Annotated in this window: 209 protein-coding genes, 1 tRNA gene, 3 pseudogenes and 2 riboswitches (2 of these 215 cut by a window edge); of the genes and pseudogenes, 128 read left to right on the forward strand and 85 right to left on the reverse strand. The window is 65.1% G+C overall.

Translation table 11 applies throughout. The features are described from left to right. Positions 1-1,016: the final stretch of a cation-translocating P-type ATPase gene (locus J2T21_RS01280; RefSeq protein WP_307577656.1), read on the forward strand. 1,741 nt of this gene lie to the left of the window's left edge; 1,016 of the gene's 2,757 nt are visible here — the last part of the coding sequence; the start codon falls outside the window, past its left edge; the stop codon is at positions 1,014-1,016. Between the two features lie 370 nt (positions 1,017-1,386). Continuing rightward, entirely contained in the window at positions 1,387-1,902 is a 516-nt protein-coding gene (locus J2T21_RS01285) for a universal stress protein (protein WP_113763401.1), read from the forward strand. A gap of 193 nt (positions 1,903-2,095) precedes the next feature. On the opposite strand, the gene J2T21_RS20785 is transcribed toward J2T21_RS01285, so the two are convergent. The 6 genes from J2T21_RS20785 to J2T21_RS01310 all read right to left on the reverse strand — a co-directional run bounded on the left by J2T21_RS20785 (position 2,096) and on the right by J2T21_RS01310 (position 6,219). Further along, entirely contained in the window at positions 2,096-2,701 is a 606-nt protein-coding gene (locus J2T21_RS20785; RefSeq protein ID WP_373457868.1) for an HAD-IC family P-type ATPase, read from the reverse strand. 36 nt (positions 2,702-2,737) lie between these two features. Then, positions 2,738-3,175: an HAD family hydrolase gene (locus J2T21_RS20790; RefSeq protein ID WP_373457869.1), complete on the reverse strand. Its 438-nt coding sequence runs from the start codon at positions 3,173-3,175 to the stop codon at positions 2,738-2,740. 41 nt (positions 3,176-3,216) lie between these two features. Continuing rightward, positions 3,217-3,606, reverse strand: coding sequence for a P-type ATPase (locus tag J2T21_RS01295; protein WP_307577658.1), 390 nt, complete (start codon positions 3,604-3,606; stop codon positions 3,217-3,219). Between the two features lie 406 nt (positions 3,607-4,012). After that, positions 4,013-4,489 (reverse strand): universal stress protein, encoded by a 477-nt coding sequence (locus J2T21_RS01300; protein ID WP_307577660.1) that lies wholly within the window; start codon positions 4,487-4,489, stop codon positions 4,013-4,015. A 6-nt stretch (positions 4,490-4,495) separates the two neighbouring features. Further along, positions 4,496-5,137 carry an NADPH-dependent F420 reductase gene (locus tag J2T21_RS01305; protein ID WP_307577662.1) on the reverse strand — a complete coding sequence of 214 codons (642 nt, stop codon included), beginning with the start codon at positions 5,135-5,137 and terminating at the stop codon, positions 4,496-4,498. 11 nt (positions 5,138-5,148) lie between these two features. Further along, complete coding sequence (locus tag J2T21_RS01310) at positions 5,149-6,219, reverse strand: zinc-dependent alcohol dehydrogenase family protein (protein WP_307577664.1); 1,071 nt, start codon at positions 6,217-6,219, stop codon at positions 5,149-5,151. Positions 6,220-6,815: 596 nt separating this feature from the next. Here J2T21_RS01310 and J2T21_RS01315 point away from each other — a divergent pair. Next, positions 6,816-8,498 (forward strand): GAF domain-containing sensor histidine kinase, encoded by a 1,683-nt coding sequence (locus J2T21_RS01315; RefSeq protein ID WP_307577666.1) that lies wholly within the window; start codon positions 6,816-6,818, stop codon positions 8,496-8,498. 46 nt (positions 8,499-8,544) lie between these two features. On the opposite strand, the gene J2T21_RS01320 is transcribed toward J2T21_RS01315, so the two are convergent. Continuing rightward, on the reverse strand, positions 8,545-10,191 hold the full coding sequence (locus J2T21_RS01320) for an ABC1 kinase family protein (protein ID WP_307577668.1): 1,647 nt from the start codon (positions 10,189-10,191) through the stop codon (positions 8,545-8,547). A gap of 337 nt (positions 10,192-10,528) precedes the next feature. On the opposite strand from J2T21_RS01320, the gene ligD reads away from it, so the two are divergent. Further along, positions 10,529-11,398, forward strand: coding sequence for a non-homologous end-joining DNA ligase (gene ligD / locus J2T21_RS01325; RefSeq protein WP_307577670.1), 870 nt, complete (start codon positions 10,529-10,531; stop codon positions 11,396-11,398). Between the two features lie 109 nt (positions 11,399-11,507). Here the strand turns inward: ligD and J2T21_RS20795 are convergent. Continuing rightward, positions 11,508-13,944 (reverse strand): annotated as a pseudogene (locus tag J2T21_RS20795) (phosphoketolase family protein). 311 nt (positions 13,945-14,255) lie between these two features. Here J2T21_RS20795 and J2T21_RS01340 point away from each other — a divergent pair. Then, the gene (locus J2T21_RS01340) at positions 14,256-14,717 is read left to right on the forward strand and encodes a universal stress protein (RefSeq protein WP_286166822.1); all 462 of its coding nucleotides are present in this window, start codon (positions 14,256-14,258) and stop codon (positions 14,715-14,717) included. Positions 14,718-14,749: 32 nt separating this feature from the next. Then, positions 14,750-17,428 (forward strand): magnesium-translocating P-type ATPase, encoded by a 2,679-nt coding sequence (mgtA, locus tag J2T21_RS01345; protein WP_307577674.1) that lies wholly within the window; start codon positions 14,750-14,752, stop codon positions 17,426-17,428. Here the strand turns inward: mgtA and J2T21_RS01350 are convergent. The 5 genes from J2T21_RS01350 to J2T21_RS01370 form a co-directional block, all read right to left on the reverse strand. Next, positions 17,425-18,573: an acetate/propionate family kinase gene (locus J2T21_RS01350; RefSeq protein WP_307577676.1), complete on the reverse strand. Its 1,149-nt coding sequence runs from the start codon at positions 18,571-18,573 to the stop codon at positions 17,425-17,427. The genes mgtA and J2T21_RS01350 overlap by 4 nt on opposite strands. Before the next feature lie 1,003 nt (positions 18,574-19,576). Further along, a complete protein-coding gene (phnE, locus tag J2T21_RS01355; RefSeq protein ID WP_113763355.1) occupies positions 19,577-20,395 on the reverse strand; it encodes a phosphonate ABC transporter, permease protein PhnE in 819 nt (272 codons plus the stop codon). After that, on the reverse strand, positions 20,392-21,201 hold the full coding sequence (locus J2T21_RS01360; protein ID WP_307577678.1) for a phosphonate ABC transporter ATP-binding protein: 810 nt from the start codon (positions 21,199-21,201) through the stop codon (positions 20,392-20,394). The genes phnE and J2T21_RS01360 overlap by 4 nt, the downstream gene beginning before the upstream one ends. Further along, the gene (locus tag J2T21_RS01365; RefSeq protein WP_307577680.1) at positions 21,201-22,115 is read right to left on the reverse strand and encodes a phosphate/phosphite/phosphonate ABC transporter substrate-binding protein; all 915 of its coding nucleotides are present in this window, start codon (positions 22,113-22,115) and stop codon (positions 21,201-21,203) included. Before J2T21_RS01365 ends, J2T21_RS01360 begins: the two co-directional genes overlap by 1 nt. A gap of 14 nt (positions 22,116-22,129) precedes the next feature. Beyond that, positions 22,130-23,329 (reverse strand): TIGR03364 family FAD-dependent oxidoreductase, encoded by a 1,200-nt coding sequence (locus J2T21_RS01370; RefSeq protein ID WP_307577682.1) that lies wholly within the window; start codon positions 23,327-23,329, stop codon positions 22,130-22,132. A gap of 172 nt (positions 23,330-23,501) precedes the next feature. Here J2T21_RS01370 and J2T21_RS01375 point away from each other — a divergent pair, with 172 nt between their 5' ends. From J2T21_RS01375 to J2T21_RS01385, 3 genes are all read left to right on the forward strand, one after another. Beyond that, entirely contained in the window at positions 23,502-24,260 is a 759-nt protein-coding gene (locus J2T21_RS01375) for a GntR family transcriptional regulator (RefSeq protein ID WP_307577684.1), read from the forward strand. Positions 24,261-24,291: 31 nt separating this feature from the next. Further along, a complete protein-coding gene (locus tag J2T21_RS01380; protein ID WP_307577687.1) occupies positions 24,292-24,981 on the forward strand; it encodes a phosphonatase-like hydrolase in 690 nt (229 codons plus the stop codon). A gap of 320 nt (positions 24,982-25,301) precedes the next feature. Continuing rightward, positions 25,302-26,021, forward strand: a complete 720-nt coding sequence (locus J2T21_RS01385) for a transglycosylase family protein (RefSeq protein ID WP_307577689.1) — start codon at positions 25,302-25,304, stop codon at positions 26,019-26,021. A 121-nt stretch (positions 26,022-26,142) separates the two neighbouring features. Here J2T21_RS01385 and J2T21_RS01390 read toward each other — a convergent pair whose 3' ends face one another. The 7 genes from J2T21_RS01390 to kynA form a co-directional block, all read right to left on the reverse strand. Beyond that, a complete protein-coding gene (locus J2T21_RS01390) occupies positions 26,143-27,492 on the reverse strand; it encodes a permease prefix domain 1-containing protein (RefSeq protein WP_307578317.1) in 1,350 nt (449 codons plus the stop codon). Beyond that, on the reverse strand, positions 27,492-27,857 hold the full coding sequence (locus J2T21_RS01395) for a PadR family transcriptional regulator (protein ID WP_307577691.1): 366 nt from the start codon (positions 27,855-27,857) through the stop codon (positions 27,492-27,494). Before J2T21_RS01395 ends, J2T21_RS01390 begins: the two co-directional genes overlap by 1 nt. 156 nt (positions 27,858-28,013) lie before the next feature. Then, positions 28,014-29,423 carry a SidA/IucD/PvdA family monooxygenase gene (locus J2T21_RS01400; RefSeq protein WP_307577693.1) on the reverse strand — a complete coding sequence of 470 codons (1,410 nt, stop codon included), beginning with the start codon at positions 29,421-29,423 and terminating at the stop codon, positions 28,014-28,016. Between the two features lie 736 nt (positions 29,424-30,159). After that, positions 30,160-30,633, reverse strand: coding sequence for an SRPBCC family protein (locus J2T21_RS01405; protein WP_307577695.1), 474 nt, complete (start codon positions 30,631-30,633; stop codon positions 30,160-30,162). Between the two features lie 18 nt (positions 30,634-30,651). Next, positions 30,652-30,987, reverse strand: a complete 336-nt coding sequence (locus J2T21_RS01410) for an ArsR/SmtB family transcription factor (protein WP_113763346.1) — start codon at positions 30,985-30,987, stop codon at positions 30,652-30,654. Positions 30,988-31,178: 191 nt separating this feature from the next. Further along, positions 31,179-32,003, reverse strand: a complete 825-nt coding sequence (locus J2T21_RS01415; RefSeq protein WP_307577698.1) for a PaaX family transcriptional regulator — start codon at positions 32,001-32,003, stop codon at positions 31,179-31,181. A 9-nt stretch (positions 32,004-32,012) separates the two neighbouring features. Next, positions 32,013-32,882 (reverse strand): tryptophan 2,3-dioxygenase, encoded by an 870-nt coding sequence (gene kynA / locus J2T21_RS01420; RefSeq protein WP_307577700.1) that lies wholly within the window; start codon positions 32,880-32,882, stop codon positions 32,013-32,015. A 245-nt stretch (positions 32,883-33,127) separates the two neighbouring features. On the opposite strand from kynA, the gene J2T21_RS01425 reads away from it, so the two are divergent. Together J2T21_RS01425 and J2T21_RS01430 are read left to right on the forward strand one after the other, a co-directional pair. Beyond that, positions 33,128-33,727: a sunset domain-containing protein gene (locus tag J2T21_RS01425; RefSeq protein WP_307577702.1), complete on the forward strand. Its 600-nt coding sequence runs from the start codon at positions 33,128-33,130 to the stop codon at positions 33,725-33,727. Between the two features lie 110 nt (positions 33,728-33,837). Continuing rightward, the gene (locus J2T21_RS01430; RefSeq protein WP_307577704.1) at positions 33,838-34,839 is read left to right on the forward strand and encodes an HNH endonuclease family protein; all 1,002 of its coding nucleotides are present in this window, start codon (positions 33,838-33,840) and stop codon (positions 34,837-34,839) included. Positions 34,840-35,279: 440 nt separating this feature from the next. On the opposite strand, the gene J2T21_RS01435 is transcribed toward J2T21_RS01430, so the two are convergent. The 4 genes from J2T21_RS01435 to J2T21_RS01450 form a co-directional block, all read right to left on the reverse strand. Next, the gene (locus J2T21_RS01435; protein WP_307577706.1) at positions 35,280-36,239 is read right to left on the reverse strand and encodes an RNase H family protein; all 960 of its coding nucleotides are present in this window, start codon (positions 36,237-36,239) and stop codon (positions 35,280-35,282) included. 209 nt (positions 36,240-36,448) lie between these two features. Continuing rightward, positions 36,449-37,603, reverse strand: coding sequence for an FAD-dependent oxidoreductase (locus J2T21_RS01440; RefSeq protein ID WP_307577708.1), 1,155 nt, complete (start codon positions 37,601-37,603; stop codon positions 36,449-36,451). Then, positions 37,600-38,310 carry a methyltransferase domain-containing protein gene (locus tag J2T21_RS01445; protein WP_307577710.1) on the reverse strand — a complete coding sequence of 237 codons (711 nt, stop codon included), beginning with the start codon at positions 38,308-38,310 and terminating at the stop codon, positions 37,600-37,602. The genes J2T21_RS01440 and J2T21_RS01445 overlap by 4 nt, the downstream gene beginning before the upstream one ends. A gap of 9 nt (positions 38,311-38,319) precedes the next feature. Next, positions 38,320-39,459, reverse strand: coding sequence for a type III polyketide synthase (locus J2T21_RS01450; protein WP_307577711.1), 1,140 nt, complete (start codon positions 39,457-39,459; stop codon positions 38,320-38,322). A gap of 569 nt (positions 39,460-40,028) precedes the next feature. Here J2T21_RS01450 and J2T21_RS01455 point away from each other — a divergent pair. The 13 genes from J2T21_RS01455 (at position 40,029) to J2T21_RS01515 (ending at position 48,206) form a co-directional block, all read left to right on the forward strand. Further along, a complete protein-coding gene (locus J2T21_RS01455) occupies positions 40,029-40,718 on the forward strand; it encodes a fasciclin domain-containing protein (RefSeq protein WP_307577713.1) in 690 nt (229 codons plus the stop codon). Between the two features lie 186 nt (positions 40,719-40,904). Continuing rightward, positions 40,905-41,486, forward strand: coding sequence for an ECF RNA polymerase sigma factor SigK (sigK, locus tag J2T21_RS01460; RefSeq protein WP_307577715.1), 582 nt, complete (start codon positions 40,905-40,907; stop codon positions 41,484-41,486). Beyond that, positions 41,486-42,316, forward strand: coding sequence for an anti-sigma factor (locus J2T21_RS01465; RefSeq protein ID WP_307577717.1), 831 nt, complete (start codon positions 41,486-41,488; stop codon positions 42,314-42,316). The genes sigK and J2T21_RS01465 overlap by 1 nt, the downstream gene beginning before the upstream one ends. Positions 42,317-42,440: 124 nt before the next feature. Continuing rightward, the gene (locus J2T21_RS01470) at positions 42,441-44,000 is read left to right on the forward strand and encodes a molybdopterin-dependent oxidoreductase (protein WP_307577719.1); all 1,560 of its coding nucleotides are present in this window, start codon (positions 42,441-42,443) and stop codon (positions 43,998-44,000) included. Further along, positions 44,001-44,264, forward strand: coding sequence for a GntR family transcriptional regulator (locus J2T21_RS01475; RefSeq protein ID WP_307577720.1), 264 nt, complete (start codon positions 44,001-44,003; stop codon positions 44,262-44,264). It begins immediately after the preceding gene. Then, complete coding sequence (locus J2T21_RS01480) at positions 44,261-44,566, forward strand: hypothetical protein (protein WP_307577721.1); 306 nt, start codon at positions 44,261-44,263, stop codon at positions 44,564-44,566. Before J2T21_RS01475 ends, J2T21_RS01480 begins: the two co-directional genes overlap by 4 nt. Continuing rightward, positions 44,563-44,790, forward strand: a complete 228-nt coding sequence (locus tag J2T21_RS01485) for a hypothetical protein (RefSeq protein WP_307577723.1) — start codon at positions 44,563-44,565, stop codon at positions 44,788-44,790. The genes J2T21_RS01480 and J2T21_RS01485 overlap by 4 nt, the downstream gene beginning before the upstream one ends. A gap of 337 nt (positions 44,791-45,127) precedes the next feature. Next, complete coding sequence (locus J2T21_RS01490) at positions 45,128-45,400, forward strand: hypothetical protein (RefSeq protein WP_307577725.1); 273 nt, start codon at positions 45,128-45,130, stop codon at positions 45,398-45,400. A 371-nt stretch (positions 45,401-45,771) separates the two neighbouring features. Next, positions 45,772-45,936, forward strand: coding sequence for a hypothetical protein (locus J2T21_RS01495; protein ID WP_307577727.1), 165 nt, complete (start codon positions 45,772-45,774; stop codon positions 45,934-45,936). Positions 45,937-46,022: 86 nt separating this feature from the next. After that, on the forward strand, positions 46,023-46,310 hold the full coding sequence (locus J2T21_RS01500; protein ID WP_307577729.1) for a hypothetical protein: 288 nt from the start codon (positions 46,023-46,025) through the stop codon (positions 46,308-46,310). A 181-nt stretch (positions 46,311-46,491) separates the two neighbouring features. Then, the gene (locus J2T21_RS01505) at positions 46,492-47,157 is read left to right on the forward strand and encodes a Pr6Pr family membrane protein (RefSeq protein ID WP_307577731.1); all 666 of its coding nucleotides are present in this window, start codon (positions 46,492-46,494) and stop codon (positions 47,155-47,157) included. Between the two features lie 87 nt (positions 47,158-47,244). Beyond that, positions 47,245-47,463 (forward strand): hypothetical protein, encoded by a 219-nt coding sequence (locus tag J2T21_RS01510; protein ID WP_307577733.1) that lies wholly within the window; start codon positions 47,245-47,247, stop codon positions 47,461-47,463. 62 nt (positions 47,464-47,525) lie between these two features. Continuing rightward, positions 47,526-48,206, forward strand: coding sequence for a CE1759 family FMN reductase (locus tag J2T21_RS01515; protein ID WP_307577735.1), 681 nt, complete (start codon positions 47,526-47,528; stop codon positions 48,204-48,206). A 16-nt stretch (positions 48,207-48,222) separates the two neighbouring features. On the opposite strand, the gene J2T21_RS01520 is transcribed toward J2T21_RS01515, so the two are convergent. Then, entirely contained in the window at positions 48,223-49,428 is a 1,206-nt protein-coding gene (locus tag J2T21_RS01520; RefSeq protein ID WP_307577738.1) for a MalY/PatB family protein, read from the reverse strand. Positions 49,429-49,605: 177 nt separating this feature from the next. Here J2T21_RS01520 and J2T21_RS01525 point away from each other — a divergent pair, with 177 nt between their 5' ends. The 6 genes from J2T21_RS01525 (at position 49,606) to J2T21_RS01550 (ending at position 55,266) form a co-directional block, all read left to right on the forward strand. Then, on the forward strand, positions 49,606-50,097 hold the full coding sequence (locus J2T21_RS01525; RefSeq protein WP_307577740.1) for a DUF6328 family protein: 492 nt from the start codon (positions 49,606-49,608) through the stop codon (positions 50,095-50,097). 203 nt (positions 50,098-50,300) lie between these two features. Next, positions 50,301-51,041, forward strand: coding sequence for a copper homeostasis protein CutC (locus J2T21_RS01530; protein ID WP_307577743.1), 741 nt, complete (start codon positions 50,301-50,303; stop codon positions 51,039-51,041). A 169-nt stretch (positions 51,042-51,210) separates the two neighbouring features. Then, entirely contained in the window at positions 51,211-51,996 is a 786-nt protein-coding gene (gene hpaH / locus J2T21_RS01535) for a 2-oxo-hept-4-ene-1,7-dioate hydratase (RefSeq protein WP_217388537.1), read from the forward strand. Next, positions 51,981-52,796 carry an aldolase/citrate lyase family protein gene (locus J2T21_RS01540; protein WP_307577745.1) on the forward strand — a complete coding sequence of 272 codons (816 nt, stop codon included), beginning with the start codon at positions 51,981-51,983 and terminating at the stop codon, positions 52,794-52,796. Before hpaH ends, J2T21_RS01540 begins: the two co-directional genes overlap by 16 nt. A gap of 328 nt (positions 52,797-53,124) precedes the next feature. Further along, positions 53,125-53,871 (forward strand): sulfite exporter TauE/SafE family protein, encoded by a 747-nt coding sequence (locus J2T21_RS01545; protein WP_307577747.1) that lies wholly within the window; start codon positions 53,125-53,127, stop codon positions 53,869-53,871. 66 nt (positions 53,872-53,937) lie between these two features. Further along, complete coding sequence (locus J2T21_RS01550) at positions 53,938-55,266, forward strand: cell division protein PerM (RefSeq protein WP_307577748.1); 1,329 nt, start codon at positions 53,938-53,940, stop codon at positions 55,264-55,266. A 9-nt stretch (positions 55,267-55,275) separates the two neighbouring features. Here the strand turns inward: J2T21_RS01550 and J2T21_RS01555 are convergent, their stop codons facing one another. Continuing rightward, positions 55,276-55,818, reverse strand: coding sequence for a DinB family protein (locus tag J2T21_RS01555; RefSeq protein WP_307577750.1), 543 nt, complete (start codon positions 55,816-55,818; stop codon positions 55,276-55,278). Then, entirely contained in the window at positions 55,815-56,222 is a 408-nt protein-coding gene (locus tag J2T21_RS01560) for a hypothetical protein (RefSeq protein WP_307577752.1), read from the reverse strand. Before J2T21_RS01560 ends, J2T21_RS01555 begins: the two co-directional genes overlap by 4 nt. Positions 56,223-56,377: 155 nt before the next feature. Between J2T21_RS01560 and J2T21_RS01565 the strand changes: the two genes are divergently transcribed. The 5 genes from J2T21_RS01565 (at position 56,378) to purN (ending at position 62,101) form a co-directional block, all read left to right on the forward strand. Beyond that, positions 56,378-57,904 (forward strand): ABC transporter substrate-binding protein, encoded by a 1,527-nt coding sequence (locus J2T21_RS01565; protein ID WP_307577754.1) that lies wholly within the window; start codon positions 56,378-56,380, stop codon positions 57,902-57,904. 10 nt (positions 57,905-57,914) lie between these two features. Next, positions 57,915-58,874 carry an ABC transporter permease gene (locus tag J2T21_RS01570; protein WP_307577756.1) on the forward strand — a complete coding sequence of 320 codons (960 nt, stop codon included), beginning with the start codon at positions 57,915-57,917 and terminating at the stop codon, positions 58,872-58,874. Further along, positions 58,871-59,698: an ABC transporter permease gene (locus J2T21_RS01575; RefSeq protein ID WP_307577758.1), complete on the forward strand. Its 828-nt coding sequence runs from the start codon at positions 58,871-58,873 to the stop codon at positions 59,696-59,698. The genes J2T21_RS01570 and J2T21_RS01575 overlap by 4 nt, the downstream gene beginning before the upstream one ends. Then, complete coding sequence (locus tag J2T21_RS01580; protein ID WP_307577760.1) at positions 59,695-61,434, forward strand: dipeptide ABC transporter ATP-binding protein; 1,740 nt, start codon at positions 59,695-59,697, stop codon at positions 61,432-61,434. Before J2T21_RS01575 ends, J2T21_RS01580 begins: the two co-directional genes overlap by 4 nt. A gap of 100 nt (positions 61,435-61,534) precedes the next feature. Next, positions 61,535-62,101: a phosphoribosylglycinamide formyltransferase gene (purN, locus tag J2T21_RS01585; protein WP_307577762.1), complete on the forward strand. Its 567-nt coding sequence runs from the start codon at positions 61,535-61,537 to the stop codon at positions 62,099-62,101. Between the two features lie 90 nt (positions 62,102-62,191). Here the strand turns inward: purN and J2T21_RS01590 are convergent, their stop codons facing one another. The 3 genes from J2T21_RS01590 to J2T21_RS01600 form a co-directional block, all read right to left on the reverse strand. After that, entirely contained in the window at positions 62,192-62,935 is a 744-nt protein-coding gene (locus J2T21_RS01590; RefSeq protein ID WP_307577764.1) for a hypothetical protein, read from the reverse strand. After that, complete coding sequence (locus J2T21_RS01595) at positions 62,928-63,611, reverse strand: helix-turn-helix domain-containing protein (RefSeq protein WP_307577766.1); 684 nt, start codon at positions 63,609-63,611, stop codon at positions 62,928-62,930. Before J2T21_RS01595 ends, J2T21_RS01590 begins: the two co-directional genes overlap by 8 nt. A 130-nt stretch (positions 63,612-63,741) precedes the next feature. Continuing rightward, positions 63,742-64,260, reverse strand: a complete 519-nt coding sequence (locus J2T21_RS01600; protein ID WP_307577768.1) for a putative immunity protein — start codon at positions 64,258-64,260, stop codon at positions 63,742-63,744. Between the two features lie 329 nt (positions 64,261-64,589). Between J2T21_RS01600 and J2T21_RS01605 the strand changes: the two genes are divergently transcribed. Next, positions 64,590-66,056: an FAD-dependent monooxygenase gene (locus J2T21_RS01605; protein ID WP_307577769.1), complete on the forward strand. Its 1,467-nt coding sequence runs from the start codon at positions 64,590-64,592 to the stop codon at positions 66,054-66,056. A gap of 310 nt (positions 66,057-66,366) precedes the next feature. Here J2T21_RS01605 and J2T21_RS01610 read toward each other — a convergent pair whose 3' ends face one another. Next, positions 66,367-69,399 (reverse strand): alpha-mannosidase, encoded by a 3,033-nt coding sequence (locus tag J2T21_RS01610; protein ID WP_307577771.1) that lies wholly within the window; start codon positions 69,397-69,399, stop codon positions 66,367-66,369. A 541-nt stretch (positions 69,400-69,940) separates the two neighbouring features. Between J2T21_RS01610 and J2T21_RS01615 the strand changes: the two genes are divergently transcribed. Continuing rightward, the gene (locus J2T21_RS01615) at positions 69,941-70,858 is read left to right on the forward strand and encodes an N-acetylglucosamine kinase (RefSeq protein ID WP_307577773.1); all 918 of its coding nucleotides are present in this window, start codon (positions 69,941-69,943) and stop codon (positions 70,856-70,858) included. Between the two features lie 28 nt (positions 70,859-70,886). On the opposite strand, the gene J2T21_RS01620 is transcribed toward J2T21_RS01615, so the two are convergent. After that, positions 70,887-72,236: an MFS transporter gene (locus J2T21_RS01620; RefSeq protein ID WP_307577775.1), complete on the reverse strand. Its 1,350-nt coding sequence runs from the start codon at positions 72,234-72,236 to the stop codon at positions 70,887-70,889. Between the two features lie 266 nt (positions 72,237-72,502). On the opposite strand from J2T21_RS01620, the gene J2T21_RS01625 reads away from it, so the two are divergent. After that, positions 72,503-73,249: a DUF4303 domain-containing protein gene (locus J2T21_RS01625; protein WP_307577777.1), complete on the forward strand. Its 747-nt coding sequence runs from the start codon at positions 72,503-72,505 to the stop codon at positions 73,247-73,249. On the opposite strand, the gene J2T21_RS01630 is transcribed toward J2T21_RS01625, so the two are convergent. Then, on the reverse strand, positions 73,246-73,914 hold the full coding sequence (locus J2T21_RS01630; RefSeq protein WP_307577779.1) for a zf-HC2 domain-containing protein: 669 nt from the start codon (positions 73,912-73,914) through the stop codon (positions 73,246-73,248). The genes J2T21_RS01625 and J2T21_RS01630 overlap by 4 nt on opposite strands. Then, positions 73,911-74,414 carry a sigma-70 family RNA polymerase sigma factor gene (locus J2T21_RS01635; protein WP_307577781.1) on the reverse strand — a complete coding sequence of 168 codons (504 nt, stop codon included), beginning with the start codon at positions 74,412-74,414 and terminating at the stop codon, positions 73,911-73,913. The genes J2T21_RS01630 and J2T21_RS01635 overlap by 4 nt, the downstream gene beginning before the upstream one ends. Before the next feature lie 245 nt (positions 74,415-74,659). On the opposite strand from J2T21_RS01635, the gene J2T21_RS01640 reads away from it, so the two are divergent. The 3 genes from J2T21_RS01640 (at position 74,660) to J2T21_RS01650 (ending at position 78,131) form a co-directional block, all read left to right on the forward strand. Then, positions 74,660-75,208 (forward strand): COG4315 family predicted lipoprotein, encoded by a 549-nt coding sequence (locus J2T21_RS01640; protein WP_307577783.1) that lies wholly within the window; start codon positions 74,660-74,662, stop codon positions 75,206-75,208. A 90-nt stretch (positions 75,209-75,298) separates the two neighbouring features. Further along, complete coding sequence (gene purH, locus J2T21_RS01645) at positions 75,299-76,966, forward strand: bifunctional phosphoribosylaminoimidazolecarboxamide formyltransferase/IMP cyclohydrolase (RefSeq protein WP_307577786.1); 1,668 nt, start codon at positions 75,299-75,301, stop codon at positions 76,964-76,966. Positions 76,967-77,243: 277 nt separating this feature from the next. Further along, complete coding sequence (locus J2T21_RS01650; protein ID WP_307577788.1) at positions 77,244-78,131, forward strand: hypothetical protein; 888 nt, start codon at positions 77,244-77,246, stop codon at positions 78,129-78,131. Positions 78,132-78,284: 153 nt separating this feature from the next. Here J2T21_RS01650 and J2T21_RS01655 read toward each other — a convergent pair whose 3' ends face one another. After that, positions 78,285-79,745, reverse strand: coding sequence for an MDR family MFS transporter (locus J2T21_RS01655; protein ID WP_307577790.1), 1,461 nt, complete (start codon positions 79,743-79,745; stop codon positions 78,285-78,287). A gap of 155 nt (positions 79,746-79,900) precedes the next feature. Between J2T21_RS01655 and J2T21_RS01660 the strand changes: the two genes are divergently transcribed. Then, a complete protein-coding gene (locus tag J2T21_RS01660; RefSeq protein ID WP_307577792.1) occupies positions 79,901-80,485 on the forward strand; it encodes a TetR/AcrR family transcriptional regulator in 585 nt (194 codons plus the stop codon). A gap of 221 nt (positions 80,486-80,706) precedes the next feature. Continuing rightward, the gene (locus J2T21_RS01665; protein ID WP_307577794.1) at positions 80,707-82,929 is read left to right on the forward strand and encodes an NADP-dependent isocitrate dehydrogenase; all 2,223 of its coding nucleotides are present in this window, start codon (positions 80,707-80,709) and stop codon (positions 82,927-82,929) included. A 702-nt stretch (positions 82,930-83,631) separates the two neighbouring features. Here the strand turns inward: J2T21_RS01665 and J2T21_RS01670 are convergent. Further along, entirely contained in the window at positions 83,632-84,273 is a 642-nt protein-coding gene (locus tag J2T21_RS01670) for a hypothetical protein (RefSeq protein WP_307577796.1), read from the reverse strand. A gap of 518 nt (positions 84,274-84,791) precedes the next feature. Further along, positions 84,792-85,763 (reverse strand): magnesium transporter CorA family protein, encoded by a 972-nt coding sequence (locus tag J2T21_RS01675; RefSeq protein WP_307577798.1) that lies wholly within the window; start codon positions 85,761-85,763, stop codon positions 84,792-84,794. 664 nt (positions 85,764-86,427) lie between these two features. Between J2T21_RS01675 and J2T21_RS01680 the strand changes: the two genes are divergently transcribed. Beyond that, positions 86,428-87,183: a DUF4386 family protein gene (locus J2T21_RS01680; protein WP_307577800.1), complete on the forward strand. Its 756-nt coding sequence runs from the start codon at positions 86,428-86,430 to the stop codon at positions 87,181-87,183. 184 nt (positions 87,184-87,367) lie between these two features. Here the strand turns inward: J2T21_RS01680 and J2T21_RS01685 are convergent, their stop codons facing one another. Further along, positions 87,368-88,267, reverse strand: coding sequence for a hypothetical protein (locus J2T21_RS01685; protein WP_307577802.1), 900 nt, complete (start codon positions 88,265-88,267; stop codon positions 87,368-87,370). A gap of 670 nt (positions 88,268-88,937) precedes the next feature. Here J2T21_RS01685 and J2T21_RS01690 point away from each other — a divergent pair. Next, positions 88,938-91,781, forward strand: coding sequence for a cation-translocating P-type ATPase (locus tag J2T21_RS01690; protein ID WP_307577804.1), 2,844 nt, complete (start codon positions 88,938-88,940; stop codon positions 91,779-91,781). On the opposite strand, the gene J2T21_RS01695 is transcribed toward J2T21_RS01690, so the two are convergent. Next, positions 91,727-91,933, reverse strand: a complete 207-nt coding sequence (locus tag J2T21_RS01695; protein ID WP_307578350.1) for a hypothetical protein — start codon at positions 91,931-91,933, stop codon at positions 91,727-91,729. The genes J2T21_RS01690 and J2T21_RS01695 overlap by 55 nt on opposite strands. Positions 91,934-91,948: 15 nt before the next feature. Here J2T21_RS01695 and J2T21_RS01700 point away from each other — a divergent pair. The 4 genes and pseudogenes from J2T21_RS01700 to J2T21_RS20800 all read left to right on the forward strand — a co-directional run. Then, positions 91,949-92,281, forward strand: a pseudogene (locus tag J2T21_RS01700) (Y-family DNA polymerase); the annotation flags it as partial. Between the two features lie 77 nt (positions 92,282-92,358). Continuing rightward, complete coding sequence (locus J2T21_RS01705) at positions 92,359-92,925, forward strand: transposase (protein ID WP_307578319.1); 567 nt, start codon at positions 92,359-92,361, stop codon at positions 92,923-92,925. Positions 92,926-93,216: 291 nt separating this feature from the next. Next, positions 93,217-93,669 (forward strand): universal stress protein, encoded by a 453-nt coding sequence (locus J2T21_RS01710; protein WP_307577806.1) that lies wholly within the window; start codon positions 93,217-93,219, stop codon positions 93,667-93,669. Between the two features lie 618 nt (positions 93,670-94,287). Further along, the gene (locus tag J2T21_RS20800; protein WP_373457870.1) at positions 94,288-94,653 is read left to right on the forward strand and encodes a DUF3040 domain-containing protein; all 366 of its coding nucleotides are present in this window, start codon (positions 94,288-94,290) and stop codon (positions 94,651-94,653) included. 204 nt (positions 94,654-94,857) lie between these two features. Here the strand turns inward: J2T21_RS20800 and J2T21_RS01715 are convergent, their stop codons facing one another. Next, positions 94,858-96,519 carry a GAF domain-containing sensor histidine kinase gene (locus J2T21_RS01715; protein ID WP_307577807.1) on the reverse strand — a complete coding sequence of 554 codons (1,662 nt, stop codon included), beginning with the start codon at positions 96,517-96,519 and terminating at the stop codon, positions 94,858-94,860. Between the two features lie 350 nt (positions 96,520-96,869). On the opposite strand from J2T21_RS01715, the gene J2T21_RS01720 reads away from it, so the two are divergent. The 4 genes from J2T21_RS01720 to J2T21_RS01735 all read left to right on the forward strand — a co-directional run bounded on the left by J2T21_RS01720 (position 96,870) and on the right by J2T21_RS01735 (position 99,344). Then, positions 96,870-97,337 carry an Hsp20/alpha crystallin family protein gene (locus tag J2T21_RS01720; RefSeq protein ID WP_307577808.1) on the forward strand — a complete coding sequence of 156 codons (468 nt, stop codon included), beginning with the start codon at positions 96,870-96,872 and terminating at the stop codon, positions 97,335-97,337. 57 nt (positions 97,338-97,394) lie between these two features. Next, a complete protein-coding gene (locus J2T21_RS01725) occupies positions 97,395-98,063 on the forward strand; it encodes a BON domain-containing protein (RefSeq protein ID WP_307577810.1) in 669 nt (222 codons plus the stop codon). 413 nt (positions 98,064-98,476) lie between these two features. Next, complete coding sequence (locus J2T21_RS01730; protein WP_307578320.1) at positions 98,477-99,073, forward strand: carboxylate-amine ligase; 597 nt, start codon at positions 98,477-98,479, stop codon at positions 99,071-99,073. Then, the gene (locus tag J2T21_RS01735) at positions 99,057-99,344 is read left to right on the forward strand and encodes a hypothetical protein (RefSeq protein WP_307577812.1); all 288 of its coding nucleotides are present in this window, start codon (positions 99,057-99,059) and stop codon (positions 99,342-99,344) included. Before J2T21_RS01730 ends, J2T21_RS01735 begins: the two co-directional genes overlap by 17 nt. A 196-nt stretch (positions 99,345-99,540) precedes the next feature. Here J2T21_RS01735 and J2T21_RS01740 read toward each other — a convergent pair whose 3' ends face one another. The 4 genes from J2T21_RS01740 to J2T21_RS01755 all read right to left on the reverse strand — a co-directional run bounded on the left by J2T21_RS01740 (position 99,541) and on the right by J2T21_RS01755 (position 102,852). After that, a complete protein-coding gene (locus J2T21_RS01740) occupies positions 99,541-99,807 on the reverse strand; it encodes an SHOCT domain-containing protein (RefSeq protein ID WP_307577815.1) in 267 nt (88 codons plus the stop codon). 535 nt (positions 99,808-100,342) lie between these two features. After that, positions 100,343-101,086 (reverse strand): glucose 1-dehydrogenase, encoded by a 744-nt coding sequence (locus tag J2T21_RS01745; RefSeq protein WP_307577817.1) that lies wholly within the window; start codon positions 101,084-101,086, stop codon positions 100,343-100,345. A gap of 273 nt (positions 101,087-101,359) precedes the next feature. Next, the gene (locus J2T21_RS01750) at positions 101,360-101,764 is read right to left on the reverse strand and encodes a hypothetical protein (protein WP_307577819.1); all 405 of its coding nucleotides are present in this window, start codon (positions 101,762-101,764) and stop codon (positions 101,360-101,362) included. A gap of 629 nt (positions 101,765-102,393) precedes the next feature. Next, positions 102,394-102,852 (reverse strand): GyrI-like domain-containing protein, encoded by a 459-nt coding sequence (locus J2T21_RS01755; RefSeq protein ID WP_307577820.1) that lies wholly within the window; start codon positions 102,850-102,852, stop codon positions 102,394-102,396. Positions 102,853-102,938: 86 nt separating this feature from the next. Between J2T21_RS01755 and J2T21_RS01760 the strand changes: the two genes are divergently transcribed. Then, positions 102,939-103,769, forward strand: a complete 831-nt coding sequence (locus tag J2T21_RS01760; protein ID WP_307577821.1) for a hypothetical protein — start codon at positions 102,939-102,941, stop codon at positions 103,767-103,769. Between the two features lie 394 nt (positions 103,770-104,163). On the opposite strand, the gene J2T21_RS20805 is transcribed toward J2T21_RS01760, so the two are convergent. The 3 genes and pseudogenes from J2T21_RS20805 to J2T21_RS01770 all read right to left on the reverse strand — a co-directional run bounded on the left by J2T21_RS20805 (position 104,164) and on the right by J2T21_RS01770 (position 105,099). Continuing rightward, positions 104,164-104,310, reverse strand: coding sequence for a hypothetical protein (locus tag J2T21_RS20805; RefSeq protein WP_373457880.1), 147 nt, complete (start codon positions 104,308-104,310; stop codon positions 104,164-104,166). A gap of 47 nt (positions 104,311-104,357) precedes the next feature. Further along, positions 104,358-104,587, reverse strand: a pseudogene (locus J2T21_RS20810) (PDDEXK nuclease domain-containing protein); the annotation flags it as partial. A 128-nt stretch (positions 104,588-104,715) separates the two neighbouring features. Then, the gene (locus J2T21_RS01770) at positions 104,716-105,099 is read right to left on the reverse strand and encodes a DUF5655 domain-containing protein (RefSeq protein ID WP_307577822.1); all 384 of its coding nucleotides are present in this window, start codon (positions 105,097-105,099) and stop codon (positions 104,716-104,718) included. 414 nt (positions 105,100-105,513) lie between these two features. Here J2T21_RS01770 and J2T21_RS01775 point away from each other — a divergent pair, with 414 nt between their 5' ends. Next, positions 105,514-105,939 carry a universal stress protein gene (locus tag J2T21_RS01775; RefSeq protein ID WP_307577824.1) on the forward strand — a complete coding sequence of 142 codons (426 nt, stop codon included), beginning with the start codon at positions 105,514-105,516 and terminating at the stop codon, positions 105,937-105,939. 292 nt (positions 105,940-106,231) lie between these two features. Continuing rightward, complete coding sequence (locus J2T21_RS01780) at positions 106,232-106,621, forward strand: universal stress protein (protein ID WP_307577826.1); 390 nt, start codon at positions 106,232-106,234, stop codon at positions 106,619-106,621. Positions 106,622-106,882: 261 nt separating this feature from the next. Here the strand turns inward: J2T21_RS01780 and J2T21_RS01785 are convergent, their stop codons facing one another. Continuing rightward, on the reverse strand, positions 106,883-108,415 hold the full coding sequence (locus J2T21_RS01785) for a deoxyguanosinetriphosphate triphosphohydrolase family protein (protein ID WP_307577829.1): 1,533 nt from the start codon (positions 108,413-108,415) through the stop codon (positions 106,883-106,885). 334 nt (positions 108,416-108,749) lie between these two features. On the opposite strand from J2T21_RS01785, the gene J2T21_RS01790 reads away from it, so the two are divergent. Both J2T21_RS01790 and J2T21_RS01795 read left to right on the forward strand, forming a co-directional pair. Continuing rightward, a complete protein-coding gene (locus J2T21_RS01790) occupies positions 108,750-109,190 on the forward strand; it encodes a hypothetical protein (RefSeq protein WP_307577831.1) in 441 nt (146 codons plus the stop codon). Positions 109,191-109,408: 218 nt separating this feature from the next. Further along, positions 109,409-109,630, forward strand: coding sequence for a hypothetical protein (locus J2T21_RS01795; protein ID WP_307577833.1), 222 nt, complete (start codon positions 109,409-109,411; stop codon positions 109,628-109,630). A gap of 337 nt (positions 109,631-109,967) precedes the next feature. Here J2T21_RS01795 and ilvD read toward each other — a convergent pair whose 3' ends face one another. Further along, a complete protein-coding gene (gene ilvD / locus J2T21_RS01800; protein WP_307577835.1) occupies positions 109,968-111,836 on the reverse strand; it encodes a dihydroxy-acid dehydratase in 1,869 nt (622 codons plus the stop codon). Positions 111,837-111,913: 77 nt separating this feature from the next. Here ilvD and J2T21_RS01805 point away from each other — a divergent pair, with 77 nt between their 5' ends. The 7 genes from J2T21_RS01805 to J2T21_RS01835 all read left to right on the forward strand — a co-directional run bounded on the left by J2T21_RS01805 (position 111,914) and on the right by J2T21_RS01835 (position 121,604). After that, entirely contained in the window at positions 111,914-112,750 is an 837-nt protein-coding gene (locus J2T21_RS01805; RefSeq protein ID WP_307577837.1) for a helix-turn-helix transcriptional regulator, read from the forward strand. A 433-nt stretch (positions 112,751-113,183) separates the two neighbouring features. Continuing rightward, a riboswitch (SAM riboswitch) is annotated at positions 113,184-113,301 on the forward strand. A 106-nt stretch (positions 113,302-113,407) separates the two neighbouring features. Further along, a complete protein-coding gene (locus tag J2T21_RS01810; RefSeq protein ID WP_307577839.1) occupies positions 113,408-114,334 on the forward strand; it encodes a methylenetetrahydrofolate reductase in 927 nt (308 codons plus the stop codon). 53 nt (positions 114,335-114,387) lie between these two features. After that, positions 114,388-116,745, forward strand: a complete 2,358-nt coding sequence (gene metE / locus J2T21_RS01815; RefSeq protein ID WP_307577842.1) for a 5-methyltetrahydropteroyltriglutamate--homocysteine S-methyltransferase — start codon at positions 114,388-114,390, stop codon at positions 116,743-116,745. A gap of 104 nt (positions 116,746-116,849) precedes the next feature. Continuing rightward, positions 116,850-118,190 carry an O-acetylhomoserine aminocarboxypropyltransferase/cysteine synthase family protein gene (locus tag J2T21_RS01820; RefSeq protein WP_307577844.1) on the forward strand — a complete coding sequence of 447 codons (1,341 nt, stop codon included), beginning with the start codon at positions 116,850-116,852 and terminating at the stop codon, positions 118,188-118,190. Between the two features lie 18 nt (positions 118,191-118,208). Continuing rightward, a complete protein-coding gene (locus tag J2T21_RS01825) occupies positions 118,209-119,417 on the forward strand; it encodes a cystathionine gamma-synthase (protein ID WP_307577846.1) in 1,209 nt (402 codons plus the stop codon). A gap of 206 nt (positions 119,418-119,623) precedes the next feature. Next, entirely contained in the window at positions 119,624-120,631 is a 1,008-nt protein-coding gene (locus J2T21_RS01830; RefSeq protein WP_071215951.1) for a bile acid:sodium symporter family protein, read from the forward strand. A 289-nt stretch (positions 120,632-120,920) separates the two neighbouring features. Further along, positions 120,921-121,604, forward strand: coding sequence for a hypothetical protein (locus J2T21_RS01835; protein ID WP_307577848.1), 684 nt, complete (start codon positions 120,921-120,923; stop codon positions 121,602-121,604). Positions 121,605-121,926: 322 nt separating this feature from the next. Here the strand turns inward: J2T21_RS01835 and J2T21_RS01840 are convergent, their stop codons facing one another. Further along, positions 121,927-122,226, reverse strand: coding sequence for a hypothetical protein (locus J2T21_RS01840; protein ID WP_071215949.1), 300 nt, complete (start codon positions 122,224-122,226; stop codon positions 121,927-121,929). Positions 122,227-122,665: 439 nt separating this feature from the next. Here J2T21_RS01840 and J2T21_RS01845 point away from each other — a divergent pair, with 439 nt between their 5' ends. Next, a complete protein-coding gene (locus J2T21_RS01845) occupies positions 122,666-124,195 on the forward strand; it encodes an FAD-dependent oxidoreductase (RefSeq protein ID WP_307577850.1) in 1,530 nt (509 codons plus the stop codon). Between the two features lie 30 nt (positions 124,196-124,225). On the opposite strand, the gene J2T21_RS01850 is transcribed toward J2T21_RS01845, so the two are convergent. The 3 genes from J2T21_RS01850 to J2T21_RS01860 all read right to left on the reverse strand — a co-directional run bounded on the left by J2T21_RS01850 (position 124,226) and on the right by J2T21_RS01860 (position 126,549). After that, positions 124,226-124,822 (reverse strand): hypothetical protein, encoded by a 597-nt coding sequence (locus J2T21_RS01850; RefSeq protein ID WP_307577852.1) that lies wholly within the window; start codon positions 124,820-124,822, stop codon positions 124,226-124,228. Between the two features lie 100 nt (positions 124,823-124,922). Then, the gene (locus tag J2T21_RS01855) at positions 124,923-125,981 is read right to left on the reverse strand and encodes a Gfo/Idh/MocA family protein (protein ID WP_307577854.1); all 1,059 of its coding nucleotides are present in this window, start codon (positions 125,979-125,981) and stop codon (positions 124,923-124,925) included. 43 nt (positions 125,982-126,024) lie between these two features. Beyond that, positions 126,025-126,549 (reverse strand): gamma carbonic anhydrase family protein, encoded by a 525-nt coding sequence (locus J2T21_RS01860; RefSeq protein WP_113764163.1) that lies wholly within the window; start codon positions 126,547-126,549, stop codon positions 126,025-126,027. A 316-nt stretch (positions 126,550-126,865) separates the two neighbouring features. Here J2T21_RS01860 and J2T21_RS01865 point away from each other — a divergent pair, with 316 nt between their 5' ends. The 3 genes from J2T21_RS01865 (at position 126,866) to J2T21_RS01875 (ending at position 130,235) form a co-directional block, all read left to right on the forward strand. After that, entirely contained in the window at positions 126,866-127,417 is a 552-nt protein-coding gene (locus J2T21_RS01865) for a hypothetical protein (protein WP_307577856.1), read from the forward strand. Positions 127,418-127,640: 223 nt separating this feature from the next. Then, positions 127,641-128,105, forward strand: coding sequence for an OsmC family protein (locus J2T21_RS01870; RefSeq protein WP_307577858.1), 465 nt, complete (start codon positions 127,641-127,643; stop codon positions 128,103-128,105). A 267-nt stretch (positions 128,106-128,372) separates the two neighbouring features. Then, entirely contained in the window at positions 128,373-130,235 is a 1,863-nt protein-coding gene (locus tag J2T21_RS01875; protein WP_307578321.1) for a heavy metal translocating P-type ATPase, read from the forward strand. A gap of 80 nt (positions 130,236-130,315) precedes the next feature. Here J2T21_RS01875 and purU read toward each other — a convergent pair whose 3' ends face one another. Both purU and J2T21_RS01885 read right to left on the reverse strand, forming a co-directional pair. Then, positions 130,316-131,164 (reverse strand): formyltetrahydrofolate deformylase, encoded by an 849-nt coding sequence (gene purU / locus J2T21_RS01880; protein WP_307577860.1) that lies wholly within the window; start codon positions 131,162-131,164, stop codon positions 130,316-130,318. Between the two features lie 61 nt (positions 131,165-131,225). Next, a complete protein-coding gene (locus tag J2T21_RS01885; RefSeq protein ID WP_307577862.1) occupies positions 131,226-132,311 on the reverse strand; it encodes an NAD(P)-binding domain-containing protein in 1,086 nt (361 codons plus the stop codon). A gap of 113 nt (positions 132,312-132,424) precedes the next feature. Further along, a riboswitch (ZMP/ZTP riboswitch) is annotated at positions 132,425-132,512 on the forward strand. A 62-nt stretch (positions 132,513-132,574) separates the two neighbouring features. Between J2T21_RS01885 and glyA the strand changes: the two genes are divergently transcribed. From glyA to J2T21_RS01940, 11 genes are all read left to right on the forward strand, one after another. Next, entirely contained in the window at positions 132,575-133,861 is a 1,287-nt protein-coding gene (gene glyA / locus J2T21_RS01890) for a serine hydroxymethyltransferase (RefSeq protein WP_307577864.1), read from the forward strand. Positions 133,862-133,943: 82 nt separating this feature from the next. Next, on the forward strand, positions 133,944-134,825 hold the full coding sequence (locus J2T21_RS01895) for a bifunctional methylenetetrahydrofolate dehydrogenase/methenyltetrahydrofolate cyclohydrolase (protein ID WP_307577866.1): 882 nt from the start codon (positions 133,944-133,946) through the stop codon (positions 134,823-134,825). A gap of 236 nt (positions 134,826-135,061) precedes the next feature. After that, positions 135,062-137,227: an Ig-like domain-containing protein gene (locus J2T21_RS01900; RefSeq protein ID WP_307577868.1), complete on the forward strand. Its 2,166-nt coding sequence runs from the start codon at positions 135,062-135,064 to the stop codon at positions 137,225-137,227. A gap of 76 nt (positions 137,228-137,303) precedes the next feature. Further along, positions 137,304-137,912: a hypothetical protein gene (locus J2T21_RS01905; protein ID WP_307577870.1), complete on the forward strand. Its 609-nt coding sequence runs from the start codon at positions 137,304-137,306 to the stop codon at positions 137,910-137,912. 313 nt (positions 137,913-138,225) lie between these two features. Further along, positions 138,226-139,353, forward strand: coding sequence for a sensor histidine kinase (locus J2T21_RS01910; protein WP_307577872.1), 1,128 nt, complete (start codon positions 138,226-138,228; stop codon positions 139,351-139,353). 37 nt (positions 139,354-139,390) lie between these two features. Next, positions 139,391-140,092 (forward strand): response regulator, encoded by a 702-nt coding sequence (locus J2T21_RS01915; protein ID WP_307577874.1) that lies wholly within the window; start codon positions 139,391-139,393, stop codon positions 140,090-140,092. A 157-nt stretch (positions 140,093-140,249) separates the two neighbouring features. Beyond that, entirely contained in the window at positions 140,250-140,522 is a 273-nt protein-coding gene (locus J2T21_RS01920; protein WP_307577875.1) for an SHOCT domain-containing protein, read from the forward strand. A 355-nt stretch (positions 140,523-140,877) separates the two neighbouring features. Further along, the gene (locus J2T21_RS01925) at positions 140,878-141,984 is read left to right on the forward strand and encodes a fatty acid desaturase family protein (protein WP_373457871.1); all 1,107 of its coding nucleotides are present in this window, start codon (positions 140,878-140,880) and stop codon (positions 141,982-141,984) included. Between the two features lie 468 nt (positions 141,985-142,452). Further along, the gene (locus tag J2T21_RS01930) at positions 142,453-143,487 is read left to right on the forward strand and encodes an iron ABC transporter substrate-binding protein (RefSeq protein ID WP_307577879.1); all 1,035 of its coding nucleotides are present in this window, start codon (positions 142,453-142,455) and stop codon (positions 143,485-143,487) included. A 50-nt stretch (positions 143,488-143,537) separates the two neighbouring features. Beyond that, complete coding sequence (locus tag J2T21_RS01935) at positions 143,538-145,085, forward strand: ABC transporter permease (RefSeq protein WP_307578323.1); 1,548 nt, start codon at positions 143,538-143,540, stop codon at positions 145,083-145,085. Between the two features lie 38 nt (positions 145,086-145,123). After that, positions 145,124-146,194, forward strand: coding sequence for an ABC transporter ATP-binding protein (locus tag J2T21_RS01940; protein WP_307578325.1), 1,071 nt, complete (start codon positions 145,124-145,126; stop codon positions 146,192-146,194). A 41-nt stretch (positions 146,195-146,235) separates the two neighbouring features. On the opposite strand, the gene J2T21_RS01945 is transcribed toward J2T21_RS01940, so the two are convergent. The 8 genes from J2T21_RS01945 to J2T21_RS01980 all read right to left on the reverse strand — a co-directional run bounded on the left by J2T21_RS01945 (position 146,236) and on the right by J2T21_RS01980 (position 153,487). Beyond that, a complete protein-coding gene (locus J2T21_RS01945; RefSeq protein WP_307577881.1) occupies positions 146,236-147,129 on the reverse strand; it encodes a type II secretion system F family protein in 894 nt (297 codons plus the stop codon). Positions 147,130-147,139: 10 nt separating this feature from the next. Beyond that, complete coding sequence (locus J2T21_RS01950; protein ID WP_307577883.1) at positions 147,140-148,087, reverse strand: type II secretion system F family protein; 948 nt, start codon at positions 148,085-148,087, stop codon at positions 147,140-147,142. Between the two features lie 2 nt (positions 148,088-148,089). Beyond that, positions 148,090-149,667 carry a CpaF family protein gene (locus J2T21_RS01955; protein ID WP_307577885.1) on the reverse strand — a complete coding sequence of 526 codons (1,578 nt, stop codon included), beginning with the start codon at positions 149,665-149,667 and terminating at the stop codon, positions 148,090-148,092. Beyond that, the gene (locus J2T21_RS01960; RefSeq protein ID WP_307577887.1) at positions 149,664-150,860 is read right to left on the reverse strand and encodes an AAA family ATPase; all 1,197 of its coding nucleotides are present in this window, start codon (positions 150,858-150,860) and stop codon (positions 149,664-149,666) included. Before J2T21_RS01960 ends, J2T21_RS01955 begins: the two co-directional genes overlap by 4 nt. Further along, positions 150,857-151,477, reverse strand: a complete 621-nt coding sequence (gene cpaB, locus J2T21_RS01965; protein ID WP_307577889.1) for a Flp pilus assembly protein CpaB — start codon at positions 151,475-151,477, stop codon at positions 150,857-150,859. Before cpaB ends, J2T21_RS01960 begins: the two co-directional genes overlap by 4 nt. Positions 151,478-151,667: 190 nt before the next feature. Further along, positions 151,668-152,711: a pilus assembly protein TadG-related protein gene (locus tag J2T21_RS01970; RefSeq protein WP_307577891.1), complete on the reverse strand. Its 1,044-nt coding sequence runs from the start codon at positions 152,709-152,711 to the stop codon at positions 151,668-151,670. After that, positions 152,699-153,091 carry a TadE/TadG family type IV pilus assembly protein gene (locus J2T21_RS01975; RefSeq protein ID WP_307577892.1) on the reverse strand — a complete coding sequence of 131 codons (393 nt, stop codon included), beginning with the start codon at positions 153,089-153,091 and terminating at the stop codon, positions 152,699-152,701. The genes J2T21_RS01970 and J2T21_RS01975 overlap by 13 nt, the downstream gene beginning before the upstream one ends. A 186-nt stretch (positions 153,092-153,277) precedes the next feature. Continuing rightward, the gene (locus J2T21_RS01980; protein ID WP_307577894.1) at positions 153,278-153,487 is read right to left on the reverse strand and encodes a Flp family type IVb pilin; all 210 of its coding nucleotides are present in this window, start codon (positions 153,485-153,487) and stop codon (positions 153,278-153,280) included. A gap of 461 nt (positions 153,488-153,948) precedes the next feature. Between J2T21_RS01980 and J2T21_RS01985 the strand changes: the two genes are divergently transcribed. The 4 genes from J2T21_RS01985 (at position 153,949) to J2T21_RS02000 (ending at position 158,004) form a co-directional block, all read left to right on the forward strand. Then, positions 153,949-154,383 carry a VOC family protein gene (locus J2T21_RS01985; RefSeq protein WP_307577896.1) on the forward strand — a complete coding sequence of 145 codons (435 nt, stop codon included), beginning with the start codon at positions 153,949-153,951 and terminating at the stop codon, positions 154,381-154,383. 677 nt (positions 154,384-155,060) lie between these two features. Further along, entirely contained in the window at positions 155,061-155,507 is a 447-nt protein-coding gene (locus J2T21_RS01990; protein ID WP_307577897.1) for an ABC transporter permease, read from the forward strand. Positions 155,508-155,654: 147 nt separating this feature from the next. Continuing rightward, entirely contained in the window at positions 155,655-156,986 is a 1,332-nt protein-coding gene (locus J2T21_RS01995; RefSeq protein ID WP_307577899.1) for an NYN domain-containing protein, read from the forward strand. Positions 156,987-157,161: 175 nt separating this feature from the next. Beyond that, on the forward strand, positions 157,162-158,004 hold the full coding sequence (locus J2T21_RS02000) for an EVE domain-containing protein (RefSeq protein WP_307577901.1): 843 nt from the start codon (positions 157,162-157,164) through the stop codon (positions 158,002-158,004). A 161-nt stretch (positions 158,005-158,165) separates the two neighbouring features. Here the strand turns inward: J2T21_RS02000 and J2T21_RS02005 are convergent, their stop codons facing one another. Further along, positions 158,166-158,642: a hypothetical protein gene (locus tag J2T21_RS02005; protein ID WP_307577903.1), complete on the reverse strand. Its 477-nt coding sequence runs from the start codon at positions 158,640-158,642 to the stop codon at positions 158,166-158,168. Between J2T21_RS02005 and J2T21_RS02010 the strand changes: the two genes are divergently transcribed. Together J2T21_RS02010 and J2T21_RS02015 are read left to right on the forward strand one after the other, a co-directional pair. Continuing rightward, the gene (locus tag J2T21_RS02010) at positions 158,629-158,991 is read left to right on the forward strand and encodes a hypothetical protein (RefSeq protein ID WP_307577905.1); all 363 of its coding nucleotides are present in this window, start codon (positions 158,629-158,631) and stop codon (positions 158,989-158,991) included. The genes J2T21_RS02005 and J2T21_RS02010 overlap by 14 nt on opposite strands. Positions 158,992-158,996: 5 nt before the next feature. Beyond that, positions 158,997-160,013 carry a hypothetical protein gene (locus tag J2T21_RS02015; RefSeq protein ID WP_307577907.1) on the forward strand — a complete coding sequence of 339 codons (1,017 nt, stop codon included), beginning with the start codon at positions 158,997-158,999 and terminating at the stop codon, positions 160,011-160,013. A 53-nt stretch (positions 160,014-160,066) separates the two neighbouring features. Here the strand turns inward: J2T21_RS02015 and J2T21_RS02020 are convergent, their stop codons facing one another. Then, positions 160,067-164,569, reverse strand: coding sequence for a DUF4082 domain-containing protein (locus J2T21_RS02020; protein WP_307577909.1), 4,503 nt, complete (start codon positions 164,567-164,569; stop codon positions 160,067-160,069). Positions 164,570-164,854: 285 nt separating this feature from the next. Between J2T21_RS02020 and J2T21_RS02025 the strand changes: the two genes are divergently transcribed. From J2T21_RS02025 to J2T21_RS02045, 5 genes are all read left to right on the forward strand, one after another. Continuing rightward, positions 164,855-165,379, forward strand: coding sequence for a hypothetical protein (locus tag J2T21_RS02025; RefSeq protein ID WP_307577911.1), 525 nt, complete (start codon positions 164,855-164,857; stop codon positions 165,377-165,379). An 83-nt stretch (positions 165,380-165,462) separates the two neighbouring features. Continuing rightward, positions 165,463-166,308, forward strand: coding sequence for an exodeoxyribonuclease III (locus J2T21_RS02030; protein ID WP_307577913.1), 846 nt, complete (start codon positions 165,463-165,465; stop codon positions 166,306-166,308). Positions 166,309-166,324: 16 nt separating this feature from the next. After that, positions 166,325-167,362, forward strand: coding sequence for a tryptophan--tRNA ligase (trpS, locus tag J2T21_RS02035; RefSeq protein ID WP_307577915.1), 1,038 nt, complete (start codon positions 166,325-166,327; stop codon positions 167,360-167,362). 2 nt (positions 167,363-167,364) lie between these two features. Continuing rightward, complete coding sequence (locus J2T21_RS02040) at positions 167,365-167,922, forward strand: 2'-5' RNA ligase family protein (protein WP_307577917.1); 558 nt, start codon at positions 167,365-167,367, stop codon at positions 167,920-167,922. After that, complete coding sequence (locus J2T21_RS02045; protein ID WP_307577919.1) at positions 167,903-169,057, forward strand: YihY/virulence factor BrkB family protein; 1,155 nt, start codon at positions 167,903-167,905, stop codon at positions 169,055-169,057. The genes J2T21_RS02040 and J2T21_RS02045 overlap by 20 nt, the downstream gene beginning before the upstream one ends. Before the next feature lie 242 nt (positions 169,058-169,299). Here J2T21_RS02045 and J2T21_RS02050 read toward each other — a convergent pair whose 3' ends face one another. Genes J2T21_RS02050 through sdhC form a run of 4 tightly spaced genes read right to left on the reverse strand, consistent with a single transcriptional unit; the run spans position 169,300 to position 172,768 of the window. Continuing rightward, entirely contained in the window at positions 169,300-170,082 is a 783-nt protein-coding gene (locus J2T21_RS02050; protein WP_307577921.1) for a succinate dehydrogenase iron-sulfur subunit, read from the reverse strand. Continuing rightward, positions 170,082-171,869, reverse strand: coding sequence for a succinate dehydrogenase flavoprotein subunit (sdhA, locus tag J2T21_RS02055; protein ID WP_307577924.1), 1,788 nt, complete (start codon positions 171,867-171,869; stop codon positions 170,082-170,084). Before sdhA ends, J2T21_RS02050 begins: the two co-directional genes overlap by 1 nt. Positions 171,870-171,922: 53 nt before the next feature. Beyond that, on the reverse strand, positions 171,923-172,369 hold the full coding sequence (locus J2T21_RS02060; protein WP_307577926.1) for a succinate dehydrogenase hydrophobic membrane anchor subunit: 447 nt from the start codon (positions 172,367-172,369) through the stop codon (positions 171,923-171,925). Between the two features lie 3 nt (positions 172,370-172,372). Next, positions 172,373-172,768 carry a succinate dehydrogenase, cytochrome b556 subunit gene (gene sdhC, locus J2T21_RS02065; protein ID WP_083411388.1) on the reverse strand — a complete coding sequence of 132 codons (396 nt, stop codon included), beginning with the start codon at positions 172,766-172,768 and terminating at the stop codon, positions 172,373-172,375. Positions 172,769-173,019: 251 nt separating this feature from the next. Between sdhC and J2T21_RS02070 the strand changes: the two genes are divergently transcribed. The 20 genes from J2T21_RS02070 to J2T21_RS02165 all read left to right on the forward strand — a co-directional run bounded on the left by J2T21_RS02070 (position 173,020) and on the right by J2T21_RS02165 (position 194,929). Then, positions 173,020-174,132 carry a mannose-1-phosphate guanylyltransferase gene (locus J2T21_RS02070; RefSeq protein WP_307577931.1) on the forward strand — a complete coding sequence of 371 codons (1,113 nt, stop codon included), beginning with the start codon at positions 173,020-173,022 and terminating at the stop codon, positions 174,130-174,132. 283 nt (positions 174,133-174,415) lie between these two features. Next, positions 174,416-175,621 (forward strand): amidohydrolase, encoded by a 1,206-nt coding sequence (locus tag J2T21_RS02075; protein ID WP_307577932.1) that lies wholly within the window; start codon positions 174,416-174,418, stop codon positions 175,619-175,621. A gap of 273 nt (positions 175,622-175,894) precedes the next feature. After that, positions 175,895-176,989: a BMP family lipoprotein gene (locus tag J2T21_RS02080; RefSeq protein WP_307577934.1), complete on the forward strand. Its 1,095-nt coding sequence runs from the start codon at positions 175,895-175,897 to the stop codon at positions 176,987-176,989. 201 nt (positions 176,990-177,190) lie between these two features. After that, positions 177,191-178,747, forward strand: coding sequence for an ABC transporter ATP-binding protein (locus J2T21_RS02085; protein WP_307577936.1), 1,557 nt, complete (start codon positions 177,191-177,193; stop codon positions 178,745-178,747). Between the two features lie 50 nt (positions 178,748-178,797). Beyond that, positions 178,798-180,006: an ABC transporter permease gene (locus tag J2T21_RS02090; RefSeq protein ID WP_307578327.1), complete on the forward strand. Its 1,209-nt coding sequence runs from the start codon at positions 178,798-178,800 to the stop codon at positions 180,004-180,006. Then, on the forward strand, positions 180,003-181,286 hold the full coding sequence (locus J2T21_RS02095; protein ID WP_307577938.1) for an ABC transporter permease: 1,284 nt from the start codon (positions 180,003-180,005) through the stop codon (positions 181,284-181,286). Before J2T21_RS02090 ends, J2T21_RS02095 begins: the two co-directional genes overlap by 4 nt. 14 nt (positions 181,287-181,300) lie before the next feature. Next, the gene (locus tag J2T21_RS02100) at positions 181,301-181,717 is read left to right on the forward strand and encodes a cytidine deaminase (RefSeq protein WP_307577941.1); all 417 of its coding nucleotides are present in this window, start codon (positions 181,301-181,303) and stop codon (positions 181,715-181,717) included. Between the two features lie 65 nt (positions 181,718-181,782). Further along, positions 181,783-183,096: a thymidine phosphorylase gene (locus tag J2T21_RS02105; protein ID WP_307577942.1), complete on the forward strand. Its 1,314-nt coding sequence runs from the start codon at positions 181,783-181,785 to the stop codon at positions 183,094-183,096. A 226-nt stretch (positions 183,097-183,322) separates the two neighbouring features. Further along, positions 183,323-184,045, forward strand: a complete 723-nt coding sequence (locus J2T21_RS02110; RefSeq protein WP_307577944.1) for a DedA family protein — start codon at positions 183,323-183,325, stop codon at positions 184,043-184,045. A gap of 98 nt (positions 184,046-184,143) precedes the next feature. Continuing rightward, entirely contained in the window at positions 184,144-185,337 is a 1,194-nt protein-coding gene (locus tag J2T21_RS02115) for an adenosine deaminase (protein WP_307578329.1), read from the forward strand. A gap of 297 nt (positions 185,338-185,634) precedes the next feature. Beyond that, entirely contained in the window at positions 185,635-185,997 is a 363-nt protein-coding gene (locus tag J2T21_RS02120) for a hypothetical protein (protein ID WP_307577947.1), read from the forward strand. Further along, a complete protein-coding gene (locus tag J2T21_RS02125) occupies positions 185,990-186,829 on the forward strand; it encodes a hypothetical protein (protein ID WP_307577949.1) in 840 nt (279 codons plus the stop codon). The genes J2T21_RS02120 and J2T21_RS02125 overlap by 8 nt, the downstream gene beginning before the upstream one ends. Then, on the forward strand, positions 186,822-187,538 hold the full coding sequence (locus tag J2T21_RS02130; protein WP_307577951.1) for a MazG nucleotide pyrophosphohydrolase domain-containing protein: 717 nt from the start codon (positions 186,822-186,824) through the stop codon (positions 187,536-187,538). Before J2T21_RS02125 ends, J2T21_RS02130 begins: the two co-directional genes overlap by 8 nt. A 98-nt stretch (positions 187,539-187,636) precedes the next feature. Then, the gene (eno, locus tag J2T21_RS02135) at positions 187,637-188,917 is read left to right on the forward strand and encodes a phosphopyruvate hydratase (RefSeq protein WP_307577953.1); all 1,281 of its coding nucleotides are present in this window, start codon (positions 187,637-187,639) and stop codon (positions 188,915-188,917) included. Between the two features lie 143 nt (positions 188,918-189,060). After that, complete coding sequence (locus J2T21_RS02140) at positions 189,061-189,927, forward strand: septum formation initiator family protein (protein WP_307577955.1); 867 nt, start codon at positions 189,061-189,063, stop codon at positions 189,925-189,927. 58 nt (positions 189,928-189,985) lie between these two features. Beyond that, the gene (locus J2T21_RS02145; RefSeq protein WP_307578331.1) at positions 189,986-190,717 is read left to right on the forward strand and encodes a DUF501 domain-containing protein; all 732 of its coding nucleotides are present in this window, start codon (positions 189,986-189,988) and stop codon (positions 190,715-190,717) included. Then, positions 190,714-191,670 carry a Ppx/GppA phosphatase family protein gene (locus J2T21_RS02150; RefSeq protein ID WP_307577957.1) on the forward strand — a complete coding sequence of 319 codons (957 nt, stop codon included), beginning with the start codon at positions 190,714-190,716 and terminating at the stop codon, positions 191,668-191,670. Before J2T21_RS02145 ends, J2T21_RS02150 begins: the two co-directional genes overlap by 4 nt. 54 nt (positions 191,671-191,724) lie before the next feature. Beyond that, positions 191,725-193,218, forward strand: a complete 1,494-nt coding sequence (locus J2T21_RS02155) for a S8 family serine peptidase (RefSeq protein ID WP_307577959.1) — start codon at positions 191,725-191,727, stop codon at positions 193,216-193,218. An 88-nt stretch (positions 193,219-193,306) separates the two neighbouring features. Continuing rightward, complete coding sequence (locus tag J2T21_RS02160; RefSeq protein WP_307577961.1) at positions 193,307-194,680, forward strand: NAD(P)/FAD-dependent oxidoreductase; 1,374 nt, start codon at positions 193,307-193,309, stop codon at positions 194,678-194,680. 164 nt (positions 194,681-194,844) lie between these two features. After that, positions 194,845-194,929, forward strand: a tRNA-Leu gene (locus tag J2T21_RS02165). Positions 194,930-195,176: 247 nt separating this feature from the next. Here the strand turns inward: J2T21_RS02165 and J2T21_RS02170 are convergent. Continuing rightward, positions 195,177-195,545 carry a hypothetical protein gene (locus J2T21_RS02170; protein ID WP_307577963.1) on the reverse strand — a complete coding sequence of 123 codons (369 nt, stop codon included), beginning with the start codon at positions 195,543-195,545 and terminating at the stop codon, positions 195,177-195,179. A 262-nt stretch (positions 195,546-195,807) separates the two neighbouring features. Between J2T21_RS02170 and J2T21_RS02175 the strand changes: the two genes are divergently transcribed. From J2T21_RS02175 to ilvA, 3 genes are all read left to right on the forward strand, one after another. Beyond that, a complete protein-coding gene (locus J2T21_RS02175) occupies positions 195,808-196,620 on the forward strand; it encodes a Bax inhibitor-1/YccA family protein (RefSeq protein ID WP_307577965.1) in 813 nt (270 codons plus the stop codon). A 204-nt stretch (positions 196,621-196,824) separates the two neighbouring features. Continuing rightward, positions 196,825-198,141 (forward strand): AI-2E family transporter, encoded by a 1,317-nt coding sequence (locus J2T21_RS02180; RefSeq protein ID WP_307577968.1) that lies wholly within the window; start codon positions 196,825-196,827, stop codon positions 198,139-198,141. 102 nt (positions 198,142-198,243) lie between these two features. Continuing rightward, positions 198,244-199,494, forward strand: a complete 1,251-nt coding sequence (ilvA, locus tag J2T21_RS02185; RefSeq protein ID WP_307577970.1) for a threonine ammonia-lyase — start codon at positions 198,244-198,246, stop codon at positions 199,492-199,494. Between the two features lie 215 nt (positions 199,495-199,709). Here ilvA and greA read toward each other — a convergent pair whose 3' ends face one another. After that, positions 199,710-200,204 carry a transcription elongation factor GreA gene (greA, locus tag J2T21_RS02190; protein WP_307577972.1) on the reverse strand — a complete coding sequence of 165 codons (495 nt, stop codon included), beginning with the start codon at positions 200,202-200,204 and terminating at the stop codon, positions 199,710-199,712. Between the two features lie 273 nt (positions 200,205-200,477). After that, positions 200,478-200,879 (reverse strand): DUF4307 domain-containing protein, encoded by a 402-nt coding sequence (locus J2T21_RS02195; RefSeq protein ID WP_307577974.1) that lies wholly within the window; start codon positions 200,877-200,879, stop codon positions 200,478-200,480. Positions 200,880-201,012: 133 nt separating this feature from the next. On the opposite strand from J2T21_RS02195, the gene mca reads away from it, so the two are divergent. From mca to J2T21_RS02210, 3 genes are all read left to right on the forward strand, one after another. Continuing rightward, complete coding sequence (gene mca, locus J2T21_RS02200) at positions 201,013-201,906, forward strand: mycothiol conjugate amidase Mca (RefSeq protein WP_307578333.1); 894 nt, start codon at positions 201,013-201,015, stop codon at positions 201,904-201,906. 51 nt (positions 201,907-201,957) lie between these two features. Beyond that, positions 201,958-202,230, forward strand: a complete 273-nt coding sequence (locus tag J2T21_RS02205) for a hypothetical protein (protein WP_071215442.1) — start codon at positions 201,958-201,960, stop codon at positions 202,228-202,230. Between the two features lie 239 nt (positions 202,231-202,469). Further along, positions 202,470-204,695, forward strand: coding sequence for a thioredoxin domain-containing protein (locus J2T21_RS02210; protein ID WP_307577978.1), 2,226 nt, complete (start codon positions 202,470-202,472; stop codon positions 204,693-204,695). Here J2T21_RS02210 and trhA read toward each other — a convergent pair. Next, positions 204,692-205,372 (reverse strand): PAQR family membrane homeostasis protein TrhA, encoded by a 681-nt coding sequence (gene trhA, locus J2T21_RS02215; protein ID WP_307577980.1) that lies wholly within the window; start codon positions 205,370-205,372, stop codon positions 204,692-204,694. The two genes, J2T21_RS02210 and trhA, sit on opposite strands and share 4 nt — an antisense overlap. A gap of 217 nt (positions 205,373-205,589) precedes the next feature. On the opposite strand from trhA, the gene J2T21_RS02220 reads away from it, so the two are divergent. Both J2T21_RS02220 and J2T21_RS02225 read left to right on the forward strand, forming a co-directional pair. Next, a complete protein-coding gene (locus tag J2T21_RS02220; RefSeq protein WP_307577983.1) occupies positions 205,590-206,351 on the forward strand; it encodes an isoprenyl transferase in 762 nt (253 codons plus the stop codon). Between the two features lie 187 nt (positions 206,352-206,538). Next, entirely contained in the window at positions 206,539-207,906 is a 1,368-nt protein-coding gene (locus tag J2T21_RS02225; protein ID WP_373457872.1) for a PhoH family protein, read from the forward strand. Positions 207,907-207,938: 32 nt separating this feature from the next. Here J2T21_RS02225 and J2T21_RS02230 read toward each other — a convergent pair whose 3' ends face one another. Continuing rightward, positions 207,939-208,814 carry a hypothetical protein gene (locus J2T21_RS02230; protein WP_307577985.1) on the reverse strand — a complete coding sequence of 292 codons (876 nt, stop codon included), beginning with the start codon at positions 208,812-208,814 and terminating at the stop codon, positions 207,939-207,941. A gap of 96 nt (positions 208,815-208,910) precedes the next feature. Between J2T21_RS02230 and J2T21_RS02235 the strand changes: the two genes are divergently transcribed. Together J2T21_RS02235 and J2T21_RS02240 are read left to right on the forward strand one after the other, a co-directional pair. Continuing rightward, entirely contained in the window at positions 208,911-209,429 is a 519-nt protein-coding gene (locus J2T21_RS02235; protein ID WP_307577987.1) for a prepilin peptidase, read from the forward strand. A 47-nt stretch (positions 209,430-209,476) separates the two neighbouring features. Further along, the gene (locus tag J2T21_RS02240; protein WP_307577989.1) at positions 209,477-209,962 is read left to right on the forward strand and encodes an NUDIX hydrolase; all 486 of its coding nucleotides are present in this window, start codon (positions 209,477-209,479) and stop codon (positions 209,960-209,962) included. A gap of 113 nt (positions 209,963-210,075) precedes the next feature. Here the strand turns inward: J2T21_RS02240 and J2T21_RS02245 are convergent, their stop codons facing one another. The 5 genes from J2T21_RS02245 to J2T21_RS02265 form a co-directional block, all read right to left on the reverse strand. Beyond that, positions 210,076-211,758, reverse strand: coding sequence for an MDR family MFS transporter (locus tag J2T21_RS02245; RefSeq protein WP_307577991.1), 1,683 nt, complete (start codon positions 211,756-211,758; stop codon positions 210,076-210,078). A gap of 56 nt (positions 211,759-211,814) precedes the next feature. Further along, positions 211,815-212,492: a TetR/AcrR family transcriptional regulator gene (locus tag J2T21_RS02250; RefSeq protein ID WP_307577993.1), complete on the reverse strand. Its 678-nt coding sequence runs from the start codon at positions 212,490-212,492 to the stop codon at positions 211,815-211,817. 174 nt (positions 212,493-212,666) lie between these two features. Then, on the reverse strand, positions 212,667-214,079 hold the full coding sequence (locus J2T21_RS02255) for a class II fumarate hydratase (RefSeq protein ID WP_307577995.1): 1,413 nt from the start codon (positions 214,077-214,079) through the stop codon (positions 212,667-212,669). A 158-nt stretch (positions 214,080-214,237) separates the two neighbouring features. Beyond that, a complete protein-coding gene (locus J2T21_RS02260) occupies positions 214,238-214,882 on the reverse strand; it encodes a carbonic anhydrase (protein WP_307577996.1) in 645 nt (214 codons plus the stop codon). A 171-nt stretch (positions 214,883-215,053) separates the two neighbouring features. Next, on the reverse strand, positions 215,054-215,740 hold the full coding sequence (locus tag J2T21_RS02265; protein WP_307577998.1) for a DUF4245 domain-containing protein: 687 nt from the start codon (positions 215,738-215,740) through the stop codon (positions 215,054-215,056). A gap of 173 nt (positions 215,741-215,913) precedes the next feature. Between J2T21_RS02265 and glpX the strand changes: the two genes are divergently transcribed. Continuing rightward, positions 215,914-216,936: a class II fructose-bisphosphatase gene (glpX, locus tag J2T21_RS02270; protein ID WP_307578000.1), complete on the forward strand. Its 1,023-nt coding sequence runs from the start codon at positions 215,914-215,916 to the stop codon at positions 216,934-216,936. Between the two features lie 89 nt (positions 216,937-217,025). On the opposite strand, the gene manA is transcribed toward glpX, so the two are convergent. Genes manA through J2T21_RS02290 form a run of 4 tightly spaced genes read right to left on the reverse strand, consistent with a single transcriptional unit; the run spans position 217,026 to position 221,669 of the window. Further along, a complete protein-coding gene (gene manA, locus J2T21_RS02275; RefSeq protein ID WP_307578002.1) occupies positions 217,026-218,273 on the reverse strand; it encodes a mannose-6-phosphate isomerase, class I in 1,248 nt (415 codons plus the stop codon). 30 nt (positions 218,274-218,303) lie between these two features. Next, positions 218,304-219,932, reverse strand: a complete 1,629-nt coding sequence (locus J2T21_RS02280) for an LCP family protein (protein WP_307578004.1) — start codon at positions 219,930-219,932, stop codon at positions 218,304-218,306. 7 nt (positions 219,933-219,939) lie between these two features. Beyond that, positions 219,940-220,440, reverse strand: a complete 501-nt coding sequence (gene purE, locus J2T21_RS02285) for a 5-(carboxyamino)imidazole ribonucleotide mutase (protein WP_307578337.1) — start codon at positions 220,438-220,440, stop codon at positions 219,940-219,942. A gap of 29 nt (positions 220,441-220,469) precedes the next feature. Then, positions 220,470-221,669 carry a 5-(carboxyamino)imidazole ribonucleotide synthase gene (locus J2T21_RS02290; protein ID WP_307578006.1) on the reverse strand — a complete coding sequence of 400 codons (1,200 nt, stop codon included), beginning with the start codon at positions 221,667-221,669 and terminating at the stop codon, positions 220,470-220,472. Positions 221,670-221,870: 201 nt separating this feature from the next. Between J2T21_RS02290 and J2T21_RS02295 the strand changes: the two genes are divergently transcribed. Beyond that, positions 221,871-222,437, forward strand: a complete 567-nt coding sequence (locus tag J2T21_RS02295) for a GtrA family protein (protein WP_307578008.1) — start codon at positions 221,871-221,873, stop codon at positions 222,435-222,437. 162 nt (positions 222,438-222,599) lie between these two features. Here the strand turns inward: J2T21_RS02295 and J2T21_RS02300 are convergent, their stop codons facing one another. After that, positions 222,600-223,334 carry a TIGR03089 family protein gene (locus tag J2T21_RS02300; protein WP_307578010.1) on the reverse strand — a complete coding sequence of 245 codons (735 nt, stop codon included), beginning with the start codon at positions 223,332-223,334 and terminating at the stop codon, positions 222,600-222,602. Between the two features lie 288 nt (positions 223,335-223,622). Between J2T21_RS02300 and J2T21_RS02305 the strand changes: the two genes are divergently transcribed. Genes J2T21_RS02305 through J2T21_RS02315 form a run of 3 tightly spaced genes read left to right on the forward strand, consistent with a single transcriptional unit; the run spans position 223,623 to position 229,461 of the window. Further along, the gene (locus J2T21_RS02305) at positions 223,623-224,153 is read left to right on the forward strand and encodes a WhiB family transcriptional regulator (protein ID WP_307578012.1); all 531 of its coding nucleotides are present in this window, start codon (positions 223,623-223,625) and stop codon (positions 224,151-224,153) included. 29 nt (positions 224,154-224,182) lie between these two features. Next, positions 224,183-227,581, forward strand: a complete 3,399-nt coding sequence (locus J2T21_RS02310; RefSeq protein ID WP_373457873.1) for a glycosyltransferase — start codon at positions 224,183-224,185, stop codon at positions 227,579-227,581. Next, complete coding sequence (locus J2T21_RS02315) at positions 227,578-229,461, forward strand: DUF5719 family protein (RefSeq protein ID WP_307578016.1); 1,884 nt, start codon at positions 227,578-227,580, stop codon at positions 229,459-229,461. The genes J2T21_RS02310 and J2T21_RS02315 overlap by 4 nt, the downstream gene beginning before the upstream one ends. Positions 229,462-229,468: 7 nt before the next feature. Here J2T21_RS02315 and J2T21_RS02320 read toward each other — a convergent pair whose 3' ends face one another. Continuing rightward, positions 229,469-229,984, reverse strand: a complete 516-nt coding sequence (locus tag J2T21_RS02320; protein WP_307578019.1) for a metallopeptidase family protein — start codon at positions 229,982-229,984, stop codon at positions 229,469-229,471. A 99-nt stretch (positions 229,985-230,083) separates the two neighbouring features. Between J2T21_RS02320 and J2T21_RS02325 the strand changes: the two genes are divergently transcribed. Both J2T21_RS02325 and J2T21_RS02330 read left to right on the forward strand, forming a co-directional pair. Continuing rightward, positions 230,084-230,482: a DUF3499 domain-containing protein gene (locus J2T21_RS02325; protein ID WP_307578021.1), complete on the forward strand. Its 399-nt coding sequence runs from the start codon at positions 230,084-230,086 to the stop codon at positions 230,480-230,482. A gap of 10 nt (positions 230,483-230,492) precedes the next feature. Continuing rightward, positions 230,493-230,686, forward strand: partial view of a Trm112 family protein gene (locus tag J2T21_RS02330; RefSeq protein ID WP_307578024.1) — the 5' portion only. 4 nt of this gene lie beyond the right edge of the window; only the first 194 of its 198 coding nucleotides appear in the window; the start codon lies at positions 230,493-230,495; the stop codon falls past the right edge of the window.

Raw genomic sequence — 230,686 nt, forward strand, 5'->3', positions numbered from 1 at the left:
TCAGCGGCGCCGAGTTGGACGAATTGAGTGAGGCCGAGCTGGACCAGCTGCTGGAAACCGGTGGCGAACTGGTCTTCGCCCGAAGCTCGCCCGAGGCGAAACTTCGAATCACCGACGCGCTCCAGGACCTCGGCCATGTGGTTGCCATGACCGGGGACGGTGTGAATGACGCGCCGGCGCTGCGCCGGGCCGACATCGGTGTTGCCATGGGATGCTCCGGGACCGATGTTGCCCGCGAGGCAGCGACGATGGTGCTCACGGACGATGATTTCGCCTCCATCGTCAGCGCCGTCGAAGCCGGACGCCGGGTGTATGACAACGTGCGCAAGTTCATCGTGTACATTTTCGCCCACGCCACCCCGGAAGTGATCCCATTTCTCATCTATGCCACCTCCGGCGGGAGCATTCCGCTGCCCCTGACCGTTATGCAGATCCTCGCCATCGACCTCTTCACCGAAACGTTGCCGGTCTTGGCGCTCGGGCGAGAAGCTCCCGAACCGGGCCTGATGCAACGCTCGCCCCGGCCGAGGACGGAAAAGGTCATTACCGGGCCCATGCTGGTACGGGCCTGGGCGGTACTGGGGGGAACATCGGCCATCCTGGTCACGGCGGGATTCCTGGTGACGCTCCGCGCCGGTGGATGGACGTTCGGCGCAGACGTTGGTAGCGGCCAAATGCATACCCTCTGGCAGCAGGCCACGACCATGACCTTTCTGGGAATTGTTGCCTGCCAGGTTGGCACGGCCATGGCGGCACGCACTCAGACCGTCTCCCTCTTCAAGATCGGGTTCTCCGGCAACCGCCTGCTGCTGGCAGGAATCTTCTTTGAGTTGGCTTTCAGCGCCGCGGTGGTGGTCATTGCCCCCTTGCGCCTGGTGTTCGGCACGGTGATGCCGGAATGGTGGCAACTTCTGATGTTGCTTCCTTTCCCGCTCCTGGTCTGGGGCAGCGATGAACTATTCAAGTCCGTGCGTCGACGCGTCGACGCAACACACACCTCACGACAAGCCGAGTGATTGCAGGGGCAAGATCCCCGCGGAAGGCCCTGCGCGGGAAGGCCCCTAATCCACGGGGTCCGGCCCTGCAAGTTCGACATCGGTGTGATCCCGATGATCAGGTCAATCCGGTTGGCGGGGGACGGCGCGGCGCATCTTCGCTGCCATTTGGGCCCTTGACCGGAAACACGGCGGGATCTGGTGGCCGGTGGTCTCGCCGAGACGCCCGGATGCCCGAGGACCTTGTGCCCCATGCACCGCCATGGCAGGATGTCCAGCATTGGAACCGGGCAATCGCCGGATCGCATGGCTTCTCCCGCGGTCTGCGGTGCCCCGGCAGTCGCCCTTGTGGCGAAGACCGGCCAAAGACAATCGAGGAATGGTGGTTTCGATGGACGAGACAACGGCAGGTGGAAACTTGCCCATCTTGGTTGGTGTGGATGGTTCGCCCGAATCGGTATTGGCCCTGCGCTGGGCGAAGAAGCTGGCGGGCCGGTTGGGAGTGGGCATCAAGGCCGTATCGGTGTGGCATCTCGACATGTTCTTCGGCCCTTTTTCCATCTCCGCACACGATGGCGAGACAATCATGCGGGAGGTCCTGAAAGATGCCCTGGCGGAAGCCTTCGGCGATGATCCACCCGAAGGTCTCGTTGAGGAATGCCGCACGGGCCGTCCCTCGGAGATCCTGCTGGAGGAGAGCGAATCCGCGCAAATGCTCATAGTCGGTTCACGGGGCCATGGAGGGTTCGCCGGCCTCCTGCTCGGATCGGTCAGCTCGTCGTGTGCGGCGCATGCATCATGTCCGGTGCTTGTGGTTCGCCCGGCGGCGAAGGCCCTTGAATCCCCGGGAGAAGACAACACTGATGCAGCGAAGAGATCGAGCGGCGAACCGGCGGACGGATCCTGAGCCGTCGGTCGGGCCCTTGGAGGAGCAGCAGTCGTCCGGGAGACGGACCCGAGCGAAGCGTTGCCTTGCGCCGGCCAGGGGCTTGCCCCGCTCGAACGCATGCTGGCGGATTCCCTGCGTGCAGCGGATCCTGCACCGGATCTCGGGCAATGCTTCGGACCCCGGATCATGCCCTTGCTCCGTCCGGGAACAACTAACTTGATTCCGGCATGTTCAGCGCGGTGGCCGCTCGAGGGGCTGCCGGTTGGCCGCCGATGGCTCGTTCATTGAACGTCAAGGCCCTGAGCGCGTTGGGACTGGTTGCCCGATCGACCGATTCCCGGCTCAGGGCGCCGACCACGGCGGGGACCTGACCCACCGCGGCAAGCACCATCAACACCAAGCTCAGACCGATGCCGATCCAGATGCTTTGCACCGCGATGCGGACCGTGTCCCTGCCGATGCGGACGGCATCGGCCACCTTGGACAGGTCATCGACCATGATCACCACATCGGCGGACTCGCTGGCGGCAGCGGATCCCCGGGCGCCCATGGCCACGCCCACGTCGGCCACCGCCAGGACGGGCGCGTCGTTGATGCCGTCTCCGACCATCATGACCGGCCGGGGTTCCAAGGACCGAACCACGGTGACCTTCTGCTCCGGACGGCAGCCGGCGAGGACTTCGGGCATGCCCGCCAATGCCGCGATGTGTTTTGCCGTTGCCTGGGCATCGCCCGTCACCATCAGGGTCCGGCGGACGTCCAGGCCGGACAGCCTGGCCAGCATCGGCACGACGTTTCCCCGCAGCGGGTCGCTCATGATCGGTGCCCCGGCATAGACGTTGTCGCACCCGACTTACACGGCAAGCTCGCCGCTTGCCAGCGGTTCTTCGCCAATGGCGCCGGCGCTCGTCTCGACAAGTTCCCGCTTTCCCACGAGTACCCGGTGCCCGCGAACGCTGGCGGCAACGCCGTCGGTGGCGTGTTCGACCGCGTCGTCGGGGGCGGATATCTCCAGGGCGTGGTTTCGGGCTGATTCGACCACCGAGGCCGCGAGGACGTGGGAGGAGTGGAGCTCCGCCGCTGCCGCCAACGCAAGCAGCTCCGACTCGCCCGCGCGCGTGCCCGCTCCGCCCGCCAACCTGACCTCCACGAGCGTGGGCCGGCCATGCGTCAACGTCCCGGTCTTGTCAAAGACGGCCGTCCGGATCCTTGCCAGCTGTTCGTGGGTTCCCCCGTGCTTGACGATGATCCCGTTCCTGGCCGCCCTGCTCATGCCGCCGAGTGATGCCACGGGGGCCGCGATAGGCAACGGGCAAGGGGTGGCAACGACCATCACCTCGGCAAAGCGCAGCGCCTCGCCGCTGGACAACCAGGCGGCACCCCCCCAATCGCCAGGGCAAGCAGCGTAAAGGGAATGGCATGGCGGTCTGCGAGGCGCACGACGGGGGCACGGCTTTCGGCAGAGTCCCGGACCAAGGCGATGATCCGGCTGTACTGGGAATCGGCCGCAGCAGCGATCGCCCTCATTCGCACGGCTGCGGCACCATTGACCGAACCGCTCAGGACCTCATCGCCCTTGGCCGCTTCGACCGGGAGGCTTTCACCGGCGATCGCAGACTCGTCGGAGGACCCTCCCGCGGAGAGCAGCCTCCCGTCGACCGGCACCACTTCTGCCGGGCGGATGAGCAGCACGTCCCCGGGCCTGGCCTCCGTGACGGACACGTCTTCGAGGAGCCCCCTTCTTCCCCGTGGGCGGTTTGTGGTACGCGGCTCAACAGCGCACCCGGTTCCGCCTTTGCCCTGCCTGAGGCATGGGTTTCCGGCTCCGACCCGCTGTAAAGCATCAACACGACGATCAAGGCCGCGAGGTATTCACCCACGGCGATGGTGCTGGCGATGGCCGTGACGGCAAGAAAGTCCACGCCCCAGCGGCCGTGGGACATCTCGCGGATCATTTCCGCACCCCGTTGTACGGCGGCGGCCGCGGCAAAGACGCCGGCCAGCAATTGCGCGTTGCCTCCGTGGCCGAACAGCAGGAGCAGGAGCACGAGGCACCCCCACCAGAAGGGTGGCCGTGATCATGAGGTGTTGGCGAATGGACCGCATCGGACCGTTCCGTGTTTGCCGGTTATGACCGGTTGAATCCGTCCTGATCCGGGTCATTGACGACGACCACCGGACAATGGGCATAGGCGGTGCATGCGGAAGCCACGGATCCGATCGGCAAGCCGTTGAATCCTCCGCGGCCGCGCCGGCCCACTACGAGCATTCGCGCATTGGCGATCTCCTCGATCAGGACCGCTGCCGGATGCCCGTACCTGATTCTGACGGTCAGTCCGGGTGGTCGGTTCGGGCCAAACGCGCGCTTGATGGTGTCATTCACCAGATGCGATGCTTCCCTTTCGACCAGATCCGGGTCTGGGAACCGGCCACCGGGAAACTGCGAGGCAAAGAGGAAATCCTGGCGGCTCCAGCAACTAATGACCTGCAGGTTCAGTTTCAAGGCCGCCGCAACCGCTGCTGCGGTCTGCAAGACCAACCTGGAGCATCCGGAGCCGTCGATTCCTACGACGATGCGGTCCGGCCTTTCCGACGGTGCTTTCATGTCTTCCTAAGGAAGGAGCTTCAGGGACGTATCCCAATTGAAGTTGTCCTGGTCGGGGCTGACCTGCAGGCCCATGACCAGCAACATCATGGCCTCCAGCTCGCGGGCCCGGCGCAACGGCCCGACGTCAATCGGGCGCAGCCCCGAGGCCGCCACGACGGCGCTGACCTCGACCTTGGCCTGCTCGGAGTCGCCCGCGATGAAGACATCCAGCAGCAACCCGGCCACGGACCCCGCCTCCAGGGGCTTGGCCAGGCAGGTGTTGAACGCCTTGACAACATGGGCTTCCGGGCTGGCATGCACGGCGATCTCTTCGGCCGCGGACGTTCCGCTCGGGACCAGCAGCTTGTCAAAGGTTGCCAGGTCCACGGGATTGCTGATGTCTACGACGACTTTTCCGGCCAGGGCGTCGCCATAGACGAGCATGGCGTCCTTTCCTTCGTTGTAGGGCACTGCGAGGAACACGATACCTCCGTCGATGGGCGCGCCCTCGGCGCCGCCCCGGGCGCCGGCGCCGAGGAACTCCACCAGATCCCTGGTCTTTTCGCCGTTGCGGCCAAGGATTTGCACGGAGCGCCTGGCTTGGAGCATTCGGACGGCGATGGACCGGGCCATGTGCCCGTTGCCGATGATGGTGACCTGTTCCATGATTCTGCCTTTCAGGATTGTGAGTTGACGCGATTGATGATGACTTTCAGCGCCTTGGTCTCGGCAGCCCGGGAGAAGGTGTCGTAGGCGCCAATGATCTGATCGAACGTGAACGTGTGGGTGGCGAACTTTGCGGCCGGGATCTTGTGCTGCGCCACGAGCTTCAGCAGCATCGGGGTGGTATTGGTGTTGACCAGTCCCATGGTGATGCTGATGTTCTGGATCCACAGCTCCTGCAAGGCCAGTTCAACGCTGGTGCCGTGGACCCCGACATTGGCAATTCGGCCGCCCGGACGGACAAGCCCCGCCGCCATGGTGAAGGTTTCCGGCAGCCCAACGGCCTCGACGGACACATCCACCCCTGCGCCATCGGTGAGGGCCATGACCTGCTTGCGCCAATCCACAGCGGTGGAGTCAACGGTATCCGTCGCCCCGAATTCCCGGGCCTGCTCGAGTCTGTTGGCATCCCGGTCGATGGCCACGACGGTCCCGGCTCCGCAGAGCCCGGCGGTGGCGATGGCGGCAAGCCCAACCGGTCCGGCGCCGACGACTGCGACCACATCCCCGGGCTTGACCCCGCCGGCGAGGATCCCGATTTCGAAGCCCGTGGGCAAGATGTCCGAGAGCATGACTCCCTCGACATTGCTGACGCTTTCGGGCAGCTTGTACAGCGAGTTGTCTGCGTAGGGCACCCGGACGAATTCGGCTTGGGTGCCATCGATGAGGTGGCCAAAAACCCAGCCGATGCCGGATTGTCCCTCCTGGCCGAGGCAATGGGAGTACAGCCCGATACGGCAATTGGGGCAGTGTCCGCACGACTTGATGCAGGAGATCAGGACCCGGTCGCCCGCGGTCAGGTCGTGAACGCCCGGCCCCGTCTCCATCACGGTTCCAACGCCTTCGTGACCCAAGATCCGTCCGGGCAGGGCAGCCGGAACGTCACCCTTGAGAATGTGGAGGTCGGTTCCGCAGATCGTTGTGGTATCCACCCTGACGATTGCGTCGCCGGCATGGAGGATTTGCGGGTCTGGAGCATCCGACCAGGACTTGTCACCCGGACCATGGTAGATCAATGCCTTCATGATGGATCCTTGGGAGCTAGGGATAGGCGGCAGGGAAGACCGCCCTGGTACCGGTGAAATTGACGCTACGTGGGGCCGGTCACGCGGGCAAGGGTCTTAGGGCCCGTACCGTTTCCAAATACGCGCAAGCTGGATCGGGATCGGCGAATGCCATCGACCGTTTGGTTCAGGGATCCGATGCAGGTTGTTCGCAAAAGGAATTCCAAGTTCGATCCAGGCATGGTGTAGCCGTGCCCAGCGAAGTGAGGTCGCTGGTGTGGGAAATGGCCCCCAGGGGGTTGGAAAGCGATTGTGGCTGCCTTCAACCAACGTTCCTGTTGTTCGCGCACCGTCCCCTGACCCGAGGCAGCCCGGGACGCTCCGTGCTGTCACGCAAGAATCCGATTCGAATCCATGCAGGGTTGGGCATGATCGGCCAGTGGGTCTTCGCTGCTTCACAGCGTGGGGAGCCAAGGGCGCCGCCGGGGTCGGTGGATGACCTTGTGGCAACTCGCGCAGGCATGGTGGCTACGCCCCTTGGGGCGTATCGTGGGCCAAGGGGTCGGCAAACGGATCATGTCACGGTTTCAGTAGCCAACATTCGATGGAGGCGACCAATGGAAGAATCGGTTTCGCGTGCCCAGCATCCGGACGCGAGACTCCAGGGACTGCTCTCGGCAGTGCTGTCCATTGCGGAAGAACTGAGCCTCGAAGCAGTGCTTCGGCGGGTGGTTCAGTCCGCTTGCCAGCTGTTGGACGCCCAGTACGGCGCGCTTGGAGTCCTTGGAGACGGTAAGGAATTGAGCCACTTCATTACCGAAGGCATCGACGCGGAACTGGGGCGCCTCATCGGGCCGTTGCCCACCGGTCATGGCGTTCTCGGGCTCTTGATCCGTGATCCACGGCCAATCAGGCTCCCCGATCTGCATGAGCACCCCGCATCATACGGGTTTCCGAAGCACCATCCACCAATGCGTACGTTTCTGGGCGTCCCAATCCGGATCCATGACGAGGTGTTCGGGAACCTGTACCTGACCGAAAAGAGGGATGGAAAACTTTTTACGGCTGAAGACGAGGAGCTGGCAGTGGCCCTTGCCGGTGCAGCCGGGTTTGCCATCGAGAACGCGAAACTATTTGATGAAGCCCAATTGCGAACCCGATGGCTGGAAGCCGGTAGAAAAGTTGCCGTCCACATGATGGGCGCGGCAACGAAGAACATCGGGTCGGGCCCGGAGTTCGTGGCGCAAGCGGCCCTTGAAGCTTCGGAATCGGCCATGGTCCTGATCTGCAGCCCATCGGACAACGGAGAAGAATTTGAGGTAGTCGCAAAATCGGCGGGGTTGTTGCCCGGGGTGAGTCGGCTCCCGCTGAAACTGGATCCGGGGGCTGTTCGAAGTGTTCTGGCTTCGGGCCAGCCCGTGGCCTTTGAAAAAGCATCTGGCTTGCTTGGACCGGACTTCTCCTCGGCAGATGGTCCTGCCCTCTTGGCTCGTCTTGGTACCAAGAGCGCTGCCCAGGGATTGTTGGTGCTCCTCCGGGGGAACGGCGGTGCGTTGTTCTCGACGGTGGTTATCGAAATGGTCGCCGTTTTTTGTGCTCAGTCGGCGTTGTCACTGGAATTGGCCAAGGCCCACCAGCTCCGTGAACAGCTGATCTTGTATACGGACAGAGACCGAATCGCCCAAGATCTTCACGACGTCGTCATCCAACGCCTGTTTGCCGCAGGACTGAACGTACAGAGTCTGGGTCGTTTCGTCATCGACCCACAGGGACTTTCGCGCATCCGGACAATCACCGATGAACTGGACGCAACGATCAAAGAACTGCGGGAAACCATTTATTCGCTGAGGGTCTCCACTGGTGAGAGGGAACTGCTGAGCAGCCGAATCCTGAATGCCGTGCGGGAAGTCTCCAAGTCCCTTTCGTTTACGCCGAGCATCGTGTTGTCCGGGCCCCTTGACTCACAGGTCTCGCCGAATGTTGCGCAGAACCTCCTCGCGGTGGTCACCGAGGGCGTCAGCAATGCCGTCAGGCATTCTCAGGGGGACGAAATCGTCGTCGCCGTGGCCATAAACGAAGCCAGATTGAACGTCACGGTGAGCGATAACGGCCGCGGAATTGGCAATCCGGCCGGACGGAGCGGATTGGAAAACCTCGAAACCCGGGCCCTGAAGCTTAACGGCGTATTTCAGGTGGAAGGCGATGCAGTCCAGGGCACGCGATTGTTTTGGTCTGTTCCATTGTCCCGCGATGGCACTGCTCGGGTTCGAGTGACCTTTCCCGAAGATTACATCGTGTAGCGGGCAGAAGGCCATCCCAATCTTGATTGAGAGGCGCAGCGCATCACTACGGCCCGGGGCGTCGCGCCTTCGGTCTGGAGGTCCACGCCAGGTAACCGCCCATGGCCCCCATGGCGCCGAGACCGCCGGCAAGCAACCAGTTTTGCCACGAATTCAATCGATCACGGTCAGCAGTTGTTAGATCCCCGATTCCGCGGATGAACGCTGCGAGAATCATGCCTGCCACGAGCCGATTTCCGATGCGTTCCGCCCGGGCAAGCAACGGCAGGAGGTCGTCGGAACGGAGTCGCACCTCGGGGCCGTCGTCGAGGTTTCGAAGCACGCGCTCCAGGAGTTCGGGCAGGTCGGCGCCGAGGTCCGCAGCATCCAATCCCCACTGCTTGAGCATGCCAGGTAGTCTGCGCGGATTGAGCCGTTCGAGGGCCAGCCTGCCCGCATAGGGCTTGAGCACCTCACCGAGATTGAACTCGGGATTGAGCCGAACGCCCATGCCTTCGGTCATCAGGATCATCTTTGCCAGCATCGCCATTTCGCTGGGCAATTGAAGCCGGTGGGTGCGCAGGATGGCGAGGAGCTCGGTGACGAGGGACGAGAGCTGGACTTCGCCAAGAAGCTTGCCCTGATATTGCCGCATGAAGTGTCCGATGTCCTGCACGAGTCGTTCCCGGTTTGTGGTGTTCGTGTTGATCGAGAGCTGAATCAGGCAGCGGGAAATCCGGTCGGCGTCGTTCCTGCTGAACGCAAGGAGTAGCTTGCCGAGTTGGTCTCGGAGACGCTCGCTCAGCTCGCCAACCATTCCAAAATCGATCAACCCAATACACCCGGTGGATTCAACGAACAGATTTCCGGGGTGTGGGTCTGCGTGGAAGAACCCATCATCGAAGATCATTTGCGCGATTGCTCGTGTGGCCTGCTCGGCCAATTGGTCCCGTGCGGCCACGGGCATGGCGCGGATCTTTGCATCATCGATCTTCAGTCCGTGGATCCTTTCGATCGTCAGGACCCGGGACGTCGTGGTTTCCCAGAAGACCTTTGGAATGTGGATACTTGCGTCTCCGGCAAAGTTGTTGGCAAATCTTTCTGCGTTCTGGCCTTCCTTGAGGTAGTCCAACTCGGCCCGAAGCGTTGCCGCAAAGGCAGCCGCTATCGACTCCACGTTGTAGTCCGCCACGGCGCTCCAATTGCGGCTTGCCTGGTGGGCCAGGTTTTGCAGGATCTCCAGGTCTTCCTGCACCTGTGAGACAACGCCGGGCCGCCGAACCTTGACGACCACAGCGGTGCCGTTGTGCAGGGTCGCGGCATGGGCTTGGCCGATGGACGCGCTGGCCAAGGGAGCATCACTGAAGTCGGCAAACACTTCCTCGGGAGATGCGCCCAATTCCTGTGTGATCAAGGAACGAATGATGTTTGACGGAACGGGAAGTGTACCGTCTTGGAGCCTGGAAAGCGCCGCAAGGTAGTTTGGCGGAAGTAGATCCGGCCGCGTGGAAAGCACTTGCCCAAGTTTGATGAAGGCGGGCCCCAGCTCTTCCAAGGCCAGAACCAGGCGATCCGGATTACTCAACGGTCCGGACGCGCGTGGTATCGAACGCAACTGCAGCCGTTCCAGTCCTAGAACGTTCACCAACGATTCGAAACCATGCCTGACGAGGATTTCCGCAACTTCAGCATAGCGTTCAAAGTGCGAGGTCACGGTTCACTCCTGGGCTTGGATGCTTCGGCCGGACGGAGGAAGCAACCGAGGACGGGAACCCCAGAACAGACCAGTAACATGATCGACAGCGTAGCCCTGATGGTGGCCCAGGGCATAGGGCGGCGGCGGGGCCGGACAAGCTATTCGGCTCGTGATAGCTCTGGACATCTGTCGATCCCGGCATCAGAATCGAGAGTCAATGATCGCAGAGGAAAGGTGATCCTCGAATGAACGACGGTGCCGGGCTCGAGACCGTGGTTGGCCAGGGACCCGGATGCGGACGGCCTCCAAGCCAAGCTGTCGGTAACCCGAACCGTTGTGGAACCCGGGGCTCACCATGAGCGCGCAGGAATTGCATGTGGACGGTGGAGCTGTCCGTTTCACGCACCCCGGGAAGGTTCTCTATCCGGAAACCGGTACCACCAAGCTGGATGTGGCCATGTACTACATGCAAGTAGCCCCGGTAATGATCCCATGGGCCAGGGACCGGCCCGCAACCCGTAAACGATGGATTGACGGAGTGGGAACCGGCACAGATCCCGGCAAGAGCTTCTTCCAGAAGAATCTTGATGCCTCCACGCCCGAGTGGGTACTGCGCCAAAGAATGCAGCACAAGGATCATGTGAATATCTATCCGATGGTCAACGATGCCCGGACATTGGTTTGGCTTGCCCAGACTGCGACCCTCGAGATCCACGCGCCGCAATGGCGATTTTCCCCGGATGGCACTCCGCAGCACCCCGACCGCATGGTGCTGGATCTGGACCCGGGAGAAGGTGCAGGCTTGCCCGAGTGCGCCGCCGTGGCCCTCCTTGTCAAGGAATCGCTTGCCCAAATGGGCGTCGTCTCCCTCCCTGTCACCAGCGGACGCAAGGGCTTGCACGTGTATGCCGAGCTTGACGGAAAGAGGACGTCGGACGAGGTCGCACGCCTGGCACATGAACTGGCCATGTCCTTGGAAAGTGAATATCCGGAGATGGTGGTCAGCCGCATGGACAAGGAATTGCGTCGGGGAAAGGTGCTGGTCGACTGGAGCCAAAACTGGCCGGGAAAGACGACGGTTGTTCCATACTCCTTGCGAGGCTCGGCGCTCCCGACCGTGGCTGCACCGCGGCGTTGGGAGGAGATCGACGCGGTGGATCTGGCCCAGCTGGACTATCGTGAGGTGCTGGCACGGATCGAAGCAGGAATCGTGCCGGGACTATGAGCCGGCCGCAGATGCTTCCCGCCCGGGGGCGAACCCTTCGGCGGTAGCGGGAATCTGTCTTGAACGCCGCAGGACCAGGACAGTGATGGTCCTTTACCTGCGAGGGGTTTCAGCCCCGAGGCGGGGACCAGACCCAGTCGCGGATTTCGGGCATGTCTTCCAAATGCCGGCGAATGTAGGCTTCGTGTTTCACGAGCATGGCCCGGCAGTGCTCCACCAATTCGAGGGCGCCATCGAACTGGCCGTCGACCCGGTTCAACGCCTCGAGGGCAAGGTGGTAGCGGCTCATGCGGTTGAGGACCACCATGTCGAACGGCGTCGTCGTAGTTCCTTGTTCGTTGTAGCCGCGGACGTGGAAACGGCCCGGATTCGAGCGTCCGTGCAGCAGTTGGTGTATGGCTCGGGCGTACCCATGCCATGCCACGACAACATCGCGCTCAGCGGTGAACAGGCCTTCGAAACCGGCGTCGGTGAGCCCATGGGGATGGACGGCATGGGGCGGAAGCACGAACACATCCATCACATTGACCACCCGGACCCGCAGCCCGGGTACATAGCGCTGCAACAACCATGCCGCGGCGAGCGTCTCCTCGGTAGGGACATCGCCGGCGCAGGCAAGGACGATGTCCGGCTCGGCCTGCGGCAACTGCCCGTCGGCAGCCGTGACGGATGATTCGGTGCCGGTCCTTGTGCTCCGGCCGCTGATCGTGTTTCCGGGCGAATCCTCGTTGCCCGCCCACCGCCAGATCGAGGCACCGGCTGCGGCGTGTCGGCGGGCCTCCTCCAGATCGAGGTATTGGGGGTGGGGTTGCTTGTCCACGACGACCAGGTTCAGGTGGCCATTGCTGCGTAGGACGTGTTCGGCCGTGGCCAACAAGGTGTTGGAGTCCGGGGGAAGATAGACCCGGACCACCGAGCCGGACAGGGACAGCACGGTGTCGATCAGGCCCGGTCCCTGGTGGCTGAAGCCATTGTGGTCGTTGCGCCAACACGTCGATGTGAGCAGGATGTTCAGGCTGGGCACGGGGTGCCGCCAGGGTAGTTCACGGGCGTGCTGGAGCCATTTGGCGTGTTGGACGGTCATGGAGGCGCTCACCATGGCAAACGCTTCATAGGTGGCAAAGAATCCATACCGTCCGGTGAGGACGTAGCCTTCGAGCCAGCCCTGACAGAGGTGCTCCGAAAGGACCTCCATGACGCGGCCGTTCCGGGACAAATGGTCATCGCCGTCCAACGACGGAGTCATCAGGCACCTGTCGGTGACCTCGAAGACGGCACCAAGTCGATTGCTGTTGGTTTCATCCGGGCTGAACAGCCTGAACCGGGGATCCTGGGCCGTATCGGCATAGATGTCGCGAAACATCTCACCCAACGGCCTGGTGGTTTCGTGTTTGGTGGAACCCGGAGCACCCACCTTGAGGGCATAGTCTTCCAGCGGCCGCAGCGGCAGCGGGGCCGACGAACCGCCGTTGGCCCAGTGATTGGCGCCCATGCGCAAGTGCCCCTGGGGGGGCGAGTGCCGCAAGTTCCGGAACCAGCCGTCCGTCCTCATCAAAGAGCGTTTCCGGTTTGTAGGAGCGCAACCAGGATTCCAGCTGAGCCAAGTGGGCGGGATTCTCCCGGACCGAGCCCAACGGAACCTGGTGGGCACGGAACGTGCCCTCGATCGGGACTCCATCCACGAAGGCCGGGCCCGACCAGCCCTTTGGGGTGCGCATGACGATGGCAGGCCACGGGGCAGGCCCTGTGTTTCCATGACTGCGGGCCCGCTCCTGGATCTGGATGATCCGGGTGTGGGAGTCGGCGAGGGCCCGGGCAAGGCTCGTATGTACAAGGGCAGGGTCGTCACCGGTGACCATGACCGGTTCCCAGCCGTGAGCGCGCAACAGCGCCATGACCTGGCTGTCGGAACGCCGGCCCAGGATCGTGGGACCGGAAATCTTGTGACCGTTGAGGTGCAGAATCGGCAGGACGGCCCCATCCCGGTCAGGGTTCAGGAACGAAGGAGCCTTCCATGCTCCTTCCAATGGGCCCGTTTCGGCTTCCCCGTCGCCGACCACGCAGGCGACTATGAGGTCGGGGTTGTCCATTGCGGCACCGGTTGCATGTGCCAGCGAGTAGCCCAACTCCCCGCCTTCGTGGATGGAACCGGGTGTGGCCGGCCCTACATGGCTGGGGATGCCGCCCGGAGTGGAAAACTGACGGACCAGCCGTTGCAGCCCCGGAAGATCCCGGCCGACCTCGGGGTAGATCTCGGAATAGGTTCCTTCCAGATACAGGTTGGCTACCACTGCGGGTCCGCCGTGTCCGGGACCGGTCATGAACAGGACCTGGGCGCCGGTCATGCGGATGAGCCGATTGAGATTCACATAGATCATGGACAATCCGGGACTCGTTCCCCAATGCCCCAGCAGTCGCGGCTTGATGTGTCCAGCGGCCAATGGAACGCGCAGCAACGCATTGTCCTGGAGGTAGATCTGGGCAACGGTCAGGTAATTTGCCGCATTCCAGTACCGGTTCAGGAGGTCGAGCTCTCCTGCATCCATGGCCGGGACCGGAGCCTGCACTGCCGGGGGATCGACGGGATTGAACCGATTCTTCAAGGACTGCTCCAAGTGGCCGTTGCCTGATCCGGATTCACCCGACCGGTGCTTCGAATCGAGTGGCGGATGCTGCGGTGCTTCCACTGTTGCACGGATCCGGTAGGACGGTTAGGGACGTTGTACCCTGTTCGGCAGCGTCGCACAGGGCCAATGATTGATATCCGGGGACGGAGGGTCTCGGCGGTGGCCCCTGGCTCATGACATGTCGTTTGCCCCGTGCCGCGTTGACGACGAACGGTAGAACGATGGAAGACATGGCCAGCATTGATCGTGCACACATCCTGGTGGGAGTAGATGGATCTGCCGGTTCCGTGGAAGCCCTCAAATGGGCAGCCAAGCTGGCTCCTTCCCTCGGGGCGGTAGTCGTTGCCGTCAACGTGTGGCATTTTGAAAACGCCTGGGGTGCCTATGCATCCCCGACCTGGAATCCGGAGACAGACGCGCAACAGGTGATGGACGATTCCCTGGCCGAGGCCTTCGGAAACAATATGCCTGAGGGCCTGTTTGCGCAGTGCTGCCAGGGCATGCCCGCGCGCATCCTGATTGAGCGAAGCGCTTCAGCCTGCATGCTGGTCGTCGGTTCGCGCGGTCATGGAGGATTCGCCGGCTTGTTGCTCGGATCCGTCAGCTCGGCGTGTGCGGAGCATGCAAAGTGTCCGGTGCTCGTGGTCCATTCACCGTCGCAACCACCAACGGAAGAATCGATCGGAACATGAAGCCGGCGGGGGTCCAAGTAGCCGGACTGGGAATGGCGGCGAGCCCGGCACTTTCGATCCAAGACGCCGCCCGCCGGCCAACGGAACGTGTCCTGCTTGACCTGGACACGACCAAGGTGGGGCTGGGCGAGCCGGAAGCGGCACGACGGCTAGCCGTGGTGGGCCCCAACGCATTGCGAACCCATAAGGCACAGCCTGGGGCTGTGCTGTGGAGGCAACTGCGTAGTCCGATCCTCAGGCTCCTATTGGCCACTGCCGGTTTATCCGTCTTTCTGGGGGACATCACCAACTCGGTGGTTATTGCCGTGATCTTGGCGGTCAGTATCGGATTGGGTTTCAGCAGCGAATTCCGGGCTGAACGAGCAGCGGAGGCACTTCACAAACGCGTGACCCACACCGTTGTGGCCCTGCGGGATGGCAAGGAGCGCCAACTCGACGTTGTGAGGTTGGTTCCCGGCGATGTCGTCCGGCTATTCTTGGGCGCTATCGTGCCTGCCGATATCAGGCTCTTGGTTTGTGACGAGATGTCGTGCGACGAAAGCATCCTCACGGGGGAATCACTGCCGGTTCGAAAGGATCCTGCCCCCGTTGGCGGTGAGGTTTCCGTTGGGGACATGAGTTCGTGCGCCTTCATGGGAACCGTCATCCAATTCGGCAGTTGCACCGGCGTGGTTGTGGCCACGGGCGGCCGCGCCGAGTTTGGCCAAATCGCCTTGGGTTTGGGGGAAGGACAGCCGCAAACCGAATTCCAGCAAGGCCTCAAGCGTTTCTCGTACCTTCTTCTGCAGGTGGCGGTCGTCCTGACTACGCTCATCTTCATCGCGAACCTGCTACTTGGCCGTCCGTTCATCGAGTCATTGCTGTTCTCCCTGGCGATTGCGGTGGGCATAACGCCCCAGCTGTTGCCCGCAGTGGTAAGCACCTGCCTAGCCACCGGGACCAGGATGTTGGCCAGACGGAATGTCCTGGTCAAACGTCTGGTCTGCATCGAAGACCTGGGAGACATGGACGTGCTGGTCACCGACAAGACCGGGACCCTGACCGAGGGTCGCATCGGCTTCTCGAAGGCACTGCCGGTGCTTCCGGACCTCTCCGTTGCGGAACTGTTCCTCCTGGGACTGGTCTCCACGGAAATGGACTTTTCCGGTGCAGTGGTCTCCACGGAAGGACACAATCCCTTGGACACCGCGTTATGGAATGCTCCGGCAGCCCGTGAATTTGTGCCGGGCAGCTGGAAGCGGGTGGACATTGTTCCCTTTGACCACCAACGCAGGATGTCCAGTGTTCTGGTGTCGGACCCGGCCGGGAACCAACGCATCATCAGCAAGGGTGCCCCGGAAGATCTCATGCGCTTGTGTGTCGACGTCCCTCCCGATGCGCATTCCCGACTTGATGAACTATACGATCAGGGCGCGAGAGTGGTCGCTGTGGCTACCCGTGCCACCGTCAACCTGCCCGGACTTGGAATCGCCGACGAACGGGGATTGCGCCTGGCCGGATTCCTTACCTTCCAGGACAACCCGAAGCCGAATGCCAAGGAGTCGCTCGTGGAGCTGGCAGCGTTGGGCATCACGGTGAAGATCGCCACGGGGGACAACGCCAGGGTGGCCGAGAAGGTGTGTCGGGAGCTGGGCCTGGTATTGGGCGGAACCCTGACCGGAATCCAGATGGACGCGATGACGGATGAGCATTTGATCGTTGCTGCCCGGGACGCAAACATCTTTGCCAGGGTTTCCCCCGAACAGAAGGCAAGACTTATCAGGCTTCTGCGGCAAGACGGAAGCGCCGTCGGATTCCTGGGGGACGGCGTCAACGACGCCCTCGGACTTCACAAGGCAGACGTAGGAATCTCTGTTGACAGCGCTACGGACGTTGCGAAGGACGCGGCCGACATTGTCCTGATGGACAAGGACCTGGGCGTTCTGGCCGAAGGAGTCCGAGACGGACGGAGGATCTTTGCCAACACCATGAAATATGTGTTGATGGGAACCTCAAGCAATTTCGGGAACATGTTCAGTGCGGCTACAGCCTCCGTTGTCTTGAGTTTCCTGCCCATGCTGCCGGGGCAAATCCTGCTCAACAACCTGCTCTATGACACCGGACAGCTTGCCATCCCCGGGGACAACGTGGACAAGGAACAGATGTTCGCACCCTCGCATTGGGACATCTCCCTTATTCGGCGCTTCATGCTCCTGTTCGGACCGATCAGTTCGCTCTTTGATTTTGCGACCTTCAGCCTGATGATCTTCGCAGTCCATGCGGCTCAAGGCGAGTTTCGGGCCGGTTGGTTCATTGAATCCATCGCGACGCAAACTCTGATCATTTTTGCGATCAGGACCCGCCGTGTGCCGTTCCTTCGCAGCCGACCCTCGATGGGACTGCTTGGGTCCGCCTTGGGAGTGGTCGCGCTGGGCATTTTTATCCCCTTGTCACCGGTGGCTGGCCTGCTGGGTTTTGATCCGTTGCCTGCCCCGTTCTTCCTGTCGCTGCTTGGGCTGACGGTGGTGTACCTCGTCTTGGTCGAAATTGCCAAGAGCTGGTTCTTTTCAAGATCGGAGCGCAGGGCACCGACAAGCCGCAAACGCGAAGGGCCCCACCATGTGCATCGGCGCGCTTCTCGGTTCAGCGTTGCCGGGCCCCTGGGGCCGGGAGGTGCGCGTGTGGCCAGCAAGCAAGTTGTCCGGTCCAGCGCGGACCACCGGGCGACCTAGGGAATCGGCAACAGCGAGGCAGCGGCTGCTGCAATGACGGATGCTTCATCGGTGGGAACAACGAGAACCGGGAACGAAGAACATGCGGAGCTAATCAACCGCGTCCCCGTGGCACCTCCCTCGTTGGCGGAGCCGTCCGGCACGATTCCCAGCGGGGCCAGCTTGCCAAGAACCAACGAACGAAAAGGGGCCGAATTTTCCCCGATGCCACCGGTAAAGACCAGCACCTTGGCTCCGCCGACAGCCACATGGTAGCCGCCAATGTATTTCGCGAGTCGGTAGGCGGCGATCTCCATGGCGAGGACGGCCCTGGCCTGGCCGGCTTGGGCCGCTTCCTCGACCGATCGCATGTCACTGGTGCCGCAAAGGGCCCGCAGGCCGGACTTCCGGTTGAGAAGTTCCTCGATCGCATCGGCGTCGAGTCCCCGGCGTTGCAGGAACAAGATCACCGAGGGATCGAGGTCCCCGCACCGGGTTCCCATGACCAGGCCGTCCACGGGAGTGAAGCCCATGGACGTATCGATGCTCCGTCCTCCGCGAATGGCGGTTACGGAGGCGCCATTGCCCAAATGGGCGACGATGCCGTCGAGTGCTTCGGAAGGGATCCCGAGGAAGCTGGACGCTTGGTCGGTTACAAAGGCAAGGGAGATACCGTGAAAGCCATAGCGTCGGATCCCGTGGTCGAGGTAGAGGTCGTCCGGGATGGCAAAGCGCCAGGCAGATTCGGGCAGGGTCCGGTGGAACGCAGTGTCGAAGACGGCAACCTGAGGGATTCCGGGCCAGATGGTGGCAGCAGCACGGATTCCGGCAACGTCCTGGGGTATGTGCAACGGCGCCAAATGAGTCAGCTGTTCCAGTGCACCGATGACCTCGTCGGTAAGCACGGTGGGTTCCGTGAAGAGTTCGCCTCCATGGACCACCCGATGTCCGATCACATCGATTTTCTGCCCAGACAAGACCCGAATCACCTGCTGGTTGACTTGGCTGAGGGTCTGCCCATACTCGCTCGGAGCTTCGACCCCGGCAAGCCTCTCGACCTGGCCGGCGACCAGCACCGTGGACCGGTTCGCGGTGCTCGGTTCTTGTAACCGGTGCAGCTGGAACTTGATTGACGATGAGCCGGAATTCAGCACCAATATGAGCACGTTGTTGTCCTCCTATGACGAGGTCTCGCGACCCCAGGTGGTAATCGCAGGAGGGTCGTCTTACCCTTATCCAGATTTTCATTTTCGGCGATACCTCGATCATGGCACCGATCGGAATCGGCCGCCAGCATGGAGCCGGACACGATTCCCAAGACGAAGGCAGCGCGAACCGCGCTGCCTTCCAGAAACCCAGGGCGATGTTGCTGCCGAGCTCGTTCGGAAGCGTATACGCGTTGTTCCTGTTGTCGGGATAGAGGAAACCCAGGCCGGGCTTTCCAGGATTCTGCATGCCAAAGGACCGGATGGTGGGGATCCTGTGGCCCAACGATGACAATGTGCTGGCTCAACCGACGGTGTGCCGCCGCAATCGATGGAGCCCAGGTGCAAGCTGAAGTGGTTGATCCTGTTACCGGTGCCAAAGGTTGGAGGATCCGGTCCGCACCCTGGGGTGGTGCCCGCGCGTCCTGATTCACGCAGTGGCATACGCGTGGAAGGTATGTCGTTCGATGGTTCCAAGGGTTTTTGGCGCTGCGGAATCATCGTGTGCAGGCCTAGGCGTGGGCTCACTGGTGTGCCTTCTCGGCAGGGTTGCCCAGCTTCGGCAAGCGCCACCAATCTGCGTCGGAGGACAATGGAGGCTAAACACCGGAGGGGTCACGACGAAGCTTCTTGCCACGTGCAAGGTGGTGTCGGCACCGAAATTTCAGCGGCGGGCCCGTTCACGGCAATTCCCGGCACCAGAGCAAGCCTCGGCAGCACCGGGGCACCCAAATCCGTTCTTCGTCGGAAGTCCCGGTGGGTTCAGCAGCCCCGCCCGCCATGGCATAACGGGCCAGCCACGCGCGGCAACCAGTGCATGGCGCGTATACCGTTCGGGAGCAAGGTTCGCTTGGTGCCTGCCATGCCCCTGTGGACGGCGGAGCCTGCTTCATATGGCCCGTTGGCCTTGGACAAGCTTGCGCTCCTCCACTCCTCCACGCAGCCCGAGGCCCGGAAAGTCCTGCTAGACCTCGAGCTTGCGCCTGATGAACGAGGAGAGCTGGTCGACCAGGATGATCAGCACCAGCACCACGATGATCTGCGTGGCCATCGCATCGAAGCGGAAGGACTTGATGGACTGGTTGATCAGCAGCCCGATGCCGCCGGCACCGACGAGTCCCAGCACCAGCGAGGAGCGCACGTTCACGTCGAAGCGGTAGAGCAGCAACCCGACGAATTGGCCCAGCACCATGGGCAGGGCCGCGTGGGTGACCTGCTGCAGGCGCGAGGCACCGGCGGTGGACAGTGCCTGTTGCGGACCGTTGTCGGTCTCCTCCATGGACTCGGCCCAGAGCTTGCCCATGACCCCGGTGTTGTGGCAGATCAATGCGAGCACCCCGGCGAAGGGGCCAAGGCCCACCGCGGTGACGAAGATCAGCGCGAACACGATGTCGGGGACCGCGCGGAAGAAGGACAGGATCGCGCGGGAGAGCTGGTACACGGCCCGGTGCGGGGTGGTGGTGCGTGAAGCGAACACCGCCAGCAGCAGGGCACTGGGAATCGAGAGCGTGGTGCCCAACAGGCCGATCCACAGCGTCACCGTGGTGGCCTTCAAGGCCGGGGCCAGCACCCCTTCCCAGTCCAGGTCCGGCGGGAAGGCGTCGGCCAGGAAGGAGGCCATGCCCTCGGCGCCGGTGACCAGTGCCGCCACCTCGAAGTCGGTGCCGCGCAGCGCGAAGACGTGCAGCACGACGAACACCGCGATGGCGGTGAGGATCGAGGTGATCCGCCACCCGGCGTTGGGGAGCTTGGGAACCGAGAGCCGTGCGACCGGTGCGCTCATGCCGCTGCCCGGTGCGGGGTGTAGAGGCGGGCCTGCATGGACGCATCCAGCCCGGAGATGTCCCCGGAGTATTCGATGCGGCCGTCTATCAGGCCGATAACGGTGTCGGCGTGGCGCAGGGCCAAATCCGGCTGATGCAGCACCGCGGCCACGGCCAGGTTTTCCTCGTGGGCCAGTTCGGCCAGCAGTGCCATGACTTCCTCGGCGGCGCGCGGGTCAAGGGCGGCGACCGGCTCGTCGGCCAGCACCACGGAAGCGCGCTGGCACAGGGCGCGGGCGACCGCCACACGCTGGGCCTGCCCGCCCGAAAGCCGGCCGGCCTTCTCATGGGCACGGTCGGCCATGCCGACGCGGGCCAGGGCAGCCATGGCCTCCTCCTTCAGCTCGCGGGGGAAGAACATCGGGCTGATGGAGGCCGGGCCGCCGAGCCTGCCCAGGGCGCCGGCGCATACGTTGTCCAGTGCGGTGCGGCGCGGGACCAGGTGGATCTTCTGGAAGACCATGGCCACCGCGGACCTGGCCTTGGCCAGTTCGGTTCCGCGCAGCGCGGACAGCTCGGTTCCGGCCAACTTGATGGAGCCGTCCTCGGGGGTCTCCAGGCCCATGATGCACTTGAGCGTGGTCGACTTGCCCGAGCCGTTGGCGCCCAGGAAGGCGACAACGGAGCCGCGGGACAGGGTGAAATCGACCCCGTCCAGCACGGTGCGTCCGCCAAAGGACTTGGTGAGGTTTTCCACCTCAAGGATGGGTTCGCCGGGCACTGCGGCTTGGGCCAGCCGGGGGATTGGAAGGTGCAGGGTGGTCATTAGATGTCCTTCTCGGTCAGGCCCATGGTTTCGGCCAGGTCGAAGAGCGGGTTGTAGGTTTCCCTGGTGACCTCGATCAGGGGCCCGGCCGGGGTGACGTCCAGGAACTTGCCCACGGCCTCGATGTCGGCCGGGGCCAGGTTCAGCAGCGCGTCCTTCACCGCGGCCTTGAAGGCCGGGTCGGCGTCCGCCGAGACCGTGATCGGGTCGTTGGGGATGGCTTCGCTTTCCCAGACCTGGCGGAATCCGGCGGGGTCGAAGTCGCCCGATTCGGTGGCGCTGGCCAGGGTCTGCGAGTTGATCTGGGCCGCGTCCACGGTGCCCTTGGCCAGGGCCAGCAGGGCCTCGGGGTGCCCGCCGGCGTAGTTCATGTTCAGTTCGTCCTCGGCGATTCCGGCCTTTTTCAGGCCGAAGCGCGGAAGCACGTCCCCGCTGGTGGAACCGACCGAGCCCAGGGCCAGGTCCTTGCCTCGCAAGTCCTCGATGGACCGGATGTCCGAGTCCTCCGGTACCCAGATGCCGGCGGTGTAGGAGGAGAGCAAGCCATCGGAGGTGCCGAAGGACGCCAGCGGCTCGGCGTTGGCCTTGGTGGAGGCGAAGACGTAGCCCATGGGACCGAACTGGCCGATGTCCAGCTTGCCGTTGCGCATCGAGAGCACTTCGGCGGCGTAGTCCTCCACGACCTGGACTTCGACCATGCAGTCCAGTTCCTTGCCCAGTGCGGAGGCCAGGACCTGGTAGGCGGGTTCGAGCTTGGTGGGGTCTTCGAACGGTTCTATGCCGAATTTCAGTTCCCCGGTGGGGCAGAAGGCGTTGGAATCGGCGTTGGCCGGGGCCTCGGTGGAGGAGCAACCCGCCAGCGTGAAGGCAGCGAGCGCTGCCAGGGACAGGGCGAGGGTGCGAGTGGTTTTCATGGAAAGCCTGGTCCTTAGCGGGTGGTGGTGGAGGCGGTGGGCCGGGAGACGGGACGGGAGTTGAGGTTTGCCTCGGCCAGGCCGAAGGAGAGCGTCATGCCGATGCCGCTGGTCACCGAGACCAGGGTGATGGCCTCGGTGATGTCGCGCACCAGGAGCGGGGAGACCTCGGAGGAGGCATAGATGCCCTGCCAGCGTTCGGAAGTGTCGAAGGACCGGACATCGAGCACCTTCGCCGCGGCCTGCAGGAGCGTCTGGGTCGTGGATTCGTTCAGGAACGGGTCCTGGGCCAGGCCGTAGGAGTGCGAGTCCCCGAGCAGCAAGGTGCCGTCGGGACGCTGTGTGAACATCACGTTGGCGCCGATCTCCAGCAGGTCCGGGCGTGCGGCGGCGACCTGTGCGCGCAGTGCGCTCGCCGAGGGCAGCTGCGTGAAGGCGTCGTAGCGCAGCATGGAGGTCGCGGTGAGCACTGCCGGGATGATGGTGGTGCTTTCCGGGGCGGGGGCCGCGGCCATCTGCAGGGCGCAGCGGGTGATCCGGTGCTCGGCGGCGATCTGCGGGAACAGGTAATCCACGTCGTGGCCGACGCAGATGAATACCCGGTCCGCCTCGAAGGCGCCGCGGCCGGTGTCCACCCGGGCCCTGCGCGAGGTGCCGCTGCCGAAGCCCAGGGCGGCGGTGTTGAAGTGCACCGCTGCGTCGTCCTGGGCGTCGAGCCATCCGGCCAGGGTGGCGACGGTGGTGCGCGGGTCGACACGCAGGTCATCGGCCAGGAAGGCGCCGCCGCGGATGCCGTCGGTGTTTTCGCGGCCGAGCCTGGCCCGCACGGCATCCGGGTCCAGGACGGTGACCTGGCCCTCGGGGCGCGAGGCGGAGAATTCGCGCAGCAGTTGCAGCTCGGTCTCCGTCGCGGCGACCACCAGGGCGCCGGACTCGATGGCCCAGAACCCTGCCTTGTCGGCGAAGTCGAGCCAGTGCTTCCGGCCGGCCTGGGCCAGTTCGTAGAGCTCGCCGTGCTGGGCAGTGATGCAGGCATGGCCGAAGTTGCGCACCGAGGCGCCCACCGCACGGTGGTCGCGTTCGATGACGGTGACGCTCAGGCCCGCTTGCAGGGCCAGCGCGGCGTGGGCCAGGCCAATGATGCCTGCCCCGACGACCAGGACGTCGGTGCTTGCCACCGGTTCTGCGGTGGCCTCGGAATTCGTTTTGATCATGTTCACGGCATTGATGGTTGCCGCTCGGGGCACCCGGGATCAAGCCAGAACGGCACTTGTCCAAACAAGTTCACCAACGGTTCATTTGGTCGATAATCCCTTCATGACCTGTTCATTTACAGTTCACCCAGGCCCCCGGATTGCCGCGGATTCCACTTGTATGCTCAAGTACGTGCCGTCAATATCCGATGAACCCATCCACCAGCGACTCAGCGACCTCTTCCGCGAGAAGATCTCTTCCGGCGACTGGAAAGAGGGCAAGCCGTTGCCCAGCGAAGCGGAGCTTTGCACCCAGCACGGCGTTTCCCGTGGAACCGTCCGCCAGGCGTTGGCAAGCCTGCGCAGCGAGGGGATGGTCACCGGCGGCCGGGGAAAGCCCCCGGTGGTCGCCCGTCCGGTCCCGTCCCAGTCGTTTGCCACCTTCATGTCCTTTTCGGAGTGGGCCCATTCGCTGGGCCGGGAACCGGGCCAACGGACCCTGGAGATCGCCCGGCGCCCCGCCGACGAGGACCTGGCGGGAAAGATGGGGCTCCGGCCCGGGGAGCCGGTCATCCAGGTGCTGCGGCTGCGGTCCCTTGACGGGAATCCGACCATGGTCGAACGCAGCAACTTCATCGTGGAGGTCGGCAACGCACTTTTTGGCTTCGACACCGACAGCGGCTCGATCTTCGGATACCTGACGAGCCGGGGCGTGGACCTGACCCGGGGCAGGCACGTGATTGATGCGGTCGGCGCGGACGCGACCGACGCCGAGCTGTTGGGCGTGGAGCCGGGCTCGGCACTGCTGCGCGAGCACCGGCTGACCTATGCGGCCGACGGACGCATCCTTGAATGCTCTGATGACCGGTACCTGCCGCACCTTGCGAACTTCGTCATCGAAAACACCAGGACAGCCAGGGCCGCGTTGGTGCGTGTCCCGCTGGTCGCCTGAAACCTGAACCAACAACATAAGGATGAAAACCATGATTGAACTTGTCGTTTTGGACATGGCCGGCACCACCGTGAACGAGCACGGGATCGTCTACCGCGCCCTAGAGGACGCGGTCACGGCCACGGGGGCCACCGTGGATGCGGCCGATCTGCAGACCTGGATGGGGGCGGACAAGACCGAGGCCATTGCCGCACTGATGGAACTCGGCGGAGTGAAGGCGGACGCCGACGTCGTTGCCGCGCAGTTCGACCACTTCCGGGCCCTGCTGGCCGAGCGTTACGCGGCGAGCCCGCCGGTGGCCCTGCCGGGCGTCGAGGACGCGCTGCGCGCACTCAAGGCCCGCGGAATCAAGGTAGGCCTGACCACCGGTTTTTCGCGCGATGTTGCCGCACCGATCCTGGAGACGCTGGGCTGGGGGATCGGCGAAGGCCAGCTGCTCGATGCCGTGGTCACCAGCGACGAGGTGGCCGCCGGCCGGCCGGCGCCGTACATGATCCACCGGGTCATGGAGGCCACCGGGGTGCATGATGTACGTGCGGTCGTGGCCGGCGGGGACACCGTGGTCGACCTCCTGGCGGCACACCATGCAGGCGTGCAGGGCCTGGGCGTGCTCACCGGGGCGCTGGGCCGCGAGGAACTCGAGCAGTATCCGCACAGCTGGGTGTTGGAGGGCGCCAAGAACCTTCCCAGCGTTCTCGGGTCTGCACTAGTCAGCCGCTAATAATATCGTTTTGGTAACAGCGCCTCGGAGGCCAGCGCGGCTCCCGGGGCGCTTTTTGGCGTGTGATTAACTTTTTTCCATGTTTTGACTAGGTGTTATGCATGTCGATGGGGCTCCCGGCTTGACTCGGCCCCGGGGTGGTGTCGTACGGTCTTTGAGTAACGTTTCTATAACAGCAGGTTACGGAACGCGTCACAACTACCGCCGAGTATCCCTCGTTGTCCATGACGGCGGTAGCCACTCGAACGTCGATTGCGACGCCGGACAACGCCGCCATGATGGTCCTGGACGACTTAAGCGGAGGATGGCACTGGAGAAACATGATCCAGCAGAACACCAAAACCAAAAACATTCGCCGTGGCGCAGCAACCATCGCCGCAATCGCCTTGGCCGGGGGAGCCATGGCAATGTCGGTGGCACCGGCCTCGGCAGCAAGCACCGGCACCTGGGACGCACTGGCCCAGTGCGAGTCCGGCGGCAACTGGTCCATCAACACCGGCAATGGCTTCAAGGGCGGACTGCAGTTCACCGACTCCACCTGGAAGGCATTTGGCGGCAGTGGCAGCGCCGCCAACGCCTCCAAGGCCGAGCAGATCCGTGTTGCCGAGAACGTCAAGGCAGGCCAGGGCTGGGGTGCATGGCCCGCATGCTCCGCCAAGCTGGGGCTCTCCGGGGGCAAGGGGTCTGTCGCCAAGACCTACAAGTCCACCCCGAAGCAGGACACCGTGAAGAAGTCCGCCAAGGCTTCGACCTACAAGTCGACCTCGGCCAAGACCTACAAGACCAAGTCGGTTCCGGCCAAGAGCTACGCCTCTTCCGGCAAGCGCGCCGCAGCCCCGGTGGCCAAGGCCCCGGTCATCAGCGTCAACGTCAAGGACTCGGGCAAGAACTACACCGTCAAGACCGGGGACACCCTGTTCAAGATCGCCCAGGCCCAGGGCCTGAGCAGCTGGCAGGGCCTGTACTCGCTGAACCAGGACGTCGTTCCCAGCGCCGACCTCATTCTTGTTGGCCAGTCGCTGGACTTGCCAACCAAGTAAACCGGTCCCTCGTACGAGCGGACGAACGGCCAGGAGGGCTGTTCCCTAGCCAAACCCCCAAGTGGCTAGGGAGCAGTCCTTTTGCGTGTCCGCTCCCCGACGCCGGGGCCGCGGGAGCGGCTCAGGCGAACGCGAAGACCGGCGGGAAAACGAACACCACCAGGGCCGCCCACAGGCCATAGACGGGCAGGTACCTGGTCTGCCAGTGTTCAAGCACCGCGAACCGGCACCGGCCGCGCAGGAACCCGGCCGAAAGCCGGGCCGCCCACAGCAGGTGGACAAGCAGCAGCAGGTTCAGCCCCAGCGCGGCGATCTTGTTGGGGCTGGATCCGAACTCGGCGATCCTCGCCAGCATGGCGGTGAGCATCACCGCGTCCACGGCCAGCGCCGCCACCAGCAGGACCAGCTGCAGGACATCGAAGATGCCCGCCGGAGCCAGCGGCTCGCGCGCCGACAGTGCGTAGAGCAGCAGGCACAGTACCAGCACCAGCACCGCATTCATGAGGATCAGCAGGCCTCGGTCCACATCGATGAGCCCGCCCGCGGTGGTGAGCACGACCAGCATGGCCAGCAGCATGGCGATGGTCAGCGGCGTGAAGATGCGCGTGAGCACCGGGGCGATGTTCTCGATGACATCCTGTTTGGCCTCCACCAGCCAAGCGGCGACCACCAGCGCGCCGGGCACGGCGAAGGGCAGGATCCAGGCCTCCATGGCCGGTTCCAGGTCCAGGCCCACCAGTTGCAGCACCGCGGCGGTGAGCCCGATGAGCACACCTCCGCCCAGGCCCAGCAGCGTGAAGTAGATGGCCAACTCGCCGGTGAACCTCACGAAGTCCATGCGCCGCCCGTCGCTTCGCCAGCGCCCGCCGACGTACGCGACCCCGGCCAACAGCCACAGGAGCACCGGGGCATGCAATGCCGCCAACATCCCGGTGGAACCCTCCGGGGCGAACGGGTAGGCGTTCAGCACCACGGCCAGCGCGGCGAAGGGAACAACCAGCGCGAGCAGAAGCCGGCCGGAGAGCTGCCGCTTCCACGCGAAGTAGGCGGCCAGGAACGGGAAGACCAGCAGGCCCGCGTTGCGCAACAGCACCTCATCCCCACCCAGCCAGGAAAGCCCGGCCTTCAGCGCCAGACCCGCACCCACTGCCAGTGACAGCACGACGGCAAGCTCGCGCCATGGCGGAACGCCTGCGGCCGCGGGGTGCTCGGGGAGCAGCACAAGCTGCTTCCACAGCCTTTCGGAGTGTTCCCGGGCGAACTCGCGTGAAACCGCGTCCAGGTTGCCCATGCGCTTGATGGCCACCAGGAAGGACTCGTCCTCGTCCAGCCCGCCGGCCCGCCGTTCGGCGATTTGCTCGCGCAGATGGTCCTCGAGCTCGTCGAGGTCCGCGGGCGAGATGGCCCGGCGCCGGGCGACGTAGCCGCGCCAGTAATCGATCTGGGCTTCGAGCCCCTCTTGGGGTTCCATCACGCCCACCCCGTTTCCATTGCCGGCGGGAGCTGCGCGTTGTGCCACACCTGCCGCAGCGCCTTGGCCACCACGCTCCACTGTTCCCGCCGCTCGGCCAGGGCCTCGCGTCCGGACAGAGTGATGGCGTAGTGCTTGCGCCGGCGCCCGGTCTCGGGGGAGTGGCCCCACCTCGCCTCGAGGTGGCCGAGCCGCTCGAGGCGGTGCAGCAAGGGGTAGAGCATCCCGTCGGTCCATTGCATGTCTCCGCCGGAAAGCTCGCCGACCTTCTTGATGATGGCATAGCCGTGCAGCTCGCCCTCTGAGAGGATCCCCAGCACGAGCGGGGTCGCCGATGCGGCGACCAGGTCCTTGTCGATGCGCACACTTCCTCCTATACATAGATCTTCTATGTATTGAACGCCCGGGTGTCCCTGAAAGCAAGCGAAGGCGGTTTCGGCTCAACGACAAAGGTCCCGTTGCCCCACCTTGCGGGGGGCAACGGGACCTTCGCGAGGCTGCCCGGAGATGGCGCCGGTTGCCTACTTGCCCCTGGCCAGGATGGCGTTGGCATCCACGGTCGCCATGGCATTGGTGTCCATGTTCTGCGACGGGCCGTTGAGGAAACGCTCCAGCGAGTCGTCCATGGCGTTGATCCAGCGCGTGTGGTGGATCTCGGCCATGGTTCCGGTGATCACCGAACGGTGGGCCTTGTCGCGGTAGCCCAGGATGTCCTCGGACTTGTGGCGCATCCAGTCCTTGAACAGGGTGCTGACGGCATCAAGGTCGAATTCCGGGTAATCGGTCGCGTTGATCAATTCGCGGACGTAGTCGGTCTGGAAATCGGCCTCGGCGTCGTGGTCGGCCAGGGCGGCCTGCATATCGAGCCAGGACTCGATGTCAGCGGCGCGTTCCTCGGCCGAGGGCATGGCGATCTTGCCGGTCATGACGTCGCGGGCAAACCATGCCTGCGCATCGAACATGTTGAAGGTGTAGTACTGGTCCTGTGCGCCCAGGTAGAACAGGTTGGTGTTCTGCTGCCACACCACGCCCTTGTAGAGGTTTCCCGGGTACAGGACGTTGGGGGAGTTCACCGCCAGGTCCGAGGGCAGGAACGGGTACTTGTGCAGGTAGCCGGTGCACATGATGACAGCATCGAACTCGCCGCTGGTACCGTCTGCGAAGTGCGCAGTGGTGCCCTCGAAGCGGGTGACCAGCGGACGCTCGACGGTGGTTGAAGGCCAGTCGAATCCCATGGGTCCGCTGCGGTAGCTCAGGGTGATCGAGGCGGCGCCCATCTTGTGCGCCTGCATGCCGATGTCCTCCGCGGAGTAAGAGGACCCGATCATCAGCAGTCGCTTGCCGCCGAAGCGCTCGGCCCCGCGGAAGTCGTGGGCGTGCAGCACCTCGCCGGGGAAGGTGTTGATCCGGTCGAACTCCGGGATGTTGGGGGTGGAGAAGTGCCCGGTGGAGACGACCAGCTTGTCGAAGACATGGGTCTTGGATTCCCCGGTCTTCACGTCTTGGCTGAAGAGCGTGAACTCCTCGGTTGCCTCGTCGTAGTTGACCCAGCGAACGGCGGTGTTGAACTGGATGTACTTGCGCACGTCGGACTTTTCGACGCGGCCTGCAATGTAGTCGAAGAGGACCTCGCGCGGCGGGAACGAGGAAATCGGCCGGCCGAAGTGCTCATCGAAGGTGTAGTCGGAGAACTCCAGGCATTCCTTGGGGCCGTTGGACCACAGGTGCCGGTACATCGACGAGTGGGCCGATTCCCCCGAGCCGTCGATGCCGGTGTGCCAGCTGTAGTTCCACTGGCCGCCCCAGTCGGACTGCTTTTCGAAGCAAACGATTTCGGGCATGTCCGCACCCTTGGCGCGCGCGGCCTCAAATGCCCGCAGCTGTGCCATTCCGCTGGGTCCTGCACCAATGATTCCGACTCGCAAGCTCATGCTTTTCTCCTCATTCCAGGGCCGATTCAATTACCCGTGGCAAAGGGCAATTCGGGACCGCGCCAATGAAAGGCGACAATGGAAGTTCGACCCTTAATAGAGGCAAAGCTCTCCTCCGAATACGAGGCCCGGCGCTTCGTGCGCCGCAAGGTCAAATGCTCCCGGGCCTCGATCCCCGCAGGGGGGAGAGGCACCGCAATAACAGAAAAGGACCGGCAGATAGCGGTCATTGCGGTTCCGAATGAACCAGCGTTCGGCCCGATGTGGGTGGACTGGTTCTCTCTCCATAACAGCAGTAGCGGGCCAATTAGTCAAATCTTGTGCCCTAATTCAAGGCCGGGAACCCAGCCAAAAACAAGAGTTTCAAATACTTATATGTTGGCATATTGCCCGGGATCCGGGGCCGGGGCAGCAGCTGGAAAGGCATTCCCGGGCGTCCGCATGCAAAGGTAACAATTTAGACATTGACATGGGTAAATTGACAGATACTGAAATGTTAAATCGTTCTGCCGGAATAGGTTGCCGCAGGCGTTGTGGCGGATTTCGGACCAGGACCAAGCGCGTATGCTGACCCGGAGCGCAGCTTGGGGCAGCTTCCTTCTGCACCGGATGTTGCCGCCGGTATCGCTCCGGCCGACGGATTCCCCTTCACTGTCCACTTTGGGTTTGGCAGGGTCTTGTTTGGTGGCGTCCCGGGGATGCCGCGGCAGGGCGGCCACCCCGGGACACGTGGTGGTCAGCGGGCGGAGAGCAGGGCCTCCAGCCGTTGGTAGCCCTGCGACATGCCCTCTTCCATTCCCGAGGCGGCCATGCCGTCCCGAGCCTCTTGGGTCGGGTAGACGGAGTGGCCCACCAGCCGGCAGCGGTTGCCCTCCAATGCTTCGAAGCGCATGTAATCCATGGCAACGACGTCGGGGTATCCGTCGAACTCGAAGGTCTGGATGGCGAACTCGTTCTCGCGCACGGTGTGGAACACCCCGCTGAAGCCGTAGGTTCCTGATTCATCGGAATGGGCGTACTTATAGGAGCCTCCGGTGCGGAAGTCGTAGTGCTCGACTTCCATCTTCATGTTGTTCGGCCCAAGCCATTGGGCGACGAGGGCCGGATCGCGATGCGCCTCGAACACGGCGTCAACGGGGAAATCGAACTCCCGGGTGAAATCAATGAAGGGCGCGCCTTCGGGGACGGTGAGGTTCAATGGGTTGCTCATGATGAGACTTTCCTGGAATTATCCGCGGCGTGCGGAATGCTTTTGGAGCACGGCATCCAAGCGGTCGTATTTTGCCTCGGCAAGTATCCTGTACTTGTCGATCCAGCCGGTCAGTTCCGTGAGAAGTGCAGGATTCAAGTGGACCGGGCGGCGTTGCGCCTCGCGTGTGCGGGTCACCAAGTGCGCCTGTTCCAGGACCTGAATGTGCTTCGAGATGCCTTGGATGGACATCTTGAACGGTTCGGCGAGTTCGTTGACGGTGGCCGGTCCGGCCGAGAGCCGGACGATGATTTGCCTCCGTGTCGGGTCAGCGAGGGCGAGGAACGCCCTGTTGAGGTCTTGCTCGTCAAACATCGCGTATTCAACTCATTTCTTTATCAACCTTTCGGTTGATTACAAGATTGCTCCGATGCCCTTCCGTAGTCAAGGGGTGGACCAGGGAAATCTGGGAAATTTCCCGATCCGGCACAATTCAAGACCCAGCCTGTGCGGGTGTTGCCATGGGGAATCTCCCGGGCAGCACCCGCGACCAGGCGCGGCTCCATTTATGCGACAGAGCGCATGAACTCGCGTGCAGCGGCGGCATGGCGCCCCTGGATTCCAAGGAACAGCTCTGCGCTTCGGTGTCCGGGCCAATTGCCGGGCAGGTAGTCCTCGGGCAAGCCGGGGTCCAGATAGGGGATGGTACGCCAGGAGTCGATGGCGCGAACGTAGGCCGCGAAGCTGTCGCCGGCGCTCGGGAAACCGGTCTCGGCCATCGCCCCGTTCTGTTCGAGGAACATCTGGTGCAGAGCGGCCAACGCATCCAGGTCCCACCATGCTGCGGCCAGGGCCCGCGGCGTGCCGGTGAACTCCAGGGTGTTGGAGACAATGATGGTCGCGTGGTCCTCCAGGCCGAGCACGCGCAGGATCTCCCACACCTCGGCGCGCAGGTAGTCCGGGAAGATCCACAGCCCCGGGGCCACCAACCCGCCACCGATACCCTGCAGGTACTTGCGCAGTTGGTGGCGGCGTTCGCGTTCGGACTCCGGAATGGAGTAGGAGGCCAGGCACCACGAGTCGTCCGCGCCCATGGAACGCGGCTCGAAGATGCGCCGATCCCCGCGGGCCAGGATGCGTTCGCCGGTGGCCGTGAGCTCGAGCCCCGAAACCCCGTCGCGTTCCCGTTGCTCCAGTATCCCCTTCTTCTTCAGGCGTGAGATCGCCGTCCGGGTCACCTGCGCCTTGGTGCCCAGGGCGTCCATCAGCGCGATCAGGTGCGCCGAGGAGATCCAGCCGCCCAATTCGCGCAGGTACAGACCCACGATGGTGCGCACCAGGGAAGTGGTGCTGCCCGGGCGGGCATCGAGGTCATCGAGTTCGGAAAGCACGTGTCTGGGCTACTTGCCGATCTCGGTGCGCACGGCGTACAGCTCCGGGAAGAACGTGAGATCCAGGGCGCGCTTGAGGAAATCGACGCCGGAGGATCCGCCCGTGCCCTTCTTGAAGCCGATGGTGCGCTGCACGACGCGCATGTGGCGGAAGCGCCAGGCCTGGAAGTTGTCCTCCAGGTCGACGAGGTCCTCGCAGGCCTGGTAGAGGCTCCACGTGGTGTCGTCGGATTCGTAGATGTCCTTGTAGATGGGCACCAGGGCCTCGTGGAACACCCATGGCTTGGTGACGTCGCGGCCCAGGATTTCCTCGGGAATCGCATATCCGGAGCGGGCCAGTGCATGCAGGAAGGCGTCGTAGACGGTCGGTTCGTGCAGGACCTGGGTGAGCAGCTGGTGCGCCTCCGGATCGGATTCGAAGACCTTGAGCATGCCCTCGTGCTTGTTGCCCAGGATGAACTCGACGGCCCGGTACTGGAAGGACTGGAAGCCGGAGGACGATCCGAGGAAGCCGCGGAACTGTGCATACTCGCGCGGGGTCAGTGTGGCCAGCACCGCCCACTGCTCGGTGAGGGTCTTTTGGATGTGCTTGACGCGGGCCAGGCATTTAAGGGACTTGCCGATTTCGTCGTTGTCCATCAGCCGGCGCGACTCCATGAGCTCATGCAGCATCAGCTTGAGCCAGAGTTCGCTCGTCTGGTGCTGGATGATGAACAGCATTTCGTCGTGGTGCTCGGGAACGCTGACCGGGTGCTGGGCCGAGAGCAGGCGCTCGAGGTCCAAGTAGCTTCCATAGGACATGGCGTTGTGGAAGTCGGTGCGGACGGTGTCTTCGATTTCGCGTGCACCCTCGGGTGTCTGTGCGTGTGGGCAGGCCATGGGAACAGCGTATCAGTATCTCAACGTGCGTCAAGAAAATGAAATGAGCCTGAGTTGGATCCCCGGGGCAAGCGGTGGACGGATGCCTGGTCGCGGCGGGTCAGGACGCTTGCGATGTCTGTTCGGGGCTGTCGCCGGTCTGCCTCATGTCGAGCGCCTATTCCGGGCGTTGCCATGGTTTGATTGAAGTTTGCATCGAGATCATGGGCCGCAGAGAAAACGCGCCCGAAAACATGGGGGGATTCATGAAGACTTTCACTCGCACGCTCACTGCCCTTGCCGCGGCGGTGTCGATCGCGTTTTCCGGGGCCGCCGTGTCAACGGCCGCACCCGTGGCGCCCGTGCAGGGGGTCAGCGTCGTTGCTGCCAAGAAGGCGCCGGCCGTTGCGATCGGGAAGATTCCCACCAAGACCGTCAAGGGATCCGCGAAGGCCACCATCAAGCCGTTGGCCAAGGCGGCCAAGGGCGTGAAAATCACCTCCAAGGTGCTGACCGTCAAGCAGGGGAAGAAGACCGTTGCCAAGAACAAGGCTTCGGTCAAGCTGAAGACCGGCACCTACAAGGTGACGACAAAGGTCAACTACAAGGTCGGCAAGAAGAAGGGGACCATCTCCAAGACGCAAACCCTGACCGTCAAGAAGGCCGCGGCGAAGAAGTCGTGGGCCGCACCCAAGGGCAAGAGCTGCCCGGCAGGGTTCCCGGTCAAGGGCAACAAGACCGGCAGCAACAAGGAATGGAAGTACCACGTTGAAGGCGGCCAGTTCTATGGCCGCACGACCCCGGAGCAGTGCTTCAAGAACACCTCCGACGCACGCAAGGCCGGATACCGCGTCTCCAAGCGCTAAAGCCGTTCCGGCAATTGAATGACGCCGTGGCCCGCAGTCAAACCGTGGGCCACGGGTGTTTACATGTACCTTTGGCGTTGTGCCTCGTTGAGTCATGTTGAAAGAGCGATTTGAAACACCTGATTTCCTTTATTCTCACCGTGTTGATCCTGACCGGATCCCTGGTCGTGGACCCCGCCGTCATGGACGGAGCTGCACCGCCGGAGGCCCGTGTTCCGGCCGCCGCGAGCGGTACCTCGGCATCCATCAGCGTTCCCGCCGCGAAGGCCAAGGCCAAGGCGCCCGCGGGGGTCGCAAAGGTCCTCCCAGGCGCCAGGCTTGATGGCCCTGCCGCGGTGACCGTCCTGAATACCTTGCCGATCAAGGGCAAGGCGCCGACTACCGGGTATGACCGGAACAAGAAGTTCGGGAACGGCTGGAAAGACTTCAACCGAAACAAGTGCGACGAGCGTCAAGACACCCTCAAGCGGGACATGTCGAAGGTGAAGTACAAGGACGCCAGAAAATGCCAGCTGGCCTCGGGCGTCCTGGCCGACTCCTACACCGGAACCTCGATCAAGTGGAAGGTGAACAGCGGATCCGTTGACATCGACCACGTGGTTGCGCTGAAGAACGTCTGGATCTCCGGGGGCCAGAAGCTTTCCCAGGACCAGCGGCTGGCGGTCGCCAACGACCCGTTGAACCTGATGGCTTCGCAGGCCTCCGCAAACAGGTCCAAGGGCGATGCCAATGCCGCCGAATGGTTGCCGACCCACAAGCCTTTCCGCTGCCAGTACGTGGCCACCCAGGTCAGCGTGAAGAAAAAGTATGCCCTTTCGGTGACCGCTGCCGAGAAGGCCTCCATGAAGCGCGTTCTCAACTCCTGCCCGAAGCAAAAAGCCGCAAAGGTGGCACCAATCAAGGTGGTTGCGGCCAAGGCTCCGCCCGCCGCACCGAAGAACACCGCGGCACCGACCAAGAAGCAGCCAACCAGCGTGGCCGCGCCCAAACAGGTGTCGCCCGGCGCCTACTGCGCGAAGGCCGACAAGGGTGCCAGGGGCATCGGCAAGACGAACGGCAAGAGGTACACGTGCAAGACCAGCAGCTCCGACACCCGGTTGCGTTGGCGTTAGCCCCCGCACCCAATCGCCGTTCTGTTCCGGTACGAACGTGAAATTGCCGCCCATGCATTTGCAGGGGCGGCAATTTCGCTTCATCTCGCGGTTGGCCCGGGACTACCTGGCCGGGAAAAGCCGCCCGAGCCAACCGCCCTTCTTTTCCTTGGGCACATTCGGGTCGCAGCTGCATCGTTCGGTGCGCGGCACGTGCTTCATGACCTGCTGGACGTGTTGTCCACAGCCGGCCCAGGTGCTCTTTGAGCATTTGCGGCAGGTGACTGCTCGACACATATTCGTTCTCCAGGGGGAAGTCCAAGGCGAAGACCGATTGGATGACGCCCAAACCAACTATCTCATATACCCCCAGGGGTATCAAAATGGATGGCGTGGGCACCATCGCAAGCGCCCCGCACCCGCCAATCCGAAGCAGCCGGGGACCACGGATCGAACGCGGGCTATTGGACTTGGAAGTGGCGGCCGGTGCGCAAGGGGAGCACCTTGCCCAGGTCCACGCCCTCCGCGGCGATTTGCAGCATCAAGCGCTGGCGTTCGCCGGTGGTGATGTCCGCCGCATGGCAACGCCTGGCCACCAGCGCCAACCTGTCGGCCAGCTCGTTCATGGGATCGCCCGAGTGTGCCTTGACCCAGCTGTACCGCACCTCGGACCGGGACAGCAGCTCGTGGATCTTGTGGACGATGGACCGGGCCGCCTGCGACCTGCTGCGTGCGTGGCTGGCCGGATTGTTGAGCAGGTCGATGGCCATGAGGGAATCGGATCGGATGTGGAACCGAACCCGTCCGGTGAACAGATCCTCGCGGTACCTGCTAGCATCCAGCAGGGCGTAGTGGATCGAGTTCAATTCGCCTTGCAGTATTTCCTTGCCGGTGGCCGCATAGGCATTGATCGTTGGCGAAGAGCCCCTGCCGTAGTCAAGGATCCAGCCATGGCCCATCAACGGGCTGTGCCAACTGCGCGAGGCGTCGGTGGTGATCGTCAGTACGGAATGGTAGTCGTCGATGCTTTCACGCAGCAGTGCGGTGGCGGCGCGGGCTCCAACCAGCGGACGGAATTGCTCGGAGACCTCGAAACCCATCCGTGCCAGCGCCTCGGGCAACCGCAGGTGCCCCTCGAGCAGCACATTGTCGCAAAAGACGGACTCCGCCGCGTTGCAACGGACCGCACGAATGGCCTTGTCGATATGCGCCATGAGCACGCCGAGATTTTGCCCGGATTCGTGGACGGGAAGCACCCCGTTCCTTTGGCCAACCACCTCGACGGCCCGGGTCCGCACGACGGCCCAGAAGAGGTTCTGGTTGTGGGGCACCACCTCGACGGTGACCCCGGAGCGTTCGGTGACCGCTTGGACAGCAGGGATGAACCGCATGGCAGGAGGCATGGGGCGTGGTGTCTGCATGGTCTCCTCCTCGGTTCGGCGCTCGGGCATTTCCGCATCCGGAAACCCCCATCTCCCAAAGCTACCCAAAATATTCCGTCGTGTGGATAGAAAGCACTTCCCGGAGCACGGGAGTTGTCGGCATCGCTTGGCCGTCTCCTGGCCGGGGCCGCACCGCCGAAACAGTTGCCTTCCCTGTCATCCCTTCAACCGAAGTGCGGGAGCGCTGGCTACCGGCCGCCTTCGCCGCGGGTCATCGTGAAGGTGGAGGCGACCGCGCCGGAAAACCTGTCCGAGGCAAACAGCGCCCGGGCCAGGGCATCGCGCACACCCGTTGCCGGGCGCCACATCGGCCTGCCCAGCGCCATGTTCACCCGTGCCTGCACCGCCGCGCGGCGGGCCGCGGACAACCGGAGCCGGGAAAAGGCATCCAATTCCTCCCGGAGGCCGGCCCCGGATATCCGTCCACCCAATGCGGCATCCAGGATCCCCGTCAGCCCGGCGGCATCAAGCAGGCCAAGGGTCATGCCCTGCCCGCCGATGGGGCTGACCTCGTGGGCGGCGTCCCCGATGAGCAGCACGTCCCCGGGATTCATGGAGCGGACCGCCAGGTTCGCGGTCGTGAACCGGCTGAGCATGGAGTTCCGCCCGGCATCCACCGTGTGCCCGGTCCGCCGGACGATGAGCTCGGGCAGCGACGCGGTCTCCGATTCCCGGATCCAGCACACCCAGCGCCGCTTGTTCCCGGGCAGCGGAAAGGACTCGGTGATCCCGTGCTCGTGCAGGAACAACGCGGCGATGGACCCGAATTCCGTGCTTTCGGGGAAATCTCCCATCAGGTAGGTGTCCGGCAGCCGGTGGCCGGCAAACGGCGCCCCGGCACCCCGGCGCACGTCCGAGCGCGTGCCGTCGGCCCCGACGAGGAAGCGGCACCGCACGGTGCCCGGGTTCCCGCCGGTGTCCCGCGTGTGCGCGAGCAGGTGACCGGGGTGCGCATCCACGGAAGCGAACGCGGTTCCGGTGGCCAGCGCCCCGGCGTCCAGCGAGTGAAGCCGTGCCCGCAGCAGCGCGACGGTGTCGTTTTGCGGCAGCGAGAGCACAAAGCGGTGCTCCGCCCGAATCGAACCGAAGGACAATTCGGCCACGATCCGGCCCCGCGAGATGCCCACCCCGTGCCCGATCCGCATCCCGCGTGCCGCCGCCTCGGCACCGACGCCCAGCCGGTCAAGCACCGCCAGGCCCGGGGGGTGGATGCCGATGGCCCGGGAATGCTCGCCGATGGCGGTCCGGGATTCGAGCACTTTCACCCGGTGTCCGGATTCCAGCAGCAGGATCGCCAGGGCCAGCCCGCTGGGCCCGCCGCCGACGATGGCCACATCGATCATGGGGCCATCCGTGCCTCGGCGCGCCAGATTGCCAGGTTCCGGTATTGGCCCTGGGTGTGCGCGTGCCAACCGGGCGGCAGCACGCGGGCCAGTTCACCCGGCGTGTAGCTTCGCCGGATGGAGGTCAGCCCGTCGCGCCGGATGAAGGAGGAACCGGCCAGCGGCAACGTGGCCAACCCGAACAGGAGCAGTGCGCTGCGTCGGCGCCGGATGTCGCTGTGGATCGACAGGCCGCGGGCGAGGTGCTGGCTGTCGGCCAGGACACCGGCCAGCTGCGGGGGATCGAGGTGGTGCAGGACGTGGTTGGAAACCACCACGTCGAAGCGAGCGCCCTCGGCCACCAGCACCGAGCTTGTGGTGCGCCGGAATTCGATCCCCGGTTCCCCGGGCCCGGCGGACGCGGCGGCCCGGGTGGAAAAATCGTGGGCGCGGGCATCGGGATCGATGCCCAGGACCCTGACCTCGTAGCCGTCGGCCCGCGCCCAGCGCAGCAACGCCAGCGCAAGGTCCCCGCCGCCGCACCCGATGTCCAGGATGGTGCCGGTTCCCCGGCGCGGCAGCTGCGGGCGGACCAGGCGCACATAGACGCCGCGCCACCCGGAAACGACGAGGTTCACCAGCCGGAACTGGGCGTAGGTGCGTTCGAGCAGGGCGGGATCGGCGTCGGGGCGCTCCATTTCCTCGGTGGCCGAGATGTCCCTTTGCATGTGGTCGGCTTAGCCCCGCTGCCCGGTGTCAAGGGTCATCAACGCGGTCTCGACCGTGAGCCCGGGGCCGAAGGCCATGGAGCAGACGCGCTGCCCGGATGCCGAGTCCCTGGAGAGGTTCTCGTCCATGATGTCCTTGAGCACGAACATCACCGTGGCGCTGGACATGTTCCCGTAGTCGTTCAACACCCGGCGGGCCGGCATCAGCTGCTCGTCGCTCAGTTCGAGGCGCTTTTGCACGCGGTCGAGGATCGCCCGGCCACCGGGGTGGATGCCCCAGTGCTCGATGTCCGCATAGTCGGGGCCCAGCGACCCGTCGAGGGCCAGCAATGGTTCCAGGGCGCCGATGATGTGGTCGTCGATGATGTGCGGGACGTAGGTCCCCAGGACCATCTCGAAGCCCTCGTCGCCGATGTTCCAGGCCATGGCCTCCTCGCCCACCGGGGTCAGGACAGTCTCGAAGTGGTCCAGCCGCAGGCCCGTCCCTGCATGCGGACGGGCCGTGACGATGGCCGCGGCGGCCCCGTCCGCAAAGAGTGCCGAGCCCATGATGGTGTCCGGGTCGTTGGAACTGCGCACATGGATCGAGCACAGCTCGGCGCAGACCACCAGCACCACGGAGTCCGGGTCCGCCTCGCAAAAGCTCTTGGCCGCACGCAGGGCCGGGAACGCGGCGTAGCAGCCCATGAATCCCAGGTGGTAGCGCTGCGTGGACGGGCGCAGGCCGAGCGCCCTGACCAGTTGGTAGTCGGGCCCGGGATTGTAGAAGCCGGTGCAGGAAACCGTGATCACGTGGGTGACATCGCCCGGTCCGAGGTCGGGGCAGGCATCGAGGGCCCTTTGCGCCGACTCGATGTAGAGTCCCGGGGCGGTGGCCACGAAGACCTCGTTGCGTTCCTTGGTGCTGGGGCTCAGCAGGAGCCCGGAATCCGCGTCGAAGAACAGCGGGTTCTCGGCCACCGTCTCGGTCGTGAACTCGGTGACGGCGGTGTGCCGGGTGGAGATCTGGGCCGAATCAAACGACGTGCTGATCAGGCGCTGGCCCAACCGGGTCAGCCCTGGTTGGGCGCCAAAGACATCCCTGGCCTTGTCTTGGTACAGGATCGTGGGCGGAACGGCTGTTTGGATGGTTCTGAGCATCACCGGCATAGTGTTGAGCCTATGGCCGGACGCGGGTGCGGGTAAAGGGCGGGGCCCGGCAGCCGCCTGTGAGTCGGAAGGCCGATGCCCCGGAACCCGGGCACTTTCAAAAAGTGCTGGATTCCGCGCGGGCTCAGGAGTATCGTGATTTTTGGGAGACCAGCATCGGTCATAAGCGATCCCCGCCCCAGGGTGAGAGGTAATTGATGCCAGACAAATCACCACATAGACACGAACACAAAAAGCCTGCAGGCAAGTCGATCAAGGCGCGGCGCGCGGAGAAGCGCTCGAAGAACGCACCGGAGTCAGACACCGAGCAGGTAACCCACATCAAGAAACACTGAGCAACTTGATGATTGGAGATATCTTCAAGGGAAGCGGAGAAGAACAGACATCTTCTCCGCTTCTTCCATGTCCGCCGACAAGCGGGATCGCGTCCCCTGCGCCGGCGAAAAACTTTCTTGGCATGATTCCAATCCGTTTGCCGCGCGGCACCGAATGCTCCATGACAGCCCGAACCAACAGTGGTCGGGACGGCGCGGAGGCCCAGGAGGCCGACGCCAAGCAAGGAGCATGACATGAAGCGCATGAACAGCAGGTTTTCCGCAGCACTTGGACTGATCGCGATTGCCACCGTGGGACTGACCGCTTGCTCGGCAGGCACCGGGACCAGCGAGTCGATGGCACCGTCCTCCGCGGCGGCACCCTCCAGCGCATCGGCTGCCCCGAGCGGCTCGTCCATGTCCAGCGAAGCGGCCATGGACCCGGCAGCCAACCTCGTGGGTGCCGGCTGCTCCACCTACGCGAAGGCCGTGCCCAGCGGCGAGGGGTCGGTTGCCGGCATGGCGAAGGATCCCGTGGCCGTTGCAGCCTCGAACAACCCTCTGCTCAAGACCCTCACCGCGGCGGTGTCCGGCAAGCTCAACCCGAAGGTCGACCTGGTCGACACCCTCAACGGCGGCGAGTTCACCGTCTTCGCCCCCGTTGACGAGGCGTTTGCCGCCATCCCGGACAAGGACCTCAAGGCAGTGGTCGCCGACGCGGACACCCTGAGCACCATCCTGACCTACCACGTGGTTCCGGGCCAGATCGCCCCGAGCGACATCGCCGGCAGTCACACCACCGTCGAAGGACAGGACCTCAAGGTCACCGGCAGCGGCGACAAGCTCATGGTCAACGGCGCATCGGTGATCTGCGGAGGCGTCCAGACCGCCAACGCCACCGTCTACCTGGTGGACACCGTGCTGATGCCCCCGGCCAAGAAGTAGCCACCGCACCCCGCACAAGGGCATGGCAACAGACCCTGGGGGCTGCCGATGGATGCGTCCATCGGCAGCCCCCAGCGGTCGTCCTGATTCGACGGGGAGATTCGGCGCGACGGAAAGAAGAATTCTTTCCCGCCGCACCAGAAGGGATGAGGGATCGGAAATGGCATGCATGAGACGCTTTATCGCATGAGCTCACATCTACCCGGGGGAACGGACCAAACCGCCGTGCCCTCCACCGAAGACCTGATGCTCCGGATCGCGACAGGCAACGAGAACGCCTTCGAGGAACTCTACGACCGCCACGCACCCCAGGTCTTCGGCCTGGTTCGCCGGATCCTGAAGGACCAGGCGCAAAGCGAGGAAGTGGCCCAAGAGGTGTTTGTCGAAGCCTGGCAGCAGGCGGCGCGCTATGACGCGGCCCGCGGCAAGGCGATCACCTGGCTGCTGACCCTGGCGCACCGCCGGGCGGTTGACAGGGTTCGGGCCAGCCAAGCCAGCAAGGACCGTGACCTGCGCGAAGGCATCAAGGACTTCCAGGCGAGCTACGATGACGTTGAGGAAACGGCGATCGCGCACGATGAAGGCCGCCGCGTGGTCCGTGCCCTGGAGCAGCTCAGCGAGAATCAGCGCGATGCCATCCACCTGGCATATTTTGGCGGATACACCCACCTTGAGGTGGCCGAGCTGCTCAAGATCCCGGTGGGAACCGCGAAAACACGAATACGCGACGGAATGAACAAACTTCGAGACCTGATGGGAGTGGCGTGATGGACAAGCAGAAGAACGAGCTGACCGGCAGCTTCGCCCTGAACGCCCTGGGCGACGCGGAACGCGAGGAACTGCTCCGGGACGCCGAAGCCTCCCAGGACGTCCGCCAGGAAGTGGAGGCAATGCAGGAAACCGCCGCGCTTCTGGGGCTTTCCGCCGCACCCGTGGCACCGCCGGCCCGGGTCAAGGCGAACATCATGTCCGCCATCCGCAACACCCCGCAGCTGCCGCCCGCTGCCGCCACGCACCAGGCGCAGGACGCGGCCGCCCAGGCCGCAACGGACCACGCCCCGGAATCCGCGACGGAAACCGGCCCGGATCCACTCGTGCGGATCTCGCCACCCGCCCCGGCGAGGGGCAGCCGGCGGATGTTTGCCCTGGCGGCCGGCGTGCTGCTGGTTGCCGCAGGCGCCTTGGGCGGAGTGGTGGCAAACCAGAACGCCCAGCAACAAAAACTCGAGGACCAACTGGCCGCGCTGAACACGAAGCAGGCCGAGCTGACCCGCATCCTGAGTGCCGCGGATGTCAGGTCCAAGACCCAGGAACTTGACAACGGGGCCAGGGTCACCCTGGCCTACTCGGCCACCGAGGGCATGATGGCGGTGACCACCGCCGGTTTGCCCGCGCTGCCCAGCGACAAGGGGTATGAACTTTGGCTGATCTCCGGCACGGGAGCCGTCTCCGCGGGAATGGTCGACGGTGCCAAGGCCGACGGCATGGTGATGGTTTCCGGCTCGATGCAGGGCGTGACGCACTTCGGGATCACGGTGGAACCGGCATCCGGCTCGCCGGCACCGACGACCGATCCGATCCTGGTCCAGGCCCTCTGACCTGCCGCCGGAAAATGATGGGTTGTTTCCAATCCGCCGGTGGTAGCGTTCCGAATACGTAGTGGTTGGCTGTTCCTCTCGAACGCAGGGGACAAAGCATCACAACGTATGGGTGGGTGAAATCATGACCAAGTTTCCAGCGACAAGGCCGCGGGGCACGGGGGCCTACGGGCTCGCGGGCTTCACCTCGGCCGCGGTGCTTTTTTCCGTGGCCCAATTGGTGTCGGCCTTCTTCGCCACCGCGTCGGCGCCCCTGGTGGCCATGGGCTCGACGTTCATCGACCTGACCCCGCCATGGCTCAAGGACTTCGCCATTTCCGTCTTCGGCACCAACGACAAGTTGGCGTTGTTCGTCTCCATCGGCGTTGTCGTGGCGGTCGCCTCGGTCCTCCTGGGGATCCTGGCCAAACGCAGTTTCGCCGCGGCCGCCGCCTGCATCGTGCTGCTCGCCGTGGCCATTGGAGGTGCGGTCCTGTCCCGGCCCGCCACCGGACTTGTCGACCTGACCCCCATCATCCTGGGCGCGGTTGCGGGCCTGGCCTGTCTGCGCTGGCTGACCACGCTTGCCGCCAAGGACCGGGCGCCGGCTTCCGGGGCGGTTCCGGTCGCGGGCTCCTCGCGCCGGAACTTCCTGCTGGGCACCGCGCTGTCCCTGGTTGGCGCGGCCGTGGCCGCCGGGGTCGGGCAATCCCTGGCCACCGCAAGGAACATTGCGGATTCGGCCCGGTCCGCCCTCGGGCTGCCCGCGGCCAAGGTTCCGGCCAAGGCCCCGCCGGCCGACGCACAGGTCGAGGTCGCGGGCATGCCGCAATTCATCACGCCGAACAAGGATTTCTACCGGATCGACACCGCACTTTCGGTGCCGCGGATCAACCCGGCCGACTGGTCGCTGCGGGTGCACGGGATGGTGGAGAAGGAATTCACCATGGGCTTCGAGGAACTGCTGGCCCAGGACCTGGTGGAAAGCTACCTGACGCTGACCTGCGTTTCGAACCCCGTCGGCGGCCAGCTCGTGGGCAACGCCAAGTGGCTGGGTTACCCGTTGCGCAGGCTGCTGGAGCGGGCGGTGCCCCGGGACGGCGCGGACATGGTGCTGTCGACCTCGATTGACGGCTTCAGCGCCTCGACACCGCTGGAGGTGCTCACCGACGACCGCATGGCACTGCTGGCGGTGGGGATGAACGGGGAACCGCTGCCGCTGGAGCACGGGTTCCCGGTCCGCATGGTGGTTCCAGGCCTCTATGGATACGTCTCGGCCACCAAGTGGGTCGTGGACCTGGAGGTCACCCGATTCGCGGACAAGGTCGCCTACTGGACCACGCGTGGATGGTCCGACCACGGTCCCATCAAGCTCTCCTCGCGGGTCGATGTGCCGCGGTCCTTCGCCCGCGTCCCGGCCGGAAAGGTTGCCATGGGCGGAACCGCCTGGGCGCAGACCCGCGGCATTTCCAAGGTCCAAGTGCAAATCGACGACGGAGACTGGACCGATGCGGAACTGGGCGCCGAGGCCTCCGTGGACACCTGGCGCCAGTGGCGCTATGTGTGGGACGGCGGATCCTCGGGAAACCATGTGGTCAGCGTCCGGGCCTTTGACGGGCAGGGTGAAATGCAAACCAGCGAGCAGGCAAACCCGGCACCCAATGGATCCAGCGGATGGCAGCGCGTCCAGTTTTCGGTTGGCTAAGTGGCCGGCCTCGGCAAATCCGGTACCGGTGGCGACCGAACCTGCCCTGCTGCGTACCAGCGCCAGCTCTCCTCCGTCTTCGCGTCGCCGGGAGACGAGGGTCGTGCCAAGCGCGTCGAGGACCGCATGGTTTCGGGTATCGCCGCAGGCAGACTGCTCGATGGGGACCGGCTGCCCAGCGAGTCCGAGCTGGCTGCCTCCCTCGGGGTGGCCACCATGACAGCACGCGAAGCGCTGGTCTTCCTGCGCGCCCGGGGCTGGTGAAGGCCACCCGAGGACGTGAGATCGGCACTTTCATCACGCTGCCCCGGGGCGACCGGACCAGCATCCTGCAAGACCGGCTGGCGGCCATGAGCCGGGTTGAGTTGCGGGACCTGGCGATCCACTACGCGGCCATCGCCTCCACGGGGGCCGAGCTTGCGGCGAATGCCGCCGACGAACACGACGTGGTGATCCGGCGTCAGGTGCTGGAAGGCAGGATGGAGGGCCATGGCGCACGCGGAACAGTGGTGGGTGGCTTCCTGCTTCAGCTGGCCGCCGAGCCAGTCGGCGCGGCTCACGCGTGATCACAGTCAGGCTACCCACGGACTTTGGTTCGTTGTTGGCCCTGGCGCACGCGGACCCGGAGTTTGACGCCCGGATGATCCAGCTTTGCGGTGACATTCTTGATGCGATTTCCACCAGGGATCCGGCCAGGGCGGGAAAGCTGGTCGGTGACTTTGTCAGGGAGGGGGTCGTCTGGCTCATTGCCGACCAGTCCCAGTCCGGGATCCCGGCCATGAAGCCATAGAAGACCAAGCCCGGACGCCCCGTCCGGAGGGCCTCATGAGCCAAGACAAGACCACCGGCACAGGTGCCGATGTTCCCTACTTCTTCGAATCCCTGCTTCCCGACTTGCACGAGTGGGCCGGCAGGATGGGCAAGGTCCTTGAATCCCACGACGCGGCCCCCCTCTCCGCGACAACTCGATGCGGCGATCCATCCTCTGGTCGACGAGTTCCTGGATCGTAGGGAGCTGCCGCTGGTTGGTGCCGGGTTCGTTGCCGCCCGGGACGTATTGGCCGGTACGCCGTGGCACATGGCCTGGTGGCAGGGGCCGGCCAGGGAGCGCCTGCTCATGCCCACCATTGAATCGGCCGGCGAGACGTATTCGCGACGCGAATGGTTCAGCGTCCCCATGGAACCGGGTCAAGGAAATCGACCCGAGGGCCACGCTGGTCAACGGCAGCGGCCGCATCGCCTTGGCCGATCCGCAACTGGCCGCCGGAGCGCTGCTGGTCCGCGGTTGGCAGGGATCCGACGCTGCCAACCTGTCGGTTGCCGACAAGGACCTTGGTTTTGACAAGGTTGCCGTCGGCCGCTGCGGGAGGTTGCCGCTGGCTATTGCCGTACCGGCCTGATCCAGGCCCCAGGCAACCATAAACCTAGCTAGCACAGCCATATCGGCGTAGTCTCGGATGTAGGTCGTTGTAGCGAACGCGCGCTCAAGCGGCCACCCAAAGGAACGCGGGAACTTCATATGGATGACGCAAAGAACTCGGTGCCAACGGCCATTCGGCCGTAGCCAGGCCCGGGGTGTGCGCAATGTGGACCCCCGTTTGAGTTCGGGGTTTTACGGCTTCCTTCTTTGGCGGAGCGCCTTGGCCCCGCAGGATCCCCGGCCCATTGCCTTGATTCCACGGACGGGCCCAACTGTCGGCACCCACCCGGGATGGCCCGGAAACCACCACCGAAAATCATTGCCCATGCTTTGGCGACTAAGGAGCGCATGATGAGCAAAGAAACCAAGGTCCAGCCAGTCCCTGACGTCCTGCCCGGCGACTCCACGGAAGCCCGGCCCAGGAGGCTGTCGCCGGATGAACTGCCGGACGGCTCGGGCAATGACGCACCCAAGCACCCGGAACTTGGCGACGAAAACCGATTCGACGCGGGATAGCCCCGCATCACAACCGAGGCCTCGCGCCCGATAGTCGCGAGTGACAGCAACATCCTGCCTGGAAAACATGAAGGGAGTGAAAAGTCATGACTCAAGATGCACACATTCCGGCACCACGTGAGGAACCCGAGGCAACGCCGAGGATTCCGAAGACGCACCCTGCCCGCGGATTTATCGTAGGAGGGTCACTCACCGCACTGCTCTTCCTGCTGTTCATCATCACCGGCGGCGCCACGATGGGCGATGCGGTCAGCCCGCTGTGGATCGGATTCATCATTGGCATCCTGGTCGCGCTCCTCGGAGTCTTCCGCCTCGTGGGCGGCACCGAGGCCTTCGGCCTGGGCGACACGGAGCACAAACACCCGACGGCATGACGTCGTTCGGGCACACCACCGCGAAAGGCCACCGTTCGGCACTCACCGGTCCGAACGGTGGCCTTTCCCCTGCCCGGCGTGGGGAAAGTACTTGTGAAAGCCAAAGTGTCTTGGCCAAGGTGTAGCGCCGTGGCGGTTTAGGCTGGGCAGCACAGTACCTAGAAAGGGACCTGCACCTGATATGAGACGCGTCTTGGCCTACCTGCTGCGAATTGGCGGAAGCATCGCCATCAGCGCCGCAGTGGTTGTGCAATTGCAACGAAGCATCACCAATGAGGGTTCGGGCCAGGGGGAAGTCGGCTTTGTCATCCAGAACTTCTTCTCGTTCTTCACCATTGAATCCAACGTCCTGGCGGCGATCGTCCTGTTCGTGGGCATCTTCACCTTGTCCGGACGACCCGAGCCCCGCGGCTGGAGCATGTTCCGGGCGGCCGTGACCGCATACATGGCAACCACCGGGGTGGTCTACAACCTGCTCTTGCGCGGCATCGAGCTTCCCCAGGGCGCCACCGTTCCCTGGTCCAATGAAATCCTCCACGTCGTGGGGCCCGCCATCGTGGTGCTCGATTGGCTCATCGCCCCCGGGCGCCGGCGGCTGCACGCCAAGGCGCTCTGGGGGATCGTCGCCTTCCCCGTCCTGTGGGCCGGGTACACCTTGGCGCGTGGCGTGATGGTTCCCGACCCGCGCACGGACAAGCCGTGGTACCCCTATCCGTTCCTGGACCCGAACACGAGCCCCAACGGGTACTACTCCGTCGGCTTCTACGTGGTGCTGATCGCCATGGTCATCGGCGTTGTCGGCTCGGGCGTCTTGTGGGTCAGCAGGGTCCGGCGCCGCACCGCGTAGCCGTGCCGTCGCACCCCGGTATACCCTTGGGGGTATGTATCTCGGGCTTTCCGGGGACTTCAGGCGGCAATGGCGGGACGTGGCGGAATGCGGGATCGGGTGATCTGGCTGGTGGTTGGCGTGGTCCTTGCCGCCATGGCGGCATCGCTGTGGACCGATGCGTGGGTTGCCGCCCTGGGCGCCGGGTCCGCGGCAGCCTATTGCCTGCTGGCGGCCATCCGCGGACGCTGCTTCGGCGACGCGTGCGCGCTGTCGACCATCGATGTGCTACCGGTGGAAAAGGTCCAAGAAACCGCCCGGGAATGAATTGGGGGCCGTCGTGGTTTTACATGCAAACACATGTACTCCATGAAAGGGAGCCACACACCGTGAGCCAAAACATCGTAGTCATCTCCGGCGGCCTGGGCACGCCATCGACCTCCGGCCTGCTGGGCCGCCAGCTCGGCGAATCCGCCGTCAAGGAACTTGCCGCCATGGGCGTCCAGGCGGACCTGACGGTGCTGGAGCTGCGTGACTACGCCGCGGACATCACCAACAACCTGCTCACCGGCTACGCCCCGCCGCGCCTGGCCGAGGCCATCGAGGCGGTCCGCACCGCCGGCGGATTGATCGCGGTATCCCCGGTCTTCACCGCCTCGGTCTCCGGGCTCTTCAAGTCGTTCATCGACGTCCTCGACCCCGCCTCGCTCGACGACAAGCCCATGATCCTGGCCGCCACCGGCGGAAGCGCGCGGCACAACCTGGTCGTCGACTACGCGATGCGCCCGATCTTCGCCTACCTGCGCGCACGGATCATGCCCACCTCCATCTTCGCCTCGCCCGAGGACTGGGGAGCGGACCAGGGCCATGGAGCTCTGGCCGAGCGCGAGCGCCGGGCGGGGGCCGAGCTGGCCCAGGCCATTGCCGGACCCAACGGGGCAGCCGCACACACCCAGGACCTGGGCGACACCCGCTCAATCGCCCCGCGCGTGAGCGAGACCGCGAACCCGCGGGACAACATGACCTCGCTGCCCTTCGAGCAGTTGCTGGCCAACATCCAGGCGGGCTAAGGAGCCGGCACCCGGGTCACTGGGCGAACTCCGGGTCGGTTGCGTCCTTGTTGTCGCAGCCGTCGACCGCGGCCCCCATGCGGTGGATCATCCCGCCCAGGACCGGGTGCGGGGTGGCGAAGTTCAGCCGGACGAACCCGCGGCCACCGCTGCCGCAGGCGCTTCCGTTGATCAACGCGACCTGCGCCTCCTTGAGGAAGAACTGGGCCGGGCCGGGCTCCAGCACCAGTCGGGAGACGTCCAGCCACGCCAGGTAGGTGCCCTGCGGGGGAGCGTAGCGAACCTGCGGCAGGTGCTCGGTGATGATCTCGCCAAGCAGCATCCTGGACTCGTCCAGGTAGCCGATCACCGAATCGAGCCAGCCGGTGCCCGTGCGGTAGGCGGCGGTGGTGGCCGCCAGCCCCACGTTTGCCGCCCCGTGCTCGGGGACTTCGCCCACCCGCGCCCACACCATGCGGTCCACGTCGTTGGTCAGCACCAGTTGCGCGCACTTGAGCCCCGGCAGGTTGAACGCCTTGGTGGCGGCGACCGCCGTGATCGAATGCGCCGCGGCGGCATCCGACACCGTGGCATAGGGAATGTGCGTGGCGCCGTCGAACACCAGCGGCGCATGGACCTCGTCGGCAAACACCCGTGAACCGGTGGCCTCGACCAGCGTGGCGATCCCCAGCAGTTCCTCGCGCGTGTAGACCTTGCCGAGGGGATTGTGCGGATTGACCAACACCAGCAGCGCGCCTCCGGCCAGGGCGCGCTCCAGGGCGCTCCAGTCGATCTCCCAGCCGGAGGGCGTGGGAACCATGGCCACCTGGATCGAATCCCGCCCGAAGCGCGAGGCCGTGGAAATGAACGGCATGTAGGCCGGGGTGAGCAGCACCAGCGGGGCATCCGGGCGGTACCTGGGGGAAAAGTGCATGACCGCCGCATCCAGGGCCGAGGCCACGGAGTTCAGCGGCCGCACCTGCTCGGGGTCCACCTTCCACTCAAACCGGTTGTCCAGCCAGGCCGCGGTGGCCTCCTGCATGTCGTGGATCAGGCGGGTCGGCGCGTAGCCGATCAGGCCGTTGGCCAGGGTTTCCTGGGCCGCCGCGATGACGCCCGGAGCGGTCCCGAAATCCATTTCCGCCACCCAGGCGCCCAGCGACCCGCGGTACTCGGACCACTTCAGCGATCCGGTCTGGCGCAGTTGGTCAACGGTCAGCAGGTCGAATGGGTGGGCGCTCATCTAGCCAGCTTAGACGCGTTCGCCGGCGAATGCGCCTGCCGTTTTTCTTTTCTTCTGCCCCCGGGGCGGCTTCTTCGGTAGGTTGGGAAGCCAAGAGGGCAAAAGGCGAATCCGGCAAGACCTCCCGGATCCGTTTCGTGCCCCGGTCCATGGGTTGGTTGCCCGGGAGGGAGCGCAATGAACGGGCGCAATGAAAGTGTCGAGGAGCGTCTGGACCGGAACTGGAACGAGCTGATGCAGGAGCTGCGGGTCATGCAGACCGGTGCCCAGATCCTTGCCGCGTTCCTGGTGGTGCTGCCGTTCCAGACCGGGTTCGCCTCGCTGGGACATCCGGAACGGACCTTCTACCTGGTTCTTTTGGTGTTCTCCGCACTGCTCATCGTCCTGCTGGTCACCCCGGTGGCGGTGCACCGGCATTTCTTCGGCCAGCGCGTCAAGGTCACCACGGTGCGCATGGGCCACCTGATTTCCAAGATCGTGATCATCGGGGTGGGAGTCCTCGTGGCCGGTTGCGTGTGGTTCGTGGTGCAGGTCCTCTACGGCTGGGCGGCCGGGGCGCTGGTGGGCGGGCTGGTGATGCTGGCGGTGGTATTCCTGCTGGTCGTCCTGCCGCGGATCATCAAGCCCAAGTCCTCGGTCCCGGTCCTGCCGGCCGACGGGCAGGTGTAGCGCGGCGACCCGATAGCCTTGCAAATGTGGGTCGGGGGCGGACTCCTCCGGGCCCCGGGTAGCCGGTTTGGTCCCCTGGCCCATGCCCACCGCCCGGAACCGGGCACAAATACGAGAATCGAGCGACAGTGCCCGCAAGCATCGAAAACCGCGCCGGGGACTTGCCCCGCCCAGTGGACGGCAGGGTATCCGAATCCGGCCGCATGGCAGTTCACGCCAAACTTGAGATCGCGGTCCAGGACGCCGCCGGAGCCAGGATCGCCCTGGGGAACGGCGCTGACCGGGTCGAGCTGTGCACCGCGCTGGGCATGGGCGGGCTCACGCCCACCCTGGGCACCATCGAGGCTGTAGTCGCCGTCGGGATCGGCGTGCATGTGCTGATCCGCCCGCGCGGCGGCGGCTACAACTACACCCCGGACGAGGTCGAGCTGATGGCCCGCGACATCACCCACGCAGCCCAGGCCGGGGCTGCCGGGATCGTGATCGGCGCACTGGCCGAGGGCGACGCCGCGCTGGACCTCGAGGTGCTCGCCACCCTGGTGGCCGCGGCGCACCTGGTGAACCAAGACATCGAAATCACCGTGCACCGCTGCGTGGATGTGCTGCTGGAAAACGGCCTGCCGATTGCCGACCTCGTGGCGCAGCTGCGCACCGTGGGCGCGCACCGGATCCTGACCTCGGGAGGGGCCCCGGCCTCGGGCGCCGGCGCCGAGATGTTGCGCCGGTTGCGCACCGAGGCGGCGGGCAACCCACAGATCCAGGCCGGCGGCGGCGTGCGGATCGAGGACATCCCCGCCCTGGCTTCGCTGGATGGCATCCACCTCTCGGCGCGCACCCAAACCACCCGGGGCGCCTCGGGTCCCGGCGGCGGGGAATCGGCGTTCGACGTGACCAACGCGGACCTGGTCTCCGCGGCCGCCGCTGCCCTGGCCGCATGCCGCTAACCGTCCGGAAACCCGGGGAGGCACCGCGCTGCGCAGACACAAAGATAGCCCGAATGTGACGCCGGTGACGTATTGGCTAACATGTTCAGGGTGCGACCCCGTGCCCGCAAGCCATGGCCGGGGAGCCACGTGACGTGCATCCAGAACTTCAGAAGGGGCCCAGGCCAGCATGCTCAACGATGAGACCATCACCCGGATAGCCGATGAACTCGTGCAGGCGGGCCACGACCGCGTGCCGGTCAAGCGCCTGACCGCCCGCTTCCCCGAAATGACGGTGGAGGACTCCTACCGGGTCCAGAACCTCTGGCGCCAGCGCTCCGAGGCCAACGGCCGCGTCCTGGCCGGACGCAAGATCGGGCTGACCTCCCGCGCCATGCAAATGGCCACCGGCATCACCGAACCGGACTACGGCATCATCTTCGATGACATGGTGCTCGACTCGGGCTGCACCATCGAGTGGGACAAGTACACCCACCCGCGCGTGGAAATGGAACTCGCGTTCAAGCTCAACAAGGACGTCGAAGGCCCCAACGCCAACATCTTCGACGTCCTCAACGCCACCGAATACGTCATCCCGGCCCTGGAGATCCTGGACTCGCGCATCGAGATGGAGGGCCGCACCATCGTGGACACCATCTCCGACAACGCGGCCATGGGCGCCATGGTCATCGGCGGCAACCCGATGAAGCCGCAGGACATCGACCTGCGCTGGGTCTCGGGCATCCTGTTCAAGAACCAGGTCGTCGAGGAAACGGGCGTCGCAGCCGGCGTGCTGAACCACCCGGCCGCAGGCGTCTACTGGCTGGCCAACAAGATCGCCGCCCACGGCGACAAGCTCAACGCCGGGGAAATCATCCTGGCCGGCTCCTTCACCCGCCCCATGTGGGTGGACAAGGGCGACACCGTCTTTGCCGACTACGGACGAATGGGGACCGTGACATGCCATTTCTCATAGAACCGGACCCGTCCTTCAAGGATGCACTGGAACATGCAGATCACGCCCTGTCGGGGATCTGGGTGTGCTCGGGATCCCCGCTGGTCGCGGAGATCTGCGCCGGCGCCGGATTCGACTGGATCTTCATCGACGCCGAGCACTCGCCCAACGGGCTCGAGTCGATCCTGGGCCAGCTGCAGTCGGTGCGCGGATACCCGGTCATCCCGGTGGTCCGCCCCCCGGTCAACGACACCGTGGTCATCAAGCAGTACCTTGACCTGGGCGTGCAGTCGCTGATCATCCCCATGGTCAACAACGCCGAGCAGGCCCGCGCCGCGGTCGCCGCCTGCCACTACCCGCCGACGGGCGTGCGCGGCGTCGGGTCGGCGCTGGCCCGCTCGGCCCGCTGGAACCGCATCCCCGATTACCTGACGCGCGCCGGGGACACCCTGACGCTGATGGTGCAGATCGAATCGGCCGAGGCCGTGGCGAACGTCAAGGAGATCGTGGAAACCGAGGGCGTGGACGGCATCTTCATCGGTCCCTCCGACCTGGCCGCCTCGATGGGCGTGATCGGGCAGCAGGACCACCCGGACGTGGTCGCCGCGGTGGAGACCGCCATCGCCGCGGGCAAGGCCGCCGGAAAATACGTCGGCGTCAACGCCTTCGCGGAAGCGCCCGCCAAGCGCTACATCGAGCTCGGTGCCCACTACGTGGGTGTCGGGGCAGATGTTGCGCTGTTGGCCCGCGGCACCGAGGCACTGGCCGCCAAGTTCCGGCCCGGTGCCGGCAGCCAGGCCGGGACACCGGCCAGCTACTGACCGAACAGGGCCGGGGCCCGGAGCGCAAGACGAGCGGTCCTGCGGGAGGTCCTTTCCTCTTGCGGGGCCGCTTGCAACCTGTCCCCTCACGGATGCCCGGAAGGCTTCCGGCCTCCGGTGCAAAACCGGCAACATTTTAGTTCCGCAAAACCAACATTTAAATCCAGGGTCGATCCAAGCCCGGGATTGCGGGGTTTTGGGCAGTTCGTAGAAATCAAAAGAATTTGGATCGGTCGATTCGGGATTTCGGATTGGGCGACGCCGGCCGGTCCGCCGGCGACTGGCCGGCCGACACAAACGCGCGGCCACAAGAGATAGGCTCGATCGAATGGAACTTCCCCTCATCTTGCTTGTGCTTGGCATGGTTGTGCTCGGTGCCATCGCGCAGCGCGTGGCGGGGCTCGGTTTCGCGATGCTCATCTCCCCGTTCCTGGTCCTCGCCCTGGGCGCCCACCAGGGGGTGTTCCTGGTGAACATCTGCGGAGTGGTCTCCTCGGCGATCATCGTCCCCCGGGTCTGGAAGGACATCGACTGGTCGATGTTCCGCTGGCTGTGCTCCTTCAGCGTCGTCGGCTCGGTGGCCGGCGCGCTGCTGGCCGGGGGCCTGCCCCAGGCCCCGCTGTCGATCGTGGTCGGCGCCACGGTGCTCGCCGCACTGCTGCTCTCCCTGATCCTGGTGCGCGCAAACGTGACCGTCACCGGGCAGGTCCCCAAGGCCGGTGCCGGGTTCCTCTCCGGGCTCACCAACTCCCTGGCCGGGGTTGGGGGACCGGCGGTGAGCGCCTACGCGGTGCTCGCCCGCTGGCCCCAGCGCCCCTTCGCCGCGACCCTGCAGCCCTTCTTCGTGGTGACCGGGGCGGTCACCGTGGCCATGAAATTCATCACCACCCCCGACCAGTTGCCACCGCTGCCCGGATGGGCCTGGATCGCGGTTGCCGTATTCATCGGGGGCGGGGTGCTCATCGGCGAGCAGGTCCAACGCGTGGTCACCGACCGGCACGCGCGGTTCTTCGTGCTGTGTTTTGCCTTCTTCGGTGCTGTAACGGCATTGGCCAGCGGATTGCGCGCCCTGTAACGCCGGGGTGCGCGCAAACGCGTCAATCAGGGCCGCAGACACGCATCGATGGCACGATTGGAAGCAATGAGTGAGAAGAAAAAGCAGCCGCCCGCCGCGGCGGCATTGAACGCGGCACGCCAACGGCTGAGCACCGGCTGGCCCATGCCGTTGTTCCTGCAGGGGGCCTTCGAGTTCCTGCAGGCCGCCCTGTTCTCGGCCTTCCTCGTGGTCATCCCGTGGTTCGCCGTGTGGTTCAGCGGAGGCTTCGCGGACCGCAGCATCGAATCGGTGTTGAAGATGGGCGGGCAGATCTGGCTGCTGATCCACGCCGTCCCGCTGCACCTGCTGCAGGTGGGCACCGGCGCCGACCCCTCCCAGGGCTCCGGGCTGCTGGATTTCACCCCGCTGGGACTTACGCTGATCCCGTTCTTCCTGTGCTGGCGCGCCGGGCGGCGCATCGCGCGGGCCTCCTACACCGACTCGTTGTGGCAGGGCATCCTCGGGGCGCTGGGCGTCTACCTGCTCTGCGGGCTGTTCACCGGGTTCCTGGTGAACAACGAGGAAGCCTCGGTTTCGCTGCTCGCCGCCACCCTCATCCCCGCCATCCCGGCCGGCGCCGGGGTGGTTATCGGAGCCCGCCGCGAGGCCGGATCCTGGGGCCGGCTGATCGGCTTCGACGCCGCGGCCTGGATCTCCAAGACCTCCCAGCACTCGCGCTGGGCCGGGTCCTACGTGTGGGCGGTGCTGTGCGGCGGCACCCTGGCCTACATGCTCACCTTTGCGCTGTCCTCGCTGCTGCTGGCCATCAACCTGGGCGTGCACTGGGTCGATGTCTCCAACGTCTACCAGCAGCTGCGCCCCGGGCCCATCGGCTCGGCCGTGCTGACCCTGGGCCAGCTGGGCATCATGCCCAACCTGGCACTGTGGACCCTGGCCTGGATCACCGGCGGCGGCTTCACCCTGGGGGTGGGCAGCACACTGTCCACGCTGGAAACCACCGTCGGGCCGCTGCCGGCGGTCCCGGTGCTCGCGGCCCTTCCCTCCGGGGACCTGGCCTACGCCTGGGCGTTCATGGGCCTGCCGGTGCTGGCCGGGATGCTGGCCGGCTGGTACTTCCTGCGGGTGGGGGAGAACCACCTGGATGACTGGGTCTCCAAGCGCATCCACTCCCGCTGGGCCTCCCTGGGCCTGTCAACCGTGGCCCTGGGCGTGTTCGTCGGAGCCTTCGCCGGGGCGCTGTCCCTGGTGGGCTCCTGGCTGGCCGGCGGCTCGCTGGGCATCGGGCGGTTCACCGAGGTGGGGCCGGATGTCCTGATGACCGCGCTGCTGCTGGCCGCCGAGGTCGCCCTGGGCACCGCCATCGGATACCTCATCTCCCCACTGCTCGAGCACGACCCGGTGCTTGACGGCTAGGGTTCGGTCCTATCCCCGGCTGCGGGCCACGCCCAGGTCGTGGTGCAGGTGGTGGGCCGCGTCGTGCCAGGCGTACTGGGCCAGCGTGGAGGTGGTGAACACCGCGCCGTTGGACCGGGTTCCCATCCGCGGCATCTGCGCATCGGTCAGCGCCTCCAGAGCCCCGGCGAAGGCCAGTGAGGCCTCCTCGAGCATCCGGGCGACCTCGAGTGCGGGGATCGAGGCGTAGTCGTTGTCGACGGCCGCCGCGTCCTGGTCCCAGTTCGCGAACGACGGGGCGTCCTTCTCGACGATCAGTGCCAGGCGCTCGGTCATCACCTGGTACATCTGGGCCACATGCGCACAGTATTCGTGCGCGCTCCACACCATCGGCGAGGGACGGGTGCCCGCGCCGGGGGAGCCCAGGACCTCGGCAAATCGTCCGGAAGCCTCGCGCACCAAGGCGGCGACCTGCGCGGTGCTCAGCGCCCGCACGTCGATCCCGCACTCGTCGCAGGTTTCGTTCAGCACCAGGGTCCAGTCCTTGGTGTCGGGCATGATGTTTTCGCTCATTTCAAGATCCTCAATCCACTGGGTTCCAGTTGTTTGACGTATTCCCGGGTGCATGCCGCCTGGGAGCGCAGCGTCAAGGCGTCGCGTTGGCATTGCTGGTATTGCAGGGACGGCCCGTAGAAGGCCAGCTGCCCGGCCAGCGGCAGGGCGAAGAGCCCGCAGGCCAGCGTGGCGACCGGGGCGGCCAACCGCAGCATGCCGGCGGCGGGGTTCCGCCACGCCAGCACGCAGGTGATGGCCCCGACGACGGTTCCGGCCACCGCGAAGGGCAGGCCGGCCAGCCGCCACGGCAGCGGCAGGTACCAGAAGCCCAGGGCACAGGCCATGGCCGCAATGGTGCCCGCGACCCAGCCCAGGAGCGGGCGTGCGGGATCGGATGCCCCGGTGGTGGTGTTGCTGCCCATATCTTCCACAGTAGACCCGGTGGCCGCGATCGTTACAGGGGCGGGTTAGCGCCGGGGCCCTGTGCGTACGATAATGGTTTGTCAGCGGTGCTTTCGCACCAGGGGCGGCGCCCGGCGCCGGCCCACCCCAGGCACTTCGAAGGAATGATGGTTCGATGCAGGCAATCTTGACGGCCCGACGCGGCAGGCGGGGCGCACGGCTCGCCGCCGTGCTTGCTGCGCTGCTGATGCTGGCGGCCTGCAGCGCAGGATCCACCGGCGGGGCACCGGCGGACAAGGACAAGCTCGTGGTCGCGCTGACCGGAGAGCCCGTGAACCTGGACTTCACCACCACGGCCGGGGCAGCGATCCCGCAGGCCATGATGGCCAACGTCTACGAGGGCCTGGTGACCCTGGACCAGACCGGCGCGATCCGCCCGCTGCTGGCCACGCAGTGGGAAACCAGCAACATGAACAAGTCCTACACCTTCACCCTGGTCGAGGGGGCCACGTTCTCCAACGGGGCCGCCTTCGACGCCGAAGACGTCAAGTTCTCCATCGAACGGGTCAAGTCCGCCGCGTGGCTCAACGGGCTCAAGTCCAAGATGGACGATGTCGAGGAGGTGGTGGTCAACTCGCCGACCTCGGTCACGGTGAACCTTGCCCGTCCCTCGCAGGCCTGGCTGTACTCGATGACCACACTGGTCGGGGCCATGTTCGACCCTTCGGGCGTGGACGACTTGGCCAACAACCCGGTGGGCACCGGGCCCTACAAGCTTGCCTCCTGGGCGCGCGGGGAATCGATCAACCTGGAGGCCCGCCCCGACTACTGGGGTGCGGCCCCGGGCATCAAGGACGTGTCCCTGCGCTACTTCGCCGACGCCATCGCGACCACCAATGCGCTGTCCTCCGGGGACGTGGATGTCATCTACAACATGCAGGCACCCGAGCTGCTTTCCTCCTTCGAGTCCAACCCCGCCTACCAGGTCATCGAGGGCACCTCCAACGGCGAGGTCATCCTCTCGATGAACAACAAGGCCAAGCCCTTCAACGACAAGCGGGTGCGCCAGGCGGTGCTCTACGCCATCGACCGCAAGACCGTGCGCGACACCGCCTGGAACGGGTTGGGCACCCTGGTCGGCGGGCCGGTGCCGCCCACCGATCCGTACTACGAGGACCTCAACGACCGCTACCCCTTCGACCCGGCCAAGGCCCGGGCCCTGCTGAAGGAAGCCGGCGCCCAGGACCTGAAGATCACCTTCACGGTGCCCACCCGCCCGTACGCCACCGCGGTCTCGGAGATCGTCCAGTCGCAGCTGCGCGACGTGGGCATCGACGCGAAGATCCAGAGTGCGGAGTTCCCGGCCGTGTGGCTGGATACGGTGTTCACGCGCCACGACTACCAGATGTCGGTGATCCTGGCCGTGGAGGCCCGCGACCTGCTGACCATGTTCAACAACCCCAACTACTACATCGGCTACGACAACTCCAAGATCAAGGACGAGGCCGCCGCCGCGGACGCGAGCGATGAGGCGACCTACGTGGAGGGCATGAAGAACGTGGTGCGAACCATCGTGGAGGACGCCCCGGTGGACACGCTGTTCATCTTCCCGAACATCTCGGTGGCCAAGGCGGGGATCAGCGGACTGGGGGCCAACTCGGTCACCGAGGCGCTGAACCTCGCGCCCATCGCCTGGTCCTAGGGCGGCGCACATGCTGGTGCGCATTGCGGGGAACCTCGCACGCTTCGTGCTGTCCCTGTTGGCGGCCACCCTGGCGGTCTTCGCGTTGATGCGCGTGCTGCCCGGGGACCCGGCGGCCATCGCCGCCGGGGAAAACGCGACCCCCGAGGTGGTTGCGGGCCTGGCCAGGCAATTCGGCACCGACCGGCCGCTTCCGGTGCAGTACTGGGACTGGTTCTCCGGGCTCTGGCGCGGGGACTTCGGGGTGTCCTACGTGACCCGGACAGACATCTCGCCGCTGGTGGCGGACAAGGTGCAGGTCTCGCTGATCCTGGTGACCCTGGCCATGGCGCTCGCGCTGGCGCTCGCGATCCCGGCCGGGACCATTGCCGCGGTGCGGCACAACAGGCCCTCCGGCGCGGTGATCTCCGCGGCCAGCCAGCTGGGCATCGCGATCCCCGGCTTCCTGCTGGGCATCGTGCTGGTTTCCTTCTTCGCGCTGCGCCTGGGCTGGCTGCCGGCCAACGGCTGGGTGGCCCCGGGGGTCGACTTCGCCGGGTTCGCCTCCCGGCTGGTGCTGCCGGTCATCGCGCTGGCCGGGGTGCAGTCCGCGATCCTGGTGCGCTACGTGCGCTCCGCGGTGCTGGAGGTCATGCACGAGGACTACCTGCGCACCGCCCGGGCCAAGGGCCTGTCCCCGCTGGGGGCGCTGGTGCGGCACGGGCTGCGCAACGCCGCGATCCCGGTGCTGACGGTGACCTCCGTGCAGTTTTCCGCCCTGATCATCGGGGCCGTGGTCATCGAGCGGGTCTTCGTGATCCCGGGCCTGGGCTCGATGCTGCTTTCCGCTGTGGCAAACCGGGACCTGCTCACCGTCCAGTCGGTGGTGATGGTGCTGGTGGCCCTCACCCTCGTGGTGAATCTGCTGGTTGACGTGCTGTACACCATCGTCGACCCGCGCATCCGCGCCGCCGCCCAGGGAGAACGATGAGAAACGCCCGCCGCACCCCCGCCCTGCTCGCCGGGGCCGCGATCGTGGCCCTGATCGCGGCCGCGGCCCTGCTCTCCTTCGTCTTTACGCCCTTTGACCCGTTGCAGGTCAATGCGCCGGCGCGGCTGCAGGGCCCGAGCCTGCAGCACTGGCTGGGCACCGACAACCTGGGCCGCGACCTGCTCTCCCGCATCCTGGTCGGGGCGCGGATCACGCTGCTGGTCGGGGTGGTCTCGGTGGGCATCGCGGTGCTCATCGGCACCCCGGTCGGCATCTGGGCCGGGATGAAACGCGGAGCGGTGGAGGAGCTCACCATGCGCGGCGCCGACATCCTGCTGGCCTTCCCCGCGCTGCTGCTGGCCATCATGTTCGCCGCGATCTACGGCGCCTCCACGGTCTCGGCGATGGCGGCGATCGGGCTGGCCTCGGTGCCGGGCTTCGCCCGGGTGGCCCGCGCCGGGACGCTGCAGGTCATGAACGCCGAATACGTGCTCGCCGCCCGGGCCGCGGCCCAGCGCCCGGTGCGCATCGCCGCCCGCCACGTGCTTCCCAACATCACCGGGATGCTGCTGATCCAGTGCTCGGTGACCTTCGCGCTGGCCGTGCTGGCCGAGGCCGCGCTGTCCTTCCTTGGACTGGGCACGCCCCCGCCGGTGCCCTCCTGGGGGCGGATGCTGCAGGAATCCCAGCAATACTGGGGCACCTTCCCGGCCATGGCGATCTGGCCCGGGCTGGCAATCGCGCTGGCCGTGATGGGCTTCAACCTGCTCGGGGACGGGCTGCGCGACTGGCTGGACCCCAAGCTGGGCAGGGGCAAGGCATGAGCGAGGGCCATGAATTCCACGGCGAGCCGCTGCTGCGCGTCGAAAACCTGGGCATCGCCGCCGGGTCCACGCCGCTGGTCTCCGAGCTGTCCTTCTCCATGGCCGCCGGCGAGCGCATCGGGCTGATCGGCGAATCCGGGTCCGGCAAGTCCCTGACCGCCACGGCCCTGCTGGGCCTGCTCCCCGAGGAGCTGGCGCTGACCGGCAGCGCGCACCTGCGCGGCTTCGCACCGGAGTTGTTCACCGCCGGGGACAAGGCCATGCGGGGGCTGCGCGGGGACGAGATCTCGATGGTCTTCCAGGAGCCGCTCTCGGCTCTGAACCCGCTGATGAAGGTCGGTGCGCAGGTCGCCGAGGTGATGCTGGTGCACCGCACCGTGCCCACCCGGGCCGCGGCCCAACGGCGTGCGGTCGAGCTGCTGGCCTCGGTGAAGATCCCCGATCCGGCCCAGGCTGCCGGGGCCTACCCGCACCAGCTCTCGGGCGGGCAGCGCCAGCGCGTGATGATCGCGATGGCCCTGGCCAACGACCCGCAGCTGCTGCTGGCCGACGAGCCGACCACGGCCCTGGACGTCACGGTGCAGTCCCAGGTCCTGGAGCTGATTTCCGCCCAGGTGCGTGAGCGCGGCACCGGGCTGCTGTTCATCACCCACGACCTGGCCGTGGTCGCCAACATGTGCACCCGGGTGCTGGTGCTGAACAAGGGCAGGCTGGTGGAGTCCGGGGACATCGACACGATCTTCACGGCACCGGCCCACCCGTACACCCGGGCGTTGCTGGCCGCCAGCGACATCTCGGCCACCGATGCGCGCGGCCGGCTGTTCACGGTGGACACCGCCGCCGGCTACGTGCCCCCGGCGCTGCGCACCGAGGTTGCCAAGGAGCCCGCCGCCGGTGCGCCGGAGCGTTCCGTGCGGCCGGCCGGGGACGGGCTGATCACCGCCACGAACCTGGGCCGGACCTACCACCGCGCCCGCATCAGGGCCTTTGGCCCGCGGCCCGTGGTCAAGGCCCTGGACGGGGTCGGCTTCAGCATTGCCGCCGGGGAACGGGTGGGCATCGTGGGGGAGTCCGGCTCGGGCAAGACCACGCTGCTGCGGATCCTGGCCGGGCTGGATGCCCCGAGCACCGGCAGCGCCGTGGTGGCCGGGACCGAGGTCGCCGGGGCCAGCGAGGCGGACCTGGCGCCGCTGCGCCGCCAGCTGCAGATCGTCTTCCAGGACCCGATGGGTTCGCTGGACCCGCGGATGAAGGTCGCCGACATCATTGCCGAGCCGCTGCTGGTGCCCGGCCACAAGCTGGATGCCCGCGGGCGCGAGGCCGCGGTGCACAGGATGCTGGGGCTCGTGGGCCTGGAGCCGGAGTCCGCGTCCCGCTACCCGCACCAGTTCTCCGGCGGGCAGCGCCAGCGCATCTCCATCGCCCGGGCCCTGGTGAACCGCCCCAGCATCCTGGTGGCCGACGAGCCGGTCTCCGCGCTGGATGTCTCGGTGCGCGCCCAGGTGCTGAACCTGATCGCGGATTTGGTGGACGAGTACGCGCTGACGCTGCTGATGGTCTCCCACGACCTGTCGGTGGTGCGCCACCTGTGCGACCGGGTCATCGTGATGAAGGACGGGCGGATCGTGGAAACCGGGGACACCGAGCAGATCTACAACAACCCCGCCCACCCCTACACCGCGCAGCTGGTGGCCAGCTCGTTGGAGCTGGCCGAGGAACTGGCGCCGAACCCGTAGGGTGCAGGGCCTGGAAGTTGGAGCCCCGGAATTCGCCACCCGTGGCCGGCGGGAAGCGCCGTGTGCAGCTACCCCCATGCAGCCCACTAAACTTGAGCCCATGCGCATCGTAGTTCTTGTCTCCGGCACCGGGTCCAACCTCCAGTCCGTCATCGACGCCGTCGCCGACGGGTCGCTGAAAAACGTGGAGCTCGCAGCCGTGGGCGCCGACAAGCACGGCACCTACGGGGTGGAACGCTCCGCGGCCGCAGGCATCGAGACCTTCGTGGTGAACTTCAAGGACTATGCCGAGCGCGCGGACTGGAACCACGCGCTGACCGAAAAATGCCTGTCCTACGAGCCGGACTACGTGGTCTCATCCGGCTTCATGCGCATCGTCGGGGAGGAATTCATCAACGCCTTCGACGGCACCTACATCAACACGCACCCGGCCCTGCTGCCGTCCTTCCCCGGCGCCCACGGCGTCCGCGACGCGATGGCCTATGGGGTCAAGGTCACCGGCTGCACCGTGCACATCGCCGACGCCGGCGTGGACACCGGCCCGATCCTGCGCCAGGAAGCGGTGGTGATCGAGGACGACGACACCGAGGAAACCCTGCACGAGCGAATCAAGGTCGTCGAGCGCCGCCTGCTCATCGCCACGCTGGCCGATTTGGCCGGGAAATAACACCCGCCTTTTCGAAGCAGGAGGCCTGCCCGGAGTGGTTCCGGGCGGGCCTCCTGCTTTTGTGTGGGTCAGCCTGCAGGTCTAGCGGCCTCATTCGTGTTTGAGCAGCTCGCGCAGGGCATGCACGGCATCGGCAAGTTCATCTTGGCCTACGCCGAGGCGGTGGGGATGCTGCGAGCCGAGGTCCTTGATGAGGCGCCTAATGCGCCAGGGCCCCCTGCCAAAGAGCGCTTGTCCACGGTTCGTGTCGGAGAGCAGCACCGCCAGGGAAATGGCATCCTGTAGGTGTCTTTGTGAATCCCTGGAGTCTGCTCGGTAGGCATCGGATTTGAGCATCAGCGCACCAACGATATCCGGGGCCGAGACGATGGACGATCCTTGCTCATGAATTAGTTCGAATTCAATGGTTCTGCGCAGGGCATTGGTGCCGCCAGGAGCTTGAATGACGCCCGGAGCCTTGAATCGTTGGAGGATTGAAGGAGCCAAATGGTCCGCCACCAAGAAATCGACTTGGTCGTTGCCTCGCCTGTAGCGATGTGCAGCCTGCCTGTGGTCGATGGGCATCTCCAGTCGATAGCCGAGGCGCTTCAATCCATCGGCAAACACGGACATGCTGTCGCCCGGGAGCTCAACGTGAACCATGGCATCAACGTCACTTGTTGACCTGGTTGGCAACTTGCCAGCGGCAATCACGTGCAACTGGACCATCAAGCCGCCGACCAACGACCAATGCCGGCTTGGGACGGCATCAGCCAGTTCGAAAACATTTGGCCAGGGCGAAGGCCAGATGTCCCCAGGCACATGGACACTTTGGCGAGGTCGTTGCTCAGGCATTGGCGATCATCCGCTGCAATGCATCCCGCCCTGCCCCGCGTTCGCGGATGTCGTCGGAGTCCATCAAATCCAGTGCAATGACAGCATCGGAACCCACTGCACCCGAAATCAGTTCGTGGTCGTCTACAAACCTGACGAGCACTCCGCCAACTTCGTCGAGCGCCATCGGAATTCGATCAAGCAGTGACTCGATGGAACCGACCCAATACCCTTCCAAGCGGTCCTCTTCGAATGCTCCGGCCAAGCCGAACCTGTCAGCAATGGTGTCCTGGGCGATCGAGCTTACGCCGGTTGGCAGCAGCTTCCCGGCAAGACTGGACCGAACTCGCGAGCCCCCGCGGAACCGCCTCAGCTGGCTGTGGTTTCGTGCCAAACGGTGCAACTCGGCAGCTTCCAGCGAGCGCAACTGCCTGGTGAGCCTGGACCGACGGGGCTGGTCGATGAGTTCCGTCTGCTGGTTGTGCAGTATTTCCAACGCTGCCCATGCGGTTCTCGGAGACCAAATACGTCCCGGTGACCGTGAACAGCGTTGGAGCCTGTGGATGGATGCCGGCTCGAAAAGTAGCGCCCCAGCCAATTTTGTCGCCTGGAGCCGACCGCTATCCACCAGGCGTCGCACGGCGGCCGGGGTGACGCCAAGCTCCTCGGATGCCATGACGGTCGTGTAGAGATCCATGATTCAATCATATCTGAAACGACACTATTGATACATAGCTGGTGAGTCCGCCTGTCTGGGGAAATTGATGAAGGTACTGCAAAACGGCTCCAGAGGCGCCCAGTCTCGACTCTGAGGTCCACCCGCCGGGTCAATCGGTGAAGGCGTTCCAGCAAATGGCATTGCGGTGCTTCTGGTCCTCGAGAACCAGTTCACGGACCGCTGTAGGCAGTTGGGAGCGCTGCCACTCGCGTTCCGCAGCACGGGCCGCAGCGGCGTCCCGGGATTCCGCAGCGGCACCGGCCGCCCGAATGGCGTAGGCGGCGGCTCCCAGGTCGTGGGCTGCCACGTGGGCGACGGCGACGGCCTGCCCGGCCGCCAGGGCAGCGAATTTCACCGGGTCGGGCCTTGAGCGTCCGGCGGAATTGGCCACGAAAGCCTCTCGGTGCGCCTCGCGCATCGGCACCTCGCCACGGATCCAGGCCCGGCCGACCTCGATGGCGTGCCGGGGTCGGGTGTCGCCAGGTTGCCTGTCTTCGAAGAGCGGCAGCACGTGCTCGGCGCAGTCCAGCGCCCAGGCGGCAAGCAGCCGGTGGTTTTCATCGCTCAGTGTGCCCCCGCGACGGATGGTGACCAGCCGGGGATCGCGCTCCTTGGGAAGGATCGGCATGCTGCCAATATACGCTTCACGAAGTTCCAGGGCACGGGGTCCGGGGCGAAGCTTGCAGTTTTTCCGGGAGGTGGCACGGCGAGGGGAAGCAGCCCGTCTTTGTTCAACGCAAGCGAGGGAGCCGCTGCGGAGTGGGGGTACGGACTGCCAATGGGAGGGCCAGCCGCGCGGCCTGGCGGATCGCCCTGGGATCACCGAGGAAGCCGCCGTGGGCGACGTCGTGCATTTTCAGGATATCGCCTTCCATGGGGCTTGCCGCAAGCCCCGCGGCGTGCCATACACTGCTCGAAAGTGCCCTCTTTGGCGGGGCACCATCGGGAGGGAATAACATGGCGGATGTCCTCATCGTGGGCAGCGGTCCGGCCGGAATGATGCTGGCCGGGGAATTGGCCTTGGCGGGCATCGACGTGGAGATCATGGAGCGGCGGCAGACGGGGGCATTGGCCGAATCCCGTGCCGGAGGATTCCACTGCCGCACCATTGAGATCCTCGACCAGCGCGGGATCGCCGATCGCTTCCTGGCGGCGGGAACAACGGTGCAGACCGCCCGCTTCGGCAGCACTGTGCTGGACATCAGCGACTTTCCCACGCGGCACCCCTATGGGCTTGGACTGTGGCAGAGCCAGATACAGCCAATCCTCGAAGACTGGGTCAACCAGCTCGGCGTGCCCGTGCACCATGGGCGGGAGGTCATCGGCTTCGACCAGGACGACACCGGGGTGAGTGTCCGGACCTCCGGGGGTGCCACAGCCCGAACGACATATCTGGTGGGGGCCGACGGCGGACGCAGCCTGGTCCGCAAGGCGGCCGGCATCGAATTCCCCGGATGGGAGGCGACCCGCAGCAACCTGATCGCCGAAGTGGAGGTGTCCGGGAAACCACCCTCTGGCATGCACCAGGATGAGTCGGGCGTCCACGGCTTCAGCCTGCTCGAGGACGGGCGCACCTATCGGGTCATCACCACGGAACCGCAACTCGGTTCACGCAACGATCCAACGTTGGATGATCTGGTCGATTCCCTGGTCGCGGCATACGGGACGGACTTCGGGGTGCACAGCCCAACCTCGATCTCCAGGTTCACCGACGCCACCAGGCAGGCGGCAACATACCGCAAGGAACGGGTGCTGCTCGTCGGGGACGCCGCGCACGTGCACTATCCCGCCGGCGGCCAGGGGATCGGCCTGGGCATGCAGGACGCCGTCAACCTCGGCTGGAAGCTCGCGATGGTCCTCAAGGGCTTTTCGCCCGAGTCCCTGCTGGACAGCTACCACGCGGAGCGCCATCCCGTGGGGCTCCGCGCTCTCAAGCACTCCATGGCGCAAACGGCCCTGCAGTGCATTGACGCACGTACCGCGGCGCTCGCCGAGACCGTCAGCGAGCTGATGCACATGGACCAACCACGCCAGCACCTCGCCGCGCTGATCCACGGCCTGGACATCGCCTACGACCTCGGCCAAGGGCACCCGTTGCTCGGACGCCGCATGCCCGATCTTGACCTTGACACGGCCACCGGACCGCTAAGGGTCTACGACCTGCTTCATGATGCCAAGCCGGTGCTGCTCAAACTGGCCGGGTCCCATCGCCTCGAGACCGCGCCGCGGGCAGACCGGGTGCAGCATGTCGAAGCCCGGCTCAACGGTCCTTTGAAGCTTCCGCTCCTGGGTGAGGTGGCGGCCCCCACAGCGGTGTTGGTCCGCCCGGACGGCTACGTCGCCTGGGTGGGTGAAGGCTCCGACCAAGGGCTTGCTGACGCGCTCACGCTCTGGTTTGGACCGGGGACGCCCGCCGGAACGTGATCGTTCCCGGGGTATGCACCGTTACTCCTGCGATGTCCGAACGCGTGGTGACGACGATCCCGGGCCCGGCGGCGGAAGCCTGGCGGGGACGGCCTCCGCCGGTGCGGAAAGAGGGCGTTTTTTGTTGCCGTGACCGTGGATCATCGTCGGTTCCGGGCGCGTTCCTTGTGCATGACCATTTCCGTTTCAGCGGGGAGGAAGCCGAGCTTCGCGTTGATGGAACGCATCCACTTGTTCACGTAGTCACTGCTGGTCCTGACCCCACCGGCCATCGCCCTTCGGGACCTGAGCCAAAACGATGAATCCAATGCTAGCGACTGAGGCTGAAGCGCAAGGTTCGCACCTCGAAGGCCGTCAAGGAAATTTTTACCGTCCCGTTGGTGTGTTCGGCAATACCGCCGTCACCTTCGATGTCATCCTCCAACAGCGTGATGGCCGAGGCGCTTGCCACCGGGTGGTGGATGTTCACGGTGCCCGTGGCACGGCGGCCCAGCGACTCGTAGACGCGCACGACCAGGTCGCCGGACTTGTCGCCGGCCAGCTTTACGCTCGAGAGCACGATGCCCGCACCCTCGACGGTGACCAGCGGGTCGAACCCGTGGGCGCCGGTGAGGGTGCGCTCCGCGGAGTTCAGCAGGGCGCCGGCCTCGGTGGCCGAGGCGATGTCGGCGCCGATGACCAGGCCGTAGCGGTGCGTCTGGAGGCCCTGGTCGGTCTCCGGATCCGGGAAACGCGGGGCACGCAGCAGCGACAGGCGCACGTTGGTCATCACGCCGCTGTCGGTCGAATCGCGGGTGACATCGAAACCGTAGATGGAATCGTTGACCAACGCGGCGCCGAAGCCCGGCTCCTCGGCCAGCACGAAGCGGTGCATCGAGGTTTCGAACTTCGCCGCCTCCCAGCTGGTGTTCACGTGGGTGACCCGCTTGTGGTGGCCGAACTGGGTCTCGGCTATCACGTGCTCGGCACGGATATCCAGCGGGAAGGAGACCTTCAGGAATTTCTCGGTCTCGTGCCAGTCGGTGACCTGCTCGATCTGCAGCACCCGTGAGCCAGGGGAAAGCGTCAGTTCCTGGCGCACGGTGGAGGCGGAGAAACTGCGTTCGAGGACCACCCGGGCGGTGCCATCCGCATCGGTGGACAGGGTGATCGAATCGAGTTCGCGCAGGTCGGTGACCTGGTTGCGGTAGTACCTGTCAACGTCCCAGGCATCCCACTTGTTCGGGAAGTCCTGGTGCAGTTGCAGCAGGTTGGCCTCGGTGCCCACAGCGATGGTTTCGCGGCCCGTGGCGTTCTCGATCGCCGAGGTGACCAAGCCCCTGCGGGAAATCACGATGGTGACCAAGCCATTGGAGAGCACGAAGCCCTCCTCCGACTCGGTGGCGCTCACGGTGTCGCCGGCCGGGGCCAGCTCGGCCGCCGGCACGCCGGCGCCGGTGCGGATTCCCGAGCGGGGGAACGGGGCCGCATTCAGCGCGATCGGGGTCTCGCCCGCGCCGACCAGTGCGCCCTGCGCGGCGGCGATGATGGCCTCGGCAGCCCGGGAGATGCGGGCGTATTCGACAACGACCTCGCGGTGCACCCAGGCGATCGAGGTGCCCGGCAGGATGTCGTGGAACTGGTGCAGCAGCACCTGCTTCCACAGCGCGTCGATTTCCTCGTGCGGGTACTCGAAGCCGGAGTACACGGCGGCGGTTGCGGCCCAGAGTTCGGCCTCCACCAGCAGTTGCTCGGTGCGGCGGTTGCCCTGCTTGGTCCGGTGCTGGGAAGTCAACGTGGCGCGGTGCAGCTCCAGGTAGAGCTCGCCCACCCACACCGGCGGGTTTGCCAGCTCGGTCTTGGCGCGCCTGAAGAACTCGTCGGGGTGTTCCCACTTCACCTTGGCGCTGCCCTCGAGGTCGGCCAGGCGGCGTGCCTTGCCGGTCATCTCGCGGGTGGTGCCGCCGCCCCCGTCTCCCCAGCCCACCGGGGCAATGGAGCCGGTGGCGTGGCGGGATTCGCGGAACTGGCGCGAGGCGCGGGCCACCTCTTCGCCGGAGAGCTGCGAGTTGTAGGTGTCCATGGACGGGAAGTGGCTGAACACCCGCGAGCCGTCGATGCCCTCCCAGTTGAAGGTGTGGTGCGGGAAGGTGTTCTGCTGGTTCCAGGAGATCTTCTGGGTGAAGAACCATTCGAAGCCGGCCCGTTTCATCAGCTGCGGCAGCGCGGGGGAGTACCCGAAGGAGTCCGGCAGCCAGACCCCGGCGCAGGTGATCCCGAATTCCTCGCGGAAGAAGCGCTGGCCGTAGTAAAACTGGCGGACCATGGATTCGCCCGAGGGCATCACGGTGTCGGACTCGACCCACATGCCGCCCAGCGGCAGGAAGCGTCCGGAGGCCACGGCCTTCTTGACCCGGACGTAGACCTCGGGGCGGTGCTCCTTGAGCCAGGCGTATTGCTGGGCGCTGGACATGCCGTAGAGGAAGTCCTCGTCGTCATCGAGCATTTCCACCATGGAGGCGGAGGTCCGGGCGACCTTTCGGATGGTCTCGCGCACCGGCCACAGCCAGGCCGAGTCGATGTGGGAATGGCCCACGGCGGAGATTCGGTGCGCGGATTCGTCGGCGCGCGTGGCCAGCACCCCGGCCAGTTCGGCGCGGGCCGCGGGCGCGGTTTCGGTGATCCGCTGCAGGTCCAGCACGTCAAGGGCGTTGTCCATGGCCTGCAGGATGCGCATGCGGCGCGGGCCCGCGGGCAGCTCGGCCTGCAGCTCGAGCAGCACCTCCAGGTCCAGGGAGAGCTCGTGGACCTCGGGTTCGAAGATCGCCAGGTCCATGCGTGCGGTGGTGTAAAGCCTGCGCGAGGACGAGGTCTGGATATCGCCTTCCCGGGTCGGGAGGAACGGGTGGTAATCCAGCAGCACCGGGTTGGCGGCGGCCTCGATGAAGTAGTCCACCTTCTCGTCGCCCGCGGCGGTGTCGGCAACGGGGATCCACTGGTTGCGCGGGTTGATGGCCTTTACGGTGCTGCCGTCGGCCCGGTGGACCAGGCCTTCGCATTGGAAGCCGGTCATGTTCTTGTCAAAGCCCAAATCAACCAGGGCCTCGACGCGCTTGCCGGCCCATGCGGCCGGGACGGTGCCGCGCAGGTGGAACCAGGTCGTTCCCCACGCCGCGCCCCAGGCGGTGCCGACCGAATAATCGGTGTAGTCCAGGCCCATGGCTTCGGCCGGCGCGATGGGCTCGCCGGGAAGTTCGTGCCATTGAACCTCCAGCGGGAGGGCAACGGGGTGGATGGCAGGGCGGATGCGTTCCCCAAGGACCCGGGCAACACGTCCGAGGGTCAGGGGGATGTCGTCATGCATGAAGAATGCCTTTCGCGGGGCCGCGGCCCGAAGGATGGTGTCCAAGGGGCCGGGCGGGGGTGCTCTGCAAGGATTTCGTCGTTGACCTGTCTTGTCAGCGTATCCGAGAAGACCTCCACCGTCCCGGAAGGTCCGGTCCAGGCCAACGGGAGGCCGTGCCGAACCTGCCTCCGTCCGGGGCGAGAACCCGGGAGACGACTCCGCGGGGGTTCGGGTGCCGGACCGCCACGTGGGCGTGTCCCGGAGGGATACACCGGTTCCCGGGCAGTGATGTCCAGCAATGGGACGGCAGCCGCCCACCGTGGCGGACGGGCAAGAACAGGCAATGGCGGATACGATGCCATCATGATTCAGGGCTTGCACCCGCACGCGACGCTCATTGCCGCAAGGCCCGCCGAACCGACCGTGGCTGGCGGGGAGCCGCGGACATGCCGCCGTTCAGCCTCTCCGTGAACGGCCGGGGCACCAGGCAGCCGGGGGAAAATGGGCAGAAATCATCACCAAGGCGAGGCATTGGCATCGCCCACGAGAAGGAACATTCATGAGTAGCACCCGGCAGAAACCACTGGCCCTGGTGGGCCTGGACATCGGCGGCACCAAGACGCACGCCATGGCCTGGAACGGTGGAACCCGGCTCGCCGAGGCCAAGAGCGGAAGCGCCAACGTGCAGAACGTCAGCGTGGAGACCGCCAGGGCCAACATCGCCGAAGTGTTCGCCGCGCTCGGGGCCGGGCATATCGACCGGGTCGTTGCAGGAGCCGGCGGCATCGACACCGAGGCGGACGCCGGGTTCCTGCGTTCCATGATCGCCGTCCACGCCCCGGATGCCGAGATCCTCGTGGTCCACGACACCCGGCTGGTCCTGGCCGCGGGCCACGCCTCCACCGGCATGGCTGTCATCCTGGGCACCGGTTCGGCGGCCTGGGGAGTCAACGCCGAAGGCAAGGAAGGCAGGGCCGGTGGCTGGGGCTACCTGCTGGGGGACGAGGCCAGCGGTTACTGGATGGGCCGCGAGGCGGTGCGCCACACGCTGCGCGAGTTCAACCGTGGACTGGCCCCGGGCGAGCTGGGCCGGCGCGTGCTCGCGGCCAACAAGGTTTCCTCCCCGGACGAGCTGATTGCGCTCTTCCACGGCGACACCGACCGCCGCTACTGGGCCCAGCAGTCCCCGCTGGTCTTCGAGGCCCTCGCGGCCGGGGACCCGGATAGTGCGGTGATAGTTGAGGATGCGGTCAAGCACGTTTGCCGGATGCTCGGGGATCTCTCGGACCTGCTGGATACCCGCGGACCCGTCATCATCGGCGGCGGCCTGGGCACGCACCAGCCCGTCTACCAGGAGATGCTGCGCCAGGCCCTGGGAGACTTGGGACTTGTCGGGATCCGCTTCCTGGATCTTGACCCGGTGGAAGGGACCAAGTTCATTTCCGACCACACTCCCTTGCCCGCAAAAACCGTCTAGGCTCCGCCGATCCGGACCTTGGCAAGACCTATTGCAGGGCGCGGCCCTTGGTCTCGGGAGCGAAGAACGCCATCAGGATGACGGCGCCCAGCACCAGGGCCCCGGCCACCAGGAACAGGTTGCCCAGGCCCACCACGGGCCACAACGCGGCAAAGGCCAACGGCCCGAACCCGGCACCCAGCCGGCTGAACGAGGACGCCCAGCCAAAGCCGGATCCGCGCAGCTCGGTCGGGTACAGCTCGGAGACGTAGGTGTAGAGCACCGGCACGGCGATCTGCACGACCACGCCGAAGACCAGCAGCCAGACCAACGCGAGGGTGGGCGCGTTGATGGTCACCGCGACCATCACCAAGATGATCGCGGACAGCGGGCCGGTGATGCCCAGCAGCCACTTGCGCCCGACCCGCTCGACCAGCAGCGCCGCGATGCCCACGCCGATCAACCCCATCAGCGCCATCACCGAGGTCATGAAGAACGCCGTGGACTGGACCATGCCGGTGTCGGCCAGGATGGACGGCATCCACGTCAAGGCCAGGTAGTAGACCAGCAGGATGGTCAGGAACAGCGACCAGGAGACCATGGTGATCTGCGGGCTGAAGCGCCAGATCTTCACCAGCTGCTCCAGCCAGGACCCCGCGGACAGGCGCGGGACGGACTGGGGCTCGGGCAGCGTGTAGGGCGCCGCGGTGGCTCCGGTGCGCGCCACCAGGTCGTCGATGACCTTGGCCGCGGCATCGCGCTGGCCCTTGCGGACCAGGTAGAGCGGGGACTCCGGGACGCTGCGCCGCACCCAGAACACCAGCAGCGCCGGCAGCACCATGACCACCAGGATCAGCCGCCAGTTTCCCGTGGTCGCCTGGACCCAGCCGGAAACGAAGAATGACAGCGCGGCACCGATGGGCCACCAGCCATCCATCGCGGTGAGCACCCGGCCGCGTTGCCTGGCCGGGGTGAACTCGCCGACCAGTGCGTAGTCCACCGGGATGCACCCGCCCAGGCCCACCCCGGCGATGAAGCGGCAGGCCACAAACCAGCCGAAGCCCGGGGCCAGGGCCCCGGCGACGGTGAAGATGGAGAAGATCAGCAGTGTCCAGGTGAAGGCCTTCTTGCGCCCGATCTTGTCGGCAATGGTTCCCCAGAGGAACGCGCCGAGGGCCATGCCCACCAGGTTGCCGGTGCCCAGCAGGGCGGCGGTGGTCCGGTCCAGGCCCCACTCGGCGGCGACCAGCGGGATCAGGGCGCCATTGAGCGTGACATCCCAGGCGTCGAACATGAAACCCAGCCCGCCAATGATGAAGATCCTTCCCTGCACACCCCACTTCCACGGAAGGTTCTGGACGACCGATTCGCCGGTGGGGAGCTTCAGGAAATTGTTCATCAGGAATTGGCCTTCGGAAAGGTGCGGACCGACGCAGGACGGGGTACAGCCAGGACAACATGGAGGCAAAGCGGCAGGGCGGAGGAAGTCCTTCGGCGCCTGCCGGGAACAACGCTACGCGGTGGAATGGAAAACCACAGAATAGGCCTTGACTTTTTGTGGCTTTGTGTTGCGCCGATCGGCATCATTCCGGCCCCGGCGCATCCGCCGAAGCCCCGGGTGCCGGGGCTGTTCCGGTGCGGGGCAACCCGGGGTAGGCTCTGGTTATGGGAGTAGATTGGACCGCTCTCGAAGAGGCGATACGGGTGTCGGCTCTTCGCCAGGCGGAAGAAATAATTGACCGTCACCCGGACGAAGTGTTCTATGCCGTTGCCCTTGACGGGGTAAGCGCGGACGAAACCGACCACATCGATTTGCCCGTGCTGGCCCTGAACTCCGAACAAGCCCTGACCCGTTCCCTCGCCGGCGACGACGAGGAAAACGACGAAGAGGACTTCGACGACGAGGACGGGGAAGAAGACTTCGAGGAACGCGCCGACGCCGACGACGACGGGTCCGACAGGGACCTGCATCGCGACGACAACAACAGCAACTCGGACGATGACGACGAAGACGAGGGCGAAGCCACCGACGAGGACGATGATGAAGACATCGACGCGGTCCTGAAGGCATTCGATGAGCTGGCCTCCGGCGCCGAGCAGGGCTACTACTCATCCAAGTGGAACCCCGCCGATTGGCAGTGGAGCCCCATTGAGCTCTTCGACGAGTCGGCCACCGAGCTGTGGAGCCAGGCGCTGACCAACGTCGCCAAGGACCACGGGTGGGAAAAGACCAACCGCCTGTACTACGAGATGCTCATCCGTGTCACCGAGTCGGTGCGCAACTCCCTGGCCAAGGGCCGCAACAAGGACATGGTCGTCTACCTCTCGGATGACGACCACGGCGATGCCCTGCTGCGCAGGTGCCTCACCGAGGCACAGCTGGCCAAGCATTTCCCGGAACTGGCGCTTTAGCCCGGCAGCTGCGCAGGCCCGTCGGGAACATTGAGCTGCGCGAGGATCCTTGAATCCACGTCGCGCAGCTGGATCACCGAGATGTGCCCCAGCTGCGTGGGTACGGCCCCGCTCAGGCGGGCCGTACCTGTCTTGGTCGCGTTCCAGGATCCTGCCCGGTCGACCTGGCCCGAACCATCGATGACCCACAGCGACAGGGTCCCGTCGGTGGGCAGATCGGTGCCGCTGAACTGCACCTCGGTGCCCCACGCCTTGGCATTCAATCCCACGTCCACGCGCGGCCCGGCGGCCGAAACGACCTGGTAGCTGGCATCGGGTGCCGGGGCAGGGTTCAACACCGGTGCCAGGAATACTCCGCCGGCCACGGACGCGGCAACCGCGAGGACCGCCGCGGACCCCCATGCGGCCCGGCGCGTCCGGCGCCTGGCCCGCAGCCGGTCCAGCAGCTGAATCCCGGGCTCGGCCGCCGGCGCCGCCGGCTCGGCCTCAAGCATTGCCCGGGCGGCCTGTGGGTCCAAGGCACCCAGGCGCGTCGTCACCGGGGCATAGGAGGCAAGCTCCCAGCGGCACTGGGCGCACGATTCGAGGTGTGCCTCGAAGTTCCGGGCCGCCTCGGGGTCCAGCCCGCCCAGCACATAGGCACCCAGATCCAGGTGATCGTTCACTGTTCCACCCCCATCTCCGCCAGGATCCCGCGCAGGGACCGCATCGCATAGTACGCCCGTGATTTCACCGTTCCCTGGGGGATCCCCAGGCTGGTGGCCGTTTGCGCCACCGTGGAACCCAGGTAGTGCAGGTGGACCACCACCTGCCGGTGCTCAAGGGTCAAACGCATCAGGGCCTCTTCCATGAGGATCTTGTCCAGCACCGCTTCCATGCCCGCGAAAGCCCCGGCGGCCTCCGGGTCCTGCTCGCCGAGTCCGGTGGCCGAAATCCGTGCCGCGGCGCGGCGGTGCCGGTCGATGATCACGTTGCGGGCCGTGGCAAACAGGTAACTGCGCAGCGAACCGGTCAACTCCGGCGCCGCCTTCCACACCTTGAGCACGGTTTCCTGCACCACGTCGTCGGCCTCGTCGCGGTCGGAGGCCACGCGCAGCACGAAGCGGCGCAGGGCATCTCCGTGGTCGCGGTAGATATCCGACACCACTTGCGCATCTAGCGGCACATGGGCTCCATTGGGTCTTCTCGGGAACATGGGTTCACCCATTCAGACGCATCGGGACGGCAAAAGGTTCAAACACCCTCCAAGTATGCGCAATAAAACCTGCAACACCATGAACCACCTTGCGCTTTCGTGCGTCTTAGCCGGTGAGAGGTCTTCCGGAGGCACAGGTTTGGTGCCCCGGGGGGATCCCTGGCCCCGAAGATCACCGGGGCCCAAGTCCCGCCCCAAGTGTTAGGAATTGCATCATGATCCGGAACAACCACCCGAAATTCGCTTCCACCGCCGCGGTGCTCCTGGGTGCTGCCCTGCTGCTGGCCGGCTGCGGCAACAGCACCACCCCGGCGCAAGATCCCGCCGCAACCTCCGCGGCCAGCTCCTCCGCCGGGGGAGACGGGTACGGGGCTCTGGCACCCGGCGCCACCGCCTCGAGCCCGGCCGCGGCAACCACGGACCTGAAGACCGCATCCACCTCCCTCGGAAACATCGTTGTCGACTCCAAGGGCATGACGCTGTACTACTTCACCAAGGACGCCAAGGACACCACCACCAGTGCCTGCACCGGCGAGTGCCTGGCCGCATGGCCGATCGCCACCACCACCAACGCCACCCCCACGGTGGAAGGGGTGACCGGCAAGGTCGGGACAATCACGAGCCCGGACGGCGCCAAGCAGCTCACGCTCAACGGGATGCCGCTGTATTACTACGCCGCGGACTCCAAGCCCGGGGATGTCAAGGGACAAGGCGTCAAGGGCGTCTGGTACGTGGCATCGCCTGCGGGGGAAATGGTCAAATAGTTCACGCAGCACACGGAAGAAGGCCGCTCCCAACGGTGCGGGATAAGATGGGCAGTGCACCCCCTCAATTCCGCACCCTGGGAGACTTTTGTGAGCCAGACCGTCCTTGATCTCGTCCCGATTCGCCGGGCCCTGATTTCCGTCTATGACAAGAGCGGACTGGAGGAACTGGCCGCGGGCCTGCACGCAGCCGGCGTCGCCCTGGTCTCCACCGGTTCCACCGCCAAGCGCATCGCCGCCGCGGGCATCCCGGTCTCCGAGGTCGAGGAAGTCACCGGTTCCCCGGAAATGCTTGACGGCCGCGTCAAGACCCTGCACCCGCGCGTGCACGGCGGCATCCTGGCCGACCGTCGCGTCCCGGCCCACATGCAGACCCTGACCGACATGCAGATCGAGGCCTTCGACCTCGTCGTGGTGAACCTCTACCCGTTCGTCGAGACCGTGCGCTCCGGCGCCGGGAACGACGCCGTGGTTGAGCAGATCGACATCGGCGGACCGGCCATGGTCCGCTCGGCGGCCAAGAACCACGCTGCGGTGTCCATCGTGGTGGATCCGGCCTCCTACGGCGAGGTCATCGCCGCGGCTGCCTCCGGCGGCTTCGACCTGAAGTCCCGCCAGCGCCTGGCGGCCAAGGCCTTCGCGCACACCGCGGCCTACGACACGGCTGTCGCTTCCTGGACCGCGGCCCAGTTCCTGGACGAGGACGGCGACGGCGTCATCGACTGGCCCGCGTACACCGGCCTGGCCCTGGAACGCTCCGAGGTGCTGCGCTACGGCGAAAACCCGCACCAGCAGGCTGCCCTCTACGTGGACAAGGCCGCCCCGGCCGGTATTGCCCAGGCAGACCAGCTGCACGGCAAGGCCATGAGCTACAACAACTACGTCGACGCCGACGCCGCGCTGCGCGCAGCCTTCGACTTCGACGCCCCGGCCGTCGCCGTGATCAAGCACGCCAACCCGTGCGGCGTCGCCGTGGCCTCCCCGGATGCCGTGGACCCGATCGCCGACGCACACGCCAAGGCACACGCCACGGACCCGCTCTCGGCCTTCGGCGGCGTCATCGCAGCCAACCGCACCGTGACCGTGGCCATGGCCAACGCCGTCAAGGACATCTTCACCGAGGTCGTCATCGCCCCGGCCTTCGAGGCCGAAGCCGTGGCCATCCTCGCGGCCAAGAAGAACATCCGCCTGCTGGCCCTGCCCGAGGGCTACGGCCGCTACCCGAGCGAAATCCGCCAGGTCTCCGGCGGCGTGCTGGTCCAGATGAGCGACAAGGTCGACGCCGACGGCGACAACCCGGCGAACTGGACCCTGGCCGCCGGTGCGGCCGCCGACGAGAAGACCCTCGCGGACCTGGCCTTCGCCTGGACCGCGGTGCGTGCCGCGAAGTCCAACGCCATCCTGCTGGCCAACAACGGCGCGGCCGTGGGCATCGGCATGGGCCAGGTCAACCGCGTGGATTCCTGCAAGCTCGCGGTCGAGCGCGCCAACACCCTGGGCGTCACGGTCGAATCGACCGTGGATGCCGCGGGCGGGGCCTCCGGTGCCGAAGGCACCTCGGCGGAGCGCGCCCGCGGCGCGGTTGCCGCCTCGGATGCGTTCTTCCCGTTTGCCGACGGACTGCAGATCCTGCTGGACGCCGGTGTGCGCGCCGTGGTCCAGCCCGGCGGCTCGGTCCGCGACGAGGAAGTCATTGCCGCTGCCAACGCAGCCGGCGTCACCATGTACTTCACCGGTGCACGCCACTTCTTCCACTAGGAAAAGCTCCACTGGCCAGCCAGTGAAAAGGCTGCCTCCGGCATTCCCCGCAAGGGGAAGGCCGGAGGCAGCCTTTCGTTAACGGATCCCATCGATATGCAAACCAATGTACCGAATTCCAGACGATCAGGCAGTTCCTTTGATGGAACGCCCGTAGGATTACGGGGCCCGCAATTCGGACAACTTGGCGCAGTTATAACGGCATGATGAAAATCAGTAAGAGATTCTTCTCAATGACTTCGAATAGGATCGTGCTTAGATCAGAAGGGACTACATCGTGGGATTCTTGAAAAGAATTTTTGGTGGCAGAACTGACCAAACGCCCTCACCTCATGTTCCACCGGGGTATAGCCAGGCAAACGATATTTCGCAGTCTCCAACTGGGGTTGAACTCTCGGTCTCGATGGGGGAGCAGACGCTGGTTCAGCTGACGGGGACCACAACTTTCGCGAAAGAGGCCGTCACAGACCTCGCCTTACGGCATGGGATCGAGGGCGACGGATACTTCGAAGGTACGGGTACCCTTCAACGCGAGCCTGAGAACAAAGCTGATCCGCTTGCGGTAGCTGTCCTTGTCGAAGGTGAACGGATCGGGTACCTGCCCGGTTACCTTGCTCGAGGGCAAGCCATTTCTGTCGACGGAGCACGCGCCGTCCCAGTGCAGATTTTCTTCGAGATGCTCCCAAAGGGGCCGCGCGCAGAGGCATGGGCATGGTTGGGCAATGGAACTGCACAATGGCAATGGTCCGAGTTAGATAGACCACCGATGTCGTCTGGTGCCAAGGCGGCCGCACGCCACCGCGAAACCCACGACATCGTAAACGAGGCTCTCGCTGAAGGAGGTGCGCGAGCGACATCCTTCAAAGCAGGCATGGTCAAAGGAGTCCACTATCTTCAATTGGTCGAGCCCATCAAGCAACTAAAGCGCGAAGGCAGACTAGAAGAAGCGCTCGCGCTTTGCAGCGCCGCAATCGAAGGCGCAGAACGAGGGCGGGAGGGGAGAGAGCCAGCGCCCTGGTATACCGAACAGGCGGCCATCATCCACCGCAAACTAGGGCAACACGACGAAGAAATCGCAGTCCTCCGTCGTTGGCTAAAAATCTGCCCGTCAAATCGCAGGGAAGGTAGCCGAATCAAAGCGCGGCTAGACAAGCTGCTGCCCTAATCGTGCAGCGTTAATCGGCGAGGGTATCTCCAGTTCCGGCAGGCCTGCTATTTGCGTGAATTCCTGTCCGCTACGCCGTTCACGGCAATCGGGCGTGACCCGGAACAAAAGTGCCTCTCTAAAACAGTCTTCTCACCCGAATCCGTGATCAGGTCAGGGCCGCTTGTCGACCGTGACGAAGAACGAGATTGCCAGGCCGACGGTGGCCAGGACGGCACCGACGATGAAGGCGACGTGGGCGCCGGAGAACAGTGCGTGGGCCAGGTCGGACCCCGCTTCAAGCCGTGCCGTGGAGAGCAGCGACATCACGGTTATGAAGACGGTGGTGCCGATGGCGCCGCCGAGCTGCTGGCCGGTGTTGAAGATGGCCGAGCCGTGGCCGTACAGCCGGGGCTCGAGGCTGGCCATGGCCGAGGACATCAGTCCGGTCATCAGCAGCGCCAGCCCGATGGAGAAGATGACGTGGTTGACCATGAACACCCACAGGGCGGTGTCCGAATCCACTGTCACGTAGAGCCACTGGCCAAGTGCCAGCAAAGCCGCACCCGGAATCACGACCGGGCGGGGCCCGAAGCGGTCGTAGATGCGCCCGAAGATCGGTGCGACAACGGCCTGGGCCAGGCCGCCGGGCAGCAGCATCATGCCGATGGCCAGCGTGCTGATGCCCGCGCCGGATTCGAGGATGATCGGCAGCATCACGATGGTGCCCAGCAGCGTGCCGAAGGCGATCATGATCAGCAGCACGGAGAAGGCGAAGCTGCGGGACTTGAACGGGGTCAGGTTCAGCAGTTCCCTGCCGTCGCGGGTGAGGTGGACCTGGCGCTTGATGAACAGTGCCAGGGACAGCAGGCCGAAGACGAAGCAGGCGATGACCAACACGGGGTTCTCGGCGGCATGCTCAAGGGTGGAGATGCCGTAGACCAGCAGGCCGAAGGCGAAGGCGGAGAGCACGACGGAGAAGACATCGACCGGGAGCTTGCGGGCCGTCGACGGGAGCTTGATGAAAACGATGCCCAGCACCAGGATGACCACGGCCAGCGGGGCCATCAGGATGAAGATGTAGTGCCAGCTGAAGGAGTTGACGATGGCGCCGGAAACGGTGGGGCCCACGGCCGGGCCCACGGAGATCACGATCGAGTTCAGCCCCATGACGGCCCCGCGCTTGTGCACGGGGACCAGCTGCAAAGTGGTGGTCATCAGCAGCGGCAGCACGATGGCGGTGCCGACGGCCTGGATGATGCGGGCCACCAGCAGCACCGCGAAGGTCGGGGCAACGATGGCGATGGCCGTGCCGACGACGAAGCTGGACAGCGCGAAGATGAACAGGGCTCGCGTGCTGAAACGCTGCAGCAGGAACCCGGTGGTGGGGATGACCACGGACATGGTCAGCAGGAACCCGGTGGTCAGCCACTGCCCGGCGGCCGCGGAGACGGACAGGTCCGCCATGATGGCCGGCAGGGCGACGCTGAGCACCGTTTCGTTCAGGATCATCAGGAAGGCGGCCAGGGCCAGGGCCCCGATGATGCCGGTGAGCTGCCTGGTGGGCAACGTGGGAGGGGCCTGTCGCGACGTGGTCGGGGGCGGCGGCATCGTGTCTTCTGCGGTCTGGGCCATCGAAAATACCTTCTTCTGTGAAAAGTGAACAGACCAAATCATGTCACGGTGTGACACGTTTGGTAAGCTAAAGCTGTCAGAGTGTGACACAAGATATACTTTTCCAGGCCCCGGAACCCGCCGGGGCGCCGCCGCGTCAAGGAGTGGGACGAACTGTGGGGATCCGCGAAGAACGCCGCGCACGGATGCGCCGAGAGATCCAGGGAGCCACGCTGGACCTGGTGGAGAAGCAGGGCCTTGACGCCACGACGATCGGCGACATCGCCGCACGCGTGGGAATTTCCGAGCGCACGGTTTTCCGCTACTACGCATCCAAGGAACATGCGCTCATGCCCGGCCAGCAGAGCCTGATCGACACCCTGGTGGGCAGCGAAAGTGCCCATTCAACTTCCTCCGGAATCCTGGGGGACCTGCTGGCCGTGTGTCGGGACCTGTTCGCTCAGGAGGTCGAGCAGAGTGATTTCCGGAGGATCTCCCGCCTGATGGTGCAGGAGCCGGCGATGACGAGGGTGGTCGTTCGGCAAGAACGGAAACTGGTTGAGGCGCTGAGTGCCTCGCTCGTCGGGCGGGGGCAGCTGGAATCGATCCAGGCGCTGCTGGTGGCCGAGGTGGTCACGGCCGCCTGGCGGGTCGCCTGGCAAAGCTTTGCGCGGAACGAAGTCGACGGCGTGGATTCCGACCCGGTGGAACTCTTCGAGAAAACCATTTGCGAATTGGGGAAGTTGTTTCACGAAGGCTGAGGTGGGCGGCTCGGACCATTCAGTTATGACGCGTTAACTTAACTCGTCCCGGGCGCGGAAGCCCCGATTGCCCCGCCAATGCGCGGCGAAACGGTCCCGCAAGGTGACGGGATCCTTGCCACAAAAAGTGTTTGCGGGCGGAAAGTCGGGTAAGTTGGGGACGTTGAGATCAGTTCGGACCACACGTATCCGATAAGACCGTTCAGGGAGACGCCTCACCTATGGCCAAGATTATTTATACCCACACCGACGAAGCTCCGATGCTGGCAACCCACTCGTTCCTGCCGATTGTCGAAGCCTATGCCTCGACCGCGGGTGTAGAGATCGAGACCCGCGACATCTCGCTGGCCGGCCGCATCATTTCCGTCTTCGGCGACTACCTCACCGCCGAGCAGCAGATTCCCGACGCCCTGGCAGAGCTCGGCGCACTGGCCAAGAGCCCGGATGCGAACATCATCAAGCTGCCGAACATCTCCGCCTCCATCCCGCAGCTCAAGGCGGCCATCGCGGAACTGCAGGCCGCCGGCTACGCCCTGCCGGACTACCCGGACAACCCGTCCTCGGACGAGGAAACCGACATCCGCGCCCGCTACGACAAGATCAAGGGTTCGGCCGTGAACCCGGTGCTGCGCGAAGGCAACTCGGACCGCCGCGCACCGTTGAGCGTGAAGAACTACGCCCGCAAGAACCCGCACTCCATGGGTGCCTGGACCGCGGACTCCAAGACCAACGTCGCCACCATGGCCGAAGACGACTTCCGTGCCAACGAGAAGTCCGTGGTCATCGACAAGGACCAGACCCTGTCCATCCGCTTCGTCGGCGAAGACGGCGAAGTCAAGGTCCTGAAGAAGGCACTGCCGGTCCTCAAGGACGAAATCATCGACGGCACCGTGATGCACGCCGCCTCGCTGAACGCCTTCCTCAAGGAAGCCATTGCCCGGGCCAAGGCCGATGACGTGCTCTTCTCCGCACACCTGAAGGCCACCATGATGAAGGTCTCGGACCCGATCATCTTCGGCCACGTCGTCAAGGCCTACTTCTCCGAGCTCTTCGAGACCTACGGCGAGCAGCTCGAGGCCGCCGGCCTGAACGCAAACAACGGCCTGGCAGCCATCCTCGGCGGGCTCGACGAGCTCTCCGACGACGTGCGCGCCGGTGTCGAGGCACTGATCGCCAAGGGCTTCGAAGACGGCCCGGCCATCGCCATGGTCGACTCCGACAAGGGCATCACCAACCTGCACGTCCCCTCGGACGTCATCGTGGATGCCTCCATGCCCGCCATGATCCGCTCCTCGGGCCACATGTGGGACGCAGAGGGCAAGGAACGCGACACCCTGGCAGTCCTGCCGGACTCCTCCTACTCGGGCATCTACCAGGTCGTCATCGACGACTGCCGCGCCAACGGCGCCTACGACCCGACCACCATGGGCACCGTCCCGAACGTCGGGTTGATGGCCCAGGCAGCCGAGGAATACGGCTCCCACGACAAGACCTTCGAAATCAAGGCCTCCGGCCACGTCCAGGTCCTGGATGCCACCGGCGGCGTGCTCATCGAGCACCAGGTCTTCCCGGGCGACATCTGGCGCGCCTGCCAGACCAAGGACGTGCCGGTGCGCGACTGGGTCAAGCTGGCCGTCAACCGCGCCCGCGCCTCACAGACCCCCGCCGTGTTCTGGCTGGACGAGACCCGCGCGCACGACGCCGTGCTGATCTCCAAGGTCAACGAGTACCTCAAGGACCACGACACCGAGGGCCTGGTCATCGAGATCCTCTCGCCCGAGGCCGCGACCCAGTACACCATCGAGCGCATCCGCCGCGGCGAGGACACCATCTCGGTCTCCGGCAACGTCCTGCGCGACTACCTCACCGACCTGTTCCCGATCCTCGAACTGGGCACCAGCGCCAAGATGCTTTCCATCGTGCCGCTGATCGCCGGTGGCGGGCTCTTCGAAACCGGTGCCGGTGGCTCCGCCCCGAAGCACGTCTCGCAGCTGGTGAGCGAAAACCACCTCCGCTGGGATTCCCTGGGCGAGTTCCTGGCCCTGGCCGTTTCCTTCGAGCACCTGGCCAACACCTCGGACAACAAGCGTGCGCAGATCCTGGCAGACACCCTGGATGCCGCAACCGGCACCTTCCTGCTGGAGAACAAGTCGCCCAAGCGCAAGGTCGGCGAGCTCGACAACCGCGGCAGCCACTTCTACCTGGCCAAGTACTGGGCCGAGGAACTGGCCGCGCAGACCAAGGACGCAGAGCTGGCGGCGGACTTCACGGCCGTCTCCGAGGCACTGGGCGGCAACGAGGAAGCCATCGTGGCCGAGCTCGCAGCCGTGCAGGGCACCCCGGTCGACCTGGGCGGCTACTACCGCCCGGTCGAGGAAAAGGTCGCAGCCATCATGCGCCCGAGCGCCACGCTGAACACCGCGCTGGAACTGCTCACCAAGTAGTCCCTCCCTTCCACAGGGAAGTACGGCAGAGGCCGCCACGATCCTGGATCGTGGCGGCCGTTGCTGTCTTTTAGAGGCGTTGTGGAGCGGCTTATTGCTCTTAGTCCCTTCCCTTGCTAGTGGAACTCTTTTGCGTCAATCTCCTCGGAGAGTTCTGAATGATGCTACGAACCGTAGTCAACAATGACGGAGTCGCCCGAGATGCCAGAACGACCGCAGATCGATTCATGCAGGTTTGCCCTCTGGTCATTAAGTCAACATACAGTTTCGTCATTGACCGATCGCATGCCTTCCTCGAGCCTTGGCGCCCGAAGCGCAAGCTCCTGTTTTTCTCGCCATTCGACAGCATTTTGTATGGCCATACTGGACAAGGTTGGATGCCTGGGGCGAAAGACAAGAATCGGAAAAGTCGGGGCTGCGGCGATCTTGTGAAGCATGGGTTTTGAAGGGTAACTCAGCAGGACGAATGGCTCGAGCAAGCCAACCGTCAAGAAGCACAAAGCCACAGCGAAGCCGGGCTTTGCGCGCCGTTCCTCTTACGCCTGCCAGAGAACAGCATGTTTCTCCGTGGCGTTCCGCGAGTGAGAGAGTAATTCCGAAAGCAGCCTGCACGGCCTCGGCGAGGATTTGTTCGGCCTTATCCTCGACGCCTTCGATGCCCATGGCCGCGGGCCGAATCCAGCTCCAGAGGGGTCGTTTCTGCTACTCGGATGCAACGGCCTCGGTGCCTCCTGCTCCCTTGGTAGTAGCGGATTCCACGACGCGCCGCGCAGCGAAGCCGGTCAGTGAAGCTACGGTGGCAGCCATAAGAATCCCCGCCAATAGGTAGACCACCAACAGCACGGGAAAGGGTGTCTTTTCGTCGATGAACGGCGACGGTGCCAATGTCCAGAGGATACCGGCTGACCACGCAAGAAAGTTTATGGGGATCCACCAGAAGGAACGCGGGGTCAGGCGGCGCAGGACGAGCCATTGCAAAGACGGAATCGAAACCAGAAGCAGTACCGCGCCCACGAGAATCCAGGGCAGGGCTGACGGAGAACCTGGGTCGAAGCCGGCGATCGTGCTGGGCAGCATACCAATGGCCCATGCGACTGCAGCGCCCCCTGCGGTAGCCACGACCCACGAGGAACGTCTTACGACCGAAGGACCAAAACCGATCGACTGACCGGCCCCGAGCAGGGCCCCTTCGCACGCGCCGGCAACAATCATCAAAGGGTAGACCACAAAGCCCGGCGCTGCTGCCAGCGCCAACAGTCCACCCACTGCGGCCGGGACCATGAATCCGATGGCTTCCCCTGCAGTAACGGCAAGTACCCACCGCCGCATGAATGAGCCTGTCATGCGCCTACCGCTTTCCGGTGTCCACTCCAGACAGTGCGGCCTGCCATGTGCTCGAGCCGACGTCTCTGTGCCCCGAAGAGGTAGGCTCCACTGCAATCGGAGGCAGAGCAAAGATACCTCCAGTAGTCATGCACCCTGAGTACATTGGTTTCGGGTCCTGGCTCCGCGGTATCCATAGCCTGAGCCTACAGACACGCCCAGTCTGGCAGTAGGGATGGAGATCCAGTGCAGCTGCTCAGGACTTCTTCAGGGCGCACCGCCTCTAGGAGGTCACGCCCGGTATCGGTGAGATGCAACTCGCGCCGCCGGCCGTCTTCCGCAGACGGGGTTGCGAGCACGAGGCCGCCCAGGATGAGGGAACCGACTGTCGAGCTCATCGACCGTGGGCTCACGCTCTCGAGTCGTGCAAGGTCGGCAATGGTGATGCCCGGCCGCTGATGGAGGCGAGGGCTCATTGTCCATGGAGATCTTCGCGGGCACGGAAACCCCAACGCGCCACTGCGGCGAAGCGTGTGGGCTCATAGCCAGTCTTTGCGCCGAAAGATCATGAAGAGACCTACCGACAGCACCGCAATCAAAAGCGTTGATGCGATAAAGCCTGACTCGTGGGCGAAGCCGGGGTAGGGCAAATTCTGGCCGTAGAAACCGGTGATAGCGGTCGGTACGGCGATGATGGCGGCCCAACTTGTGACCTTCTTGGTGATGATATTGAGTCTATTGCCTTGGATGGTCAGATTGGTTTCCACGATCGTGGAGACCAGATCCCGTAAGCTGTCGGTCCACTCGGTGGCTCTCAGCACGTGGTCGTAGAGGTCTTGGTAGTACGGTGCCATTTCGCGGGGAACCAGCTGGACGTCACGTCGAATGAGTGTGTTGATAACCTCGCGCATTGGAAGCACCACCCGACGTAGTCGAACAAGACTCTTTCGCAGTTCAAAGCTGCGGCGTTGCACGTCAGTGTCGTGGGATCGTTCGTCGAAGAGCAGGTCCTCGAGGGTCTCTATTTGTTCATCGAGCATTTGCACGGTGTCGAAGTGCCCGTCGACTATGAAGTCGAGCAGCCCGTATAGGAGCGCACTGATGCCATGCGTAATGAGTTCGGCGTTCTGTTCTAGGTGGTCAATCAAATCCCGAATGGGGAAGGCATCATCCTTGCGCACAGTGATAAGGGCCTTGGGAGTGATAAAAGCCGCAATCTCAGCCGTACTCAGCTCCCCCGAGGCCGTATCAAGGCGGACAGCATAAGCACTGAGATAGTCATGATGCTCGTAGCGGTTGAATTTGGGTCGCTGTTGCACCGTCGTAGCGCCTTCGACGGCGAGCGAATGCAGGCTGAGTTCGTCGGCAACGGTCTGCAGGTCTTGCGGCGTGGGCCTGTACAGGTCGACCCAGATGACGGTGTCTTCGTGAATCAGATGTTCATCGAGCCCCTCCAGCGGGAAGCCTTCATCCAGTAGGACTCCTCGACGATAGCATCTTGTGGTGTTCATACCGCCAGTATCACAGTCGCTGTGCAATCAAGGCCGGCGCATCGCCGACACCGCTTCCATCAAGAAGCCCGTCTGAGAGTGAACCGTTCCAGCTTGTGCGAAGGTAACGACATTTATGGATCCGGCCTTTTCGCGGACGCCCTCCGTGTCTTGGAGGCATTTGATCGGGAGTCCCTCGAGCAGGAGTCCGCGCGGAAACGGCTCACCGCCAAAGAGGTCGGATCCCCCTAATCCGTCCTGAGACGAGAGACAATGCGAGTACGCACCCGAGCTCCCCAAGGCCGACCGAGGAGTATGCGATCTAGAGGCTCGACAGCAAGATCCATTCGCCACCCCCATCGGGCACATGGAACATCAGTTGTTCGGCGATCGTATGCGCATCCGTACCTTACCGAGCAATAGTGTTTGATCCCGTTCAGAGTCCTTGGGTCTGTTCCAAGTTGTTCCTCTGTGAAGCAAGTTCAGCCAGCAGACAGTAGGCCTCAGGCTCGACCGCCCACTTGCCGCCGTATGGTTTGTATCTATTGCTCATGGGACCTAAGCCACTTCACCAACAGCCTCAGTAGGACGACGATAGGAACACACAGAACCGAACCGGTCGACCGCCCCGAACACGCTACCTGCGCCGATGGGTCTGACTAGGCCGGCGTGAAGGACTGGGAAAATGACCGTGAACGCGTCAGGAACGCTCAGCGAGGCGGGGATGCCAACGTGGCGTTCCCTCTACTTGGTGGCCGGGATCGGGTCTATCGCTTTTGTGCTGCTGTTGATCGGCGCGCTTGTCGTGGACTTCGTCGCTCCGCCGCCGGTGGATGGAGGTGCGGAGACGCTGGAGTTCATCGCCGCAAATAAGGTGCCCTATGTGCTGGAACAGGTGCTGTGGATCCTCCCGAATGTTCTCGCTGTGCTGGTCTTCGTCGCTCTTTTCATCGCGCTGAAACCCATCAACAAGAGCTTCGCCCTGGTCGGCGCCCTCCTCGGGGCGTTGTCGTGGGCCACGTTCCTGGCCATCCCTGTCACCAGCCGTGGCTCGCTCACCCTCGTGTACCTCAGCGATCAGTATATGGCTGCAGCCGTCGCGGAGCGCGACCGGTTCGCAATCGCTGCGGAGGCGATTGTGGCCGAGAACAACACCCCGGCGATTGTCGCTGTCCTGTCCGCCGCGGGCATCCTCCTGATCTCTGTCGTGATGACAAGAGGTGTCATGCCGCGCGCAATAGGATGGCTCGGAGTGGTGACTGGGGCGCTGGGCATGCTCAGCGAAGCACTCCGGTACGCCGCGCCATTTTTTTACTGGGGCTACGGCATCCTGCTCTGGGGCTGGTTCATCTCAGTCGGGGTCGCACTCATCTTGCTCGGCCGGCGGACACCACGCGTGTCCGCCGATGGAGGGCTGATGGTCCCGCCAACGACCAACTAAAGCTCGGGGCCGATGGCTTCATTATCTCGTCATTCGAGTGGTAGAGCGTCGTCGTACGTGGGCGCCCGTCCGTGACAGCTTGATGCGCGCCGTGCCTTCTTGGACGTGCCGCTCAATCCTCCAGCGTTGCCTGAAAAGCGAATCTCTAGCATGGCCCCGGGACTGGTAATCCAGCCGTGCCCCGTTATCGAAGATCGCGCTGGGTTGCCGAGATTGTTGGCGGGTTGGGCTCAGCCCGTTCTCGGTTGGGGACGAGCATCCAGACCATGACCGCTGGAAGGATCGGTGCGACCGACGCGTATACGATGTTGGGAATGCTGAGAAAGATCGTCTGGTACGTCAGGATCATCGCGGCACTCAGGACATATGACCCGACTCCGACAATAATGCGCCGTGCGGGGGTGAGGCCCCCCGCGGCGATGAAAGCGAGCGCGAAGTTGATGAGGAAGGGTCCCACGAACAATCCTTGGACCTGCACGCTCAAAGACTGTTCGGCGTCGATGGTAGCGCCGGACAAGACGGCGAATACCACCGATATCAAGGCGTAGCCGACGAAGGCTAGCGATGCCGAGACCAGCGCGCGCGCAAGACGTTCGAAGACTGGTGGAAGCCCTGCGAGCAGGCCTTCCGGGTGACGTTCGTAAAGGGCGACGAGCACGCTGAAAGTGAGTGTCTGCACAAGCATCTCCGGCATCCCGATCGCGTGGTACCACAGAGGAAGCTGCGTGTAGGTGATGCCTTCGATTGAGGACGGCGCTGCTGCCGAGGTGGACAAAATCCCGATGCCGACGAGGATCAACCACAACCAGAGCCATCCCAACCGCTGCGCGAAGATTTCACGGAAGGGCAGCAACACGGCCGCGATGATGATGCCACGAAACACCTGAATGACCGGGCCGATGAACAGAGACACCGATCCGAACTCGACCATGTAATCACGGATGACAGGCCGGGCGAACAACGACGCATAATCGAGCACGATCGACGCGACGATCCCGACCACCAGATACGTGAGGACATGCAACATCGTCGCCCGCATGAGAAAGCGAAAGGTCCGCGCTCTTGGTTCCACTTTCGTGTTCATGCGAGTAGTCAAGCCCGCGTACCGACGGACCGCGAGAGGCGAAGGTCCCGGCAGAATTGCTTATCAAACGCGCCTTGAGCTTGGGCCTCGGCCGTCTCGCCACGAAAGTGTTCGGATTGTCATCGCGCGTGTACGCGGGCTGCTAGCCCACGCGCTCCTCATGCAACAGGTTCCTTGGCTTCCCGCATGCCGGTCGTTCACCGGAACTCGTGCAGATGGCTTCGGATATTTTCGAGGCTGCGTTTTTCCGCAGGTTTCATAAATCCGCGGGGCGAGGTCCCAGGGAAAGGGAATCAGGGCTGGCAGGCCGCTGCACTTGGTTAGCCGGCCCCCAAGACCGGCTACATCAATCACTATCCTGGGGTTACCTCAAGATCGCCATCTGGTATTGCACAAGATCATGGCAATGTTTTCGGCAGGCCGAATCGATCGCTCTAACCCGTAAGGCCGGGGAGCGGCCGGCATTCCGGCGATCTGCCGGGAGGCCCCGCCCGGTGTGTGTATTAGTGCATCAGGCGGGGCCGATTCAACGTGGCAGTGAGTAACGTGGAAAGGCCGGTGTGTTCCAGCGGCGGTAAAGGCGACTGGGACCACATAGACTCGAAGCTGTCTCCCGACGACACAGTGCCGGGGATGTCCGCGAGACCTATACCCGTGTTCAAGGAGTCTCATGTTGTCCGGAGCAGCAGCCACCGCCCCCGAACAAGCTTGGCATCTGCGGGACACGGGGGAGGCGTTTGCCGCCTTCCGTGTGGTTCCGGCAACGGGTTTGGAATCAGGCGAAGCCGCACGCCGGCTCCGCTTGGAGGGACCGAACGAACTTCGCGCCGCGACGCCGGTGCCGCTGTGGCTAAAGGTGCTGGCCCAGTTTCAGGAGCCGCTGATCTACTTGCTGTTGGTGGCTATCGCCATCTCCTTGGGTGCCTGGGCGGTGGAGGGCGCGATCGGTGTGCCCGTCGATGCGGTGGTTATCGCGGTGGTGGTGCTCCTCAATGGGATGCTGGGATTCGTTCAGGAGAGCAAGGCGGAGAACGCCGTCGCTGCCCTGCAGTCCATGACGGCGGCCAACTCCGCGGTATGGCGCGATGGCGAGCTGAAATCGGTCCCGTCGGCTGAGTTGGTCCGGGGCGACATCCTGGTCCTAAGCGAGGGGGATGCGGTCGGGGCCGATGCCCGGTTGATCACCGCAGCCTCGCTGCGCATATCCGAGGCGTCGCTGACCGGAGAGAGCGAATCGGTCACCAAGGACCCCCGGACCCTCAGCGGCAAGGTGCCGCTCGGTGACCGCCAGAACATGGTCTTCAAGGGGACCTGCGTCGTCCAAAGAGTCGGCCGCGCGGTCGTCACAGGGACGGCAATGGGCACCGAAGTGGGAGCCATCGCGGGCCTGCTGGAACGGACCGAAGCCGACCCAACTCCACTCCAGAGGGAAATCGCGGAAGTCAGCAAACTGCTCGGCATTACGGTCGTGGTCATCGCCGTGGTCGTGATGGCCACCGTCATTCTCGTCAACGATGTCTCCTCGTTGCCGGACTTGGTAATGGTCCTCCTGCTGGGGGTTTCCCTTGCGGTGGCCGCCGTGCCCGAAGGACTCCCGGCCGTCCTCTCGGTCGTTCTGTCAATCGGTGTCCAACGCATGGCCCGACGCAAGGCGGTCGTGAAGCAGCTTCACTCGGTGGAAACCCTGGGCTGCGCCACGGTCATTGCCTCGGACAAGACCGGGACGCTGACCCGGAATGAGATGACGATCGGCCGGATCTCCACGGCTTCGGGGCACATCGAGCTCACCGGCGTTGGCTACCGTCCCGAAGGCCAGGTTCTCCAGGAGGGGCAGGAGGCCAACGACCCGCGGGTACTGCAGGAGGCCCTCATGGTGCTGGCGGGCGGCACCTTCGCCAATAACGCCCAGTTGACGGATGTCGACGGCGAGTGGCAGATCCAGGGTGACCCCACGGAAGCGGCCTTCCTGGTTGCGGCCCGAAAACTAAAGGGGGTGAGCGAACGCGTCGGGGAGTTTGAACGGCAGGCAGAGGTCCCGTTCACCTCGGAGCGGAAGCTGATGTCGGCTCTGGCGCGCCATAAGAAGCTCGATGACCTCACCCTGGTCACCAAGGGCGCCCCGGACGTGCTTCTGAGGCGCTGCATCCGGATGCAGGTCGGCGGGGACGTTGTCCCGTTGGACGAAGCCCTGCGCAGCAAGGCTCTGGCCGACGTGGAGGCGCTGTCGGCGCAGGCTTTCCGCACCTTGGGCGTGGCCTACCGGAGGTACGCGGCGCACGAGCGCCACGAATTGGAGGTGGTCGACGAGCAGGATGAAAGCGCCTTGGTATACCTCGGGGTGGCGGGCATCATCGACCCCCCGCGCACCGAAGCGGCCGTGGCTGTGGCCGAGGCCCGTCGCGCCGGCATTCGCGTGGTGATGATTACCGGGGACCATCCGGTGACCGCCGCGCGCATCGCCAGTGACCTGGGCATCTGCGAACCGGGGCAGCGTGCCGTCACGGGGGCCCAGCTCGATCAGCTGGACGCCGCGGCACTGCGCTCCGTCACGGCGTCCACCTCCGTCTATGCGCGCGTTTCCCCGCACAACAAGCTTCAGATCATCGATGCGCTGCAGGCGCAGGGAAACGTCGTGGCCATGACCGGGGATGGCGTCAACGACGCCCCAGCCCTGAAGTCCGCCGACATCGGCATCGCCATGGGCGTCACGGGGACCGAGGTGACCAAGGAAGCCTCGAAGATGATCCTCGCCGATGACAATTTCGCCACGATTGTCTCCGCGGTGCGCCAGGGCCGGGTCATCTTCGACAACATCGAAAAGTTCCTGCGCTACCTGCTCTCCTCCAACATGGGGGAGGTTTTCACGGTCTTCCTCGGGGTGGTCTTCGCCGGCACCATGGGTTTGGCCGGTGCCGGCGGCGAGGCCGTGGCGTTGCCGCTGCTGGCCACGCAGATCCTGTGGATCAACCTTGTCACCGACTCGGGCCCGGCACTGGCCCTGGGGATGGACCCGGAAATGGGCGACGTGATGGCCCGGCCGCCGCGAAAATTGACGGACCGGATTCTCGGGCGGCGGATGTGGGCCGGGATCCTGGGCATAGGGCTGGTGATGGGCCTCGCCTCGCTGGTGACCATCGACGTCTTCCTGCCCGGCGGCCTCGTCAACGGGTCCGGCTCCCTGGACGTCGCCCGGACGGCGGGGTTCACCACATTGGTCCTCGCTCAGTTGTTCAACGCCTTCAGCTCGCGTTCGGGCACGGCCAGCGCCTTCCACCGGCTGTTCGTCAACAAGTGGCTGTGGGGCGCGGTGCTAGCGGCCGCCGCACTTCAGTTGGCGGTGGTTGAGCTGCCGCTGCTGCAGCGCGCCTTCGGGACGGCCTCCCTGAACCCGATGCAGTGGGCCGTGTGCATCGCCATGGCCTCGAGCGTGTTGTGGTTCGACGAGCTGCGCAAAATGCTCTACAGGATGGTGGATCGAAACACGGCCGCGATGATGATGCCCCAGAATACCTGAATGACCGGGCCGATGAACAGAGACACCGACCCGAACTCGACCATGTAATCACGGATAACAGGCCGGGCGAGCAACGACGCGTAATCGAGCACGATCGACGCGACGATCCCAACCACCAGATACGTGAGGACATGCAACATCGTCGCCCGCATGAGAAAGCGAAAGGTCCGGTAATCGTGCTGTCAAACAACGACGGCTGCGCCGTCGCCCGGTCGGAAGATGCCAAGGCCCTGGGCATCGAAATGGGTGCCCCCTGGTTCAAGCTCGCCCCCACCGCCGATTCCCTATAGCTGGTCGCCAAATCCAGCAACTACGAGCTCTATGGGGACCTCTCGGCCCGAACCATGCAACTTCTGGGCCGGCATTCGGCCTGGGTTGAGGTCTACAGCATTGACGAGGCATTCCTGGGCGTCCGCGGAACCCTGCCGGAACTGCAAGCCCTGGCCCGACGGATGAAGCAGGACGTGATGGACCACCTTGGACTGCCGGTCTGCGTGGGATCGCCAAAACTACCGGTACAGCCGAGTTTCGTTAGTGGCCTATTCGACTGGCGCTACACGGACTGAAAACCACTCCTATACGGGTCCCGCCGGTTCCTAGGGCAAGGGCTGACCATCCCAAAGAGACGCAGCAAAGCACGCTGCTCAACGACCTGCTTGAGTCCAGCGACGTGGCCGGGGAAACGGCCATCGTGTGGAACGCCCACCAGAAAATGCGACTGATTTACTACGTCCAGCACGCCGACGCACCCGAGCAGGGCCAGGCGCTACTCAGCAATTTCAGCGACTGCCCGATCCCAGAGATCAAACGACTCGGCAAGACCTTCGAGGAATGGCAGAACCAGCCCTGCGCCCATTTCTCCACCAAGAATGCCTCCAGCGGCCACACCGAGTTCATCAACATCGTCATCGAAATCGACCGCAGGATTGCGCGTGATTCCGCAACTTCGAGGGGCGCCGCATCCGCACGTGCTCTCCGCCGACGGCCACCGCTACTAACCGACTCCGGACGTCCACTCCAAATTCCGATGCGCCGTATTGACCGCGGATATCTGTGCGGCGAATCCCCAACCCTTATCTCATTGACGGAACGAAGCTTACGAACGTCGTTCCAATGCGGGGTGACCACTTGCACGCGCGTATGACGTCAGGGTTTGCCAACGGTGCGATCCCTCAACAGAGGATTCGTGGGATTGAGGGGAATCACGTAAAGAGCTCGAACTGTGGCTCCGGATGTTAAGGACGGCGGTGTTTTCCCGGCCGTCTCGGTTTTGCGCCGGCACGTGAATCCGAGCGAGTCCAAGGAAGAGATGGTCGCGTTCTGTTCAACTGGAATGTCGGACAGAGGCCATTGAGTCAGGGATTGGGAATGGCCTGGCTTTCCAATGGTGTGGCGAGTAGCGTTAGGAAACTCAGCTTGGTGATTGGAGAATTCCATGAAACACGAATCAGGAATCTCGAAAATTGTTGTGGGAGTAGACGGCTCGGATGCTGCCCTTGAAGCGCTCAGGCACGCGCGGTATCTCGCGGGAGCCCTAGATGCACGCATTGAAGCTATCGGTTGCTGGGATTATCCCCGGACAAATGATGGCTACATGATGGCGGGTATGGCGGAGCTCGAGGAGAGCGCCGAGAAGACAATCAAAGAAGCTGTCACACAAGTCTTCGGATCCGATGCTCCGGCCAACCTCCAGATCAATCTGGTTCAGGGAGATCCGAGGCCTGCTCTCACCCGAGCCAGCGAAAATGCCGACCTGCTCATAATCGGGAGAAGGGGCCACAGCCGGCTCGCCGGCCTGCTCATTGGATCGGTCAGTTCCTTTTGCATCGCTAACGCCAAGTGCCCCGTCTTGGTGGCTCACGCGTCGGATGATGACGGGAATGAATGATCGCCACCCTGTCCGGCTGCCTCGTTGCCTTCTTCCACGTAGAAACGGATTTATCCGTGCGCAAGGGCCATTTCGATGTTGGCGTCGGATGATCAAGTGCTGTGCAAGGGCGGTTCCCAGCATCACGATGGCAATCAGTAGCGCGAACCAGACACTGTGATCCAGACATCTCTGTCAACATGAATGTGGATTCCCAAAACGACCGCAAGAAGGCTTTCTGCCAGCCAAGTGACTCCAGGCACTGCGGGCACGCTGGTGGTTGCTCCGGCCGGATTCGTTTCTTGGTGTTCAAGGAAAGTTGTTAGCCAGTTCTTGCCGGTGGTGGAGTGCATTGTTTCGGTTGCGGCTCGGGTGATGGAGACACTCGCTCATTCCAATCATCCTGTAATCAGTGGCGCGGATAGAGCAAGCACCGTGCCCTGGCGACCGGCGGGTACGTTGCCTTTCGTGACTGGAGGTGTCCCTTCAGACCCCCCTGGCTCCCAACTGGGGTGGTCTTGCTCAGTACTGCGAAGACCTCGAGTATCTCTGTGATCCAGGACCCAATCATGTGGCTTTAGACCCTTCCGTCCGTCCGGTGAACCATGGAGTGTTGAGGTGCCAGGTTGTTGAGGTGGTATGCCGGCGCCAGGGTTCTGGCCCGCTAGTGTGAGGAGGGGGACCGTGTCGCTTTCGGCTCGTGAAGAAGAGATCCTGCAGTCCTTGGAAGAGGATTTGTCAGACCAGTATCCCGTGCTTGAACGAAGACTAAAGCACTTCGCAAGTCTCTCCGGCAGTGGTTGGATGCTGGGCATCGGGTTCCTGTATCTCCTCTGTCTCCTCCCGGGACTGGGACTGATGTTTCTGGGTTTGTTCAGCAGCTCCACGTGGTTGGGCGTCTTGGCGTGCCTCGTCTTGAACGGTGGCGCGTATCTCGCGTCAGTGAGGGTGAATCCCGGTAGCCTGCTTCGCCTGAATCGCGCGCAATCCGCTCCTTCTACATGACTTGGAGCCCCTGCCCGCGGTGGATGATACCCGCCACGCATCGACCGAGCGTTCTGGGCAGTGGCTCCTCTTTCCGGTCAGACCTTGGGGTGCTTCACGACTGGTCCACAGCGGCCGCAACAGTGCCTACTTGATCCGAATTGCCGCTGTTTTCTCAAGTCAATGCCGGACTCTGAACGATCTTTCCATGCGGTCGATATGCCCTTATGGCCTGGCTGTTTTCCCTATGTCGCCGGGCAAGGGGGCAGTCCACTCAAAGGTGGTCCCCCGGTTGGGGGCACTCCTGACCAGGAAGTTCCCGTTGAGATTTTGGGCCCGGGCTTTCATGTTGTCAAGACCGTTCCGGCCCTTGACCCGGCGGAACCCGCCGCCGTCATCAATCACTGACACCACGATCTTCTCGGTGTCAACGTCGACGCGGACACTGATGGAGGCAGCCTTGGCGTGGTTTATGGCATTGCTGAGTCCTTCGGAGACGACAGCGAGAACGTGCCCTTCCATGGCCAACGGGACCAGCCTGTCGAGGGATTCTGCCACGTGAAGGTCGGGTGCAAAGGGCAGGCTACTGGATAGCTTCCGGACCACCTGGCTGATCCTGGTGCTCAGGGGCATGGCGGTGTCCTGCGGTTCCTGAAGCGCATGGATGGTCTCGCGCAGGTCGGCCATGGTCGAGTCGAGTTCATCTGTAATCGAATCAATGCGTTCCAGCGCCACGGGCTCGGTCGTGAAGCGGGCCAGGCTCTTGGCGCTGAAGCCCGCGGCAAACAGCCGCTGTATCACCAGATCGTGCAGGTCCTTGGCGATGCGGTCCCGGTCGGCAAACACGGCGGATTCCTCCCGGTTCCCGGACACGCGCATCAGTTCCAGGGCGAGGGCGGATTGGCGGCCGTACTTCCCCGCCAGGGCGTTTTCGAGGTCGCTGTAAGCGGGTGCCCCGGGTGGGCGTGCCAGGATCAGGAAGGCATCACCTGCTGCGCCTGAACCCAGGGTGATCAGCAGGGCAGGTCCGATCCCGGATTCCTTCCCGGCGCGGGACAAATGCGGGGCCAGGTCCAGGGCAATGGGGTGGTTCGACTCCTGGGCCGAGAGGATCGGGCTTTCCCCCAGATGCAGGGATCGGTGCAGGAAGTCCGGCGTCAGCAGGCCAGAGCCTGTGGAAACCCGGAGGGTTCCCTGTTTGCCATCACGGATGGCGACCATGGCCAGCGCGGATGATGAGGCTTCCAGGGCTTGGTTGGCGACAATGGCCTCCCCGGATTCGGCGTTGCATTCGTTCCGGTCCAGCATCTGCACGGCCACCTGCATGCTCGCTTCCATCCAGCGGGTGCGCAGGTGAGCCTCGTCGAATAGCCGCGCGTTTTCGATGGCGAACCCTGCCGCTGCGGCCAAGACCACGGCCAGATTCTCGTCGTCGGCCGTGAACGGGGTACCGTTGCGCTTATCGGTGAGATACAGGTTGCCGAAGACGACATCGTGGATGCGTAAGGGAACGTTCAGGAAAGACCGCGTAGGAGGGTGGGAGCGCGGAAATCCGACGGAGGCAGGATGCGTGTGGAGGTCCTGCAGCCGGATCGGGCGAGGGGCGCTCATGAGCATGCCAAGGGCCCCCTGTTCACCGCGGGGCACGGGGCCAATGCGTTCGGCCGTTTCGGGTTCAATCCCCTCAGTGATGAAACGGCTCAGCATCCCATTTTCCCCGAGGACGCCCAGCGCACCGTACCTGGCATCGGTGAGCTTGCATGCCGACTTGACAACATGCCTCAGGACCGAATCCAGCCTCAGGTCCTGCGAAATGGCGATGACCGATGCCAGCAGCCCCTGCATGCGCGCCTGGAACTGGACCAATTCCTCCGTGCTGGCGATCAAGGCGGCGCGGATATCCTCAAGACCAGGGGCCGGAAGTGAGGATCCCACTATTAGGGGACGGGGTTCCGCCGATGAAGACTCCATGGTCTCTCCGTCCAAGTTCCGCAGGGGATTCCCGGGGTGCCGCGTCTTGACCGGGGATAGCCAACACGCTACCCCCGCGCGGCCCGCAACTCCAGCAAAGGGCCCGGGGTGACCCGGGCCGAAGCTGTGCAATGCCGGGGTTCGTGTCCCGGGAATGATGAGCGGGACGTTCGGCCCTAGTGGGCAGAAGCCCGGTGGCCCACGCTGGGGGTGGTCAACGCGCCGCTTTCCTGCGGCAACAACCCACACCAAGTAGGAGAAATACCATGAACGAAATCCTCAGTTGGTCACCGCGCGAGTCTGCGGCGTCAAGTTCCCCTTTCGACCTACTCTCAAAGTCCCCGTTTGGGATGCTCGATTCCCTGCAACGGCTCTTTGACGGGGAAGACGAAAAAACCACCATGAGGGTGGAGGAGTTCGTGGAGGACAACACGTTGGTTGTTCGGGCCGAATTGCCCGGCATTGACCCCGACAAGGACGTGGAGGTCTCGGTCGCCGACGGGGTCCTGAGCATCAGTGCCCGCCGCGAGGACACCTCGGAGACCCGGTCGGAGGGCCGGTACCGCTCCGAGTTCCGCTACGGGTCCATGTTGCGAAGGATTGCGCTTCCGGAAGGCGTGGGAGAGTCCGAGATAAAAGCCTCCTACAAGGACGGCATCCTGGAGGTCCGCTCACCCATGCCGGCCCAGAAGTCCGCCCCCGAGACCACCAAGGTGGCCATCACCCGGGACTAGGACGGCATCGCCATCGCCCGCCGAGTCGACTCGCAGCCCACCAAGACGAAGGACACCATGGCCAATCATCCCGCCCCCACAGATCGCACCGTTCAAGCCGCCGTCGAATCCGAACTCCGGTGGACACCTGACGTGGAGGCAGCACACATCGGGGTGAGCGTGCAGGACCATGCCGTCACCTTGACCGGTGAGGTTGCCAACTACCCCGAACGGCTGGCCGCCCGGCGGGCGGCACTGCGCGTGAAGGGGGTTTCCGCGGTGGCCGACGAGCTCACGGTCCACTACGCCGGGGCCCCGAAGACAGACGGGGACATCGCCGAGTCCGTGGGACACGTGCTCAACAACCACGCGAGCATTCCCCCGGGATCGGTCAAGGCCACGGTCCGCAACCACGTGGTGACACTCACCGGAACGGTGCCCTGGAATTACCAGCGGGAAGAGGCTGCCAAGGCCGTCGGAACGGTCGCCGGGGTGAACCATGTGGAGAACCATGTCGGATTGCCCCAGCAGCCCTCCGCGACCGTCTTGGCGGACAGGATCAAGGGCGCGCTGGCCCGGAATGCCGCACTTGCGGCCCGGAACATCAACGTTTCCGTCCAGGGCGACCGCGTCACCCTGAGCGGGTATCTGCCCTCTTGGTTTGAGAAGAAGCAGGCCGGGCTTGCTGCTTGGGCGGCTCCGCACGTGGGATCGGTTCAGAACAACATCACCATCGGAATGGAATGACCTGACTGTGCGGCCGGGGACGCTCGGCCGCACGGGTGTATTCGACACCAGGCGTGCAGGGGATTGCGCACAGCGGGAGATCTGCGGTAACTCCGCAAACACGCTGTGGTGCAGCTTCCCCGTTGCCGTCCGTACCGCGATCGACGAAGCAACCCGTAAGGATCAACCCCGGGTGAACAAGATCGCCACGTGAAAGGAGGTCGGATGATGCGCAGCTTCGGCATTGAGGAAGAATTCTTCATCTTGGAGCCGCTGGCCGGGCTTCCCCGAGTGCCGATTGCCTCTGCGCGGGCCGAACTCCTGGCACTAACTGCAGGTGGCACGAGGACTCACAGTGAGTTTCTCGCCTGCCAGCTCGAAGGCATCGGTCCGATCTGCACCCAGGGCGCCGAGGCACTCGAGTCGGCGCAAGCATATCGGACCGTGTTGCCCGGGACTGGGGTTATCAGGCGCTGGCCTTGGGAACCCCACCGCGCATCCCGAGCTCTCCAGCCGTCGTGAGCTCCGGTGACAGGTACCACGCCATCCATTCTTTGTGTGAGGGACTCGCGGCCGAACATTACCTCTCCGGCTTGAACGTGCATGTGCACGTGGAGGATGTGGACTCCGGCATCGTGGCGTTGAACCAGCTGCGGCACTGGCTTCCGGCATTGACGGCGTGCGGGGCAAACTCGCCGTACTGGCGCGGATGCGACACAGGGTTTGCCTCCTGGCGGACCATTCGCTACCGGCAGTGGGCGCTCCAGGGCATCCCGCCCTACTTCGCCGATGCCCAGGAATACGCAAAGCGGATGCGATTCATACTCGACGCTGATGTGGTTCTGGACCCGGGCCACGTCCGGTGGGGTGCCCGGCTGTCCTCCTCGCACCCGACAGCCGAGGTCCGTGTGGCAGATGCCCAGCTGGATGCCTCCCATTCGATCCTGTTGGCCCTGATCGTCAGGTCGCTGGTTGATTCGAGCCTCACCGGAGAACCCGGCGGCCACCACCCCCATGCCCGAGGCGCTTGACCTGGACCAGTGGCAGGCGGCTAAGTTCGGCGTGCGGGGCAATAACTTCGAGCCCACGGACGGGACAAAGACTTCTGCTTCTCGGATGATTCACCGCCTGGTGGAGTACATCCATGGCGCATTGAGGCGCAATGGCGACTATGAGTACGTCGCCGCGGGGCTCGCGGGGATCCTGCAGCGCGGAACCGGTGCCAGCATCCAACGCCGGCACTTTCAGCGTGGCGGTTTCGACGCCACGCTGGATGAAGCCGCCGCCGTCATCGCTGACTAGCGCGGGCACCTTCAAGGACGCTGGCCGGCCTGAGGATCTTTGGTCCAGATGTGTGGGCTGGGTCCAGGCGAGAGCGGGGCGGTGCGCCCGCGGGTGAACCATTAGGGCGTAGGGGCCGTCACCGCAATGCAGTCTGTCGTCCAACACCAAGAACATGTATCCAGCGGTGTTTCTGGGTAAGGAATCGCGGAACCGTTCACCGCGGTGCACCGCTGCCGCGCCGAAGCGTGGAGAGCCTGGCGGTGTATTCATCCTCATCGATTTCGCCGCGTGCAAACCGCTCGGCGAGCAGATCTTCTGCCATGCTGCGACCCGGCGCTTCGCCCTCGTATCGCCGGTTGGAGGCGCCCGTGGACCGGCCGAACAAGATGACCGTCGTAATGATGACACCCCAAAACAACACAAAGCTGAGGAGCATCAGGACATAGCCCAACCCGCCCATGTCTTCGTTCCAATACATCATCGCCGTTTCCTTCCGTACCTCAATGCGCCACCACCCCAATACCCACTATCGACGCTGCTCCCGGGTGGTGTCAGGGTCTTTGGTCCCGCCAAGGCCCGGCCGGCTCACTTACTGCAAGAGAGACGATGCAGAGGAGCGTTCCGGGGCGAGTCGCCGCTTTGAGTCAGAACCGGGTGGTCAAATCCTAGAGCAGTGTTATTGGAAGGATTCGATTCGTCGATTGGCTGGGTGCCGCCGGAGGCGGGGGCTGCGGTAAGTTCTTGGCAGTCCCTCCGGCTGAGCGGAAAACGGTTAACACCAATGCGTCGGCCCTTTATGAGACTTGAGGTCCAGCCGGCGCGAGGGGGTGTCCTTGATTGACTCGATGACCTGCCTGAACGGTTCGTAATCCCGTGGTGGGGCGCCGCTTCTCGCCCTCCCAGCTAGTGTGTCCAGCAGGTGTGGATATGATCTGCGGAAGCAGCGCAAGGGTGCGGCTTGGAGAAGCCCAGAGAGGCAACAGATGTTGGTTGGCCCGTGGTCGGACGGCGTGACCTCACTTTGTCGACGGTGCAACCGTGCCCGCCGTTTCGCCGCCATCAATGACGAATTCCGCGCCTGTGACAAACGATGATTCGTCTGCTGCCAGGTAGACGGCCAAGTTGGCGACTTCCATTGGCTGGCCTGTTCGGTGCAAGGGGACAGGTGCGGTGTCAAAGACCATCCCAGCGGTCATGGGAGTTTCAATGACTCCCGGATGCACGGAGTTGACTCGGATTCCGTAGCCCCCCAGATCCAGGGCGGCACTCTTGGTCAGGCCGCGAACCCCGAATTTGGAGGCCGTATATCCGCAGAGCTGTTCATAGCCGCGCAGCCCGGCAATGGAGGAGATATTGATGATGGAAGAGGACCCGGCAGTCGCCAGATCGGCGACAGCTGCCCTGATGCCGTTGAAAACGCCGGTGAGATTGACATCGATGATTCTCGTCCATCGGTCGTGGGCATACGCATCAATCCTGCCGAAGTCCACGATGCCCGCGTTGTTCACCAGGATGTTCAGGCACCCAAAGGCCTCCACGGCCTCGCCCACGGCACGGTCCCAGTCCGAGGGCTTTGTTACATCCAGAGGAATGTAACGTAGGTGCTTTCCCAGTCGATCCTGCAACTTTCTTCCGTCCTGGTCCAAGATGTCGCCGATGACGACCTTTGCTCCTTCCTCGAGGAACCTCTCGGCGATCGCCGCCCCGATTCCGCGGGCACCACCGCTGATCAGGGCTGTTTTTCCATTCAAGCGATCCATGGCTGCGTCCTTATCCTTAGGAAATTGAGATGCCACTTCGCCATTGTCAAGATTGCGACGGCCACTTGGCAAAGGACCACCTGGAGGACGGAAGCGGGCGGCATCGTCCGCAAACGGGTCCGCTCCCCAGTCTGGCAACAGGTCCTTGGCTGCCGGTAGGGGCATTGGGCCCGGGAAGCATTGTGTTCGAACCGGCTCCTCCGGGCGTGAAACGGGACGCTGTAGTGGGTAGCCAAACACCCGCGGATGACGTATGGAATTTGACAGGGGTGCCTAGCCGGATCCTGTCGTAGGGCGGATTCGGGGGTAGTCGGTCCAGTCGTGGCCGCTCCAGCGTTCCGCGGTATGTATGGAGATGCCCAAGAGTTCGGCCAAGACCGAGGGCGGAAGGTCGCGGGCGAGGCTCATGAGCGCACCATTCCTGGCGGCGCGAAGGCTGATGCTTCTGCGCGCGAGAGGTACCCTGAGCATCGCGGTCGTGAGGTGGCGGCCTGCTCGCCGACCCTTGAAGATCCAGATGTTGCTCTCCCGATCCGAGGCGGTTCCGGCGTCCAGGAGCCGCCGTCGTAACGCGCCCAGCGCTGCGGGAAGCTTGATCGGTTCGGTTCCCAGCGAGAGACAGGTGGTGTCGCCCTCCAACGTGACAGCATCGCGTTGAAGTGAGACAACGCGGGTCATTGTCGTGCCGTAGATGATGGCAAGGAACCCGCCGACACGCACCTCGAGCCTAAGGTCCTCGGAGATGAGCAGGTTCTCTTGCCCAGGCCCATCGTTCGTCCTCGGTAGCACCCGAGGTTCCCAAGTTGCTTTTCAGGCATTCGCTGCGCAGGCGCGTCAATCCTTTGGTGCGCCTGCGCAGCGGATGAACGGCGTGGGTTGTTTGCCGGCACTGCCGCGTGTTGCCACATAGCTCGCGAAGGTGCGCGGGGGCACAGTGCGCAGATCCAGGCCGTGGTCATTGAGAATTCCGAGCAATTCGCAGGCCGCGATCAGGTGGGCCTAGCGCGGATCAACGGGGGAGACCTTGATGCTTTCCATACTTACGGTCGCAATCTATCCCGATCGGGATGAATCATGCACGAATCTTCCCACCGTCCCGCAAGCCGAATACCAACTAGGAAATATGCGGCGAGCACAAGACCGTTGCGAGAAATAGCGCGTAGGTGACTCATGATGCGCAAGGATCCTCGAAATGACTCCACCTAGGACGTGCGGAGTCCCAATGCGTTCACGAGTAGAGCTCGCGCTGCGCGACAAGGCCACGTTGTCGCCGTCTTCACTACGTCATCCAAGTCGACTCCCGCCGATCATTTTGCGGGCCAGCAGATCTGGGTGCGCCATTTCGCTGGATCTTGCTCGGCTGCTGGATCTGTGAGGTAGTTTTCCCACATGACGTCACTCGGAGTTAGCTTGGCGTCCCTGAAGAAGCGTTCGATTTCGGCGTAGGTGCGCTCCATCGTGTCGTATGACCCGATGTGGATCGCCTGGACCACGCTGCCACCAGGCAGAATACCGGGCGTGACGGCGCCGGCGGGAGTGATAGTCGCGGCGACAGGGAAGCCTGCCTCGACATCCACCATCTCATCCGGGCGACCGTAGTACTTGCCGAACGGCGCACCCGTCGGGCTGACGCCTTGAGCCTGGAGCACCCCCATCGTTTCCACAAACGCTCGAGAGAAGAAGTCGGTCAATCCAGCCATGGGTATTTGCGCCCTGACACCTGCAGTGTGCCGTTCGGAGTGCTCGGTGATTTCGATGTCTGCCATACCGCGATACTAGCCTTCGAGACGTGCCCCGGGTAGAGTCAACGTCCCTACCGAGAAGACGTCGTAGCGCGAGCGGAGGTAGACACATGGTCGTATCCACACAATACGAAGCCGATGTCGTCGCGATTCTGGCCAAACGACACGACAACGGTGCCGATTGCTGGGCCACCCTCGATGGTCGGATAGCAAAAGGCAGCCCATTCACGACCCTCGATTGCGCGGTGATGCTTTGCGACCTAGGCGTTGATCCGACCGACTCGGTGCTGAAACAGACCTCAGATGTCATCTTCGACGCACTCCGGGAGGACGGGCGCTTCCAGCTTGCCCCGGGAGGCGCGATATACCCCTGTCACACCGTCAATGCGGCAAGGGCCCTTAGCTACTTGGGTTTCGCCGGTGATGACCGTCTCGAAAAGACCTTCGATCACCTACTGGCGATCGAACACAACGACGGTGGCTGGCAGTGTCGCAAATTCAGTTACGGTCGTGGACCGGAGACCCGTGCCTCAAATCCCGGCCCGACGTTGGCGGCGCTTGACATCTTCAGGCTTGCGGGTCGGCATGATCGCTCGCCCAGCATTGACAGCGCGGTCGAGTTCTTGCTCGATCATTGGACTACCCGGACGCCACTCGGGCCATGCCATTTCGGAATTGGCACATTATTCATGCAAGTGACCTACCCGTTCGCCAGCTACAACTTATTCTTCTACGTGTACGTGCTCTCCTTCTTCGAACGTGCTAGGGGAGACCGCAGGTTCATGGAGGCGCTGCTCGCCCTGGAGTCCACCATGGCTGCTGGGCGGATTGTCGTACAACGTCCGCATCCAAAGCTGAGTACGTTTGCCTTCTGCCGGGCTGGCAAAGCCAGTGACCTGGCGACACTACGATTCGACGAGATACGACGAAACCTCGACTAGTGTGTCTAAGCGAGTGTGCAGAGACTGGCGCGCGGCGTCACCGAACCTCGCACAGGCACGTATTATCCAGCCGATGATCTCGAGATCGACTACTTTCATCAGCCAGAGCGCCACATGATGGATCCAGATCGACGGTGACGAGTCACTCCTCGTTCGCAGCAGTCCAAAACGAGTTCACTCGTTGCTCCCATGAGCCAGCCATGTCCCCAATTCTCACGGACAATGACCCGACGACCTCCGCAAGCCAGTCGATAATCGGTGGCTGGATTCTGGTTGATGGACGCATGAATTTCGTCCTCTGGCCGGTCCGCAAGCGGACGGCTCACCGGGACGGTGCAAGGTAGATGCAGCGCGCCACATCCTGCAATACGGACCCGACTCTTCGCGGGGAAAGCTATTTTGTGTCGTCCGTGGGCGCGTCGAGGGCCGCGGTGAGTTGGTCCTCGGCCGGGATCAGCGCGCGGTCGGCGTTGGTGAGCTGGTCGTAGGTGTAGGCGACGACGGCCATCGGAGAGGTGGAGCGCCCCAGTGCGTAGCGCACGGGTTCTTGCTGCCGCAGATGAGGATGCCCACGGTGGGGGAATGGGCCGCGCGGCGGAGCTTGTCATCCACCAGTGCCACATAGAAGTTCAGCTTTCCAGCGAATTCGGCTTGGCATCTTCCGGTCTTCAGCTCGATGACGAAATAGCGCAGCTGCTTGATATGGAAGAACAGCAATCCACATAGAAATCATCGTCGTCTACTTCCAAATGGACCTGGCGTCCGACGAAGGCGAATCCGGGTCCCATTTCGCGCAGGGTTTCGACGATGCGGTCCATGAGCGCCTGTTCCAGGTCGCGTTCGGCAACCTCGCCGGAAATCCAGAGGAACTTGAATCACACATCTTCTCCAGCGGTAATATCCGATTAGCCGAACTCCAACCCTCTCGGTGATCCAGGACGAGATTTCAACCGGCCAGGCTCCGCGCTTCGCGGATCCAGTTCAGCACATCCCCGTCAATATCCTCTTTCGACCGAATCTCAAGGTGGTGGGTGAACCGACCGAGCCGTGGTTCGAGAATCTCCTTCCACCTGTGCGATTCGTCCCGTCGATTCAATGTGATGGTGAGGACAAGTGGGGCGGCGTTTCCTCGCAGGTATTTTGCAGGCATCCATGTCCACGCGAATCCGGCCCGATGGCGGAACTCTATTTGGCTCTTTGTCACCCGCATTTCGCAGGTACCGATTGATTCGATCGCCACGCGCACGAGGTCGAAGATCTCGCGCGATCGCTGGTCACTGCCAGTGAAATACTGTTCGAGGGGAATCTGTTCGCCGCGGGCATTCATCATGTCTTAGCCTACCTGCGGCCGCTACGGCCCCATCGGAATCAGCCTGCCCTGTCCGAGACTTGACGCCGATCTATGTCGCCCAGCCATGAGGGAGACCTCCGGGGTGAATTGCGACCGGGGCTTTGAAAGGTCTTTGCTGCTCAGCTGCATCGACACCAAGACTCTTTCAATCAAACCGCACACCGATCACTCCATTTTCCGGGACGATCGGCTACAGTCGGACCGTTTGTCAGTCCGTTCCGGCAGGGAAGTTTCGGCTAACGCCGTTCGGATGCAGTTGCCGTTGGAACCGCAGAACAGCTAAAACGACCACGTCACGAATGCCAGGATACTCGGAGGTAGAGTGAGGCCTGGCGGTACCGTTGAGTGGTTTCGTTGAGCACTCCGCCCTTGTAAGGAAATGAGTCAACCACCATGGAACAATCCCCGCGCAGCAATATCGTTGTCGGCGTCGACGGGTCATCTGAGTCGGTCAACGCACTACGCTACGCATCGGTCCTTGCCTCGGCAATGGGCCACGATCTGGTGGCCTTCGCTTCCTGGCTCCCGCGCCTTGTCCTGGAGGACTACACCCCCGAGTGGGATCCAGAGCGGGACGCCCACGAGAACTTGGACAAGGCAATCGAGCAGGCCTTCGGCGCGGACATCCCGGAAGATCTGAAGCGCGAAGTCATTGTGGGACCGGCAGCCCCCAACCTGCTCAAGGCCTCCGAGGATGCCGCAATGGTCGTGTTGGGCACTCGCGGCCGCGGTGGCTTCAAGGGCCTGGTCATGGGATCGGTCTCCAGCTCGCTGGCCGCCCACGCCTCGTGCCCGGTGCTGATCCACCACGGCGAATAGGAGGCGCTCCACCACTAGGCAATACCAGGTGACGGATTCCCGGTGGGCACGCCCAGGGATTCTCCGTTGCAACGATGTCCACATTGTTAGCGGATGACCTGTCGCGATATCCGGCACGCTGATCCTGCGGCCTCTAGTATCCGCTCGGCAGGCCCCTGTAGATCGTGACGTAACGATTCTCAAGAATGCTCGGGGCAACCTGCACCGGCGGATCTCTCCGAAGGGGCCCCTGGTGTTCCAACTGAGCGGTGAGTAGCTTGTGAAGATCAACCCCTAGGCATTGGAGGCTTCCATGAGACCTGGATACGGAATATCGAAAATTGTAGTGGGGGTGGACGGGTCGTACGCTTCGCTTGAAGCACTCCGGCACGCCCAATACCTGGCAGGCTCGTTGAACGCCCACATCGAGGCAATCGGCTGTTGGGACTACCCCCGGATGTATGACAGCTACATACTCGCGGGCACTGAGGGGTCCAAGGAAAGCGCGGAGAAAGTCGTGAACCAGGCGATCACTAGAGTTTTCGGATCCGATACGCCACGCAACCTCACGGTCAGCTTGGTACAGGGGGATCCTAGGTCCGTTCTCATCAAAGCCGGAAGGAATGCCGACCTGCTCATAGTCGGGCGTAAGGGCCGCGGTATGCTTGCTGGCCTGCTCATTGGTTCGGTCAGCTCGTACTGAATCGCGCACGCCTCATGCGCAGTCCTGGTCGCCCCTACCCCTGACATCGCAGAAAATGAATGATCGCACCCCGAGACTTACCTGCTGGCATTGGTGCCCACTTGTTCTTCATATGCGATGTGCAACATTGATTTGTGGAATTCAGCGAGTCGACGGCTCAATACTCAAGTCTTGACAAAAGAGATCTCCTCGGAAGAGAACTAGGTCGGCGAGCCGACGGAGTCGACACCTTGGGTTTGTTCCTGTCTGCACCACTCCCGGCTATAGCCCGCGTCCCACTTCCCAGATGGACTCGGAGGTGCCGGTGAGCAGGGCATTGACGGAGGCCGCCTGCGCGTCGGTGAACGAGGCGATGTAGTCGACGATGGCCCGGGCCCGGCCCAGCCGCTCGATCTCCCCGCGCGAGGCCTCGGTAAACAGCTTGGGGGACTCGGTGCGCAGCAGGCGGTACTCGCCGGTTGCGGCCTCGACGGAGTCCAGCAGCCGGCGCGGGGCCCGGGCGGCATCCTGCGGGTCATCCAGCCACGCCGCCAGCCCCTCGGCCAGCGACCTGATGATGCGGGTCTGCCCGCGTTGGTACAGGGCCAGGTCTGAGCGCTCGAGCACGAAGCGCTCGTGCACGAACTTGAGCACCACCACGTCGTGCCAGGCCTCGTCGGCCAGGCGCACGTGCCCGCTGCGGACCACCGGGTCCTTCTCCACCGCGATGGAGGCCTGGAGCCGGTTGATCCAGCGCCGGGTGAAGGCGGTGACGGCACGGTCGGCATCAAGCCCGCCGTCGTAGGGCAGGGCCAGCAACCCCTCGACCAGGTCGTGGTCCACGCGCTCAACGGAGGCACGGAAGGCCTCGGCGTTGGCGATCCACGGGTCCTTGGCCGCGACCTTGCGCCAGGTGCGCTCCAGCCCGTGGCCGGGGATGCGCAGGTCAAGCTCGCGCGCATCCAGCATGGACAGCGCGGGCCCGGAATCGAGCCAGTGCCGCAGCTCGGAGGACACCAGGGAATACTGCAGCACCCCGGCACGGTAGAAGTCGTCCAGGTCGTGCACCGCGTAGGCGATGTCGTCGGCGATGTCCATGACCGAGCATTCCAGGGTCTGCTGGTGGTCGGCGATCTGCCCGAAGACCGAGAGCACGTCGCGCATCTCGGCCGCCTCGATGTCGTAGGCCGAGTACTTCACCGCCGGGCTGCCGCCGCCGGCGCCCACCCCGCGCGGCAGCAGTTCCGGGGGACGGGACGGAAGGGAACGCCACTCGTTGCGGGTCCAGGGGTACTTCAGCACCGCGGCCCGCACGGCCCGGGTCAGGTTCAGCCCGCGGGCGCTGGCATCGCAGCTGTCCAGCGCGGTGAGGATGCGGAAGGACTGGGCGTTGCCCTCGAAGCCGTCGGGCAGCCCGAGGATCTGGCGTGCGGCCCGGTCCAGTTCCTGTTCGCCCAGGTGCCCGAAGGGCGGGTGGCCCAGGTCGTGGGCCGCGGCGGCGGCCTGCACCACGACGGGGTCGCAGCCGCCGAGTTCCTCCACGAGCCTTTGCGTGGGTTCATTGGCATTGCGCAACCCGATGGCGATGGAGCGGGCGACCGCGGAGACCTTCAACGAGTGGGTGAGCCGGTTGTGCACCACGGTTCCGGCGCCTGCCTGCGGGATCACCTGGGTAACCGCCGAGAGCCGGGAGAAGTAGGGGGAGAAGCGGATGCGTTCGATGTCGACGCGGAATTCGTCTTCGCCGGGCCGCGATTCCTCGCTGATGTCCCGGTCCCGTCCGCCGCTGAGGTGTGTCGTGTTCCTGTAGTCCATGGTGCGCTCCAGCCTAATGGGCACATGGTGCGGGTAACCGACGACTCACGGCGTAGCCGAAGGGTGACACCCAATATTTTGCTCAACGGCTTCTTTGGCGCAGGTACGTCTTCCCTGTGCTGCGTCCAGGTGGGGCTGCTTTCCGGGAAGTGCACCTTCGACCTCGGGAAGCTGTTCATCCGATCTCATTCGCAACGACCGGGCTTCGACTGCAAGTGTCGGAAGTTCAGGTATGCAGTTGCTCGGGGGTGGTTTTCACGATCGGGCATCCGGAAATGCGCGCGTTATGACGACGTACTTGACGTACATGAAGTACTTGAGGATCATGGATTGTATGAGTACCCCAACACATGAAAACGTCGGCACGCACGCCTACGGGTTTACCCAAGCGAGGGAATCACTGAAAGCGATTCTGGATTCCAGTGAGCGGGGCGGATTGTCCATGATCAGCCGTCCCGACCGGGCACCAGCCGCCGTGGTCAATGGTGAGAGTCTTCGCCGCTATCTGGCGCTAACTGTTGTGCCTAACGTTCAGGTAGTGAACGAGGATGGCGCCTGGGTAGTCTTCATGCCTGGGCAACCCTTTGCCACGGAGGCCACGGAATTGGACGATGCTCTGATGGACTTTGTAGTTGCTTTGCGGGAGTATGCCGAGGATTGGGAAGACCATTTGCACGTCGCACCAAACCATCGCGAAAATTGGGCTTTGGTCCAGCTTGTTGGACTTTCCTCGAATGAACAGTTGACATCATGGCTGACTGGCTCTGAGATATGAACGCCCGCCGACTCGGTGGACGGGATGACCATGAGAAGTTCTGCCTGACTGAACGGTGGGAACTTCTGAAGAACGCACGTGGGAAGCCCGTGCGTCACCACGCAACGTACCGTCTGGTTCTCGAGGATGGAAGGATCCTGCGGACCCGAATTTCGCGCCCGATCGACCGGACCACCTACTCGAATTCCATCTGGAACCACATTCTCCAGGATCAGCTCATGGTCGATGACGATGAGTTTTGGGCATGTGTGGAAGGCGGGGTGTTGCCTGCGCGCGGGACCATGCCCGAGCTTTCTGTGGCGCTTCCCTTGGCATTGGTCTGGCAGCTCACCCGGACGGCAGGCATTGCAGAGGAAGTCGTTGCAGCGATGACGAAGGAGCAGGCCATCCAGGCACTCAACGACTACTGGATGAACCAAGGGAACCAACCCGGCGGCTAACAGTTCGACCCGGAAAAAGATGGGCATGGCTTGCGATGTGCCAAGGACAAACGCAGGGCAGCCACTCGCAGGCTCCTGGATTCACCGAGCGTCGAGGTACAGACGTCTTTTTAAGGTAGAGATATGCAATCCTTCCAGGATCAGACTGTCATGGACGGCGATGCGCCAGGTAGCAATGCCCAGCAGTGCAGGCAGAGCAGCATGGCACATCATGGGGCACAGGTGCTGAAGATAGCCGCACCCCCAGCGTCATCAAGGGGAAAACACCAACGGGTGCCCATCTTTTCGGAGGGGCACCCGCTCGTGGAATCAATACATCGCGCGGACGCGGTTGTCCTTAGACCCGCGCGGGCAGCGGAACCGAGATTTCCGGTACGTAGCGCACCGCACCCTTGTCCGCGGACTGGGCGAAGGCAGCGTAGGCACGCAGCGCCGGGGAAACCACGCGGTCGCGGTCACGCGGCTGGTAGCCAATGGTGGCTTCCAAGACCTCGCGGCGGCGGGCCAGCTCGTCCTCGCTGACCTCCAGGGTGATGGAACGCGACGGGATGTCGATGGAGATGGTGTCCCCGTTCTCCACCAGCGCGATCGCGCCGCCGGCCGCGGCCTCGGGGGAGATGTGCCCGATGGACAGCCCGGAGGTGCCGCCGGAGAAGCGCCCGTCGGTGATCAGCGCACACTTGGCGCCCAGGCCCAGTCCCTTGAGGAACGAGGTCGGGTAGAGCATTTCCTGCATGCCGGGCCCGCCGCGCGGACCCTCGTAGCGGATCACCACGACGTCACCGGGAATAATCTCCTTGCTCAGGATCGCGGTGACCGCATCGTCCTGGGATTCGAAGACCACCGCGGGCCCGGAGAACGTGAAGATCGATTCGTCAACCCCGGCGGTCTTCACCACGCAGCCGTCCAGCGAGATGTTTCCACGCAGCACGGCCAGGCCGCCCTCCACGGAGTGGGCGTGTTCCATCGAGTGGATGCAGCCGTTCTTCGCGTCCAGATCCAGGGTGTCCCAGCGCTCGGACTGGGAGAAGGCCTCGGCGGAGCGCACGCAGCCGGGGGCCGCGTGGAACAGCTCGATGGCGGTCTCGGTGGCCTTGCCGCCGCGGATGTCCCAGTCATCGAGCCACGAGCGCAAATCGGTGCTGTGGATGGAACGCACGTCGTGGCGCAGCCGGCCGCCGCGGTCCAGCTCGCCCAGGATCGCGGGGATGCCGCCGGCGCGGTGGACGTCCTCGACCAGGTAGTCGCCGTTGGGTGCGACCTTGGTCAGACAGGGGGTGCGGCGGGAGATCTCGTCGATGTCGTCCAACGTGAAGTCGAGCTCGGCCTCCTGGGCCGTGGCGAGCAGGTGCAGGATGGTGTTGGAGGAGCCACCCATGGCGATGTCCATGGTCATGGCGTTCTCGAACGCGGCACGGTTGGCGATGGCGCGCGGCAACACGGAGGCGTCGTCGTCGAAGTAGTGGGACTTGGTGATGTCCACAATCGCGCGGCCGGCGTCCTCGTACAGATCCTTGCGGGCGGTGTGCGTGGCCAGCGTGGTGCCGTTGCCCGGCAGCGACAGGCCCAGGGCCTCGGTGAGGCAGTTCATCGAGTTGGCGGTGAACATGCCCGAGCAGGAACCGCAGGTGGGGCAGGCTGCTTCCTCGACGCTCAAAAGGTCCTCGTCGGAGACCGAGTCGTTCACTGCGTCGGCGATGGCGGAGATCAGGTTCAGCCGCTTGCGCACGGTGCCGTCCACGAGCACCGCGGTGCCGCCCTCCATCGGGCCGCCGGAGACAAACACGGTGGGGATGTTCAGTCGCATGGCGGCCATCATCATGCCCGGGGTGATCTTGTCGCAGTTGGAGATGCAGATCAGCGCATCGGCGCAGTGCGCGTTGACCATGTACTCGACCGAGTCGGCGATCAAGTCGCGGCTGGGCAGCGAGTACAGCATGCCGCTGTGGCCCATGGCGATCCCGTCGTCCACGGCGATGGTGTTGAACTCGCGCGGGATGCCGCCGGCCTCGATGATCGCGTCGGAGACGATGCGGCCCACCGGCTGGAGGTGGGTGTGGCCGGGTACGAATTCGGTGAAGCTGTTGGCGACGGCAATGATCGGCTTTCCGAAGTCGGAGCCCTTGACGCCGGCGGCGCGGAGGAGCGCGCGTGCTCCGACCATGTTGCGGCCATGGGTGACTGTTCGTGAACGTAATTCAGGCATGATCCAAGTCAACCAGCACCTTCCACACGGCGGAAGACGCTCCTAGTACTAGTAGTGGCAGTGATAGATTTAGGGTCATGAGTGTTGAACGCAGGCGGGAACTGGGGCAGTTCCTGCGGGATCGGCGCGGCAACCTGGTCCGCGCGGAACTGGGGCTGCCGTCGATCGGGCGCAACCGCACGCTGGGCCTGCGCCGGGAGGAGATCGCCGCCTTCGCCGCGGTCAGCGTCACCTGGTACACCTGGCTTGAACAGGGGCGGGACATCAACGCCTCCCGCCAGGTGCTCGAATCCATCGCCCGCGTGCTCACCCTGACCGCTGCGGAAACGGCGTACCTGCTGGCCATGGGCGGCTACACCCCGGTCCCCGCCACCGAGGTCATGGCGATCGAGCAGGCGCCGGACCACCTGCAGCGGCTGCTCGATGCCTTTGACTTCCCGGCGTTCGCCGTCGCCCCGGACTGGGGCATCGCCGGCTGGAACCGTGCCTACGCGGGCCTCTACACGCGCATCGGCGCGGTGGGCCCGGAGGACCGGAACCTGCTCTGGCTGATTTTCACCGATCCGCACCTGCGCCAGATGCTGCCCGACTGGGAAGAAACCTCGCGGCACTTTGTTGCCGAGTTCCGTGCCGAGGCCGGCGCCCGCCTGGGATCGGCCGCCCACACAACACTGCTGAAGCGGCTGGGCGAAGCCAGCGGGCAATTCGCCAAGCTCTGGGCCGACCGCGGCGTGGAGCGCTTTGCCTCCCGGCAGCGCGTGTTCCTGCACCCGGTGGCCGGCGAGCTGGTCTTTGAGCAGCACCGGCTGGTGCCCTCGGACGCCCCGGAACTGCACCTGGTGATGTACGTGCCGGTGCCCGGAACCCCGACCGGGGAGAGAATGCGCAAGCTCCTGGCGGACGAAACCTCCTGACGCTGCCCTGCGCCAAACCGAAGCGCGGACCGAATTGCCGGCCACGGCGCCCGAGTCGCGTTCCGTACGCACCCCTCATGCCCATCCAGGGGTCCTGCCGCGCCCGGCCAGGGAGCCCCGCCGGCGGCTGCCCCACTGCCCGAATCCGGTGACCCGGCCGCCGCTTGCGACCCCTCGCGGTCCCCGGCACTGCTCCCGCTGGCAGTGCCGGGGGACGTCACGGAAGCTTCACGGAAATTCCTCGGTCGTCATACTCGATGCAAAAATCCTTGAAATCCAAGGGAAGCAGTCGAATTTCCTCCCGTAACAATGTGACCCTCACGGCGAGCAAAAATGACGCTGCGGGGTCATGTGAAGTGCTTTAACCGTTCGTGACAGCCCGGCCGGCAGGCCCCTTGCATCCGTGGTTTCGGCGGGCCCAAGATGGATACATCAACCATCAAGAGCGGCTGAGAGATCTGGCTCGTTGACGCCGCAGCAACCATCGTCCGATGGAATTCCCCGTGCGGGAATCCGGTCGGCGAGGGTGCTAAGGCCAGAAGCGATGGAGCCGCTTTCGGCGTTCACTCACATCGCCGCAGGAAACCCGTTGACGGGCGCCTGGGGCTTTTGTGGTGAGCCTTGAGGCCTCCCTCGTGTCGACGAGGAGTAATTTCAATGAGCATTGCACCGACAACAGCACCGCCGTCACTGTCCTACGAGCTGTACCCGCCGGTGAACCGCGATGCCTCCGAGGGTGTTTTCAACACCATCACCGCACTGGAATCCACGGATCCCGACTACGTGTCGGTGACCTACTCGGGGTCCCCGGCCCGCCGCAACGCGTCCCTGGAACTGATCGAGCACCTCATCCAAAACACCCGGCTGCGTCCGCTGGCACACCTGACCTGCGTGGGGGAGAGCCGCGAATCGCTGCAGAACCTGATTCGCCACTTCATCTCCCTCGGTGTCCGGGGCGTGCTGGCACTGCGCGGGGACCTGCCCACCGATCCGCAGGAATGGCGCGGGGAATTCCCCTTCGCCCGCTACCTGATCGAACTGATCCGGGAGGTGGAAGCCGAACACTCGGCAGCACTGGCCGGCGGGCGGCTGGGCGTGGGCGTTGCCGCCTACCCCATCCGGCATCCCGAATCCCCGTCCTTCGAGCATGACGTGGAGGTGCTGTTGGCCAAGGAACGCTCCGGGGCCCATTACGCCATCACCCAGGTGTACTTCCAGCCCGAGGAATACACACAACTCGTGGAATCCGCCCGTCGGGCCGGGGTCACCATCCCGGTGATCCCCGGGGTCATCCCGCTGAACTCGCTGCGGCGCCTGAACCGATTGGCGTCGATGACGGGGATTGCCCCGGATCCGATCCTGGCCCATGCCCTGGAAACCGCAAGCTCGGAGGCCGAACGCCACCGCATCGGCGTGGACGCCGCCGTCAACCTGGCCCGCCGGGCCTTCGACGACGGGGCACCGGGCGTGCACCTCTACACCTTCAACGACCACCGCGGCTCCCTCGATGTCATCGAGCAGCTCGAACTGCCGCGGACCCGCGCCACCCTCACCAACGCCTGGGCCACCCGCGCAGCGGTCTGACCCGCACCTTCCTTCCAACTTCAGCAACGTCAACAACACCAAGGAGAAACACCATGTCGAAGCCAACCTTCCCCGCCGCATCCATCCTCGGCTACCCGCGCATCGGGCCGAACCGCGAACTGAAAAAGGCCCTCGAGGCCCACTGGGCCCGGAAGACCGACGAAGCCACGCTGCACGCCGCCGCCCTGGAGCTGCAGAAGGCGAACCTTTCCAGGCTTGCCGCCCTGGGCCTGAAGCCCGACGACGCCTCGCTGCCGGGAGACTTCGCCTACTACGACCAGATCCTGGACGCCACGGTCGCGCTCTCGGCCCTGCCCACCCGCTTTGCCGACCTGGCCGACGCCAACGGCGCCATCGACACCGCCGCCTCCTTCGTCCTGGCCCGCGGCGACGAATCCCGCGCCCCGCTGGAAATGACCAAGTGGTTCGACACCAACTACCACTACCTCGTCCCGGAAATCGGCGAAGCCACCCCGGTCAAGGCCAACGCCGCCGCGCTGGTCGAATCCTTCAAGGCCCACGCCGCCAACGGCACCACCATCCGCCCCACACTGGTCGGCCCGATCAGCTACCTGCTGCTGGCCAAGGCCGAGGACGGCGCCGCCGCCGGATTCGACCCGCTGACCCGCATCGATGAGGTCGTCGCGGCCTACGCACGGATCCTCGCCGAACTGTCCGCCGCCGGCGCACCATGGGTGCAGCTGGACGAGCCTGGCCTGGTCACCGACCGCGGCGCCGAACTGGCCGTCCCCGGCGAGCTCGCCGAGACCGTCTACACCAAGCTGGCAGCCGCCACCGAACGCCCGGCACTGCTGGTCACCTTCGGCTACGGCACCGCCGGGGAACCGACCCGCCCGGGTGCCACCCAGGGCCTGCTGGCCCGCGCCGGTGTCGAAGCCGTGCACGCCGACCTGGTCCGCGGCGCCCTCCCGACCGCCGAATTCCTCGGCGATTTGGCCGGCTCCACCCTGATGGCCGGAATCGTGGACTCGCGCAACATCTGGCGCAACAACCTCTCCGCCTCGCTGGGGATCCTCAAGTCCCTGCGCATCGAGGTCGAGAAGGCCAACGGCACCCTGGCCGTGGGCACCGCCACCTCGCTGCAGCACGTCCCACACGATGTCGCCCTGGAAGCAAACCTTCCGGCCCACCTTCCCGAATGGCTCGCCTTCGCCAACCAGAAGGTCGCCGAGGTCATCACCCTGGCCAAGGGCCTTTCCGAGGGTGAATCGGCGATCGCCGCGCAGCTTTCGGCCGCCGAATCGGCCATCGCCCACCGCGCCGGCTTCGCCGGGACCACCGTCGCCGCGGTGCGCGAGCGCCTGGCCAACCTGACCACCGCCGACTTCTCCCGCTCCGACGCGCAGACCCGCAAGGAAGCCCAGGAGGCGGCCCTGGCGCTGCCGCCGCTGCCGACCACCACCATCGGTTCCTTCCCGCAGACCACCCAAGTCCGCACCGCCCGCGCCGCCCACAAGGCCGGCACCCTGGATGACGCCGGCTACGAGGCCTTCCTCAAGGAGGAAATCACCCGGGTGGTCGAGCTGCAGGAAAAGCTGGGCCTGGACGTGCTGGTGCACGGCGAGGCCGAGCGCAACGACATGGTCCAGTACTTCGCCGAGAACTTCGACGGCTTCTCCGAGACCGAAAACGGCTGGGTGCAGTCCTACGGATCGCGCGCCACCCGTCCCTCGATCCTCTGGGGCGACGTCTCCCGCCCGGCGGCCTTCACCGTCCCGTGGATCTCCTACGCCGCGTCGCTGACCAACAAACCGCTCAAGGGCATGCTCACCGGACCGGTGACCATCCTGGCCTGGAGCTTCATCCGCGACGATGCGCCACTGGCCGTCTCCGCCAACCAGGTCGCCCTGGCGCTGCGCGACGAGATCGCGGACCTGCAGGCCGCCGGGATTTCCATCATCCAGGTCGACGAGCCGGCGCTGCGCGAGCTGCTGCCGCTGCGCGCCGCGGACCAGGCCAAGTACCTGGGCTGGAGCGTGGATTCCTTCCGTCTGGCCACCGCCGGCGCGGTTGATGCCACCCAGATCCACACCCACCTGTGCTACTCGGAATTCGGCGAGATCATCGAGGCCATCGACGCGCTCGATGCCGACGTCACCTCGATCGAGGCCGCCCGATCCCGCATGGAGGTCACCGCGGATTTGACCAGCTACGGCTACTCCCGCGGCATCGGCCCGGGCGTGTACGACATCCACTCCCCGCGTGTTCCCTCCACCGAGGAAGTCGCCGAGCTCATCGACATCGCCCTGGGTTCGCTGGATCCCAAGGCGCTGTGGATCAACCCGGACTGCGGCCTGAAGACCCGCGGCTACGCCGAGACCGAGGCCTCGCTGGCCAACCTGGTTGAGGCAGCCGTCGCCGCCCGCGCCGCCCTGGGCGTCGCGGTCTAGCCAGCACGCAGGTGTGCGGGTGCGGCACCGAGCCATTCGGTGCCGCACCCGCACACCATCCCCCAACACGCACTTTTACCTCCCTCGGCCCGAAAGGCACGATCATGGCCTCCAGCTCCTGGCACAACGCCACCACCGAAATCCACGCCGGGTACTCCCCGGCGGGAGAACACCGACCCATGACCGTGCCGATCTACAACACCGCGGCCTACCAGTTCCCCGACTACGCCACCGCCGCCCAGCTCTTCTCGCTCAAGGAACCGGGCTTCACCTACTCGCGCACCGGCAACCCCACGGTCGCGGTGCTCGAGGAGCGAGCCGCCGCCCTGGAGGGCGGGATCGGGGCCATCGCCACCGCCACCGGGCAGGCCGCCGTGGCGCTGTCGCTGCTGGCGCTGCTGCAGGGACCCAACCACCTGGTGGCCTCGTCCAAGCTCTACGGCGGCACCGTCGACCTGCTCACCGACACCTTCGCCGACTTCGGCATCACCGTGACCTTCGTCGACCCGGAGGACCCGGCGAACTGGGCCGCGGCCATCACCGAGAAGACCCGCGGCTTTTTGCTCGAGTCGGTCTCCAACCCGCTGGCCACCCTGGTGGATTTGCGCGCCATCACGGATCTGGCCCACGCCGCGGGGATCCCGGTGGTCGTGGACAACACCCTGGCCACCCCGGCCGCCTACCGGCCCATCGAGTTCGGCGCCGACATCGTGGTGCACTCGGCCACCAAGGCCCTGTCCGGCCACGGATCGGTTCTTGGGGGACTGGTCATTGACGCCGGCACCTTCGATTTCACCGATGCCGCCCGCTGGCCGCAGATCGCCGGACCCAAGGCGCGTTACTACGGGGATTCGCTGCTGGGGCGCTACGGAGCCAAGGCCTACCTGATGCTCGCACGCTCCAAGTTCCTGCACGATCTGGGCCCCACTCTCTCGGCGGCCTCGGCCAGCTCCATCCTCACCGGCATCGAGACGCTCTCGCTGCGCGTGGCCAAGGCCCAGGCCAACGTGCTCGAACTGGTCGAGGCCCTGGGCGCGCATCCGGCCGTGGCCCGGGTGCACCACCCCTCGGTGCCCACCCACCAGGACCACGAGCTGGCCAAGGAACATTTCCCGGAAGGCACCGGCTGCGTGTTTTCCTTTGACCTCAAGGACCCGGCAGCGGTGCCGCAACTGGTCGATTCGCTGAAGCTTTTCGCGCTGGCCGCCAACATCGGGGACGCCCGCTCGCTGATCGTGCACCCGGCCGCGATGACCCACTGCCGGCTCAACGATGCGCAGCTGGCGGCCGCAGGCATCGCTCCGGGCACGCTGCGCCTGTCCGTGGGACTCGAGGACGCCCGCGATCTGGTCGCCGACCTCATCTCCGGGCTCGACGCCCTGGGCCGGAACAACACCACCACCGAAACCGTGGCCAACGCGCCGCGCGAAACCGTCAACGCCTAGGGACCAGGGAGCAGAATCATGGGAACCACCAGCCACCAGGGTTTTAACACCCAAGCCATCCACGCGGGCCAGGCGCCCGACCCGCTCACCGGGGCGGTCATCCCGCCGATCTACCAGACCAGCACCTTCGTGCAGGACGGGATCAACGTGCTGCGCAGCGGGCACGAGTACTCCCGCGGCTCCAACCCGACCCGCAACGGATTCGAAACCCAGCTCACCGCCCTGGAGGGCGGGCATGCCGGTTTCGCGTTCGCCTCCGGGATCGCCGCCGAGGACGCGCTGCTGCGCGCGGTGCTGGCACCCGGTGACCACATCGTGCTCGGCGCCGACGGCTACGGCGGCACCAACCGGCTGGTCAACCGCCTGCACGGCAAATGGGGGATCACCAACACCCCGGTGGACATCACCGATCTTGAAGCCGTCGCCGCGGCCGTGCAGCCGGGAAAGACCGCGCTGCTCTGGGTCGAAACCCCGTCGAACCCGCTGCTGGGCATCGCGGACGTGGCCGGCTGGGCACGGATCGCCCATGCGGCAGGTGCCCTGCTGGTCGTGGACAACACCTTCGCCACCCCGTTCCTGCAGCGCCCGCTGTCCCTGGGCGCGGACGTGGTAGTGCATTCGACCACCAAGTACATCGGCGGGCACTCGGATGTGCTCGGGGGCGCGGTGATCGTGGCCCGGAAGGAATTCCGCGGCGAGGAGCTGGCGCAGTCCGTGGGCTTCCAGCAATTCGCCGGGGGAGCGGTGGCCGGGCCGCAGGACTGTTTCCTGGCCGCCCGCGGGCTGAAGACCCTGGGGCTGCGCATGGAACGCCACTGCGCCAACGCCGCGACCCTTGCCGATTGGCTGGGCACCAGCGAGGAAGTCGAAACTGTCCTGTACCCGGGCCTGGAATCGCACCCCGGCCACGAGCTGGCCAAGACGCAGTCCAACGGCTTCGGCGGGATCGTCTCGATCCAGTTTGCCGGAGGGGAAGCCGCGGCCCGGGCGTTTGCCGAGTCGATGAAGCTCTTTGCGCTCTCGGTGTCCCTGGGCGGGGTCGAGTCGCTGGTTTGCTACTCGGCGGAAATGACCCATGCCTCGGTGGTCGGCACCCCGTTGGCCGTGCCGCGGAACCTGGTGCGCCTGAGCGTGGGAATCGAACAGGTCGAGGACCTTCTCCAGGACCTCGAGCTCGGACTGTCCGCAGCCCGGAACGCCTCGCGCCAGTACGCGGGAGCCAGATAAAGACTTGCGGTGGTCCCTTGTGAAGGTCTGAGGGGGCTGGGGAGGGGCCACCGCAAACCCGTCCGGAACGAAGGCGGCGGGAATGCGTGAAGCAAATGAAGCCGTGCTGCCGCGATAAGCGGTAGATGGTTGGCGATGAGCGGCAAGCGGTGAACGGATTGTTGTCACAAATGGACAGTGACTGATCAGTTTGTCACGATCTATTCATGTCAATTGATCGAAACGTACAACCAAAGCCCGGACTGGATGCCGAAGAGCGCAGCGCAAAGATTGCCGTGACGCTCTTCCCGCTGCTGGTCCTGGCCGGCGGGGCGTTCGCCCTGTTCTCCCCGGAAACCTTCAGCGGATTCTCCAAGGCCATCAACCCCTTGCTCATGGTCATCATGTTCGGCATGGGCCTGACCTTGACGCTTCCCGACTTCGCACTGGTCGTGCGCAAGCCGCTGCCGGTGCTCCTGGGCGTGGTGGCGCAGTACGTGATCATGCCGCTGCTGGGCCTGGGCATCTCCATGTTGCTGCAGCTGCCCCCGGCCCTGGCCGCCGGTGTCATCCTGGTTGGTTGCGCACCGGGAGGCACCTCCTCGAACGTGGTGACCTACCTGGCCAAGGGAGACGTCGCGCTCTCGGTGACCATGACCTCGATCTCCACCCTGCTGGCACCCATCTTCACACCGCTGCTGACCCTGTGGCTGGCCGGACAGTATCTGCCGGTTGACGCCGGGTCGATGGCCAAGTCGATCGTGCAGATCGTGCTCATCCCCGTGGTCCTGGGCCTGGTGCTCCGCGTGATCCTGCCGCGCCTGGTCGCCAAGGTGCTGCCGGCCCTTCCCTGGGTCTCGGTCATCGCCATCACCGGCGTGGTGCTCATCGTGGTGGCCGGAAGCGCCGCCGCCATCTTCAGCGCAGGTGCGCTGATCCTGCTGGCCGTCATCCTGCACAACGCCGGCGGTGTGGCCCTGGGCTACGGAACCGCGAAGCTGTTCAAGCAGCCCATCGCCACGCGCCGCACCATGGCCATCGAGGTTGGCATGCAGAACTCCGGCCTGGCCTCGGGCCTGGCCAAGACGTACTTCACGCCGGAAGCAGCACTGCCTGGCGCGGTGTTCTCGGTCTGGCACAACCTCTCCGGTGCGGTCATTGCCGCCTACTGGCGCCGCAGCAGCGCGAAGAATGCCGAGCGCGAAGCCGCCGAAGCGGAACTCGTGGCCAAGTAATCAACAAAGGCACGAAGTAAGGCACGGTGTTTCGCGCTGAGCAATCATCGCGAAACACCGTGTCTTTTCATCGCAGATGGTTGTGCAGTCGTGGAACGGGCGGCCCGCGTTGCAGCCCAATTTGTCCTTTGACGAGACCTGAGCACTTGAGTTTTCGGCAATCTAAGCGCGTCCTGAACCTTTTTGCGGGAATCGTTGGCCATCCCGGCAAGGACGTCAGTCAGACTAGACAGGCTGTCTAAGCTTGGTGGCAGGCCCACCAACCTGGGGAATAGGAGCAGCGCCACCCATGAACATCCCTCGACCGCGCATAGCGTTTCTACCCAATACACCTGACGCGAGGCTGCTGGCGGACCTCACGAGTCACGCAAGCGACCTTTCAGAAGCCTCGCATACCCTGGGCGAGGCCTTCGCGGCGGGTGAGGGTTCCGGCTTGTGGTTGCCACTGACGTCGCACGCGGTCACGGCATACGTCCGCCCATTTATTCACTCCAATGTCCGCACCCGCCTTGACGAAATGCCTGGCATCCCGGCCATGTCGTCCGCTCTCAAAACGGTGCACGACACCATTCGCAAGTATCGCAACACCACCATTGCCCACTCGCAATCGGACCTGGCCGTGCCGCTCCCCGTTGCCATCCTGGACGCCGAGGGCCTGGCGGTCGAAGTCAAAGGCATATCCATCATTCATCAGATGCCACTCATCCTTGCCGAACGCTTCTCCTGCCTGGTTTCTTCGATGGAGGACGTCGTCGACCAAGCAACCCAGCCGGTTCTGGAGCGTCTGTGGGCTTGGCTGAAGGACGAGACCGCGGATACTATTCGCGATTGGGCGAAACCGGAGTTTGCCCACGCCACCGACGAGGACTTCACCGCAGCACAAAAAAGAACAAGGACGCCCAGTTTCACGGCCTACTGGCACGTTGAACAATCACCAGACGGCGAGCAGCCACACGAACCCCCGTCGGACTAACGCTCATCAGGCCGATCTGTCATGTGGGACAGAACGCGGGTAGGTATTGCGTCTATCAGAAGGTCCGGCTGCAGCGTCACTCGTCCCCAACCCCAGACATCTAATAATGCTCTTTCGGCTCCAGGGGAACTGAGGAACATACGTGCATGTGCCAAGCGCAGCGGCCTCGGAAGTCCCATTCCGAGCCAAGGACCCCACCGCAGCGCAGCTAGTTTTCCGTTGAGCATCCCCATTGAAAGTCAGCGCCTCGCGATGGCCAAGGTCCCGATCGCACTGGAGATAGGGTGATCGGCGCGAGTGGCCCAATGCCCGGCATCTTGGTTCATTCGATGCCGTCGTCCAAGACCGTGGGCTTCACCGGGTTGCCCTTGTCGTGGCGTGAGCGTGCGCGCCCATAGGGGCTGCGTGAGTTCTGCTTCCACCACCACCAGTCGGCGTGCGAGGCGGCCCGGCGCAGCAGGTCTGCACTGAGCGGAGCAAACCCGCTGGCGACCAGTTCCCGGTGGATGTCCTCGGCTGCGCCATAGGTCATGGACTTCCACTGCTTGCGGCTGCGCACGCCGTGGCGGTGGTCCTTGCACCATGTGTTGAGCCTGTCAAACAGCTCTGTCCCTGTGTCCATGGTTGATACTCCTTGCGACTCGGGAATTCCGAGCCAGGGCTTTTGTGGTTCCTTCCTGTGCCGGCGCACGTTGGTTACATGCTGATTCTCGGCCGGGCAGTGGCCGTTATGCAAGGACAACATCCCCGGACCACACACCGAATTGGTTCCACGTGCCACATCCGCCTCGGGTCTAATCGTTGCCCGGTGCGCCGCGGAAGGATCCAAATAGAGGAAGGGAACCAACGCTGCACCACACCCGGGCCGAAGCGCGCCATTGATAAAGCCCCAGCCAAAGGCCATGATCAGGGCAAGGCCGCGATCAGTTCACGTGTCCGGGGAAGGATTCGACGAACTGCAATGCTTTGGCCCCGCGCACATCGGGCCGGGCCGAAACACGCTCAGGTCCGAGGCGACCCGAATTCCATGGAATTGTGCAGGACAACCCGAAGGAGACACCGTGACCACCGCAGCGAACAGTGAACGGCCCGAAGGCGAACCCGTCTCCCTCTGGGTGGCCACCGGCGGAACCACCGATTATCCGCCCCTGCGCGGAGACATGGAGGTGGATGTCGCGGTGATCGGCGGAGGCATCGCCGGGTTGGCCGCGGCTCTGGCGCTCAAGCGCGCCGGCCGGAGCGTAGCCGTCGTTGAGACCGCCCGCGTCGGGACCGGGGTCACCGGCCACACCACCGGCAAGGTCACCTCCCTGCAGCGGCTTGCCTACACGGGACTGCGCGAGAGCCACGGCATCGATACGGCCCGAGCCTACGGCCAGGCCAACGAGGCGGCGTTGCGCCACATCGCGGAGGTGGTGGCGGCCGAAGGCATCGACTGCGACTTCCGCCGCGTCGCCAACTACACCTACGCCGAATCCGACGACGCGCTGGCGAAGGTGCAGGCCGAGGCGGAGTTGGCCAAAGAACTGGGCCTTCCCGCCGCGTTCACCACCGAGGTGCCGCTGCCCTTCGACGTCAAGGGTGCCGTGCGGTTTGACGGGCAGGCGCAGCTCCATGCCGTGAAGTACCTGCAGGGACTGGCCCGTGCGGTCCACGGGGAGGGCAGTTTCGTCTTTGAGCAGTCGCGTGCCCAGGACATCCAGGATGGTTCCCCGTGCGTCATCACCTTGGAGAGCGGCAGCATCAGGGCAAACGACGTCATCGTCGCGACCAATGCGCCCTTCGGCGACCACGGCCGTTTCGATGAGCGGTGTTACGCCCACCGTTCCTACCTTGTCGCCGGGCTTATCGACTCCGCACCGCTGGATGCCACGTTCATCAGCGTCGATGAACCCATGCGTTCCATCCTGACGGTCGCCGTTGACGGCAAGAACTACATGCTCGCCGGAGGGGAGGGCCACCGAGCCTCGGAACCCGGGGACTCGGCCGAACGGTACCGCCGGCTGGCCACGTTCACCCGCGAGAAGCTCGGTGCGGCAAGCATCGCCTACCGGTGGTCCACGCAGGACGGCATCCCCGTCGACGGACTGCCCTACGTCGGTCCCCTGTCACCCGGGGCCCGGCACTTCTACGTCATCACCGGGCTGCGCAAGTGGGGGCTGACCAATGGGACGGCCGCGGCATTGATCCTCGCCGATACACTCATGGGCCGGGAAAACCCGTGGGCGGCGATGTTCAACAGCAACCGTGCTCTCCCCGAGGGCACCAAGGAAGCGTCCGCCGGGCAGGAACCCCTGGCCGTGGGCACCGCCGCGGCGGAGGAACCTGCCGGACTCCGCACCGGTGCCCAGCTGGATCCCGGGCAGGGTGCGGTCATCGAGGCCGGGGGCGAGAGCACTGCCGTCTACAAGGATGCCCTCGGCGGCCTTCACGCCGTCTCGGCCATCTGCACGCACCAGGGGTGCACCGTGGAATTCAACCCCGCGGACACCACCTGGGACTGCCCCTGCCACGGCTCCCGCTTCACCACCGACGGCACCGTCATCCAGGGCCCTGCCGTCAAGGCGCTCCCGGCCCGGACTGCACCCTGAACCGGTGCCGGGACCAGCCTGCGGAGTCGTTTAGCCTTCAAACGGTGCAGGCAGCATATCGCGGTGCGGAACGATGGACACCACTTCCAGCCGCGGGTCTTGGTGCAACGCCCGGAACAAATCGGGCGAAGCTGCAATGACCAGGGAATCCGGATACAGTCCGGTGCCCCAGGCAAAGGAGTGGTTGGGATCCTCGACGAAATCCGGGACCCGGTCGCGTACACCGCGGAAGATGATTTCCTCGAGGCAAAGGTCTTCGTGGAGGTATTCCTGGCCGTAAAAGTTGCTGGTCGTGGCCCCGGGTGTGAAGGGCCGCGAGCGCCCGACCCATGTGCGGGTGTTCAGCGGAAGATCCGTGCCCAGGTGTGCGCCCAGGATCTCACGCAGGGCAGCGGCGGTTTCCCGGTCCAACCGGCCCAAGGGGGCATCTGGTGGATAGGCGTCCGGATGCTCCTCCAGATACGCGCTCCACAGCTCGTTGCAATCCGCCGAGGCCTCCAACCCGGCCCCGGGCGGAAGCAGGGATGACCAACGGCGAGGGGCCTCGTGGTTGTCGTATGCGGGCAGGAAGAGGCGCAGCAGGTGCAGCGAACGGAATTCCCCGCCGATGTAGTCACGGGCCAACATGGAGTCTTCCTTTTTCGGGGAGGGAACCGGGAAGAAAAAAGGTTTCGCGGTGCCGAAAAATTCTCCGACACCGCGAAACCCCGTCTTGCCTTGCTTGCCACTACTTCACGAAGGCATCGTTCGGGTAGCGGATCCCCAGCTGGTGGCGGATCCCGTCGAAGATGGCCATGGTGTTCACCGAGTGCTCCCACGGCATGGTGGGGGACTCGTTCAGGCCCTCCTGGATGCAGCGGGTGGCTTCGCGGAACTCGTAGGTGTAGTTCCCGCCCACCGGCTCAAAGACCTCGGTCCGCGCCGGCCCGTTGACCGGGTGGATGAAGAGCTTGGTGGGGTTGTGCAGCGGGGCGTTGGTGCCCAGCCATCCACCGGTGCAAGCCACCCGGGCTTCCTTGGTCGGCGAGCTGGTCAGCGAAACCATCAGTTGCGCGTGGCGCACCCCGGTGTAACCCAGGGTGATGGCGGTCTGGATGTCCACTCCGTCGTCGTTGAGGTCGCTGCTGGCCTGCACCGAGGTCGGGAAGCCCATGGCCCCGATGGCCCAGGTGAGCGGGTAGACCCCCATGTCCAGCAGTGCGCCGCCGCCGGCCTCCGGGTCGTAGAGGCGCCAGGTCGGGTCGTAGGGGGCCAGGAATCCCAGGTCCGCCTGGACCCAGGACGGCTCGCCGAGCTCGCCGGACTCCAGGATCTCCATGGCCCGGGCGAATGCGGGGGTGAAGCGCGACCAGACGGCTTCCATCAGGAACAGGTCGCGGTCCTCGGCCTCGGCGACCAGGGCGCGGGCCTCGGCGGCGTTGATGGTCAAGGACTTCTCGCACACCACGTTCTTGCCGGCCCGCAACGCGGCCATGGCGATCTCGAAGTGCTGCCCGTGCGGGGTGCCGATGTAGACGGCCTCGATCTCCGGCTCGGCAAACATGGCTTCGTAGGAGCCGTAGGCCCATTCGATGTCATGCTTGTCGGCGAACGCGCGGGCGCGTTCCTCGCTGCGGGAGGACACCGCAATGACGTTGGCGTCCTCCAGGGACTGGAGATCTGCAATGACATTTTCAACAATGCGCCCGGTGGAGACAATGCCCCAGTTCAGCGAGCGGCCCGTGGCCCTGATTGGTGAGGGGGCGCTTGAATGGGCGGCGGGTGGTGCCTGGATGTAACGAACCATCGTACGTGTGCTCCCTATGCAGTATTGGGCTGGGTGGGTGGACCTAACGTGCGGCGTTTGCCTCACGGTGCTTGGCCGCCAGCACCAGGTAGTGGGCGGCGTTTTCCTTCAGGGATTCGACTTCCTCGTCGCTGAGCTCGCGGCGCACCTTGGCCGGAACCCCGGCAACCAGCGAGCGCGGCGGTACCTGGGTGCCCTCGAGCACCAGGGCACCGGCGGCAACCAGGGAGTTCTCCCCGATGACCGCACCGTTCATGATGGTCGCGCTCATGCCGATGAGGCAGTCGTTGCCCACGGTGGCCCCGTGGACCACGGCCGAGTGGCCCACCGAAACGCGCTCGCCGATGGTGCAGGGGAATCCTGTGTCGGCGTGCAGCACCACGTTGTCCTGGAGGTTGGTGCCCTCCTTGACGGTGATGGTGTCGGAGTCCCCGCGGGCCGAGACGCCATAGAAGGCGCTGGCATTTGCACCCAGGGACACGTCCCCGGAAAGCGTTGCGGTTGGTGCCACGAAAGCGGTGGGATCGACGGACGGGGTTACTGAATCAATGGTGATGATGTGGGCCATGGCACCCACTCTAGCCGGTGCCCTGCGGGTGCTTTGGTTGCGCGACACGACGTTGTCGATGGCGTATGCGGGACCGGGGAGACCGTGCCGGGGCCATGGGCCCAGGGAGCCTGCCCGGCCGGTAACCGGAGGGCCGTGCCCGGTCGGGCGGATGCGCGGGACCGGTGCGTGGTGGCCACTTCACGGGGCAAGCAGATAGTGTTGATGCTTGGCTCCGCACCATGGGACTGCAGGGTATTTCATGGGGATCGGACACAGCAGAACAGGAGCAGCCGGGACAATGTGGCCGCAGCACAAGGTTGAGGTTTACGAGCGGATGGTCGCAGAACTCCGGCGCACCCTCGAGGGGCAGTCGCAGGGCATCCCGCCCCAGGTCCGCGAGCGGTTGGAGGGAATCATCCAAGGCGCGGTCCGCACCATCGAAACCGGCGCCGAAATCGTGGCGGTGGGTCTCCCGGACCTCGCACCTGAGACGGTCGAGTTGGCGCCGGTGGATTCCGCAGTGGCCGAGCCCGTGGTGGCTGAACCTGAACCGGCTGAACCCGCCCCGGCCGCCGCCAAGCCCGCCGTCGATCCCTTCCGACATGGTGCACACGCCGAGGCCAACAGGCTGGCCAAGGCCAGGCAGCTGGCCCGCTGGCTCTGGGACCGCAACATCACCGGCGAGCAGGTCCTGGGCTTCACCAACAAGTGGCGCAACAAGATTGCCCGGGCGGCCGGCGTCAATCCGCCCTCCACGCTGGAAACCTGGACGGTCGCGGTGGACCTGATGGCGCGCATGGAAGAACTGGCCGCTTCCGGGACCCAACCGGATGCCAGCGAGCGTCACCACCTGGACGAGCACGAACAGTGGGCCACCGAAAGCTAGCCGGAAGCGCGGCTGATTTTGCCTGGGACGAATCCTCATCCCAGGTCCCAAATACCGCAACGGCGGAGGTGGACCCGAAGAAGATGGGTTGGCCCGCCGGGATGCAGCGCCGCAATGTTCCGCCAGCCGGGGCGGATGCCTGCTCGTCCAGGCGGAACGTTGTACACCACGCCCCGCCTGTCGCGTGCGGAATCGCCCGGTTCGCCGGTGGCATGATGAACGCATGAGCGAAAACGAAGATCCCATGCTGCGTTCCGTCGAGCTGACCCGCACGGCAACCGGCCGTTACACCGTGCGCAATGCCGCGGGTGCGGAAATCGAATTCGGCCACGGCGAAGGGCTGCTGAGCCCGGTGGAGTTGCTGTTGGCGGCAATCGCCGGCTGTTCGTCGATCGACGTGGACACGGTCACCGCCCGCAGCGCAAAGCCCACGTCATTCAAGGTGGCGGCCACCGGCCGCAAGGTGGTTGAGGACGGCGCCAGTCGGGTGGACGGGCTGCACCTGTCCTTCAACGTGGAATTCCCCGACACGACCGAAGGCCAGAAGGCCGCGGGCATGGTCGAACGCCTGGTGGACCTCTCGCACGAGAAGTACTGCACGGTGTCACGCACGGTGGAACGCGGCACTGCCGTCACGAACGAGGTCCACGTGGGGCTCGGGGACAACGGGCAGCCAGGACGGCCGTAGGGGCACCACCGGCGGGCAGCGCCCCGCCCGCTGCGTCGCTGTCCGGCAACCCGAGACGGCATCGGGTGCTCCGCCGTGCCTGCCGGTTCGTGCCGGGCAGTGCCTGAAGCGCTGCCCGTGTTTGCCCCGTTCCGTCCCCTTGGGGTGGGGTGCGCCGTGGGAAGGTGAGCCTGTCCACGCTGGCAAGGAACCCCGTAACCGTCGAGGATGGGGGTGGGGAACCTTTCCCCTGTCTACAGACAAAGGTGAGATTGACCCGTGGGCCTGATGAAACGTTATCCGCTGGTGGTGGCAACACTCGTGGTGCTGGCCGGCACGCTGCTGCTGCTTCCGTTCGGGATGGGCGAGGCTGCGCGCTGGATCGCGGGCATCTTTGCCCTGGGGATCGCGCTGCAGCTGGGCTGGGGCATGGTGAAGGATATCGCCCGGGGGCACTGGGGCATTGACATCCTGGCGTTCACCGCCATCCTGGCCACGGTGTTCGTGGGGGAATGGGTCGCGGCACTGATCATCTGCCTGATGGTCTCCGGGGGCGAGGCCTTGGAAGACTATGCCCAGGTCCGCGCCACCCAATCGCTTTCCGAGCTCATGGACCGGGTGCCAACCCGGACCCGGCTCATGGACGCCGCCGGGAACCTCACCGAGGTGTTGGTGGAGGCGGTGACTGCGGGGGACGTGCTGCTGGTGCGGCCCGGGGAAGTGTTGCCGGTGGATGGGGTGCTGCTTGAGGGCGAGGCCGACTTCGACGAGTCCTCGTTGACCGGTGAATCGCTGCCGGTGCAAAAGCTCGCGGGGGAACGGCTGATGTCCGGTTCCGTGAACGGGAACCGCGCCATCAGCATGCGGGCCTCTGCCGGTGCCGCCGACTCGCAGTACTCGCGCATCGTCGAACTGGTCCAGGAAGCCTCAAGCTCTCGGGCGCCGATGGTGCGCCTGGCCGACCGGTACGCTGTCCCGTTCACGCTGCTGGCCTACGTCATTGCCGGTGCGGCGTGGTGGGCCAGCGGGGACCCGGTGCGTTTTGCCGAGGTGCTCGTGGTCGCCACGCCCTGCCCGTTGCTGATTGCCGCACCGGTGGCCTTCATGGGAGGGATGAGTCGCGCGGCCAAGGGAGGAATCATCGTCAAGGACGGCGGCACCCTGGAAAAGCTTGCCGCGGTGCAATCCGTGGCCTTCGACAAGACCGGGACGCTGACCCGGGGCACCCCGGAACTGCGCGGCGTCAAGCCGGTGGAAGGGTTCGGTGCCGATGAGCTCCTGGGCCTGGTGGCCGCCGCTGAGCAGTACTCCTCGCACGTGCTGGCAGCCTCGATCGTTGCGGCAGCCAGGAAAAGCGCGCTGCCGATCGCCGAGGTGCAGGATGCCAGCGAGGAAGCGACCCATGGAGTCAGCGCCCTGGTGGGCGGGCGCCGGGTGCTGGTGGGCAAGCCGGCCTGGGTGGCGTCACTGGCCGCCGGGGTGGTGCGCCGGGAGCTGGGTCCGGGGGAATCCTCCGTCTACGTTGCGGTGGATGGCGTCTTTGCCGGGGTGCTGCTGCTGGCCGACGAGCTGCGCGAAGACGCAGGAGCGACGCTGGAGCGGCTGCGCGCATTGGGCGTGAAGGAAATGCTCATGCTCACCGGCGACCAACAGGCCACGGCCGACCACATCGCTGCGGAGATCGGCCTGGACACGGTGTACGCCGAGTGCCTGCCCGAGGACAAGGTCGTGCACGTGCGCAAGCTGGAGCACCGCCCGGTGATGATGGTCGGTGACGGGGTCAACGACGCCCCGGTGCTGGCCGCGGCCGATGTGGGCGTGGCCATGGGGGCGCGCGGCTCGACCGCCGCCTCGCAAAGCGCCGATGTGGTCATCATGACCGAGAACATCTCCCAGGTGGCGCACGCGGTGCGGATCGGCAAGGACACCCTGCGCATCGCGGTGCAGTCCATCTGGCTGGGTATCGTCTTCTCCGTGGTGCTGATGCTGGTGGCCGCCACCGGGGTGCTGCCGGCGGTGGCGGGAGCGCTGAGCCAGGAGGTCGTGGACCTGGTCGCGATCCTGTCCGCGCTGCGTGCCCTGAAGGGCGGACGGAAGAAGAAGGCCCCGGTGAGCAGGCCGGCACCCGCTGGATCGACAGTGGTGCGCTGAGCCGGACACCAAAAGCCATGGGCCGGCGGCAGGAAGAGTTCCTGCTGCCGGCCCATGGCTTTTTGAAGGCTGCGGGGACCTTAGGAGAACACCACGGTGCGGTAGCCGTCGAGCATGACCCGGCGCTCGGCATGCCAGGCCACGGCGCGGGTGAGCGTGCGCCCCTCCACGTCGCGTCCCATGGCCACGAACTGTCCGGCAGTGCGGGCATGGTCCACCCGGATGACCTCCTGTTCGATGATCGGGCCTTCGTCCAGGTCCGCCGTGACGTAGTGGGCGGTCGCGCCGATGAGTTTCACGCCGCGGGCGTGGGCCTGGTGGTAGGGCTTGGCCCCCTTGAAGGAGGGCAGGAACGAGTGGTGGATGTTGATGGCCCGTCCGCTCAGCGCGCGGCACAAATCGTCCGACAGGATCTGCATGTAGCGGGCCAGTACCACCAGCTCGATGTTGTGCTCGTCCACCAGGGCCAGCAGCTGTGCCTCGGCTTGGGCCTTGGTCGCTGCGGTGACCGGGATGTGGATGAATTCGATGCCATGGAAGTCGGCCATGGGCTTCAGATCAAGGTGGTTGGAGACGATGACCGGGATTTCCACCGGCAGGGTCCCGGCACGCTGGGCAAAGAGCAGGTCGTTGAGCGCGTGGCCTTCCTTGGACACCATGATCAGGGTCCTCACCCGGGAACCGGCCGCGGTGATGCCCAGTTCCATCCCGAATTCCTCGCGGACCGGACCCAGCGCGTTGCACACCGCATCAAGGTCCTGGGCTGTGGCCACGGCGATGCGCATGAAGAAGTTGTGGGTCTCGGGGCTTTCGAATTGCTGCGACTCGGTGATGTTGCAACCCGCGCTGAGCAGGGCTCCGGAAACGGCGTGGACGATGCCCGGACGGTCGGGACAAGACAGGGAGACAATGAATTCGTTGGTGGTCACGTATTCACGCTACATGCAGGTATCGCCGTGGCTGAATCCGGTGAAGGGAATGCGGACGCTACTACCGGGAATCGGCCGTGGCGGTATCGGTGGCCGCGGCTTCCCGGAGCCTGCCGGCGGCAACGGCGGCGGCACGCCCGGCACGGGTCGCCCCGATGGTGGACGCCGAGGCGCCGTACCCGACCAGGAACAGGCCCGGCACCTTGGGAACAGACACCGAATCCTGACCCATGAGGATCCCGCCGCCGGGCTCGCGCAGGCCCAGCGGAACCAGGTGGTCAAGTGAAGCACGGAACCCGGTGGCCCACAGGATCACGTCGATCTCCTCGGTGCTGCCGTCGGCGAAGGTGACCGAGCGGGCAGAGAGCGAATCGATCGCACCGCGGGAGACCAGCACCCCCGAATCGATGCCCTCCTGGTAAAAATCGGTCAGGGGGAGGCCCGTCACCGAGACCACGGACAGCGGCGGCAATCCGGCACGGGTACGCGCATTGACGTTGTTCTCAACCTCAAGGCCCCACGCCTTGTTCTGTGGCGTTTCCCTCCACTGCGGCGCTCGCCGAGTGGACCATAGGGTGTCAATGCCCAGCGTGGAAAGCTGCAGGAGGAACTGGGCGGCGCTGGTTCCCCCGCCCACCACCAGCACGCGTTGTCCCAGGAACTCCTCCGGCGCCTTGAAGTTGCGGGTGTGCAGCTGGCGGCCGGTGAATTCGCGTTGCCCGGGGTAAAACGGCCAATACGGCTTGTCCCACGTTCCGGTGGCATTGATCACCGTGGCCGCGCGAATGGCGCGTCCGTCGGTGGCAGTGATCGTGAATCCGTCCTCGAGGGAACCCGTGACGTTGCGCACCTTGAACGGACGGACCACCGGCAGGGCAAAGGCCAACTCGTAGGCCCCGTAGTACCGGGCAACCACTGCCGAGGCCGGCTCCCGGGGGTCCGGGGTTGCAAGGTCCATGCCGGGCAGCGGGTGCAGCCCGTGGGCACGGTCAAAAGTCAATGAATCCCAGCGGTGGCGCCATGCCCCGCCCGGGCCGTCGTTGGCGTCCAGCACCACGAAGTCCTCGTGGGGAACAAGGCCCCTGCGCCGCAAATGGTGGGCCGCCGAGAGCCCTGCCTGCCCGGCACCGATGACGACCGTGCTCATTTTCCTGCTCGTGGACCGCATTCCCGGGTCCCTCCTTCAAGGACGTATCAGTTGAAGATTCAACGTTCTTAGTGTGTAACAGTCCCAACCACGGTCCTATTCCGACTAATATTGAATGGTGTCGCGACTGGCGTTGGGTGGGGTGAACCACCGGGGAACGGCACATGAGCTAACCACGGACCGCGCGCCTGGGTCCGGGGGTTGAATGTTTCGCAATGTGTACCTGCCCGAAGACCAACCCTCACCCACTGGAGTTCAACATCATGAGCAAGAATCCCGTGACCAACCAATCCCTCGCAGAGCTCGATCCGGAAATCGCCGAGGTCCTCAGGCTTGAGCTGGGCCGCCAGCGCGACACCCTGGAAATGATCGCCTCCGAGAACTTCGCCCCGCGCGCCGTCCTTGAGGCCCAGGGCTCGGTCCTGACCAACAAGTACGCCGAGGGCTACCCGGGCCGCCGCTACTACGGCGGCTGCGAGCACGTGGACGTGGCCGAGAACCTGGCCATCGAGCGCGTAAAGACCCTCTTTGGTTCCAAGTTCGCCAACGTCCAGCCGCACTCCGGTGCCTCGGCCAACGCCGCGGCCCTCTCGGCCATGATCGAACCGGGCGACAAGATCCTGGGCCTGTCCCTGGCACACGGCGGACACCTGACCCACGGCATGAAGCTGAACTTCTCCGGCAAGCTCTACAAGGTGGCCGCCTACGAGGTCGATCCGGAAACCTTCCGCGTGGACATGGTCAAGCTCCGTGCCCAGGCCATCGCCGAGAAGCCGCAGGTCATCATCGCCGGCTGGTCCGCCTACCCGCGCCAGCTCGACTTCGCCGAGTTCCGCGCCATCGCCGACGAAGTCGGCGCCAAGCTCTGGGTCGACATGGCCCACTTCGCCGGACTGGTCGCTGCCGGACTGCACCCGAACCCGGTCCCGTACGCCGACGTGGTCACCTCCACCGTGCACAAGACCCTTGCAGGTCCGCGCTCGGGCCTGATCCTGACCAACGATCCGGACCTGGCCAAGAAGATCAACTCCAACGTCTTCCCCGGGCACCAGGGCGGACCGCTGATGCACGCGATCGCCGGCAAGGCCGTGGCCTTCAAGATCGCCGCCGGCGAGGAATTCAAGCAGCGCCAGGTCCTGACCCTCGAGGGTGCCAAGATCCTGGCCGAGCGCCTCACCGCCGAGGATGTCACCGCGGCCGGCGTCTCGGTGCTCACCGGCGGCACCGACGTGCACCTGGTCCTGGTGGACCTGCGCAACTCGGAGCTCGACGGCAAGCAGGCCGAGGACCTGCTGCATGAAATCGGGATCACCGTGAACCGCAACTCGGTGCCCTTCGACCCGCGCCCGCCGATGACCACCTCGGGCCTGCGCATCGGCACCCCGGCACTGGCCACCCGCGGCTTCGACGCCGCGGCCTTCACCGAGGTCGCCGACGTCATCGGTGTCGCGCTGCGCGACGGGCAGAACGCAGATACGGCCGCACTGGCCGCGCGCGTGGACACCTTGGCCAAGGCCTTCCCGCTCTATGACGGCCTCGAAGACTGGTAATCGGCCACCGGCCCCCAACCCGGCACGGCCGCCGCTACAGCGTGCGCCTGCAACCACTTTCCCGAACGGAGCACCACCACCCATGACTGCACAGATCCTTGACGGCAAGGCAACCGCAAAGGCCATCAAGGCCGAACTGACCGAACGCGTCGCGGCCCTGGCCGCACGCGGCGTCACCCCCGGCCTGGGCACCATCCTGGTCGGATCCGACCCCGGATCCACCTGGTACGTCGGCGGCAAGCACAAGGACTGCGCGGAGGTCGGCATCAAGTCGATCCGCGTGGACCTGCCCGAGGACACCACCCAGGAAGAACTGTTGGCCAAGGTCCGCGAGCTGAACGAGAACCCGGAATGCACCGGCTACATCGTCCAGCTGCCGCTGCCGGCGCACATCGATACGGACGTCGTCCTCGAGGCCATGGACCCGGCCAAGGACGCCGACGGCCTGCACCCGATGAATCTGGGCCGCCTGGTCGCCAACGTCAACCGTCCGATGACCTCGCCGTTGCCGTGCACGCCCAAGGGCTGCGTGGTGCTCCTGGAACGCCACGGCATCGATTTGAACGGCAAGAACGTGCTGGTCGTGGGCCGCGGGGTGACCATTGGCCGCCCGATCGGGCTGCTGCTGACCCGCCGCGACATCAATGCGACGGTCACCCTGGCTCACACCGGAACCAAGGACCTGGCCAAGCACCTCGCCGAGGCCGACGTGGTGGTTGCCGCCGCGGGACAACCGCACATGATCAAGGCCAAGGACCTCAAGCCAGGCGCGATCGTGCTGGACGTGGGCGTCTCGCGCGTCAACGACGAGAACGGCAAGGCCGTTGTCACCGGCGACGTGGAACCGGCAGCCCACGAGGTGGCCTCCTGGATCTCCCCGAACCCGGGCGGCGTGGGCCCGATGACCCGTGCGATGCTGCTGGCCAACGTGGTCGAGTCCGCGGAGCGCGCGGCCGGACTGTAAACAAGTCCGCCACGGAACGACGACGGCCCGTGTATGGTCCCCTTCAACCGAAGGGGACCATACACGGGCCGCTTGTTTTCCGTCGCGCCAAAGCTTTCCGGGATCGTCGAAGCATCGCCGGAGTCCATGCATGACCTTGGACGCAAGGTTGATAATTGTGCGTTCGGTGGATAATCTCTAGGTGACTCGGTCCCTTGGGGGGACGGGGCTTGTCGTGAATTTGGGGAAATTACGTCATGAGTCTGCATTTGCGTGGAACAGCAAAACGAATTGTCCTGTTGATCGTCGTGTGCCTGGGATTCGTGGCGGTCATTGCCGGGACCGCGGGGTACCCCAAAGTGCCGCGTGAAGCACAGATTGTGTCGCATTTCCCCCGTGACGGGGCAATGGCCGTGTCCCGGACAGCCGCTGTGGTCGCTTGGATGGACCGACCGATCGATGAGGTTTCCGGTGATTTGGGCCTGCAGTTGCTGGACCAGCAGGGGAATGCGGTCGATGGCGCACTCGAGGTCGGTGCTGATCGGGAATCGATCATCTTCGAGCCGGCCGCGGCACTGGCCCCCGGAAGCTACCTCGCCTCGCTGAATGCCACGGCAGCACCGTCCGCAAGCGGCGCTGCGCTCGGTACATGGACTTTTTTCGTGCCGGAAAAACCGTCCCTCGACCAGGGGCCCGATGGCTCGATCTTGCTGGTCGTCGACGAATCCAGTGAATTCTCGGCGCAGTACGCCGAGATACTCCGCATGGAGGGACTGAACAGCTTCGAAACCACCACGGTTGAGGACCTCACGCCGCAGTTGCTGGAAGCCCACGAGCTGGCAATCCTGGCCGCCGGCACGGTGGGCGCGGGAACGGCCAAGATGTTCTCCGACTGGGTCGAAAACGAAAACGGCAACCTCATTGCCATGGAGCCAACCGGACAGATCGCAGAGCTCGCCGGCGTCGTGAACCACGGACCGGATGTCTCCGACGGATACATCCACATCGACACGTCCCAAGCACCGGGCAAGGGCATAACATCCGATTCCCTCCAATTCCACGGCGACTCCTCGCGGCTGGAGCTCAAGAGCGGCACACGTGCCATCGCTTCGCAAGGTTCCACCGCGTGGAGTACCGACGGCGGCCCGGCGGTCACGGTGAAGCCGGGAATCGACGGGCGAGGCACCGTGGCCGCATATTCCTTCAACCTGGCCAAGTCAACGGTCCTGACCCGGCAGGGCAACCCCGAATGGGCCGGCCAGGAACGGGACGGCATCGCGCCCATACGCCCTGATGATTTGTTCTTTGGTGGCGATGAGAGCGACTACCTGGACTTGGAGAAGGTGCACATCCCGCAGGCTGACGAGCATCTGCGGTTGCTCTCCAACCTCATTGGATATGTGAATCAGGGCAACGGGCCCATGCCGAAATTCTGGTACCTCCCGAATTTCTCCAAGGCGGCGTTGGTCATGGCCGCGGACGACCATGGCACCGTAGATGGAACGCGCAGGATGTTTGAGCGGCTCAGCGAGCTGAGCCCGAAGGACTGTTCCGTCGAACAGTGGGAATGCCTGCGGGCAACATCGTGGCTGTATCCGGAATCGGGGCTGACTCCCGCAAACGCCGAGTCTTACTCCGCTAGTGGATTCGATATCGGTGCGCATGTGACGACGGGGTGTGAGGACTGGGACGCGAAGTCCCTGACACTGGCGTTCTCCAAATCCCTGGGGGAGTTCAGGAAGAAGTACCCCGGACTTCCTGCCCAAACGGGAAACCGGCTGCATTGCATCGCCTGGAGCCAGTGGTCGACGCAAGCCAGCACCGAGCGCAGCTGGGGCATGCGCATCGACATGAATTACTACTACTGGCCGGGCGACTGGATCCGGCAGCGGGCCGGATTCATGACCGGATCGGGATTCCCGATGCGTTTCAGCGACCCGGAAGGAAACCTCATCAACGTGTACCAGCAAGAGACCCACCTGGTGGATGAGGTTTTTGCGGATCATCCCGAAGCGGTGGAACAACTGCTGGAACGCGCCACGGGTCCCGAGGGCTTCTACGGAGCATTCGGAACACACGTGGATTTCAGCACGGGTTTCGATATCGACCTGATTGACATGGCCATCCGCCAATCCATACCCCTGATCTCCGCCAAGCAGGCCCTGGAATGGACGGATGCCAGGAACGCATCGAGCTTCAAAACCATGAATTGGGAAGATGGCGAGTTGTCGTTCGAACTGGATATCAACGGAAAGACGCACGGCATGCTCAAGACGATGCTGCCTATCGAGTCGAACCAAGGCACGCTCACCGGTATCCGGTCCGGGGGACTGGCAATCGACCTAGACAGGGAAACGATCAAGGGCGTCGACTACGCAATCTTCACCGGGGCAAGTGGAACGTACACGGCGACCTACCGGTAGCCGCAGCACACCCGAGAGGCACCCTCCGGGCACTTTCATGGAAACGACGCCGGGGATCCTTGCCTAGGATTGCTCCATGACCACCGAGACCGCGCAGGCCCCTCGACGGACCACGCCGGAACGCCTTCGGTGGGTCATCGGGCTGCTGGCGTTCGCAGCGGTTTGCTACACGGTCTTCGGCTGGTTGTTTGACCGAAGGATCCACGACGAGTCGGGCAACCGGCTGGTCTTTTATCTGGGTTGGCAAGACAGGGAATTCGCGGCACTGGCTTTCGTACTCGGGGGACTGGCCGTCGGGACGGTGTTGCTGCTGCTGGTCGGGCCACCAGTCGCAGGAATACGCAACACCGCAGTCTTTGTCATTGTTCAGCTGTTGCTCTTTGCCGTGGGCATCGTGGCGTTGCTGATCTGGGCGGTGGCGTGCCTTCTCATCATGATGGGTGCCGGGATGGGTTCGATGGATCCGGTCACCGCAACGGATGGCAAACGGGTACTCCTGGACCGCAGTGCGGTCGATGGAGATGTCCTCTCCATCTGGGTTCCGCATTCGCGGTTCATGTATGCGGAACTGCCCGACAGCAGCTTCCGGACGGGAAAATATGTCCAGAGCGAAGACTGCACCCTGAAAACAGATTCCGAACCGTGGGTCCTTTCCTGCCAGGGAATTCGAGTGTTGCTTGAGTAAGACCGACGTATTCAGTTGCCTTCCCTGCTTCGGCACGCGCATGATCCAATGAACCACTCTCACGTGGTGAAGACTCCATCGGTGAGTCGTTGGCGATCCGGCGCTGCATGGCGAAACGTGTCTCGCAAATCCGATTGCGTCAGCGGAAACGGAAACAAGCAGCGGGATCCGTGACGCCCTGATGTTGAAACCGTCCGTGGAACCATGCATGCAAGGTTTCCAAGTCCACTGTGGCATGTACTCCCCATGTTGTATGTCCCGCTACGGCCGTAGCCGGATGAAGACCGATAGCGACTGCGAGTAGTCTCATCTCATGATCAATCGACGTCGTCCGCCGCTGGGCATCCTGCCGGTGGCCATGGCGGTTGTCCAGGTCGTGGGCACTCACTTTGCAGCGCAGCGATTTAACGAATCGCTTCCCTGGTTCGCTGTTCTTTTGCTGCTGGCGGGTCCGGCCCTGCTGCTTTTGCGCCGACGCACCCCCGGCCCCATGGTCGCCGGCATCGGCTTGGTGACCGTCGGCTACGTAGCGGCAGGTTTCCCCTGGGGGCCTTTCCCCTTTTCCTTTGCCGTGGGGCTCGTCGTGGCCGTCCTTGCCGGTGCCCGGTGGTGGGCGTGGGGGAGTGCTGCGGCTGCCGGTATCGGATTCCTGTTGCTGGCCATGCAGCATGGTGAAAGCACACGGGTCTTCTTTGTGCTGGTGTGGCTCATAGTCGTATTGCTGGTGGGTGAGCTGGGGCGCAGCGCCAAGACCCGGCGGGACGAGTACCGCAGGGCGTCCATGGAACGCGCCAGGCACCAGCGCGACGAGGAAAGATTGGTGCTGGCACGAGACATCCATGATGTCGTGGCGCATTCGCTGTCGATGATCAACGTGCAAGCCTCCGTGGCCCTTCACTTGGCCAAGAAGGGCGGCGACACCCAAGGCATGTACGAGGCCTTGGAAAATATCAAGACCGGTTCCAAGGAAGCCCTCTCCGAGGTGCGTGAGGTGTTGGCCGTCCTGCGCCAGGACGCGCCACGGGTTCCCAGCCAGCGGCTTGAACAACTCGACGAGCTGGTGCAGCGGGTCCGCGGCGCCAACTTGTCCATCATCTTCACTCCGCCGGCGTTGCCGCCGCCCGGGTGGGTCGATGAGCGAGTGGAGAACATCCTCTATCGGGTGGTGCAGGAATCCCTGACCAATGTCGTGCGGCACGCCAAGGCGAGCCGCGTGGTGGTCGCCGTGCACCTGGACGACGCGCACGCCGCGGTCACCGTCACCGACGACGGAGTTGGTATTGGCATTGGCAACGAGGGAAACGGAATCGGCGGCATGCGCGAACGTCTGGGTGCACACGGCGGCACACTGACGATCGACGCGGCAAATGCACCGGGAGCACCGACTCCCGGAACCAGGATCAGCGCCTGGCTGCCGGCACCGGGAACGACGCGTGCCTGATACCCGGGCACCCCACGATACGAAGCCAAGGAGTCCCATGATCGGCCTTCTCATTGTTGATGACCAATCGTTGATCCGGGCAGGCTTCTCCGCGCTGCTGGGCGCCGAGGACGACATGCAGGTACTGGGCCAGGCTTCCAACGGCCTACAAGCCCTGGCCCAGGCACGGGCATTGAAACCCAACATCGTGCTCATGGACATCCGCATGCCCCAGGGAGACGGCATTACGGCCGCGGCGGCAATCACCGCGGATCCCGACTTGGCCCACACCCGGATCATCATGCTCACCACCTTCGAACTCGACGACTACATCCTCGATTCCATCCGTGCCGGGGCCTCCGGATTCCTGGTCAAGGACACCGAGCCGGAGGAATTGATCCAGGCCGTGCGGATCGTTGCGGCGGGGGACTCGCTGCTCTCGCCCTCGGTGACACGCAAGCTCCTGGCCCAGGTGGCCGCCACCCAGGCCCCGCCGACCACCAAGAGGCCTGCGGCCATGGACGTGCTGACCGAACGCGAGCGTGAGGTGTTGCTGCTCATTGGCACGGGCAAGAGCAACGCCGAAATCGCCGAGCAACTTTTCATCACTCCGCTCACGGCCAAGACCCATGTCTCCCGGATCATCGGGAAAATGGGCGTGCGTGACCGGACGGGGCTTGTGGTGATCGCCTACGAAAGCGGACTGATCACTCCCGGCGCGCTGCCGGCCACGCAGGCGCCTCGACGCGACCGACCCTAATCCGCGTGGCACCGGCAACTGCACCGGGTGGAGTACGCCGGGCAGTCCAAGGTGTCTCCACCCGGCCGATGCGGCAGGGGACCCCAAGGAACGAAAGTGGATGCATGGGGCAAGTGGCCTCGGAATCCGCAATCGATGCTTTGAGGAGCAACCCAAAATGACAACCACGATTCTTCCCGCACTGGCAGCCATGCCGGTCCACGCCTGGGGACCGGGATACGGACCGGGCTGGTTCGTCCTGATCCCGATCTTCTGGATCCTGCTCATCGGCTTCTTCATCTTCTTCAGCCGCCGCATGTATTGGCGCCACCGCGTCCAGGGTGATCCCATGAGCGCCGAGGGCGTGCTGCGCGAGCGCTACGCACGCGGAGAGGCCGATGAGACCGAGTACCGTCAACGCCTGGAAGTGTTGCGCGCGAATCGGAAATAAGTCCTTCGAGCGCCGTAGGCCGGCACCGAACCACGGGGGCAATCCACCCGTGGTTCGGTGTGTGCCGGGGCAAAAAGTACCTGGGTGACGCAGGCAACACATGCCGAAAGTGTTATATGTCGGGACTTGGGCAGGGTTGCAAAAAGGCCCGGAAATACGGGCCAACGCGCCTATTGCCGCGGGATTGCGGGAAGTTCATGCCCGAAAATGAATCAGGATATTTGGTGTCACCTTGCAACGATCAGGTGCTACACATGCATAGCACGTAAGCTCATCAATATAGGAACCGAGATTTTCAGTTCTTACGACTGAAATCGTCGCCCTACTCGCCAATCGGGAGTGACCCTTGAGCAGTATGAGTTCCACTTTGTCCCCCTCGGCCCCGGAACAACGTATATCGCGTGGTTCCGCAGGAGCCAACAACTACCGCCACCTGAAGATCCGCGTTCGCGATGCCGGCCTGCTCGGTCGCCGCAAGGGCCACTACCTTGGGCTTGTCAGCGTTCTGGTGGCACTTCTCGGCGGAGCCGTCACCGGCTTTGTCCTGTTGGGGGACAGTTGGTATCAGCTGCTCATAGCCGCCGTCATTGGCGTCATCCTCACCCAATTCGCATTTCTTGCCCATGAGGCGTCACACCGCCAGATCCTGACATCAGGACCGGCCAACGACAAGATCGGCCGCTTCCTGGCCAACTTTGTGGTGGGCATCAGCTACCAGTGGTGGATGAACAAGCACAACAAGCACCACGCCATGCCCAACACCATTGGCAAGGACCCGGACATCGAATGGGACACCATTTCGTTCCAGACCGAGGACGCCCAAAAGCAGAAGGGCTTCCTGAAATGGATCACCGAGCGCCAGGGCTACCTCTTCTTCCCGTTGCTGACCCTCGAGGGCTTCAACCTGCACATGCGCTCGATGATCTATTTGTTCACCGGCGACCGGGTCAAGGACCGTCGACGTGAAATCATCTCCATCATCATCAGGCTGTCCCTCTATGTGGCGGCCATCTACATCTTCCTGCCGGTTGGCATTGGCTCGGCCTTCCTGGGCGTGCAGCTCGCGGTCTTCGGTGTGTACATGGGTGCCTCGTTCGCACCGAACCACAAGGGAATGCCGATGATCCCCAAGGAGTCGCGTATCGACTTCTTCTCCCGCCAGGTGCTGACAAGCCGCAACGTCATGGCCCGCTCGACCTGGGGCAACCGCGTGCTCTCGCATGTCTTCGGCGGCCTGAACTACCAGGTGGAGCACCACCTGTTCCCCTCGATGCCGCGCGCCAACCTCGCCGGCGTCGCCGAGATCGTGCGCGAATACTGCCACGAGCTCAAGGTCCCGTACACGGTCACCTCGGTCGGCCAGTCCTACGCACAGGTGATCACCTACCTGAACAAGGTCGGCCTCTCGGCCCGCGACCCGTTCGACTGCCCGATGGTCGGCGAGTTCCGCCCCTACAAGTAGGCGGATCTTGGCGTCGTCGACCGATCGCTCGGCTGACTGCGAAACTTGAATATTTCACATTGCCCCCGGCGCCTTTCATTTGGTTCCGGGGGCTTTGTGCAATCTGCTGACCAGCAGTCCCTGGCGGTGGTTTTCGGCAAATTGTGACAATGTGACAATTTGTGTGGCCCACTTCACGGCTTCGCCTGTCGGTGGGTCAAAGTGCTCGGAGCGCGACCTTGGAGTTTGCGCAAAAAGGTCGGCTCAGTAGGCTGAATTCAAAAACGAAAATATTCGCTAAATTCAGCGCATTGAATGGGTTTCCGAGCCTGTCGCGTTAGGTTAGGCTCGGGCTTCCGCGCGCGGCGACCATTGGCCCCTCTTTTGTTTGGTGAATTAGGTAAGTCATACCTAAGCTAAGTGGGCGGGTTCACTCAGGAATCTTTCTGGCCCGCCGGATACCTTCACTCCATAAGAAAGCGCCGATCCATGACGATTCGTAAAAACGTGCTGGCTGGCATGGCCCTCATTGCCACCGCCGCCCTCAGCTTGACCGCATGCTCCGCAAACGCACCGGCCGGCGGAGAATCGGATACCGGAGGAATCACGGTCTACAACGCACAGCACGAAAGCCTGACCCAGGAATGGATTGACGCCTTCACCAAGGAGACCGGCATCAAGGTCACCGTGCGCAACGGCTCGGACACCGAAATGTCCAACCAGATCATCCAGGAAGGCCAGGCCTCGCCGGCCGACGTCTTCCTGACCGAGAATTCTCCCGCAATGACGCAGGTAGAGAATGCCGGTCTCTTCGCAGACATCGACAAGGCCACCATCGACCAGGTGCCTGCCGAGTTCCGCCCGTCCACCAACAAGTGGACCGGTATCGCAGCACGCTCGACCGTGTTCGTTTACGACCCCAAGAAGATCAGCGCAGACCAGCTGCCCAAGTCCATGCTGGACCTAGCCAAGCCGGAGTGGAAGGGCAAGTGGGCCGCTTCCCCGACCGGAGCCGACTTCCAGGCCATCGTTGCAGCACTGCTGGAGCTCAAGGGCGAAGAAGCCACGACGCAGTGGCTTGCGGGCATGAAGGAAAACTTCACCGCCTACAAGGGCAACTCCACCGCCATGAAGGCAGTCAACGCCGGCGAAATCGACGCCGCGCTGATCTACCACTACTACTACTATGGCGACCAGGCCAAGACCGGCGAAAACTCTAAGAACGTCACCCCGTACTACTTCAAGAACCAGGATCCGGGAGCATTCGTCTCGGTTTCCGGCGGCGGCGTCCTCGCCTCCTCGAAGCACGCGGAGCAGGCCCAGGAATTCCTGAAGTTCGTCACCGGCAAGAACGGCCAGGAAATCCTCAAGGACGGCACCTCGTTTGAATACGCCGTTGGTTCCGAGGTGGCTTCCAATGAGAAACTGGTACCACTGAAGGAGCTCCAGGCTCCGACCGTTGACCCGGCCAAGCTCGACTCGGCCGAGGTCACCGACCTCATGACCAAGGCAGGACTGCTGTAACCCAGATGAGCAAGACTCAATTGGTTCCCGCGAAATATCGGGAACCGAAGATGGCGGGCGGGGGCACCAAGCCCCGCCCGCCATTGGGCGTTTCAACGCTCGTCATTTTGGCAACATTGATTGCCTTGTTCTCCTTGGTTCCCCTGGGCTACGTCATCTACATGACGGTGGCCACCGGCTGGGACACCGTTGTCGAACTCATCGTCCGCCCGCGCGTGGGTGAGTTGCTGCTCAACACCATTTTGCTGGTGCTCGTCACGCTGCCGCTGTGCCTCGTGCTGGGCGTGGGCGGTGCCTGGCTGGTGGAACGCACGAACCTGCAGGGCCACCGCTGGTGGGCGCTGGCGCTGGCCGCCCCGCTGGCGATTCCTGCTTTCGTCAACAGCTATGCCTGGGCATCGACCATTCCTTCGCTGGCCGGCCTTGGCGCCGGCACCCTGATTGCCACGCTGTCCTACTTCCCGCTGGTGTACATCCCCGTCGCGGCGACCCTGGGACGGCTGGACCCGGCCATCGAGCAATCCGCGGCCTCGCTGGGACTGGGACCCTGGGCAGTGTTCTTCAGGGTGGTGCTCCCGCAGCTTCGCATTGCCATGGCCGGCGGCTCGCTGCTGGTGGCCCTGCACCTGCTCTCGGAATACGGCGCCTTTGCCATGATCCGTTTCGACACCTTCACCACCGCGATCATGATCCAGTTCCAGTCCACCTTCAACGGGGCCGCGGGCAACATGCTCGCCAGCGTGTTGGTCCTGCTGTGCATGCTGCTCCTGCTGGCCGAGGCCAAGACCCGCGGCAACGCAAGGTATTCGCGCGTCGGGTTCGGGGCACAGGGACTGGCCACGCGCTTGCGGCTGGGACGCCACGAGATCGCCGCCCAGCTGGCATTGCTCGCGCTGTTCGTGCTCTCCCTGGGCGTGCCGCTGTATTCGGTGGTGCGCTGGCTGGTTGCCGGGGGCGCGGCAATCTGGGACCCCACCGAGTTCTTTCCTGCGCTGGCACAAACCATGGGCTACGGGCTCACAGGCGCCCTGATCACCTGCGTGGTGGCCTTCCCCATGGCGTTCCTGGCCGTGCGCCATCCCAACTGGTTCAGCAAGCTTTTGGAGCTGTCCAACTACATCACCAGCTCGATGCCCGGGATCGTGGTCGGCTTGGCCTTTGTCACCGTTGCCATCCGGCTTGTCCCCGGGATCTACCAAAGCGCGTACGTGTTGCTGGCCGCCTACGTGTTGCTGTTCCTCCCGCGCGCGCTGGTGAACCTGCGCGCCGGGCTCTCCCAGGCACCGCGCGAACTCGAGGAAGCTGCCCGATCGCTGGGCAGGTCCCCGGCCCTGGCCTTCTTCCGGGTCACCCTCCGCTTGACCGCTCCGGCGGCGGCAGGGGGAGCGGCACTGGTGTTCTTGGCCATTGTCAATGAATTGACGGCGACCTTGCTGCTGGCACCCAACGGCACCCGCACCCTGGCAACCGCGTTTTGGGCCAAGAGCAGCGAAATCGATTACGCGGGCGCCGCACCATACGCGTTGTTGATGATCCTTATTTCCTTGCCCATGACCTACCTGCTGTTCCAACAGTCAAAGAAAGCAGCCGGACAGTGACCACCCAGATTCCCCAGGCCCACAAGTTCTACGGGCTCATGCCGGCCGTCAAGTTCCTGCGCACCAGCAACCTGGTCAAGAGCTTTGGCAACAAAGAAGTCCTCAAGGGTGTCGACCTCGCCCTCAACGAGGGCGGAACCACCGCAATCGTCGGGCCCTCTGGATCCGGCAAGACCACCCTGCTGAGGCTGATCGCGGGCTTCGAGAACCCGGATGCCGGAACGATCGAGTTGAACAACCGCACGGTGGCCGGGGATGCGTGGGTGCCCGCGCACAAGCGGGAGATCGGTTACGTGGCCCAAGACGGTGCGCTGTTCCCGCACCTGAGCGTGGCCCAGAACATTGCCTTTGGCCTGGACCGGTCCTGGAACCTTGCCGGGCGCAGGGCGAACACCCGGCGCGTGGACGAGTTGTTGGAGATGGTCTCCCTGGAGGCTTCCATGGGGGAGCGGCGCCCGCACGAACTTTCCGGCGGGCAGCAGCAGCGCGTGGCCCTGGCCCGCGCGCTGGCCCGCAAGCCCAAGTTGATGCTGCTGGACGAGCCGTTCTCGGCCCTGGATGCCGGGCTGCGGGTGGCCACGCGCAAGGCCGTGGCCGATGTCCTGCATGCCGCGGAGATCACCACGATCCTGGTCACCCACGACCAGGGCGAGGCATTGTCCTTCGCCGACCAGGTGGCGGTCATGCGCGGGGGAAGACTGGCCCAGACCGGCACGCCGTTCTCCGTCTATACCCGCCCGGCGGACCTCGACACCGCAGAGTTCCTGGGCGATGCAGTCATGCTCGATGCGTTGCTGCAGGGCTCGTTGGCCACCTGCTCGCTGGGCGGCATTCCCGTGCGGCATGCAACGGTCCAGGGCCGGGTGCGGCTCATGCTGCGCCCGGAGCAGATCCGCATCACTGCGGACGGCCCGATCAAGGGGACCGTGGTGGACACGGTGTTCTTCGGGCCGGAGACCACGGTGCGGATCAAGCTGTCCCCGGTGCCCGGGCTGGCCGGCGGCGGCGAGGTCATCACCATCCGCCATTGGAACGCGTCGATGGCGCGCCCCGGCATGGAATTGAACCTGCGCGTGATCGGCGAAGGCGTTGCCTTCGCCGCCGAATAGGAAACACGGAAATGGCCGTGGCCCGCCCAAGTGGGGCTGGGTCAGCCGAAGATCCCGCTCTTCATGATGTTGATGGCCGCAGGCCCCAAGATTACGATGAACAGCGTTGGGAAAATGAAAACCAAAAGCGGAAACAGGATCTTGACCGGTAACTTCATCGCCGTTTCCTCGGCCCGCTGCCGGCGCTTGATGCGCATTTGGCCAGCCTGCGTCCGCAACACCCTGGCGATGCCAATCCCGTACTTGTCCGCCTGGACTACTGCCCGCACGAATGACTTGAGGTCCGCAACGGAGGAGCGGTCGGCCATCGCGGCGTAGGCTTCCCTGCGCGAACGTCCCACCTGCATCTCCTGGAGTGTGCGTCCCATTTCCTCCGCCAGGGGCCCCTGTCCTCCCGCGGCCACACGTGCCATGGCGGATTCCAGACCCAGCCCAGCCTCAACCGAGATCAGCAGTTGGTCCAGCGTGTTGGGCAGCTCCAACTGGATCGCCTGCTGGCGTTTGATGCCGTTGTTGTAGACCAGAAGGTCCGGCAGGAAATAGCCGAATGCCGTCAGGGCCACGCCGAGAACGAATATGCCCGTTCCTGGGTTGGACGAAAATAAAAGGAAACCCAGCAGGGCACCGCCCAGCGCCAACAACGGTTTCATCATCAACACCCGGTCCAGCGGCCACGATGCCGTCCTGCCGGCCATGGACAGCATCCGGTCCAGTTTCGCCGCGTAGCTACCGGGTGTCAGGCGCCGGGCAAGTGCCGCGAATTCGTTGTCGCCGCTCCCTATGATTTCTTCGCCGGGTGTCACAGCGGACCTCGACAGGTTTTGCCGCACCAACACCAGCTGGTTGCGGTCCACCGAGACCAGTCCCCACACGATGAACGAGAGCGGCAGCACCACCAACGCTATGGATATCCATCCGATGGCTGTAATTCCCATGGTCTTCCCCCTAGAACTTGATCTTGACCATGCGGCTCATCCAGAAGGAGCCGATCGCCATCATGATGCCACCCACCACGAGCATGCCGATGCCCAGTGGATGGCCGAAAAGAGTCCCGATGTAGCCCGGGTTCATAACGAACAGCAGGCCACTGATCCCGAACGGCAGTCCCACCAGGATGTATGCCGAGAACTTTCCCTCAGCGGACAGCGCCCTCACTTGTCCCTTGATCTGGGAACGCTCGCGAATCGTCTCGCCGACCTGGTCCAACACCACGGCAAGGTCCCCACCGACTTCTCGGTTGATCTGTATCGCCTCGGCCACCCAGGAGAAGTCCTCAGACTTCATGCGCGCCGCGGTCTCCATCATCGTCTGTTCGGCGTCGCGCCCCATTCGTGATTCATTGGAGATCCGACCTAACTCCTCTGCCATCGGTGAATCGAATTCCTGGGCTGCACCGTCGAGCGCGCGCATAACCGAGTGGCCCGCGCGCAGGCTGCCGGAGAGGGTCATGATCATGTCCGGCAGCTGGTCTTCGAACTTGGCACGGCGCCGGTCCGCGCGTACTTGCAGGAACGCCCAGGCACCAGCCGGGGTAAGTACCGCAAGGAGCACGGCAAGACCGGCTCCGCCCAGGAGCAGGCCAACAACGCCGGCGGCCAGCGCCGCGGACCCTACAAGAACCAGGAACTCCGCCGGATCATGTTTGACGCCCGCGGCCTGCAGCGCGTCCCGGCCAAAGGGCCCGCCCGCGCTTGTTGTCGTGTTGCGCCCCACGGCACTGACCGTCGCACCGGTGAAGCGGCTGAACAGGGACGGCGATTGAGTGGCCGCCTCGCCCATCCGGCGCCGTTCGATGGGCACCTCGGCGCTGACGGGCCTCAACACCACCAACAACAGCAACAGCATGGCGGCGAGCCCAGCAAGTAAGCCGGCTGCGAGCAGGATCCCCTCCATGGTTACCACCGGCCCTTGCTGGTGCCCGTTTGCGCGCCGGTTCCTGCTCCGGCGCCGCCCGACGTGCCGAAAATTCCCGGCGGAAGCTTGACGCCGACCTCGTGGAAGTGGTCCAGGAAGCGGGGACGCACGCCGGTCGGTATCGGTTTGCCGAGGAAGCGTCCTTGGGCGTCCATTCCGGCCGAATAGTCGAAGAGGAACGCGTCCTGGAGCGTGACGACGTCGCCCTCCATGCCCTGCACCTCGGTCAGGTGCGTCACCCGGCGCGTGCCGTCTCGGAGCCTTGTGAGGTGCACGATCAGGTTCACGGCGGAGGCGACCTGCTCGCGGATGGCGCGTAGCGGCAGATCCATGCCGGCCATCAGGACCAGCGTCTCGAGGCGGGCGACGGCGTCGCGCGGGGTGTTGGCGTGGACGGTGGAGATGGAGCCGTCATGGCCGGTGTTCATGGCCTGCAGCATGTCCAGCGATTCGCCACCACGGACCTCGCCCACCACGATGCGGTCCGGCCGCATGCGCAGGGAGTTCTTGACCAGGTCGCGGATGGTTACGGCGCCCTTGCCCTCGATGTTCGCCGGACGACTCTCCAGCCGGACGACGTGGTCTTGCTGGAGTTGCAATTCCACGGCGTCCTCGATGGTGACGATGCGCTCGTCCATCGGAATGAAGCTGGACAGGACGTTGAGCAGCGTGGTTTTGCCAGTGCCGGTGCCGCCGGAGACGATGATGTTCAGCCTCGCCTTGACGCAGGCTTCCAGCAGGTGGGCCATGTCCGGAGTCAAGGTACCGAACTCGATCAAGTTCCGTACCGTCAGCGGATCCTTGGAGAACTTGCGGATCGTGATCGACGGTCCGTTGACAGCCAGCGGCGGAATGATCGCGTTGACTCGGCTCCCGTCCTCGAGCCGGGCGTCCACCAATGGCGAGGATTCGTCGATGCGCCGTCCAACCTTTGACACTATACGCTCGATGATGCGCCGCAATTGGTCCTCGGAACTGAAAGTGGCGTCGGTAGCCTCGAGCTTGCCGTTGCGTTCCACGTAGATTTGATCGCGGCGGTTCACCATGATTTCACTGATCTCGGGGTCGTCCAGCATCCGCTGCAGGGGTCCCAGCCCGAGGACCTCGTCGCCGATGTCCCGGATTAGCCGTCGTCGTTCTTCGGGGGAGAGTGGCACCTGCTCGGCGTCGATAACCTGGCTGAGTTCGTCGCGGGCCAGCTTGCGTAGCTGTTCTTCGGTGAGCGAAGGGTCGGTAATGCGCGAGCCGAGGCGCTCGAACAGCGCCTCGGCGGCACGTGCCTTGAGGCCGGCCAGGGCGTCCACGGTCCCTCGCTGCGCCGGCGCGGACTTTGCCACAGCAAACGCGGCGAGATCTGATTCGGGCAACGGCACGATGCCGGGTTCCTCGCCACCGCTCGGAGAGGCGCCAAGATGGGCATCGACTGGACCCGGCCCCGTGGGGACGGAACCCGAGGTCGGCGGCGTCGCCACGGCGTCGCCAGGGATTGCCCCGGCAGGATTCGTGGCGGGCTCCGGCTCGCCGCGGCGGGCTGCTGTGAGGCGGCTTGCGAGGTTCATCGGACTACTTCCCTGCGGTGGATCTTGCGGTTGTTGGCTGATTGATCGGCGTCGAAGCGGCGCGCAAGCTTCGTGAGGCCGCGTGCCGCGGCATCGTGCGAGCGGTCGGTCAGCAACGGCGTCCCCTTGTTGGTGCTGAGCGGGATTGCGCGGGACCGGGGGACCACGGCGTCGACCGGGACCCCGATGGAGGCCTCGACGTCCTGAACAGTAAGGCCGCTGCGACGGTCCGCGAAGTTCAGCACCACGTGTCGCCCCTGCGGGATGAGCTGTAGCTCGCGCAGGACGCCGAACCCCGTATTCAGCCCGCGGATGCTGGGCACGTCCATTCCGCATACCCATACGGCGTCGGTGGCCTGTTCGAGCGCCGCGAGCAGATGCTCGCCGAGGCCGGGGGCTGTGTCGAGGACGACGTATTGGAACTCGGCAGCGAGTTGGTTGATCAGCACGGCGACCTGTTCCGGGGTGATAAGGTCAGCATCGGCCGGGCTCTTGGGCCCGCAGAGCGCGTAGACACCCGTGTCATCGACCGTCAGGAAGGCCTTGAGGACCATTGAGTCCTGGGCTGCCGCGCCGAACACGGCGTCGGTGATGGTGTGCTCAGGTTCCAGGTTCAAGGCACCGGCGACGTCGCCGAACTGCAGGTCCAGGTCCACGATCACCACACCCATCGGGGAGGTTTTCGCCAACCCGACGGCCAGGTTGGTGGCCACCGTGGTCTTGCCCACGCCTCCCTTGGGCGACATGACCGCGACCACGCGACCACGGCGTCGTTCATTGGAACCGCCGTCGCCGGCCAGGCGCCGCCGCCCGTCCGTGGACAGGCAGGCGCGCTCCAGGAGCACGCGCAGGGTGGCGGGGTCGGCATCGGGTTCCGTGATGTCCCGGACACCAGCACGCATGGCAAGAACGACCAACTGCGGATCCGCGCCGGCGGTGAGCACCACGGAGATGTCGGGGTTCAGCAGGTCCAGCGCGGTGGCCAGTCGGAGGGCTGCCTCACGGTCCGTGTCTGGGCCCAAGATGACGACGTCGGTCTGATCGCCTATGCTGCGGGCGAGCAGATCGTGCGGAGAGAGGTTCGCGGCCCCGGCTGCGATGCGCTGGACGGCGCCGGGCAGGGCGCCCTTGACGGCGGCCAGGACGCGGCGTTCGAACTCGACGGAGTCGGTCAGGAGTAAGAAGCGGCTCATTTCAGCACCTGGTTGATTTCCCACACGCGGGTGTCGCCCGTGGCGGTGTCCTCGTTCTGCTTCGTCAGCCATACCAGGCCGAACTCGCGGGTGTGGATGATCTTCGCCGCCTGGGCGGAGTCGACGCCGAAGGTGACATATGCGGAACCGGCCGGCAGTGCCGCAGCTCCCTCGGCGGTGCTTTCCGCCTCACCTGCCGCGATCTGGATGGCGGTGATCAGGACCTGCTCATTGAGGAGCTTGGTGATCTCGACTTCGTCGGCGTCCTTGTTGTTCTTCTCCTTGACGGTGAAGCTGCCAAAGACGCCCACTGTGTCCCCGGCGCGGAGGTTGCCGCCGGCCACGCGCTCGGGCTCCAGAAGTACTGTGACCTCCTGTTTGCCTTCGGGGACATCGACGGTCCCGGGGGTGAGCAGTGAATCCTCTGTGACGAGTTTGGCCGCAAGGAGCTGTTCGCCAGCGGTGACTGCCTGGGCCAAGACCTTGCCATCCTGGTCCGTGAGCTTGTCCAGCGCATCCTTCGGCACGGCGACTGCCGGCAGGCTCTGCTCCTTGAATGCTGTGGCCAGTTCGGCCACCGGGGTACCGGCAGGCAAATCGCGTGTGGCGACCAGCACCTTCACAGGATCGAGAGAGGATTGTGCGCGGGCGTCTGCGCCCTGCACGTAGGTGAGGAGTAGAACCGTACCGACTATGGCCAGTACGAGCGCTGCTATGCCCCCAAGCAGCCGAGTCTTCATTTTGTGCCCCCAAGGCTTGATATGGCTATTACGTATTTTGGTTTAGCTAAGTGTCGGTCACGAGTAGCTATTCGATGAGCGATGGCGGCCGTGTGACGCCGAGATCCGTTCCGCCCCCGCCCGTTAGCTCGTCCTCTTCCAATATGCGAACGAATTCCCCGTAAATGCCTCGGCAATTTCCCGAGCATCCCGGGTACGAAGAATCTTTGAAGGTGTCGGGTGTACCGCCACCAGAGAGCTTCCAAGCGTAGATACGAAATGCGGCGATCCCCTGGATGGTGAACTCGCCGCCACCGGTACCTGTGGCTTTAGAAAAGATGGGAAAGTAGACTTCAGCGTAGCCATTGGCATCTGCTTCGTTGACCCAGTCTTGCAGTTTTGTTTTGCACGCGTTGCTCGGAATGGAGTTGCCGGACGAGCCCTCATAGACAGTTTTGACCGTCAGGTCTAGCGTCAGCACGCAGGTTCCGTCTGATGTACCTGAGACGTCCTTCGTGGGATCCAGATATCCCCAACCGCCTGGAACGATGTTTGCTGCGTGATAGATTGAACTGCAGGGGAGCTGGTCAGCGTCGTCCTTGTACTTGAGCCACGACTTCCCAGACGAAGCAGCATTTGCAGCGATGAATTCGTGCAGAGCGCATTCCGAAAACGCCAACGGAAATGCGAATGTGCCTCCCGTGGGCCCTCCCCAAGCTGCGACCGAAGTGGCGTTCACGAGTGCTTCGTCGAAGCCCCAAATATTGGCGAACCAGAGTCCGACAGAGTCTTTGTCGGGGATCTCGTCGGCAGTAGTCATGACGGTCACCCTTCCCGGTGTAACCTTTGTCTTATCTTCGTCAACACCGCTGCTTCCCTCATTGGCGCTAAAGCCCGCGATCTCTGCTGCCGTGCCGACTGGATCCTTGCAATCGTCCGACCCCATATCTGTAGCGCACGCATTTGCGATGCTCAACGCTGCATTGTCGGCTCCAGCCTGGAGTTGGGACTTTTCCCAATAGAGCCGCCCGACGTCGATTGAGATCGCTGCGAATCCGAGCAGCGCAACCATCATGAAGGCAACAACGACGGATACTGCACCGTTTTCTTTGGACACCGTCATCCCCCGCATCGCATTGCTCCTTGTCCCCAGAGGGTGTCCCGATCAGTGAGAAAGTCGAACCAGCCACTCAGGGAGTTGTATGGGACCGAAGCAACGACGACAACTGTTGAGCCGTCATTGCAAACGCCGGCCGTCTGATTTGACGAAGCTGTCACCCCGGCGACGGACGGAGCCGCCAGCTGAACAGCGTCGGTTAGGTCGAAGCCCTCTTCGTCGTGGTGGATTGCGTAGGCGCGCGCGCCCTCACGTGCTGCCTGAGTGAGTGAAATTTGTTGGTTGAACAGAAAGCCCAACTCCGCGATGCCTAAGAGGATAGCTATCAGAACGGGAAGTACGAGAGCGAACTCCACGGCGGATGCACCTTTGGAATCCCTGAGTCGATGTCGCATCTTGCGATCCTTGGGTCAGAAGTACTGGCGGTTATTCACTGGCTGGACCGCTGTAAGTCAGCTGGCGTCGGCGGTATTGCGACAATTGCTCTGGGCCAAAAGCGAAGATCGAGAAGAGCAATTGTGAGTTTGTTGCGCTTGGGAGTGAGCGCAGTCAAGGCGCTCACCCCCAAGCGGCAGCCCTGGCTAGGGGATTACGGTGGGGATCTTGCCGGCGACTTTATCAAAGAGCAGGTCCATGTTGGTGCCGATAAGCGCGACCGCGGTGATGATGGCGACCGCGATCAGCGCGACCATTAGTCCGTACTCAACGGCGGTCGCGCCCTTCTCCTCTCGACGCAGCTTGCCTGCGACAGTGGAAAGGCCAAGGTAGATGTTTGCGAACAAGGTGTTCATGATGAAACTCCATTTTCTACGTCAAGAAGGTGCGAAATTCTTTCGCCCCCCAGCGAATCATTCTTGATGAGAAATTTTTGGAGGAAATGAAGTGGTCCCCAAGATTAATTAGACCCCATTAGATACCAATTACATTTTGTAATCCCCCCAGGCGGTTCCCCAACCGCTGGCATCTGATTTGGAGTCTAGGAGAGTTTTTTGAACTTGTAAAGCACTCGACGCGGATGAATTGTTTTCTTGGCTTTTCGGACTATCGAGTTAGGGATGGCTCGAGCCGGATTTGGTTCACATGCTGCTGGGTAGAATCGCGGATTCAACTGACTCCGTCGCTCGTCCCTTGGCAGCACACTCGAGGTTGGGACGAAAAGTCTTTGCTTAAACTCGGATGGAGCCATGGGCTGATCTTCAATTGCCTCATGAGCAATTGATGCGGTGAAGGGTGTTGCCGGGTTCCTGCCGCTATGGCCGTGCTCGACCGAACGGCGCATAATGATGGAGCATTGGAATCTACTCACCATTGTCTGGAAGGGCGTGCGGTCGTGGTTGGCTCGTGGCAAGCATTGGTTATTGACTGTGAAAACCCCGATACGTTGGCGAGTTTCTACGAGGAACTGCTCGGCATGGTTCGAGTGGAGGACGATGATGACTGGGTGGGTATCGGAGACGCTCCGGATAGGCCCGCGATCGCATTCCAGAGGGTGGATCCCTATGTGGCGCCGGAGTGGCCCGGACACGTGCATCCGCAACAAGCCCACATCGACGTCAGGGTCAAGGATCTTGACATTGCCGAAATTGAGGTACTTTCGATGGGTGCGACTTCGATGGGCGCCGGGTCCAAAAGCTACCGTGTGTACCTCGACCCGCAGAAGCATCCGTTTTGCCTGGTGAGTTGGTAACCAGGAATCATTGATTACGAGCAGATTTTTTGCTGACGTGAAGGTATCCCACAGTGAATCGACGCTGTCCAAGGTGGTCGATGTGACCCGTAGGTAAGTTCAACGAGGGTCTCGTCACGACCAGCCGAGTCTTTTGAATCACCGGTGTTTGGCTTATGCCTCGATTTTGACCAAGACCACGGCAAGCCAGAGCAGGGCATGATGTGTGCTCGGAGCAGATTTTTCACGTCAAGAGAAGTGCGTGCGGATTTACGTCGGGATCGGGAACAGGGCCCGGAAGGTTTCATTCCTGAGCGTTCGAGAAAGCGCGCAGCATTGCAGGAACATTCGCCGCCGATCATGCTGCAACAGGCGATGACTTTCGCTGGAGCATGTGCTTCAGACAGTCGAGTTCCTCGGTCCAACGGACGCTTTGGGTACGGAATCCCTGCCTGAAGAATCGGTCCAACATGGGCCGCTGCGTAGAGAAACAACCACTAGATCGTCTTGGTGACCCTCGGTTCGTCTTTTACTGTCGTCCCGTCGGTCCTGATCGGGGTTTCCAGTGCGTACGTGCTCTCGACGGGACTTCCCGTTCTCTAAGCTGGTCAAGACGCTGTTTCTGCTGCCGGCGCTGTTGCCCCAATCACCTACGGCATCCCCTGGCCACGATGAAGTAGAATTTCGGCCTGTGCCGCATGCTGTTGGCTGTCATCCTGCTGAACCTGCTGAACCTGGTGCAGTCGGTCCCGTTCCTGATCCTGACCATGACCCCGTCCATCGAACAGATCAACCCGGCCATCGACAATACCGCCCGCATGTCCGGGGCGAACATGCGCCGGGTGTTCACCCGAATTCTCGCGCCGTTGCTGGTGCCGGGCATCTTGGCCGCTGCGATCCTGGTGTTGGTTCGGACAGTTGGGATGCTTGAGCTGACCTACCTGGTCTCCGGCCCGACCTCGGACACCTTGGTGGTGTTCATCTACCGCGCCATGACGTCCTCAGGAGGCGGCGAGGCCCGGCAGCTGGTTATCGGCATAGGCGTGCTCTATACGGCCATGATGCTGATCGTCCTGGTTGTTGCGCTGCGGTTTGTGAACCCGACCCAGCTGGTGACACGGGTGAACGAGTCCCGCGACGATTGAGCCAATGCCGTTGGTTGGGCAGGGGCGGGGTTTCTGCCAGAGCAACGGTATTGTGGCGCGAAGCCGCCGTCCATCACGTCCTGACAAAGCAAACCATTTTCAGAATCCTGCCCACGATTGCGGTGATTGCCCGGATTCTCTGCCAAGATGAATGGAACAAAGAATCGCACAACATGGACCTTGGGGAAGGAATCCAATGTGCGAACGATTGGGGGATCGGACATCATGGGCATGGGGGATGCCAACACTTTGCAGCGCAATGTCGCCGTGTTCATCGACATGGAAAACCTTGTTGGCGGCAAAACAGTGGGGAGCACCGGGCTGCGGCTTGGTGAGCTCATGAGCGGAATCGAAAGCATTGTGCGGAAAACGGGCGTCGGCTCACGCACCGCCTTGGCTCGCGCCTATGCACATTGGGGAAGCCCCGTGATGGCCGGCTTCCAGCGAGAGATCCTTGAGCTGGGTATCGAGCCGGTTCAGATTTTTTCTTTTGACAAGCAGGTTAAGAACGCTGCCGACATCGAGTTGTGCGTGGATGTCCTTTCCGTTGCGCACGAGTCGCCGTGGATTGACGTGTTTGTGATTGCCACCGGGGATGGAGGGTTCATTCCCTTGGTTCGCAGGCTTCATGCACTTAACAAGTTCGTGATTGTGGTGTCTACCAATGATCCGGAATCCGGCATTGTCAATTCGCTCTTGAAGTCCGTTGCCGATGAATACCACCAAATTTCGATGTCAACGGTGCACGTGCCGGTTTCGGAGCAGTCGCTGAAAGCACCCGCATCATCGGCTGCTCCGGCTGTGAAGACGGTTCCCAAAATTCCCAATGTTCCCAAGGCTTCCGCGGCGGCTGCGAAGAAGACGTCCATCAAGCAACCCAAACTCACGGTGGTTCGAACGAGGCAGTTTCCGGACCAGAGCAAATTCTCGGCTATCACAGAGTTCCGGCGCGCGATTTACAAGATCATCGAGCAGTGCCCTGAGCTTGTGCTCGACAATAAGGTCAACGCCGCAGAGTTGGGAAACCGTTTGCGCAGCGAATACCCACAACTTGGCTACAAGGCTTGCGGATCTAAGACTCTGACCGAATTCTTGGCGACGTACTGTGCGCTGGGAACCATGGAAACCGGTCCAGCGAAGGTGCCCACCGCGGCTGCCTGTACCACCGTGCCGAATCCTGAGGGAGCGTTGGCAGACCCGAATGCCATATCAGCCCGGGGACAGAAAATTGTTGTGGAGGCTGTTCGCAGGGAATTCACCGCAGGGTCGTTGGGGCACGAAGTCGAGGTGCGCGGTGCCGATGGACTGAATCTCAGCCTGGTAGGAATTCAATTGCGGACCGTCATTGAGGGGTTTACACCACTAAGTGCCGGCTTCCCGTTTCTTCACCAAGTCCTGGACCACGCGCTGACTTGCTCAGACTACCGTGTCCGTTTCGAAGCAGGCAGCGCGGCCGTGGTGCATGCCTCCTACGCATAGAAGGCCAAGGGCCGGGAAGCTCCAACCGACCTCATGCCCTTCGTACTTCTTGCACCGGAGGTTTGTCAAGGATGTTTAGCAATCACCTTCAGAGCCTATTCAAATTTTGAAATAAATGTCATTATTGCTTTGAGGGTCCGGTCTTACGGATCCACAAACTTGGGGGAGTTTCAATATGGAAGCAACAGACGTTTGGTTGATTCAGGTCGACGTCGAAACCGTATATGGCTTGGTTTATGACTTGGCGGAACAAATCGTGCTTTGGGAAGATTTTGAGCCGTTTTGGCCGCCGGCAGATCAGTCCGGCAAGGATCCACAGGTTGGTGACCGATTGGTGCTCTGGCAAATGGGGGCCGGCGACATCGCCGGTGTCGTCGCACTCGGTACCGTCGCAAAAATCGGTATGAGATATCACGACCCGGATTATCACCATAAGAGCTATCACCAGAAGACGGTGGAAGATAAGCTCCGCCAGTCAGTCTGCATGCACTTCACGCACTGGTTCCGCGATGATCGGGTGACGAGGGTGGAATTGAAAGTGGACCCGCGCTTCGACGGATTTGTCATGTTCAAGCAGGGGGGTGCCCAAGGCAAGAATCCGTGGACCCTCACCGAAGCCCAATGGGACGCCATCTCGGAGCGCATGCCGACATGGGCTGCCGTGGACTATCCCCAGAAGACGTACACCGTCCGGGTGGAATGCGATTTTCAGCTGGATGACCTTGAAGGGCCTCGTGAGAATTTCCGCGGATTGCTCAAGAACAGAGACTTCGACTGGTTCGGCCTGAGCGCCACAACAGATGAGCTTCCCCTACGCGACGAGGATTCCTATTCCATGCAGTCCGTGGAAATCACGGGTGTGGATGAGGCACATTTGGTCACTTGGACCTCAACAGTGGTTGCCCGGTCGGCCCAAGAAGCGGCATACATGGGCCTGGCTAATTTGGCCCACGAAGCCGACGACTCGCCTCTCGAAGGCCTCGTCATCAGCGCGAAGCGCTATGCGGTCAGGCTGTAGTTTGCGGGTGTCTTCGCCAAGATAATTTCCGTTATCGAGCCGGTTTCTCACGAACGATTTGCGCTCTCGGGGCACTCGGCCGATACGGAGGTGAAATTCATGTCACGAGCGCCACTGTGCGGAAGCCCCGACCATGGCGTACCCCGGCGCCGGGTTGTAGGCTAACCACAGGGAATATTGGGGTTGTGGCCGTGGCAACCCGGATGCGGCCGATCGCATTGGTGGGGGAAAATGCAGAACAAGAAGTGGCTGGCCTGGGCGCTCGCCGTCATCGTAGTGCTCGTGGGGGCTTCCATCGCGTTCAATGTGGCTGCACGAACACCGGCAGCGACCAAAACCGGTGTCGAACCCAGTGCCAGTGCGTCCAACAGCGCAGCCGGACCCACAGATTCGGCAAGTCCAAGTCTGACGGTTCCCGGCAGTGAAAGCTCCTCGGAGTCGACCTCGGCCACCGCAAAGGACCCATCTTCCGAGCCGCCGGCATCATCGACGAAGGCACCCGCGTCTTCGAAGGCACCGAGTACCTCGGCTCCCGGATCGGCGATCGAATCGCCCAAGCTTGAGGTTCCCGCCAGCGCCAAGCCCAGCGTGACCACGTTGCCGAAATCCGTGGAAAAGGCCCCGGTGCTTTCCGGCACGGTTCCCAAGGACGGGACGGCCAAGGGGAAACTCACCTCGGGATTCCCCACCAAGGCGATGCCGATCCCGGAGGGCGCGCACATCGTTGATTCCTCCGTGAGCACGCAGAAGCGCAACGTCCAGGTGGCCGTCAACTACCGCACCTCGTTGGGCGTCGAAGCCGTCCTGAAGTACTACGAGGCCCAGGCGGCCAAGCGAGGCTGGGTTGCCACCCGGGGCACCGCGGCAGACGGAGCCAAGAGCATTACGGTCGGCTTCGGGGATGACTCCATGGTTGCCACGGTACGCACCGCACCCACCGGCGCCACGACCGTCGCCGCCTTCGGTTCCTACGTGGTTGGGAAGTAGCCGAAGTGAAACCCAAACGACAGTACATCCTCGCTGCCCTGGTCTTGGTGGCCGTTCTGGTTGCCGCGGGACTCGCGGTGAACTCGTTCATGGGCTTCCAGGAAAGAACCCAGGCCCCCGCGGTCGCGGCGCAAGAGAACCCGGACGGCATCGCCGAGATCCCGATGGAGGGTGCGGTGGTCTTCCGTGACACCCGTGCCAGCGACGACTATGGCAAGGTCGCCTGGGCGCCGCTGGACAGCCCCAACGGGACGCGAACCGACACGGGGCTGTCCTGCGACCGGGTGTACCGCACCGGTGGGATGCTCTCGTGCCTCAGCGCCTTGCGCGCCATGAGCACCAGCTACGATTCGACCGTCTACAGCATCGGCGGGCACCTGCTGGCCGATAGGGCCCTGCCCGGGGAACCGAGCCGCACGCGGGTTTCTCCCACCGGCATGGTCGGGGTCACAGCCTTCATCACCGGCGAATCCTATGACTTTGTCGGTTTCTCCACCGAGACGGTCATTGCCGTGCCCGGCGGCACCAAATACGGAAACCTGCAGGACTTCGACATCCTTGTTGGCGGGACAAAGCTCACCGCCGAGGACCGGAACGTCTGGGGCGTGACCTTTGCCAAGGATGCCCAGACCTTCTATGCGACGGCGGCCTCGGGCAAGCAGACCTGGTTGGTGCAGGGCTCGCTGCGCGACAAGACCCTGACCGCGATCGGCGAGAACGCCGAATGCCCCTCGATTTCCCCGGATGGCAAGCTCATTGCCTACAAGAAGCGCCGGGCGGATTCCGACCCGGCGCATTGGGACATTGCGGTGCTGGACATCGCCAAAAAGACCGAGGCCATCTACCCGCTCGAAGCGGGCTTTGACGACCAGCTCGAATGGCTGGATGCGGACACGCTGCTCTATGGCCAGCCGCGGGAGGAAACGCCCGGGGACGCCGACATCTTCTCCCTGGATCTGGTTCCCGGAGCGACCCCGAAGATGTTCATTGAACATGCGTGGTCGCCCTCCATCCAGCGCTGAGGAACTGGAAGAAGGGCGACCACTGAGGGTGCCGCCGTAAGGGCCCCAAGCCCCTACGGCCGCGAGTAGATCAGGTCCACGAAGTAGTTGTTGCGCAGCGTCGTGGTGGAGGCGGGCATGACGCCTCCCGAACCGTAGCGGTACCTGCCATTGCTGGTGTTGGCCGTGACGGTCCCGTCGGTGAACTTCTTGGAGAAGAACAGCGCCGTGGTGGAGACATGTCCACGGGGTGCCAGGTAGGAGACCGTGTAGGTCCCCGCGGGCAGGGCCAACGGCGTGGCGAAGGTGGCGCTTTGCCATCCCCGGGTGCTTTCACCCGTGAACGTCACCGTGCCGAGCCGTTGCCCGCTGTTGTTCCAGATGCTCCCGGTGTGCGTGCCGGTGTTGGTGGTCTCCTTGAAGAACCTCACCCCGTGTGCCGTGATCGGGACCGTGGTGCTGAACCGCAGCCCGACCTCGACCGACCTGGTATCCAACGAATCCGTTAGCAACGGAAGCGTGGAACCAAACAGGTTCACCGGCGTCGGGCTCGGTGACGGGGTTGGCGTCGGCGTGGGAGTAGGCGTCACGGTCGGTGTCGGTGTCGGTGTCGGAGTTGGCGTCGGGCTCGGCGTCACCGTCGGAGTGGGTGAGGGCGTCACCGTCGGTGACGGGGTGGGCGTGGGCGAAGCTGTCGGTGCGCTCACCGTGCTGTAGACAAGGTCCACGAAGTAGTTGGTGTTGCCCCAGTTGTTGCTCGGGACGGTCCCTCCTGCCCCGTAGACGTAGAGTCCGTTGCTTCCCACGGTGCTCAGCGGGCCCACCGTGCGCGGCTGCGCAAAGTCGCCGGAGGTGAATGCATAGCCGCCGTTGGGTGCAAGGTAGGAAACGATGAACGTCTGGTTTGCCGCGATGCGCACCGGATTGCTGAGCACCACGGTTTGCCAGCCGGTGGAGGTCTCGTTGGTGAACGTGGCGGTCGCCAGCCGTGTTCCGGTCTCGCTCCACACCGAGCCGGTGTGGACGCCGGTGTTCACGGTTCCCTTGTAGAAGCGAATGGCGGAGACATCGATGTCCTGGGACGTCTGCAGGCGCAGGCCCAGCTCCACGGATCCCGGGTCCTGCGGATCCAGGTTGGCGGGCACCTGGGTGCCCAGGAACGTTGAGACCGAACCGTCGGAGCTGGCCGTGTAGAAGGACCAGGATTGGTCGGCCAGCAGCGCGCCGCCGGTACTGGTGACGTTCTTCAACGAGACAGTGTAGGCCTGGCCGTTGGCCAGGGCCTGGGACGGGGTGAACGTCAGGGTCTTTCCGTCACTCGAGGTGGCCACCGTGCCGGCCACGGAGCCGGAAGGATTGCTCAGGGTGTATTGGTACCCCGGTGCAACCGCCTGGTTCAGGACGGTGACGACCTTTGCCGTGACCGGAACCTCCAGTGCCCCCGGCTGCGGGGACCGCGAGACCACCGTGATCGCCTGGGCTCCGTCGGGCACGAATGCCACATCAAGGAGATAGTCGGTGCTGGTGCCGTTGGTGGGGAAACCCGATGAATAGGTGTAGGCGCCGGCATTGGCGTCGGTGCGCAGCGGACCGAAGCTCTTGGCGTCTTGCAGCCCGTTGGGTGTCACCGAATACGTTCCATCGGTGGTGTAGGCAACCATGTACTGGGCATTGGCAACCACGGACACCGGTGTGGAGAACGCGGCATACTGCCATCCGGAGGCACTGTTGTTGGTGAAGTTCACGCTGGCCAGCAGGGTGCCGCCGGAGGAGAACAGCTTGCCCGTGTGGGCTCCGAGGTTCCCCGCGTCCTTGTAGAACTCGACGCCGGTGACCTTGCCGCCCTCGGTGGGGGTGAAACGCATGCCCAGGGTCAGCGGGGTGCGGTCGTCGATCAGGCCGGTCGTGGGAACCGCGGAGTCCTGGTAAAGCCCGCATGGGCAGTCCCCGGCCGCGGTGTCGGCCTTCACGGTGGTGAAGCTCCAGCTGGTTCCGCTGCTGACTGGACTGCCTTGGGCATCCTGTGCGGACACCGTGGCGGTGTAGCCGCTTCCCGCGGCCAGGGTGTTGGCCGGGGTGAATGTCGCCCGGCGTGCGGTCGAGTCGTAGGCGGTGGTCCCGGCCACGGAGGCGCCCGCGGCGGTCTTCAGCGAAATGTTCACGGTGCCCGGCTGCACGGCGCGCGAGAACGTCACGGCGATCGGCGTGCCGGCCGGCACGCTCTTGGCGGTGTCCAGCGGACTTTGGCTGTAGGCGCGCAGCGGGGAGGAATCCTCAGATTCGAAGATGGCATCCACATAGTAGTTGCCTTGTTCGAAGCTGCTGGTGGGCATCGATCCATTGGTGTCGTAGACCCCGGCCGGATTGGCCCCAAAGCCACCGGCCACGTGCAAGGGATCAACGCTGATCCCGGAATATGCCAAGAGGTAGCTCTTGGCCGAATAGTGCCCGGTGCTCGTCGAGTAGGAAACGACGTATTCGGTTCCGGCGGTGACGGCGATGGGAGAGGAGAACCTGGCTTCCTGCCAACCGCTGGCCGTTTCCCCGGAGAAGGCCACTGTGGCCAGGCGCTGGCCGTCCAGGGACCACACCGAACCGGTGTGCGTGCCGGTGTTGGCGCTGCTCTTGTAGAAGCGGACACCGGCAACATAGCCGTCGGTGGTCGGGGTGAAACGCAATCCGAGTTCCACCGCGGATGTGTCCCCGGAGTCGGCCGTGGCCGGCGCCGTTTCCCCGAAGACGCTGTAGGGGCCGGTGACGGTCAGCGGAATGACGGTGGCGGTTGCCGGGTAGTTGGCGCTGTCATCGATGCCGCGGACCCACAGGGCCTCGCCGTCGATGCCGTGCTGGATGTAGCTAAACGACCAACTGGTGGTTCCCTGGGCAGGGTGCCAATGTGCCCCCGCGTCGGTGGAGTATTCCACGCCGGCGACCACGCCGCCCCCGGAATCAACCGCGGTGCCGGCCACGGTGTACTTTGTCCCGTTCCTTGCGCTCGCCGGCGGGGGAGTGGTGACGCTGATGCTTGGTGCGGTGGTGTCCGTGGACTTGGTCGCGGCCACCATGCCGGACATCAATGTGGAGGGCTGTGCCCCCATGTCGGCCAGCAGGTTGATTTGTGCCTGCTGCATGATCGGGTCCGCGGGCGCGCCGTCCCCGTCGTGTTCCGCATCCAGTCCCCAGGTCCACTGGATCGATCCGGCGGAGAACACCAGCGCGCCGCTGGCCGCCTTGTACAGGCTCAGGTGGTGCGTCGTGGTGCCCGGGGCCACGGAGTTGCCGAAGTCCTGCAGGTACTCCGGAACGGGGCCCGTGGTCGTTGACAGGAACACCTGCCCGGCGGGCCTGTAGCCGTTGTCCGGCGCTTCATTGGACTCATAGCCGATGGTGTGCGGTGCCAGGGCACGTTTGGTTCCCGAAGTCAGCGTCGTCAGCGGGGTGTTGCGCCACAGCCGGGTCTTGCCCTCCTGCGCGTTGACGGTCACGGGCAGGTCCCCGTTGTTCACGAAATACAGGGAACCGGTCAGCGCGTTCTCCGGCATTGCCGCCCCGGCGCTCACCGGGGCAAAGCGCGGGTCGCGGGTGGTGCCGGTCCATTGGGTGTTCGGGTCGATCTTCGCGTTGGACCAGGTCTCCTTGTAGCTGACCATGGTGCGGTACGCGGTGCCGTCGGTGGCCGAGGCCTCGTAACGGGTGCGCCAGTAGGCCTCGTTGCCCGAAAGGAATTGCAGGTTCACGCCCGCGTCGCGTGCCTTCTCGAAATTGTTCCACTGGTTCACGGACCAGTACTCGTCGTGCCCCACCGAGAGCGCGACCTTGTGGTTGGTCAGCAGATTGCCGCGGCGGTCGGTGTCGACCCCGCTGAAATAGCTCACGTCGTAGCCATTGCGTTCCAGGAACCTGACCATCGGGTATTCGTTGCCGAAGTAGAAGTCGCGGGCCTCGATCCCGCCGCGCGTGTTGAAGGGGCGGTTGTAGCTGAGCTTGTAGGCGCGCCCGTTGGCTGCGCCCTGGTAGAAGTCGGAGCCGCCGTATGTGTTGTACGCATGCCAGGTCGGGTCCGAGGTCTGGAACAGGATGTCCGAGTGGCTCGAGTCGTCCCGGACAATGAAGGTGATGTGGCTCGAATCGTCGCGGTCCGCCCGGTGCAGCTTCGCGACATAGACCCCGGAAACGGCATCCGCGGGCACGTTCCAGCCGGCGGAGACGGCCCAGTTGCCGCAGTCCACCAATTCGGTGGCCACGTCGTTGCGGCAATCCGGCTGATTCTGCGGCAGCGAGGCGCTCGGGGTCACCGAGGCGATCTTGCGGGCACCCAGGCCCTGGTACCAGCCGGTGCGGTAGATGTCGATGGTGTAGGCGCTGGCGTTGGTGTCGATCTTGAAATCGACCCGGGACCCGACATTGACGCTGATGTCGGTGGCAAAGCCCTGGATGCTGGCGTCTCCCGCACCCTGGATGTCCCACACGTCCGGATCGGTTCCCGGCTTCGAGTTCTCGCAGACAATCTTGTTGGCCCCGGGCGCGCAGGGATCTGCCGCCACCGTGCTGGGAGCCGTGAGAGTGACTGCGACCATGGCCAGTGCACTGGCCAGGGCGAGGTACCGTCGGGATTTTCGGGCTTGGGGCGGTGGACTGCCCTTTGGATGGTTCGGAGCCGCAAAAATGCGACGGATGGGCCGAAAAAATCCAATTGACGATGCCATCTTCTTTACCCCAAGAATTATGCGCATGCGGTCTTGCCGCACCACGTCCCCAGTCCCACGTAACTGGCTTGAGTGTAGAAGTTGGCCGATTAAGCTAACAAGCGTAATTCATACTCGGATTCGATCCTGCCCCCGCGTGTTTGAGAGAATAAGAGCATGGAACCCCTTGGTAGCAGCTCGGCCCCGGCACAGGGCAAAAAAATCACCATCAATGCCTCAACCCTCTCGTTGGCCGTCATGGTCACGATCTTCCTGGTGGCAGTCGTCTTTGCGGCCAACCAGAACGATGTCATTGGCTGGATCGTCGTGGTGATCTCGCTGGGTTGGCTGCTGCTGTCGGCATTCCTGGTCTTCGGGCTCAAGCGCGGCGCGGCCAAGATGACCAGCCAGCTCAAGGCCGCCACCGCGGCCGCCGCGGCACGCAACCAGCCGAGCCCCTCCGCCGGCCCGCTGGTCATGGACGAGGCCACGAAGAACCGCGATTTGAAACTTGACCACTCCTTCAAGATCATCCAGGTGCAGGTCGGCGTCGTGAACGAGTACCGTCCCCAGTCCGGCGAGGACGCCAAGGGCATGGTCGACCGCGCCCTGGAAACCATCGAGATCACGGCCTCCAACGCCCGCGACATGATGAAGTCCTCCGGCCGCGGCGAGCCCATGACCGGCGAGGTCATCGACTAGCTTTTTGGTGACGCCCGCGGCACGGCGACACCCCCGGCGGTGCCGGGGAGAACCCTTCAACAAATATCGATAAGGTGGATGGCGTGATACCTACCTCAGAAGAGATCCTGGCCAAGTCCGAGAACGCGCTGCGCGTCGCATCGGTGAATGTCAACGGCATCCGTGCCGCCTACAAGCGCAACATGGCCGACTGGATCGACGCCCGCGACACCGACATCCTCTGCCTGCAGGAGGTGCGCGCGCCGGATGCGATCGTGCGCGAGCTGGTCGGCGAGGGATGGCACATTCTGCACGCCGAGGCCAAGGACAAGGGCCGCGCCGGGGTTGCGGTGCTTTCGCGCGCCGAGCCGGCCGCTGTGCGCGGGCACATCGGCGAGGAGTACTTCGCCGAGTCCGGGCGCTGGGTGGAGGCGGACTTCACCATGGAGGACGGCAGCACGCTGTGCGTTGTCTCCGCCTATGTGCACTCCGGTGAGCTGAACACCCAGAAGCAGGTGGACAAGTACCGCTTCCTCGAGCGCATGAATGTGCGCCTGGTCGAGCTGAAGAACGAGAAGGACCACGTGCTGGTGGTGGGCGACCTGAACGTCGTGCACACCGAGAAGGACATCAAGAACTGGAAGCCGAACCACAACAAGCGCGCCGGTGTCATGGACGAGGAGATCGCCTACTTCAACGGGTTCTTTGGCGCCGAGATCGGCTACAAGGACGTGGCCCGGGAGCTGGCCGGCCCCGACGCACAGGGCCCATACACCTGGTGGTCCTTCCGCGGGCAGGCCTTCGACAACGACGCCGGGTGGCGCATCGACTACCACATGGCCACCCCGGACCTTACGGCGAAGGCCGTCAAGTCCCACGTGGACCGCGCCTCGGCCTACGATTTGCGCTTCTCCGACCACGCACCGCTGGTCGTCGACTACCAGTTCTAAAGGACTCCTTCATTCCATGAGCGAAGCACTCGCCACTTCCACCCGCCCGCGCGTCCTGTCGGGGATGCAGCCCTCGGCCGATTCCCTGCACCTGGGCAACTACCTCGGCGCACTGGTCAACTGGGTCAAGGCCCAGGACGACTACGAGGCGTTCTTCTTCATCCCGGACATGCACGCCATCACGGTGCCGCAGGACCCGGCCGAGCTGCGCAAGCGCACCCGTGTCACCGCCGCGCAGTACATCGCCGGGGGCATCGACCTGGACAAATCAACGCTCTTCGTCCAGTCCCAGGTCCCGGAGCACGCGCAGCTGGCCTGGGTGCTGAACTGCATCACCGGTTTCGGCGAGGCCAGCCGGATGACCCAGTTCAAGGACAAGAGCTCCAAGGGCGGCGCGGACGTTTCCTCGGTCGGCCTGTTCACCTACCCCGTGCTGATGGCCGCGGACATCCTGCTCTACCAGCCGCAGGGCGTCCCGGTGGGCGACGACCAGCGCCAGCACGTGGAGCTGGCCCGCGACCTGGCCACCCGCTTCAACCACCGCTTCGGCGAGACGTTCGTGGTGCCGGTGCCCTTCATCCAGAAGGAGGGGGCGCGGATCTACGACCTGCAGAACCCGACCTCCAAGATGTCCAAGTCCGCCTCCAGCCCCAACGGCCTGATCAACGTCCTGGACGAGCCCAAGCTGGTGGCCAAGCGGATCAAGTCCGCCGTCACCGATGCCGACACCGTCATCGCCCACGACCGCGCCAACAAGCCCGGGGTGACGAACCTGCTGGAGATCCTCTCGGCCGTGTCCGGGACCCCGATCCCGGCCCTGGTCAACGAGTTCGAGGGCAAGATGTACGGCCACCTCAAGGTGGCGGTGGCCGAAGCCGTGGTCGAGGCGCTGACCCCGGTGCGCACCCGGACCCTGGAGCTGCTCGAGGACCCGGCGGAACTGGATTCGATCCTGGCCGCCGGTGCCTACAAGGCCCGCGAAGTCGCCTCGAAGACCCTGGCCGATGTCTACGAGCGCGTCGGCTTCATGGCCCCCGTGGGCGGGATCCGCTAGCAATGGCTGCCGAAGCGGGGGAGAGGGCCGAAAGTGGCGTCGCGCAAGCGACGGCACTGGGGGTCGTCATTGAGATCCCTTCCCCGCTTGAGGCCTCGCTGCGCGGCTGGCGCCGGCGCTACGGCGGGGAGGCGGCCGCGGCCGTGGCCCCGCACATCACCCTGGTCTCCGGCTCCACCACCAACTGGAAAACCGCCGTGGAACACGTGCGCAAGGTGGCCGCGCAATGCCCCGCCTTCAAGGTTTCCCTGCGCGGCACCGGCACCTTCCGGCCCATCTCCCCGGTGGTGTTCCTGAACGTGCTCGAGGGAGCCGAGGCCTGCGGGCAACTGCATGATGCGCTGGTCGCCGGTCCGCTGCTGCACGAGCTGAGCTACGGCTACCATCCGCACCTGACCATTGCCCACGAGGTCGACGACGCCGCCATGGACCTGGCCCAGGAAGAACTCAAGGGCGAATCCATGGAATTCATGGTCCAGAGCATTGGCCTTTTTGGCGTTGACGACACCGGGGCCTGGTCGCTGCGCGAGGAGCTGGGACTTGGCGGGCCGACGGGCTGAGGTCGGTCGCGCCCCGGCCTGGGACGCCACCGACGACGTCGAGCCTGCCGACCCCGGACCCACCGGCTACGATCCCGTGGCCGAGGAACGCGGAACCCGCGCGCCCGGAGTGGTGGCCCGCCGCTTTGTCGGCGCACCCGTCACGGCCCCGCCCTCGCCGCTGGATCCGCGCGCGCTGCGCGCCTATATCCGGCTAAAGGCCCAGGAACTCTACGTGGCCCGTGCCACCGGCACGCCCTGGCTGCGCTTCAAGGCCTTCTGCATCTTGCTCACCGCCATGTTCTACAGTCTCTACCCCCTGCGGGTGTGGAACCTGTATGTGCGCCGCCGCGGCCCGCTGCTGGCCGCCGGCGGCGCCTACCGGATGTTCTTCTCCATTGCCGCGATGCTCGTGGCCGGCTTCACCCTCCTGAGCCTGTTTGCCTCCGACAACCCGGTGCTGCGCGACGGGGTGATCGACATGGTCGCCGGCACCACCCCGGGGCTGATCGACACCGGGCACGGGGGACTGGCCACGCCCGACCAGCTCCTGGGCTTCCACAGCTACGGACTGACCCTGGCCATCTCACTGATAGCCCTGGTCTTCACCTCCCTGGGCTGGCTGGCCGGGCTGCGCGAGGGCATCCGCACGGTCCTGGGCCTGAAGCGGGACCGGTCCAACCCGGTGCTCTCCAAGCTGCGCGACGCCCTGCTGCTGGTTGTGCTGGCCATAGCTCTGGTCGCCTCCAGCGCCCTGGCCATTGCCTCATCCTCCATGATCGAGACCGTGGCCGGGGTGCTGAACCTCAACGGCTGGTGGACCAATGCGCTGACCCGGGTGGGCTTTGTCGTGGCCATGTTCGCCCTGGACTGCGCCACGGCCTGGGTGCTGCTGCGCGTGGCCTCGCGGGCCAAGGTCATTGACGGGGGATTGCGGGCCGGCGTGCTGCTGGCAGGAGGCGGGGCCACGATCCTGCGCTTCCTCTCGGCCATGCTGCTGGCCTCGCTGACCAACAACGCGCTGCTGGCGCCCTTCGCGGTGATCCTTGGGTTGTTTGTCTGGTTCAACCTGCTCAGCAACGTGTACCTGCTGGGGGCGTCCATCGTCGCGGTGCGCTCCGCAGACATCCAGCGGCAGCTGGCCAGAACCGCCTGACGCGCGGCGCTCCACCGCCTGGGCCGAAGACGCCCGCGTTCCCTGCGCTCCATGCGGAGCTCCTGGATGGCTTCCCCGGCAACTTGAACCAAGCCCATCTCGTGCTCCCTTGGTCCTTGGCCCCATCCCAACCTTCTTGGAAGTGGGCCACCGGAAGCTGCCAGGGCCGCAAAGAGGCCCTTAAGGCACTGTGGTCCGGCTTCCCCGAGGGGAAACCGGACCACAACAGGTCTAGCTGGAAACTAGATGGAGCGGGCCAGGATGGCCTGCTTGACCTCGGCGATGGCCTTGGTCACCTGGATGCCGCGCGGGCATGCTTCGGTGCAGTTGAAGGTGGTGCGGCAGCGCCACACGCCTTCCTTGTCGTTCAGCACCTCGAGGCGCATGTCCCCTGCATCGTCGCGCGAGTCGAAGATGAAGCGGTGTGCGTTCACGATGGCCGCCGGGCCGAAGTACTGGCCGTCGGTCCAGAAGACCGGGCAGGAAGAGGTGCACGCGGCGCAGAGGATGCACTTGGTGGTGTCCTCGAACGTGGCGTGGTCCTCAGCCGACTGGTAGCGCTCCGCCGAAGGCTCGTGGCCCTTGTTGATGAGGAACGGCATGATCTCGCGGTAGGACTGGAAGAACGGTTCCATGTCGACGATGAGGTCCTTTTCAAGGGGCAGGCCCTTGATGGCTTCAACGGTGATCGGCTTGGAGTGGTCCAGGTCCTTGAGCAGGGTCTTGCAGGCCAGGCGGTTGCGGCCGTTGATGCGCATGGCATCGGAGCCGCAGACACCGTGGGCGCAGGAACGGCGGAAGGACAGCGAACCGTCATGGTCCCACTTGACCTTGTGCAGGGCGTCCAGCACGCGGTCGGTGCCGTACATGGTCAGCTCAAAGTCTTCCCAGTAGGCATCCGCGGTGGTCTCCGGCAGGTACCGGCGAACGCGCAAGGTGATGTTGAACTGCGGGATTTCTCCGCCGCCGCCAACACCTGGCTTCAGCTCAATCTTCGATGCTGGTTCCGGAAGTTCCGTGCTCATTAGTACTTACGCTCCATCGGCTGGTAACGGGTGAAGATAACGGGCTTGGTTTCCATGCGGATGCCTGGAATGCCCTCGGTGGTGGCCGTCGCATCGCGGTACGACATCGAGTGCTTCATGAAGTTCTCGTCGTCGCGGTTCGGGAAGTCCTCGCGGTAGTGGCCGCCGCGGGATTCCTTGCGGTGCATGGCGGCTGCGGTCATGACCTCGGCCATGTCCAGCAGGAAGCCAAGCTCGATGGCCTCAAGCAGGTCAAGGTTGAAACGCTTGCCCTTGTCCTGGACCGATACGTTCTTGTAGCGCTCGCGCAGTTCCTCGATGACCTCGAGTGCCCGGTTCAGCGAGTCCTTGTCGCGGAACACCTGGACGTTGGCGTCCATGATGTCCTGCAGTTCCTTGCGCAGCACTGCGACGCGCTCGGTTCCGGTGGAGTTGATCATGGCATCGATCTGGTCCGTGGTGAACTTCTCCGGATCCTCGGGAAGATCCACGTACTCGGCGCCCAGGGCGTACTTGGCCGCGGAGATGCCGGCGCGCTTGCCGAACACGTTGATGTCCAGCAGCGAGTTGGTGCCCAGGCGGTTGGAGCCGTGCACCGAGACGCAGGCGACCTCGCCGGCGGCGAAGAGGCCCGGGATCACGGTGTCGTTGTCCTGGAGGACCTCGGCGTCGATGTTCGTCGGGATGCCGCCCATGATGTAGTGCGCGGTCGGGAAGACCGGCACCGGATCGGTGTACGGTTCCACACCCAGGTAGGTGCGGGCGAACTCGGTGATGTCCGGGAGCTTGGCGTCGATGTGCGCCGGTTCCAGGTGCGTCAAATCGAGCAGCACGTAGTCCTTGTTCGGGCCGCAGCCGCGGCCCTCGCGCACCTCGTTGGCCATCGACCGGGCGACGATGTCACGCGGTGCGAGGTCCTTGATGGTCGGGGCGTAGCGCTCCATGAAGCGCTCACCCTCGGAGTTGCGCAGGATGGCGCCTTCGCCGCGGGCGGCTTCGGAGAGCAGGATGCCCAGGCCGGCCAGGCCGGTCGGGTGGAACTGCACGAATTCCATGTCCTCCAGCGGGATGCCCTTGCGGAAGGCGATGCCCATGCCGTCGCCGGTCAGGGTGTGGGCGTTGGAGGTGGTCTTGAAGACCTTGCCGGCGCCGCCGGTTGCGAAGACCACGGACTTGGCCTGGAAGACGTGGAGTTCGCCGGTGGCCAGGTCGTAGGAAACCACGCCTGCAACGCGCTTCTGCTTGTAGGCGGTGCCGTCCTCGCGGAAGGCATCCTCCTCAACCATGAGCATGTCCAGGACGTAGTACTCGTTGTAGAACTCGACGTTGTGCTTGACGCAGTTTTGGTACAGCGTCTGCAGGATCATGTGGCCGGTGCGGTCGGCTGCGTAGCAGGCGCGGCGCACGGCGGCCTTGCCGTGGTCGCGGGTGTGGCCGCCGAAGCGACGCTGGTCGATCTTGCCCTCGGGCGTGCGGTTGAACGGCAGGCCCATCTTTTCCAGGTCGAGCACGGCGTCGATGGCTTCCTTGGCCATGACCTCCGCCGCATCCTGGTCAACGAGGTAGTCCCCGCCCTTGACGGTGTCAAAGGTGTGCCATTCCCAGTTGTCTTCTTCTACGTTGGCCAGTGCTGCACACATGCCACCCTGCGCCGCACCGGTGTGCGAACGGGTCGGGTAAAGCTTGGTGAGAACGGCCGTACGTGCGCGCTGGCCGGATTCGATGGCCGCGCGCATGCCTGCGCCGCCGGCACCGACGATCACGACGTCGTACTTGTGTACCTGCATACCTGATGCTCTCTTTTCTTGAATTCTCTACTTCGGTGAACGGGAACCGAAGATTACTGGCAGACCGAAAGGGTGCTGCCGGGGATGCACGGATCGAAGGTGAAGATCACCAGGGTGCCCAGGACGACAATGACGATGGTCGCGACGTAGAGGATGCCCTTGAGCCACACGCGGGTGGCGGGCTTCTCGGCATAGTCGTTGATGATGGTGCGCACGCCGTTGGTGCCGTGGAGCATGGCAAGCCAGAGCATTGCCAGATCCCAGAACATCCAGACCGGGTCGGCCCACTTGCCGGCGACGAAGCCGAAGTCGATGCCGGAGATGCCTTCGCCGAGCATCAGGTTGGCGAAGAGGTGACCGAAGATCAGCACGATCAGCGCGACGCCGGACAGGCGCATGAAGAGCCATGCGATCATTTCAAAGCTGCCGCGGGACTTGCGCGCGCGGACATACTTCGGGTCGAGCCGTTGGCTGCGGGGTGCAGCGATATCTGCCGACATGGGTTAGTGACCTCCAAAGGCGATAGACAGGTGGCGAATCGAGAATGCCACCATGGTGATGACCCACAGTGCCAAAACGCCCCAAAGCATCTGGCGGTGGTACTTGGTTCCCGACTTCCAGAAGTCCACCAGGATCAGGCGAAGGCCGTTGAACGCGTGGAAGACGATGGCGGCGACCAGAGCGGTTTCGCCCAGTGCCATCAGCGGGTTCTTGTAGGTGGACATGACCGCGTCATAGGCGCCGGGGGAAACCCGGACCAGCGACGTGTCGAGCACGTGGACCAAAAGGAATAAGAAAATAACGACACCTGTTACGCGATGCCCTACCCAAGACCACATGCCTTCATGGCCGCGGTAGAGGGTGCCTGACGAAGCCTTCGACACTGAATTAACCTCCATGACTCACAAGGGCGCATGTGTATCTTCCACACAATAAATTGACGCCTTAGTGCGAGCGTTCCTTGCCCGATCTTAGACCACCTTGGACGGGGCTGCCCATTCTTTCCGCGTGCCGTGTGAGTAGGCTCACCGGATGAAAGGGTGGATCGGCTAAACATCCGGGAATCATGCGAAATACAATAGATTCCGATGCCCTATTTCATTGGCGGCCAACACCGCATTCCTCGGGTTCATCCACTAGCCTTAGTCGGATGAACGCTGAACTCTTGGCACGATTCCACGGGGTCATCCCCGCTGGAGGTGTCGGCACCCGACTCTGGCCGCTCTCGCGTGCCGCGGCCCCGAAATTCCTCCACGACCTAACCGGCTCCGGATCGACCTTGATTCGCGCCACCTATGAACGACTCATCCCGCTGGCCGGTGAGAACATCATGGTGGTCACCGGGCGCGCCCACCGCGCGGCGGTGCTGGCCCAATTGCCGGAAATCAGCGACCTGAACCTGGTCCTGGAACCGGACCCGAAGGATTCGGCGGCCGCCATTGGCCTGGCCGCCGCCATCCTCTACCTGCGCAATCCCGAGACCATCATGGGTTCCTTCGCCGCCGACCAGGTCATTGTCCCGGTCGAGGTCTTCCAGGAGTCGGTCCGGGAGGCCATCCACACCGCTGCCACCGGCAAGATCGTCACCATCGGCATCCGCCCCACCACGCCCTCCACCGGATTCGGCTACATCCGGGCCGGGGAAAAACTCCAGGTCCCCGGAGCGCCCACGGCACGCGACGTCGTCGAGTTCGTGGAGAAGCCGAACGAGGACACGGCCCGCCGCTACCTGGCCGACGGCGGCTACCTCTGGAACGCCGGCATGTTCGTTGCCCCGGTGGCCCTGATGCTCAAGCACCTGCAGCGCAGCGAACCGGTGCTCTACGCGGGCCTGATGGAAATCGCCCAGGCCTGGGAAACCGGGGACCGGGTGGATACCATCAACCGGATCTGGCCGACCCTGCCCAAGACCGCCATCGACTACGCCGTGGCCGAGCCGGCCGCGGCCGCCGGCGACGTGGCGGTGATCCCCGGCGTCTTCAACTGGGACGACGTGGGCGACTTCGCCGCCATTGGCCGGCTGAACCCCGCCAGCGAAAAGACCGGCGTCACCGTGGTGGGAGGGAACCCGCGCGTGTACTCGGACAATGCCACCGGCGTGGTGGTCACCGACTCCAAGCGCGTGATCGCCCTGATAGGCATCCACGACGTGGTTGTTGTCGACACCCCCGACGCGCTGCTGGTCACCACCAAGGAGCATGCGCAGTCGGTAAAGGCCACCGTGGAAAAGCTCAAGGAGGAAGGCGTCGTGGACGTCTTGTAGTTCTTGCCCGGCAGCCGCCGGGACATCGATGCCCCGCCCGCAGGGACACGCCGGGAACCGCACGCGCAAGCGACGCGGTTCCCGGCCGGTCCCGGGAGGGCATTTTTTTGTGCTCCCACGCGCGGTCGGTGCAGCCAGCTGCCAGGTCCCGCATCCGCCTGCACCGGACCCCTTGCCCTTTGTCAAGACAAGGGAGGATCCCCACGAAGTCCTGGGCAACAATTGGAAGCGGACTGCCCAAGGGCAGGTCCCAACGCGTATTGTCGGTCAGGTGCGCACGAGTATGAATCAAGACCTGAAATTGCCCTCCGTCAAGCCATGGGTCAAGCCCCTGGTTGGCGAGCTGGTGGAATTCCGCCGCGAGGTCCATGCCAACCCGGAGCTCTCGTTCGTGGAATACCGGACCACCGAACGCATCCTCACGCGCCTGCGTGAGGCCGGCCTGGAGCCGGTCGCCCTGGAGGAAACCGGAGCCTATGTCGACATCGGGCAGGGCCCGATCGCCCTGGGGCTGCGCGCCGACATCGACGCGCTGCCGATCCTGGAAGAGACGGGCCTGGAGTACGCCTCGGTCGTGGACGGGGTCGCGCACGCCTGCGGACACGACATCCACACCACCGTGATGCTCGGGGTTGCCAAGGTGCTCAAGGCCATCGACGACGAATCCCCGCTGGGCGCCCGCATCCGGGTGATCTTCCAGCCCGCCGAGGAAAAGATGCCCGGGGGAGCGCTGGCCGTCATCGAGGCCGGGGTGCTGGACGAGGTCCCGCGCATCCTGGCCCTGCACTGCGAACCGCGCATCGACGCCGGGAAGATCGGCACCCGCATCGGGGCCATCACCAGCGCGAGTGACACCATCAAGATCGAGCTGGTGGGCCGCGGCGGGCACACATCCCGCCCGCACCTGACCGAGGACCTGGTCTTCGCGATGAGCCAGATCGCCACCAACGTCCCGGCCGTGCTGGGACGGCGCATCGACGTGCGCTCGGCGGTCTCGGTGGTCTGGGGCCAGATCCACGCCGGCAGCGCACCGAACGCGATCCCGGCCACCGGCTACCTGGCCGGCACCATGCGCTGCCTGGACGGCGAGGCCTGGAAGGGCGCCGGGGACCTGCTCGACGAGGTCGTCCGCCAGGTCGCCAGCCCCTACGGGGTCGAGGTCAAGCTCGAGCACATCCGCGGGGTGCCCCCGGTGATCAACACCGAAGAGGAAACCGACCTCATCGAGGACTCGGCCCGCGCCGAGATCGGCTCGGCCGCGATCGTGCTGACCCCGCAATCCATGGGCGGGGAAGACTTCGCCTGGATGACCAACAAGGTCCCCGGGGCCATGATGCGCCTGGGCACCCGCACCCCCGGAGGGGAAGATTACGACCTGCACCGCGGGGACTACATCCCCGACGAATCGGCCATCGAGGTCGGCGTGACGGTCATGTCCGCCGCTGCCATCCGGGCCATTGCCCAACTCAGGGCCGGCGGGGACGACTAGCCGACACGCGCAGAGTTATCTGGTTGTAACATTTTCCTTCCCGCGTCAAGCGTTTTACAAGTTAGGCTATGTGGATGTGAAGCCGACACTTCCGAATCTCCGCGGCACCGCGCAAGCGATGCGCAGCGGGTGCTTGGATCCCCGGTTTCATGCTGGCACCACAGGTGGCTAGCGGCAGTGCACCCCTTAATCGCGGGCACGGAATCGACAGGAAATCCTGGGGGTTTCGAAGCCACGGTACTTGTAGCTCGTAACTCAATGGAGGAAACCCTCATGCGCACCATCTCGCGCAAGACCGGCATGGCCGCAGCCATGCTCGGCATTTCTGCACTCGTTCTTTCCGGCTGCGGCGCGGCCCCCGAGGCCGGCCCCAGCGGCTCGGCCGGCGCCTCCGACTACCTGGCGTGCATCGTTTCCGACTCCGGCGGATTCGATGACCAGTCCTTCAACGAATCCTCCTACCGCGGCCTGACCAACGCCGGCAAGGAACTTGGATTCACCCCCAAGAGCGCCGAGTCCAAGGCCAACTCCGACTTCGCCACCAACCTCAACGGCATGATGGCCGCGGACTGCAACCTCACCGTCACCGTGGGCTTCCTGCTCGGCGACGCCACCAAGGCCGCTGCCGCCGCCAACCCGGACAAGCACTTCGCGATCGTCGACTTCGAATACGCGGAGCCGATCAAGAACGTCAAGCCGATCATCTACGACACTGCCCAGGCCGCCTACCTGGCCGGCTACGCCGCTGCCGCGCAGTCGAAGACCGGCACCGTCGCCACCTTCGGCGGCATCAAGATCCCGACCGTGACCATCTTCATGGACGGCTTCGCCGACGGCGTCGACAAGTACAACACCGACAAGAACAAGGACGTGAAGCTGCTGGGCTGGGACAAGGCCAAGCAGGACGGCACCTTCACCGGCGACTTCGAGAAGCAGGACAAGGGCAAGCAGGTCACCAAGAACTTCCTGGACCAGGGCGCCGACGTCATCATGCCCGTGGCCGGGCCCGTCGGCAAGGGTGCCGGCGCAGCGGTCAAGGCAGCCAATGCCTCAGGCAAGTCCGCCTCCCTGGTATGGGTAGACTCCGACGGCTTCCTCACCGCCCCGGACTACAAGGACATCATGCTGACCTCGGTCATCAAGACTATGGACACCGCTGTTGACAAGGTCGTCACCGAGGACAAGGACGGCAAGTTCGACGCCACCGCCTACGTGGGAACGCTGGAAAACACCGGTGTCGCCCTGGCACCGTTCCACGACTTCGACTCGAAGGTCTCCGCCGAGACCAAGGCCGAGCTCGAAGCCCTGAAGGCCGGGATCATCGACGGGTCGATCAAGGTCGTATCCCAGGCCAGCCCCAAGTCCTAGCACCGCTTTCGGCGGGTCCGCGGACCAAGCACCAACCGGCGCGCTGCCGGCCCGGCACCCGATTCCTTCCACGGAACCGGGGCGCGGGGCTGGCGGTGCGCCTTTGGCCTGCATAGTCTGTGAACCAACCGGCTCGGGCACAACGGTTCAACGCCCGCCAGGGCGGCGAGCCGATACCTGACAACCAAGAATGGTGGTGTCGTGAAACTCGAACTCCAAGGAATCTCAAAGGCGTTTGGATCGTTCTACGCCAATGAGGACATCGACCTCGTCGTCGAAGAAGGCCAGATCCACTGCCTGCTCGGCGAAAACGGAGCCGGCAAGTCAACGCTGATGAACGTGCTCTACGGCCTCTACGAACCCACGGCCGGACGCATCCTCGTCGACGGCAAGCCGGTGGTCTTCCGGGGGCCCGGAGACGCCATGGCCGCGGGCATCGGCATGGTGCACCAGCACTTCATGCTGGTCCCGGTCTTCACCGTCGCCGAAAACGTCGCCCTGGGCGCCGAATCGACCAAGGCCGGCGGCATCCTCGACCTCGAGGTCACCCGGAAAAAGATCCGGGAAATTTCCGACAAGTACGGGTTCGACGTCGACCCAGACGCCATTGTCGAGGACCTTCCGGTGGGCGTGCAGCAGCGCGTGGAAATCATCAAGGCCCTGGTGCGCAACGCCGAGGTGCTGATCCTCGACGAGCCCACCGCCGTGCTCACCCCGCAGGAAACCGACGAACTGCTGGACATCATGCGCCAACTCAAGTCCAACGGCACCTCCATCGTCTTCATCTCCCACAAGCTGCGCGAGGTCAAGGCCGTCTCCGACGTCATCACCGTGATCCGCCGCGGACGCGTCGTGGGCGATGCCCCGCCCGAGGCGGAGACCACCGAGCTTGCCTCCATGATGGTTGGCCGCGAGGTCAAGCTCACCATGGACAAGGAACCGGCGAACCCCGGCGAGGCGACCTTCAAGGTCAAGAACCTTTCGGTCATCTCCTCCACCGGCCAACGCGTGGTGGACGACTTGAGCTTCGAGATCCACCGGGGCGAGATCCTGGCCATTGCCGGGGTCCAGGGCAACGGGCAGACCGAGCTCACCGAGGCGATCCTGGGCATCCAGGACCGGGTCACCGGTTCCATCACCCTCGAGGGCAAGGAACTGCTGGGCCGCAGCGTCAAGCAGGTGCTCGGCTCCGGGATCGGGTTCGTACCCGAGGACCGCACCGTCGACGGGCTCGTCCCGGAATTCACCATTGCCGAAAACCTCGTCCTTGACCTCTACGACAAGGCCCCCTTCGCCAAGGGCATCTCCATGCGCCCGGCCGAGGTCAAGAAGAACGCCGAGTCCCGGATCGCAGAATTCGACGTGCGCACCCCTTCGGCCGAGAACCTCGCCTCCTCGCTCTCGGGCGGCAACCAGCAAAAGGTCGTGATGGCCCGCGAGCTCTCCCGCCCGCTGCGCCTGTTCATCGCCTCGCAGCCCACCCGCGGCGTGGACGTGGGCTCCATCGAGTTCCTGCACCGGCGCATCGTGGAGGAACGCGACGGCGGCACCCCGGTGATGATCGTGTCCACCGAACTCGACGAGGTCATGCAGCTGGCGGACCGCATCGCGGTGCTCTACAAGGGCCGGCTGATCGGCATCGTGGGTGCCGACACCCCGCGCGACGTGCTGGGCCTGATGATGGCCGGCGTCTCGCCGGGCGAGGCCGAAGGCTCCCACCAGGACAACCCCGACGACATGGAAGGAGACTTCGCGTGAGCCAGAGCGAACTTTCCCCCGGCGTACCGCCGCCGACCCACGCCAACACCATCAACGAGCAGCAGCACGGCATCTGGGTGAGGATCACCCAGGGCCCCGGTCTCGTCTCGGTGCTGGCCGTGTTCGTCGCCTTGGTGCTCGGCGGACTGCTGATCGCCGCCACCGACGCCAAGGTCGCCACGACCGCCGGCTACCTCTTCTCCCGCCCCTCGGACTTCTTCTCCGCGCTGTGGGCGGCCGGGACCGACTCCTACGTCTCGCTCTTCCAAGGCTCGATCTACAATTCCCGGCAGGGCTTCGCACCCTTCCTGGAGACCCTGACGGTCTCCACCCCGCTGATCTGCGCCGGCCTGGGCGTCGCCCTGGCCTTCCGCGCCGGGCTGTTCAACATCGGCGCCCAGGGGCAGATCATCATCGGCTCCATCATGGCCGCCTACGCCGGATTCGCCTGGCACCTGCCCTTCGGCATCCACCTGCTGGTGGTCATCTTCATGGGTGTGCTCGGCGGTGCCGTCTGGGGCGGCCTGGTCGGCCTGCTCAAGGCCCGCACCGGCGCCCACGAGGTGATCCTCACGATCATGTTCAACTACGTGGCCCTGTACTTCCTTGACTTCCTCTTGAACACCAAGGCGTTCCAGCGCCCGGGGGAGACCAACCCGATCTCCCCGATCCTGGATCCCAGCGCGGTCTTCCCGGCGTTGCCGGGCTCCCGCCTGCACCTGGGCTTCGTGATGGCGATTCTGTTGACCATCCTGGTGGCCTGGATCCTGAACCGCTCCACCATCGGCTTCGAGTTCCGCGCCGTCGGCGCCAACCCGGCAGCCGCACGCACCGCGGGCGTCAACGTGGCCCGCTCCACGATCCTGGTCATGGCCATCGCCGGTGCGCTGGCCGGGGCCGCGGGCGTGGCCCAGGTGGCGGGCACCGAACAGGTGCTCACCGCGGGCATCGCCGCCTCGCTGGGCTTCGACGCGATCACCGTGGCCCTGCTGGGCCGCTCCACCCCGTGGGGCACCTTCTTTGCCGGCCTGCTCTTTGGCGCCTTCCGCGCCGGTGCGGTGACCATGCAGATCTCCACCGGGACCCCCATCGACATCGTGCTGGTCGTCCAGTCGCTGATCGTGCTGTTCATTGCCGCGCCTCCGTTGGTGCGCGCCATGTTCGGGCTGAACCGCAAATCGAAGAACAAGCACCCGAAGACGCCCAAGCACGCGGCACCCGCGCCCGCTGCACCTGCCAGCCAAGGAGGTGGCGCATGAGCGCGCCGGCCCCAACCCTGCCCGCCATGATCCGGCCGCTCGCCCCGGTGAGCTGGAAGACCCCGATCATGCTCTCGGTCATCGGGCTGCTCTCACTGGTGTTCTTCGGCTTCGCCGGATCCGACCAGAGTGCGACCTTCGGCATCTCCACCGGCGGCGACGTCTTCACCCTGCCCGACCTGGTCGTCCCGGGGATGGCAACCGGGATCGTGCTCGGCCTGGGGATGTGCGTGCTGGCCGGGTACTCGATCTTCCTGGCCCGCGAGCACCGCCCGACCCCGGGCTGGGTGCCCATGGTCTTTGCCGCGCTGTTCATCTTCGCGTTCCTGGTCTGGGTCGTCTCCGGGGCCCGCACCCCGCAGATCTCCCTGGCCGGCCTGATCGCCGGCTCGGTCACCCTGGCCGTCCCGCTGGTCTTCGGCTCCCTTTCCGGGGTGCTGTGCGAGCGCGCCGGCGTGGTCAACATCGCCATCGAGGGCCAGCTGCTCGGCGGCGCGTTCAGCGCCGCGATCATCGCCTCGGTCACCGGCAGCCCGATGCTGGGACTGCTGGCCGCAGCCGTGGCCGGTGCCCTGGTCTCGGTGGTGCTGGCGATCTTCTCCATCAAGTACGTGGTCAACCAGATCATCGTCGGCGTGGTGCTCAACGTGCTGGTCTCGGGCATCACCGGATTCCTCTTCACCACCGTGATGCAGGAAGACCCGGAGCTCTACAACTCCCCGGGCCGACTGCCGGTCATCGACATCCCGGGGCTCTCGGCCATCCCGATCATCGGCCCGATCCTCTTCCGCCAGTCCATCGTGGGCTACCTGATGTACATCGCGGTTGCCGCGGTGTGGATCGGGCTGTTCAAGACCCGCTGGGGCCTGCGCGTGCGCGCCGTGGGCGAGCACCCCAAGGCCGCCGACACCCTGGGCATCAAGGTCAACACCACCCGCTTCGTCAACGTGGTCCTCGGCGGGGCCATCGCCGGCATCGGCGGATCCTTCTTCACCCTGGTCGCCATCGACTCCTTCACCAAGGAAATCTCCGGCGGCCGCGGATTCATCGCCCTGGCCGCGGTGATCTTCGGACGCTGGAACCCGATCGGTGCCTTCTTCGCCGCACTGCTCTTCGGCTTCGCCGACAACCTGCAGTCGATCCTCACCATCATCGGCACCCCGGTGCCCAGCCAGTTCATGGCCATGCTGCCCTACGTCGTGACGGTCTTTGCCGTGGCCGGGTTGGTCGGCAAGTCCCGGGCACCTGCCGCCGACGGCGAACCGTACGTCAAGGGCTAGGAAAGGAAACTGCCATGAATGAATCCTCCGGCGCCCTGCCGGTGGTGGGAGAGCCCGAGTGGGAAACCCTGCGCGTGGCCGCGGTCGCGGCCATGGAACGGGCCTACGCGCCGTACTCGAAGTTCAAGGTCGGCGCCGCGGCGCTGACCGAGGACGGACGGATCGTCTCGGGCTGCAACGTGGAGAACGCCGCCTACGGGGCGACGTTGTGCGCCGAATGCAACATGGTCGGCGAGCTCTTTGCCACCGGCGGCGGGAAACTGCACGCCTTCTACTGCGTGGATTCCTCCGGGAGGGCGCTGATGCCCTGCGGGCGCTGCCGGCAGCTGCTCTCCGAGCACCGCGGTTCCGAAATGGTGCTGATGACACCACACGGAATCCACACCATGGAACAGGTGCTGCCCGACGCGTTCGGGCCGCACAACCTCTAAACCACTTGCCCCGCCCACCCCCTGGAGGGTGGGCGGGGCAAGGTTTTTTCGACAAGGGAGCATTCATGAGCACCGAGAACTTTGACGCCGTTGACATCATCCGCATCAAGCGCGACCGTGGCACCCTGTCCGGCGAGCAGATCGACTGGACCATCGACGCCTACACCCGCGGGGTGATCGCTGAGGAGCAGATGGCGGCGCTGAACATGGCCATACTGCTCAACGGCATGGACCGGGCGGAGATCTCCCGCTGGACCACCGCCATGATCAACTCGGGGGAGCGCATGGACTTCTCCACGCTGCGCACCCCGGCCGGGCGGGCACTGGCCACCACCGACAAGCATTCCACCGGCGGGGTGGGGGACAAGATCACCTTGCCGCTGGCGCCGCTGGTCGCCGTCTTCGGCGTGGCCGTCCCGCAGCTCTCGGGCCGCGGGCTGGGGCACACCGGCGGCACCCTGGACAAGCTCGAGGCCATCGCCGGCTGGCGTGCGGATCTGTCCAACGCTCAGATGATGCGCCAGCTCTCCGAGGTCGGTGCCGTCATCTGCGCCGCCGGCGCCTCCCTGGCCCCGGCCGACAAGAAGCTCTACGCGCTGCGCGATGTCACCGGCACCGTCGAGGCCATCCCGCTGATCGCTTCCTCCATCATGAGCAAGAAGATCGCCGAGGGCACCGGCGCGCTGGTCCTGGACGTGAAGGTCGGCTCCGGGGCGTTCATGAAGACCCTGGAGGATGCGCGGGAACTGGCGCGCACCATGGTGAACCTGGGCACCGATGCGTCGGTGCACACGGTGGCGCTGCTGACCAACATGGACACCCCGCTGGGCCTGACCGCGGGCAACGCCATCGAGGTGGAGGAATCCATCGAGGTGCTTGCCGGCGGGGGACCGGCCGACGTCGTGGAACTGACGATCGCGCTGGCCACCGAGATGCTCGCCGGTGCCGGCGTCACGGACGTGGATGTTGCCGCCGCCCTGAAGGACGGCCGGGCCATGGACAAGTGGCGGGCCATGATCGCCGCCCAGGGCGGGAACAACGACGCCCCGCTGCCGGTGGCCAAGGAATCGGAAACCATCTACGCGCAGGCCGACGGCGTCATCACCTCCCTGGATGCCATGGACGTGGGCGTCGCCGCCTGGCGGCTGGGCGCCGGACGTGCCCGCCGGCAGGACCCGGTGCAGGCCGGTGCCGGCGTGCGCCTGCACGCCAAGCCCGGGGACCTGGTGCGCCGCGGGGCCCCGCTGGCCACCATGCTCACCGACACCCCCGAACGCTTCGACCGGGCCCGGGAAATCCTCGAGCAGGCCGCAACCATCGCCCCGGCCGGAAGCCGACCGGACATGGTGCTGATCCACGAGCGGATCACCGCTTCCTGACGCCACGGTCCCTTCGGGGACGCCGCCGCGGCAGCAACCGTGGACCCGCGTTGCACCTGGTCCGAAAGGACCAGGTGCAACGCTGCGCGATTCAGCCTGCGGAATGATGCGCGCGGCACGCAACATGCGGGAGAATGGGAACCACGCGGAGCCTGGATTCAAGACACGTATTTCCTTGGGGGTACTTGACCTGGCCCGCACCAAATAATCGAAAGCCGGTTTCTTAGTGGATCTGATCAACGAAGCCATCGTGCACGCTGCAAACGCGTGGTGGATTCTGCCGGTCGTTTGCCTCTTTTGCTTCATCGACGGCTTCCTGCCCATCCTTCCGTCCGAGACGCTGCTGGTGGCACTGGGGGTCGTGGCTGCCGGCACCGGGATCCCCAATGTCTACCTGCTGATCCTGGCCGGCGCGGCAGGTGCGATCGCCGGGGACCAGATGGCATACCTGCTGGGGCGGCGCATCGGCACCGAACGCTTTGGCTGGATGCGCAGGCCGCGCACCCAGAAGCTCTTTGCCTTTGCCAGACGCGAGCTGAACGTGCGCGGGGCCATGCTGATCTTCACCGCCCGCTACGTTCCCATCGGCCGGGTCGTGGTGAACCTGAGCTCCGGAGCCACCGGCTTCTCGCACCGGCGCTTCACCCTGCTGGACGTTGCCGGCTGCCTGACCTGGGCCAGCTATTCGGTGGCCATAGGCGTGGTGGCCGGGGCCTGGTTCCACGACAACCAGCTGCTGGGCATCGGCCTTTCCGTGGCCCTGGCCATCGTCATGGGCTACCTGATCGACAAGCTTTCGCACGCGATCCTGGTCCGCCTGGGCCGCCGCGGCACACAACACGAAAACCCGGACGCCAACGGGGACCACCGCGGCGTGGAAGCGCAGCGCCCCGTGCGGGTGCCCGGGCAGGACCCCGAACCCGAAGCGATGGCCTCGGACGGCAATTGAACACTCGGTGGGTGTTGCGTGAACATTCGGCCCAACACCACCTCGATCCACTGTTGGAAGCCGCCGGGCCCCGCTAGGCTGGGCGGGTGACTGACGAGATGATCCACATTGCCTATGACCCTTCCTTCGACTTCAAGGCCCTTCCCAAGGTCTCGCTGCACGACCACCTCGACGGGGGATTGCGCCCGCAAACCATCATCGAGCTGGCCGCCGCCGCGGGCCACAAGCTTCCTTCCACCAATGCCGGGGAACTCGGTGCCTGGTTCCGGGCCTCGGCCGACTCCGGTTCGCTGGAGCGCTACCTGGAAACCTTCGAACACACCATCGCGGTGATGCAGACCAAGGACGCGCTCAAGCGGGTCGCCGGCGAATTCGTCGAGGACCTGGTCGCCGACGGCGTGGTCTACGCCGAGGTGCGCTGGGCACCCGAGCAGCACCAGCGCGAAGGCCTGTCCCTGGACGACGCCGTCGAGGCCGTGCAGGCGGGACTCGAGGAGGCCAGCGCGCGGCTGACCGAGGCCGGCACCCCGATCCAGGTCGGCCAGCTGGTCACCGCCATGCGCCAGGCCGACCGCGGCGTCGAGATTGCCGAACTGGCCCTGCGCCACCGCTCGCGCGGTGTGGTGGGCTTCGACATCGCCGGCGCCGAGGACGGCTTCCCGCCCTCGCGCATGAAGGAGGCCTTCGACCTGCTGGCGGAGAACTTCTTCCCCACCACCGTGCACGCCGGGGAGGCCGCGGGCCTTGACTCGATCCGCGACGCGCTGATCACCGGCCGGGCCCAGCGCCTGGGCCACGGCGTGCGCATCGCCGAGGACATCGAGATCCAGTTCGGCGGGCTCGACGACGACGGCGAGGAGGTCGGCGACGACACCGGCCTGGTGAACCTCGGCCCGGTCGCCAACTGGGTCCGCGACCGCGGCATCGCCCTGGAGATCTGCCCGTCCTCCAACCTGCAGACCGGAGCAACCGCCGCCTTCGGCGACGGCATCGAGTCGCACCCGGTGGACCTTTTGGTGCAGACCGGGTTCAACGTCACCATCTCCCCGGACAACCGGCTGATGAGCGGCACCACGATCTCGGACGAGTTCGAGCTGCTCGTGGAGGCCTTCGACTACGACCTCGAGGACCTGCTGGACCTCACGCTGAACGCCGCCGAGGCGGCCTTCCTCCCGCTGGAGGAACGCGAGGCCCTGGTGGACTTCATCAACGAGGCCTACGAGCAGATGTCCGACGAGCAGAACGGCGACGACGACGAGTTCGAGGACTTCGACGACGAGGACGACGACTAACCAGCCGTCCGCCTTACGGGGGAGCGGATCGGCCGCTTCCCCGGCACCGGCCGCCGGTGCATCAGTGCCCGTCTTGGGGCACCGGTGCACCGGCTTCGGCGCTTAAGGAACTAAAGGTTGTAAACGCGGTTATGGGCAATTGCGAACCGAACTACGGGTGGCGGCGGCATGTAACACATTGACTGCAGGGAGCCTGCCGGGCTACCGGCAACTGTGGTCAACGACAAGGCACCCAAAGGGCAAAGGGTTACGATGGTGGCACGAGAACCAATATTCGGCGTAAAAGGAGCAACTGAGATGGGTAATGCCCTCCCAATGAAGTTCCAGTTCGAAACCGAGGTTTTGGCTACTGGAATTGCGGAAGTCGATGCTCTTGCAAGAGACATCTCGACCGCATTCAACGCCGTGATCCAAAACGACCCCGTGATAGGGGAAGCCGGCGTTCGACTCGCCGCGAACCAGCTGATACGAATTTCGTTTAATATTGTGGCTGGATCGTGGGGGGAAGCCCAATCACATTGCGATGATGTGATTCGAAGGACCTTCACGGATGCCGGGGTCGTGGTAGAAGACGACGACCAGCTCGTACCAGCTACGGTTCCTTCTTCGCGCGGTCAGCGACATCTCGAAAATTACGGCACGGAATTGGCGCTTGCATAGTCTTACTCCGGGCGAATTGAGAGCCGCTTTGGTTTGGCGGCTTATCAAACAATTCGGGCCCACTACGGTACAGGTTGCCGGAACCATCTGGCTCAGCGTCCTGCTCGCGCGAAATACGCATTCGGGATTATGGTGGCTGCCAGGCTTAGTTGTTCTGGCTGGAACCATCTGGGGATTGGTGTGGGCAAGCGCCAGTCGCCGGGCCGAGCAGCTAGTTGAGCAATTGCGAACTGAACTTGCAACGTTGGCTGGTCCAAGAAATGAACGTGTGCAATTCCTCCTGCGCGGATTGCTGCAGGATCTCGGAATCAACACCGTTGATGTCAGGGCATCTATTTTTGCCCCGTGCTTGAGTGGCCAGTTCGTTCAAATCGGACGTTACTCCGACAATGCAACCTTCGCCACCACCATCCGTATGCACCATGAAAAAGACCAAGGCATTGTTGCCGAGACATGGGCAGGCAGACAGTCCCTCAAAACAGATTTGCCGAAGGACCGCGACTTGTGGAACCGACGGATAGTGGACGATTATCGCTTACCTTTGGAAGTCGTTGAGAGACTGCGAATGCAGTCACGCAGCTATCTGTGCAGGCGTATTGACCGGGTTGAGGGAGGGCTGATGGTCCCCGTCGGCGTTCTTGTCATTGAATCGCTGGCCCCCAAGGGGGTCTCGGCAAACTTTCACGACATCGTGGCTAACGCATACCAGCTGGAGTTGATGAGTACAGAATGTTCATCTGCGATCCGACTGGATGGGCTAAATGGTGACGTGAAAACCCCGAGGAAATCCGATAACCACAATCGGAGGATGCTGGAGGACAGCAGTGAGTGAGCAGGTCGACCGCCTCGTCGAGATCATTTCCCAGCTTCGCGCCCATTGCGCCTGGACCGCCGCGCTGACCCACGAATCCCTGGTCCAGTACCTGCTCGAGGAATCCTACGAGCTCACCGAGGCCATCGAGACCCACGCCCCGGATGCCGAGCTGGAAGCCGAACTCGGCGACATCCTGCTGCAGGTTCTCCTGCACGCCTCGATCGGCGCCGAACGCCGGGCCTTCGACTTCGATTCCATCGCCGCCTTCCTGGCCGCGAAGATGGTGCGCCGCAACACCCACGTCTTCCACCCCGACGGCAGCCTCAAGGACAGCTTCCCGGACTCGATCGCCGAGATCATCGAGTCCTGGGACCGTGCCAAGCGCGCCGAGAAACCGCTGAACGAGTCGCCGACCGCGGGCATGCCCAAGAACCTGCCGGCGCTGCTCCATGCCCAAACCTTTCTCTCCCGCACCGCGAGGCACTCGGCGATCACCGATGCCGCTCCCGCGCCCGGCGCGGATACGCGGACGAACCAGGATTCCGTCGTTCCGCCGGATGCGCCGCACCGTGGCGTTCCGGAAGACGAACAGGAACTGGGTGAGCAACTGCTCGCCCTGTGCGACGCGGCCCGTTCCCGGGGCCTCGACGCCGAACGTGCCCTGCGCAACGTCGTGCAGCAACGCATTGCATTGGCGCAGGGCGAAACGCAGGAAACAACTTCGTGAACTGGCTCTCGCCCAAGCTAGGCTAGGGGCAGGCAACGGCGCCTGCAGCATGCAGAACACGTTCGACCAACATCCACACCTTGAAGGAGTACCTTCCCATGGCATTGATTGAAGCCATCCACGCCCGCGAGATCCTCGATTCGCGCGGCAACCCAACCGTTGAGGTTGAGGTCCTGCTCTCCGACGGCTCGATGGGCCGCGCAGCGGTTCCTTCCGGTGCCTCCACCGGTGCCTTCGAGGCAGCAGAGCGCCGCGACGAAGATCCCAAGCGTTACCAGGGCAAGGGTGTCCTTGGCGCCGTCAACGCCGTCATCGATGACATCGGTGCCGCCGTCGAGGGCATGGACGCCACCGACCAGCGCGCACTGGATGCCGCGATGATCGACTTGGACGGAACCAGCAACAAGTCCAAGCTGGGCGCCAACGCCATCCTGGGTGTCTCGCTGGCCGTGGCCAACGCCGCAGCCGAGTCCTCGAACCTGCCGCTGTACAAGTACCTGGGCGGCCCGAACGCCCACGTGCTGCCGGTTCCGCTGATGAACATCCTCAACGGCGGCTCGCACGCCGACTCCGATGTGGACATCCAGGAATTCATGATCGCCCCGATCGGCGCATCGACCTTCTCCGAGGGCCTGCGCTGGGGCGTTGAGGTCTACCACAACCTCAAGTCCGTGCTCAAGGAAAAGGGCCTGTCCACCGGCCTGGGCGACGAGGGCGGCTTCGCCCCGAACCTGCCCTCCAACCGTGCGGCCCTTGAGCTGATCACCGAGGCCATCACCCGCTCCGGTTACACCCCGGGCGAGGACATCGCCCTGGCCCTGGATGTTGCCTCCTCCGAGTTCTTTGAGAACGGCACCTACCAGTTCGAAGGCAAGTCGATCACCGCCCAGGAAATGAGCGACTACTACGCCCAGCTGGTCGCCGACTTCCCGCTGGTGTCCATCGAGGACCCGCTGGACGAGGACGACTGGGAAGGCTGGAAGACCCTCACCGACGCCATCGGCGACAAGGTCCAGCTGGTGGGCGACGATTTGTTCGTCACCAACCCGGAGCGCCTGGCCCGCGGCATCGAGACCGGCACCGCCAACTCGCTGCTGGTGAAGGTCAACCAGATCGGCACCCTGACCGAGACCCTGGACGCCATCTCGATGGCCCAGCGTGCCGGCTACTCCACGATCACCTCGCACCGCTCGGGCGAGACCGAGGACACCACCATCGCCGACATCTGCGTTGCCACCAACGCCGGGCAGATCAAGACCGGTGCCCCGGCCCGCTCGGAGCGCGTGGCGAAGTACAACCAGCTGCTGCGCATCGAGGAGGAACTCGGCGACGCGGCGGTTTACGCCGGTGCCGGCGCCTTCCCGCGTTTCGGTGCATAACCAGCCGTAATTACACGTAGGCTCGTGGGGGAACTATTCTTGGTTCCCCCACGAGTTTTTGTGTTAACCCCCGAAAGCTTGAGACGACGAAGAACCCGGGGCCATCTGACAAGGGCTCCGGACCGAAAGGGCAAAGGAGCACGATGGCCACGCGACGTCCTCCCATGCCGCGCTCCGGGACCCCGGCCAAGGGTCCGGCTCGCGGGGCCGACAGCGATCCGCGGCAGGCCCCGGGCCCCGAGGCAGCTGCCTCCGAGGCACCGCCCAAGCGCCCGCGCCCGCACCGCGAAGAACCCCGCCAGGCACAGGCGGCGCCCGGACCGGCGGCTGCCGCTCCGCGTCCCAAGGTCGTTCCGCTGGGCCGGGTGACCGCCGCGGGCAAGCCTGCCCCGGCTTCCCCGAAGCCTGCCGCAGCGAGGCCTGCCGCGTCCAAGGCGGCCCCGAAGCCGCGGACCGGTCCCAAGTCCGATTCCAGGCCTGTCGCAAAACCCAAGGCCAAGACCAAGGCCAGCGCCTCGCAGCGGCGCATCGAGGACCGGAACCTGCTCTCCGGTGCCGTGCGCAAGGACGGCCAGGCCGCCCCGCCCGAACCCCGCAAGAAACCCGCGGGCCCCAAGAAGCCCATTCCGGCGCGCAGCTTTTCCGGCCGCCTGCTGGCGTTGAGCATCGCGCTGTCGGTTTTCGCGGTGCTGCTGGTGCCCAGCATCGGCACCTATGCGCGCCAGCGCGACGAGATTGCCGCGCTGCGCACCTCGATTGCCGCCAAGCAGGCCGAGCAGGAGGCGCTCAAGGACCAGATCGCCCGCTGGGACGATCCGCTGTACATCAAGCAGCAGGCCCGCGACCGGATAAACTTGGTCATGCCGGGCGAGCGCAACTACATGGTCGTCGGCACCCGGCCCGAGGAAACGGCACCAGGCGAGCCCAACCAAAGCCCCAAGGAAGTCCGCACCGACCTGCCCTGGGTCGATGCGCTCTTCGACTCGGCGCAGCGCGCCGCCACCGACTGAGCCGCACGGCCGCGCACACACACACACACAGCTTTTTATGACACATCAACGCGAGGAGATGCTCCCAACCGTGGACGCCGCGAACCAAAACCACGAAGCACTCGATGCTTCAGCCCGGGTGCCCAGCGCCGCGGACCTGGAAACCCTGTCCCGCCAACTGAACCGCCCGGTGCGCGACGTGGTGGAGATCGGCGCCCGCTGTATCTGCGGGAACCCGCTGGTGGCCACCACGGCACCCCGGCTCTCCTCCGGGATCCCGTTCCCGACCACCTACTACCTCACGCACCCGGTGATCACCGCCGCGGTCTCGCGCCTCGAGGCCGCCGGGGTCATGAATGAGATGAACGCGGAGCTGGGCCAGGACGCCGAGCTGGCCGCCGCCTACGCGCGCGCGCACGATGGGTACCTGGCCGTGCGCGACGCCATTGGCGAGCGCTCGGGCACCGGGGCCGTCCCGGAAATCGCGGGGGTCTCCGCCGGCGGCATGCCCACCCGCGTGAAGTGCCTGCACGTTTTGGTGGGCCACTCGCTGGCAGCCGGCCCGGGCGTGAACCCGCTGGGCGACCGCGCCCTGGGGGCCATCGCCGAATGGTGGACCAAGGACAAGTGCTATTGCGCCGGGGCCTGGGACACCGAGGGCCCGGCACCCAGCCGGGACCGCTCGCGCCACGTGAAGACCCAGTCCGTGGACCCGGCCATCAAGCAGGCCCAGCGGGCGGCTGCCCGCGCCGCCCGCGAGGCCGAGGCCAGCGACCCGGCATCCGGTTCCACCGAAACGCCCGGCGCGTGAGTCGCGTCGCCGCGATCGACTGCGGCACCAACTCCATCCGCCTGCTCATCGCCGACACCCGCAGGACCCCGACGGGCCCGGCGTTGGAGGATGTGTTGCGCCAGATGCGCGTGGTGCGCCTGGGCCAGGACGTGGATGCCACCGGCGAATTCGCGCCCGAGGCCCTGGAGCGCACCTTCGCCGCGATCGACGAGTATGCCGCGATGATCCGCGAGCACGGGGCCACCCGCATCCGCTTCGTGGCCACCTCGGCCACGCGCGATGCGTCGAACCGCGACGAATTCGTCGCAGGGGTCCGCGCGCGCCTGGGCGTGGACCCGGAGGTCGTGCCCGGGGACACCGAGGCGGCGCTGTCCTTTGCCGGGGCTGCCTCCGTGGCGCCTGCCGCGCCGGGTACCCGCATACTGGTGATCGACCTGGGCGGGGGATCGACCGAGTTCGTGCTGGGGGATGAGAACGGGCCGCTGGCCTCCCGGTCCATGGACATGGGCTGCGTCAGGCTCACCGAGCGCTTCTGGCGCCACGACATGCCCACACCTGCGACCATTGCCGCCGCCCGCGCACAGGTCAACACGGTGCTCGACGAGGTCCAGGAAACCGTCGACTTTTCCACGGTGGACCGGATTGTGGGCGTGGCCGGGACCATCACCACGCTCACCGCCGCCGCGCTGGGACTGGCGAATTATGACTCGAACCTCATCCACGGTGCCGAGCTGGGCATCGACAAGCTCGAAACCGCCATTGCGTTCATGCTCGAATCCGACCGGGAAACCCGTGCCTCACTTGGCTATATGCACCCCGGCCGGGTGGACGTGATTGCCGCCGGCGCGCTGATCTACGGATGCATCCTGGAACGGGTCGCCGGCGCGGGTGCGGGCAGGATCGGCACCGCCACCGCCTCGGAGCACGATATTCTGGACGGAATTGCCCTGGGACTTGGCCCGGGGAACTAAGCACCGCAGCCCGAAACCCCCATGCGTCCCCCACGCCCCACGCTAGGAGAACACTTGAGCCAACGACTGCGCCGCATCGCCGCCACGGCATTGACCCTGGTGCTTGGCCTCACGGCCGCACTGGCCGTGGCCCCTGCTGCACAAGCCGATGCGGCCCGCGACGGGGAATGGTGGCTCAAATCCTCCGGCATTACCAAGGCCTGGGAGGTCTCCAAGGGCGCCGGGGTCACCGTGGCGGTCATTGACACGGGCATCGACACCTCCCACCCCGATCTGCTCGGCGTGGTCACCGGCGGCAAGGACATCTCCGGCGCCGGCATCCCGGACGGCTCCAAGCCGCTGGGCACGCTGCCTGAGCACGGGACCCTGGTGGCCACGCTGCTGGCCGGGCGCGGCAACAACAGCGCGGCGATCGCCGAGGCCAAGGCCGATGCCGAGGCGCAGAAGAACGCCTACGAGCGGGCCGTCGCCTCCGCCAAGGAAGCCGACGAGGATCCGCCCCCGGCACCCGAGCCGATCGAGATCCCGAAGCCCGCCGCCGGGCCCGACGGCATGCTGGGCGTGGCGCCGGAGGCCAACCTGCTCTCGCTCTCGCTGTGGATGGGCACGGAGAACCCCGCCGGGATTTCCGTCGAGGAGCAGGTGCCCGCGGCCGTGAAGTGGGCCGTGGACCACGGGGCGAAGGTCATCAACATTTCGCTGGGCTCCACCCAGCCGGACTGGCCGACCAGCTGGGACACGGCGTTCAAGTACGCCGAGGACAAGGACGTGGTCATTGTCGCCGCGGCCGGGAACCGCGCCGGCGGCATGAAGCAGGTCGGGGCCCCGGCAACGATCCCCGGGGTGCTCACCGTGGCCGGCATCGACCGCAAGGGCAAGGCCAGCGTCGATTCCTCCACCGAGGGCATCAGCATCGGCGTGGCGGCCCCGGCCGACCCGCTGGTCGGCGGGCTGCCCGGCGGCGGCTACGCGGATTGGTCGGGCACCTCCGGCGCCGCGCCCCTGGTTGCCGGGGTGGCCGCGATGATCCGCTCCAAGTACCCGGACATGAAAGCCCCGCAGGTCATCAACCGGATCCTGGCCACCGCGCGCGACGCGGGGAAGCCGGGCGTGGACAACCTCTACGGCCACGGCATCCTCGATGCCCATGCCGCGCTCACCGCCGACGTGCCGCAGGTCGAGGCGAACCCGATGAACACCATCACCGAATGGATCCGGGTGCACCGCCGCGGAGCCCAGGTCAACGCCGGGCCCACCGAGGCCCCGGGCATCTCCACGGAGAAGTCCGACATCAAGCCCATCGCCGCCCCCGCACCGTTGCCGCCGAGCGACGGCTCCGGATTCCTGCCGCCGCTGCTGGTGCTGGGCTTCGGCGGGTTGCTGCTGTTGACCATGCTGGGCGGGACCCTGCACTACACACGTGCCAGGCGCCGGCTGGCCATCGCCGAATCGACCAAGAGCGCACCGGTTTCGGCGCTGAAACTGGGCGATCGCACCGGTCGCAAGGACATCTTCGACGAGCTTCCGGAGTCCGGCGAAAACTCCTGACCGCGCGGGCCGAAAAGTGGTCTGCGCCACCCCGCGGCGTGTTAGTGAAGACTTTCACAAAGGATGTTTTTGGGGATATGATGGGTACATGCCTATCACTCAACAATTTTCCGATCGCCCGCGCATTCTTGTAGTTGGCGGCGGCTACGTTGGCCTTTACGTCGCAATGAAGCTGCAGAAGAAGGTCAAGGACCACGGCGGCATCGTCACCGTCGTGGACCCGCTGCCGTACATGACCTACCAGCCGTTCCTCCCCGAGGTGGCAGGTGGCCAGATCGAGCCGCGCCACGTCGTGGTGTCGCACCGCCAGCACCTCAAGCACGCCGAACTGATCAATGGCCGAGTCTCGGCCATCGACCACAAGAACAACAAGGCCGTCGTCGTGCCGGTTGTCGGCGAGCCGTTCGAGCTCGAGTACCGCGACGTGGTCCTGGCTGCCGGCGCGGTCACCCGCACCTTCCCGATCCCGGGCCTTGCGGATGAGGGCATCGGCCTGAAGTCCATCGAGGAAGCCGTTGCCCTGCGAAACAGGATCCTCGAGCGCATCGAGTCTGCCTCGTTGATGACCGATGCCTCCGAGCGCAAGCGCGCCCTGAGCTTCGTCGTGGTCGGTGGCGGCTTCGCCGGCATCGAGACCATCGCCGAGATCGAGGACATGGCCCGCCACGCCGCAGCCCTGAACGGCCGCATCGGCAAGGACGAGCTGCGCTTCGTGCTGGTCGAGGCCATGGGCCGCATCATGCCCGAGGTCACCGAGGACCAGGCGCTGTGGGTTGTCGACCACCTGCGCAGCCGCGGCATCGAGGTCCTGCTGAACACCTCGCTGGCCGACGCCACGGAAGGCAAGCTGGCCCTGATCAACATGCCGGACAAGTCCGCTGCCGAGACCTTCGAGTCCGACACGCTGATCTGGACCGCTGGCGTCATGGCCAACCCGATGGTTCGCTCCACCGACTTCCCGATCGAGCCCCGCGGCCGCGTCATGACCGGCACCGACCTGCGCATCACCGGCGAGGACGGCGTAGCCATCGAGGGCGCCTGGGCCGCAGGCGACGTGTCGGCAGTGCCCGACGTGACCGGCGGCCTGCCGGACGGCACCTGCGTGCCCAACGCACAGCACGCAGTGCGCCAGGCCAAACTGCTGGCACACAACCTGTACTCCACCCGCTACGGCGTGGGCCAGGTCAAGAACTACAAGCACAAGAACCTCGGCGCGGTTGCCGGTTTCGGTGCGAACAAGGGCGTCGCCAAGGTCATGGGCGTCAAGCTCAAGGGCTGGCCGGCCTGGATGGCACACCGTGGCTACCACGGCATGGCCATGCCGACCTTCGAGCGCAAGTTCCGCGTCTTGGGCGACTGGATGGTGGCGCTCTTCTTCACCCGCGACTCGCTGCAGCTGAACAACCTCGAAAACCCGCGCTCCACCTTTGTGGAGGCAGCAACCCCGAAGCCGCGCGCCTAGCAGCAGCGAGCGGGGGCGGTGGCACCGTGCCACGGTTCCCGGGCCCAACGTGATAGGCCCACGGCCCGGGATCCGCGAACACACGGTGGCATCGCCCCTTCCCATGCCAGGCACCTGCTTCGTTTCCCCAGGGCGGGGACGTTCTTGTACGCTTGGTCGGGTAGGCCCCCATGGTGGAACTGGTATACACGGCTGACTTAAAATCAGCTGCCGAAAGGATTGTGGGTTCGAGTCCCACTGGGGGTACCAAATGAACGGCCCCTGCTTCCCGTTGTTCACAGGGAAGCAGGGGCCGTTTGCCTTGCCTGCGGGCATCTGGAGGGCAAGGTGGCAGGAAACGCCGGGACGTCGGAACCGCTTCCATGCTTCAAGCATTCGACGCATAAATGTGCAGCAATATCTGCTGCACCTGCCCACGGCAAGAGCTGCAAACGTCCTTTGGTGATTGGGCCGCCTATGCGTAACCAGTCAACGCCGGCCGGTCGGCCAAGTCCGCCTAGATGATCTCGGGATACTTCGCGCTGTCGCCCGCATCATTCACGACCTTGACCGAGACAATCCCGCCGCCGGAGGCCCGAATGCTTCGCAGCAACTCCTGGGCGACCTGGTGCACGTCCTTGGTCCGGGCCCGAACAACCAGCACACCCGCTTCCGGGGATTCCCACGATTCGACGAGGCTGAAAGGTGCGGGAAGTTCGTCAATGCCGTTGGCGCCGCTTTCACCGATCCATTGGTCGATCTTCTCGTCGGCCCAAGCCTGTCGTGCCACTTCGGGAGGGACTCCCGCAATCTCCGATCCACTGCTGCACCCGGCAAAGCCGAGCGCGGCAAGCAGCAACACGATGATCAGGGCAAACTGCTTCAATGGGGGTCCTATCTGGGTGGGCTTCTTCGAGTCTATCGCCGCGCTGGCCGAGCTTCGGTCGCGCCACTGGCGGGCCCAACGTGAACGGCGCGGTGCCGACAGGCAAGCTGGGAATCATTGATTCCGGCCCCGCCCCGGCACCTGAAAACCATGTACCGCAAACTTAAACCCAAAAAGGTCCTGATTTGGGGATTTATTGGTCTGCACCGAACGTTGAACCAACGTAGGCTATTTACTAACAACCCTACCGAGGAGAAACACCATGGCCCTGGGCGGAAACCCGGTCTTTAAGTCCAAGAACTACCGCGAGCAGACCCGTGCGGCCGGCGCCACGGGTGCCGCGTCCACCACCTATGCCCAGCCGATGAGCGCACAGGCCCTGCAGGACCTGTACTCGCAGCCTTCCGCGTCACCGCAGGAAACCGGCCGCATGACCTACGCCGACGTCATCAACAAGACGATGTTGAGCCTCGGCGTGGTCCTCATTGGCGCGGCCATCGGCTGGCAGCTGCCGGCACTGATGCTCGTCGGCGCACTCGTCGGCCTGGGCCTGGGCTTGGTCAATTCCTTCAAGCGCCAGCCCTCGCCGGCGCTGATCCTTCTCTACGCGGGCTTCGAGGGATTGTTCCTCGGTGGCCTCTCGGGCGTCTTCGAGAACATGTACCCGGGCATCGCCGTACAGGCCGTGCTTGCCACGTTCTCGGTCTTCGCCGTGACCCTGGTGCTCTACCGCTCGGGCAAGTACCGCGCGACACCGAAGATGACCCGCATGTTCATGATCGCGATGATCGGCTACGGTGTGTTCTCGCTGCTGAACTTCGGCCTGATGATGTTCGGCGCCGTCGATGGCATGTTCGGCATGCGCAGCGGCATGCTGGGCGTCGGCATCGGCGTGCTCGCCGTGCTGCTGGCCACCTATGCACTCGTGCTGGACTTCACCAGCATCTCCGAGGGCGTGCGCCAGGGCGCACCGGCCAAGGCCGCCTGGACCGCCGCATTCGGCCTGACCGTGACGCTGGTCTGGCTGTACGTTGAGATTCTGCGCATTCTGGCTATCCTGCGTGGCGACGACTAGTCAATCTGCTGTGTGACCGCGGGGCAGTACCCATGATTTGGGTACTGCCCCTCGGTTTTTCTGCAATATGTGCGTCATCTATGCCGCACCGGCAACTTTCAAGGGATAACGTATGTTCATGGCATTGACAGGCAGCAAGGGATCGACCGGGAAGACGGCGCGCAGGCTCGCGACCCCCGGGCCCCTTCCCCGGGGAGCCAAGGCATGAAGCTGCCCCGCCCCCTGCGGCGCCTGGCCGCGGCCACCGAAGCGGTGCAGCAAAGCGCCCAGGCCACCAAGCAACGGATGGCCGCTGCGCCCGGGGCCGACGAGAACCCGGCGATCAGCTACGCCGCCCATGCCGAGGCCGAGGACCTGCCCTACGGCGTGCGGATCGCCGCATCATGGTCCTGGCGGTTGATCGTCATCGTGCTGGCCGTGGGCATCGCCGTCTGGTTGCTGTCCCACGTGTCCCTGCTGGTGATCCCGCTGATGATCGCGGCCCTGCTGGCCGGGCTGCTCAGCCCCGTGGTGAAGTTCCTGACCCGCACCCTGCGTTTCCCCAAGGGGCTTTCGGTCGGGGTGACCATGGTAGGTTTCCTGGCATTGATCGTCGGAGGCCTTTCCGTCGTTGGGCAGCGGCTGGCCAACGGTTTCGCTTCTCTGTGGGCCCAGGCCCTGACGGGCATCAGCCAGATCCAGCACTGGCTCTCCACCGGCCCGCTGGGATTGAGCAACCAGGACCTCGACACCCTTTTCCAGGACGCCCTGAACACGCTCAAGAACAACTCCTCCTCCATCCTCTCCGGCGCGCTGTCCTGGGGAACCACCCTCGGGCACCTGGTGACGGGCATGCTGCTGGTGCTCTTCTCGCTGATCTTCCTGCTTCTCGACGGACCGCGCATCGGCCGGTTCTTCATCAACCTGCTGCCGCGCCGGGCCCGCGCCGCCGCCCACGGGGCCGGCCATCGCGGCTGGGGCTCGATGGTCAGCTACGTCCGCGTCCAGCTCTTTGTCGCCTTCATCGACGCCGTGGGCATCGGCGTGGGTGCCCTGATCCTCGGGGTGCCGCTGGCCCTGCCGCTGGGCGTGCTCGTTTTCATCGGCTCGTTCATCCCGGTCATCGGTGCGTTGGTCACCGGGGCCGTGGCCGTGCTGCTGGCCCTGGTGGCCAACGGCTGGGTCAACGCGCTGATCATGTTGCTGGTGGTGCTTTTCATCCAGCAGGCCGAATCCCACATCCTGCAGCCATTGGTCATGGGCAAGGCCGTGAGCCTGCACCCGCTGGCCGTCGTCATGGCCGTGGCCGGGGGCTCCATCGTCGCCGGCATCGCCGGCGCCCTGTTCGCCGTCCCGGTGCTGGCCGTGGCCAACACCGTGGTGAAGTACATTTCCGATCGGGGCTGGGAGCACGATCCGCTCTTTGGCCCCGAGACCGCGGCCATGGCGGCCGTGAACGGTTCCCGAATTACCAAGCCGGTCCGCTCCACGGAACCGGCTCCCGCCGACCTTGACGGAGAAGAACCTGACCCCGGTTCCTGATCCGCACCTGCACCGCCCACCCCCGGTCCAAGGTCCTGGCCCCGAAAGACTTCCATTCCTGATTGCACCGCGTGTGAACACGCCCAGAAGAAAGCCGCTCCCATGATCCAGAAGACCCAACTCCCGGTGAGCCTGTCCGACATCGAAGAGGCCCGCGACCTGCTTGAGGGTGTGGCCGTCCGCACGCCGATGGAGCACTCGCGCGCGCTGTCCCTGGACATCGGCTCCGAGGTCTACCTGAAATGCGAGAACCTGCAGCGTGCCGGTTCCTTCAAGGTCCGCGGTGCCTACGTGCGCATGGCCAAGCTCACCGCCGAGGAACGCGCCCGCGGCGTCGTGGCGGCCTCGGCAGGCAACCACGCCCAGGGCGTGGCCCAGGCCGCCCGCCGACTGGGGATCAAGGCCCGCATCTACATGCCGCTGGGCGTGGCACTGCCCAAGCTCACCGCCACCCGCGACCACGGGGCCGAGGTCATCCTGCACGGGCACAACGTGGACGAGGCGCTGGCCGAGGCCGAGCGCTACGCGACCGCGACCGGTGCGGTGTTCGTGCACCCCTTCGACAACCCCGACATCATCGCCGGGCAGGGAACCATCGGCCTGGAAATCCTCGAGCAGCTCCCGGACGTCGACACCGTGCTGATGGGCGTGGGCGGCGGCGGCCTGCTCGCCGGGGTCGCGGTGGCCATCAAGTCCCGTGCCAAGGAACTGGGCCGGGACATCAAGATCATCGGGGTGCAGGCCGAGAACGCCGCGGCCTACCCTCCCTCGCTGGCCGCCGACGCGCTGGTCCCGCTGGACACCGTGCGGACCATCGCGGACGGCATCGCCGTGGGCCGCCCGGGCCAGCTGCCCTTCCAGATCATCCGCGAACTCGTCGACGAGGTGGTCACGGTCTCCGAGGACGGACTGGCCCGCGCCCTGGTGTTCCTCATGGAACGCTCGAAGCTGGTGGTCGAGCCGGCCGGTGCCGTGGGCGTGGCCGCGCTGCTCGAGGGCAAACTGGAGGAGCTCGGGATCACCCCCGCCAAGACCGCGGTGGTGCTTTCCGGCGGCAACATCGACCCGCTGCTGATGCTCAAGGTCATCCAGCGCGGTCTCTCCGCGGCCGGGCGCTACCTGACCGTGCGCATGATGCTTGACGACCGTCCCGGCGAGCTGGCAACCATCTCCCGGGTCATCGCCGAGTCCGATGCCAACGTGACCCGCCTGGACCACACCCGCGTGGGCGGCTCGCTGTCCATGGGCGACGTGGCGATCACCATCGACATGGAGACCAAGGGACATGTGCACTCGGAACTGGTGCTCAACAACCTGCGCGCCGAGGGCTTCCAGCCCATGATCATGGGCTGAAGCCCGACAACATATGACAACGCCCTCCGGGGTCCTGGGCATAAGCAGGAACCCGGAGGGCGCTTTTTTGGCGGGCCGAAGCCTGCATTAACGGCCGATGGCCGCCGATACGTCCACCCCCCCGGGCCTTCGCCCCAACGGGGAAAGGACGGGATCCGGGTGAAGGATCGGCGGCCGCCAAGCCGAGTCCCGCGCCATGGCGCGGGGAAATGCAATTAAACGCTGTAGGGCTTGCAGGAGACGATCTCGACGGTGATTTCCTTGCCGTTCGGTGCGGAGTAGGTGAGGGTGTCACCGGACTTCGCGCCGTGGACGGCCGAGCCGATCGGGGACTTCTCCGAGTACACTTCCAGGTCCGAATCCCCGGCTACCTCGCGGCTGCCGAAGAGGAAGGTGGTCTTGTCGCCGGCGATGATTGCCTCGACCAGCATGCCCGGCTCGACGATTCCGTCATCGGCGGGGGCTTCGCCCACGTGGGCACGACGCAGCAGGTCCTTGAGGTACGTGATGCGTGCCTCGGCCTTGCCCTGCTCTTCCTTGGCTGCGTGGTAGCCACCGTTTTCCTTGAGGTCACCCTCGGAACGTGCCTGCTCAATGCGGTCAACGATCTCTGCACGGCCCGGGCCCGAGAGGTGCTCGAGCTCGGCGGCAAGGCGGTCATAGGCCTCTTGGGTCAGCCAAACAACTGGTTCGTGATTGGTCGTGGTCACGTGGTACTCCTTGTGTAATCAGGGCCGTTACTCCCTGGGGAACAACATGCCGAGACGGTCCCGCCCGATGATGCGACGAACATCTTGCAAGCAAAGACCCCGCACAGCAGGTGAAGAACTTTGTCCGTCACGGTCTGTAGCGGGGCATTAACGTATTAGAAAGATATTAGCCGCCAAACGGCTATTTACCCAAGAGTTTGAGCTTTTGGCGTAGTGGCGCGTCGTGCAGGCGAAACATTCAGCGACGCCCCGGATGCGGTGGTCCCGCGGTGGTCAGGAGGCCTTGACCAACCGGCATTCCTCGACGCCTGCGGTGGTGGCCAGGGACTCGGTGCGGAGCTTCACATCGAATCTGGTGGTCGTCATGCCCTTGCCCTCGGTGGGGCCCACGACCAGCGTCTTCCAGCCAACAATGGCATATGACTCGTTCATCGCCCGGATCTCGCATTGGACAGTGTCGCCGGCATCCTTGGAGATGTCCACGATTGCGGTGGTGCTGGTGGGGGAGTGGACCATGAAGGAGTTGTCCTTGAAATCCACCTTCGAATTGGTGGCGATGGCCAGGTAGAACGCAAACAGGATGCCAACGGCCAGACCGAGGACGATCAGCGTCTTGCGGGTTCTTTTGGCCAGGCCGCGCTTGGGCGAACCGTACCTATTCGTTAAGCTGGACAATGGCGCCTCTTTCGATTCATGGGCGTCGCGGCCGGGAAATCATCCCTACCAGTCTAAGCCTTGGCAAGGAGAACCCTTCACCGAGCATGAGGAAGTTGGAGTCACCTAGGTGGAAGTACAAAACGTGGAGCATATCGCTGATTCATCGGGCCTGCGTTTGTTGGCGGTCCATGCACACCCCGACGACGAGGCGTCCAAGGGTTCGGCCACCATGGCGGCATACGTTGCCGCCGGGGCAAGGGTGATGGTGGCAACCTGCACAGGCGGGGAGCGCGGGGACATCCTCAACGCGGCCGTCGGTGAACTCGCCCACGCGCACCGCGACCTGACCGGAGTGCGGCGCACCGAGATGGCAGAGGCCGCCGCTGTGCTGGGCATCGAACACCGCTGGCTCGGATTCACCGACTCGGGGTTGCCCGAGGGCGATCCGCTGCCGGAACTCGACTTCGGCTCCTTCGCGCTGCAGCCGCTGGACCGCGCATCCGCACCGCTGATCAAGCTGATCCGCGAGTTCAAGCCGCACGTGGTCATTGCGTACGACGAAAACGGCGGATACCCCCACCCCGACCACATCCAGGCGCACAAGGTCGCCGTGCATGCCTTCGCGGAAGCCGCAAAGGCCGACAGCTCCCCGGAGCTGGGCGAGCCCTGGGAAACCTCGAAGCTCTACTACGACCGTGCCTTTGCCCCCGAACGTTTCCGGACCCTGCACTACGCGATGGTCGATGCCGGCATCGATTCGCCCTATGCCGAGCGCGTTGCCGCCTGGGAGGAACACCCGGAAGAGCAGTTCTTCGGGTGGGTCTCGCCGCACAAGACCACCACGCAGGTGCACTGCGCCGACTTCTTCAAGCAGCGGGACCGGGCGCTCCTGGCGCACCGGACGCAGATCGATCCGAGCGGTTTCTTCTTTGCCGTGCCTGAGGCGATCTACGCCAAGGCATGGCCGTGGGAGGATTTCACCTTGATCAAATCCTCGGTTCCCACCACACTCCCAGAGACCGACCTGTTTGCCGGTCTAAGATAGGTAGCGTGCCGGTGAATCCGGCCGCCAACTTTTTCAGAAAGAGCCCCACGCGTGTATTCGTTCCTGCTGTATGCAGCCTCCGTTAGTCCGTCCCCGGTACCCGGCGCGCCCGTGGGGGACGCCGCCCAGAACATCGGCCCGGGCTTCGTTGGCTTTGTTGCCACCGCAGCGGTCGTCATCGTCACCATCTTCCTGATCCGTGACATGACCCGCCGCATCCGCCGCGTCCGCTACCAGGGCGAGGCCGAAGCCCGCCAGCAGGAGCTGGTCGAAAAGGGCAAGGACATCCAGCCCGACGAACCGGGCGACACCCCCGCGCGCTAAGCGCGCTTGGCCATCCAAGGCACGGCCCCGGCGGACATTCCTCCGCCGGGGCCGTTCGTCGTGACCGCCCAACGGGCACGAGCCCAGGTGCGGTGCCGAAGGTCGAAGGCCGGCAGTCCGGAGTCCAGGCAGCTGGCCCCGGAATCGTCCCAGTCGTTGTTGGCGGGCAACAGGTCATCCGCATACGCAGGATTTCGCGGGCCACGACGTGAAGGGCGTTCGTGGTGGAGACTGGATGCATGGGACAACGAATCGCCTCCAGCGCCTCCGCCTATCTGCGCCAGCACGCCCACCAGCCGGTGGACTGGTGGCCCTACGGGGACGAGGCGTTTGCCGAGGCCGCGGCGCGCGACATCCCGGTGTTCCTGTCCATCGGCTACGCGGCCTGCCACTGGTGCCACGTGATGGCCGCCGAATCCTTTGACGATCCCCGGGTCGCCGCCTACCTGAACGAACACTTCGTGCCGATCAAGGTCGACCGTGAGGAACACCCCGCCGTCGACGAGGCATACATGGCCGCCACGCAGACCCTCACCGGGGCCGGCGGCTGGCCCATGAGCGTATTCACGCTCCCGGACGGCCGGGCCATCCACGCCGGGACCTACTTCCCGCCCGTCCCGCGCCCCGGCATGCCCTCCTTCGGGCAGGTGCTCGAAGCGGTCACCGACGCCTGGGTGAACCGGCGCGATGCGCTCGAACTGCAGGCGACGACCCTCGCCGACCATCTGGGATCGGTGGCCGGGGGACAGGCCAAGATGTTTTCCCGTGCCCTGCCGTTGCCCACCGGCGGCAACGGCTCCGCGCTGGCCCCTGTCGTTTCAGCGGCCGTGAACAAGCTGGCCACCTTGCAGGATCCCACCGGCGGGTTCGCGCCGGCACCCAAGTTCCCGCCCAGCCCCGTGCTGGATTTCCTCTTGCGCGCGGGCCTGGGCCTGGGATCGGCGGCCGGCCAGGCCACCGCACTGGCCTCGGACACCCTGGAAACCATGGCCCGCAGCGCCCTGGCCGACCACGTTGGCGGCGGCTTTGCCCGCTACTGCGTGGATCCAGGGTGGAAGATCCCGCACTTCGAGAAGATGCTGTACGACAATGCGCAGCTGCTGGGCCTCTGCGCCCGGGCAGCCGTGCAGTTGCCCGATCCCGAGGTGGCCAAGCTGTGCCGGGTCTCGGCCATGGGCATTTCCAGGTGGTTGGAGACCCGGATGCTGCTTCCCGGTGGCGGATTCGCCTCCTCGCTCGACGCCGACACCGTGATGCCCGACGGAACGCACCACGAGGGCGCCACCTACGTCTTCAGCCGGGCCGAGGTCGCCCGGATCCTGGGCGAACCAAGCGGCAACCCCGCAGGGCCGCGTCCCGATGCGCTTCCGGGCAAGGGCAACGTCTTCTGGCAGCTGTGGGAGGGGGCCAGGCTTCCCGCCGGGGATGCCCGGGCGGCAGGCCTCCCGCCGCAGGATGCACCCATGACAATTGCGCTTTCGAGAACCCCAAGCCTGTTCGAATGGCCCGAATTGGACAGGGCCTTCAAGATGTTGGATGCCGAGCGAACCAAGCGCGTCCAGCCGGGCCGCGACGACAAGGTCGTTGCCGGGTGGAACGGCCTGGCCATCGCCTCGCTGGCCGAGGCCGCTGTGCTGCTGCACGAGCCAAGGATGCTGGAGCTGGCCACCGGGGCGGCCGCCTACCTCCATGCGGTGCACTGGGTTCCCGCGACCGCGGGCGCCGGGGGAGTGCTCCACCGCATCAGCCACCAGGGCAGTGCAAACACGGGCATCGACGCAGTGCTGGAGGACTATGCGGGGGCAGCCCTGGGATTCCAGGCGCTGGGGGTTGCCACGGGCGAGCCGGAATGGTTCGCGCGGGCCGACGAGGTGCTGGCCTCCGCGCAGGAAATCTTCCTGCAGGATGGACAGCCGCGCGACAGCGCAGCCAACGACCCGCGGGTGCGGGCCGTGCGCGGTGGAGCGGGCAGCGCCGAGGCGCTGGACGATGCGGTGCCGGCGGCCACCTCGCTGCTGGCCGCGGCCCTGCTGGACAGGGCAGGCCGCCTGCAACTTGGCTCCGCGGAAACGGATCCCGGGTTCGAGCGCAGCGAGGCAGACCTGGGTGTGGTTCGCATGCTGCTGGGGTTCGTCCCGGCGTTGGCTGAACGGGCGCCGCAGGCGGTCGGCAGTGCGTTGGGTGTGGTCGCCCGGTTCCTCCACGGTTCGAGCACCGAGCTGGCCGTGGCCGGCGGAACCGAGGACGAGCGGCGGTCCGCCGTGCGCCTGGGGGTATTGGCGGGGCTGTCCCAGCGCGGCTCGGTAAGCGCCGAAGCGGACGCGGCCAAATATCCCGCCGGGCCCAAGGGCCAGCTGCGGCTTTATGTGTGCCGCGGCGGCATCTGCCACGCACCGGTCAGCGACATCCCCTCGCTGGCCGCGCTGATCGTGCCCGGTCTTGCCCGCGGCGGGCAGCGCGCTTAGGCGGTGCCCAGCACCGCCATGCTGATCGCGGTGAAATGGCAGGCAAAGCCAACGAGCGTGCACGCATGGAAAAGTTCATGGAACCCCAGGACGCCCGGAACCGGGTTCGGGGCCTTGAGCGCGTAAAACACCGCCCCGACGATGTAGAAGACCCCGCCGGTGCAGACCAGGATTGCCGCGGCCGGGTTCGCGGCAAGGAAATCCCCGATGAACAGCAGTGAGGCCAGACCCAGCAGCACATACACCGGGGTGTAGAGCCAACGCGGGGCATCGGTGTAAAAGACCCGGAAGCCCACCCCGGCCAGTGCGCCGATCCAGATCGAGACCAGCAGGATCGTGGCGGACTTCGGCGGAAGCAACGCCCAGGCAAGCGGCGTGTAGGAGCCGGCGATCAGCAGCATGATGTTGGTGTGGTCGATCCGCTTGAGCAACCGCGTGGTTTGCGGCGACCAGTTCCCGCGGTGGTAAAACGCCGAGACCCCGAAGAGCAACACCCCGGTGAACGCGAAGACGGCACTGGTGATCTTGCCCGCCCCGGCCGGGGCCAGGACCACCAACCCGATGCCCGCTGCCAGGGCCAGCGGGGCGGTGACGGCGTGGATCCAGCCGCGCAGCAAGGGCTTGTCCGGCTGCGACGGAACCAGTGGCTGGGGGTGGATTCCGGAGGGTTGAATCATGCCAACAGCCTAACTTGCCAAGTGGTAGGTTGACTGTTTCCTTGCCGCAAGGCTCCCCGGGTGCACTGCGCCCCGCCGAACACGGTGTGGGTTATTGCCCGGGACAATGCCCGAGTCATGACGCCCCGCCGGCGGTGGAACCCGGTAGCGTTAACCAACGGATGCGGTCCTTGGGGGCCGCCCGCATGCACACCCTATCCAAAGCAGGAGTAACGCCGTGGAACTACCGGGATTCGTCTACCGGCTCTATGAGCGGCAGCTGCGGGGTCTCCTGGCCCCGGAAAAGCTGCCCGCGCATATTGGCGTGCTCGTGGACGGGAACCGCCGCTGGGCCAAGCTTTCGGGCCAGACCACCGCCAGCGGGCACCAGGCGGGTGCGGACAAGATCCTGGAATTCCTGGGCTGGTGCCAGGAGCTGGACATCAACCTGGTCACGCTCTACATGCTCTCCACCGACAACATGAACCGTTCCAGCCAGGAACTCGATGACCTGATGGGCATCATCGCCAACACCCTTGACCGGCTGGGCGAAACCAAGACCGTGCGCGTCAAGCCCGTCGGGAACCTCGAATTGCTGCCGGACTACCTGGCCAACAAGCTGCGCGAGCTGGAAGCCTCCACCGCGGCAGTCACCGGCATCCACGTCAACGTGGCCGTTGGCTACGGCGGCCGGCAGGAAATCGTCGATGCGGTCAAGGCGCTGCTGCTCCAGGGGCACGCCAACGGGCAGAACGCGGCACAGATCGCCGAGGGCCTGGACCCGGAACAGCTGGCCACCCACCTCTACACCAAGGGACAGCCGGACCCGGACCTGGTCATCCGCACCTCGGGCGAACAACGCCTCTCCGGATTCCTGACCTGGCAGAGTGCCTATTCCGAGTTCTATTTCTGCGAGGCGCTGTGGCCGGACTTCCGGCGCGTGGACTTCCTGCGCGCGCTGCGCGACTTCGCCGACCGGCAACGCCGCTTCGGTTCCTGAGGTTGCAGCGCCCGTCGCGGCAACCTTCCGGACACCCCGGAGTCCCGGAACCTTAATCTCGTCTTCATCACGACTCGCCACACACCCTAGGATTGCGTGTTGATGTGCGCGTATGTTGGGGATTAACGGGTGATGAGGCCGTCATCGCCCGCCGATTCGGGGAGCATCTCCCCGCGAGGAGCGAGACTTGGCAGCGAACCAGGAATACCCAACCACCTCACCCGCCGCATCCGTTGAGGGCGCCACCGAACCGGCCCCGCAGGAGGGTCCCCGCACCTTCGTGCTGGACACCTCGGTGCTGATCGCGGACCCGCACGCCATGCTGCGCTTCGCCGAGCACCACGTGGTCCTGCCGTTGACGGTGATCAGCGAGCTCGAGCACAAGCGCAACGACCCGACCCTGGGGTTCTTCGCCCGCGAGGCGCTGCGGACCCTGGAGGACCTGGGGTCCAGGCACGGCGGGCTGGCCAAGGACATGGTGGTGGGGAAGCAGGGCGGGACCCTGCGCATCGAGCTGAACAACATTGCCCCCGACGTGTTGCCGGTGGGCTTCCGCAACTCGGCCAACGACACCAGGATCCTGGCCGTGGCCAAGTCGCTGCTGGACCAGGGGCTGGATGTCACCCTGGTCTCCAAGGACATGCCGATGCGCATCAAGGCCTCGGCCATGGGCCTGATCGCCGAGGAATACCGCAACGAGCTCATCGCGGATTCCGGCTGGACCGGCGTCCATGAAATGAACGTGTCCGAGGAAAACATGTCGGCGCTCTACGCCGAGGAATCCCTGGAACTTGAGGAAGCCGCGGAGCAGCCGGTGAACACCGGGCTGATCCTGCACTCCCCGCGCGGCTCGGCACTGGGCCGGGTGGACCGCAACCACCTGGTGCGCCTGGTGCGCGGGGACCGCGAGGCCTTTGGGCTGCGCGGGCGCTCCGCCGAGCAGCGCCTGGCCCTGGACCTGCTGATGGACAAGGAAATCGGCATCGTTTCGCTCGGCGGCCGGGCCGGGACCGGCAAGTCGGCGCTTGCGCTGTGTGCCGGGCTCGAAGCGGTCATGGAACGCCGCGAACATCGCAAGATCATGGTCTTCCGACCGCTCTACCCGGTCGGCGGCCAGGAACTGGGCTACCTGCCCGGTGCCGAGGCGGACAAGATGAACCCGTGGGCCCAGGCGGTGTTCGACACCCTGGGCTCGGTGGTGTCCAAGAATGCGATCGACGAGGTCTTGAGCCGGGGCATGCTCGAGGTGCTGCCGCTGACCCACATCCGCGGCCGGTCCCTGCACGACGCCTACGTGATCGTGGACGAGGCCCAGTCGCTGGAGCGCAACGTGCTGCTCACGGTGCTCTCGCGGATCGGCCAGAACTCCAAGGTCATCCTGACCCATGACGTGGCCCAGCGCGACAACCTGCGGGTGGGCCGGCACGACGGCGTCGCGGCGGTGGTCGAACAGCTCAAGGGCCACCACATCTTCGGACACGTGACCCTGACCCGCTCCGAGCGCTCCGAGATCGCCGCCTTGGTCACCGAGCTGCTCGAGGACCGGATCCACTAGGGGACGGGGATCCCCGGGTGCGGGCGCGCGGTTCAGGCCGCGGGCCCGCCCCGGTGCCGTGCGTGCTGCGGCGCCGGGGGCCCGGGATAGTCGGCCAACCCGGGGATCGGCCACAGTGGGGCCCGGCGCACGTCCGACAGCGAGGACAGCGGCTGGGTGAACAGCCCGTCGATCATGTATTCGTCCACGGCGGTGATTGCGATCCGGTGCTCGACCCCGGCCTCGTCCCCGTCCAGCACCTGGCGCAGCACGCAGATTCCGGTGGCACGATCCAGCCGGATCCGGGTCAGCCCCTCGCCCAGCAGGGGAGCCTCGGGCATGATCGGTGCGTAGGAGTGGCCGCGGGACAGCACCGCCTCGAGGCACTCGCGTCCCGAATCGTCCCCGATGGACCGCAGGGAATGGATGGTGCTGGGATGCGGGAAGGCAATATCGGCCGGTCCGGGGGCAAAACCGGCGACCTCCACCGGGTCCAGGAACGCGCTCCACAGCCCCACTGGCATCAACTCGTTGACGTAGTCGGCCTCCGGACGCCGGGAGACCAGCCCATCGTCCCCGTAGACCGGGGCCAGCAACTGCGGGGGCAGCAACCAGCTCTTGCGGGTGGCGGCCACGAAGCTGGCATCCCGGGAGTCGTTGATGTGCTCGGTGCGGAAGAGCACCGCGCCGGACTCATCCTCGACGCGGATGGCATCGGGGCGCCTGATCAGCACCGTGAGGTGCTTGGGCAGGTTCGGGGCGGAAAACGCGATCGCATGCTGCTCGGCGTCGGTGACGCCGATGGTGATCTGGACGGTGTTCCACAGCCACGGGGAGGAACGGGCCAGGCGGCGGAAATGCCCCATGAGTTCCTTGCCGGGTGCCCGGTCCGGATCCGGGAAGGGGGACGCACCATTGAGCTGTTCCATGGCTTCAGTCTAGCGAGGTCCCCACCGCACGGCTTTGCCCGGTGGCCAGCGTGCCGTCGCTGACACCGGGGCACCCCACCGCGTAAGGTTTGGCCCATGCCGCAACTCATTTTGCACTGGTTTGCCTCCCCGCCGGCGCTGTCCGCGGTGGCCGGAATCCTGGCCGCCCTGGCCCTGGCGCTGTACCTTTACAACGCCGTGCGCCTGACCGTCATCGACTTCCGCTCGCACCTGTTGCCCAACCGGATCCTGGGCCCGTGGTTCATTGCCGCGCTGGTGCTGCTGGGTGCTGCCGCGCTGCTGGCCGGGGAGCCGATGACCCTGCTGCGGATGGTGCTCGGCGCGGTGATCCTCTTTGCCGGCTACCTGCTGCTGCACCTGATCGCACCGGCGGGCATGGGCCTGGGGGACGTGAAGCTCGCCGCGGTGCTGGGGCTCTACCTCGGCTTCCTGTCCTACGGCCACCTGTTGTGGGCCACGGCGTTCGCCTTCATCGTCGGGGCCCTGTGGTCGATCGCGCTGCTGCTGACCCGCAAGGTCACGCTGCGTTCCTCGGTGGCCTTTGGCCCGTTCATGCTGGTGGGCGCCGCTGTCGCCCTGGCCGTGGCCGGATAGCCCGGAAGCAAGCCAAACCAAGCCACGAAAGGTGCCCGAGGCCTTCCATGCCCACTCCCGAATTCATCGTGAAGATGCGAGAAAAGATCGGCAACGACCCGCTGTGGCTGCCCGGGGTCAAGGCCGTGGTGATCCACGAGGACCGGGTGCTGCTGGTCCGCAGGGCCGACAACGGGAAATGGACGCTTCCCGCCGGCATCCTGGAGCCCGGCGAGGAGCCGGCCGTCGCGGCGGTGCGCGAGGTGTTCGAGGAAACCGCGGTGCACTGCGCCATCACCCGCCTGGTCGGGGTGGCCACCACCGACGAAGCGCTCTACCCCAACGGGGACCGCGCCCAATACCTGGACATCATCCTGGCCGGGGAATACCTGGGCGGCCAGGCGACGGTCAACGACGACGAGAACCTCGAGGTCGGGTGGTTCGCCCTGGGGCAGCTGCCGGTGCTGCCGCCCAAGCACTCCCGTGCCATCGCCTGGGCACTCGAGCCGAAGGAAACCGGGCACTTCATCACCGGCCCCGCGGACCGGACCTGAGCCGCGGCGGCCTTGCAGAACGCAAAAGTGCCCCGCAAGACCCGCCCATCCATTCCCCGTGCGGGAATGGACGGGCGTCTTGCGGGGCACCGAGGCCCGGTGGGGAAAAACCCCTAGCGGTTCGTCCCCGGTTCGCGGTCTTCCGCCTCCGGGTCCCCGGCGACGCCGGCGGTGGCCTGGCCACCGAACCGTGCCGCGTCCTCCAGTACCTTGGCTTCCTCGCCGCCGATGGCCTCGCCGCGGGCGACCATGCCCGCGGTGTCCGAGAGCTTGACCTGCTTGAGGAACAGCGCCAGCACGAAGGCAATGAGGATGAACGGGACCAGGTACCAGAACACCGGCGCCAGCGAGTCCGCATAGGCGTTCACGATGCCCTCGCGCACGGCGTCGGGCAGCTGCGCCATGGTCTGCGGGTCCAGCGTCGCGGTGGCGTTGCCCGCATCGGCGGCACTCGCTCCCGCGCCGGTGAACACGTCGGTGAGCTTCTCGGAGAGCCGGTTGGTGAACATCGCCCCGAAGATCGCCACGCCCAGGGACGCGCCGACCTCGCGGAAGTAGTTGTTCGTGGAGGTCGCGGTGCCGACCATGGACGGGTCCACGGCGTTCTGCACCACCAGCACAATCACCTGCATGATCAAGCCCAGCCCGGCGCCGAAGACGAACAGGTACACGCAGATCAGCCACAGCGGGGTGGTTGCCGAGAGCGTGGTGAAGGCCAGCATGGCCAGGGCGGTGACCAGGGCGCCGACGATCGGGTAGCCGCGGTATTTGCCGGTCTTGGTGATCGCGATGCCCGAGTAGATGCTGGTGCCCATCAGGCCCACCATCATCGGGAGCATCAGCAGGCCGGAAACGGCGGCCGAGGTGCCAGAGGACATCTGCAGGAACGTCGGGACGAATGCGATGGCCGCGAACATGCCCAGGCCCAGGGTGAAGCCGATGGCCGTGGCGTTGACGAAGACCGGGTTCTTGAACAGCGACAGCGGGATGATCGGGTCCTCGGCGCGGGCCTCGGTGACCACGAAGAGCACGATGGCCGCGAGCATGCCCGCGCCCCAGGCCCAGGTCTCGGTCGCGGCCCAGCCGTGGTTCCTGGAGCCGCCGAAGTCGGTGAAGAAGATCAGGCAGGTGGTCGCGATCGAGAGCAGCAGCACGCCGAGCACGTCGATCTTCTTGGTGGACTTCTTGTTCGGGATGGTCAGCGCGAACCAGGCGATCAGGAAGGCGCCGATGCCGATGGGGATGTTGATGTAGAACGCCCACTGCCAGGTCAGGTGGTCCACGAAGAAGCCGCCGAGCAGCGGTCCGGCGACGGCGGAGAGTCCGAAGATGGCGCCCAGCGGGCCCATGTACTTCCCGCGCTCGGAGGCCGGGACGATGTCGGCGATGATGGCCTGCGAGAGGATCATCAGCCCGCCGCCGCCCAGCCCCTGCATGGCGCGGAAGAAGACGAACATCCAGAAGGTCCCGGCGAACGCCGCACCCACGGAGGCCAGCGTGAACAGCGCGATGGCGATCAGGAAGAGGTTGCGCCGGCCCAGCACGTCGCCGAACTTGCCGTAGATCGGCATGACGATGGTGGTGGCCAGCAGGTATGCGGTGGTGATCCACGCCTGGTGCTCGACGCCGCCGAGCTGTCCGACGATGGTGGGCATGGCGGTGGAGACGATGGTCTGGTCGAGGCTGGAGAGCATCATGCCGGCGATCAGCGCGGAGAAGATGATCCAGATGCGCCGTTGCGTCAGCAGCAGCGGTGCCGGGTCCGGGGATTTCCGGGACGCGGTGGTGGTGGCCATAAGGGGATTTCCTTGCGTGTGGTGGGAAAGTTGCGTGGCGGGGACGGAGTGCCGGGTCAGGACGCGGGGTTCTGGGGCCCGTGCAGCAGGTGCTGGCCGAACAGCTCCCGGGTCTGGTTCATGACCGAGAGGAATTCTTCCTCCAGCGAGGGGCCTTCGGGGGAGCCCAGGTAGCGCTCGATGGCCCGGTGGGTGGCGAACTGCAGGACGTGCACCAGCACGCCGATGCCGCCGTGGTCGGCCGCCACGCCTTCGCGCTTGGCCACCAGGGCGGTGAATTCGGCTTGGCGTTCGGGGCCGATCTTCATCATGCGTGCCAGCAGTTCCGGTTCGCGGTGCAGGATCGTGAAGAACCCGTGGACTCCGCGGATCTCGGCGTCGTCGAGGCGCAGCTGCTCGAGCACCAGGGTCACCAGGTCGGCCAGCAGCGTGGGGGAGATCCCGGTGGTCCCGGCGGGCCTCGCGTTCATGAACCGCTCGAGCGCCTCGGCGGACAGCCCGTCCTCGGCGTGCCCGAAGACGGCGTCGAGCTTGGTGGCGTAGTAGTTGAAGAAGGTGCGCCGGGAGATCCCGACGCGGGCGCAGAGTTCCTCGACGGTGAATCCGGCAAAGCCGTGCTCGGCCGTCAGCTCGCGTGCGTTCCGCGAGATGGACAGGCGGGTCTTGAGCATGCGGGCGCTGAGGGTCGGCGGGGTGGCCGGCTCGGCGGGAACCTCATTTGCACTATTCTTCACAGAGTGCAGTTTTGCACTATTGGTTGTCGAGTGCAACTTAAGTGGGATTGCCCACCGTGCGGCCTTCGATGGCCCGTCGGCCTGGTGCCGGAGCAGGCAAGCGGCGGCCCGCCGGGGAAGGGAAATGGAACCCTCCCCGGCGGGCCGCCGCGGCCCGGGGATGCTGCGCGGGCGTCAGTGCTTCCCGGTCATGGTGGTGACATCGAGCAGCTCATCGAGCTGCGCCTCGGTCACCTCGCCGCGCTCCACAAAGCCCAGCGCCACCGTCGCCTCGCGCACCGTAAGCCCGTCGGCGACGGCCTTCTTGGCGATCTTCGCGGCGTTCTCGTAGCCAATCACCTTGTTCAGCGGGGTGACGATCGAGGGGGAGGCCTCGGCCAGGAAGCGGGCACGCTCCACGTTCGCGGTGATCCCGTCGACCATCTTTTCCGCCATGACCCGGGTGGTGTTGCCCAGCAGGCGGATGGACTCGAGCAGGTTCGAGGCCATCACCGGGATCCCCACGTTCAGCTCGAACGCGCCGTTGGTCCCGGACCAGGCGATCGCGGTGTCGTTGCCGATCACCTGGGCCGCGACCATGATCGCGGCCTCGGAAATCACCGGGTTGACCTTGCCCGGCATGATCGAGGAGCCCGGCTGCAGGTCGGGGATGGAGATCTCGCCCAGCCCGGTGTTCGGGCCCGAGCCCATCCAGCGCAGGTCGTTGTTGATCTTCATCAGCGAGATCGCGATGTTGCGCAACTGGGCCGAGGCCTCGATGAGCCCGTCGCGGTTGGCCTGGGCCTCGAAGTGGTTCCGGGCCTCGGTCAGCGGCAGCCCGGTGTCCTCGGCCAGCAGCTCGATGACGCGCCCGGGGAACCCGGCGGGGGTGTTGATGCCGGTGCCCACCGCGGTGCCGCCCAGCGGCACCTCGGCCACCCGCGGCAGCGAGGCCAAGATGCGCTCGACGCCGTAGCGCATCTGTGCGGCGTAGCCGCCAAATTCCTGGCCCAGGGTCACCGGGGTCGCGTCCATCAGGTGGGTGCGCCCGGACTTCACCACGTCCTTGAACTCCACGGCCTTGGCCTCCAGCGAGGCCGCCAGGGCCTCGAGGCCCGGGACGACGTCGCCCAGCAGCCCGGCGGTCGCCGCGACGTGCACCGAAGTGGGGAAGACGTCGTTGGAGGACTGGGACGCATTGACGTGGTCGTTGGGATGCACGATGGTCTCGGATCCGGCCGCGGCGAGCGCGCGGGTCGCCAGCTCGGCGAGGACCTCGTTCATGTTCATGTTGCTCGAGGTGCCCGAACCGGTCTGGAACACGTCGATCGGGAAATGCCCGTCGTGCCTGTTGTCCGCGACCTCGTCCGCGGCCTCGACGATCGCCAGTGCACGCTCGGCATCAAGCACCCGGAGCTCCAGGTTGGCCAGCGCCGCGGCCTTCTTCACCTGGGCCAGCGCCCGGATGTGCGCGGGCTCCAGCTTCTTGCCGGAAATCGGGAAGTTCTCCACGGCCCTTTGGGTCTGCGCGCGGTACAGGGCCGCGGCCGGAACCCGGACCTCGCCCATGGTGTCGTGTTCAATGCGGAAGTCTGCGGAAGTGTCCATGTCACCCACGGTACGCCCGAAGCCCCCGCTTCGGCAGTGGCCGGGCGCACAGTTCGTGCGAACGGCGAACACGGGAATAAAAGGCCGCCTGCTGCACCTCGTGCGCACGAAAAAACCGGCCGGCCCGTGGGGGCCGGCCGGTTCCAGGGTGGTGGTGCCTAGAGCACGCCGAAACCGGAAACCATTTCCGCCTTGCCCTCGGCCAGGCGGTAGGTCACCCCGATGACCGCGGTGCGGCCCTCGTCGATGGCGGAGGAAATGATCCGGGACTGTTCCACCAGGCGGTGGGTGGTCTGCTGCACGTGCTCCACCACGGTGGTGTTCACGTCGCGGATGCCGTTGCGGCGGGCGGTGATCACCGAGGGGGTGATGTGCTCGACCAGGTCGCGGATGAAGCCCGGGGGCATTTCCCCGCTCTCGACCGAATTGATGGTGGCGGTGACCGCGCCGCAGGAGTCGTGGCCCAGCACCACGATCAGCGGCACGTTGAGCAGGTCCACGGAGTATTCCAGCGAGCCCAGTGCCGCGGAGTCGATCACGTGCCCGGCGGTGCGCACCACGAAGACGTCGCCCAGGCCGAGGTCGAAGATGATTTCCGCCGCGAGGCGCGAGTCCGAGCAGCCGAAGATCACGGCGAAGGGGTGCTGCTTGTCGACCAGGAACTGGCGGCGCAACGCATCCTGGTTCGGGTGGTCGGTGTGCCCGGCAACGAAACGGGAATTTCCTTCACGCAATTTCCGCCAGGCCTGGGCGGGGGTCAACTGCACGTGGTCGGCGGGTGCCTCGGCTTCGGGTGGGTTCATGTTTTTCAGCATAGACGCAACATCGGTGCCGGGTTGAAACGCCCGTGTTTCGTGAAGCCCCGTGGAAACGCTTCCCCGCGGCGCGCCGGGGACGCCGACTGTGGGGAAGGTCTCATGTTTGCCATGGTGTCCGTTGCCCGCCGTGTCCGGAACGCAGCGGGCGGTGGACCGTTAGTTGGCCGGGATCTCGCGCTGGGCCAGGCCGGCGAGCTTCTCCAGGGGTTCGGTGCCGCTGTCGCTGGAGAGCACGATGGTGGATTGGCCGCGCGTGGTGATCAACACCTGGGTCTTCTCCTTCTTCCGCAGCTCCCACTCGGTCCCGTCCACGGTGTGGGTGCCCGCGGGGGTGGCGCCCTGGGTCACCGCGGCCAGCCAGGAAGGGTTGGTCTTGGCGGTCTGCCGGACCCACACGAACTTGTCGTCCTTGGTGACGACGCCGAACTCCCAGTACTTGATCCCGTCGACGTTCTTGGTGATCCAGCGTGCAAAGTTCACGTAGTCGCCCTCGGGCAGGTTCGGGGCCCACGGGGTGAAATCGGCGTCGGGGGCGGCCTGCGAGGCGACCGCGGAGATGTCAACGGGGGCGCGGTAGGTGTCGGCCTTGTTCGGCGGGTTGATCAGGATCACGGGGATCGCCACGGCCACGGTGAGCACCACCGAGATGATCATGCCCTTGAGCGTCTGGTTGGCGCGTTTGGCCTGTGCGGGGGTCAACAATGGCTTCGGGGCCGGTTCCCGGCCCGTATCGGGCACCTGGCCGGCGGCATTCGACGGCACGGCGGTGTCCACCGCGGCCGGGGTCTCGGTCGGCTCTGGGGTGTTTGCGGGCACGGCGGGGCTTTCGGGGTGTTCACTCACCCCTCCATTCTCGCCCATGGCACCCGCAGAATCTAAACAGGACCGGCACCGGCCGCGGCCCCGGGGCGGCACGTAACGCAAGCCGGTGCCGAAAGGGCGTAATTGACCTCGGGAGATATGATGGACGGTGTTGGCCCCCGGCAAACGAACAGATCTCAACGACGAGGAAGACCGTGACTGAAGCCACGAATTTTGCCCACCTGTCCCCACGACTCTCGGTTGGCGACGCCGAACCGGACCGCAACCTTGCCCTTGAGCTGGTGCGCGCGACCGAGGCCGCTGCCATTGCCTCAAGCCCCTGGGTTGGGTTCGGCGACAAGAACGCCGCCGACGGCGCGGCCGTCGACGCCATGCGCTCGCTGCTGTCCACCGTCTCCTTCAACGGCGTCGTCGTCATCGGCGAAGGCGAGAAGGATGAAGCCCCCATGCTGTTCAACGGCGAACGCGTGGGCGACGGAACCGGCGCCGAATGCGACGTTGCGGTTGACCCGATCGACGGCACCCGCCTGGCCGCCCTGGGCATCAACAACGCCCTCTCGGTGCTGGCCGTGGCCGACCGCGGCTCGATGTTCGACCCCTCCGCGGTCTTCTACATGGAAAAGCTGGTCACCGGTCCCGAGGCCGCCGAGCTCGTCGACCTGCGCCTGCCGGTCAAGCAGAACCTGCACCTGATCGCCAAGGCCAAGGGCAAGAAGGTCTCCCAGATCACCGTGTGCATCCTGGATCGCCCGCGCCACGCGGGGCTGGTCGATGAGATCCGTGCCGCCGGCGCACGCACCAAGTTCATCATGGACGGCGACGTCGCCGGCGCCATTGCCGCGACCCGCGAGGGCACCGGCGTGGACGCGCTGATGGGCATCGGCGGAACCCCCGAGGGCATCGTCACCGCGTGCGCCATCAAGTCGCTGGGCGGGATCATCCAGGGCCGCCTGTGGCCCACGGACGACGACGAGAAGCAGAAGGCCATCGACGCCGGCCACGACCTGGAACGCGTGCTGACCACCAACGACCTGGTGACCAGCGACAACTGCTACTTCGCCGCCACCGGCATCACCGACGGCGACCTGCTGCGCGGGGTGCGCTACAAGAACGGCCGCATCCACACCCAGTCGATCGTGATGCGCTCGAAGTCGGGCACCATCCGCTTCGTCGAGGGCGAGCACCAGTCCGACAAGTGGGAAGCCTACACCCGCTAAAACCCATGGCGGCCCTGCCGCTAACGCCGCGGGGCCCGACAGGAAATTCATTCCTGTCGGGCCCCGCGGCGTTTTTGTGCCTTGGGCGCCTATGGCACCGGCTGCGGGGTCACGGCAAACGCGCGGCCCGCGGAGTTCGCGCTGCGCCGGGCCATGGCGGGGGCCTCGTTGGCTCCGATGAACAGCGAGTCGCCGCGGCGCAGCAGCTCGTCCCCGCGCGGGGTGTCGATGAGCACCTCGCCGGAGACGCACAGCACGATGACCGGGCCGTTGGCGGCCACCGGCACGTCCCCGCCGCCCATGTCGGCGGAGTCCGCGACGGCGTCAAGCTCGATGTGCTGGAGCTGGAACTCGGCGAAGGGCGGGGTGAAGACCTGCTGGCCGTACGTGGTCGTCTCGGGCTCGAGCAGCGGGACGCCCCGGGCCTCGAAACGCGTGATGCGCAGCAGCTCGGGCACGTCGATGTGCTTGGGCGTCAGCCCGCCGCGCAACACGTTGTCGGAGTTGGCCATGACCTCCACGCCCAGCCCGCGCAGGTACGCGTGCACGTTCCCGGCATCCAGGTAGATGGCCTGCCCGGGGGCCAGCACCACCAGGTTAAGCAACAGCGAGACCAGCACCCCGATGTCGTTCGGGTAGTGCTCGTTGATCCGCGGCAGCTCCGCCAGCGAGACATGTTCGGCCAGCGCCGGGTGGGCCTTCACCGCGGCGACGGCGGCCGCCACCAGGTTTCCCGGTTCCGGGGTCCCGCCCAGCAGGTAGGCGCAGGTCGAGCCCAGTGCCTCGGCCTCGACGGGGTTGGAGAGCAGCTCCACGATCCGTGCGCAGGTTGCCGCGTTTGGCCCATCCAGCACGGCGCCCAGGGAACGGAATAGCACTGCGGTCTCGGCGGGGGAGCGGAAGCCGCTCAGGGCCGCGAAATCGGAGAGGGCATAGATCATTTCCGGCTTGTGCGAGCCGTCCCGGTAGTTCCGGTGCGGCGCGTCGGCGGGCAGGCCCGCGGCGTTCTCGGCCTCGAAGCCGGCGGCCGCCTGTTGCGCGGAGGGGTGCACCTGGATGGACAGCGGCTTGCCCGCGGCCAGCAGCTTCATCAGGAACGGCAGCTGGCCGTAGGCCTGTGCGACCTCCGGGCCAAGCAGTCCCTGGGGGTCGACGGCAATCAACCGGTCCAGGCCGGTGGCCTCGCCGCCGTCCGACGTCAGGGAAGGAGCCGAGGGGTGGGCTCCGAGCCACATCTCGGCCTCGGGCCTGCCGCTGGGAGCGGTTCCCAAAAGACCGGCAATGGCGCCGGTGGATCCCCAGGCATAATCACGGATGGTGTTTGTCAGGCGATACATCATGGTCCTTTGGAATGGAAAGGGCCCGGGTCAGGGCACGGAACACTCGTTGTTGTTGGCGGCAATCTTTTCCAGCAAATCCGTGCGGCCGATCTGTTCCAGGGTCACCAGGTACCTCTCGGTCAACTCCGAGCCGTCGGCCTGTGCGGTGGGCGCGTCGGAGGGCACCACGGCGATCTTCCCGGGCTCGGAGTTGCGCTTGCTGCCCGAATCCGAGCCCGAGGAGGCCGGGGATTCGGCGGAACCGGACTTCTTGGTCGCCTCGGCGCTCTTCTTGGCCGGGGACTTGGAGGCCGCTGCGCCCGATTGCGCGGCGATCATGTCCTGGATGCGGGTGTGGATCGCATCGAAGTCCGGGTAGGTGGAGAACTTGTCCGCGGCCGACCCGAAGTCCGGTGCGCCAAGGGTCAGGCGCTTGAACGGGGTGGCACGGGCCTTGTCGGCCAGGTTCAGGAAGGAGCCGAGCTGCTGCTGCGGGATGTCGGTTTCCACCAGCTGCTCGCCGGCATCCATGAGCGAGGTGAAGCGCGTGAGGATGGTCTTGGGGCTGAACTGGGAAATCATGGCCTGCTGCAGGCACTGCTGGCGGGCGATGCGGTGGTAGTCGGTGGTGAAGTCGCGGGAGCGGGCAAACCACAGGGCCTGCTTGCCGGTGAAGTGGTGCTCGCCGGGGGCGAACCAGTGGGTGTTCACCGAGGAGTTGGGCCAGGCCTTGCCGTTGTAGGGGACCCATCCGCCCGAATCCACGGTGACCCCGCCCATGGCGTTGATGAACCCGGCGAACCCGGCCATGTCGATCATCACGTAGGACTGGACCTTCAGGCCTGTGGTGCCCTCGATGGCCTCCATGGTGGCCTGCGCCCCGGGGTTTGCGACGCCGGGGTAGAGGTCGGCGTGGTTGTCGGTGGCGTTGCGGTAGATCGCGTTGAACAGGCACTCGTCGCCGCAGTTGTACCCGTCGGGGTACACCTCGCGCATCGGGGAGTTCTTGGAGAACTGGGCGTTCTGGAAGTTGCGCGGGATCGAGATCAGCAGCGACTTGCCGGTCTTGGCATCGACACTGAGCAGCGACATCGAGTCGGTGCGCACGCCCTCGCGGTTCCCGGCCGAGTCGGCGCCGAACACCGCGATGTTGTAGCGCCCGTCCACGGGCTTGAACGCCGGTCCTGCGGAGAAGACGTTGGAAATGGTTTCGCGGCCCTTGTTCAGCACGAACGCGCCGTAGCCCAGCGACCCGGTGATGGCCAGGGCCAACACCAACAGCGTGGCGGTGAGCCCGATGCGGGCCCCCGGGGCCAGGTACCTGGGCCGGATGATTGCCAGGGTGTTCAGGAACATCAACAGCCAGCCGGCGGCCAGCACCACCAGCAGCACCGAGGCCCCCAGCTGCACCCAGGCCTGGGCGAAGAAGCCCAGCAGCCAGTCGCGCTTGAACAGCGCGAGCGCCAGCACCAGCAGCACCAGCGCCCAGCAGGCCAGGGTGATGCGCATGACGAACCCGCCCAGGGCGCGCTTGCCCGAGACCCATTGGGCGCTGCCGGGGAAGAAGACCGTCAGCAGCAGCAGGAACAGTGCACGCTTGGAACGCACCGGCGCGGGCGCCGAGATGGCGTCCGGGAGCAGGTCCGGGTTGCGGGAGTGGTGGCGGCTCGATGTCATGGGGTCCTTAGGTGCCGGGGGTTTCGGCGGCGACGGCGGCCCGCAGCGCGGCGCCCTTGTCGGCGGCGACCTGCCGCAGGGTCCCTGCGAAGTCGATGAGCTGTTCCTGGAGCCGGGCGGCGAACTCGTCGGTGCCGGCGGCGAGCATGCGCACGGCCAGCAGGCCGGCATTGCGCGCCCCTCCGATGGACACGGTGGCCACGGGAACGCCCGCGGGCATCTGCACGATGGACAGCAGCGAATCCATGCCGTCCAGCGTCTTCAGCGGCACCGGGACGCCGATGACAGGCAGCGGGGTGACCGAGGCGAGCATGCCCGGCAGGTGGGCGGCGCCGCCGGCTCCGGCGATGATCACGCGGATGCCGCGGGTGTGGGCTGCCTTGCCGTAGGCGATCATGTCCTCGGGCATGCGGTGCGCGGAGACCACGTCGGCCTCGAAGGGGATGGAAAATTCGCGCAGGGCCTCGGCGGCCAGCTTCATCACGGGCCAGTCCGAGTCCGAGCCCATGACCAGGGAAACCAGGGGTGCGGGAGTGCTCAAGATGTGTGTCCTTCGACGGAGGTGGCGGTGGCGGGTGCCGCGGAGGGCACGCCGTCACGGATCAGGGAGGCCACGGAGTTGGCCCGGGCGCGCAGCGAATCGACCGATTCGCCGGGCTCGGAAACCACATTGACGTGGCCGATCTTGCGTCCCGGGCGCACGGACTTGCCGTAGGCGTGGACCTTCACGCGCGGTTCGGCGGCCAGTGCGGCGTTGAACGCGGTGAACAGGTCCTGGTTGGCCCCGCCGAGGTAGTTCTTCATCACGGTGGTTTCGGCCAGCGCGTCGGTGGCGCCCAGCGGCAGGTCAAGGACCGCGCGCAGGTGCTGCTCGAACTGGCTGGTGATCGAACCGTTCATGGTCCAGTGCCCGGTGTTGTGCGGGCGCATGGCCAGTTCGTTGATCACGAACCCGGCACCGGTGCCGGGGGTCTCAAAGAGTTCCGCTGCCATCACGCCGGTGACGCCGAAGGCGTCGGCGATCTTCAGGGCCGCGTCCTTCGCGGCCCGGGCGACGTCCCCGGGCAGGTCCTTGGCCGGGGCGATGACCTCGTCGCAGACGCCGTCGACCTGGATGGTGTGCACCACGTCCCAGCCCTTTTCCTCGCCGCCGGGGGTGCGGGCCACCAGGGCGGACAGCTCGCGGGTGAAGGCGACCTTGTCCTCGGCCAGCAGGGCGCCGTTGCCGAACCAGTCGGCCGCGGCGCGGGCCTCGCCGGCGGAATCGAGCATGCGCACGCCCTTGCCGTCGTAGCCGCCGCGCGGGGTCTTGAGCACGATCGGCCAGCCGATCCGCTCGCCGAATGCCACCAGTTCCTCGACGGTCTGGACCGCGGCCCAGGCCGGGTTGGGCAGGCCGAGCTCCGCGATGGCCGCACGCATGACCAGTTTGTCCTGGGCATGGATCAGCGCGGCGGGTCGCGGCTGCACATTCACGCCCTCGGAAATCAGCGTCTGCAGGTGTTCATTGGGCACGTGTTCGTGGTCGAAGGTCAGCACGTCGAGTCCGCGTGCAAACTCCCGAAGCGTTGCCAAGTCCTTGTAATCACCCACTGGTGCGTCGGCAACACAGCGCGCGGCTGAGACATCGGGGCCTTCGGCCAGGATGCGTAGTTCGAAGCCGAGGTTCAATGCCTCGGGGGCCATCATTCGTGCGAGTTGGCCTCCGCCAACAACGCCAATCACTGGAAACGTCACCCGCCTAGCCTACCCAACCTACGCGCCCGCGGGTTGCCGGCAAAGGGAGTTTGGACACCTTTGTCGGTGAACTTTCAGCGAATCGCATTAGAATGGCTTGGTTGACCGGGTCAAGAAGTCGCGGATCAGCTCCATCGCCGCGACTTGGATCTTCGTCCTTGTGGGGCGGCGAAACGCATTGAAACGAATACATGGAGGATCATGCTGACGAGGATCTGGGACAAGCTCATGGGCCTGGTGTCCATGATGTGGCGGGAGGTCGCCAAGTTCGGCGTCGTCGGGGGTGTTGCCTTCGTCATCGACTCCGGCATCTACCTGTGGATGCTGCAAGGCCCCATGCACGACTCCGAGGTCAAGGCAAAGATCGTTGCCGGCGTCGTGGCCACGATGTTCTCCTGGGTTGCCAACCGCTTCTGGACCTTCCGCCACCGCCGACAGGCCAACGTCGTGCGCGAACTGGTGATGTTCCTCATCATGAACGCCATCGGGCTGGGAATCGCCGCGGCCTGCGTGTTCGTCACCAAGTACTGGATGGGCCTGACCGACACCACCAGCCTGTTTATTGCCGGGTCCGTGGTCGGCCTGGTGCTGGGCACCATCTTCCGCTTCTTCGCCTACCGCTTCTGGGTCTTTGGCGCGGCCATGGATGACGAAGAGGAATTCGCCCACGATCGCGAGTTGCTCAGCGTCGGTCCCGAAACCGGTTCGCTGGAGCATGGAGTTGCCGGGGGCAACCGGACGCTGCGCGCCCCCGACGGCGCCGCCTGAGGGCTTCGCCCGCCCGCCGGGCAGCTGATGCCCCGGCACGAACCTTCGGGGAATCCACCACCGGCCACCGGGCGGATGGAACCGGGAAGAAATCGTGCCGGGGTTTTTTCATGCCCGGAACCCGGGGCGGGCAACGTGCCGGCAGGTGCCGGGGGCCGGTTCCTAGTCCTGCGCGTCCAGGCGCGTGACGACCCGTTCGCCGCCGAGCAGGGAATCGGTGATGTTGACCCCGTCTTCGACCATGACCACCGGGTTGCCGCCGATCCACTGTGCCAGGAGCGCCGGCAGGATCCGCTCCAGCGGCCACGCGGTGCTCACCAGGGTGGCCCCGGCGGCCACCGGATCGGTGCCGGCGGCGAATAGCTGGGTGTAGGCCAGCGTCCCGGTTCCGGAGACCAGCGCGGTGGCGGCGGTGTCGATGGGGGAGGGGGAGAACGAGTCCGCGTAGGAGCGGACCTCGGAGGCGTAGTCGGTGGCGCCTACCGGCAGCGGGCCATCGAAGGCCATGGCGAGCGAGGGCAAGGGGACGGCGATGACCTCGACCGAGCCGTTGACTGCTAGGGTTTGCGGATCGGCGGTAATGAATACATCGACATTCCCGGGATCCGTTCCGGGGGCCACGCAGCGCACTTCGGCACCCAGGTGCCAGCAGGCCAGGGCAAGCGCCGCGGACTTCCAGTGGCCGGGCATGTCGGTGGCGACAACGCTGCCCGGGGCTAAATCAAATTCTTCGTGCAAAAGGTTCGCGCTCTTGGCAACCCAGTTGTCAAAGACCCGTCCGCTGAGCTCGACGCGCTCCCCGGACCGCGAGTACCAGGTGAGGTACGGGTGCGTGGAATGGCGCACCGGTGCCAGCAGTGATTCGACGGGAGATAACGAGTTGGTATCAATGGGCATGTGTTGCTCCTTGTCAAGCCTGTGAATTCCCCGGGAATCCGCGGGCAGGCGTATTGCTGTGCGATCCCGCAGAAGTCTCGGGCGTGGCGTGGCTCTAAATCTACGACATGTGTGGCTAAAATCGACGGCCGCACTTGACGCGACCGGAGTTACACCAGTGTAATTAGATAGTGCACCGTCTGGGGGAGCGAAATTGTCCCTCGACGGCTTTTTATTGAAGGCCGTCGATGTCGCTCATTTTACGGTCATTTTTGTGTCTAGTTCGTAACGGCGGAAGGTTGGTAAACCATGGGGAACGTGGATCGAAGCTTCAACGAAGCCGCAACGACGGGAAATGCGCCCAACTTCAACGGCGGCCGGGGTGTGCCGGCGGACTGGTTCGTGGACCCTGCGGCCCCCGGCCCGGAACAGGAATCCAACGGTTCGCGGGTCCTGACCCCGGCCGAGGAAACCGCTGCCTTCCTTGCGGCGCATGACGCCGCCAACGACCTGGTCACCGAACCGACCCCGTCCTGGGCGCCAAGCCTGGATGCATCGGCCAACGGCAAGAGCCCGGCCCAGGCCATTTGGATCGGATTGGGGTCCGAGGACGAGGAAGGCGAGCTGGGCTGGCAGTCCGAGGCCCTGTGCGCACAGACCGACCCCGAGGCATTTTTCCCCGAAAAGGGCGGATCGACCCGGGACGCCAAGCGCGTGTGCGGCGCCTGCAACGTGCGGTCCGAATGCCTGGAATACGCCCTGACCAACGATGAACGCTTTGGGATTTGGGGCGGGTTGTCGGAGCGCGAACGTCGGCGCTTGCGGAAGCGAGCAGTCTAATTCTCCCCACGATCCACATCACCGCCATTGTGGCTGCCCACAATGGCGCAGATTTTTTGCCACGGACCCTGGCCGCGCTGCGCGCCCAGACTCGCCTGATCGACCGCTTCGTCGGGGTCGACGCGTCCTCCACCGATGGTTCGGCGGACCTGTTGCGCCAGCACCTGTCCTCCGACGCCACGATCCTGAACGTGCCGGAACACAGCTTCGGGCACTCGGTGATGGCCGCGGTCCAGTCCCTCGGGGCCCCGCGGGCCGGGCGCACCGAATGGCTCTGGCTGATCCACGACGACTCGGTGCCGGAACTGAACGCCCTGGAAAAGCTGGTGAACGTCGTCGAGGCCACCGAATCGGTGACGATAGCCGGCTGCAAGCAACTTGACCTGGATTCCCCGCGCCGCCTGCTGGATGTGGGCCTGGGCGTGAACAAGTATGCCGAGCGGCTGACCCTCATCGAGATCGACGAGGTGGACCAGGGCCAGTACGACGCGCGCACCGACTCCTTCGCGGTGACCAGCGCCGGAATGCTGATCCGCCGCGACGTCTTCGAGGCCCTGGGCGGCTTCGACCCCGCGCTTCCGGGGCTGGGCGACGACATGGACTTGTGCTGGCGCAACCGCCTCATGGGCAACCGCGTGGTCATCGTGCCCGCGGCCAAGATCCACCACAAGGCAGCGGTCGTCCGCGCCCTGGCCGGGCCGGCCGAAACCCGCCGCGCCGAGGTCTTCATGCGCCTCAAGCACGCCCCGGGATGGGCCATCCCGTTCCTGGTGCTCGGCGCGGTGCTCGGCGGGATCCACCGCTTCGGGCTTTCGGTGCTCGCCAAGGACCCCGCATACGCCTTTGGCCAGCTCGGTGCCACCTTCCGTGCCGTGGGCACCCCCGTGAAGCTGTCCCGTTCCCGGGCCGCTGCGGCGGCCACCCGCAAGGTCCCGCGCAACTCGATTTCCCGGCTGCTCACCGACCAGGCACTGGTGCGCGAACACCGCAAGCACATGATCGACTCCCTGGACGGGGCAACCGTCTACGGCGACGGCACCGGGGCCACGACCTCGCAGGACCCCAGCGGGGATGCCCGCAACGACTTCGCGGCCATGGCCGCACCCAACCGCACCTCCGCCTTCGTCAGCGCAATCATCGCCGCGCTGGCCACCCTCGCGGTGTCCCTCGTCGGGCTGCGCGCCCTGCTGGGTGCCGGCGCCGTGGCCGGAGGCTCACTGCTGCCGCTGTCCACCAAGGCGACCGAGATCTTCGCCAACGCCACCGGATGGTGGGCCAACCTCGGATCCGGCAGCCCCGCGGGCGGGGATCCGATCGACTACTTCCATTGGCTGCTGGCCCTGGCCGGCGGCGGCAACGCCAATGCCGCGGCCGTGGTGCTGACCCTGGCCGCCATGCCGCTGGCGGCACTGAGTGCCTGGCTTGGCCTGGGGGCGGTCACCCGTTCGCGTGCCGCCCGCATGGTCGGCGGATTGCTCTGGGGCCTGGCCCCGGTGCTGCAGGTTTCCCTGGGTTCGGGGCGCGCCGGCGCCGTGCTCGTCCACGTGCTTGCACCGCTGCTGCTGCTGGCCCTGCTGCGCTCCGTGGGCGCCGGGGTCGACTTCGGCTCCCGCCGCGGCCCCGAGGCGCGCGGCACCTCGCATCCCGGTGTCGGTTCCGTCCCCTCGTGGACCGCCGCCGCGGCGGCCGCGCTGCTGCTGGTTCCCCTCGCCGCAGGATCCCCCGCCGCGGGCCTGGCCCTGCTGGTGCTCATCGTGCTGACCGCCATCGTGCTGCGCTCACGGGCCAAGACCCTGTGGTGGGTGCCGCTGCCGATGTTGGTCTTCCACCTGCCGCTGGTGGTCGCCGCCCTGGGCAACCCGCGCGTGCTGCTCACCGACCCGGGACTGGCGCTGCCCCACGATGCGGCCCCGCTGTGGGTCCAGGCCCTCGGCTTCCCGAACGCCTTTGACTTCCGCGGCATCCCGGCAGGATTCGACTTCCTGCCCGCCGGACCCTGGGCCCTGGTCCTGGTCCTGCTGGTCGGGGCACCGCTGCTGGTCTTCGCCGTCATCGGCCTCTTTGCCGGGGGGCGGAACGCCTCGCTGCCGCTGGCCCGCGCGCTGTGGTTGGGCGGCGTGCTGATGCTCGCCGCCGGGTACGGCGCTTCCCTGGTGCCCTCCGCCGTGGCGGGGGACACCTTTGTCACCGCATTCAACGGCCCCTTCGTCTCCTTCTTCATCCTGGGACTGCTTTTCGCCGCGGGCCTGGGGATCTCCGTCTTCCGCGGCGAGCGCACCGGCGTGCCGACCGGCTCCGCGGATCGCGCGCCCCGCATCGCCACCGGACCCCTGGCGTGGGCCTCGGCCCTGCTGGGCATTTCCGTCCTGGTGGCCGGTGCCCACTGGATCGTGGCGCAGAACCCGGTTCCGGCCACGGCCGAGGGCGGCACCGCCACCGTCACCGATTTCGGTGCCGCAAGCCTGTTGCAGCCGGTGGCCCCGCGCACCCTGCCGGCCACCGCTGCCGACCGCGGGCTGGGGGCCTACGAGGACCGCACCCTGGTGCTGGCCCAAAACGGCGACGGAGCCGTCAGCGCCGCGTTGATGAACGGGGCCGGCACCACCGCCGATGCCCTGTCCCAGACGGTGTCCGCAAATCGCCTGGTCGGCGGCCTGATCGACCCGGCGCTGCTGGAATCCGATGACGCCGGACGCCTGGTCGAACAGTCCGTGGCGACCCTGGTGTCCGATTCGGCACTGGATCCGCGGACGGAGCTGGCTGCCCTGGGCGCCGGGTTCGTGGTGTTGCAGGACCAGCGCCAGACCGCCTCGGCACTGGTGGCACGGCTGGACGCCGTGCCGGGATTGGTGGCCGTGGGGCAAACCGAGTCCGGCTGGCTGTGGCGCGTGGAACCGAAGGAAAAGATCCCCGGCGTGGACAACGCCACCGATTCGACCGCCCGGGTGCGCATCATGGCCGATGACAAGACCCTGGCCCTGCTGCCCTCGCACCGCGGGGCCGTCTCCGGGGCCAAGCTCCCGGCCGGGGAGGCAAACCGGATGCTGGTCATGGCCGAACGCGCCGATCCGGGCTGGAAGGCAACCCTTGACGGGGTGGACCTGAAACCCACCACCGTTGGCGCCGCCGCCGGCAAGGATGCCGATGCCACCGGCACGGGTGCCGAAACCGCGCAGTGGGCCCAGGGCTTTGAGCTGGGTGCCGCCGGCGGCACCCTGGAACTGCGTTACCAGAGCCCCTACCAGGTGCCCGTGGTCATCGCCCAGCTCGCGGTGCTGGTGCTGGCCCTGCTGCTGGTCATCCCGATCCCGCGCAGCCGCCGCTTTGCCGCGCGCCGCCTTGACGAGTACCGCACGCGCGGCAACGCCGAAAGCATTGACGAACTCGATCGCGGACACCGTGCCGCGGCGGCCAAGGAGAAGAAGTGAAAAACGATTCCCGCAGGGCCCGGCGCGAGGCCGAACGCGTAGCCCAGGCCGCCCGCGAGGCAGCGGGACTCGCTCCCGGCGCGAAGCTGCCCGCCGACGAAGCCCCGGGCAAGGATCCCGCCGCTGCGCCGTCCCCGGCACCCGTGGCCACCGCCGGCACGCAGGAACCCAAGGCCCCGGCAACCGGTGCGGAGCCCGCTCCGGCCGACACCGCCGGAAAGGCCAAGGACACCGGGGTTCCCGCTTCACCGGCCGGTTCCCGGGAATCCACCGCCAAGGCCGGGGCACGCGGGCAACGCTCCAAGGCCCGCGGCCGGACCCTCGGCGTACTGGGCTCGGTGGGCGTGCTGTGCCTGGGCGCCGCCGCCATCGCCGCGGGTTCCGTCTTCCCGCCGGCCACCGCCGCGCCGGGCTCCGAGGTCCCGGTGACCTCGCTGCCCGCGGGCGACGCACTGGCCTCCTGCCCGGCAACCATGAAGCTGTTCACCGGCGCCGGAACCGGTGTCGACCCGGAATTCGCCCCGGCCTCCAAGGACGCCCAGTCCTCCGTCCGCGCCGCGGTGCTTTCCGACTCGGCCGGACGCATTCCCGGCGCCCAGATGCTCAAGGGCGACCTGGCGGTCGAAAAGACCATCGCCCCGCGCTTGCCGGCGCAAGAGGCCGAAAAATTGACCGGAGCCGGAGCGGACGGCACCAACCAGCGCAAGGGCGCCCTGGGCCCGGCGAGCAAGTACTCCGAACCGCTCACGGTGCACGCCCAGCCGCTGGGCGGGGTCCAGTCCCCGGTCTCGGCCGTGCGCTCCTACCGCGCCACCGACGGCGACCTGGCAGGGCTCGCCGCCGCGGCCTGCACCGCACCGGCGGCGGAGACCTGGCTGACCGGCGCGGTCACCACGCCCGGGTCCACCGCGGTGCTGAACCTGGTGAACCCCACCGCCTCCGTGGCCCAGGTGCGCGTGGACCTGCGCGGCGCCGACGGCATGATCCAGGCCCCCAACCTCTCAGCGCTGGCCGTGGCCCCGGGCGAATCCAAATCCATCGTCCTGGCCGGGTACGCGCCCAACGAAAAGGCCCTCTCGGCCAAGGTCACCTCAAGCGGCGGACGCGTCAACGCGACCATCCAGCAGTCCACGCTGCGCGGCCTGGTCCCCGGCGGCCTTGACTACCTGGGCTCCGCGGCCACCGCCAACAACACCCAGGTGATCCCCGGGGTGGCGATCCTGGACCCGAAGCTGGCCGGCGAGCTGGGCAAGCCCGCGGCCAACGCCGACGCGGTCGCCGAACTCGTGCTGGCCGCCACCTCTGCCGAGGGAGCCACCGTGCAGGTGCGGGCCCTGGGCCCCAACGGCGAGGTCGCAATCCCCGGAGGCGGCGAGGTGGTCATCGCCTCCAACGCCACCGCGCGCATGCCGCTGGGCGGGCTCCCGGCCGGGAACTACACCGTCGTCGTCGAGGGCGACTCCGCGGTGAGCGCGAGCGTGAAAATGGTCCGCGGCACCAAGGCCAACGAACCGATCGACCTGGCCTGGGCCGGTGCGGCCAGCCGGCTGGGCAGCGAACACCTGATGGTGCTGCCGGCGGCGGGCAAGGCCACCGTGGTGCTGAGCGCACCGGAAGACACCGCCACGGTGTCGGTGCGTTCGCTGGGCGCCGACGGGAAGCTCTCGGCCAGCCGCACCATTGAATTGTCCGGCTCCAAGTCCGTGGCGCTGGGGGAGAAGGACTTCGGGTCCGGCGCGGCGGCCCTGGTGCTTTCGGCCACCGGCGCGCCAAGCTATGCCGCGGCCGTTCTCACCGACGGGGCCTACGGGATTGCCGCGCTTCCGGTCAGCGCCGCACCGCTGGGCCGCGAGGGTGTCCAGGTCGTGCTGCGCGACTAGGGCCCGCTCAGGCGCCCGGGCCGGCGCCCCAGATCCCGTACTCGGGATCGATCGCCTGCGGGTCCATGGCCCACAGGTCGGCCAGCTGCTCCACGATGGAGAAATGCACCAGCTCGGGCAGCAGCTCGGGTCCGTGGACGCACGCCTCCTCGATGGGACGGCGGTAAAGCGTGATGCGGTCGGGGCGCCCGGGACGCGCGGAGCGGTTGGTCGCCCACGGCACCCGGGTGCCTTCGGCCCTGGCACGCTCGAGCACCTTGGCATTGGGGACCATCAGGATGCGGAAATCGATCGAGGTCACCCGCTCGCCCCAGCGATCGGCCAGGCGCTCGGCGGATTCGATCAAAAGGTCCTCGAAGCGTTCGGCCCGGGTGCGTGCACCGGGCATCGGCGCCAGGAGCAGCGGCCCGCGGCGGCCGCGTCCGTGCCGGTTGCGCTTGCGGTCGGCGAACCGGCGGGTCGAGCCGCTGTTCAACGAGGCAGGATCGCGCCCGTCCAAATCGATCCACAGTTTTCCGGACATGTCTTCAGCTTAAGCCACCCGAAGCCCGCTGCGGATCAGTTGGCCCGCACGGCGGTGCGCGGCCGTGGCGGGCACCGCGCTGCGGTAGTCTGTGTAACCGTGGGATCCAATAGACTTTGTTCACGTTCGGCGTGCCGCCAGCCGGCCATCGCCACCCTGACGTATGTGTACGCCGACTCGACGGCGGTGCTCGGTCCCTTGGCGACCTACGCGGAACCGCATTGCTACGACCTGTGCGACCTCCATGCGCAGCGCCTGACCGCGCCGCTGGGCTGGCAGGTCCTGCGCCTGGCACTGCCCGAGCAGGGCCGGCTGCGCAATGACGACCTCTACGCCCTGGCCAACGCGGTGCGGGAAGACGAGGCGCACACCGTCGCGGCCCCGCCCCTTGAGGTCCCCTCCCCGCGCAGTGCCCCGCCGGCCATCGAGCCCGGCGATTCCCAATCCCCGACCCGTCGCCACCTGCGGGTGCTGCGCGAAGGGAACCTGGAGCCCTAAACTGGGTTCCATGTCGAACCTCTCAGCGCAACTCATCGCCCAGCTCCGTTGCCCCGTCACCGGCTCCACCCTGGTGCAGCACGGGGACATCCTGGTTTCCACCGGCACCGGTGCCGACGGCGAAACCTACGGCTACGACATCATCGAGGGCATCCCGGTGATGCTGGCCTCCGAGGCCACGAGCATCCCGGCCAAGGCCCAAGG

The organism is Paeniglutamicibacter psychrophenolicus, assembly GCF_030812255.1.
Lineage (GTDB): Bacteria > Actinomycetota > Actinomycetes > Actinomycetales > Micrococcaceae > Paeniglutamicibacter > Paeniglutamicibacter psychrophenolicus_A.

Excerpts from the sequence above, each read along its gene's own strand:
- J2T21_RS01930 (WP_307577879.1), top strand. The coding sequence starts at position 142,453 with ATGACGATTCGTAAAAACGTGCTGGCTGGCATGGCCCTCATTGCCACC.
- sdhA (WP_307577924.1), bottom strand. The coding sequence starts at position 171,869 with ATGCAGGTACACAAGTACGACGTCGTGATCGTCGGTGCCGGCGGCGCA.
- J2T21_RS02180 (WP_307577968.1), top strand. The coding sequence starts at position 196,825 with ATGAAGCTGCCCCGCCCCCTGCGGCGCCTGGCCGCGGCCACCGAAGCG.
- hpaH (WP_217388537.1), top strand. The coding sequence starts at position 51,211 with ATGCTCAACGATGAGACCATCACCCGGATAGCCGATGAACTCGTGCAG.
- J2T21_RS02175 (WP_307577965.1), top strand. The coding sequence starts at position 195,808 with ATGGCCCTGGGCGGAAACCCGGTCTTTAAGTCCAAGAACTACCGCGAG.
- J2T21_RS01805 (WP_307577837.1), top strand. The coding sequence starts at position 111,914 with ATGAGTGTTGAACGCAGGCGGGAACTGGGGCAGTTCCTGCGGGATCGG.
- J2T21_RS02095 (WP_307577938.1), top strand. The coding sequence starts at position 180,003 with ATGAGCGCGCCGGCCCCAACCCTGCCCGCCATGATCCGGCCGCTCGCC.
- J2T21_RS01720 (WP_307577808.1), top strand. The coding sequence starts at position 96,870 with ATGAACGAAATCCTCAGTTGGTCACCGCGCGAGTCTGCGGCGTCAAGT.
- J2T21_RS01505 (WP_307577731.1), top strand. The coding sequence starts at position 46,492 with ATGAGACGCGTCTTGGCCTACCTGCTGCGAATTGGCGGAAGCATCGCC.
- J2T21_RS02115 (WP_307578329.1), top strand. The coding sequence starts at position 184,144 with ATGATCCACATTGCCTATGACCCTTCCTTCGACTTCAAGGCCCTTCCC.
- J2T21_RS02260 (WP_307577996.1), bottom strand. The coding sequence starts at position 214,882 with ATGAACCCACCCGAAGCCGAGGCACCCGCCGACCACGTGCAGTTGACC.
- metE (WP_307577842.1), top strand. The coding sequence starts at position 114,388 with ATGTCGAAGCCAACCTTCCCCGCCGCATCCATCCTCGGCTACCCGCGC.
- J2T21_RS01540 (WP_307577745.1), top strand. The coding sequence starts at position 51,981 with ATGCCATTTCTCATAGAACCGGACCCGTCCTTCAAGGATGCACTGGAA.
- J2T21_RS01500 (WP_307577729.1), top strand. The coding sequence starts at position 46,023 with ATGACTCAAGATGCACACATTCCGGCACCACGTGAGGAACCCGAGGCA.
- kynA (WP_307577700.1), bottom strand. The coding sequence starts at position 32,882 with ATGGCCTGCCCACACGCACAGACACCCGAGGGTGCACGCGAAATCGAA.
- J2T21_RS01555 (WP_307577750.1), bottom strand. The coding sequence starts at position 55,818 with ATGAGCGAAAACATCATGCCCGACACCAAGGACTGGACCCTGGTGCTG.
- J2T21_RS01605 (WP_307577769.1), top strand. The coding sequence starts at position 64,590 with ATGGCGGATGTCCTCATCGTGGGCAGCGGTCCGGCCGGAATGATGCTG.
- J2T21_RS01370 (WP_307577682.1), bottom strand. The coding sequence starts at position 23,329 with ATGATCAAAACGAATTCCGAGGCCACCGCAGAACCGGTGGCAAGCACC.
- J2T21_RS01590 (WP_307577764.1), bottom strand. The coding sequence starts at position 62,935 with ATGCCTGAGCAACGACCTCGCCAAAGTGTCCATGTGCCTGGGGACATC.
- J2T21_RS02280 (WP_307578004.1), bottom strand. The coding sequence starts at position 219,932 with ATGACATCGAGCCGCCACCACTCCCGCAACCCGGACCTGCTCCCGGAC.
- J2T21_RS01810 (WP_307577839.1), top strand. The coding sequence starts at position 113,408 with ATGAGCATTGCACCGACAACAGCACCGCCGTCACTGTCCTACGAGCTG.
- ligD (WP_307577670.1), top strand. The coding sequence starts at position 10,529 with ATGAGCGCGCAGGAATTGCATGTGGACGGTGGAGCTGTCCGTTTCACG.
- J2T21_RS01785 (WP_307577829.1), bottom strand. The coding sequence starts at position 108,415 with ATGGACTACAGGAACACGACACACCTCAGCGGCGGACGGGACCGGGAC.
- J2T21_RS01640 (WP_307577783.1), top strand. The coding sequence starts at position 74,660 with ATGATCCGGAACAACCACCCGAAATTCGCTTCCACCGCCGCGGTGCTC.
- J2T21_RS01850 (WP_307577852.1), bottom strand. The coding sequence starts at position 124,822 with ATGTTGGCCCGTGACTACATCGGCGGGGAATTCCGTTCGCTGCACCTG.
- phnE (WP_113763355.1), bottom strand. The coding sequence starts at position 20,395 with ATGAGCGCACCGGTCGCACGGCTCTCGGTTCCCAAGCTCCCCAACGCC.
- J2T21_RS01530 (WP_307577743.1), top strand. The coding sequence starts at position 50,301 with ATGGCAGTTCACGCCAAACTTGAGATCGCGGTCCAGGACGCCGCCGGA.
- J2T21_RS01580 (WP_307577760.1), top strand. The coding sequence starts at position 59,695 with ATGAGCGAGGGCCATGAATTCCACGGCGAGCCGCTGCTGCGCGTCGAA.
- J2T21_RS20800 (WP_373457870.1), top strand. The coding sequence starts at position 94,288 with ATGCCGGCGCCAGGGTTCTGGCCCGCTAGTGTGAGGAGGGGGACCGTG.
- J2T21_RS01960 (WP_307577887.1), bottom strand. The coding sequence starts at position 150,860 with ATGAGCCGCTTCTTACTCCTGACCGACTCCGTCGAGTTCGAACGCCGC.
- J2T21_RS02070 (WP_307577931.1), top strand. The coding sequence starts at position 173,020 with ATGAACGCTGAACTCTTGGCACGATTCCACGGGGTCATCCCCGCTGGA.
- J2T21_RS01595 (WP_307577766.1), bottom strand. The coding sequence starts at position 63,611 with ATGGATCTCTACACGACCGTCATGGCATCCGAGGAGCTTGGCGTCACC.
- J2T21_RS01735 (WP_307577812.1), top strand. The coding sequence starts at position 99,057 with ATGCCCGAGGCGCTTGACCTGGACCAGTGGCAGGCGGCTAAGTTCGGC.
- J2T21_RS01445 (WP_307577710.1), bottom strand. The coding sequence starts at position 38,310 with ATGCAAAGGGACATCTCGGCCACCGAGGAAATGGAGCGCCCCGACGCC.
- J2T21_RS01710 (WP_307577806.1), top strand. The coding sequence starts at position 93,217 with ATGAAACACGAATCAGGAATCTCGAAAATTGTTGTGGGAGTAGACGGC.
- J2T21_RS01440 (WP_307577708.1), bottom strand. The coding sequence starts at position 37,603 with ATGATCGATGTGGCCATCGTCGGCGGCGGGCCCAGCGGGCTGGCCCTG.
- J2T21_RS01760 (WP_307577821.1), top strand. The coding sequence starts at position 102,939 with ATGGTCGTATCCACACAATACGAAGCCGATGTCGTCGCGATTCTGGCC.
- J2T21_RS01895 (WP_307577866.1), top strand. The coding sequence starts at position 133,944 with ATGACTGCACAGATCCTTGACGGCAAGGCAACCGCAAAGGCCATCAAG.
- J2T21_RS01750 (WP_307577819.1), bottom strand. The coding sequence starts at position 101,764 with ATGACCCGCGTTGTCTCACTTCAACGCGATGCTGTCACGTTGGAGGGC.
- sigK (WP_307577715.1), top strand. The coding sequence starts at position 40,905 with ATGAGCTCACATCTACCCGGGGGAACGGACCAAACCGCCGTGCCCTCC.
- J2T21_RS01855 (WP_307577854.1), bottom strand. The coding sequence starts at position 125,981 with ATGGTTCGTTACATCCAGGCACCACCCGCCGCCCATTCAAGCGCCCCC.
- J2T21_RS01905 (WP_307577870.1), top strand. The coding sequence starts at position 137,304 with ATGACCACCGAGACCGCGCAGGCCCCTCGACGGACCACGCCGGAACGC.
- J2T21_RS01910 (WP_307577872.1), top strand. The coding sequence starts at position 138,226 with ATGATCAATCGACGTCGTCCGCCGCTGGGCATCCTGCCGGTGGCCATG.
- J2T21_RS01940 (WP_307578325.1), top strand. The coding sequence starts at position 145,124 with ATGCCGGCCGTCAAGTTCCTGCGCACCAGCAACCTGGTCAAGAGCTTT.
- J2T21_RS01770 (WP_307577822.1), bottom strand. The coding sequence starts at position 105,099 with ATGATGAATGCCCGCGGCGAACAGATTCCCCTCGAACAGTATTTCACT.
- J2T21_RS02075 (WP_307577932.1), top strand. The coding sequence starts at position 174,416 with ATGAATCAAGACCTGAAATTGCCCTCCGTCAAGCCATGGGTCAAGCCC.
- J2T21_RS01315 (WP_307577666.1), top strand. The coding sequence starts at position 6,816 with ATGGAAGAATCGGTTTCGCGTGCCCAGCATCCGGACGCGAGACTCCAG.
- purE (WP_307578337.1), bottom strand. The coding sequence starts at position 220,440 with ATGGGCTCGGACTCGGACTGGCCCGTGATGAAGCTGGCCGCCGAGGCC.
- J2T21_RS02020 (WP_307577909.1), bottom strand. The coding sequence starts at position 164,569 with ATGGTCGCAGTCACTCTCACGGCTCCCAGCACGGTGGCGGCAGATCCC.
- J2T21_RS01935 (WP_307578323.1), top strand. The coding sequence starts at position 143,538 with ATGGCGGGCGGGGGCACCAAGCCCCGCCCGCCATTGGGCGTTTCAACG.
- J2T21_RS01685 (WP_307577802.1), bottom strand. The coding sequence starts at position 88,267 with ATGAACACGAAAGTGGAACCAAGAGCGCGGACCTTTCGCTTTCTCATG.
- J2T21_RS02295 (WP_307578008.1), top strand. The coding sequence starts at position 221,871 with ATGCTGACGAGGATCTGGGACAAGCTCATGGGCCTGGTGTCCATGATG.
- J2T21_RS01975 (WP_307577892.1), bottom strand. The coding sequence starts at position 153,091 with ATGCGACATCGACTCAGGGATTCCAAAGGTGCATCCGCCGTGGAGTTC.
- J2T21_RS01450 (WP_307577711.1), bottom strand. The coding sequence starts at position 39,459 with ATGCCGGTGATGCTCAGAACCATCCAAACAGCCGTTCCGCCCACGATC.
- J2T21_RS01670 (WP_307577796.1), bottom strand. The coding sequence starts at position 84,273 with ATGACAGGCTCATTCATGCGGCGGTGGGTACTTGCCGTTACTGCAGGG.
- glyA (WP_307577864.1), top strand. The coding sequence starts at position 132,575 with ATGAGCAAGAATCCCGTGACCAACCAATCCCTCGCAGAGCTCGATCCG.
- J2T21_RS01680 (WP_307577800.1), top strand. The coding sequence starts at position 86,428 with ATGACCGTGAACGCGTCAGGAACGCTCAGCGAGGCGGGGATGCCAACG.
- J2T21_RS01985 (WP_307577896.1), top strand. The coding sequence starts at position 153,949 with ATGGCCGTGCTCGACCGAACGGCGCATAATGATGGAGCATTGGAATCT.
- J2T21_RS01405 (WP_307577695.1), bottom strand. The coding sequence starts at position 30,633 with ATGAGCAACCCATTGAACCTCACCGTCCCCGAAGGCGCGCCCTTCATT.
- J2T21_RS01990 (WP_307577897.1), top strand. The coding sequence starts at position 155,061 with ATGCTGTTGGCTGTCATCCTGCTGAACCTGCTGAACCTGGTGCAGTCG.
- J2T21_RS01840 (WP_071215949.1), bottom strand. The coding sequence starts at position 122,226 with ATGGACACAGGGACAGAGCTGTTTGACAGGCTCAACACATGGTGCAAG.
- J2T21_RS01695 (WP_307578350.1), bottom strand. The coding sequence starts at position 91,933 with ATGCGGGCGACGATGTTGCATGTCCTCACGTATCTGGTGGTTGGGATC.
- J2T21_RS01950 (WP_307577883.1), bottom strand. The coding sequence starts at position 148,087 with ATGGAGGGGATCCTGCTCGCAGCCGGCTTACTTGCTGGGCTCGCCGCC.
- J2T21_RS01835 (WP_307577848.1), top strand. The coding sequence starts at position 120,921 with ATGAACATCCCTCGACCGCGCATAGCGTTTCTACCCAATACACCTGAC.
- J2T21_RS01980 (WP_307577894.1), bottom strand. The coding sequence starts at position 153,487 with ATGAACACCTTGTTCGCAAACATCTACCTTGGCCTTTCCACTGTCGCA.
- J2T21_RS01790 (WP_307577831.1), top strand. The coding sequence starts at position 108,750 with ATGAGTACCCCAACACATGAAAACGTCGGCACGCACGCCTACGGGTTT.
- J2T21_RS01830 (WP_071215951.1), top strand. The coding sequence starts at position 119,624 with ATGTCAATTGATCGAAACGTACAACCAAAGCCCGGACTGGATGCCGAA.
- J2T21_RS02050 (WP_307577921.1), bottom strand. The coding sequence starts at position 170,082 with ATGAGCACGGAACTTCCGGAACCAGCATCGAAGATTGAGCTGAAGCCA.
- ilvD (WP_307577835.1), bottom strand. The coding sequence starts at position 111,836 with ATGCCTGAATTACGTTCACGAACAGTCACCCATGGCCGCAACATGGTC.
- J2T21_RS01755 (WP_307577820.1), bottom strand. The coding sequence starts at position 102,852 with ATGGCAGACATCGAAATCACCGAGCACTCCGAACGGCACACTGCAGGT.
- J2T21_RS01885 (WP_307577862.1), bottom strand. The coding sequence starts at position 132,311 with ATGAGCACGGTCGTCATCGGTGCCGGGCAGGCAGGGCTCTCGGCGGCC.
- J2T21_RS02300 (WP_307578010.1), bottom strand. The coding sequence starts at position 223,334 with ATGCCCATTGATACCAACTCGTTATCTCCCGTCGAATCACTGCTGGCA.
- J2T21_RS01470 (WP_307577719.1), top strand. The coding sequence starts at position 42,441 with ATGACCAAGTTTCCAGCGACAAGGCCGCGGGGCACGGGGGCCTACGGG.
- mgtA (WP_307577674.1), top strand. The coding sequence starts at position 14,750 with ATGGCGGCGAGCCCGGCACTTTCGATCCAAGACGCCGCCCGCCGGCCA.
- J2T21_RS02210 (WP_307577978.1), top strand. The coding sequence starts at position 202,470 with ATGGGACAACGAATCGCCTCCAGCGCCTCCGCCTATCTGCGCCAGCAC.
- J2T21_RS01825 (WP_307577846.1), top strand. The coding sequence starts at position 118,209 with ATGGGAACCACCAGCCACCAGGGTTTTAACACCCAAGCCATCCACGCG.
- J2T21_RS01570 (WP_307577756.1), top strand. The coding sequence starts at position 57,915 with ATGCTGGTGCGCATTGCGGGGAACCTCGCACGCTTCGTGCTGTCCCTG.
- J2T21_RS01870 (WP_307577858.1), top strand. The coding sequence starts at position 127,641 with ATGAGCGAAAACGAAGATCCCATGCTGCGTTCCGTCGAGCTGACCCGC.
- J2T21_RS01860 (WP_113764163.1), bottom strand. The coding sequence starts at position 126,549 with ATGGCCCACATCATCACCATTGATTCAGTAACCCCGTCCGTCGATCCC.
- J2T21_RS01390 (WP_307578317.1), bottom strand. The coding sequence starts at position 27,492 with ATGGAACCCCAAGAGGGGCTCGAAGCCCAGATCGATTACTGGCGCGGC.
- J2T21_RS02040 (WP_307577917.1), top strand. The coding sequence starts at position 167,365 with ATGGCTGCCGAAGCGGGGGAGAGGGCCGAAAGTGGCGTCGCGCAAGCG.
- purN (WP_307577762.1), top strand. The coding sequence starts at position 61,535 with ATGCGCATCGTAGTTCTTGTCTCCGGCACCGGGTCCAACCTCCAGTCC.
- J2T21_RS02240 (WP_307577989.1), top strand. The coding sequence starts at position 209,477 with ATGCCCACTCCCGAATTCATCGTGAAGATGCGAGAAAAGATCGGCAAC.
- J2T21_RS01560 (WP_307577752.1), bottom strand. The coding sequence starts at position 56,222 with ATGGGCAGCAACACCACCACCGGGGCATCCGATCCCGCACGCCCGCTC.
- J2T21_RS01915 (WP_307577874.1), top strand. The coding sequence starts at position 139,391 with ATGATCGGCCTTCTCATTGTTGATGACCAATCGTTGATCCGGGCAGGC.
- J2T21_RS01465 (WP_307577717.1), top strand. The coding sequence starts at position 41,486 with ATGGACAAGCAGAAGAACGAGCTGACCGGCAGCTTCGCCCTGAACGCC.
- J2T21_RS01610 (WP_307577771.1), bottom strand. The coding sequence starts at position 69,399 with ATGCATGACGACATCCCCCTGACCCTCGGACGTGTTGCCCGGGTCCTT.
- J2T21_RS02160 (WP_307577961.1), top strand. The coding sequence starts at position 193,307 with ATGCCTATCACTCAACAATTTTCCGATCGCCCGCGCATTCTTGTAGTT.
- J2T21_RS01875 (WP_307578321.1), top strand. The coding sequence starts at position 128,373 with ATGAAACGTTATCCGCTGGTGGTGGCAACACTCGTGGTGCTGGCCGGC.
- J2T21_RS01970 (WP_307577891.1), bottom strand. The coding sequence starts at position 152,711 with ATGCGGGGGATGACGGTGTCCAAAGAAAACGGTGCAGTATCCGTCGTT.
- J2T21_RS01365 (WP_307577680.1), bottom strand. The coding sequence starts at position 22,115 with ATGAAAACCACTCGCACCCTCGCCCTGTCCCTGGCAGCGCTCGCTGCC.
- J2T21_RS01740 (WP_307577815.1), bottom strand. The coding sequence starts at position 99,807 with ATGATGTATTGGAACGAAGACATGGGCGGGTTGGGCTATGTCCTGATG.
- eno (WP_307577953.1), top strand. The coding sequence starts at position 187,637 with ATGGCATTGATTGAAGCCATCCACGCCCGCGAGATCCTCGATTCGCGC.
- J2T21_RS01410 (WP_113763346.1), bottom strand. The coding sequence starts at position 30,987 with ATGTTTGACGAGCAAGACCTCAACAGGGCGTTCCTCGCCCTCGCTGAC.
- J2T21_RS02230 (WP_307577985.1), bottom strand. The coding sequence starts at position 208,814 with ATGGAACAGCTCAATGGTGCGTCCCCCTTCCCGGATCCGGACCGGGCA.
- J2T21_RS01625 (WP_307577777.1), top strand. The coding sequence starts at position 72,503 with ATGGGAGTAGATTGGACCGCTCTCGAAGAGGCGATACGGGTGTCGGCT.
- J2T21_RS01340 (WP_286166822.1), top strand. The coding sequence starts at position 14,256 with ATGGCCAGCATTGATCGTGCACACATCCTGGTGGGAGTAGATGGATCT.
- J2T21_RS01565 (WP_307577754.1), top strand. The coding sequence starts at position 56,378 with ATGCAGGCAATCTTGACGGCCCGACGCGGCAGGCGGGGCGCACGGCTC.
- J2T21_RS01615 (WP_307577773.1), top strand. The coding sequence starts at position 69,941 with ATGAGTAGCACCCGGCAGAAACCACTGGCCCTGGTGGGCCTGGACATC.
- J2T21_RS01600 (WP_307577768.1), bottom strand. The coding sequence starts at position 64,260 with ATGCCGATCCTTCCCAAGGAGCGCGATCCCCGGCTGGTCACCATCCGT.
- J2T21_RS01545 (WP_307577747.1), top strand. The coding sequence starts at position 53,125 with ATGGAACTTCCCCTCATCTTGCTTGTGCTTGGCATGGTTGTGCTCGGT.
- J2T21_RS01300 (WP_307577660.1), bottom strand. The coding sequence starts at position 4,489 with ATGAAAGCACCGTCGGAAAGGCCGGACCGCATCGTCGTAGGAATCGAC.
- J2T21_RS01425 (WP_307577702.1), top strand. The coding sequence starts at position 33,128 with ATGAAGACTTTCACTCGCACGCTCACTGCCCTTGCCGCGGCGGTGTCG.
- J2T21_RS01920 (WP_307577875.1), top strand. The coding sequence starts at position 140,250 with ATGACAACCACGATTCTTCCCGCACTGGCAGCCATGCCGGTCCACGCC.
- manA (WP_307578002.1), bottom strand. The coding sequence starts at position 218,273 with ATGTATCGCCTGACAAACACCATCCGTGATTATGCCTGGGGATCCACC.
- trpS (WP_307577915.1), top strand. The coding sequence starts at position 166,325 with ATGAGCGAAGCACTCGCCACTTCCACCCGCCCGCGCGTCCTGTCGGGG.
- sdhC (WP_083411388.1), bottom strand. The coding sequence starts at position 172,768 with ATGGAGGTTAATTCAGTGTCGAAGGCTTCGTCAGGCACCCTCTACCGC.
- J2T21_RS01305 (WP_307577662.1), bottom strand. The coding sequence starts at position 5,137 with ATGGAACAGGTCACCATCATCGGCAACGGGCACATGGCCCGGTCCATC.
- J2T21_RS01435 (WP_307577706.1), bottom strand. The coding sequence starts at position 36,239 with ATGCAGACACCACGCCCCATGCCTCCTGCCATGCGGTTCATCCCTGCT.
- ilvA (WP_307577970.1), top strand. The coding sequence starts at position 198,244 with ATGATCCAGAAGACCCAACTCCCGGTGAGCCTGTCCGACATCGAAGAG.
- J2T21_RS02025 (WP_307577911.1), top strand. The coding sequence starts at position 164,855 with ATGGAACCCCTTGGTAGCAGCTCGGCCCCGGCACAGGGCAAAAAAATC.
- J2T21_RS01995 (WP_307577899.1), top strand. The coding sequence starts at position 155,655 with ATGAATGGAACAAAGAATCGCACAACATGGACCTTGGGGAAGGAATCC.
- J2T21_RS01665 (WP_307577794.1), top strand. The coding sequence starts at position 80,707 with ATGGCCAAGATTATTTATACCCACACCGACGAAGCTCCGATGCTGGCA.
- J2T21_RS02100 (WP_307577941.1), top strand. The coding sequence starts at position 181,301 with ATGAATGAATCCTCCGGCGCCCTGCCGGTGGTGGGAGAGCCCGAGTGG.
- J2T21_RS20785 (WP_373457868.1), bottom strand. The coding sequence starts at position 2,701 with ATGAGCGACCCGCTGCGGGGAAACGTCGTGCCGATGCTGGCCAGGCTG.
- J2T21_RS02105 (WP_307577942.1), top strand. The coding sequence starts at position 181,783 with ATGAGCACCGAGAACTTTGACGCCGTTGACATCATCCGCATCAAGCGC.
- J2T21_RS01945 (WP_307577881.1), bottom strand. The coding sequence starts at position 147,129 with ATGGGAATTACAGCCATCGGATGGATATCCATAGCGTTGGTGGTGCTG.
- J2T21_RS01360 (WP_307577678.1), bottom strand. The coding sequence starts at position 21,201 with ATGACCACCCTGCACCTTCCAATCCCCCGGCTGGCCCAAGCCGCAGTG.
- J2T21_RS01900 (WP_307577868.1), top strand. The coding sequence starts at position 135,062 with ATGAGTCTGCATTTGCGTGGAACAGCAAAACGAATTGTCCTGTTGATC.
- J2T21_RS02320 (WP_307578019.1), bottom strand. The coding sequence starts at position 229,984 with ATGTCCGGAAAACTGTGGATCGATTTGGACGGGCGCGATCCTGCCTCG.
- J2T21_RS01820 (WP_307577844.1), top strand. The coding sequence starts at position 116,850 with ATGGCCTCCAGCTCCTGGCACAACGCCACCACCGAAATCCACGCCGGG.
- J2T21_RS01525 (WP_307577740.1), top strand. The coding sequence starts at position 49,606 with ATGAACGGGCGCAATGAAAGTGTCGAGGAGCGTCTGGACCGGAACTGG.
- J2T21_RS01865 (WP_307577856.1), top strand. The coding sequence starts at position 126,866 with ATGGTCGCAGAACTCCGGCGCACCCTCGAGGGGCAGTCGCAGGGCATC.
- J2T21_RS01675 (WP_307577798.1), bottom strand. The coding sequence starts at position 85,763 with ATGAACACCACAAGATGCTATCGTCGAGGAGTCCTACTGGATGAAGGC.
- J2T21_RS02255 (WP_307577995.1), bottom strand. The coding sequence starts at position 214,079 with ATGGACACTTCCGCAGACTTCCGCATTGAACACGACACCATGGGCGAG.
- trhA (WP_307577980.1), bottom strand. The coding sequence starts at position 205,372 with ATGATTCAACCCTCCGGAATCCACCCCCAGCCACTGGTTCCGTCGCAG.
- J2T21_RS01385 (WP_307577689.1), top strand. The coding sequence starts at position 25,302 with ATGATCCAGCAGAACACCAAAACCAAAAACATTCGCCGTGGCGCAGCA.
- J2T21_RS01745 (WP_307577817.1), bottom strand. The coding sequence starts at position 101,086 with ATGGATCGCTTGAATGGAAAAACAGCCCTGATCAGCGGTGGTGCCCGC.
- J2T21_RS01925 (WP_373457871.1), top strand. The coding sequence starts at position 140,878 with ATGAGTTCCACTTTGTCCCCCTCGGCCCCGGAACAACGTATATCGCGT.
- J2T21_RS01775 (WP_307577824.1), top strand. The coding sequence starts at position 105,514 with ATGGAACAATCCCCGCGCAGCAATATCGTTGTCGGCGTCGACGGGTCA.
- J2T21_RS01550 (WP_307577748.1), top strand. The coding sequence starts at position 53,938 with ATGAGTGAGAAGAAAAAGCAGCCGCCCGCCGCGGCGGCATTGAACGCG.
- J2T21_RS02080 (WP_307577934.1), top strand. The coding sequence starts at position 175,895 with ATGCGCACCATCTCGCGCAAGACCGGCATGGCCGCAGCCATGCTCGGC.
- J2T21_RS01955 (WP_307577885.1), bottom strand. The coding sequence starts at position 149,667 with ATGAACCTCGCAAGCCGCCTCACAGCAGCCCGCCGCGGCGAGCCGGAG.
- J2T21_RS02000 (WP_307577901.1), top strand. The coding sequence starts at position 157,162 with ATGGAAGCAACAGACGTTTGGTTGATTCAGGTCGACGTCGAAACCGTA.
- J2T21_RS02060 (WP_307577926.1), bottom strand. The coding sequence starts at position 172,369 with ATGTCGGCAGATATCGCTGCACCCCGCAGCCAACGGCTCGACCCGAAG.
- J2T21_RS01655 (WP_307577790.1), bottom strand. The coding sequence starts at position 79,745 with ATGGCCCAGACCGCAGAAGACACGATGCCGCCGCCCCCGACCACGTCG.
- J2T21_RS01400 (WP_307577693.1), bottom strand. The coding sequence starts at position 29,423 with ATGAGCTTGCGAGTCGGAATCATTGGTGCAGGACCCAGCGGAATGGCA.
- J2T21_RS01285 (WP_113763401.1), top strand. The coding sequence starts at position 1,387 with ATGGACGAGACAACGGCAGGTGGAAACTTGCCCATCTTGGTTGGTGTG.
- J2T21_RS01780 (WP_307577826.1), top strand. The coding sequence starts at position 106,232 with ATGAGACCTGGATACGGAATATCGAAAATTGTAGTGGGGGTGGACGGG.
- J2T21_RS02305 (WP_307578012.1), top strand. The coding sequence starts at position 223,623 with ATGGGGAACGTGGATCGAAGCTTCAACGAAGCCGCAACGACGGGAAAT.
- J2T21_RS01690 (WP_307577804.1), top strand. The coding sequence starts at position 88,938 with ATGTTGTCCGGAGCAGCAGCCACCGCCCCCGAACAAGCTTGGCATCTG.
- J2T21_RS02140 (WP_307577955.1), top strand. The coding sequence starts at position 189,061 with ATGGCCACGCGACGTCCTCCCATGCCGCGCTCCGGGACCCCGGCCAAG.
- J2T21_RS01380 (WP_307577687.1), top strand. The coding sequence starts at position 24,292 with ATGATTGAACTTGTCGTTTTGGACATGGCCGGCACCACCGTGAACGAG.
- J2T21_RS02145 (WP_307578331.1), top strand. The coding sequence starts at position 189,986 with ATGCTCCCAACCGTGGACGCCGCGAACCAAAACCACGAAGCACTCGAT.
- J2T21_RS01495 (WP_307577727.1), top strand. The coding sequence starts at position 45,772 with ATGAGCAAAGAAACCAAGGTCCAGCCAGTCCCTGACGTCCTGCCCGGC.
- J2T21_RS01575 (WP_307577758.1), top strand. The coding sequence starts at position 58,871 with ATGAGAAACGCCCGCCGCACCCCCGCCCTGCTCGCCGGGGCCGCGATC.
- J2T21_RS01510 (WP_307577733.1), top strand. The coding sequence starts at position 47,245 with ATGCGGGATCGGGTGATCTGGCTGGTGGTTGGCGTGGTCCTTGCCGCC.
- J2T21_RS02235 (WP_307577987.1), top strand. The coding sequence starts at position 208,911 with ATGCCGCAACTCATTTTGCACTGGTTTGCCTCCCCGCCGGCGCTGTCC.
- J2T21_RS01310 (WP_307577664.1), bottom strand. The coding sequence starts at position 6,219 with ATGAAGGCATTGATCTACCATGGTCCGGGTGACAAGTCCTGGTCGGAT.
- J2T21_RS01795 (WP_307577833.1), top strand. The coding sequence starts at position 109,409 with ATGGTCGATGACGATGAGTTTTGGGCATGTGTGGAAGGCGGGGTGTTG.
- J2T21_RS02120 (WP_307577947.1), top strand. The coding sequence starts at position 185,635 with ATGGGTAATGCCCTCCCAATGAAGTTCCAGTTCGAAACCGAGGTTTTG.
- J2T21_RS01725 (WP_307577810.1), top strand. The coding sequence starts at position 97,395 with ATGGCCAATCATCCCGCCCCCACAGATCGCACCGTTCAAGCCGCCGTC.
- J2T21_RS01620 (WP_307577775.1), bottom strand. The coding sequence starts at position 72,236 with ATGAACAATTTCCTGAAGCTCCCCACCGGCGAATCGGTCGTCCAGAAC.
- J2T21_RS02245 (WP_307577991.1), bottom strand. The coding sequence starts at position 211,758 with ATGGCCACCACCACCGCGTCCCGGAAATCCCCGGACCCGGCACCGCTG.
- J2T21_RS01520 (WP_307577738.1), bottom strand. The coding sequence starts at position 49,428 with ATGAGCGCCCACCCATTCGACCTGCTGACCGTTGACCAACTGCGCCAG.
- J2T21_RS01455 (WP_307577713.1), top strand. The coding sequence starts at position 40,029 with ATGAAGCGCATGAACAGCAGGTTTTCCGCAGCACTTGGACTGATCGCG.